Origin of the sequence: Moraxella sp. E33BD (assembly GCF_041807865.1) — a bacterium.
GTDB classification, from domain to species: domain Bacteria; phylum Pseudomonadota; class Gammaproteobacteria; order Pseudomonadales; family Moraxellaceae; genus Moraxella; species Moraxella haemolytica.
In genome coordinates this window covers 57,672-255,716 of sequence record NZ_JBGTZD010000001.1, presented here as the reverse complement: position 1 = coordinate 255,716, position 198,045 = coordinate 57,672, and the positions used below count along the sequence as shown (strand labels likewise).

At 42.5% G+C, this 198,045-nt stretch carries 176 protein-coding genes, 1 tRNA gene and 4 pseudogenes (1 of these 181 cut by a window edge); 107 read left to right on the top strand and 74 right to left on the bottom strand.

The annotated features are described in order from the left end of the window. From ACERC6_RS01175 to ACERC6_RS01150, 6 genes are all read right to left on the bottom strand, one after another. On the bottom strand, nucleotides 1-1,496 hold a 1,496-nt coding region (locus ACERC6_RS01175; protein WP_373627412.1), incomplete at its 3' end, for a phage tail protein. Then, on the bottom strand, nucleotides 1,493-2,035 hold the full coding sequence (locus tag ACERC6_RS01170; protein WP_373627411.1) for a phage tail protein I: 543 nt from the start codon (nucleotides 2,033-2,035) through the stop codon (nucleotides 1,493-1,495). The genes ACERC6_RS01170 and ACERC6_RS01175, both read right to left, overlap by 4 nt. Further along, nucleotides 2,032-2,805, bottom strand: coding sequence for a hypothetical protein (locus ACERC6_RS01165; RefSeq protein WP_373627410.1), 774 nt, complete (start codon nucleotides 2,803-2,805; stop codon nucleotides 2,032-2,034). Before ACERC6_RS01165 ends, ACERC6_RS01170 begins: the two co-directional genes overlap by 4 nt. A gap of 2 nt (nucleotides 2,806-2,807) precedes the next feature. Further along, complete coding sequence (locus ACERC6_RS01160; protein WP_373627409.1) at nucleotides 2,808-3,701, bottom strand: baseplate J/gp47 family protein; 894 nt, start codon at nucleotides 3,699-3,701, stop codon at nucleotides 2,808-2,810. Nucleotides 3,702-3,716: 15 nt separating this feature from the next. Beyond that, entirely contained in the window at nucleotides 3,717-4,055 is a 339-nt protein-coding gene (locus tag ACERC6_RS01155; protein WP_373627429.1) for a GPW/gp25 family protein, read from the bottom strand. After that, nucleotides 4,055-4,630 (bottom strand): phage baseplate assembly protein V, encoded by a 576-nt coding sequence (locus ACERC6_RS01150; RefSeq protein WP_373627408.1) that lies wholly within the window; start codon nucleotides 4,628-4,630, stop codon nucleotides 4,055-4,057. The genes ACERC6_RS01155 and ACERC6_RS01150 overlap by 1 nt, the downstream gene beginning before the upstream one ends. A gap of 166 nt (nucleotides 4,631-4,796) precedes the next feature. On the opposite strand from ACERC6_RS01150, the gene ACERC6_RS01145 reads away from it, so the two are divergent. The 4 genes from ACERC6_RS01145 to ACERC6_RS01130 are packed head-to-tail and all read left to right on the top strand — an operon-like array spanning nucleotide 4,797 to nucleotide 6,974. Further along, on the top strand, nucleotides 4,797-5,963 hold the full coding sequence (locus ACERC6_RS01145; RefSeq protein WP_373627407.1) for a phage tail sheath protein: 1,167 nt from the start codon (nucleotides 4,797-4,799) through the stop codon (nucleotides 5,961-5,963). 42 nt (nucleotides 5,964-6,005) lie between these two features. Then, nucleotides 6,006-6,521 carry a phage major tail tube protein gene (locus ACERC6_RS01140; protein WP_373627406.1) on the top strand — a complete coding sequence of 172 codons (516 nt, stop codon included), beginning with the start codon at nucleotides 6,006-6,008 and terminating at the stop codon, nucleotides 6,519-6,521. Between the two features lie 40 nt (nucleotides 6,522-6,561). Next, complete coding sequence (locus ACERC6_RS01135) at nucleotides 6,562-6,849, top strand: phage tail assembly protein (protein ID WP_373627405.1); 288 nt, start codon at nucleotides 6,562-6,564, stop codon at nucleotides 6,847-6,849. A gap of 5 nt (nucleotides 6,850-6,854) precedes the next feature. Then, entirely contained in the window at nucleotides 6,855-6,974 is a 120-nt protein-coding gene (locus tag ACERC6_RS01130) for a GpE family phage tail protein (RefSeq protein ID WP_373627403.1), read from the top strand. Between the two features lie 45 nt (nucleotides 6,975-7,019). Here the strand turns inward: ACERC6_RS01130 and ACERC6_RS01125 are convergent, their stop codons facing one another. Then, complete coding sequence (locus ACERC6_RS01125) at nucleotides 7,020-7,160, bottom strand: hypothetical protein (RefSeq protein ID WP_373627402.1); 141 nt, start codon at nucleotides 7,158-7,160, stop codon at nucleotides 7,020-7,022. 31 nt (nucleotides 7,161-7,191) lie between these two features. Here ACERC6_RS01125 and ACERC6_RS01120 point away from each other — a divergent pair, with 31 nt between their 5' ends. Genes ACERC6_RS01120 through ACERC6_RS01100 form a run of 5 tightly spaced genes read left to right on the top strand, consistent with a single transcriptional unit; the run spans nucleotide 7,192 to nucleotide 11,730 of the window. Further along, entirely contained in the window at nucleotides 7,192-8,886 is a 1,695-nt protein-coding gene (locus tag ACERC6_RS01120; RefSeq protein WP_373627401.1) for a phage tail tape measure protein, read from the top strand. Next, nucleotides 8,853-10,442, top strand: coding sequence for a hypothetical protein (locus ACERC6_RS01115; RefSeq protein WP_373627400.1), 1,590 nt, complete (start codon nucleotides 8,853-8,855; stop codon nucleotides 10,440-10,442). The genes ACERC6_RS01120 and ACERC6_RS01115 overlap by 34 nt, the downstream gene beginning before the upstream one ends. Then, nucleotides 10,324-11,067: a hypothetical protein gene (locus ACERC6_RS01110; RefSeq protein WP_373627399.1), complete on the top strand. Its 744-nt coding sequence runs from the start codon at nucleotides 10,324-10,326 to the stop codon at nucleotides 11,065-11,067. The genes ACERC6_RS01115 and ACERC6_RS01110 overlap by 119 nt, the downstream gene beginning before the upstream one ends. A 14-nt stretch (nucleotides 11,068-11,081) precedes the next feature. Continuing rightward, a complete protein-coding gene (locus ACERC6_RS01105; RefSeq protein ID WP_373627398.1) occupies nucleotides 11,082-11,555 on the top strand; it encodes a phage tail protein in 474 nt (157 codons plus the stop codon). A gap of 13 nt (nucleotides 11,556-11,568) precedes the next feature. Continuing rightward, the gene (locus tag ACERC6_RS01100) at nucleotides 11,569-11,730 is read left to right on the top strand and encodes a hypothetical protein (protein WP_373627397.1); all 162 of its coding nucleotides are present in this window, start codon (nucleotides 11,569-11,571) and stop codon (nucleotides 11,728-11,730) included. Between the two features lie 126 nt (nucleotides 11,731-11,856). On the opposite strand, the gene rpmG is transcribed toward ACERC6_RS01100, so the two are convergent. The 6 genes and pseudogenes from rpmG to alaS all read right to left on the bottom strand — a co-directional run bounded on the left by rpmG (nucleotide 11,857) and on the right by alaS (nucleotide 17,609). Continuing rightward, nucleotides 11,857-12,012 carry a 50S ribosomal protein L33 gene (rpmG, locus tag ACERC6_RS01095; protein WP_003659281.1) on the bottom strand — a complete coding sequence of 52 codons (156 nt, stop codon included), beginning with the start codon at nucleotides 12,010-12,012 and terminating at the stop codon, nucleotides 11,857-11,859. A gap of 39 nt (nucleotides 12,013-12,051) precedes the next feature. Then, entirely contained in the window at nucleotides 12,052-12,288 is a 237-nt protein-coding gene (gene rpmB / locus ACERC6_RS01090) for a 50S ribosomal protein L28 (protein ID WP_029102716.1), read from the bottom strand. Nucleotides 12,289-12,554: 266 nt separating this feature from the next. Beyond that, entirely contained in the window at nucleotides 12,555-12,893 is a 339-nt protein-coding gene (locus ACERC6_RS01085) for a HopJ type III effector protein (protein ID WP_284674306.1), read from the bottom strand. 142 nt (nucleotides 12,894-13,035) lie between these two features. Then, nucleotides 13,036-13,203: pseudogene (gene csrA, locus ACERC6_RS01080) on the bottom strand (carbon storage regulator CsrA); the annotation flags it as partial. Nucleotides 13,204-13,396: 193 nt separating this feature from the next. After that, nucleotides 13,397-14,683 (bottom strand): aspartate kinase, encoded by a 1,287-nt coding sequence (locus ACERC6_RS01075; RefSeq protein ID WP_284674307.1) that lies wholly within the window; start codon nucleotides 14,681-14,683, stop codon nucleotides 13,397-13,399. Between the two features lie 262 nt (nucleotides 14,684-14,945). Further along, on the bottom strand, nucleotides 14,946-17,609 hold the full coding sequence (alaS, locus tag ACERC6_RS01070) for an alanine--tRNA ligase (RefSeq protein ID WP_373627395.1): 2,664 nt from the start codon (nucleotides 17,607-17,609) through the stop codon (nucleotides 14,946-14,948). Nucleotides 17,610-17,913: 304 nt separating this feature from the next. On the opposite strand from alaS, the gene ACERC6_RS01065 reads away from it, so the two are divergent. Then, nucleotides 17,914-18,126 (top strand): hypothetical protein, encoded by a 213-nt coding sequence (locus ACERC6_RS01065; protein WP_373627394.1) that lies wholly within the window; start codon nucleotides 17,914-17,916, stop codon nucleotides 18,124-18,126. 194 nt (nucleotides 18,127-18,320) lie between these two features. Here the strand turns inward: ACERC6_RS01065 and purB are convergent, their stop codons facing one another. Beyond that, nucleotides 18,321-19,709 (bottom strand): adenylosuccinate lyase, encoded by a 1,389-nt coding sequence (purB, locus tag ACERC6_RS01060; protein WP_373627392.1) that lies wholly within the window; start codon nucleotides 19,707-19,709, stop codon nucleotides 18,321-18,323. A 179-nt stretch (nucleotides 19,710-19,888) separates the two neighbouring features. On the opposite strand from purB, the gene ACERC6_RS01055 reads away from it, so the two are divergent. The 3 genes from ACERC6_RS01055 (at nucleotide 19,889) to ACERC6_RS01045 (ending at nucleotide 22,075) form a co-directional block, all read left to right on the top strand. Beyond that, nucleotides 19,889-20,047 carry a hypothetical protein gene (locus ACERC6_RS01055; protein ID WP_373630489.1) on the top strand — a complete coding sequence of 53 codons (159 nt, stop codon included), beginning with the start codon at nucleotides 19,889-19,891 and terminating at the stop codon, nucleotides 20,045-20,047. 163 nt (nucleotides 20,048-20,210) lie between these two features. After that, entirely contained in the window at nucleotides 20,211-20,963 is a 753-nt protein-coding gene (locus tag ACERC6_RS01050; RefSeq protein WP_373627427.1) for an adenine-specific methyltransferase EcoRI family protein, read from the top strand. Further along, nucleotides 20,963-22,075 (top strand): HNH endonuclease family protein, encoded by a 1,113-nt coding sequence (locus ACERC6_RS01045; protein WP_373627390.1) that lies wholly within the window; start codon nucleotides 20,963-20,965, stop codon nucleotides 22,073-22,075. The genes ACERC6_RS01050 and ACERC6_RS01045 overlap by 1 nt, the downstream gene beginning before the upstream one ends. Before the next feature lie 115 nt (nucleotides 22,076-22,190). On the opposite strand, the gene mnmA is transcribed toward ACERC6_RS01045, so the two are convergent. Further along, the gene (gene mnmA / locus ACERC6_RS01040) at nucleotides 22,191-23,306 is read right to left on the bottom strand and encodes a tRNA 2-thiouridine(34) synthase MnmA (RefSeq protein ID WP_373627389.1); all 1,116 of its coding nucleotides are present in this window, start codon (nucleotides 23,304-23,306) and stop codon (nucleotides 22,191-22,193) included. Nucleotides 23,307-23,368: 62 nt separating this feature from the next. Here mnmA and ispF point away from each other — a divergent pair, with 62 nt between their 5' ends. From ispF to ACERC6_RS01020, 4 genes are all read left to right on the top strand, one after another. Beyond that, nucleotides 23,369-23,848 carry a 2-C-methyl-D-erythritol 2,4-cyclodiphosphate synthase gene (gene ispF, locus ACERC6_RS01035; protein WP_284674312.1) on the top strand — a complete coding sequence of 160 codons (480 nt, stop codon included), beginning with the start codon at nucleotides 23,369-23,371 and terminating at the stop codon, nucleotides 23,846-23,848. A 152-nt stretch (nucleotides 23,849-24,000) separates the two neighbouring features. Next, complete coding sequence (locus ACERC6_RS01030) at nucleotides 24,001-24,576, top strand: cysteine hydrolase family protein (RefSeq protein ID WP_284674313.1); 576 nt, start codon at nucleotides 24,001-24,003, stop codon at nucleotides 24,574-24,576. A 66-nt stretch (nucleotides 24,577-24,642) separates the two neighbouring features. Next, nucleotides 24,643-24,978, top strand: a complete 336-nt coding sequence (gene grxD, locus ACERC6_RS01025; RefSeq protein WP_284674314.1) for a Grx4 family monothiol glutaredoxin — start codon at nucleotides 24,643-24,645, stop codon at nucleotides 24,976-24,978. Nucleotides 24,979-25,131: 153 nt separating this feature from the next. Then, nucleotides 25,132-25,455 (top strand): hypothetical protein, encoded by a 324-nt coding sequence (locus tag ACERC6_RS01020; RefSeq protein WP_284674315.1) that lies wholly within the window; start codon nucleotides 25,132-25,134, stop codon nucleotides 25,453-25,455. 71 nt (nucleotides 25,456-25,526) lie between these two features. Here the strand turns inward: ACERC6_RS01020 and ACERC6_RS01015 are convergent, their stop codons facing one another. The 10 genes from ACERC6_RS01015 to dnaB form a co-directional block, all read right to left on the bottom strand. Next, nucleotides 25,527-26,765 (bottom strand): ribonuclease D, encoded by a 1,239-nt coding sequence (locus tag ACERC6_RS01015; RefSeq protein WP_373627388.1) that lies wholly within the window; start codon nucleotides 26,763-26,765, stop codon nucleotides 25,527-25,529. A 5-nt stretch (nucleotides 26,766-26,770) separates the two neighbouring features. Beyond that, entirely contained in the window at nucleotides 26,771-27,364 is a 594-nt protein-coding gene (gene recR, locus ACERC6_RS01010; protein WP_373627387.1) for a recombination mediator RecR, read from the bottom strand. A 6-nt stretch (nucleotides 27,365-27,370) separates the two neighbouring features. Beyond that, nucleotides 27,371-27,703, bottom strand: coding sequence for a YbaB/EbfC family nucleoid-associated protein (locus tag ACERC6_RS01005; RefSeq protein ID WP_284674318.1), 333 nt, complete (start codon nucleotides 27,701-27,703; stop codon nucleotides 27,371-27,373). 151 nt (nucleotides 27,704-27,854) lie between these two features. Continuing rightward, a complete protein-coding gene (gene nrdA, locus ACERC6_RS01000) occupies nucleotides 27,855-30,131 on the bottom strand; it encodes a class 1a ribonucleoside-diphosphate reductase subunit alpha (RefSeq protein ID WP_284674319.1) in 2,277 nt (758 codons plus the stop codon). Nucleotides 30,132-30,545: 414 nt separating this feature from the next. Continuing rightward, complete coding sequence (gene putA, locus ACERC6_RS00995) at nucleotides 30,546-34,127, bottom strand: bifunctional proline dehydrogenase/L-glutamate gamma-semialdehyde dehydrogenase PutA (protein ID WP_373627385.1); 3,582 nt, start codon at nucleotides 34,125-34,127, stop codon at nucleotides 30,546-30,548. 262 nt (nucleotides 34,128-34,389) lie between these two features. Continuing rightward, nucleotides 34,390-35,472, bottom strand: a complete 1,083-nt coding sequence (locus tag ACERC6_RS00990; RefSeq protein ID WP_373627384.1) for a L,D-transpeptidase family protein — start codon at nucleotides 35,470-35,472, stop codon at nucleotides 34,390-34,392. A 135-nt stretch (nucleotides 35,473-35,607) separates the two neighbouring features. Beyond that, entirely contained in the window at nucleotides 35,608-36,336 is a 729-nt protein-coding gene (locus ACERC6_RS00985) for an SIMPL domain-containing protein (RefSeq protein WP_373627383.1), read from the bottom strand. Nucleotides 36,337-36,597: 261 nt separating this feature from the next. Beyond that, a complete protein-coding gene (gene argF / locus ACERC6_RS00980) occupies nucleotides 36,598-37,518 on the bottom strand; it encodes an ornithine carbamoyltransferase (protein WP_373627382.1) in 921 nt (306 codons plus the stop codon). 108 nt (nucleotides 37,519-37,626) lie between these two features. Further along, complete coding sequence (gene alr, locus ACERC6_RS00975) at nucleotides 37,627-38,754, bottom strand: alanine racemase (protein WP_373627381.1); 1,128 nt, start codon at nucleotides 38,752-38,754, stop codon at nucleotides 37,627-37,629. Nucleotides 38,755-38,811: 57 nt separating this feature from the next. Then, nucleotides 38,812-40,239: a replicative DNA helicase gene (gene dnaB, locus ACERC6_RS00970; RefSeq protein ID WP_284674325.1), complete on the bottom strand. Its 1,428-nt coding sequence runs from the start codon at nucleotides 40,237-40,239 to the stop codon at nucleotides 38,812-38,814. 133 nt (nucleotides 40,240-40,372) lie between these two features. Between dnaB and pdxA the strand changes: the two genes are divergently transcribed. Continuing rightward, nucleotides 40,373-41,473 carry a 4-hydroxythreonine-4-phosphate dehydrogenase PdxA gene (gene pdxA, locus ACERC6_RS00965; RefSeq protein ID WP_373627380.1) on the top strand — a complete coding sequence of 367 codons (1,101 nt, stop codon included), beginning with the start codon at nucleotides 40,373-40,375 and terminating at the stop codon, nucleotides 41,471-41,473. A gap of 134 nt (nucleotides 41,474-41,607) precedes the next feature. On the opposite strand, the gene ACERC6_RS00960 is transcribed toward pdxA, so the two are convergent. From ACERC6_RS00960 to rpoD, 6 genes are all read right to left on the bottom strand, one after another. Next, complete coding sequence (locus ACERC6_RS00960) at nucleotides 41,608-41,817, bottom strand: hypothetical protein (protein WP_284674327.1); 210 nt, start codon at nucleotides 41,815-41,817, stop codon at nucleotides 41,608-41,610. Nucleotides 41,818-42,551: 734 nt separating this feature from the next. Then, nucleotides 42,552-42,638 (bottom strand) — tRNA-Leu (locus ACERC6_RS00955). 94 nt (nucleotides 42,639-42,732) lie between these two features. Further along, the gene (locus ACERC6_RS00950; RefSeq protein ID WP_373627379.1) at nucleotides 42,733-46,512 is read right to left on the bottom strand and encodes an AAA family ATPase; all 3,780 of its coding nucleotides are present in this window, start codon (nucleotides 46,510-46,512) and stop codon (nucleotides 42,733-42,735) included. A 3-nt stretch (nucleotides 46,513-46,515) separates the two neighbouring features. Next, a complete protein-coding gene (locus ACERC6_RS00945) occupies nucleotides 46,516-47,796 on the bottom strand; it encodes an exonuclease SbcCD subunit D C-terminal domain-containing protein (protein ID WP_373627378.1) in 1,281 nt (426 codons plus the stop codon). Between the two features lie 64 nt (nucleotides 47,797-47,860). After that, the gene (locus tag ACERC6_RS00940; RefSeq protein ID WP_373627376.1) at nucleotides 47,861-48,187 is read right to left on the bottom strand and encodes a YbeD family protein; all 327 of its coding nucleotides are present in this window, start codon (nucleotides 48,185-48,187) and stop codon (nucleotides 47,861-47,863) included. A gap of 217 nt (nucleotides 48,188-48,404) precedes the next feature. Next, nucleotides 48,405-50,267 carry an RNA polymerase sigma factor RpoD gene (rpoD, locus tag ACERC6_RS00935; RefSeq protein WP_373627375.1) on the bottom strand — a complete coding sequence of 621 codons (1,863 nt, stop codon included), beginning with the start codon at nucleotides 50,265-50,267 and terminating at the stop codon, nucleotides 48,405-48,407. A 295-nt stretch (nucleotides 50,268-50,562) separates the two neighbouring features. Between rpoD and ACERC6_RS00930 the strand changes: the two genes are divergently transcribed. From ACERC6_RS00930 to ACERC6_RS00915, 4 genes are all read left to right on the top strand, one after another. Further along, nucleotides 50,563-51,081, top strand: coding sequence for a hypothetical protein (locus ACERC6_RS00930; RefSeq protein WP_373627373.1), 519 nt, complete (start codon nucleotides 50,563-50,565; stop codon nucleotides 51,079-51,081). 91 nt (nucleotides 51,082-51,172) lie between these two features. After that, nucleotides 51,173-51,478 (top strand): hypothetical protein, encoded by a 306-nt coding sequence (locus ACERC6_RS00925; protein WP_284674389.1) that lies wholly within the window; start codon nucleotides 51,173-51,175, stop codon nucleotides 51,476-51,478. Nucleotides 51,479-51,633: 155 nt separating this feature from the next. Further along, complete coding sequence (glnA, locus tag ACERC6_RS00920) at nucleotides 51,634-53,043, top strand: type I glutamate--ammonia ligase (protein ID WP_284674390.1); 1,410 nt, start codon at nucleotides 51,634-51,636, stop codon at nucleotides 53,041-53,043. 99 nt (nucleotides 53,044-53,142) lie between these two features. After that, nucleotides 53,143-54,390 (top strand): FAD-dependent monooxygenase, encoded by a 1,248-nt coding sequence (locus tag ACERC6_RS00915; RefSeq protein ID WP_373627371.1) that lies wholly within the window; start codon nucleotides 53,143-53,145, stop codon nucleotides 54,388-54,390. Between the two features lie 139 nt (nucleotides 54,391-54,529). Here the strand turns inward: ACERC6_RS00915 and ACERC6_RS00910 are convergent, their stop codons facing one another. Beyond that, nucleotides 54,530-55,438 (bottom strand): lysine exporter LysO family protein, encoded by a 909-nt coding sequence (locus tag ACERC6_RS00910; protein ID WP_373627370.1) that lies wholly within the window; start codon nucleotides 55,436-55,438, stop codon nucleotides 54,530-54,532. A gap of 207 nt (nucleotides 55,439-55,645) precedes the next feature. On the opposite strand from ACERC6_RS00910, the gene ACERC6_RS00905 reads away from it, so the two are divergent. The 3 genes from ACERC6_RS00905 to ttcA all read left to right on the top strand — a co-directional run bounded on the left by ACERC6_RS00905 (nucleotide 55,646) and on the right by ttcA (nucleotide 60,926). Beyond that, nucleotides 55,646-56,830: a mechanosensitive ion channel family protein gene (locus tag ACERC6_RS00905; RefSeq protein ID WP_284674393.1), complete on the top strand. Its 1,185-nt coding sequence runs from the start codon at nucleotides 55,646-55,648 to the stop codon at nucleotides 56,828-56,830. Between the two features lie 102 nt (nucleotides 56,831-56,932). Further along, nucleotides 56,933-59,755, top strand: coding sequence for a bifunctional 23S rRNA (guanine(2069)-N(7))-methyltransferase RlmK/23S rRNA (guanine(2445)-N(2))-methyltransferase RlmL (rlmKL, locus tag ACERC6_RS00900; protein WP_373627369.1), 2,823 nt, complete (start codon nucleotides 56,933-56,935; stop codon nucleotides 59,753-59,755). 193 nt (nucleotides 59,756-59,948) lie between these two features. Further along, nucleotides 59,949-60,926 (top strand): tRNA 2-thiocytidine(32) synthetase TtcA, encoded by a 978-nt coding sequence (ttcA, locus tag ACERC6_RS00895; protein ID WP_373627426.1) that lies wholly within the window; start codon nucleotides 59,949-59,951, stop codon nucleotides 60,924-60,926. Between the two features lie 72 nt (nucleotides 60,927-60,998). Here ttcA and aroQ read toward each other — a convergent pair whose 3' ends face one another. Next, on the bottom strand, nucleotides 60,999-61,478 hold the full coding sequence (gene aroQ, locus ACERC6_RS00890) for a type II 3-dehydroquinate dehydratase (protein ID WP_373627424.1): 480 nt from the start codon (nucleotides 61,476-61,478) through the stop codon (nucleotides 60,999-61,001). A 355-nt stretch (nucleotides 61,479-61,833) separates the two neighbouring features. Here aroQ and ACERC6_RS00885 point away from each other — a divergent pair, with 355 nt between their 5' ends. The 5 genes from ACERC6_RS00885 (at nucleotide 61,834) to ACERC6_RS00865 (ending at nucleotide 65,982) form a co-directional block, all read left to right on the top strand. After that, nucleotides 61,834-62,043, top strand: coding sequence for a cold-shock protein (locus ACERC6_RS00885; RefSeq protein WP_284674395.1), 210 nt, complete (start codon nucleotides 61,834-61,836; stop codon nucleotides 62,041-62,043). 151 nt (nucleotides 62,044-62,194) lie between these two features. After that, on the top strand, nucleotides 62,195-62,635 hold the full coding sequence (locus tag ACERC6_RS00880) for a hypothetical protein (protein ID WP_373630488.1): 441 nt from the start codon (nucleotides 62,195-62,197) through the stop codon (nucleotides 62,633-62,635). 37 nt (nucleotides 62,636-62,672) lie between these two features. Beyond that, on the top strand, nucleotides 62,673-63,899 hold the full coding sequence (locus tag ACERC6_RS00875) for a DEAD/DEAH box helicase (RefSeq protein WP_373627423.1): 1,227 nt from the start codon (nucleotides 62,673-62,675) through the stop codon (nucleotides 63,897-63,899). Nucleotides 63,900-63,902: 3 nt separating this feature from the next. Next, nucleotides 63,903-65,108 carry a radical SAM family heme chaperone HemW gene (gene hemW / locus ACERC6_RS00870; RefSeq protein WP_373627365.1) on the top strand — a complete coding sequence of 402 codons (1,206 nt, stop codon included), beginning with the start codon at nucleotides 63,903-63,905 and terminating at the stop codon, nucleotides 65,106-65,108. Nucleotides 65,109-65,448: 340 nt separating this feature from the next. Continuing rightward, nucleotides 65,449-65,982 carry a tRNA (cytidine(34)-2'-O)-methyltransferase gene (locus tag ACERC6_RS00865; protein WP_373627364.1) on the top strand — a complete coding sequence of 178 codons (534 nt, stop codon included), beginning with the start codon at nucleotides 65,449-65,451 and terminating at the stop codon, nucleotides 65,980-65,982. Between the two features lie 8 nt (nucleotides 65,983-65,990). On the opposite strand, the gene ACERC6_RS00860 is transcribed toward ACERC6_RS00865, so the two are convergent. The 3 genes from ACERC6_RS00860 to tusD all read right to left on the bottom strand — a co-directional run bounded on the left by ACERC6_RS00860 (nucleotide 65,991) and on the right by tusD (nucleotide 67,084). Then, a complete protein-coding gene (locus tag ACERC6_RS00860; protein ID WP_284674399.1) occupies nucleotides 65,991-66,314 on the bottom strand; it encodes a TusE/DsrC/DsvC family sulfur relay protein in 324 nt (107 codons plus the stop codon). Further along, the gene (locus ACERC6_RS00855) at nucleotides 66,315-66,623 is read right to left on the bottom strand and encodes a hypothetical protein (RefSeq protein WP_284674400.1); all 309 of its coding nucleotides are present in this window, start codon (nucleotides 66,621-66,623) and stop codon (nucleotides 66,315-66,317) included. It lies immediately after the preceding gene. An 80-nt stretch (nucleotides 66,624-66,703) separates the two neighbouring features. Then, nucleotides 66,704-67,084: a sulfurtransferase complex subunit TusD gene (gene tusD, locus ACERC6_RS00850; protein WP_284674401.1), complete on the bottom strand. Its 381-nt coding sequence runs from the start codon at nucleotides 67,082-67,084 to the stop codon at nucleotides 66,704-66,706. A gap of 116 nt (nucleotides 67,085-67,200) precedes the next feature. Here tusD and glnE point away from each other — a divergent pair, with 116 nt between their 5' ends. Beyond that, entirely contained in the window at nucleotides 67,201-69,993 is a 2,793-nt protein-coding gene (gene glnE, locus ACERC6_RS00845) for a bifunctional [glutamate--ammonia ligase]-adenylyl-L-tyrosine phosphorylase/[glutamate--ammonia-ligase] adenylyltransferase (protein WP_373627363.1), read from the top strand. 62 nt (nucleotides 69,994-70,055) lie between these two features. Here glnE and ACERC6_RS00840 read toward each other — a convergent pair whose 3' ends face one another. The 5 genes and pseudogenes from ACERC6_RS00840 to ACERC6_RS00820 all read right to left on the bottom strand — a co-directional run bounded on the left by ACERC6_RS00840 (nucleotide 70,056) and on the right by ACERC6_RS00820 (nucleotide 76,017). Next, nucleotides 70,056-70,889: a glycosyltransferase family 32 protein gene (locus tag ACERC6_RS00840; RefSeq protein WP_373627361.1), complete on the bottom strand. Its 834-nt coding sequence runs from the start codon at nucleotides 70,887-70,889 to the stop codon at nucleotides 70,056-70,058. Next, nucleotides 70,876-72,276: pseudogene (locus ACERC6_RS00835) on the bottom strand (mannose-1-phosphate guanylyltransferase/mannose-6-phosphate isomerase). Before ACERC6_RS00835 ends, ACERC6_RS00840 begins: the two are co-directional and overlap by 14 nt. 31 nt (nucleotides 72,277-72,307) lie before the next feature. Then, nucleotides 72,308-73,927 (bottom strand): glycosyltransferase family 2 protein, encoded by a 1,620-nt coding sequence (locus tag ACERC6_RS00830; RefSeq protein WP_373627359.1) that lies wholly within the window; start codon nucleotides 73,925-73,927, stop codon nucleotides 72,308-72,310. A gap of 13 nt (nucleotides 73,928-73,940) precedes the next feature. Further along, a complete protein-coding gene (locus tag ACERC6_RS00825) occupies nucleotides 73,941-75,293 on the bottom strand; it encodes a phosphoethanolamine transferase (RefSeq protein ID WP_373627358.1) in 1,353 nt (450 codons plus the stop codon). 256 nt (nucleotides 75,294-75,549) lie between these two features. Continuing rightward, entirely contained in the window at nucleotides 75,550-76,017 is a 468-nt protein-coding gene (locus ACERC6_RS00820) for an Lrp/AsnC family transcriptional regulator (protein WP_284674406.1), read from the bottom strand. A 180-nt stretch (nucleotides 76,018-76,197) separates the two neighbouring features. Between ACERC6_RS00820 and leuA the strand changes: the two genes are divergently transcribed. After that, complete coding sequence (leuA, locus tag ACERC6_RS00815; RefSeq protein WP_373627356.1) at nucleotides 76,198-77,940, top strand: 2-isopropylmalate synthase; 1,743 nt, start codon at nucleotides 76,198-76,200, stop codon at nucleotides 77,938-77,940. 152 nt (nucleotides 77,941-78,092) lie between these two features. Here the strand turns inward: leuA and ACERC6_RS00810 are convergent, their stop codons facing one another. Further along, nucleotides 78,093-78,758: a TerD family protein gene (locus ACERC6_RS00810; protein WP_373627355.1), complete on the bottom strand. Its 666-nt coding sequence runs from the start codon at nucleotides 78,756-78,758 to the stop codon at nucleotides 78,093-78,095. 227 nt (nucleotides 78,759-78,985) lie between these two features. Between ACERC6_RS00810 and ACERC6_RS00805 the strand changes: the two genes are divergently transcribed. Next, a complete protein-coding gene (locus ACERC6_RS00805) occupies nucleotides 78,986-79,780 on the top strand; it encodes an META domain-containing protein (protein ID WP_373627354.1) in 795 nt (264 codons plus the stop codon). Between the two features lie 116 nt (nucleotides 79,781-79,896). On the opposite strand, the gene ruvC is transcribed toward ACERC6_RS00805, so the two are convergent. Next, on the bottom strand, nucleotides 79,897-80,484 hold the full coding sequence (ruvC, locus tag ACERC6_RS00800; RefSeq protein WP_373627353.1) for a crossover junction endodeoxyribonuclease RuvC: 588 nt from the start codon (nucleotides 80,482-80,484) through the stop codon (nucleotides 79,897-79,899). Between the two features lie 168 nt (nucleotides 80,485-80,652). On the opposite strand from ruvC, the gene ACERC6_RS00795 reads away from it, so the two are divergent. Then, complete coding sequence (locus ACERC6_RS00795; protein WP_373627352.1) at nucleotides 80,653-81,231, top strand: FxsA family protein; 579 nt, start codon at nucleotides 80,653-80,655, stop codon at nucleotides 81,229-81,231. 105 nt (nucleotides 81,232-81,336) lie between these two features. Here ACERC6_RS00795 and ACERC6_RS00790 read toward each other — a convergent pair whose 3' ends face one another. Further along, on the bottom strand, nucleotides 81,337-82,278 hold the full coding sequence (locus tag ACERC6_RS00790) for a LysR substrate-binding domain-containing protein (RefSeq protein ID WP_373627351.1): 942 nt from the start codon (nucleotides 82,276-82,278) through the stop codon (nucleotides 81,337-81,339). Between the two features lie 250 nt (nucleotides 82,279-82,528). Here ACERC6_RS00790 and ACERC6_RS00785 point away from each other — a divergent pair, with 250 nt between their 5' ends. The 4 genes from ACERC6_RS00785 (at nucleotide 82,529) to ACERC6_RS00770 (ending at nucleotide 87,366) form a co-directional block, all read left to right on the top strand. Continuing rightward, nucleotides 82,529-84,358: an MFS transporter gene (locus ACERC6_RS00785; RefSeq protein WP_373627350.1), complete on the top strand. Its 1,830-nt coding sequence runs from the start codon at nucleotides 82,529-82,531 to the stop codon at nucleotides 84,356-84,358. A gap of 17 nt (nucleotides 84,359-84,375) precedes the next feature. Then, nucleotides 84,376-85,209, top strand: a complete 834-nt coding sequence (prmC, locus tag ACERC6_RS00780; protein ID WP_284674414.1) for a peptide chain release factor N(5)-glutamine methyltransferase — start codon at nucleotides 84,376-84,378, stop codon at nucleotides 85,207-85,209. Nucleotides 85,210-85,270: 61 nt separating this feature from the next. Then, complete coding sequence (locus ACERC6_RS00775; RefSeq protein WP_284674581.1) at nucleotides 85,271-86,050, top strand: HesA/MoeB/ThiF family protein; 780 nt, start codon at nucleotides 85,271-85,273, stop codon at nucleotides 86,048-86,050. Between the two features lie 29 nt (nucleotides 86,051-86,079). Beyond that, nucleotides 86,080-87,366, top strand: coding sequence for an ABC1 kinase family protein (locus tag ACERC6_RS00770; protein WP_373627348.1), 1,287 nt, complete (start codon nucleotides 86,080-86,082; stop codon nucleotides 87,364-87,366). Nucleotides 87,367-87,391: 25 nt separating this feature from the next. Here ACERC6_RS00770 and ACERC6_RS00765 read toward each other — a convergent pair whose 3' ends face one another. After that, on the bottom strand, nucleotides 87,392-88,768 hold the full coding sequence (locus tag ACERC6_RS00765; protein WP_373627346.1) for a DUF3482 domain-containing protein: 1,377 nt from the start codon (nucleotides 88,766-88,768) through the stop codon (nucleotides 87,392-87,394). Between the two features lie 199 nt (nucleotides 88,769-88,967). On the opposite strand from ACERC6_RS00765, the gene ACERC6_RS00760 reads away from it, so the two are divergent. The 7 genes from ACERC6_RS00760 to sodA all read left to right on the top strand — a co-directional run bounded on the left by ACERC6_RS00760 (nucleotide 88,968) and on the right by sodA (nucleotide 95,185). Then, complete coding sequence (locus ACERC6_RS00760) at nucleotides 88,968-90,146, top strand: carboxynorspermidine decarboxylase (RefSeq protein WP_373627345.1); 1,179 nt, start codon at nucleotides 88,968-88,970, stop codon at nucleotides 90,144-90,146. Between the two features lie 134 nt (nucleotides 90,147-90,280). Continuing rightward, complete coding sequence (locus ACERC6_RS00755; protein WP_373627344.1) at nucleotides 90,281-91,519, top strand: saccharopine dehydrogenase family protein; 1,239 nt, start codon at nucleotides 90,281-90,283, stop codon at nucleotides 91,517-91,519. A gap of 85 nt (nucleotides 91,520-91,604) precedes the next feature. Next, a complete protein-coding gene (locus ACERC6_RS00750; RefSeq protein ID WP_373627422.1) occupies nucleotides 91,605-92,201 on the top strand; it encodes a 6-pyruvoyl tetrahydropterin synthase family protein in 597 nt (198 codons plus the stop codon). Then, nucleotides 92,201-92,629 (top strand): tRNA (adenosine(37)-N6)-threonylcarbamoyltransferase complex ATPase subunit type 1 TsaE, encoded by a 429-nt coding sequence (gene tsaE, locus ACERC6_RS00745; RefSeq protein WP_284674420.1) that lies wholly within the window; start codon nucleotides 92,201-92,203, stop codon nucleotides 92,627-92,629. Before ACERC6_RS00750 ends, tsaE begins: the two co-directional genes overlap by 1 nt. Nucleotides 92,630-92,651: 22 nt before the next feature. Beyond that, nucleotides 92,652-93,722 (top strand): tRNA (adenosine(37)-N6)-dimethylallyltransferase MiaA, encoded by a 1,071-nt coding sequence (miaA, locus tag ACERC6_RS00740; RefSeq protein ID WP_284674421.1) that lies wholly within the window; start codon nucleotides 92,652-92,654, stop codon nucleotides 93,720-93,722. A 60-nt stretch (nucleotides 93,723-93,782) separates the two neighbouring features. Continuing rightward, nucleotides 93,783-94,409 (top strand): RNA chaperone Hfq, encoded by a 627-nt coding sequence (gene hfq / locus ACERC6_RS00735; RefSeq protein WP_373627342.1) that lies wholly within the window; start codon nucleotides 93,783-93,785, stop codon nucleotides 94,407-94,409. Between the two features lie 164 nt (nucleotides 94,410-94,573). Beyond that, complete coding sequence (sodA, locus tag ACERC6_RS00730; protein ID WP_373627341.1) at nucleotides 94,574-95,185, top strand: superoxide dismutase [Mn]; 612 nt, start codon at nucleotides 94,574-94,576, stop codon at nucleotides 95,183-95,185. Nucleotides 95,186-95,271: 86 nt separating this feature from the next. Here the strand turns inward: sodA and mnmC are convergent, their stop codons facing one another. The 4 genes from mnmC to lon form a co-directional block, all read right to left on the bottom strand. Continuing rightward, the gene (mnmC, locus tag ACERC6_RS00725; RefSeq protein WP_373627340.1) at nucleotides 95,272-97,182 is read right to left on the bottom strand and encodes an FAD-dependent 5-carboxymethylaminomethyl-2-thiouridine(34) oxidoreductase MnmC; all 1,911 of its coding nucleotides are present in this window, start codon (nucleotides 97,180-97,182) and stop codon (nucleotides 95,272-95,274) included. Nucleotides 97,183-97,217: 35 nt separating this feature from the next. Next, a complete protein-coding gene (locus ACERC6_RS00720) occupies nucleotides 97,218-97,496 on the bottom strand; it encodes a YciI family protein (protein WP_373627339.1) in 279 nt (92 codons plus the stop codon). A gap of 202 nt (nucleotides 97,497-97,698) precedes the next feature. Further along, on the bottom strand, nucleotides 97,699-98,325 hold the full coding sequence (locus ACERC6_RS00715; protein WP_373627337.1) for an inner membrane-spanning protein YciB: 627 nt from the start codon (nucleotides 98,323-98,325) through the stop codon (nucleotides 97,699-97,701). Nucleotides 98,326-98,414: 89 nt separating this feature from the next. Further along, entirely contained in the window at nucleotides 98,415-100,838 is a 2,424-nt protein-coding gene (gene lon, locus ACERC6_RS00710; RefSeq protein WP_373627336.1) for an endopeptidase La, read from the bottom strand. Between the two features lie 270 nt (nucleotides 100,839-101,108). Between lon and ACERC6_RS00705 the strand changes: the two genes are divergently transcribed. Further along, on the top strand, nucleotides 101,109-102,431 hold the full coding sequence (locus ACERC6_RS00705) for a Na+/H+ antiporter family protein (protein ID WP_284674428.1): 1,323 nt from the start codon (nucleotides 101,109-101,111) through the stop codon (nucleotides 102,429-102,431). 151 nt (nucleotides 102,432-102,582) lie between these two features. Here ACERC6_RS00705 and ACERC6_RS00700 read toward each other — a convergent pair whose 3' ends face one another. The 3 genes from ACERC6_RS00700 to ACERC6_RS00690 all read right to left on the bottom strand — a co-directional run bounded on the left by ACERC6_RS00700 (nucleotide 102,583) and on the right by ACERC6_RS00690 (nucleotide 105,689). Further along, a complete protein-coding gene (locus ACERC6_RS00700) occupies nucleotides 102,583-104,046 on the bottom strand; it encodes a M16 family metallopeptidase (RefSeq protein WP_373627334.1) in 1,464 nt (487 codons plus the stop codon). A 13-nt stretch (nucleotides 104,047-104,059) separates the two neighbouring features. Then, nucleotides 104,060-105,490, bottom strand: a complete 1,431-nt coding sequence (locus ACERC6_RS00695) for a M16 family metallopeptidase (protein WP_373627333.1) — start codon at nucleotides 105,488-105,490, stop codon at nucleotides 104,060-104,062. Between the two features lie 67 nt (nucleotides 105,491-105,557). Then, complete coding sequence (locus tag ACERC6_RS00690) at nucleotides 105,558-105,689, bottom strand: hypothetical protein (protein ID WP_373627332.1); 132 nt, start codon at nucleotides 105,687-105,689, stop codon at nucleotides 105,558-105,560. A 299-nt stretch (nucleotides 105,690-105,988) separates the two neighbouring features. Between ACERC6_RS00690 and ACERC6_RS00685 the strand changes: the two genes are divergently transcribed. The 14 genes and pseudogenes from ACERC6_RS00685 (at nucleotide 105,989) to ACERC6_RS00620 (ending at nucleotide 118,846) form a co-directional block, all read left to right on the top strand. Next, nucleotides 105,989-106,189, top strand: a complete 201-nt coding sequence (locus tag ACERC6_RS00685; RefSeq protein ID WP_284674432.1) for a hypothetical protein — start codon at nucleotides 105,989-105,991, stop codon at nucleotides 106,187-106,189. Between the two features lie 63 nt (nucleotides 106,190-106,252). Next, nucleotides 106,253-107,188 carry a signal recognition particle-docking protein FtsY gene (gene ftsY, locus ACERC6_RS00680; RefSeq protein WP_373627331.1) on the top strand — a complete coding sequence of 312 codons (936 nt, stop codon included), beginning with the start codon at nucleotides 106,253-106,255 and terminating at the stop codon, nucleotides 107,186-107,188. A gap of 156 nt (nucleotides 107,189-107,344) precedes the next feature. Then, the gene (locus ACERC6_RS00675) at nucleotides 107,345-107,899 is read left to right on the top strand and encodes a methylated-DNA--[protein]-cysteine S-methyltransferase (protein WP_373627420.1); all 555 of its coding nucleotides are present in this window, start codon (nucleotides 107,345-107,347) and stop codon (nucleotides 107,897-107,899) included. Between the two features lie 135 nt (nucleotides 107,900-108,034). Continuing rightward, complete coding sequence (locus ACERC6_RS00670) at nucleotides 108,035-109,063, top strand: quinone-dependent dihydroorotate dehydrogenase (RefSeq protein ID WP_373627330.1); 1,029 nt, start codon at nucleotides 108,035-108,037, stop codon at nucleotides 109,061-109,063. Next, entirely contained in the window at nucleotides 109,060-109,590 is a 531-nt protein-coding gene (locus ACERC6_RS00665; RefSeq protein WP_373627328.1) for a CvpA family protein, read from the top strand. The genes ACERC6_RS00670 and ACERC6_RS00665 overlap by 4 nt, the downstream gene beginning before the upstream one ends. 11 nt (nucleotides 109,591-109,601) lie before the next feature. Beyond that, nucleotides 109,602-111,125 carry an amidophosphoribosyltransferase gene (gene purF, locus ACERC6_RS00660; RefSeq protein WP_284674437.1) on the top strand — a complete coding sequence of 508 codons (1,524 nt, stop codon included), beginning with the start codon at nucleotides 109,602-109,604 and terminating at the stop codon, nucleotides 111,123-111,125. Nucleotides 111,126-111,309: 184 nt separating this feature from the next. Then, complete coding sequence (locus ACERC6_RS00655) at nucleotides 111,310-112,647, top strand: lytic murein transglycosylase (protein ID WP_373627327.1); 1,338 nt, start codon at nucleotides 111,310-111,312, stop codon at nucleotides 112,645-112,647. A 311-nt stretch (nucleotides 112,648-112,958) separates the two neighbouring features. Further along, nucleotides 112,959-114,065, top strand: a complete 1,107-nt coding sequence (pheA, locus tag ACERC6_RS00650; protein WP_284674439.1) for a prephenate dehydratase — start codon at nucleotides 112,959-112,961, stop codon at nucleotides 114,063-114,065. 74 nt (nucleotides 114,066-114,139) lie between these two features. Then, on the top strand, nucleotides 114,140-115,090 hold the full coding sequence (locus tag ACERC6_RS00645) for a prephenate dehydrogenase/arogenate dehydrogenase family protein (protein ID WP_373627326.1): 951 nt from the start codon (nucleotides 114,140-114,142) through the stop codon (nucleotides 115,088-115,090). Nucleotides 115,091-115,124: 34 nt separating this feature from the next. Then, entirely contained in the window at nucleotides 115,125-115,778 is a 654-nt protein-coding gene (locus tag ACERC6_RS00640; protein WP_373627325.1) for a hypothetical protein, read from the top strand. Nucleotides 115,779-115,835: 57 nt separating this feature from the next. After that, nucleotides 115,836-117,134: pseudogene (aroA, locus tag ACERC6_RS00635) on the top strand (3-phosphoshikimate 1-carboxyvinyltransferase); the annotation flags it as partial. Nucleotides 117,135-117,137: 3 nt separating this feature from the next. Then, nucleotides 117,138-118,029 (top strand): annotated as a pseudogene (gene rarD / locus ACERC6_RS00630) (EamA family transporter RarD). Nucleotides 118,030-118,049: 20 nt separating this feature from the next. Further along, complete coding sequence (folB, locus tag ACERC6_RS00625) at nucleotides 118,050-118,403, top strand: dihydroneopterin aldolase (RefSeq protein WP_284674443.1); 354 nt, start codon at nucleotides 118,050-118,052, stop codon at nucleotides 118,401-118,403. Then, nucleotides 118,400-118,846: a 2-amino-4-hydroxy-6-hydroxymethyldihydropteridine diphosphokinase gene (locus ACERC6_RS00620; protein WP_284674444.1), complete on the top strand. Its 447-nt coding sequence runs from the start codon at nucleotides 118,400-118,402 to the stop codon at nucleotides 118,844-118,846. Before folB ends, ACERC6_RS00620 begins: the two co-directional genes overlap by 4 nt. Before the next feature lie 29 nt (nucleotides 118,847-118,875). Here ACERC6_RS00620 and ACERC6_RS00615 read toward each other — a convergent pair whose 3' ends face one another. Then, nucleotides 118,876-119,958 (bottom strand): lipid A biosynthesis acyltransferase, encoded by a 1,083-nt coding sequence (locus ACERC6_RS00615; RefSeq protein WP_373627323.1) that lies wholly within the window; start codon nucleotides 119,956-119,958, stop codon nucleotides 118,876-118,878. Nucleotides 119,959-119,975: 17 nt separating this feature from the next. Continuing rightward, a complete protein-coding gene (locus ACERC6_RS00610; protein WP_373627418.1) occupies nucleotides 119,976-121,931 on the bottom strand; it encodes an ATP-binding cassette domain-containing protein in 1,956 nt (651 codons plus the stop codon). Nucleotides 121,932-122,006: 75 nt separating this feature from the next. Between ACERC6_RS00610 and ACERC6_RS00605 the strand changes: the two genes are divergently transcribed. From ACERC6_RS00605 to ACERC6_RS00580, 6 genes are all read left to right on the top strand, one after another. After that, nucleotides 122,007-122,228, top strand: coding sequence for a SlyX family protein (locus ACERC6_RS00605; protein ID WP_284674446.1), 222 nt, complete (start codon nucleotides 122,007-122,009; stop codon nucleotides 122,226-122,228). Nucleotides 122,229-122,454: 226 nt separating this feature from the next. Then, a complete protein-coding gene (locus ACERC6_RS00600; RefSeq protein ID WP_373627322.1) occupies nucleotides 122,455-124,008 on the top strand; it encodes a hypothetical protein in 1,554 nt (517 codons plus the stop codon). Nucleotides 124,009-124,164: 156 nt separating this feature from the next. Further along, nucleotides 124,165-124,848, top strand: a complete 684-nt coding sequence (gene rpe, locus ACERC6_RS00595; RefSeq protein ID WP_373627320.1) for a ribulose-phosphate 3-epimerase — start codon at nucleotides 124,165-124,167, stop codon at nucleotides 124,846-124,848. 1 nt (nucleotide 124,849) lies between these two features. Then, nucleotides 124,850-125,167 (top strand): hypothetical protein, encoded by a 318-nt coding sequence (locus tag ACERC6_RS00590; protein ID WP_284674449.1) that lies wholly within the window; start codon nucleotides 124,850-124,852, stop codon nucleotides 125,165-125,167. Then, a complete protein-coding gene (locus ACERC6_RS00585; protein ID WP_284674450.1) occupies nucleotides 125,167-125,478 on the top strand; it encodes a hypothetical protein in 312 nt (103 codons plus the stop codon). Before ACERC6_RS00590 ends, ACERC6_RS00585 begins: the two co-directional genes overlap by 1 nt. 62 nt (nucleotides 125,479-125,540) lie before the next feature. After that, nucleotides 125,541-126,113, top strand: coding sequence for a hypothetical protein (locus tag ACERC6_RS00580; RefSeq protein WP_284674451.1), 573 nt, complete (start codon nucleotides 125,541-125,543; stop codon nucleotides 126,111-126,113). A 108-nt stretch (nucleotides 126,114-126,221) separates the two neighbouring features. On the opposite strand, the gene ACERC6_RS00575 is transcribed toward ACERC6_RS00580, so the two are convergent. Then, nucleotides 126,222-126,863 carry a response regulator gene (locus ACERC6_RS00575; protein ID WP_284674452.1) on the bottom strand — a complete coding sequence of 214 codons (642 nt, stop codon included), beginning with the start codon at nucleotides 126,861-126,863 and terminating at the stop codon, nucleotides 126,222-126,224. A 373-nt stretch (nucleotides 126,864-127,236) separates the two neighbouring features. On the opposite strand from ACERC6_RS00575, the gene ACERC6_RS00570 reads away from it, so the two are divergent. From ACERC6_RS00570 to ACERC6_RS00555, 4 genes are all read left to right on the top strand, one after another. Continuing rightward, a complete protein-coding gene (locus tag ACERC6_RS00570; protein WP_373627318.1) occupies nucleotides 127,237-128,286 on the top strand; it encodes a D-alanyl-D-alanine carboxypeptidase family protein in 1,050 nt (349 codons plus the stop codon). Between the two features lie 111 nt (nucleotides 128,287-128,397). Further along, on the top strand, nucleotides 128,398-129,057 hold the full coding sequence (locus tag ACERC6_RS00565) for a thiamine phosphate synthase (protein ID WP_373627317.1): 660 nt from the start codon (nucleotides 128,398-128,400) through the stop codon (nucleotides 129,055-129,057). A 55-nt stretch (nucleotides 129,058-129,112) separates the two neighbouring features. Then, complete coding sequence (gene mfd / locus ACERC6_RS00560; protein ID WP_373627316.1) at nucleotides 129,113-132,658, top strand: transcription-repair coupling factor; 3,546 nt, start codon at nucleotides 129,113-129,115, stop codon at nucleotides 132,656-132,658. A 91-nt stretch (nucleotides 132,659-132,749) separates the two neighbouring features. Further along, nucleotides 132,750-133,187: an HIT domain-containing protein gene (locus ACERC6_RS00555; RefSeq protein ID WP_373627314.1), complete on the top strand. Its 438-nt coding sequence runs from the start codon at nucleotides 132,750-132,752 to the stop codon at nucleotides 133,185-133,187. Between the two features lie 144 nt (nucleotides 133,188-133,331). Here the strand turns inward: ACERC6_RS00555 and ACERC6_RS00550 are convergent, their stop codons facing one another. Further along, nucleotides 133,332-133,730 carry a septal ring lytic transglycosylase RlpA family protein gene (locus ACERC6_RS00550; RefSeq protein ID WP_373627313.1) on the bottom strand — a complete coding sequence of 133 codons (399 nt, stop codon included), beginning with the start codon at nucleotides 133,728-133,730 and terminating at the stop codon, nucleotides 133,332-133,334. A 316-nt stretch (nucleotides 133,731-134,046) separates the two neighbouring features. Here ACERC6_RS00550 and ACERC6_RS00545 point away from each other — a divergent pair, with 316 nt between their 5' ends. The 4 genes from ACERC6_RS00545 (at nucleotide 134,047) to ruvA (ending at nucleotide 137,645) form a co-directional block, all read left to right on the top strand. Further along, nucleotides 134,047-135,252 carry a phosphoglycerate kinase gene (locus ACERC6_RS00545; RefSeq protein WP_373627312.1) on the top strand — a complete coding sequence of 402 codons (1,206 nt, stop codon included), beginning with the start codon at nucleotides 134,047-134,049 and terminating at the stop codon, nucleotides 135,250-135,252. 210 nt (nucleotides 135,253-135,462) lie between these two features. Then, a complete protein-coding gene (locus ACERC6_RS00540) occupies nucleotides 135,463-135,759 on the top strand; it encodes an entericidin (RefSeq protein WP_373627311.1) in 297 nt (98 codons plus the stop codon). Between the two features lie 138 nt (nucleotides 135,760-135,897). Further along, nucleotides 135,898-136,932, top strand: a complete 1,035-nt coding sequence (gene fba, locus ACERC6_RS00535; protein WP_373627309.1) for a class II fructose-bisphosphate aldolase — start codon at nucleotides 135,898-135,900, stop codon at nucleotides 136,930-136,932. A gap of 89 nt (nucleotides 136,933-137,021) precedes the next feature. Then, on the top strand, nucleotides 137,022-137,645 hold the full coding sequence (ruvA, locus tag ACERC6_RS00530) for a Holliday junction branch migration protein RuvA (protein ID WP_373627308.1): 624 nt from the start codon (nucleotides 137,022-137,024) through the stop codon (nucleotides 137,643-137,645). Nucleotides 137,646-137,676: 31 nt separating this feature from the next. Here the strand turns inward: ruvA and ACERC6_RS00525 are convergent, their stop codons facing one another. Further along, nucleotides 137,677-138,561, bottom strand: a complete 885-nt coding sequence (locus ACERC6_RS00525; protein WP_373627307.1) for a LysR family transcriptional regulator — start codon at nucleotides 138,559-138,561, stop codon at nucleotides 137,677-137,679. 256 nt (nucleotides 138,562-138,817) lie between these two features. Between ACERC6_RS00525 and leuC the strand changes: the two genes are divergently transcribed. From leuC to ACERC6_RS00485, 8 genes are all read left to right on the top strand, one after another. Then, nucleotides 138,818-140,251 (top strand): 3-isopropylmalate dehydratase large subunit, encoded by a 1,434-nt coding sequence (gene leuC, locus ACERC6_RS00520; RefSeq protein ID WP_373627306.1) that lies wholly within the window; start codon nucleotides 138,818-138,820, stop codon nucleotides 140,249-140,251. 70 nt (nucleotides 140,252-140,321) lie between these two features. Beyond that, nucleotides 140,322-140,855 (top strand): YbhB/YbcL family Raf kinase inhibitor-like protein, encoded by a 534-nt coding sequence (locus ACERC6_RS00515; protein ID WP_373627305.1) that lies wholly within the window; start codon nucleotides 140,322-140,324, stop codon nucleotides 140,853-140,855. 102 nt (nucleotides 140,856-140,957) lie between these two features. Continuing rightward, the gene (gene leuD, locus ACERC6_RS00510; RefSeq protein WP_373627304.1) at nucleotides 140,958-141,608 is read left to right on the top strand and encodes a 3-isopropylmalate dehydratase small subunit; all 651 of its coding nucleotides are present in this window, start codon (nucleotides 140,958-140,960) and stop codon (nucleotides 141,606-141,608) included. Between the two features lie 13 nt (nucleotides 141,609-141,621). After that, complete coding sequence (locus tag ACERC6_RS00505) at nucleotides 141,622-142,380, top strand: hypothetical protein (protein WP_284674465.1); 759 nt, start codon at nucleotides 141,622-141,624, stop codon at nucleotides 142,378-142,380. Between the two features lie 19 nt (nucleotides 142,381-142,399). After that, on the top strand, nucleotides 142,400-143,470 hold the full coding sequence (gene leuB, locus ACERC6_RS00500; protein ID WP_373627302.1) for a 3-isopropylmalate dehydrogenase: 1,071 nt from the start codon (nucleotides 142,400-142,402) through the stop codon (nucleotides 143,468-143,470). A gap of 180 nt (nucleotides 143,471-143,650) precedes the next feature. Continuing rightward, nucleotides 143,651-144,613 (top strand): hypothetical protein, encoded by a 963-nt coding sequence (locus tag ACERC6_RS00495; protein ID WP_373627301.1) that lies wholly within the window; start codon nucleotides 143,651-143,653, stop codon nucleotides 144,611-144,613. 35 nt (nucleotides 144,614-144,648) lie between these two features. Further along, nucleotides 144,649-145,200 (top strand): MotA/TolQ/ExbB proton channel family protein, encoded by a 552-nt coding sequence (locus ACERC6_RS00490; protein WP_373627299.1) that lies wholly within the window; start codon nucleotides 144,649-144,651, stop codon nucleotides 145,198-145,200. 10 nt (nucleotides 145,201-145,210) lie between these two features. Next, entirely contained in the window at nucleotides 145,211-145,612 is a 402-nt protein-coding gene (locus ACERC6_RS00485) for an ExbD/TolR family protein (protein ID WP_373627298.1), read from the top strand. A 72-nt stretch (nucleotides 145,613-145,684) separates the two neighbouring features. Here the strand turns inward: ACERC6_RS00485 and ACERC6_RS00480 are convergent, their stop codons facing one another. The 4 genes from ACERC6_RS00480 to dnaQ all read right to left on the bottom strand — a co-directional run bounded on the left by ACERC6_RS00480 (nucleotide 145,685) and on the right by dnaQ (nucleotide 150,142). Beyond that, nucleotides 145,685-146,974 carry a DUF2868 domain-containing protein gene (locus tag ACERC6_RS00480; protein ID WP_373627296.1) on the bottom strand — a complete coding sequence of 430 codons (1,290 nt, stop codon included), beginning with the start codon at nucleotides 146,972-146,974 and terminating at the stop codon, nucleotides 145,685-145,687. Nucleotides 146,975-147,059: 85 nt separating this feature from the next. Next, entirely contained in the window at nucleotides 147,060-147,902 is an 843-nt protein-coding gene (locus ACERC6_RS00475) for an RnfABCDGE type electron transport complex subunit B (protein WP_373627294.1), read from the bottom strand. Between the two features lie 12 nt (nucleotides 147,903-147,914). Next, nucleotides 147,915-148,772 (bottom strand): NAD(+) diphosphatase, encoded by an 858-nt coding sequence (gene nudC / locus ACERC6_RS00470; RefSeq protein WP_373627292.1) that lies wholly within the window; start codon nucleotides 148,770-148,772, stop codon nucleotides 147,915-147,917. Further along, nucleotides 148,769-150,142 (bottom strand): DNA polymerase III subunit epsilon, encoded by a 1,374-nt coding sequence (gene dnaQ / locus ACERC6_RS00465; RefSeq protein ID WP_373627291.1) that lies wholly within the window; start codon nucleotides 150,140-150,142, stop codon nucleotides 148,769-148,771. The genes nudC and dnaQ overlap by 4 nt, the downstream gene beginning before the upstream one ends. Before the next feature lie 178 nt (nucleotides 150,143-150,320). On the opposite strand from dnaQ, the gene ACERC6_RS00460 reads away from it, so the two are divergent. The 7 genes from ACERC6_RS00460 (at nucleotide 150,321) to ACERC6_RS00430 (ending at nucleotide 156,778) form a co-directional block, all read left to right on the top strand. Further along, the gene (locus ACERC6_RS00460) at nucleotides 150,321-150,989 is read left to right on the top strand and encodes an SAM-dependent methyltransferase (protein ID WP_373627289.1); all 669 of its coding nucleotides are present in this window, start codon (nucleotides 150,321-150,323) and stop codon (nucleotides 150,987-150,989) included. Next, nucleotides 150,979-152,205 (top strand): TIGR03862 family flavoprotein, encoded by a 1,227-nt coding sequence (locus ACERC6_RS00455; RefSeq protein WP_284674475.1) that lies wholly within the window; start codon nucleotides 150,979-150,981, stop codon nucleotides 152,203-152,205. Before ACERC6_RS00460 ends, ACERC6_RS00455 begins: the two co-directional genes overlap by 11 nt. 197 nt (nucleotides 152,206-152,402) lie before the next feature. Next, complete coding sequence (gene serC, locus ACERC6_RS00450) at nucleotides 152,403-153,485, top strand: 3-phosphoserine/phosphohydroxythreonine transaminase (protein ID WP_373627286.1); 1,083 nt, start codon at nucleotides 152,403-152,405, stop codon at nucleotides 153,483-153,485. A gap of 55 nt (nucleotides 153,486-153,540) precedes the next feature. Continuing rightward, complete coding sequence (gene gloB, locus ACERC6_RS00445) at nucleotides 153,541-154,320, top strand: hydroxyacylglutathione hydrolase (protein WP_284674477.1); 780 nt, start codon at nucleotides 153,541-153,543, stop codon at nucleotides 154,318-154,320. 9 nt (nucleotides 154,321-154,329) lie between these two features. Continuing rightward, nucleotides 154,330-154,914, top strand: a complete 585-nt coding sequence (locus ACERC6_RS00440; protein ID WP_373627285.1) for a manganese efflux pump MntP family protein — start codon at nucleotides 154,330-154,332, stop codon at nucleotides 154,912-154,914. 149 nt (nucleotides 154,915-155,063) lie between these two features. After that, nucleotides 155,064-155,921, top strand: a complete 858-nt coding sequence (gene rsmA / locus ACERC6_RS00435) for a 16S rRNA (adenine(1518)-N(6)/adenine(1519)-N(6))-dimethyltransferase RsmA (RefSeq protein ID WP_373627284.1) — start codon at nucleotides 155,064-155,066, stop codon at nucleotides 155,919-155,921. A gap of 8 nt (nucleotides 155,922-155,929) precedes the next feature. Then, nucleotides 155,930-156,778, top strand: a complete 849-nt coding sequence (locus ACERC6_RS00430) for a symmetrical bis(5'-nucleosyl)-tetraphosphatase (RefSeq protein ID WP_373627283.1) — start codon at nucleotides 155,930-155,932, stop codon at nucleotides 156,776-156,778. A 96-nt stretch (nucleotides 156,779-156,874) separates the two neighbouring features. Here the strand turns inward: ACERC6_RS00430 and rpsT are convergent, their stop codons facing one another. Then, nucleotides 156,875-157,141, bottom strand: coding sequence for a 30S ribosomal protein S20 (rpsT, locus tag ACERC6_RS00425; protein WP_284674481.1), 267 nt, complete (start codon nucleotides 157,139-157,141; stop codon nucleotides 156,875-156,877). A 456-nt stretch (nucleotides 157,142-157,597) separates the two neighbouring features. On the opposite strand from rpsT, the gene ACERC6_RS00420 reads away from it, so the two are divergent. The 3 genes from ACERC6_RS00420 to ACERC6_RS00410 all read left to right on the top strand — a co-directional run bounded on the left by ACERC6_RS00420 (nucleotide 157,598) and on the right by ACERC6_RS00410 (nucleotide 161,887). Next, nucleotides 157,598-158,173, top strand: a complete 576-nt coding sequence (locus tag ACERC6_RS00420; RefSeq protein WP_373627282.1) for a hypothetical protein — start codon at nucleotides 157,598-157,600, stop codon at nucleotides 158,171-158,173. A gap of 138 nt (nucleotides 158,174-158,311) precedes the next feature. After that, on the top strand, nucleotides 158,312-161,008 hold the full coding sequence (gene gyrA / locus ACERC6_RS00415; RefSeq protein ID WP_373627281.1) for a DNA gyrase subunit A: 2,697 nt from the start codon (nucleotides 158,312-158,314) through the stop codon (nucleotides 161,006-161,008). A 210-nt stretch (nucleotides 161,009-161,218) separates the two neighbouring features. After that, on the top strand, nucleotides 161,219-161,887 hold the full coding sequence (locus ACERC6_RS00410; protein ID WP_284674484.1) for a glutathione S-transferase: 669 nt from the start codon (nucleotides 161,219-161,221) through the stop codon (nucleotides 161,885-161,887). A 73-nt stretch (nucleotides 161,888-161,960) separates the two neighbouring features. Here the strand turns inward: ACERC6_RS00410 and ACERC6_RS00405 are convergent, their stop codons facing one another. Together ACERC6_RS00405 and ACERC6_RS00400 are read right to left on the bottom strand one after the other, a co-directional pair. After that, nucleotides 161,961-164,060 carry a DNA primase gene (locus ACERC6_RS00405; RefSeq protein ID WP_373627280.1) on the bottom strand — a complete coding sequence of 700 codons (2,100 nt, stop codon included), beginning with the start codon at nucleotides 164,058-164,060 and terminating at the stop codon, nucleotides 161,961-161,963. A 118-nt stretch (nucleotides 164,061-164,178) separates the two neighbouring features. Next, complete coding sequence (locus ACERC6_RS00400; protein WP_373627279.1) at nucleotides 164,179-165,159, bottom strand: outer membrane protein assembly factor BamD; 981 nt, start codon at nucleotides 165,157-165,159, stop codon at nucleotides 164,179-164,181. Nucleotides 165,160-165,360: 201 nt separating this feature from the next. Here ACERC6_RS00400 and ACERC6_RS00395 point away from each other — a divergent pair, with 201 nt between their 5' ends. Next, on the top strand, nucleotides 165,361-166,371 hold the full coding sequence (locus ACERC6_RS00395; protein ID WP_373627278.1) for an RluA family pseudouridine synthase: 1,011 nt from the start codon (nucleotides 165,361-165,363) through the stop codon (nucleotides 166,369-166,371). 8 nt (nucleotides 166,372-166,379) lie between these two features. Further along, entirely contained in the window at nucleotides 166,380-167,231 is an 852-nt protein-coding gene (locus ACERC6_RS00390) for a polyphenol oxidase family protein (protein WP_373627277.1), read from the top strand. Nucleotides 167,232-167,298: 67 nt separating this feature from the next. On the opposite strand, the gene ACERC6_RS00385 is transcribed toward ACERC6_RS00390, so the two are convergent. Further along, complete coding sequence (locus ACERC6_RS00385) at nucleotides 167,299-167,568, bottom strand: lipoprotein (protein WP_284674488.1); 270 nt, start codon at nucleotides 167,566-167,568, stop codon at nucleotides 167,299-167,301. 190 nt (nucleotides 167,569-167,758) lie between these two features. Beyond that, nucleotides 167,759-168,505: a hypothetical protein gene (locus ACERC6_RS00380; RefSeq protein WP_373627276.1), complete on the bottom strand. Its 747-nt coding sequence runs from the start codon at nucleotides 168,503-168,505 to the stop codon at nucleotides 167,759-167,761. A 303-nt stretch (nucleotides 168,506-168,808) separates the two neighbouring features. On the opposite strand from ACERC6_RS00380, the gene hrpA reads away from it, so the two are divergent. The 4 genes from hrpA to prfA all read left to right on the top strand — a co-directional run bounded on the left by hrpA (nucleotide 168,809) and on the right by prfA (nucleotide 176,771). Then, on the top strand, nucleotides 168,809-172,978 hold the full coding sequence (gene hrpA, locus ACERC6_RS00375) for an ATP-dependent RNA helicase HrpA (protein WP_373627274.1): 4,170 nt from the start codon (nucleotides 168,809-168,811) through the stop codon (nucleotides 172,976-172,978). Between the two features lie 154 nt (nucleotides 172,979-173,132). Then, a complete protein-coding gene (locus tag ACERC6_RS00370; protein ID WP_284674492.1) occupies nucleotides 173,133-174,278 on the top strand; it encodes a beta-ketoacyl-ACP synthase III in 1,146 nt (381 codons plus the stop codon). A gap of 234 nt (nucleotides 174,279-174,512) precedes the next feature. Then, nucleotides 174,513-175,625, top strand: a complete 1,113-nt coding sequence (gene trmA / locus ACERC6_RS00365) for a tRNA (uridine(54)-C5)-methyltransferase TrmA (protein WP_373627273.1) — start codon at nucleotides 174,513-174,515, stop codon at nucleotides 175,623-175,625. Between the two features lie 69 nt (nucleotides 175,626-175,694). Next, on the top strand, nucleotides 175,695-176,771 hold the full coding sequence (gene prfA, locus ACERC6_RS00360; RefSeq protein WP_373627270.1) for a peptide chain release factor 1: 1,077 nt from the start codon (nucleotides 175,695-175,697) through the stop codon (nucleotides 176,769-176,771). Nucleotides 176,772-176,791: 20 nt separating this feature from the next. Here the strand turns inward: prfA and ACERC6_RS00355 are convergent, their stop codons facing one another. After that, a complete protein-coding gene (locus tag ACERC6_RS00355; RefSeq protein ID WP_373627269.1) occupies nucleotides 176,792-176,914 on the bottom strand; it encodes a hypothetical protein in 123 nt (40 codons plus the stop codon). 199 nt (nucleotides 176,915-177,113) lie between these two features. On the opposite strand from ACERC6_RS00355, the gene lysS reads away from it, so the two are divergent. From lysS to ACERC6_RS00325, 6 genes are all read left to right on the top strand, one after another. Continuing rightward, nucleotides 177,114-178,640, top strand: coding sequence for a lysine--tRNA ligase (lysS, locus tag ACERC6_RS00350; RefSeq protein WP_373627268.1), 1,527 nt, complete (start codon nucleotides 177,114-177,116; stop codon nucleotides 178,638-178,640). Nucleotides 178,641-178,781: 141 nt separating this feature from the next. After that, on the top strand, nucleotides 178,782-180,791 hold the full coding sequence (gene dnaX / locus ACERC6_RS00345) for a DNA polymerase III subunit gamma/tau (protein ID WP_373627265.1): 2,010 nt from the start codon (nucleotides 178,782-178,784) through the stop codon (nucleotides 180,789-180,791). Nucleotides 180,792-180,859: 68 nt separating this feature from the next. Beyond that, the gene (locus tag ACERC6_RS00340; RefSeq protein WP_373627264.1) at nucleotides 180,860-181,732 is read left to right on the top strand and encodes a LysR family transcriptional regulator; all 873 of its coding nucleotides are present in this window, start codon (nucleotides 180,860-180,862) and stop codon (nucleotides 181,730-181,732) included. A gap of 177 nt (nucleotides 181,733-181,909) precedes the next feature. Next, a complete protein-coding gene (locus ACERC6_RS00335; RefSeq protein WP_373627263.1) occupies nucleotides 181,910-184,276 on the top strand; it encodes a hypothetical protein in 2,367 nt (788 codons plus the stop codon). 41 nt (nucleotides 184,277-184,317) lie between these two features. Further along, complete coding sequence (locus ACERC6_RS00330; RefSeq protein WP_373627262.1) at nucleotides 184,318-185,994, top strand: hypothetical protein; 1,677 nt, start codon at nucleotides 184,318-184,320, stop codon at nucleotides 185,992-185,994. A gap of 1 nt (nucleotide 185,995) precedes the next feature. Then, a complete protein-coding gene (locus tag ACERC6_RS00325) occupies nucleotides 185,996-186,199 on the top strand; it encodes a hypothetical protein (protein ID WP_373627261.1) in 204 nt (67 codons plus the stop codon). A gap of 60 nt (nucleotides 186,200-186,259) precedes the next feature. On the opposite strand, the gene accC is transcribed toward ACERC6_RS00325, so the two are convergent. The 7 genes from accC to yajC form a co-directional block, all read right to left on the bottom strand. Beyond that, a complete protein-coding gene (gene accC, locus ACERC6_RS00320; protein ID WP_373627259.1) occupies nucleotides 186,260-187,612 on the bottom strand; it encodes an acetyl-CoA carboxylase biotin carboxylase subunit in 1,353 nt (450 codons plus the stop codon). Between the two features lie 7 nt (nucleotides 187,613-187,619). Further along, entirely contained in the window at nucleotides 187,620-188,042 is a 423-nt protein-coding gene (accB, locus tag ACERC6_RS00315) for an acetyl-CoA carboxylase biotin carboxyl carrier protein (protein WP_373627257.1), read from the bottom strand. Nucleotides 188,043-188,309: 267 nt separating this feature from the next. Then, complete coding sequence (locus tag ACERC6_RS00310; protein WP_373627255.1) at nucleotides 188,310-188,924, bottom strand: TIGR00730 family Rossman fold protein; 615 nt, start codon at nucleotides 188,922-188,924, stop codon at nucleotides 188,310-188,312. A gap of 34 nt (nucleotides 188,925-188,958) precedes the next feature. After that, nucleotides 188,959-189,858, bottom strand: coding sequence for a DMT family transporter (locus ACERC6_RS00305; RefSeq protein ID WP_284674504.1), 900 nt, complete (start codon nucleotides 189,856-189,858; stop codon nucleotides 188,959-188,961). An 85-nt stretch (nucleotides 189,859-189,943) separates the two neighbouring features. Then, nucleotides 189,944-191,080: a protein translocase subunit SecF gene (gene secF, locus ACERC6_RS00300; RefSeq protein WP_373627254.1), complete on the bottom strand. Its 1,137-nt coding sequence runs from the start codon at nucleotides 191,078-191,080 to the stop codon at nucleotides 189,944-189,946. Nucleotides 191,081-191,089: 9 nt separating this feature from the next. Beyond that, entirely contained in the window at nucleotides 191,090-192,967 is a 1,878-nt protein-coding gene (gene secD / locus ACERC6_RS00295) for a protein translocase subunit SecD (protein WP_284674505.1), read from the bottom strand. 118 nt (nucleotides 192,968-193,085) lie between these two features. After that, nucleotides 193,086-193,418, bottom strand: coding sequence for a preprotein translocase subunit YajC (gene yajC / locus ACERC6_RS00290; protein ID WP_284674506.1), 333 nt, complete (start codon nucleotides 193,416-193,418; stop codon nucleotides 193,086-193,088). A gap of 368 nt (nucleotides 193,419-193,786) precedes the next feature. Here yajC and ACERC6_RS00285 point away from each other — a divergent pair, with 368 nt between their 5' ends. The 3 genes from ACERC6_RS00285 to ACERC6_RS00275 all read left to right on the top strand — a co-directional run. Further along, nucleotides 193,787-194,980: a CNNM domain-containing protein gene (locus ACERC6_RS00285; RefSeq protein WP_373627253.1), complete on the top strand. Its 1,194-nt coding sequence runs from the start codon at nucleotides 193,787-193,789 to the stop codon at nucleotides 194,978-194,980. A gap of 124 nt (nucleotides 194,981-195,104) precedes the next feature. Then, a complete protein-coding gene (locus ACERC6_RS00280) occupies nucleotides 195,105-195,674 on the top strand; it encodes a hypothetical protein (protein WP_373627252.1) in 570 nt (189 codons plus the stop codon). Nucleotides 195,675-195,880: 206 nt separating this feature from the next. Beyond that, nucleotides 195,881-198,045: the 5' portion of a LysM peptidoglycan-binding domain-containing protein gene (locus ACERC6_RS00275; RefSeq protein WP_373627249.1), read on the top strand. Its footprint extends 649 nt past the window's final position; 2,165 of the gene's 2,814 nt are visible here — the first part of the coding sequence; the start codon lies at nucleotides 195,881-195,883; its stop codon lies off the right edge, out of view.

Below are 198,045 nucleotides of genomic sequence, written 5' to 3'. Positions count from 1 at the left end.
ACCGAGTTATAAGAGCCTGCGGTTACGCCAGAGTTTGCAAGGGTTAGGGCGATATTGGCATTGGCTGACCCATCAAAATTGGCTTGCCCTGTGCCATCGCCTGTAATGGCAAGGGTGCGGGTGGTTGGAGCGTTGTCTTCGGTGGTGGCTAGGCGTTTCCAAGGCGACCATCTCCTATAAAAAGCACGCATATAGACAATGGCTGTCTCATATTCACGAAAAATTTGTACAACGCCAGCTGCTCTTACAACTTCAAGGGCAAAGGCACGATTGCTCGGAGTATTTGCAATGTCTCGTGCATACGCATCGGCTTCGCAATAATAAAACCCGATTTCTTTGTAGTTATCCAAATCACCCCTGGTAATCTGAGTGGGATTTGTAATGACGGCTGGCTTACCATCAATCTCGTTCCAAGTGTGGCGGTGGCTTAATGGGGCTTTAGTATTGTCAGTAATTGTGATGTTTTGCGTGCCGTCAAACTCAATACCATTGATTCTTACAGCCCTGGCCAGCTTATAAGCAGAGGGAGCACTTCTGCCGACATCTAATTTCTTGTTTAGGGCATTAACAAGCCCTAATATTTCATCCATTCTGTGTTTATGACTGGTTGGAGCAAATTGAGAAGGTTTATTGGATAAATTATCCCATGTAACCACTCTGCTCTCTGCTTGAGCTTGTAGTGCATTAACTGCCTGACCTAATGCGTATTCTGATACCGCAAGTGTTTTGTCTGTACCATTGGTTTTATGGGATAGTTGAACAATACCTGCCACAGAACCAGATGCTTTGTCAATCTCATGACTGTGCGTGTTTGCTGATACAGTATTAGTGCTGGCAGCAGTAATCTTACTGGGTGTACCAAGAGCAATATTGGCATCACTAGATAAACTGCCACCACCTGTTAAGCCATTGCCTGCAATAATTTCCACGGATTTATCCGCTTTATCATCGCCGAGTTTTTTGCCCATATTAGCGGACAAAGGCTTATCGACATCAGTACTGGTGAGATTATCAACCACCTCAGCATAACCCACAAAGTTATCATCCACCCATTTTTTTGTAACATAGACAAGGGAGCTGTCCATGGCGACATTGACCACAGATGCATTCTCGACCGCTAGGATAATGCGAATTGACATCTCACGGGCACCGCCCTCATCTTGGGTGGGCTTGTAGGTTGCAGGAAATGACCCAACGGCGATAAGTGTGCTGCCAGCATATAGCCCAATTTCACGCATAGTATAGCCGCCAGAAGATGATGGGATGACAACACCAACCTCAATCCAGTTGTCATTAGTGCGATGGCGTTCGACGCTATTGACGGGCAGGCGGTGCTTTTCTGCAACCAGTCGACTTTGATTGGCACTCGGAGTTGGTGTAGAACCATTACCGTCGCCGACTGCCAGATGGGTGATGTTTAGTCTGGTGTTGCTCGCGATGGCGGCAGTGATTTGGGCTTTGCCGTGATTGGTGATGATCGTGGTATAGTTACTCATGCGTTATCCTTTTTTGGGTAGATGATGATTTCATCGCCTGTCTGTAAGGCAGCAGCGGTATGAATATCTGAGCGTGGGGTGAGTGTAATGGTCATGTTGGTCAGGTGGCGACTGACAGGCTTAGCATCATTAATGAGTCTGTTAAGCTCAAGATAGATGGCGTAACTTAGTTCATTGCCCGCGGTAGATAGCTCCAGTTTGAAAGACCCAGCAGACATCTCATCTTCGCTTTGCCACCACTCGATGAATTTGGCTTCATAGCCAAAATCAGTCAAAATCTGCCTAATGGCAGCAATCGTTCCCTTAATTTCATGTCGATAAAATGACCTTTTTATCAGCTCTCTTTTTAAAGATGGTTGCCAGTTGTTATCCCAGCTATCCACCGAATACTGCCACGCCAAAAAGCTCAAAAAATCATCAGGAGTATCATTGATGCGTGATAGACTGCTGATATTGACATCTAGCCGTGTGTTGTCTGCCGACACATCGGTGATGATGCGTTCAAATTGAGTGCTGTTTGGCGGTAATAGTTGGCTCACTCTATATCTCCTAGATTCTGAACAATCTCTCGCTCTCGGTCTGATAGTTGCCAAATCATCACATCTTTTTTAACTTGCAGCTCTTTAACTTGTAATTCTTTGGCTTTATCATCGCCAATCAACAATCCCCCGCCAAACAAGGTTTTTTTGTGTTCTTTTTGGCTTTCAAGCTGGCGAATAAATACACTCTCATTAGCCGACACGCTAAACCCAATCCCTGCCTGACATAATTTATTTAAATTATTTACCATCAGCACGTTGGGCGGATATTGATATTTTGGCAACTTTGGCTTTTCTTGCTCTAATGCGTTTAGTGCGTTGTATAATACTGGGGCGGTCATCACTCGCACATCGCCTAGCAAATTGGTAACAAAACAAGTATCTACCGCTGCCCCATTATCATAAGTGATTTTAGAGGGGGCAATAATGGCAGTATAATCACAGTTTTGCATTGGGCTAAACACCGTCAAAGCAGGGGCAAACAAAAAGAATTTGATATTATTTTTAATATAAAAATCTATGATTTTTGACAAAATACTAAAAGGTGGATTGTCAATGACTACCGTATTTTCGTCATAATTTTTGGCTGCTGCTTGATAATCGCCATTAGGATAAAATGGGCGTTCTACTATCAAGCCGTCCAAGTTTAAAATGTGTTCATTGACATAATCTAAGACCACATCATAGACCGCTGGCGGTGTGAAGGTGTCATCGCTTGTCGTGCGTTTTTCAAATCTTTGTAGCCAGTTGTAATATTCGTTGCTGTTCATAATCACTCCACGCCCCCAATGGTGATATTAATGTTCGTGCAGTAGCCTGCTTGTGATGCATCTAAGATGATGTCCGTGCGTGGCTCGATAAGCTCAACACGAGACACGCCGTCAATGTGTAGGCAAGCATAGAGTGCCGACAGACGCACCGAGCGACCCAGTCTATTATTGTCTTTGGTGTAGTCGCTGATGCGTTGGGTGGCATTGGCAAGCAGGGTGGCGGCTTCTGGGTCTTTGCCGATGTAAAGTTTGGCACGGATTTGGTAATTGGTGATGCGAGCAGACTGTACGGTAACACGGTCAGCAATAGGGCGGACGCTCTCAGCATTGACTGCTTTTGTTACGATGTCCAAAAGCTCTCTCGATGCTTCGCCTGTCTCACTATCGCCTTGTAAAATGGTGATATTCACTACCGCAGGGGATGGACTAACCACTGAGACATTAGCGACACGACCATCGGCAGATAAGCAATGATATTTGTACGCCGATTCAGGACCTGCCACACTCAGACGGTCAAAGGCTCGCTGCACACGCAGCCGAAACACATCATCGGATTCATAGACTGCTGGAGTGTCTTTGGTGGCAGGAGTGGCGATGAGTCGCTTGACATTGAAATTAGCAGCGATGTGGTCTAGGTCGGAGCCTGTGGCGTAGGCGAGTAGACACGCACGAGCAGCGGTGTTGATGCGACTTCGTAACACCAGTTCACGATAGGCGTTTTCTTCAACGAACTTGGTCAAAGGTTCTGACTCTCTGTCTAAGATGGCACGGATGCCGTCCTGCTCATCAATATTAAAGCGTGCGATGAGAGCTGCCTTTCTGTCTGCCAAAATCGCTTCATAGTTAAGACTTTCTATCATCTGAGGTTGTGCTAACCTACTAAAATCTATACTCATAATTACCTCTTTATGTCATCCAATCAAAGATACATTCACATCAAGCGTCGTATCAATGCTGATATCTGCCAAATGGCTGTCTAGCCGAATGTCAAGCACGCCATGCGTAATATACTCAATCTCGATACTCTCGATGATGATGCGATCTTCCCACCGCAATAAGGCACTATAAATCGCTGAATACGCTTGTAAAATCAGTACATCATCAATCGGTCTATCCGCCAAATCAGGCAGTAGCGAGCCATACTCACGACGCATGACGCGACTGCCAATAGGTGTGGTCAAGATGTCAGCGATGGATTGGCTGATACTTTGTATGTAGTCCAGCTGCGTGCCATCATCTCTACTGATCATCACATTGCTCCTGATGTCATCGCACCATCACCTTGCTCGCGGTGCTTGTGTTTTTGTAGGCTAATACTGCCTGCCACAACATCGCCTGTGGCTTCAATTGAGCCATTGACTTTGGTGTCGCCATTGATAGTTACTCCACCAGATGCGTTAATCGTCGCACCATCCTTAGCATTGATGGTGATGCCACCATCTGCGTTGATGGTTGCCGTGCCACCTGCGGGCAAAATCGCTGATAAAGCGTGTGCCTGTGTGTCATAGGTGATGGTACAGCCATCTTCGAAGTGCCTAGTTTTAACACTGGCTGATTGGCTGGGTGCTGGTCTGTCGTCATGATATACCCCCATCAGTACTACCGCCTGCATCATCTCGCCACTGGGGGCAAAGACAAGCACCTGCTCGCCGACAGTAGGAGCATCCCAGGTGGTGTCTGTGCCTGCTCTGGTGGTCAGCCACGGCAGTGGGGCAGTTATGATACCGACACAGTCCACCACACATCTGGCGGTAGTGTGGTCGACACTTGCTACTGTGCCGATACGGATGAGATTTTCTAGTCGTCTGATGATGTCGTAAGTCATGGCAAATTCATTAAAAATTTTGCTCTATCTTACCCATCTGATGGGTGGATGTGGGGTATGGCGTGTTGTAGATGGGGGATTTACAACATAAGTGGCAGGATTTTTGGGCGTGGGCGGTTATGCTAGGGGTGTTTTTGATTTTATGTCTTACTCAATAGGAGTTTATATGTCTGACTATCATCATGGTGTCAAGGTACTGGAGCTTAGCGGTGGCACTAGACCCATTCGTACTGTCTCAACCGCTGTCATTGGTCTTGTTGCTACCGCTCAAGATGCCGATGCGGTATTTTTCCCCGAAAACAAGCCTGTACTCATTACTAGTGTCCAAGCCGCCATTAGTAAGGCAGGCAAAGAAGGTACTCTGGCAAAAGCACTTCAAGCAATCGCCGAGCAAACCAATGCGGTAACGGTGGTGGTGCGTATTCCTACCAAATCAGATGAATCAGAACAGGCGACATCTATCATCGGTGCGACTGATGATGGCATATACACGGGCATGAAAGCTCTGCTGATCGCAGAAGCCAAATTGGGTGTTAAGCCACGCATTCTAGGGGCACCGGGGTTAGATACACCTGCGGTGGCGACTGCGTTGGTGGCACTGGCTCAGCAACTTAGAGCCTTTGCCTATGTGTCGGCACACGGAGCAAACACCAAAGAAGAAGCCAAAGCCTACCGAGACACGCTTGGTGGTCGTGAAGTGATGGTCATCTGGCCCAACTTCTTGGCATGGGACACCAAGACCAATGCCAATGTGTCCGCCCCTGCGGTAGCGTATGCTCTGGGGCTGCGAGCCAAGATTGACCAAGAGCAGGGCTGGTATAAGACCATCTCGAATGTGCCTGTCAATGGTGTAACAGGCATTGATAAAGATGTATTTTGGCAGCTGCAATCATCAGCTACAGACGCAGGTTATCTTAATGAAAACGAAGTTACTACACTCATCGGACGAGATGGCTTTCGTTTTTGGGGGTCTCGTACTTGTACTGCTGACCCACTGTTTGCTTTTGAGAACTACACTCGCACCGCACAAGTGCTGGCAGATACCATCGCAGAATCACACCTGTGGGCGGTGGATAAGCCACTACACCCAAGTCTGATTCGAGACATCATTGAGGGCATCAATGCCAAATTCCGTGACCTAAAAGCTCAGGGCTACATCATCGATGGTCAGTGCTGGTATGACCCAGAGCTTAACAGCAAAGAGACCTTAAAAGAAGGTCAGCTGCGACTTGACTATGACTACACACCCGTACCACCACTAGAAAACCTAACCTTGCGTCAGCGTATCACTGACAGCTATTTGGCGGATTTTGCAGGTCGTGTAAACGCTTAAAACGCAAATTGGTAAATTTGACGACATTATTTAGGAGCTAATATGGCACTACCAAAAAAATTAAAGATGATGAATCTGTTTAATGAAGGTAACAGCTACCTTGGTCAGACAGGCGAGGTTACTTTGCCAAAACTTGGACGCAAGTTTGAGGATTGGCGTGGCGGCGGCATGAATGGTGCTGTGAAGGTGGATTTGGGCTTATCAGACGACATCAGTGAACTGGAATGGAAACTCGGTGGTATTGATAAACTTGTCCTTGAGCAGTTTGGCACACAGACGGTCGCAGGGGTGGGCTTACGCTTTGCAGGCTCTTATCAGCAGGACGATACGGGCGAGACCACCGCCGTTGAGATTGTCGTGCGTGGTCGCCACGAGGAGATTGATTTAGGTTCAGCCCAGTCTGGCGAAGATACCGAAGTTACCATCAAGACCATCTGGAGCTATTACAAGCTGACCATTGACGGCAAAGTGGTTATTGAAATTGACATTCTAAATATGATTGAAAATGTCAATGGCAAAGATATGCTGGCAGAACATCGTAAAAATATCGGTGCTTAATTTTTTATCATACTTTTTATCACACAAGGAAACAAACCCTATGAGCAACACCAAACAAATCACCCTAACTCACGGCGTCAAGCTGGGCGATAATACCATCACCGACATCACGGTAAATAAACCCTTTGTCAGCCACCTAAAAGGCATCAGCCTAACCAAGCTGTTCAACATGGAAACCGAAGAGCTGCTTCGGCTCATTCCACGAGTAACCACACCAAGCATTCCGCAGCCAGCACTAGAACGCATGGAAATTGCTGATTTTACCTATCTGGTGGGCGAAGTGGTTGGTTTTTTGGCGGCGGACAGCACGGCTACCCAAGACGAGTAGAAGAAGTGGTCGCCAATCTGGCAGTGGTGTTCGGCTGGACGCTTGCCGATTGTGCTGATTTTACCATCGATGAGCTGATGGATTGGAATGCTTTGGCGATAGAACGCCATCAGCCAGCGATATAAAAAAAGCCCCGCCGATTGGTGGGGCTTTTTGGAATGTCTGATGATTTACATCTCAAAGAGTGCAAGCAGACCATACCAAAAGATTGGAAATAGGATAATGCCAACAACAAGCATCCCAATGAGAGCGATGGTAAAACGAAGAATACCAAGAAATATCTCAACTAAAATCATACTGTTGTCCTGCATATTTATTTATCTTAGCGAAGGTTAAGCTATTATGAGTGTTTTATTTTTAAATGTCAATATCAAAGGCAATGACCAGCTAAGCAATGCCTTGGACAAGATGAATAATGCCGCCAAAAAACTTAATGATGGCATCAAAGACACCCAAAAGCATTTGGCATCTTTGAGCAAAATGCAATTAAAAGTCAGTAGTTTTGAAAAGCTAAAACAAGAAACCAGCGACGCCCAAAAAAAGCTAGAAAGCTACAAAAAAACCGCCGAAGCCCTAAAACAGCAGCTGGCAGCAGGCGGAAAAAATCCAGAGCTTACCAATCAGCTTAAGACCATCGAAAAAGAAGCTAAAAAACTTCAAGGTACTGTTGATAAAAATACGCCAGCTCTAAAAAAAATGCGTCAAGAGCTTAATAATGCTGGTTTGAGTGGTATGAGCATGGCAGATGCTCAGCGTAAACTTAAAGAAGATATTGAGGCGACCACCACTGCCATCAGTAAACAGCAAACACAGCTAGAGAAATTTAATAAAGCCCAAGATCACTATGACAAGATGAAAGGCATCAGCAATAAGGCAGCTGGTGTGGCAGGATGGACATCAAAGGCACTTATTACTGGTGGTTCCGCCCTAGCAATACCTGTCAAAATCGCTATAGATGCCGAAAAATCTATGGCAGATGTTGCCAAAGTTGTTGATGGTTTAAAGGTTGATGGCAAAGTCACCCAAGAATATCATCAGTTTGAAGCACAGCTCACCCAGATGTCAAATCGGCTGGGTAAGAGTTTTGGGGATTTGGCAGCCATCATGGCAGGTGGTGCTCAAGGTGGTATTGCCAAAACAGAGCTTTTGGCATTCACCGAAGCAGCGACTAAAATTTCTATCGCTTGGGACATGACGGCATCTGATGTGGGGCAAGCACTCGCTGAACTTCGCTCTACTTTAAAGATGTCTCAAAGCGAAGTGCAGGGGCTGGCGGATCAAATCAACTATCTGGGCAACAACTCTACCAATAACGCCAAATATATCCTAGAAGTGGTGCAATATTCAGGTTCGGTGGGTGCGGCGGCAGGTGTCGCAGGCGAACAAATTGCAGCGATGGCAGCGAGTCTGTCAGGCATTGACGCATCAAGTGCCAGCACAGGCATCAAGAATATCATCAAATCGCTCACCAAGGGCAAATCCGCCACTAAAAGCCAACAAAAAGCATGGCAAGAGCTGGGGACGACTGCCGAGCAGATGGCGGTGGAGATGCTCAAAGATCCACAAAAAGCCATTGAAAATTATCTACAAATGCTCGGCAAATTGCCAGAAGAGCAGCGTTTGGCATTTGCTGCCATGATTAGTGGCGATGAAGCTCTGCCAGTGCTGTCGCAAATGATGAACGATCCCACCAAGTTTTCTCAATACGCCGCTGATATTAAGGATAAAAATAAGGTTGGCGGTTCGGTCGATGAGGAATACAATTCAGCCACATCAACAACCGCTCATCAGCTTGAGAGAGCCAAAGTTAAGCTACAAAATTTCGGCAAGGATTTTGGTAAGTATTTATTGCCTGTGGTGGGCAAGATTGCCGATGGCTTTTCTGCCATCTTAGATAGGGTGAGTGCGTGGATGATAGCAAACCCACAGCTTGCCAAATATCTGGCGATGGCAGCGGTGGGGGTGATGGCGATTTTGGCAGGTGTTACAGTGGTGGCTGGGGCGTGGCATTATTGGTTATGCCATTTGCTTGGCTAAATTTGATGATTGCCAAAGCGTCTTTTGGTGCGTTGAGTTTGGGCGGTATTTTTAAGGGTTTATTAAGCCCTGTGTCATCACTCAAAACCGCCTTTGGGGCAATCAAAACATTTGCTGTTGGCAGCTTTGGCAAGCTTGTGGCATTGCTTGCAAAATTTAGCTCGCTGTTTGGCACGCTAGCCAAATCCTTGCTACGCTTCGGCGGTCTACTCGGTAGGCTGGCGGTTTGGCTAAACCCTTTAAAGCTCCTACCGGCGATGATGTCAGGGGCGAAGACAGCGTTTATCATGCTAAAAGCGGTAGCGATGGTAGCGGTAGGTGGTATTAAGGCGTTTGGCGTGGCACTACTGACCAATCCCATCACATGGGCGGTGGCAGCGATTGCAGGATTGGCATTTGTCATCTATAAATACTGGAATCCGATTAAGGCGTTCCTTGTTGGTGTATGGGATGGCATCAAAACCAAAGCAGCACCGCTCATTTCGGCATTTAATGAGATTGGCAGTGCCATATCGCCTGTGATTGATTGGTTTAAAAATTTATTTCGCATCACGCAAGTGGGCGAAGGTCGTGCCAGAAGTCTGGGGCAGGCATTTGGCAGCGGCTTGGTAGCGGTATTTAATGCTGTAACCACACCCATCCAAACCACATGGCGACTGCTTAAATGGCTGTGGGATAGTATTTCTGGGCTATTTAGTGGTCAGATTAGCGTTGGCGATATTTTTGCCGATTTGTGGGCAAAATTTGACGGTGTGGTCGCCAAAATCAAAGAGTGGAAGGATAAAGCCGCTAAGCTGTGGGATGATTTTTGGGGTGTGTTTAAATCTAAGCAATCAGAAACAGGCACGGCAGAAAGTGGAGTTGGTAGCGGCTTTTGGTCGTCTTTGGCGAATGGTTTTGAGACCGCCAAAAACACCATCAGCGAAAAAGCAGGCGGCATGTGGGAGTCTGCCAAAGCCAAATTTGACACCGCCAAAACCACACTATCTACCAAAGCAGGCGAAATCTGGTCATCGGTCACCAATGTAATTAGCGGCAGCAGCGGTGCTGACATTGGCATAACCATCAACGCTAAGGTGCAAGCCATCTTGATAGCGATTGCCACAGCGGCTGCGACCATCTCTGCTACCTTTATTGGTCTGATTGGTGTGGTGAGTGCCAGCGCCATTGGCATCATTACGGTGATTGGGTCGGCATTTGCCAGCATTCCTGTGATTGTCGCTGCGGCGATGGCTGGGGTGCCTGCTGTCTTTGCCGCATCTTTAAGTACGCTACCTGCGATTACCGCCAGTGTGTTTTCAGCCCTTGCGGTGGCGGTCGGTGCTGGCATGGCGGTCATGGCGACCGTCGTGAGTGCCAGAATGATGGCGGTCGTGAATGTCATACGAGCTGGCTTTGCTCGCATTCGGCAAGTAGTGGCGACAGCTTGGCTCTGCGATGAGCGGCAATCCGATTTTGGCAAAAATTCAAGCCGCCATGAATGCGACTCTTGCCTACCTAAACGGCATCAAGGGGAGATTTTTTGCCATCGGTGCCGACATTGTGGACGGACTTGACGCTGGCATGAACTCACGGCTTGGCGTGCTTCGTAAGACGGCAGCTCAGATGGCAGCGGTGGTCGAAGACGCATCAAGAAAGCGACTAGACACGCACAGCCCCAGCCGTGTAATGATGGCGGTGGGTCGTGATGTGGTGGCAGGTCTTGATGTGGGCATGGGTAGACGCTTTGTGCCGATGTTGAAGAACTTTCGGGCGAATGTTGGGCGACTGGCAAGCCCTGAGAATGTCGCACGAATCACTAAGGCGATGGATGGCATCGGTAGGGCGACAGGTTCGGACGATGTGGCAGGCGACTTGGTTCGTATGGTTGCCCCTGCACTTGGCAAGAATCGCCTGCTTGGTCATCTGCTAGACATCAGTGTGTCAGGACTCAGTGCCTACGCCAAATATCAGACCACCCCTACTCCAAAGCCTGTCAGCATTAAGCCTGTGTCATCAGCCCCCGCAATGATGGCAAACGCAGTCAGCAGCCAGAGCATGAACACAACGAGTAACTTCACCATTCATATTCACGCAGATAAGGGCATGGACGAACGCAGCCTTGCCCAAAAGGTGCGAGCCGAGCTAGAACGCTATGAGCAGACCAAAGCCGCTCGCTACCGTGCCAGATTGACCGATTAATAGGAGATGATACCATGATGATGATTCTGGGCATATTTGTATTTCGCATCAGCACCGCCGCTTATCAGTCGCTTGTCCAAAAGACCGAGTGGCGACACGAGAGCAGTAGCCGTGTTGGGGCGATGCCAGCTTATCAGTTCGTGGGGCGTGGTGAGAACACCATCACGCTTGAAGGGGTGATTGTCCCTGAGTTTGGTAATCAAAAGTCCTTGGTAAAACTTGCCGAGATGGCAGACAAAGGCAAGGCATATCCGATGATATGTGGCAACGGTAGGGTATGGGGTCAGTATGTGATTAAGTCGGTTAATGAGACGCATACGGTCTTTTTTAAAAATGGCTTGGCAAGAAAGGTGGCATTTAGCATTGAACTTATCCAAATCACCACCCCGCAGGTACTCAAAAACAACGCCCTAAAAGCCGCAGGCAAAGCAGCTCTTGACACCGCTGCCGCCATGGCATCGACACCAGTCCCATCACGGGCATCATGAATGCAGGGGGTGCATGATGAATGAGCGTATCACCGCCCTAACCAGACAGGGTAAAACCGTCCTATATGCAGGGGCGACCACCCTAAACCTATTCATCGACGACATGGCACGCACCTTGGAGCGAGCTTACCCACAGCCCATAGGTGCTACAATTAGCCTATTAGTGATGGTTTGATTTTTGATGGCAAGTGGGGTGAGTAGGGGGTGTGTCATGGTTTGGAACTGTCATCATAAAGCCAATAAAAAAGATGAGAAAAAGACCACCATGTGGTGGTCTTTTGCGGTTCTTAAAAGCAAATCATTACTTGATTTTGGCTTCTTTGAACAGTACATGCTGGCGAATTTTTGGATCAAATTTTTTGATTTCCATTTTACCAGGCATGGTACGCTTATTTTTGGTGGTGGTATAGAAATAACCAGTACCAGCAGTAGAAACTAGTTTAATTTTATCTCTCATGTTCGTATCCTCTTATGAATCTAAATAAAAAATCTACAATTAGATTTTTTGACCTTGTGCGCGTAGGTCAGCAAGCACTTTATCAATGCCGTGCTTGTCAATGATACGCATACCTTTAGATGATACACGAAGGCGTACGAAACGATTTTCAGACTCTACCCAAAAACGATGATTGTGCAGATTTGGTAGAAAGCGACGACGGGTTTTGTTATTTGCGTGTGATACATTGTTACCCACTAGCGGGCGCTTTCCAGTCACTTGACATACTCGAGACATGGTGAACTCCTAATAATATGTGGCACGGATATTGAGCGGTATCGGGTGTGCCGTTTGGACAAGGTGCCTTATAAATGGTATGGACATAGCACAGGTTTGACCAAACTTATAAAGTTACACCATTCTTTTTTGTTGTTAAAGGCGACAACAATCAAGAAATGGCAGAAAATTAAAGCCAAAATTATACAGAAAATTTACTGGTATTTCAAGTAAATTTCTAAGAATTTTAAATGATTTTGTGTTGATGTTTGCCCATCAGTCCACGATTAGCGTGGACTTAGTGCATTTTTTTCCAACCCAAAACCCTGCCAGCCATAGTGCATGAAGTTGCGAATATTGGCGTGGTCGCTACCTTCTGGAGTGGCAAGTACAGATTCATAGTGCTCTGCAAATAGTTTTAGGGTGTCAAGCTGATTTAGACCATGTAGCTTGGCAAGACTAAATACTTTGGCAGAACCTTCATTGGTTCTAGCAGGATTCATAACTTCTCCATTACGAAAATCAACAGGGGTGTAATGGTAATGGGCGTCAATAAAATTTAGCACATCAGCGAATTTAAACTCGCCAGTTTCAATGCTGTTTAGTAAAGATGAGATATTGCTCATGATGTCTCTTTTTTATGAATTTTCACTCAAATCGTTCGTTGCTGACTGATTATAGCACTGATTAACGGTTGAAATAATCGTCATCGTCAAAAGATGGTGGGGCGAAGTTGCCTTGTTCTAGGTGGCTCATGTGTGCCTGCATAGAACGCTCATGTTGAATGCGTTGGTAGATTTCTTCACGATGAACCGCAATGTCTTTTGGGGCGTTGACACCCAAGCGAACTTGATTGCCTTTAACACCAAGCACAGTAACGCTGACTTCATCGCCAATCATTAGAGTTTCGCCGACACGACGAGTTAGAATTAACATAGTATCGCTCCTTGCACGAAAAAAAGTTTAAATAAGTCAAAACACACTAAAAAATAAAAATACAAATTATAAAATACCCAAGTCGCTATTATAAAACGCCTTGAGTATTTTGTCAGCTGATTTTGCGATAAGTTATGTAAATATTCTTATCAGAAACCAAAACTGCTGTTGTAAAATCGCTGATGATGCAAAATTATAAGCCAGCGACTTTACTTTCACCATCTTCACGGTCAAGACCAAAGGCGGTATGCAAAGATTTTACAGCTTTTTCTAGATGTTGTTCTTGGATTAGGACAGATACCTTAATTTCAGAAGTTGAGATCATCTGCAGGTTGATATTTTGTGATGCCAAGGTTTCAAACATTTTGCTTGCCACGCCTGCATGAGAACGCATACCCACACCAACGATAGAGACTTTCACAACTTTGTCATCGCCGACAATCTGAGTAGCACCGATGTCGTCTTTAACTTTTTCTTCTAGGATTTTGATGGCTTTGTCATAATCGCCACGAGGTACGGTAAAACTAAAGTCGGTTACGCCATTTTCTGCGATGTTTTGAATAATCATGTCCACTTCGATGTTTGCAGCACCGATAGGGCTTAAAATGGCAGAGGCAATACCTGGGCGGTCAGGCACGCCAAGTAGTGCAATTTTGGCTTCATCACGATTAAAGGCAATACCTGAAATTACAGCGCGTTCCATATCATCTCCTTCGTCAATGGTAATCAAAGTACCGACATTTTGTTTAAATTCTTCATCAAAAGCACCATCAGTGCCTTCATCAAAACTAGACAGTACACGAAGCGGTACTTTGTATTTACCTGCAAATTCTACCGAGCGAATTTGCAGCACTTTTGAGCCAAGCGATGCCATCTCTAGCATTTCTTCAAAGGTAATCTTATCTAGCTTTTTGGCTTTTGAGGTAACTCGTGGGTCGGTGGTATAAACACCATCAACATCGGTGTAGATTTGGCATTCATCGGCACCGATGGCAGCAGCGATGGCAACGCCTGTGGTGTCTGAACCACCACGACCAAGTGTGGTTAAGTCGTTATGTTTATTTACACCCTGAAAACCTGCAACGATAAGAACTTTGCCATCTGCCAATTCTTGTTTTAGGTTGTCAGCATCAATATGCTCAATGCGTGCTTTGGTATGGGTTTCATCTGTTTTAATGGCGACTTGACGACCTGTCATGGATTTGGCATCAACACCCAAGTCTTTTAGTGCCATAGCAAGTAGAGCGATAGAAACCTGCTCACCTGTGGCGACCATTTGGTCGTATTCTCGTGGGTCTGGGTCGTTGCTGATTTCTCGTGCCAGACCGATGAGACGGTTGGTCTCGCCACTCATGGCGGACACAACTACGACAACTTGATGACCGTGGTCATGCCAACGCTTGACACGAGCTGCGACATTCTTGATGCGACTGGTATTACCCATTGAAGTGCCGCCATATTTTTGTACGATTAACGCCATTGTGTTTACCTTTTGTTTAAAAAATGGTAGAAAACCCAAAGGTTGTAAATAAAAGTTCGCAGATTATAACTCAATTCATTGTTAAAATAAACTGATGAATTGATTATAAAAATCTATAAATACCCCAATAATTTGGAATATTTTGTAAATAATCCACCAGTGTGATTAAAAAGGCATGATTTTGCTTACTGTCTTATTGGCGTAAGCCATCATTTGTGGTTAGCTTGCCAATATCATGCCTTTTCATGGCGGTATTGACTGCTTAGGATAGCTGTTCTGCCAATGTCGCTGCCAAATTTGCTAATGCTTTATCCACACCATCGGCATTGTTTGCACCGCCTTGGGCGAAATCTGGCTTACCGCCACCTTTGCCATCAAGGGTTTCGCAAAGTGATTTGATGATGTCTCCTGCTTTAACTTTTGAGATTAAATCTTTAGAAACACTTGCGGTCAGTGCGACTTTACCGTTGGTAATGCTTGCTAGAATGGCGATACCATCGGATAGTTTTGATTTGATATCATCTGCCAAACCACGCAAAAACTTGGCATCTAGATTGTCTAGTTTAGCAATCAAAACAGGCGTGCCACCAATCATTTCAACCTTATCCATTAGGGATTTGGTTTCAAGATTTGCCAGTTTTTGTTCTAGGCGTTCAAGCTGTTTTTCAAGCTCACGGTTACGCTCACTAAGGCTACCAACTCGTACACCAATCTCATCACGCTTAGCCTTAAAATTGCTTGCTAAAGTAGCTAAAGTCTTTTCGCCTTGTTGCATATAATTGATTGCACCCATGCCAGTCAAGGCTTCAATGCGACGAACGCCTGCGGCAATACCGCCTTCTGAGACGATTTTAAACAGACCGATTTCTCCTGTATGTACAACATGAATACCGCCACACAGCTCAATAGAAAAGGGTGTTTTGTCGGCTTTTTCGCCCATAGTAAGCACACGCACGGTCTCGCCGTATTTTTCACCAAACAGTGCCATTGCTCCTTTTTGTAGAGCCTGCTCAATAAGCAAATGTTCAATCTGAACAGGGCTGTTTTTTTGAATTTGTTCATTAACCATGCGTTCGATGGTCAATAGGTCATCTTGACTGATTGGTTCATCATGTGAAAAGTCAAAACGCAGTACTTCTGATGACACCAAAGAACCTTTTTGGGCGACACCAGTACCTAATACGGTGCGTAGGGCGGCGTGTAGTAGGTGGGTTGCTGAGTGGTTTTTAGCAGATGCACGGCGAATGTCTTCGATGACTTGTGTATGGGCATTTTGGGTGTTTTTAATAGTCCCCATTTTTACTGTGCCATAGTGAATGATGGCAGCACCTGATTTTTTGGTGTTTTGCACTTCAAAGACGCCAGACTCGGTGCTGATTTCGCCAAGTTCGCCAACTTGACCGCCACCTTCGGCATAAAATGGTGTGGCAGAAAGCACAACAACACCTTCATCGCCTTCGTGTAGCTCAAAGATTTCTTTGCCTTCTTGATACAGTCCTATGATTTGACTGTTGTGTTCTGATGAAGTATAGCCAACAAAGTCGGTTGGGTTATCTACTTTGATGGCGGTGGTATAATCTAGGTCAAATTTGCCTGCATCACGAGCTCGAACACGCTGTTCTTGCATATGTGTTTCAAAACCTGCCTCATCAATATTGATGCCACGCTCACGGGTGATATCGGCGGTTAGGTCTGTTGGGAATCCATAAGTATCATATAGTTTAAAGACGGTCTCGCCAGCCAATGTATCGCCAGTATTTAGGTTTTCTAGTTCGCCTGACAGCAGACGCAACCCTTGAGCCAAAGTTTTAGCAAATTGCTCTTCTTCTTTTAAAATAACTGATTCAATTTCAGTTTGTTTTTCAATAAGCTGTGGGTAGGCTTGCCCCATTTCTTTGGCAAGGAAAGCCACAAGTTTATGGAAGAATGCGTCTGTTGCACCCAATTTGTTGCCATGACGCACGGCACGACGAATGATACGACGCAACACATAGCCACGACCTTCATTGCTTGGACGAACGCCATCGGCAATAAGAAATGATACCGCACGAATGTGGTCGGCGATGACTTTAAATGATGGTTCATGGGTGCTATCCACACCGATGATGGCAGCGGCTGCATCCATCAGATTGACGAATAAATCAACTTCATAGTTGCCATATTTGCCTTGTATGACCGAGCTGATTCTCTCAAGTCCCATGCCTGTATCAACCGATGGCTTTGGCAATGGCTCTAAAGTGCCATCTTTTTGGCGATTAAATTGCATGAATACGCAGTTCCATACCTCTACATAGCGATCGCCATCTTCTTCGGGTGTGCCAGGCAAACCACCTTCAATATGGTCCCCATAATCATAAAAAATCTCTGAACAAGGACCGCAAGGACCAGTATCGCCCATCGCCCAAAAATTATCTGATTCGTACTGTTTGCCTTTATCGCCAATACGAATGATGCGTTCAGGGGCAAGTCCCACTTCTTGATGCCAGATATCAAAGGCTTCATCATCAGTGTGATACACGGTTACATATAGGCGTTCTTTAGGCAGGGCAAGCCATTGCTCTGAGGTCAAAAATTCCCAAGCGAACTTGATGGCATCTTTTTTGAAATAATCACCAAAGCTAAAATTGCCCAGCATTTCAAAAAAAGTGTGATGGCGGGCGGTGTAACCGACATTATCAAGGTCATTGTGCTTACCACCTGCACGCACGCATTTTTGTGAGCTGACGGCACGATGATAGTCTCGTTTTTCAACCCCTAAAAAAGTATCTTTAAACTGATTCATACCTGCATTGGTGAATAGCAGGGTGGGGTCATTGTGCGGGATTAGGCTTGACGATGGGACTGGTGTGTGATTTTTGCTGGCAAAAAAATCAATGAATGCCTGACGAACTTCATGCAGCTGTAGAGTTTTAGTAAGATGACTCATAAAAATTCCTTAAAATCACATCACTGATGTGCTTTTTGCTAAAGATGCTAAATCATTTTTGTGAAAAGTTGATGATGCTTAAGTAAGACGAAACTTTAGGCAATCATAAATCGTTAATTTTATCATAAACTAACCCAAATAAAAGCAAATTTTCGTTAAATTGCCCGACTTTTTCGTTTAAGTATAAAAAATGGTAATATCACAAAAAAATTAGGGATTTTTTTAAAAACTACTTAACATTTATACAAAAAAGATGTATAAATAACACAGTAGTTTTATTCCATAATTTATTTAGGGGTATATCATGAACATTCCATTACTCACCGCCATGTTTTCTATCGCCTTTACTGTTGCGGTAGGTATTTTGTTGATTATTGCTTTTGTTACAGGTTTTGATAGCATGCCTTATATTTTGGGTGCAGTTGTTATTGGTGCACTCATCAGCTTGCCCATTGCAGTGATTGTTACCAAAAAGGTCAGTGCTTTGACTAGTGGTTCAAATCAGACTTCTGATTAAACTTTGCAGCCAAAAAAAATCTAAGCCAAAGACATTACTTGGCTTAGATATGAAATTTTGGTGTTTCTTATTGATTTTATTGGTACTGATACGCCATCGGCAGTTGGTTGGTGCTATAAATTAAAAGGCAGTGTGAGTACTGCCTTTTAATTTGATTGATTGACAATGACTTTAAATAATCAATTATTTTTCAATTACTTTAAATAGTCTTTTAATTTTTTCGCCTGTTCATCAGCATTGCCGATATAGGTTGCAGGTATTAGGTTAGCTAAGCGTTTGCGGTCAGTTTCTGGTACGGCTTTTAATTCATCGCCATTCACAAAATCCGTCATCATCTGTCTTGTCATCGCCTGTCCACGAGTGAGAGCTTTTAGCTTCTCATAAGGCTTTTCTACATTGTAGCGACGCATGACTGTTTGGATTGGCTCTGCCAAGACTTCTTGGGCGTTGTCTAGGTCTTCTGCTAGGCGTTGTTCGTTAAGTTCTAATTTACCAATACCTTTTAGGCAGGCTTCAAAGGCGATTAAACTTTGAGCAAAACCTGTGCCCATATTGCGCAGTACCGTGCTGTCAGTCAAGTCTCTTTGCCAGCGTGAGATGGGTAGTTTTTCGCCTAAGTGTGCAAGAATGGCATTAGCAAGACCCAAGTTGCCCTCGCTGTTTTCAAAGTCAATGGGATTGACTTTGTGGGGCATGGTTGAGCTACCTACTTCACCTTCTTTTAGTTTTTGTTTGAAATAGCCTAGTGAGATATAGCCCCACACATCACGGTTAAAGTCAATCAGAATGGTATTAAAACGGCGTAACCCATCAAATAATTCTGCCATATAATCATGCGGTTCAATCTGTGTGGTATATGGATTGAATGTCAAACCCAAACTTTCTACAAAATTTTGGCTGTGTTTTGCCCAGTCAATATTAGGATAGGCGGATAAATGAGCGTTATAGTTTCCTACCGCACCGTTAATCTTACCAAGCAGTTCTACCGCTTTAAACTGCTTGATTTGGCGGTGCAGACGATAGGCGACATTCGCCATTTCTTTGCCAAGCGTTGTCGGACTGGCTGTCTGTCCGTGCGTGCGAGACAGCATTGGCACATGGCTATATTTATCCGCCAAATCTGCAATGTCATCAATAATCTTTTGCATGGATGCTACTAAAATATCACGACCTGATTTTAGCATCAAGGCGTGCGATAGATTGTTAATATCTTCTGATGTGCAAGCAAAATGAATAAACTCGCCTGCATTTTTTAATTCATCAATATCAGCAATTTGTTCTTTTAAAAAATATTCCACCGCTTTAACATCGTGATTGGTGGTGCGTTCTATTTCTTTGATGCGTTCGGCATTTTCTAATGAAAAATTATCAATAATGGCATCTAATTTGGCATTGGTGTTAGCAGAAAAAGGCTGAATTTCACCGACTTCTGGGTGATTGGCTAGAGCTTGTAACCAGCGGACTTCAACCGTAACACGAGCGTGCATTAAGCCAAATTCAGACAGATAAGGACGCAAGGTATCGCATTTGGACGCATAGCGACCGTCTAGGGGGGATAGGGCGGTTAGTTGATTGAGAGACACTTTTAAAATCCTTAAAAAAATGATGAGAATGATTAGATTATAACAAATTTTGGCGTTTTTAACCAGTTGTGTTTTGATTGCAAGGCGTTGGGTGTATGTGGATAATTGGTTTACTTGTGTAGGTGGCTAAATTTTTGTATAATGCTATGTCATAAATTGAACTTGACAAAGGGTAAATGATGCATATAATCACAGCACACAGCACACAGCACACAGCACACAGCACACAGCACACAGCACACAGCACACAGCACACAGCACACAGCACACAGCACACAGCACACAGCACACAGCATAGCCTAAGTTTTACCTGCACGCCTATTGGGGGTGTGCAATGAGCAAACACATCTCTAAAGCCTTTTTGGAAGCCAAAACAGGCGTCAAACAAGACCCCACACCCACCAAGCCTAAGCACACCACACAAAGCAAGCCCACCAAAGCTAAAAAAGCGACCGCCACAGACGGCGGTAACAGCACTCTACACGCCGCAAAGCGTGCCAAATTAGCGATTTACCCAAAAAAGCCAAAGGCATCAAAATCACCAGTCTTAATGACAGCAAAGCCAAAGACGGCACAGTCTATTTGGGTGGGGATTTTAGAAGTAAAGAATGTATCAAATTGCTATGCCAAGCCGATATTGTGGTTACCAATCCGCCATTTAGTTTGTTTCGTGAATATATCGCTCAGCTTGTGGAATACGGTAAAAATTTTGTAATTATTGGCAATAAAAATGCCATTACTTATAAAGAAGTATTTTCATTGATTAAAAACAATAGAATTTGGGTGGGATATACCCCAATGAGTACCGATTTAACTTTTCATATATCAAAAGAATTTGCAAAAAAATTAGTATCTGAAAAAAAAGAAGGTAGTGGCTATAAAATAGTCAATGGGGAAGTAATGGCAAGAGCACAAGCAATATGGTTTACCAATTTAGAGCATTCCAAACGCCAAGACAAATTGATTTTACACAAAACTTATAATCCCACTGATTATCCCAAATACGATAATTACAACGCCATAGAAGTGTCTAAAACCGCCAATATCCCCATAGATTATGACGGTGCAATGGGCGTACCCATTACTTTTTTGGACAAATACAATCCAGGGCAGTTTGAGATTGTTGGAATGGGAGAAGACAACGGCACAGGTCAATCTGGCGGAGTTTGGCAAGGTGGTTCAAAATCTTGTTTGGTAAATGGTTTGGCTAAGTTTAAAAGAGTATTTATTAGAAAGGTAAAAGGAGCAAACTAATGCACATTGAACATAAAAATATCACGATTGGCGAATTAACCCAAGGCTATGCTGATAATAACGAACAAGGCGTGGTGGCATATGGTGGATTGTTAAATGTGCGACCGCCGTTTCAGCGTGAGTTTGTGTATAACCAAAAGCAAAGAAATGAAGTAATTTATACTGTCTTAAAGGGCTTTCCTTTAAATGTGATGTATTGGGCGACCACCGATGACGGACAATTTGAGCTAATGGACGGACAGCAACGCACCATTAGCATTTGTCAATTTGTGGCGGGCGATTTTTCTATTAAAATAGACGGTAATGCTTTATATTTTCATAATTTAAATGCAAATGACCAAAAGCAAATTTTGGATTATAAATTGCATATTTATATTTGTACAGGCAAGCCTAGCGATAAATTGGCGTGGTTTGAGATTATCAATATTGCAGGCGAAAAATTGACCGACCAAGAACTCAAAAACGCCATGTACACAGGTAAATGGCTCACCGATGCCAAACGCCATTTTAGCAAAACTGGGTGCGTGGCGTATCAAATCGGCAGTGATTATTTGACAGGCATGCCCATTCGCCAAGACTATTTAGAAAAAACTTTAAAATGGATAAGCCAAACCGACCCAAAATACAACAAAGACATTACCCAATATATGGCACAACACCAACACGACAGCGATGCCCTGCAATTATGGCAATATTTTCAAAATGTGATAAGTTGGACAAAAGCCAAATTCCCTCATTACCGCAAAATGATGAAAGGGCTAGAATGGGGCGAATTTTATAACGCCCACAAAGACGATATATTGGACGCAGAGTTATTAGAACGGCGTATTTGTGAATTGATAAATGACGATGAAGTGGAGAATAACAAAGGCATTTATGCCTATTTATTAAAAAATGACCCAAAATATCTAAATTTACGGACATTTAGCGACAAAGACCGCCAAAAAGCCTATCAAGCCCAAAAGGGTATTTGCAAAATTTGCAATGAGTATTTTACAATAGATGACATGGAAGCTGACCATATTATTCCATGGGCAAAGGGCGGTAAAACCACTTTTGATAATTGCCAAATGCTATGCCAAAAATGCAATCGTACTAAGTCGGGGAAGTAATTGTTATTAAAATACCATTAAAAAGATGCTAAAAATAGCCATTGTATTTTTGTAATGGCTATTGGTGTAGGCAGTCTTTTATTTTAGTTTTGTTTAAACCAAATACAAACTAAATCTAAACCAAACACGGTGCATCACACCAATCAATCACGCCCCCACCTAAGCAAACATCGCCATCATACAAAACCACCGACTGCCCAAGCGTAACGGCTCGTTGTGGCTCATCAAACACCACTTTGAGCGTATCGTCTTGAATAAACACGGTGCAGGCTTGGTCGGGCTGACGATAGCGAGTTTTGGCGGTAAGTTTTGAGCCGTCTTTGGGTGGACTGATGACCCAATCTAGTTTTGTGGCGGTCAAAGTGGTTGAGTGTAGTAGGGGGTGATTATGCCCTTGACCGACAATCAAGCGATTGTTCTTTAGGTCTTTTTGCAGTACAAACCAAGGCTCATCAGGACGACCAGAGACACCCCCAATGCCAATACCTCCTCGCTGACCAATGGTGTAATACATCAACCCATCGTGTGTGCCAAGTGTTATGCCATCGTCACTGATGATTTCTCCTTTTTGGGCAGGCAGATAGGTCTGTAAAAAATCCTTGAATTTTCGTTCGCCAATAAAGCAGATGCCTGTACTGTCTTTTTTCTTGGCGGTTGCTAGGTTGTATTTTTCGGCAATCGCCCGCACTTGTAGCTTTTCTAATTCACCGACTGGAAATAAGGTTTTGGCGATTTTGTCGCCACCGACCGCATACAAAAAATAGCTTTGATCTTTGTTGCCATCAAGTCCACGCAGTAGCTGTGCTTTATTGTCCATGATTTGTGAACGGCGAACATAATGCCCTGTAGCAATATAGTCTGCACCCAGTGTTAAAGCGTAGTCTAAGAACGCTTTGAATTTGACTTCTTTGTTGCACAAGATATCAGGATTGGGCGTGCGACCTGCTTGATACTCCTCCAAAAAATGCTCAAAAACATTATCCCAATATTCTGCCGAAAAATTGGCAGTATGCAATGGTATGCCTAGCTTATCTGCCACCGCTTGGGCATCTGCCAAATCAGTCAAGGCAGTGCAATATTCTGTACCATCGTCTTCTTCCCAGTTTTTCATAAAAAGCCCCTCTACTTGATAGCCTTGTTCAAGTAGTAGGGCGGCTGATACTGAGCTGTCCACACCGCCTGACATTCCGACGATGACTTTTTGGGTGGTGTTTGGCTTTGTTATCATCATGTATTAACCATAAAATTTTGCTATAATATTAGGGTATTTTAACAAATTATAGGAGAAAAACAATGATAAAAATCGGTCAAGGACTAGATGTTCATGCTTTTACAGATGGTGAGTTTGTTACGCTTGGTGGTATCAAAATTCCCCATACGCACGGTATTAAAGCCCATTCGGACGGTGATGTCCTGCTTCACGCTCTCATGGATGCGATGCTTGGGGCGTTGGCTTTAGGGGATATCGGTATGCATTTTCCTGATACAGATGACCGCTTTTGTGGGGTGGATAGCAAGGTGTTATTAAAAGAGGTTCATAAAAAAGTAACCGAAAAAGGCTACAGTCTGATCAATGCTGATATGACAGTGATTTGTGAACTGCCCAAACTTTCCCCACATAACAAAGCGATGCGTCAGTGCATTGCTGATATTTTAAAAGTAGAAGAGGACTGCATTAGCATTAAAGCCACCACCAATGAAAAGATGGGCTATCTGGGGCGAGGCGAGGGGATTTTTGCAAGTTGTGTGGTGCTATTGCAAAAGATGGGGTAGTTGTTTTAATCATGGGATTTGATGGCACGGAGGCGTTTGGGTAGTAACTTTTAAAGGTGTGGTTTTTATCGTTGGTTTTGGTGTTAAAATGACTAGGGTGCTTTTTAAGGTTACTTGCTAATTTTTTATTATTAATTTCTGACAGGAGATTTATGTTGGATAAAAATACCGCTCTTTTATTGATTGATTTGCAATTAGGATTTGATGACCATGTCTATTGGGGTGGCAATAGAAACAACCCAAACTGTGAGCAAGTTTGTTTTGATTTATTGGCAAAGTGGCGTGCGTATCAGATGCCCATTTTTCATATTCAGCACAATTCTACTGAACCAAACTCACCTTTAAGACCCAACCAGATTGGCAACGACTTTAAGCCCCTAACCGCCCCAATGGGTGATGAAGTGGTTATTGGCAAAACGGTTAATTCTGCCTTTATTGGCACAAATTTAGAACAGCAACTAAAAAGTCGTGCGATAACCAACCTTGTCATTATTGGCTTAACCACCAATCATTGTATTTCTACCACCACACGAATGGCAGGAAATCTGGGCTTTCATGTGATTGTGGTGGCAGATGCTACAGCGACTTTTGACCGTCTGGGCTTTGATGGTAAGCACTATGATAGTGAGCTTGTGCATCAAATTAGCCTTGCAAACCTACATAATGAATTTGCAACTGTGTTAATGAGCGATGTGCTTTTGGCGGATAAATTTTGGCAGAGTACTTGAAATCTGCCAAACCGCCACCAATGTATGATACAATGCAGGTAAATTCAGTTTCATTTTGGAGTAATCATGACCGACATCAACCCTCAAATCAAAGAGCTGATTGAAAACCAAATCAAAGACCATAGTGTGCTTTTGTATATGAAAGGCACACCACAATTTCCACAATGTGGATTTTCTGCCCGTGCGGTGGAGGTATTAAGCCAAATCGGTCGCCCTTTTGCCTTTGTTAATATCCTAGAAAACCCTGAAATTCGCACTACTTTGCCCATCATCGCTAATTGGCCTACTTTTCCACAGCTATGGGTTAATGGCGAGCTAATTGGTGGTAGCGATATCATTTTACAAATGTATCAAGCAGGCGAGTTAAAGCCACTGATTGAAGAGCATAGCCCTGAAGTGTGATTAAAAGATATCAAAGGTTTTTGTCGCTAGCAAAAGCCTTTTTTATTGATTGACTGTATCAATTAACTGTATTAAGCTGTTGATAACCTTGGGATAATTGTCAAAAAATCATTGCTAAAGTAGTGAATTGTTGGTCTTGATGAGTAAAAAATAATGCAAAAAATCAAACAGATTTCTGAAGAAATTTTAACTTTGTGTGAAAATGCGAACACTGCTTTAAAAGCGATTCATTTGATTGTTCAGCATGGTAGTGCAAGTGAATTGGCTTGGCAGACGGTGTATAATCGTGTGATGGCGGATAATGATGTTGATGGGGCGTATTATTTGGCAAATTTTACTCAAAAGATTGATGATTTGCCATTTGATGGGTTGCCACTGATTGAGATGGTGATGAATGGTGATGACAAGAACATGAAATTATCACTGATTGATAAAATGCCCAAACAAATACAGCAGGAGTATTTGAGCAGGGTTTAGTTATCCTTTTTATTATTCATTCTTTGTCATTTTTCCATGCAGGTTATATCCATCTCAACATGATGGTCAATCTAAGGTTGAGATTTTATACCAAGTCCTGCGGTGATTTGGGCTTTATAAGTCTTTAATAAAGGCAAAACGGTATCAATTATCCAATCTTTGCGATAGCCTTGTAAGCCTAATGGTAGATGTTCGGCATTTAAGTCATGTGCCACCATCAGTAATAACTCGCTAATCCACCGTCCACGCAAAAGCAGATTTTCTGGAATGTGATGTGTGTGGCTGTAATCAGTGATGGCTTGATCAAGAGATTTCTTAAAGATTTTTTCCTTACTACGATAAACAGGTGGTGGTAGAGGTGGTAGTGTTTTTTGTGGTTGAGATTTTACGGTACGAATGATGTGGATAATCTCATCGCCATACTTACGCAATGCATGGCGATTGATGGTGGTTTGTGCCAGTTGCTTGATACTTTCTGGTAGCGTTTCAATGATTTCACGCATTGCTTGTTTGCTAATAATGAAAGTTCTTGGCTCGTTAATGTTGCGAGCCAGCGATTCACGCCATGCCACTAAAGATTGTAGCACACCTATTTGAGTGCGGTTGTATTCAGGAGAGCTAAATTCTAGATACAGCATCTCATCGCTGATATGGGCGGTATCATGTAGTTCTTTGGCATAAACATTGCTGTCTTCAATGACATGACCAAGTAATTGATTTTCATCAAGTTTTTGTTTGACGCTTTGATAAAGTGTCAACAGATAACGCACATCATTGGCGGCATAGCTTTCTTGTTCTTGACTTAGTGGTCGTACCAGCCAATTAGATTGGCTCTCGCCTTTGTCAATCTCAATGCCAAGAATTTCAGCGACAGACTGGCTGTAGCCTGCTTGTAATTTGCCTGTCAAATAAGCAACGCCAATCTGCACATCAAAGATATTGGTTAGAGGGGCGTTTTTTGCCAATAGATAAAAAATACCCAAATCTTCACCGCAAGCATACCAAACCATCGTCGGCACTTCTATCAAGGCTTGCCAAAATTCAGTTAAATCCAATCTAGGTGCGTCAACCAAATAGATGCCACGCCCAGTATTGACCTGTACGAGTGCTAAAATGGGGTAATAGGTGGTGCGTTTGATGAATTCGGTGTCTAAGGCGACCACATCCACCTCATCGATTTCATCAATCAATGCGTAAAGCTCATCTTCGTTGTGTACCCATGAGACGGGCAGGTCATGATTTTGATCTTCTATATGATCAGCACGAAAAAAGCCAAAGCGTGTGTCGCTATTTGAGGGTGTTGTAGTCATGTTTTTTAGATAAAAGCACGGTTTTGTAGAGCTTGATGCAAGGTTAAGCTATCCACATATTCTAGTTCACCACCCATTGGAATGCCTTGTGCCAGTCGGGTGATTGTTTCAACATGGGGGCGAGTGGCATCGGTGATAAAAAAGGCGGTGGTTTGTCCTTCTACTGTGGCTCCGGTCGCCAAAATTAACTCTTTGACGGGTTCTTGTTTTAGGCGGAAAATAAGCTGGTCAATGTTTAGATCATCAGCGTTAATACCGTCAATTGGCGATAAATGACCACCCAATACAAAATATTTGCCACGATAAGCACCGCTTTGTTCAATTGCCACCACATCAGCAGCACTTTCTACGACGCACAACAGACCATCATCACGGCGTACATCGCTACAGATGGGGCATATCTCTTCATCGCTGTAAGAGTGGCATTGGCGACACTCGATAATCTCATTCATGGCGACACCTAAGGCTTGTGATAAACTAATGCCTTGCAAGCGTTTTTTGGATAGCAGATGTAGAGCCATGCGTTGAGCGGTCTTTTGTCCAACACCGGGCAAATGTTGTAGCTCTTTGACAAGATGGTCAAATTTTGGGGTTAGCATGATCAATTAGCCAAACAGACCTTGCATGCCCTTAGGTAAACCCATGCCAGTAGTTGCACTTGCCATGACCTCTTCAGACAGCTCATCGGCTTGGCGAACGGCATCATTAATGGCAGCTGCTACCAAATCTTCAATCATGTCAGGATCATCGTCCATAAGACTTGGGTCAAGACTGATGCGTTTGACCACATGGCGACCTGTCATGGTAACTTTTACCAAGCCATTACCCGATTCGCTATGTACTTCTTTGGTAGCAAGGCTAGCTTTGGCAGCTTCAACATTCTTTTCTACCTGCTTTTGCATGGCTTGGGCTTGTTGCATGAGTGCTTGAATGTTCATGATATTTTCCTAATTAAAATTTTATGATAAGTGATGTCAGTAAATTTTAAAAAATTTATCCATCAATCGTGTTTTTATTGATGAAATTATAGCATATCTTTAGGGCAAAAATCCAAATGGTATATAAAGCTAGCTTGGATTGGTAACCATGTTAGATTTTGCAAGTACCAGAGGTACAGCCATCATCAATGTCGCCTTGACTGTCGTCAGCACCATCACGAGTATTATGATAATACAGTGTCTTAACGCCAAATTTATAAGCGGTTAGCAAATCTTGAATCAACACCTTCATGGGGACTTTATTGCCTTCAAATTTTGATGGGTCATAATTGGTGTTGGCGGAGATGGACTGATCGATGAATTTTTGCATGATACCTACAAGGCGTAGATAGCCATTGTTATCAGGCATCTGCCAAAGCAACTCGTACTGTTTGGCAAGTTTTTCAATATCAGGCACAACCTGTTTTAAAATACCGTCTTTAGACTGTTTAACAGATACCAATCCACGAGGAGGCTCAATACCATTAGTGGCATTAGCGATTTGGGAGCTGGTTTCAGATGGCATAAGGGCACTGAGTGTTGAATTACGCAGTCCGTATGTTTTGATGTCGGCACGCAAAGATTCCCAGTCAAATTGCAACGGTTCTGGACAGATGCTGTTCAAGTCGGCTTTATAGGTATCTATCGGCAAGATGCCCTTACTATAAGTCGTCTGATCAAACCAAGGGCAGGCACCTTGTTCTTTAGCGAGCTTGTTAGATGCCTTTAATAGATAATATTGCAATGCTTCAAAGGTGCGGTGAGTCAAGGATAATGCTGCAACATCTGAATAGCGAGTGCCATTTTTGGTGAGATAATAGGCGTAGTTAATTACGCCAACACCAAGTGTACGGCGGTTTAGACTGCCTTTTTTGGCGGCGGCAACAGGATAGTCTTGATAGTCAAGCAAAGCATCAAGAGCACGCACAATCAGCTCGGCCGGCTCTTCAATATCTGAGATTTCATTAATTTTGCCTAGATTAATGGCTGATAAAGTGCATAGGGCAATCTCGCCATTTTCATCATTGATATTATCAAGAGGCTTGGTCGGTAGGGCAATCTCCATGCACAGGTTAGACTGGCGAATCGGTGCAATGCTTGGGTCAAACGGGCTGTGTGTATTGCAGTGGTCAACATTTTGAATATAGATACGACCTGTACTGGCACGCTCTTGTAGCATAAGGCTAAATAGCTCTCGTGCGGAGATGGTGCGTTTTCTGACATTGTCATCTGCCTCATATTGCGTGTACAAGCGTTCAAATTCTGCTTGATTGGCAAAGAAAGCTTCATATAGACCAGGTACATCTGATGGCGAAAACAGCGTGATGTTTTTATTTTGGATTAGGCGAGCGTACAGCGTTTTGTTTATTTGTACACCATAGTCCATATGGCGGACACGGTTATCCTCAACGCCACGGTTGTTTTTTAGGACGAGTAGGTTTTCTATCTCTAGGTGCCACATTGGGTAAAATAAAGTTGCTGCACCGCCACGAACGCCACCTTGTGAGCAGGATTTGACCGCAGCTTGGAACATCTTGAAAAATGGAATACAGCCAGTATGTTGGGCTTCACCGCCACGAATGGGTGAGCCTAAGGCACGGATTGCTCCTGCATTAATTCCGATGCCTGCACGCTGTGAGACATAACGGACGATGGCAGAAGTGGTGGCGTTGATGCTGTCTAGGTTGTCTGCACATTCAATCAGCACGCATGAGCTAAATTGGCGTGTTGGTGTGCGAACGCCTGCCATGATAGGGGTTGGCAATGAAATATAAAAATTAGAAGTGGCATCATAAAAACGCTTGACATAGTCAAGTCGCTCGCTCTTATCATAACCTGCAAACAAGCACATACCTACGAGCATATATAGGAATTGTGGGCTTTCATAGACTTGCTTGGTAACTCGGTCTTGTACCAGATATTTACCCATCATTTGCTCAACTGCCGCATAAGCAAGGTTCATGTCTCGGTCATGGTCAATGTAGCTACCAAGTTTGTCAAATTCATCTTTGGAGTAGTCTGCCAAAATGTGCTTATCGTATTTACCGCTATTGGTTAGTTTGACAACATGGTCGTATAGGTGTGGTGGCTGGTACTGACCATAGGCAATCTTACGCAGATGAAAAGTGGCTAAGCGTGCTGCTAGATACTGATAATTAGGCGTTTCTGCTGAGATTAGGTCGGCCGCTGCTTTGATGATGGTTTCGTGAATATCTTTGGTACGAATGCCATCATAGAACTGGATATGAGATTTTAGTTCAACTTGTGAAACCGAAACATTGCTTAGACCTTCGGCTGCCCAAGTGATGACTTTGTGGATTTTTTCTAAATCAATGGGCTCTAATCGTCCATCTCGTTTCGTAACTTTAATTTTATCGATGTGTACCATGGGCATGTTCCATATTTTATTAAAAGTTGCGGAAAAAAACTGCAATCAAAGATTTAATGCCATCATGACCATGCTGTTAAAAAGTATTGCTTTTCAAGCAGTTAAAGGCATAAAAATGGCGGTTTTGTTGATGAGGGGGTTAAGCTGTCATCACTACATCTAGGCGTATATCTTTTAATGTGGCACAATATATCCTAAAAAAAATAAAAATGCTAGCTTGTTTTTTTTTTGATTTTATGAATGACTTGGAGGAAAAATTTATGATGGTTCTGTATGCTAAATCTGATAAGGGGTGCAGATTTGTCAATAGGTTAAAAATTTTTTTTATTTTAAATTTTAAAATATTATATTAATTTTGATTGGTTTTATAAAATAATACGCACCACTGGGATGCGTATTATTTAGGCTGTTAGGTTAGGCACTTGCCATTAAGCTGGCGTTACCGCCTGCTGCGGTGGTGTTGTAGCTTTGGCTGATTTCATGATACAGGCGTGCTACATCAAGACCGTCTTTGGCATCAATCACACGGCGAATTGCACCATCTAGCGTTGCCAATCTTACCCGTTCATCGCTTGGCATTTCTGTGAGAGCGATGATGATATCATTGGTATCAGCACCAGCGGATTCTATGATGCTAAGCAGGCTGCCAAAATGTTCTGCATGAGTAGAGAGTTCATGTTCTGGCGTAATGTGGGTGTGTATATTGTTGGTTGCTAAAACCATCAAAGTTTTAACCGCATCAATGGCATTGCCACCGTAGAGCGTAACAGCATGTGGTGCACGCCACGATAGGGTGTTGCATTCACCTGTTGGTCCTGGTAGGTTAATGTATGCACCGTTTAGTGCCGAAGTGCGTGCAATATTTGCCGCTGTTTCTAGCTGTGTGGCATCGGTGATTAAGCCTGATGTTTTGGCGGCTGTTATTATTTGATTGATGGCGATTTCATTGACCGTTGCAGGAAAATCAACCGCTGGGACAGACCAAGTACTAAGACAGCTTAGACGCTGTAGGTAGAATGGACCACCTGCTTTTGGCCCTGTGCCACTCATCCCATGACCACCGAAGGGTTGTACGCCCACAACTGCACCAACGATGTTGCGGTTGATATATACATTGCCTGCTTCGATACGGTCGGCGATACTCTCAATGGTGCTATCAATACGGCTATGGATACCATGTGTTAAGGCAAAGCCTTTTTTGTTGATGCTGTCAATCAAGTCGTCTAACTCATGAGCAGCAAAGCGAACCACATGTAGTACAGGTCCAAAAACTTCCTTTTTAAGTTGTGATAAATTTTGTAGTTCAAACATGATAGGGGTAACAAAAGTACCCACATCTGTTGAGCGGATTTTCACTTCATGAAATGGAGCGATTTGTTTTAAGGTATTGATGTGGTTGAGTAGGTTTTCTTGTGCTTCAGCATCAATCACAGGGCCTACATCGGTAGATAGATAGGCAGGATTGTTCACTATCAGTTCATCCATTGCCCCCTTAATCATCTCAATCATATGGTCGGCTACATCTTCTTGGATGCACAAGATGCGAAGTGCTGAACAACGCTGACCCGCTGAGTCAAATGCAGATGCCAATACATCGGTGCATACTTGCTCAGGTAGGGCGGTACTATCAACAATCATGGCATTCATGCCACCTGTCTCAGCGATGAGAGTGGGGTTGTCATCTCGCTGTGCTAAGGTGTGGTTAATGCGTTTGGCAACATCGGTGGAGCCTGTGAAAATCACGCCATCAATGCGACTGTCTGTGGTCAATGCTGCCCCTATGTCGCCTGCACCCAAGACCAATTGCAAGGCATCTTGTGGTACGCCTGCTTCGTGTAACCAAGTTACTGCCAGATGGGCGATAAGGGAGGTCTGTTCGGCAGGCTTAGCAACAACCGTATTGCCTGCCGCTAGGGCTGACACCACCTCACCAACAAAGATGGCAAGCGGAAAATTCCAAGGGCTGATTGCCACCATTGTGCCAACAGGACTATTTAGGTTTAGGCGTTCGGCTTCATCGGCATAATAACGACAAAAATCAACCGCTTCACGCACCTCAGCAATGGCATTTAGCAAGGTTTTGCCTGCTTCACGCACGGCAACCATCATCAGCAGTGCCATGTATTTTGGCGACTCTAACATATCAGCAAAGCGACGCAAGATATTTGCACGCACTGTTGGTGGGGTTGATTGCCAGCTATTTTGGGCATCAATAGCAGCAGAGATGACCTCTGGCACAGAAGCGGATTCTAAAAACGATACATGTCCAACAATGTCAGCATGATTGGCAGGGTTGATTACCTGATGCGGAGCTTGGTGTTCTACATTAACGCTAACGATGGATTGAATGTTAAAATCAATACCTAGTGCCTCATTCATATCGGCTTCTAATTGGGCAAGCATATGCTCATTGCTTAGGTCGATGCCGTACGAATTTAGGCGGTTGCCATAGATGTGGCGTGGTTTTGGTGTTAATGGGTTACTGGTGATATGATTGACATCAATCTCATCTAAAGGCGAGATGGTTAGTTCATCAATGCTAACTTTTTCATCAACAATGCGGTTGACAAATGACGAGTTTGCACCATTTTCAAGCAAGCGACGCACCAGATAAGCAAGCAGGGTTTTATGTGTGCCAACAGGAGCATAGATGCGTACACGGCGACCTAAATTTTGTTCACCGACAACTTGGTCATAGAGAGTCTCGCCCATGCCATGTAGGCATTGGAATTCAAAATCTTTTCCTTCGCCCATCTTATAGATGGTGGCAAGGCTTTGGGCGTTGTGCGTAGCAAATTGTGGGAAAATGGCATCTTGTGCATTCAGTAGTTTTTGGGCACAAGCTAGATATGAGATATCGGTATGAACTTTGCGTGTATAGACAGGGTAACCGTCCAGACCATCAACTTGAGCCCATTTGATTTCGCTATCCCAATACGCACCTTTTACTAGACGAATCATGAGACGCTGGTTGTTGCGACGAGCAAGATCAATCAGATAATCAATCACATAAGGACAGCGTTTTTGATAAGCCTGTACCACAAAACCAATGCCGTTAAAGCCTGCCAAATCAGGGTCTGATACCAACTTTTCCATCAAATCAAGTGATAGTTCCAAACGATTGGCTTCTTCTGCATCAATGTTTAGACCGATGTTGTATTCTTTAGCAAGCATGAATAGTGCTTTTAAGCGTGGCAACAGCTCAGTCATCACTCGTTCATGTTGGGCACGAAAATAGCGGGGGTGAATGGCAGAGAGCTTCACAGAGATGCCATTGCCATCATAGATACCACGACCTTTGGCGTCTTTACCAATGGCATGAATGGCGGTAACATAGTCATTATAATAACGGTCTGCATCAGCAGCAGTCATCGCAGCTTCTCCTAGCATATCAAAGCTGAAGCGATAGCCTAGTTTTTCACGCTCTTTGCCGTTTCTTAGGGCTTCATCAATGGTTTGACCTGTAACAAACTGTTTGCCAAGCATTTTCATGGCGTAGTTGACGCCGCCACGAATGAATGGTTCGCCACCTTTTTGGATAACACGAGTTAGGGCAGAGCCTAGTGATTTTTCGTTAACATCGGTGGTTAATTTGCCTGTTAATACCAAGCCCCAAGCAGCAGCATTAACAAACATAGAAGGGCTATTACCAACATGGCTCTTCCAGTCGCCATCAGCCAACTTATCACGAATGAGCTTATCACGAGTGGCGTTGTCGGGGATGCGAAGTAGGGCTTCGGCAAGGCACATTAAAGCAATACCTTCTTCGCTTGACAAAGAAAATTCGTGCATGAGTGCATCCACACCTGACGATTTACTGCGGTCAGCACGCACTTGAGTGATGAGGCGATGAGATAGTTCGCTGATTTCGGTTTTTTGACTTTGGGATAACTGCAATGTTGAAGCTAGATTTTGTACAGCTACTTGTTCATCAAGTCGATAGGCATTGGTAATGGCATCACGCAAATGACTTTGAGAGTGGGTGAATTGGAACATGCTTTGTCCTTATAAAATGGTATGAAAGGGTAGATTTTATTATACAATGATTTGAGATGGTGATTGATATCACTTATATGTGCATTATTATATCATTATCATAAGAATGTCATCAATAAAAGTCATGAGTAATGTTTAAATAATGTGCATAAATGTAAAAGGGCGTTGTTTGACATTGGAAAAACCAATAAATTAGCCAAAAGTAGTGGACTTTTGGCTAATTAAATTATGGGTCTGATTTTCTTGATGGGTGGCTACCAGATTAGCGAATCTCAACCGATGCACCGTTTTGAATATTGGCATATAGTTCAAGTACATCCCAGTTGGTCAGACGCACACAGCCTAAAGATGATTGGCGACTGATACCCTCAGGCACCGGTGAGCCATGAATGCCGTAGCTTGGTTTGTTCAGACCAAGCCATACCACACCAACAGGACTGTTTGGTCCTGGCGGTAAAATGAAAGTTTTTTTGTTGGTCTCGCTTTCACGATTGACAGTGGCTTTGTAGTGTGGCATTTTAACTTTATTGACTACTTTGTATTTACCCCCTGGCGTGGAAGTAGCGACACCACCAACGGTAGTTGGGTAGGTTGCCACCAGTTTATCGCCATCATAGGCATATAGGATTTTGTCTGTCCGATCGGCTATTACACGAGTGATGCGACCAGAGAAAGGTTTTCCTGTGTTGATAACGGTGATGGTCTCGCCTTCAACGAAGTTTTTATTTGGGTTGAGTTTTTCAAGATAATTAACAGACATATGGAAGCGTTCGCCCAACATCTCTTGAATATTTTCGTAGTTCAAGGCCTTTAATTTGGAGCGTGATTCGGCACTGCCTGGTAGTGCTTTATATGAGCCTTTGACATCATCGGTGGTGATGGTGTATGAGACAAGTACAGGTTGATTTGGGTCAATATCTTCAATCAATGCCGCCCAAGTTGCCTCGTCCATCTTTCCTGTTGGTTTTAGGTCTTTGATTTTTTGGAAATTAATCAAGGCTTTTTTGCTGTTCATGCCCCAACCGCCATCAATCGGACCAGGCGATGCGTGATTCCAGTCAAGTAGCACTTGTAGCTTTACCGTCATGGCGGTATTGACTTTCATGTTAGGCGACCAAGTGGACTGATTGACCGTCTTGGCGTAGTCTGATAAATTGACTGTTGTTATTCGTTTGCCATCTTGCTCAATGCTTTTGATGGCACTGGTGTCAGTATCAGCAAATTCTACCGCTTCACCTGTAACAATATCATCTTCTGCACTGGTTTCATTGGCATAAGCAGTGCTTGCAAGACCTAGATAAAGAGACAATAAAGTGCTAATAAATAATGGTTTTTTGTTAGCCATTGGTATGTCCGATTTAAAATTTTAAATTAAAATATTTATTTCAAAAGTAAAACACACTCATCATAACATAAAATAATGAGTCTTAAAAGTCAAATTACGAGTGGTTACGCACCGTTGACTGTTGTATTTGGCAGCTTACTTGGCTAATGATTGATTTACCAGTTCAATCGTACCGCTTGCTTGATAGATAAGCGTGGTGGTGCCACTTTCAAAATTAGCTTTGATGCCATCGTTGGTGTTTTTTGCCATTGACATTGCAGCCATCGGGTATACATGACGATGATTTGCCCCATCTAACTGCACTGAAACGATTTTGTAATCAGTTGCTCCAAAGGCAAGGCTGATGGCTTGTGCTTGCTCCAAAAAGTTCTTGGTGGCATTTAGGGTGAGACGTTTTTTGATGTTATTTTGTGTATTCTTTGAGACACTAAAAGATACATCATTAACCATCATGATGGACTGCAAATCACTGATGAGCTGACCGACTTCCTCAAAGTTTTGGCTTTTTAATTGTATTGATACATTGCCAGTAAAGCCTGTGATGGTGTTGTTTTTATCATAATTTGGATAGGTGCTTTGACTTTCTGTTTTTATGCTGACATTGGGGTATTTTTTGGCGATGGCTAGGGCATCGTTCATGGTTTTGTTTAAGATTTTGGCGATTTCTTTGGTGGTTTTGGCTTGGGCGGTTTTGGCTAGCCTTGCTTGAATTTCGTCATTAGCAACCTCTTCTTGTGCTTCCACCTGAAAGCTGATGCGGTTATAGGCTTGGTTATCATGGGCATGGCTAAATGTTGCAAGACTACCCATTATCCCCAAACTTAATGCGATGCTAAGACGAGTGATTGTGGACAAAGTGGTCATGAGTTGCTCCTTTGGAGTTCATTTTTGATAAGTCTGAATGAATGACGATGAATTGATGAATAATAGATTGGCAGATAGTAGATTGGTAAATAATGAAAAGCTAGCTTAAATATAATAAAAATCATCGTGTTGGGTTGTTTGCTTTTGGTGAATATTGGCTAATGTTATAAAAATTGTATGGGTATTGTTTTGTAGATTGGTAAGGCTGTTAATGCCGTCATCCAAAAAACGCATCATGGTGGTGATGCGTCTTTTTTGGGGTTAATCAAGCTTAATTTTGTCTTTTAATAAAAATTCCATGAGTGCTTTTTGGGCGTGTAGGCGGTTTTTAGCTTCGTCCCATACCACCGAACGAGCATCATCTAATAGGTCATGACTGATCTCTTCGCCACGATGAGCGGGTAGGCAGTGCATGAATAATACCTCCTTATCAGCAGTATCTAGCAACTTAGGGGTGATTTGAAATCCTGCAAAGTCTTGTTCACGCTTTTTTTGTTCAGCCTCTTGTCCCATACTTGCCCACACATCTGTAACCACAAGGTGTGAGCCTTTGACAGCATCAGCAACGCTGTTGGTTAAGGTTAAGCGATGGCTGTATTTGGTGGTAAGTTCGCTATTTGGTTCATAGCCCTTTGGCGTGGCAATATTTAGATAAAAGTCAAACTGCTCGGCGGCTAGAATGTATGAATTGCACATATTGTTGCCATCGCCGACCCATGTTACGGTTTTGCCTTTGATATCGCCTTTATGTTCAAAAAAAGTCTGCATATCAGCAAGCAGTTGGCAGGGGTGGTAATCATCGGTCAAGGCGTTGATGACAGGCACAGATGAATGCTTGGCAAAGGTCTGTACACGCTCATGGGCAAAGGTGCGAATCATGACAATGTCGGTCATGGAGCTAATCACACGAGCAGAATCTTCAATGGGTTCACCACGCCCCAGCTGAGTATCATTAGGTGATAAAAATAGAGCCTGACCACCAAATTGCCCCATGCCTGTCTCAAAAGATACACGAGTGCGAGTGCTAGATTTCTCAAAAATCATGGCAAGTGTACGCCCAACAAAAGGGTGATAAACCTCGCCTGCATGTTGCATTTTGCGAAGTTCGCTGGCACGATTGATGACTGTGCGAAGCTCTTGTTTGGATAGGTCAAGTAGAGTAAGAAAATGACGAACACTCATGAATATTCCTTTGCTTTATTAGGAAAAAATTTGAGTATATCAAAGCTTATTTTAAATGGCTAGTGGTTTTTACAACTTGAACCAAGTGATTGGTATCCCATATGGGGATTAAATGACAACTTTGCGTATCGGTCTTGTGGTGGTGCGACACATTATCTCATAGCCAATTGTCCCTGCATTGGCAGCGACCTCGTCAATACTTGGGGCGTCATCACCTCCCCACAAAATGACAGGCGTGCCGACATCGCAGGCTATTTCGGTGATATCTATCATCATGATATCCATCGTTATACGCCCAACTATCGGTGCAAGTGTGATTTTACCATCGATACTAACACCAACAGATGCATTCTTGATGACTCTGGGGTAGCCATCGCCGTAGCCACAGCTGACGATACCAATACGGCTTGGTTTGTTTGCTTGCCATAAAGCCCCATAGCTTACCGATTCACCTGTATCTACAGACTGCACCGCCATGATGTGCGAACTAAATATCATCGCAGGTTTAAGTCCAAGCGTGCGGTGTGTAATATGGCTAAAGGGGCTAGCACCATATAAGGCAATGCCTGTACGCACCCAGTCATGATGCTCGTTAGGATGATTTAAAATTCCGGCTGAATTACATAATGATGCTTGAATATCGCTACCAACACTGCTTCGCAGTTGCTCAAGTAGCACATTAAAACGAGCAATTTGTTTGGCGGTGATGGGGCTATCTGTTTCGTCAGCACAGGCAAAATGACTGGTCAATATGAGCTTATAGCCCATATTGTATAGGGTGTTGGCAGCTTTTATTGTCTCATCTTTATCAAAGCCTAAGCGGTTCATGCCGGTATTGTATTTTAACCAAATGGTGCGAGTAAAGCTGTTGTTGCAGGCGGGATATTTGATGGCAAAATCAAGCTGTGCTTGACTATGAATAACACAGCCAAAGCCTTGCTCTAAAGCGATTAGCCATTCGTTTTCGTCAAATACGCCTTCAATGAGAATAATTGGTCGTCTGATACCTAAAATATCATAGACTTTTTTAACCTCTAGGGCTTCACTCATGCACGCCACGCCAAAGGCATCGGCATCTTTTAATCCTGCCAGAGCGTAAGCAATGCCATGCCCATAGGCATTTGCCTTGACCATTGCCATAACTTTGGCGGGGTGGTTGGCATTTAGGCTGTTTTTGATGGTGGATAGATTGTGTGCTAAAGCATTTTGGTTGATGGTCAAGGTGGTGTTTCGCATTGCTGAGTGTCGCCTATGGGTATGTTGATTGAATGTTATTGGGTGGTTGATGATAAATCACATCTCTTCTTCATAATCTTCAGGCATACCATAGCCTTCGATAAAGTTGGTAAAGCGAGTGAATTGCCCTTCAAAGCGTAATGGCACAGTGCCAATCGGTCCATTACGCTGTTTACCAATAATAATCTCTGCAAAACCTTTATTATCCGCCTTGTCTTTATTATACACCTCATCACGGTAGATGAACATGATCAGGTCGGCATCTTGCTCAATGGCACCAGATTCACGCAAATCGGACATGACAGGGCGTTTGTTGGGTCGCTGTTCAAGACTTCGGTTCAGCTGTGATAAAGCAACGACAGGGCAGTTCATTTCACGAGCCAGTGCTTTGATGCTACGACTGATTTCACCAATTTCACCAACACGGTTATTCTCCATGCCAGGGATTTTCATAAGTTGCAAGTAGTCAATGATGACCATGCCCAGACCGCTTTCGTGGTTTTTGGCGATACGGCGGCAGGTGGAGCGAATCTCAGTTGGCGGTAGATTGTTGCGAGCATCTACATATAGGTGCTTATCTTGAATCATGGTAATGGCGGTGGATAATGCCGCCCATTCGTGTTCACTCATGTTACCAGAACGCAGATTGGTTTGGTTGATTTGCCCCAGTGATGACAACATACGAGTAACGATGGATTCAGCAGGCATCTCCATAGAAAATACCACCACAGGCAATCCCTGCATGAGTACTGATTCTGCCAAATTCATCGCAAAAGTCGTCTTACCCATTGATGGGCGAGCTGCCACAACAATCATATCGCCTTTTTGTAGCCCTTGTGTTTTGTTGTTTAGCTCTTCAAATGGCGTGGCAAGACCAATCATTGAGCCATCTCTTGCCTTTAGTTCAGCCAGCTGATTGGTAACATTCATTAGAATGTCGGTAATGTTTTGTACTCCCTGCTTGCCCACACCGCTGGTGTAGTTTTCGTTGATGCGAAAAATATCCGCTTCGACCGTATCTAGGATATCGCTTACTGTTTGTTTTTTTGGGTGGTAGGCGAGATTTAGCATATTGTTGGCGGATTTAATGAGCTGACGATACACCGAAAACTCACGCACTCGTTCGGCATACGGCACCAGATTAAATAGCGTTCCTCTACTTTGGTTAATCTGCATGAGATAGTCTTCACCGCCTGCAGCATTTAAAAGATTTTGGGCGTTGAGATAGTCATAAACCATCAGGCTATCATAAGGCTGATTTACCCTTGATAGATGTGTGATTGCCCGAAAAATATGCTTATGCCGTTCGCCATAAAAATCATCATCGGTAATGATGCTATCAATCTTTTCAAAGGATTCATCAATACTCATGAGTGAAGCAAGCAAAGCTCGCTCAATCTCAATACTATGAGGCGGTTGAAGGCTTAATAAGTCATCGCTACTATCATGAGTTTCTTTATTGGTTTTTTTGGTGCTGGTTGTCATGAATAAGTGTTCTTTTTTTAATATGATTGCTAAAATTTAGACACAAATTTTAGCACAAAAGCGATATAATAAATACTAAATTAAGTACGAAATTTATTCACCAAAACCTAAGATTGGATAAGAGAAAATCATCATGAATGACGCCATGCCTACAGCAAGCAAACCCCTACTTATTACCACAGGCGAGCCTGCAGGTATTGGCATGGATATTGTCATCGATGTCTTGTGCCACCATCGTGATGAGCTATCTATGCCGATTGTTATCACGGCAGACGTGACCGCTTTTTTTCAAAGAATGTCTGAACTAAAAGTGGTTGGTTTGATTGATGAAATGCCGATATTTAGGGTGATTGATGAGCAGGAAGTTTTTGATACCAACCAATTCCTAGCTGATTGTGTATATGTTATTCATACGCCTTGCAATGATGCTGTCATCTCTGGAAAGTTAAATGTGCAAAACGCCTACATGGTTGAAAGACAGCTTAGATTGGCACATAATTTGGCATCTGCCGGCGTGGTTGGGGCGATTGTTACTGCACCTATTCAAAAGTCGGTTATGATAGATGCCGGTATTCATCTAGATGATGGGCAGATGTTTTGTGGGCATACTGAGTATTTTATGCAAAAAGCAGGTTGTGATAAGGTAGTGATGATGCTAGCTAATGCCAAAATGCGTGTGGCACTTGTTACCACCCACATTCCTTTGAGAATGGTTGCTGATGCCATCACGACCATCGAGGTGCAACAGACGGTCGCCATTACCGAGTGGGCAATGCGTGAACAATTTGGTATAAAGCACCCAAAAATTCTAGTGTGTGGTCTTAATCCCCATGCAGGCGAGGGCGGTCATCTTGGTGATGAAGAGATTTGTATCATCAATCCAGTTTTGCAAGCATTTCGTGATAAGGGTGTGGACATCAGTCTTGCCATGCCTGCTGATACGCTATTTACTGACAAATATCTGTCTCAGGCAGATGCCATCATCGCCATGTATCATGATCAAGGGTTGGCTCCTTTAAAATCACATGGTTTTGGAGATACGGTTAATATCACGCTAGGATTGCCTTATGTACGCACTTCGGTAGATCATGGTACTGCTTTGGACTTGGCGGGAACTGGCAGAGCAAGTAGCAGTAGTTTGGTTCAAGCAATTAAGATGGCACATCAAATGATGAGCGGTAAACAAGAAAATCAACCAACCACAACCCAAAATATCATAAGTCTTAAAGAATAAGTCGTAATAGGTGGGAGTGGCAGATATGCCATCAAAGCCGACAGAAAATTTCTTAATAAAACCTTGTCCACACGGCAGACTAAGCACTTGTGAGATTTATGGCGACAGCTGACAAAGACAGATGGCTTTGGTGGTTAGGCATCTACGATGTTTTGATTGGCATACATCTGCAATGCTTCAGTTACGATTTGGGCTTGTGATTTGCCTGTTTGTTTAGACAAATCCTTGACCAGAGCCACCGTATCTTCATGCAGTTTAAAGGCTTTATTGACAATGCCACGGTGTGCCATGCTGTCTTCGTTGATTTGGTGGCGTGTCTTTGGGTTTGATATAGTTTTTGGCATTTGACAACCCTTTAAATTATTGCTAAGATAATCACAAGTTTTAGGAGAAACCGGGTGCTTGCACCACCCAGCTCAAGCCTTTTGGCTGGACTTAGTATTACCAATCAGATGTGCTGAATAATACTAAGATTAAAACGATTGCGATTTTGAACATTTTCATCGTTCATCTCCTAGGATAGCCACCACTTGACTTAGGTCGGTGGCGGTAACCTATCAAGACTCGGTGTTGCAACACCTTGTCTTGATAAAACATATTATAGGATATCCTACAAAAAAGCCAAGATAAATCTTGGCTTTTTTGTTTCAACTCAACTGCTTATCGTCTGATGAGCGGTTTTTTATTGGGTAAAAATCATGAAAACCATCCAGTTACCCGGTATTTTAGCCAAAAAGTTTGGCAGATTTTTCAGCTTAATGTTAAATCCATCTAGGCGAACATTTGATAGTTCATTCTGATAAAAACCCCATCACAATATGACCTGCACCCCAAAAGTTAGATGCTCGGTTTTTAACCCTTGGGGTGTTTTTTTATGACAAAACGCACCATTGTAGAACCAATTAAAATAAACCAAGTATATTCTTTGTGATAAATAGGATTGGTAATATGTGAGATGGAGTGGCGTTAAGGTAATATAAGTGATTTTTACGCAGTGAAATGATACAAAAAAACAACCCTTGAAAGCTCATGTTTTCAAGGGTTGTTTTATTTTAGCGAGCTTTTATGAACGCTGAATTGGTACCAGTGGTCGGACTCGAACCGACACGCTTTTAAGGGCAACGGATTTTGAATCCGTCGTGTCTACCAATTTCACCACACTGGCATAAGTGGCTGTTATGAAACATGTTGCGTATTATATAGGAATTTTAAGATTCGTCAAGTGTTTTTTGTAAATTTTACTAATTTTTTTATCAAATTTAGGATGCTAATTGATGAACGCCCAAACCTAATAGGCGACTTGTGCCATTGGCGGTTTTTTGTACTACGATCTGTGTGCTGATTCGCTCTTTTAGTGTCGTAACATGTGAAATGATACCGATCATCTTGCCTTCATCTTGTAGTGCGGACAGTGTTGATAGAGCGACATCGAGTAGCTCTTCATCCAGTGTGCCAAATCCTTCGTCTAAGAATAACGAATTGATGCTGATATTTTCACTACTCATGGTGGACAATCCAAGTGCTAATGCAAGGCTAATGATAAAACTCTCACCGCCAGATAAGTTTTTGGTGCTGCGTTCTTCGCTACCTTGATGGGTGTCGATGATATTGATTTCAAGTAAGTTTTTCTTATCATGCGTATTGTGCTGAAGAATATATCGTTCACTCATGCGTTGTAGTATCGCATTGGCATGATGTAGCATGAGTTGCAAGGTAAGACTTTGCACAAAATTACGGTATTTTTTGCCATCGGCTGAACCGATAAGCTCATTTAATTTACGCCAAATGGTAATATCTTGTTTCTTTTGATGGATTTCTTGGGTTAACTGGCTGTGTTTTTCACGATCAAGTGTCGCATCAAGTAAAATCTGCTGATTTTTTCCTAAGTTTTGTAGCAGGACTCGCTCTTGCTGTACAATTTTTTGTTTTTGGGCTTGTAACTCGGATAAAGAGACTTGCTGACAGGTGGTGTCTGTCAGATGTTTTAATAGCTGTTGTTCTTGCTCAAGGGTCTCACAAGTTTTTTTGATGGCGTAATCAATGGCATCTGACTGGTTCTGTAAAGACAATCTATCTGCTTCTTCAAGATAAGATGCTAAAAAATGTGCCACATCATTAAAGCCATGTGTAATCAATGCCTGATGAAATTCATTGGTAATGCCGTCAAACTTGCAATTAAGATGATTCAATCGCTCATTGACTTCCTGCTGTCTTTGCTTGACGGCTGCTAGTGTATGCTGATGCTGATGTTGTGCTAGTGTTGCTTGGTTGAGTTGTTCGCTCGCCTGCTCGATACGCTCCATCAGCTGGCGTGTCTCATTCTCAACATCCTTATCATCAAAAAGTGCCCATCGCCTTTGCTGTAAGCTACTAAGCTGCTCGGTGATGGTTTGTAGTTGCTTGGATATTGCACATTCATCATCGCTTAGAGTCTGTATTTGTTGTTCTTGATTGCTAAGGTGTATGTCAAGCCCATCAAGTTTTCGTTCTAACTCTTGATATTTGGTTTTGGCGTGTTGATGATGTTCAAAATCTTGTTTGATTAGATGAATGGTTTGCAAGATATTGTGGTGAATTGCCGTCCAATTTTTAGGGTTAGTGTGTGTGATGATGGGGGTGTTTTTCCCTAGCTTATGGCAAAGATGATTAATTTGCCCCAAAGTTTGGCTGATGTCATCGGTCAGCTCATCAAGCTCCTGCTGGCTGTTGGCGAAACTTTGCTTGGCCAAAGTGATTTGGTTGCTAATTAGCTCGCCGTCTTGTTTGATTGCTTGACAGGTCTCATTTGCCTGATTGAGAAGGGTGGTGATTTGGGTGATTTGTGGTTCTAGTGCTTGATATTGTTGCTGTTTTTGGTGCAATTGGTCAAGAGATTTTTTGATTTGTATTTGATGATTGGATAGTTCATCTGGTGTGATGGTTGGTGTTGGTAGTTTGTTTTCTTGGGTAAGTGTGTTGATTTTTGTGATAAGATCGTTGATTTTTTTGTCGTGAGCATGACTCTGGGCAGATAGCGTTGCTAACTGATTTGCGGTGTTGTTAATGTTGTTTTGTAGGATAAGGTTGTCCTGAGTGTGCTTTTGCAAAGCACTGTTTGTTGTTTTTAGGTGCTCACGAGTGTGTGTGATAGTCTCATCAATGTTAGTGTCCACTTGGGTTTTGGTATGACCGCTATTATCCTTGTAAGGATGCTCACATGAGCCACATAACGGACAGGGCTCGCCTGTGGCTAATTTGGCAAGGCGTTCTTGTAAAATTTGAACTTCTTGTTGAAGGGATTTATTATTTTCTAAAGCAATAAGTGTATTTTCTGCTTCTGCTAATTGCTGCTGTAGTGTATTTATCGTTTGTGTTAGCTGTGATGATCGCTCGTTGTCCGCTTTGATGGTGTTTTGGTGTTCATTGATGAGCAGATGGCGTGCTGATTGTTCTTGATATAGTGTGTGTAATTCGGTGCATATATGATACAGCAAGGTGTGCATGTGAATGCTTTGTTGCAATGACAAGCCGTAAGAATGTAGGTTGTCGGTCGCATCAGTACTGATGTTATTAAGATCTTGCTGTAGTTGGCTGTAAGTTTGTTGATGGTTTTTTAGTTGAGAGTTGGCATATCGATATGCATTTCGTTTTTGCTTAATGTCTGCTTCAAGTGCATCAAGTTTGGTTTTGTTTTTTTGGGTGTGTTGTGATAGCTGTTGCCATCTGACCTGTTGACGGTCAAACTCTTGTGTTAGGGCAGTCAATACACCTAAGTCTTGACTATCATCGTCACTCATGTTTTGAATACTCTCCTGCAAGCTAAAAAAATCAGCTTTAAGGGCGGTCTGTTCATTGGTGAGTTCGCTTAGTCGCTGTTTGGCTTGGTTAAGTTCATGCTGTTTTTGGCTGTGCTGTGTACCAAGCTCGATTTGTTGCTGACTTAGCTGAGTAATCTGTGTATCAAGCCCCTGTACTTCTTGGAGTAAGGGGGTGGTGGTTTTTTGAGCTTCTTTGGCATCCTTTAGTGCTTGATTGGCAAGTTTTTGTTTGGTGTTTGCCTGCTCAAGTAGGGTCTGCATGCCTATTTGTTTTTGGCGAAGCTCGTGCTGTTCATTGGTCAGCTCGGTTTTTTGTTCGTTTAGATTTTGGTAATGTGTGTATGTACCGTACAGTTTTAGTGCTTTATTGGCAAGGTGCAATTTATCAAGTTGTGGAGCAAAGTTGTTTTTTTCGTGTTCGTACTTTGCCAAAGATGTGGTCAGATTGGCGATTTTTTGTTCGCAGGCAAGTTTATTTTCTTGGGTTTTGATGTGTTTGTCAATGTTGATAAGCTGGTCTTGATGGGTTTTTAGTGCTTGTTCATCGGCATGAATGCTTGCCTTTAGGGCAAAAAAATCATCATCACTCATGACTTGATCATCGTCAAGTCTGTCTTGTAATACAGTCAGTTCCTGAAGTTTTTGTTTTTCGGTCAAGTGGGCTTGCATGCTGATTTTGGCATAGATTTCTGTACCGGTGATTTGCTCTAAAATCTCACCTTTTTCGCCAGCATCCGCCTTTAAAAAAGCAGCAAAATTGCCCTGTGCAAGCATCACCGACCGAGTGAATTGCTCAAAAGTCATGTGCATGATTTCTACAGCTTTTTTATCACAAAGGCTTGACTTGGTTTCAATGAGTTCGCCTTGGTTGTCTTGGGCGTGCTTAATACGGCTGATTTCTCGGCGAATGGCTTGAAGTTTGCCATCTGCTTTGTTGCCTGCTCGCCGTTGCTGCCACGCAAAGCGATACAATTTTCCCGCCATGTCAATATCTACTTGTGCTGCACATTCGCCTGTTCCTAGGCTCATCAGCTCATTTTGACTGGCACTGATTTGTTTGATGCGTGGCGTTTGCCCATAGATGGCAAGACAGATGGCATCTAAAATGGTGGTTTTGCCTGCACCTGTCTGACCGATGATGGCAAATAAGCCGTTACGCATGAAAGCATCACTACTAAAATCAATGTGCCAGCTGCCTTTAAGGGAATTTAGGTTGGTAAATTTTAGACTTAAAATTTTCATGAATCATTCTGCGTGTTGGTCGCTGTCGTGTACAGCACTCAAAAGAATTTGATAAGCGGTTTTAAGTTGTGTTTGTTCGCCTTCATCAATGCCTTTTTTGTCGAGCAATTGTGTAAAAATATCCATCTCACTGAGTGATTTTATATTCAGAGCTGTCGGCTGTACGGCAAGGGTCTTTTTATACAAAGCCTGATTTTGTATGCTTAATGCTAAAATATTGGTATCTTTTAATAGTTCTCGTATGTCTTGGGTAAGGGTGGGGCGTAGTGCAGATCCTGTATAGATAACTTCCACCCAGATGCTGTTAGGTTCGTCATAAAGCTGGGTAAGTTCATTGATGATATCATCCCAATCACCCGTGATGCGAGCCAGTCTTTGGAATACAGGAATGGGCAGGGTGTGAATTTTTGGTGGTTGTTCATCAGTAAAATCAATAATGAGTACTTGTTTGGATTTTCCTACTTCTCCAAAACCCATGGCAATCGGTGAACCGCAGTAGCGAATGTGTTCACAGCCTGCAACTTTTTGTGGTGCGTGGATATGACCTAAGGCAACATAATCAATCGCTTCATCAAAAATACTGGCAGAGACTTGCCCAAGCGTGCCGACATACAGCTCTCGCATGCCGTCATCATGAGATGATGTGTGCGACCCTGCAATGAATAGATGACCCGTGGCAATGATGGGGACTTTTTTGTGATGCTCGGTTAGAATGCGTGCTTGTTGCTCTTTGGCATGGGTGGCGAGTTTCTTGTAGTGGTTGGCGATTCCGCTTATGGTATCATATTCTTTATTTTTTATATCATCAAATATCCCACTATCACGAACATCTTTATCACGCAAATAAGGTACGGCCAGTATGATGGCTTCTGGTATGTCATCGTTATTTAATATGAGTAGCTCATCATCCACTTGACTGCTTGCCATGCCGATGACATGGATATTTAGGAAAGTTAAGATGGATTTTGGGGCGTCCAAGAAGGTTGGGCTGTCATGATTGCCTGCGGTGATGATGATATGGCGACAACTGCTTTTAGCAACCATGCCCAAAAAGCGATAATACAGTTCTTGGGCTTTGTTGCTGGGTGTCATGGTGTCAAAAACATCACCTGCAACAATCAAAACATCAACTGCTTGAGTGTTGATGAAGTCCACCAACCAATCCAAAAACTCGGCAAACTCTTCATAGCGTTGCTGTTGATGAAGTCGTTTGCCAAGATGCCAATCTGAAGTATGTAACACACGCAAAGTAGTGGTACTTGGTTTTGGTGGTGGAGTGGTCATGACATAAAAGCTGTGTGATATTGATAAATATGGGTGATAGCACGCTTAACGGTAAAGATGGGTTTTATACAACTGTCTTTACGGTTTTTGCTTTATCAAGGGCGGTATATAATCGATTGACTTCATCGGCAGAAGTTAAGTACAGTCTGGTTCTTAAAGCGTGAAATCTGCCTGTTTTAGATGGTTTGATTTGAATGCTGGCAGCATCAAATTTAGGAAAAATCTCTGCCAAAATTAAAGTAACTTCATGCAACAAAGCATCGTGTTCACCTTCATGACCAATGATACTGATGGGATAATCCATTGGAAAATTCCAAAGCTCTGGGTTTTGGATTTCTGTGCGTTTGGCATTGGTTGCGGTGGGTTTGCGGTTTAGGTTGGTAAGTTTCATAGCGGCTACCTGATTATTTATTATGTTATTTGGTGTGGTAAATAGATGGAGTCTTGCGGTGGTTTTTCAAGTTGTCTGGCGGATTGTCCTAAGGACTGTTTTTTAAGTAATCCATCAGAAACGAAAAATAAAATAACCACGCAGGGTGGCTATTTTATTGTCAAAAGCTGATTGGTTAAGCCAATCCTTGACTGACTTGAGCGGTCCGACTTGCCCTTTAATCATTTTCAAGAAATGAACGCAGATGCTCAGAGCGAGAAGGGTGGCGAAGTTTACGCAGGGCTTTGGCTTCTATTTGGCGAATGCGTTCACGGGTAACATCAAATTGTTTGCCAACCTCTTCTAGGGTGTGATCAGATGCCATGTCAATGCCGAAACGCATTTTGAGTACCTTTGCCTCTCGTTCGGTTAGGTTGTCTAGCACCTCACGAGTTGCTTCACGCAACCCCTCAGCAGTGGCACTATCTACAGGACTTGAGATGGTGTTGTCTTCGATGAAATCACCCAAATGGCTATCCTCATCATCACCAATCGGAGTCTCCATAGAGATAGGCTCTTTGGCGATTTTTAGGACTTTGCGAACTTTCGCCTCGTCCATATCTAAGCGTTCGCCCAACTCTTCTGGTGTGGGTTCACGCCCCATTTCTTGCAACAGCTGACGACTAACACGGTTAATTTTATTAATCGTCTCAATCATATGTACTGGAATACGAATTGTGCGTGCTTGGTCAGCAATAGAGCGAGTGATGGCTTGGCGAATCCACCATGTGGCATAGGTGGAAAACTTATACCCACGGCGATATTCAAACTTATCCACAGCTTTCATAAGACCGATATTACCCTCTTGGATAAGATCAAGGAACTGCAAGCCACGGTTGGTGTATTTTTTGGCAATGGAGATGACCAAACGCAGGTTGGCTTCAACCATGTCTTTTTTAGCACGGCGGGCTTTTGCCTCACCGATTGCCATTTGGCGAGCCACCGCCTTCATGTTTTTGACATCCATCTGTAGTTCATTTTCGTGAGCTAGGATGTTTTCTTGTAGGGCGATGACTTCAGGTAATACCTTTTCTAATGTCTCAGCAAAGGCAGGTTTGCCATCAATGCGAAGGCGTAGCCAGTCAAGATTGGTTTCGTTGCTTGGAAAGGTTTTTTTAAACTCGTCAATCGGCATCTTGCCACGACGCACCACCAAACGCATGATTTTGCGTTCATTATTACGAACATCTTCATACACTTCACGCATGAGCGTCATGACTTGGTCAGATAGACGGTTATTTAGTTTAATGAGCATAAAACGAGATGCTAATGCATCATAAGCTGCCTTAGCTTCCTTACTGCCACGACCGTGCTTTTCTAGGGCTTTTTGTGATTTGGCAAATAGAGTTTGAATCTCTTCAAAGCGGGTACGCACTTCTTCAGGGTCAAGGTTGCTGTCATCATCGCCGCCAGCAGCATCCATACTTCCGTTTTCTTCGTCATCGTCTTCTAGGGCATTAACTTTGTTTTCTTCTTTGATGTCTGTTAGGTCGATTTCGTTGTCGTCTTTGAGTTCAAATTCATCATCACCAAGATTTAAAAATCCTGAGACGATATCGGAGATTTTCTTTTCGCCTGTCTCGATTTGGGCGTATTCATCAAGCACGAATTTTACTGTACCTGGCCAGTAAGCCATAATGTACTGCACTTCTCGAGTACCTTCTTCGATGCGTTTGGCGATGCCAATCTCACCTTCACGAGTCAGCAAATCTACAGTACCCATCTCACGCATATACATACGCACAGGGTCGGTTGTGCGACCTGGCTCGGTCTCAACGCTCGCTAAGACGGCAACGGCTTCATCGGTAGCCATGTCGTCATCATTACTTGAGCTGGTCAAGATGATGTCATCTTCATCTGGGGCAACTTCGTATATAGGAATGCCTACATCGGTTAGCATCTGAATGATGTCTTCAATCTGGTCGCTTTCTGTAACTGATTCAGGCAGTTGGTCGTTGACTTCGGCATAAGTCAGATAACCTTGTTCCTTGCCTAGCTGAATCAAAGTCGCTAGCTGAGAATTAGAATGTTGTTCGCTCATGAATACTCGCTTTGTTATTATTTGCTTGACCTAAAAAAATACTGAATATTATAGCACAGATGCTAACAATATGGGGGTATTTGTGATTTTTTAAACCCTTGCTAAGAAATTTATGTCTTGATATCAAAGTCTATCCTAACATTCACAAAAACTTCAGACAAAAGATAAAACTTAAGCTAGCAAAATCACATAAATATCGGTAAAATAGCCAAGCTGATTTGACGTGATGGGTTTTTTACAAGTGAGTGCTTTACCCATGATATTACTCATTGAGATATTACCAACTGGTTGATTTATGATTGTACGATTTACCCCAAAATCTATTGGTTTTGGCACGCTATGTTTGCTGATTTTTTTGGTTGCCTGCCAAAAGTCGGACGAGCAAGATATAAGTACAATCACGGCACCGAGCGACACGCAGGTAAGCGTGCAGATGGATGCTGTGGTGGGGTGTTATACCGTTAGTCATGATGAGCCTGCTCAAATAAAAATCAGTCAAGATGATGGCGTTTTGGTCATGCAGATGAAAGAACCAAAAGGTAGCTCATCTGTTTGGGATAAACCCGAACCACTTGAAGTGCTGAATATACCGACAGGTTGGCGGTATTTTAAAGCAAATGGATTTGATATAAGTCAAGATGATATTGAACAGATTGTTGCACGAAAAGATGGTGCGATGGTTTTGGCACAGGTCAAAGAATCCATCAAAAATATCAATCCATTGTTAGATAGTCGCCATATTATGTATATTGTTCATGGCTCAAACACGGTTTATCAAGTGTCTTGCGATGATGATTTGATTGATTTACTTTGATTATGTTTGTGGTTGGTTGGTGTGTCAATCTTAGATTGATATCAAAGAATTTATAAGATAAATAGCGTTGATAAAATAAAAAAGGTGTCTGATGGGTATTGTTGGTTCTATCATTTTTGGGGCGATTGTTTATGTGATTGGTTTTGTCATTCATCGCAAGCACCTTTTACGCCACCAAGTCAATCACGAACGATTCTCTCTAACACACCCACTGATTATTAAATATCTACTGGCTTGTTTTGTCATTATGCTGGCGGTTAGTGCATTGGTTGGTCGCTTTTTATTAAACCACGAAACATTTGACTGGGCGTTTATCATCATCAACAGTCTGATTGCAACAGTGGTATTTTATTTTGGACTCAATCCTGACACCACCCAGATGAACTTACCTAATTAAAAAACCGAATTATTAATATCTTTGATTAATAATTCGGTTTTTTGATAAGTTTTAATGAAACCGCTCAAATTGTCAAAAATGATTGACAGATGATAAGAAGGGCTTTAATATCTTACCGTTTAGTGTACTTATGTTTATGATTTTGGAGTGAAATTATGTCTAATAAGCTGTTTGATTTGATTGAATCATCGGGTGCAAAGTGGGTGGATTTTCGTTTTACGGACACGCATGGTAAAGAAAAACACTTAACTTTCCCTGTCTCAAGCATTGATGAAGATGTTCTAGAAGACGGCAAAATGTTTGATGCGTCAAGTGTGGCGGGCTGGAAAGGTGTTGAGGCATCGGACATGATTTTGTTGCCAGATGCTAGCACAGCCTATTTAGATCCTTTTTTTAGTACGCCAACCATCGTTGTTGCTTGTGATGTTATTGAGCCTGATACCTTACAAGGCTACGCTAAAGACCCACGCTCTATTGCACGCCGTGCAGAAATTTATCTAAAATCAACAGGGATTGGCGATACTGCGTTCATCGGACCTGAGCCAGAGTTTTTTGTGTTTGATGAAGTCAAATGGGATATTGATATGTCAGGTGCTAGAAGCCAAGTTATTGCAGAGGCGGCGGCATGGAGTGCTGATAACGACTATCAATGGGGTAACTTAGGTCAACGACCTGCGGTCAAGGGTGCTTATGCAGTTACTGCTCCTGTAGATCACTATCATGAAATGCGTTCTGTGATGTGTGACCGCATTGAAGAAGTGATGGGGGAGGGTCGTATCGAGGTGCACCATCACGAGGTGGCAAGTTGCCAGCTTGAAATTGGTATCTCGTTTAATACCTTGCTTAAAAAAGCAGATGAAGTACAGCAGTTTAAGTATATTGTACAAAATGTTGCCAATCAATTTGGCAAAACTGCAACCTTTATGCCAAAACCGCTAGTTGGTGATAATGGCTCTGGCATGCATGTCAACATGTCCATCTCAAAAGATGGTGTCAATATGTTCTCTGGTGATGAGTATGCAGGACTATCTAAGATGGCACTATATTTTATCGGTGGTATCATCAAGCATGCTCGAGCATTAAATGCCATCACCAACCCAAGCACAAACAGTTATAAGCGTCTTGTGCCACACTATGAAGCACCGATTAAACTGGCATATTCGGCATCAAACCGCTCGGCTTCTATCCGTATTCCACATGTCAACAGTCCAAAAGCGGTGCGTATTGAAGCTCGCTTCCCTGACCCATCAGCCAACCCATACCTGTGCTTTGCTGCACTCTTGATGGCAGGTCTTGATGGCATTGAAAACAAGATGGATCCAGGCGAGGCAGCCGATAAGAACCTATACGACCTACCACCAGAAGAAGAAACTCTAATTCCAACGGTGGCAGAAAACCTAGAGGTGGCACTCAACGCTTTGCGTGATGACCATGAGTTCTTATTAAAAGGCGGTGTGTTTAGCAAAGAGATGATTGACAGCTACATCGACCTAAAAATGAAAGAAGTACACCGAATCAATGAAGTGGTTCATCCACTTGAATTTGATATGTACTATCGTGTATAACCGATGAAATATAAAAAAGTGCAAGTTCGCCTTGCACTTTTTTGTTGTCAATGATTAAATAAAAACCAATGTGCTTTTTGGTATTTTAGTTGGTATTTTTTGAGCGTTAAAATAATGGTTGATAAAATCTGCACTGATGTTTTTATTGTGGGCGGGGGTGTGGTAGGCATGACGCTTGCTATTGGGCTTGCTAGCCTTAAAAAACAAGTCGTCTTGATTGATGCTAAGCCTGCCATGAGTGATGAACAGCGACAAGCAGCTTTGGCTTATCGTGATGCTCGGGTGTATGCACTGAATTTGGCAAGTTTGGCGTTATTTGAATCCATCGGTGTGATGGACTTTGTGCGTCGTGCTGATTATACGGACATGAAGGTGTGGCAAAGTGATGGGCGTGGTGAGTTAAATTTTGCCAAAGAATCTATCAATCCGCCGATTTTAGGTAGTATGATTGAACCCATCGTCATCGATGAAGCACTATACAAACGAGCACGCCAAGCAGATTTGGCACAATATTTGACCGTGCTACATGACAGGCGGGTCGATGAAATCTTTGGCTTTGATATTCGCCATGACGGCATCAGCCTTCGCCTTATTTGTGATGCTGGTAACACCACCCTAGTGGACACCAAGCTGTTGGTGGGTGCTGACGGTAGGAGTTCTGTTGTTAGGCGATTATCTGGCATTTGGGTGGATAAACTTGACTATCAGCAGACCGCCATCTGCTGTGCCATCAAGACCGATAAGCCACATGAGCATACTGCACGCCAAGCCATGCTACCATCAGGCACACTGGCATTACTGCCTTTGGCAGATGTATCAGCAGAGGATGATGGGCGTTGGCATTCGGTGGTGTGGACACTACCCACTCAAATGGCAAAGGAATATTTGGCACTACCCCATGATGAGTTGATGCATAAATTAGCTCTTGCTAGTGGTTATGAGCGTGGGCGGATTCATCGCATTGAGTCTGTTGCCAGTTTTGCTTTATCTGTTCAGGTTGCCAAAAGCTATACCGCACCGCATACTTTACTGATTGGTAATGCTGCTCATGGCGTGCATCCTTTGGCAGGACAGGGGTTGAATTTAGGATTGGCGGATGTGGCGACATTGCTACAGCTTATCAGGCAGTCCGACCAAGACAGCAAGCATTTATTGCGTCGTTATGAGCGAGAACGGTGTTCATATAATAAAGTGATGATGCATGGGTTTTCGTTGATTAACTATGCTTTTGCAGGGAGTTTGCCACAAAAAGAGCCACTGAGATTTATTCGTGCTGAGATGGTAAATTTGGTGGGTAAATCTCGCTTGTTGATGAATTTTTTTAATAAAAAGGCAGGGGGTGGTTAGGTTTAATTCATAAAGATTGATTATTTTGGCTTGGCATTTATATGGGCAATCTTATCTCACCACTTAAAATCATGTTTCTGTGAGTAATGGCGTATATCCGAAAAACAATAAAGCCATGATGATCAGTCATGGCTTATCATTAACCTAATGCGCTAAAAAACACCATAAAAATCGGTGAGATGATATTGGTAATAAAACCAAAACTGATGATGGTGGGAATGATTTGTGTACCGCCTGATGCGGTTAAAGTTGGCAAGGTGAAGTCAAGACTGGTAACGCCACCAAGCCCAATCGCCGCTGATGATGAACGACGCATCATCCAAGGGATAAAGATGAATGCAATGATCTCTCTTAAAAGATCATTTAGTAGGGCGACACTACCCCACACTGCCCCATAAGCATCGGTCATCACTGTACCAGAGAGTGAATACCAACCAAAGCCTGAGGCGAGTGCTAGACCTTTTGTGATGCTTACCTCGTCAAATAATAGAGCAAAAGCTACACCACCAAAAAGTGTCGCCGCCGTAAAAATGACACTAATTTGTAAGCCTCGCTTGTTTAGCATCGCCTGTGTTAATGTAACACCAGACCCCTTTAAGCTGACGCCCACAAGGAATAAAAGTAGCATGAGCAGTGCGGTGGTTGTACCATTTGGTGGTAATAAGATTGGGGGTAGAAACCTTGCCATGATAAAACCCAGTGCCAAACAGCTGATCTGCATCAAGCTACCATGTAGGCTGATTTTGGTCTTTTGGGCAGGGGATTTGCTGTGATGCTTAATGGGAATAAGTTTGTCAAAAAGATACAGTGCAACTGAGCCAAAACCAACAGTGAGTGCGGTCAAAGTGCCTAAATATAAAGTAATTTCGTCAATTTTTTGGCTTAAATTATCTACCAAGCCAAGCTCAATACCAATGACGATGAGAATTAAAAATACCAAATAATTAAGCAAGCGTTCGGCAGTGATTACCCAGCTTGGGCGACTAGGTAAGCCAAATCCGACAAACATTGGCGTTAATATTAAAATCAGCGTCAGCAATCCATTCATTATTATTACTTCACTTGCTAAGATAGGGGGTGGTCGGTTTGGGCTTGCGATCCATAAAAAAGTAAAAAACACAGTAAATAAAGCATATTTTTAGCGATAATTTTGCTACAATAACGCAAAAATTCATTGTAAGCAAGATGCAGCACACTTTTTGGCTTACAAATGGATATTGTAACATTAATATGCCACAAACGCCACAGTTAGCCTATGAATAGTCAAGCCATCATGGATTTTTTTGAAAAAATCATCAAAGATCTTTATCAAAGTGTTTATCTGTTTTTGGGTGGTTCGCTTGATGATAATATGAACTGGACCGAGCGGGGTCTGGCGTTGTCAGCGACAGCAATTAAGATTATCATTTTGTTGTCCTTGATTGGCTTTATTTATTGGCTGTTGGTTTATTGCATCAAGCACGCTCGGGCATTTTTGCATCTATCCCAGCGACGAATGCGTATCATGCGTGCCATCCTTCGCTATGTGTGGTTTGTAACAAGTTTGATTGCAGTGATGATGCAGATTGGCTTTCATGCCGATACAGTTAAGGCGACAGCAAAGGCATCAGGCTGGATCGGTTTTTATTATGTGCTATGGACGACATCAGGAAGAATGCTAAGCGGTGTACTAAAACATTATGAGTTAAACGCATCGATAGAACAGCTGTTTAAAAACATGATTTTGGTTTTGGTGCTTGTTTTGGCATTGGCTAGTGTGCTTGCACAGTTTGGCTTTGATATTGTGTCATTGGTGGCAGGTCTGGGTATTGTGGGTTTGGCGGTGGGTTTTGCAGCCCAAAGTACGCTTGCCAACTTCATTGCAGGGATTACCATTTTGGTGGAGCAATCATTTCAGGTGGGTGATTGGATTCGTTTGGGGGATAAAGAGGGGAGAGTGGTGAAGATTTCATTGCGTGCCACCCAAGTTCTTGACCGTGATAATATCATCATTATTATTCCAAACTCTACCGTCGCCTCATCAGAAGTGGTTAATCTAACCTCTAAAAAGATGATTCGTTTTGATGTCAAAGCTCGCATTGCCTTAGATGCTGATATCAATCAGGCAAGAAGCATCATTGTTAAGACTTTATCGGCAGATGAGGTGGTGTTAAAACATCCAGCACCTATGGTAACTGTCAGTGAGGTGGGTGAATATGGTGTGTTTTTTATCGTGCGTTTTTGGGTTGCACCGCTGTCAGTAGCTCGTATTCCTGTCATCAAAGAGAATATCACCGAAAAAATCAAACAGGATTTGGATGATGCGGGCATTCATGCACCTTATCCGCATATGCGTTTAATGATGAATGGCGAGTCGTGGATGCAGCTTGCACCACATAAACCATCTGCTGACAACTTGAATGAAACCCTAGATGGTGCAGAACCTAAAAATCAGCTTTAATGGAACGGCTTAGGGTTATCATTAAAGGCAGTTTCGATGGTGAAGATGGCTAATGTATGCTATAATAGATGGTTTTGATTGCATTGTCTTATTGAGAAGTCTATGAGTAGCACCACCCCTGTTCTGATCAACCCCTTTTGTCAGTTTGATACTCGTGCTTTTGAGCTTGTTTTAACCTGTGCTGATGGGCTTGAAAATGCACTATTGATTGAGCTTAAGTCCTTTGGGATTGATGCTCACATCACTCGTGTGGGGCGTGTTCGTGCAACAGTCGGTCTTTCTCAGTTCTATCATTTGTGCCTATATAGCCGTGTGGCGAGCCGTATTTTACTGCCGATTGGCGAATATCATTTTAAGCAAAAACAGACCATCACCAATCAAATCTCAAAAGATGACAAAGGGCGTGCCATCAGTCGCACCATACAGACGCAGGTGATTGATGAAGATGTGCCAGAAGCATTGTATCAGTTTACTGCTCGTTACGACTGGACGCAGATTGTTGACCTAGATCATAGCTTTGCTATTCGTCTATCAACCGATAAGCGAATGACTATTAATCAGCAGTTCGCCACCTTGCGTATTAAAGATGCGATTGTGGATACCTTTAATCGTAAACTTGGGGCTCGTCCTGATGTCTCAAAGACGCCTGATATTCATATTTTTGCAGTGGCGAATAATCAGTTTGCTGAGTTGTTTTTGGATTTATCGGGCACCAGTTTGCACCGCCGTGGCTATCGTGTTGTTAATACCGCTGCTCCTTTAAAAGAAAACTTAGCATCTGCCTTATTGTACGAATGCGGTTGGCATACAGGGCAACACGATGCACTCATTGACCCAATGTGTGGTTCGGGGACTTTCATTACAGAAGCCATGCTGATGCGTGCTGATTACCCTGTAGGGCTAGATAAGACGACTAACGAGTTTGGTTTTTATCACTGGGCATACCATGACGATGCACTATGGCAACAGCAGGTCATGACGGCAAATGACAGATTTCATGCCAATTTGGATAAACTGAGTCAGAATATGCCTACTGTCATCGCCCTTGATGCCGATGCAACAGCGGTACACGCCTGCCATCAAAATCTCATGGCGTCAGGACTGTCGCCCATCATCAATCACATCACACTAAGACAGCAGCCACTTAGTGCCTTAAAAGATACGCTTGCCAAACTACAAGCGAGCAACCCTTTATTGATTACCAATCCGCCTTATGGGGAGCGATTGGGTGAGGCTGATTTTATTAAGCCTTTATATCAAGGTTTGGGCTTGTGTGCATCTGATGGTTTTGAGTGTGCTGGCATTCATCAAGCGACTTTAGCTGTGTTGGGTAGTCATGTAGAGCATGTTGATACATTGCCTATTATCAATCCTGCGACTTTGCGTTGTCATAACGGTGCATTGACGGTGTATTTTCGTCATGGTTCGCTAGATATACAAAGACAGCCAAGTTTGATTGAGCGATTTGAAAGACAGTATATCGTCAGCGAAGAGGCTCAAGAATTCATCAATCGCCTACAAAAGAACCTAGCTCACCTAAAAAAAGCTGCCAAAGTGGATGAGGTGAGTAATTTGCGTGTTTATGATGCAGATCTGCCCAACTACAATGTCGCCATTGATTTATATGGCACAAAGGTGCATGTACAAGAATACGCACCACCCAAACAAATCCCTGCTGATGTTGCCAAGCAGCGTTTTAATTCGGTGTTACATCACACAAGAGAAATACTTGGGGTGTTTCGTGAAGATGTTTTTATTAAAACTCGTGCCAGACAGTCAGGTAATGACCAATATACCAAAAATTCAGATGCTCAAACCAAACGCAAAAAAATGTATGTTGTGCGTGAATATGGGGCTTACTTTTATGTCAATTTTACCGACTATCTAGATACAGGGCTGTTTATTGACCATCGCAATATGCGTCAGATGGTTGCTGCTGCCAGCCGTGGCAAGCGAGTATTAAATCTATTTTCTTATACCTGTACAGCAAGTGTCCATGCGGCGATGGCAGGAGCAAAGTCTGTTACGAGTGTGGACTTGTCCGCCAATTATCTAGATTGGGGGCGTCAAAACTTTGCTCTAAATGGTCTGGATTTATCCGCCTATGTTGATGGCAAATTGAAATATCAATTCATCGCATCAGATGTTTTTGAGTGGATTAAAGAGCATACTGAGCAATATGAGGTAATTTTTATTGACCCACCAACTTTCTCAAACTCTAAGAAGTTTAAGGGGACTTTTGATGTACAGCGAGACCATGCTGCACTCATTAATCGTGCGATGAACCGACTCTCGGCTGATGGCGTACTGTATTTTAGTAACAACTACACTCGCTTTGAGCTTGATGAAAGTTTATTGGCTCGCTATGAAGTGGTGTGCTTAACAGATAAGACAACTGGCTTTGATTTTAATCCAAAAAAACCCATCCATCAAAGTTACCAAATCCGTCATAAAAATGGCATAAAAGCCATAGAAAGGTCTGTACAGACGCACCAAAAGCAAGTGGATGGTGAAGTCGTTAAAGATACGAATGAAAAACGCAGTGGTCGGAGTAGCTTTGATAAGCATGGTGACCGTACTCATCATGCCAGTAAGCACCGCTCTCATCAAGATGGCACAAAAGAAAGCGGGCGTAGCCGTTCCCAACAGGATAAATCTGCTCGGCATGGTCTAGCAGGTGGTTTTCATCAGCGTGGTATAAAAGATGAAACAAGGGCGGGGCGTTTTGATAGACAGTCCAAGCACTCTCATCGCTTTGATAAGACTTATGCCAATAAAGATGGTGATAATAACGCCCAAGCAGTCAAAAAATCCACCCCAAAGGTACGCTATGAAAAAATCGATGGTAAATTGGTCGCTGTTGCCATTGAAAACACCAAAAATACCAGTGAGACAAAAAAATATACCATCAAATCAAAATCCTAAACAACCCATGGCCATGGCAAGCTGTGAGCGATGGTCAAATGGGATAAATAAAGGTTAAAAACATCAATCATAGAATATTGAGCAAGATAACATGAACGACATGATAAACGACTTGAAGAATGATGCAGCACCGCTAGACAGTGATGACCTAGAGGTCATTCATGCCTTGTCGCATGATAACAAGCGAGATGACATGACCGATGATAATGATGAAACTCATGATTTTGACGATGGCATTAAATCAACTCGCTTTAAGAAATTACAAAAGAAACTTCGCAAGGAAGTCTCGTGGGCGATTCGTGATTTTAATATGATTGAAGATGGCGATGTGGTCATGGTGTGTATCTCAGGCGGTAAAGACAGCTTTACTTTACTAGATATTCTACTTTTTTTAAAGCGTATTGCACCGATTAATTTTGAAGTTGTGGCGGTCAATCTTGATCAAAAACAACCCAGTTTTCCTGAACACATACTGCCAGAATACTTATCTGAGCAAGGCATTCCTTACTACATTCTAGAAAAAGATACTTACAGTATCGTTAAGCAGGTCGTACCAGAGGGTAAAACTTATTGCTCGGCTTGCTCTCGCTTGCGTCGTAGCTCGTTATATGGCTTTGCTAAGCAAATTGGTGCAACCAAAGTGGCACTTGGGCATCATCGTGATGATATTTTGGCAACTTTCTTTTTAAACTTGTTCCATGGCGGTTCATTAAAGGCGATGCCGCCTAAACTGCTATCAGATGATAAGCAAAATATCTTGATTCGTCCGCTTGCTTATGTCGCCGAAAAAGACATCATTAAATACGCCAATTATAAAGGCTTCCCCATCATCCCTTGCAATCTGTGTGGCTCACAAGAAAACCTACAGCGAGCGATGATTAATGATATGTTGCGTGAATGGGACAATGCCCACCCAAAACGCCTAGCAAGTATGTTTAAGGCCTTGCAAAATGTTGCCCCAAGTCAGCTTGCTGACCGTGAACTGTTTGATTTTGAAAGCCTAAAAACCGAGCGGACGGATGATGAACGCCTGTTTGAAGGTGATAATATTCAAGTGGGTGTGGCAGATAAGCTGGCTGATATTGGACTGCCAACCAATCCTGAGGTGCAGACCTTTAATCCAAAATTTGACAAAGATAAAAAAATCCCTGTTATCAATCCTGTGTTATGACTTGTATCAAGATGGGTGGTTGGGCGTATTTTACCGCCTGCATTACCCATCTTAGCTATCAAAAAAGGATTGTCAATCACTGTCTGTTTTATTCAAATACTCAACCAACCAATCTAGTGCCATGTCGTAGCCCATATCGCCAAGCCCGCAGATGACACCCACTGCCTTATCGGAAAAATAAGAATGCGTACGAAATGGCTCTCGTGCATGCACATTGGATAGGTGGACTTCAATGAATGGCTTGTTTGCGGCGGTGAGTGCATCACGAATCGCTACTGAAGTATGGGTAAAGGCGGCAGGATTGATGATGACAGCGTCAAAGCCCGTACCATCAGCCAACAATCCCAATTCACCAATCTTATCAACGATGTCGCCTTCGTGGTTTGACTGAAAGGCAGTCAGCATGATGCCATGCTTGGTGGCTTTACTGATTAAGCGATGTTCGATGTCAGCTAGCGTGGTTGTACCGTAGATGTGCGGTTCTCGTTTGCCTAGCAGATGTAGGTTTGGACCATTTAGTAATAAGATGTGGCGAGACTGTTTCATAATGATGGGCGGTCTAAAAGTAAGAATGGCGTTATTTTAGCAGATTTTTTTGTGAAAAGTTTTGTCTGATTGGTGGTTAATCGTGGATAAATAGACACTTGTGTGTGAAAATTGATAAAAATACTTGTATTCTGAATTTATCATGGTATGATAATTGCGGTAGTTATGTAAAGATGTGATTTTTTGTAAATATTGTTAGTAATATTATTGCTGGCGATATTGATGAAATTGCCTACTGATTACTGTAAAAAGAGTGTGGTTGAGATTTTCAACCCGCTTGAGTTAATTTAGCTTGATGAGCTTTGATGGCGTGTTTAGTAACCATGCCCATCATATTCAAGCGTTTTTATAGGAAGAAAATATGTCAGTTCGTGAACAAGGTACTGTAAAATGGTTCAATGATTCCAAAGGTTTTGGCTTCATTCAGCGTGCGACAGGTGAAGATGTGTTTGTGCATTTTCGTGCGATTTTGGGCGAAGGTTATCGCTTGCTAAAAGAAGGTCAAGCAGTGGAATTTGTTGTAAGAGAAGGCGATAAAGGATTACAAGCTGAAGAAGTAACCAAGCTATAAACACTTTTCTTGACACACTAAAAGTCCGCTTTTTTGTGGGCTTTTTTTATGCGTTCATCACTCATGATGTGGATAATTTTGCAAATCATTTGCATAAATTGTTATAATGCGTTATTGTGTATATTTTTTACTATCCTATTGGAGCATGACAATGAAAATTATGAATAAACTATTGGCTGGTGTACTTGCTGTAGGCATCTGCATGGGTGCATCTGCTGCAGACACTCAAGATGCACAAGAACTAAGCGATGAACAAAAAACAGCTTATGGCATCTGTAATATTGTCGGTGAAGGCGTGTTTAGCGTGGCGGTCATGCGTCAATCTGATGTTAAACAAAGCGATGCCGTAAAAGAAGTTGAGGTGGTATCAGCTGAGCTTGTCAAGCAGTTCGGTGATAATGAAATCACCGAATACATCAAAGAATTTTGGCAGGTGGCATTGACTGAGTTGTATAAGCAGAATGTTGAAGCAAGCGATGATAAAAAGCGTGAATTTGTACAAGGTGCAACCGCTGAAGCAGGCTATGCGTGCCTTGATATGATTTTAGAAGAATCAACTGAACCAACAAAAACATCCGCCAAAAATAAATAAGGATAATCATTTGAGTTTATACACACTTCCAAGCGATGTGGCGACTTTTGGTCGTTTTGAAGATTTGCCATTGTCTGAGACGACTTTAAAGGCGGTGCGTGCACTTGGGTTTGAGAAGCTAACCCCAATTCAAGCACAAATCTTACCACATACGCTCGCCAATCAAGATGCCATTGGTCAGGCTCAAACAGGTACTGGCAAGACAGCGACTTTTTTGATTACCATCATTGAATCGCTAATGAAACACCCCTTTGCGTCTGATGAGGCAAGGTTTTTGGGTGAGCCCCGTGCTCTAATCTTAGCACCGACTCGTGAGTTAGCACAGCAGATTTTTGCCGATTGCCGTGAATTAACCTGTTTTAGTAACCTGTATAATTTATGTATCACAGGTGGTGCGGATTTTGATAAACAAGCAAGTCAGCTTGAACGCCGTCCTTTGGATATTTTGATTGGTACACCAGGTCGCATTATTGACTGGGTGAACAAGGGAGTGTTGTTCTTAGATAGAGTGGAGGTGTTTGTTTTGGATGAAGCGGACCGCATGCTTGACATGGGCTTTATCCCTGATATTAAACGCATCGTTCGGCACATGCCTGTCAATACACACCGCCAAAGCCTATTGTTCTCGGCAACATTTAATACTGATGTGATGAACCTAGCCTATCGCTGGCTACATAACCCTGCTTTTGTGGAAATCGCTCCAGAGAGTAAGACCAATCAGGCGATTGACCAACGCTTTTATTTATTGACTGAGCGTGAAAAGATGGCGGCGTTGCGTGAGATTTTGTCTGACAAAGATGTGAAAAAAGCCATTATTTTTGCCAATCGCAAAGACCAAGTGAAGCGACTATATGATAACTTGCGTCGCCAGTTTGAGGTAACCATGCTCTCAGGTGATGTCGCCCAACAAAAACGAGAGCGTTATCTTAAACGCTTTAAGGATGGCGAGGTAAATATCTTGGTGGCGACTGATGTGGCAGGGCGAGGTATCCATGTTGATGATGTGACTCATGTCATTAATTATACGCTACCTGAGATGCCTGATGACTATGTGCATCGCATTGGGCGTACTGGACGAGCAGGGCACTCAGGTATTTCCATTAGTTTTGTCAGTGAAAATGATGCCTTTAATCTACCTGCACTTGAAAAGCATGTGGATATGAAGTTTAAATTAAACCAATTTGAATTCATAGAGGCAGATAATCATGCTGGTTCATCACAAAATAAAACCGATCGGTCGGATTGTTATAGTGAAGCAGGGTAGCTAATGAACCCATTGTTAGAGCTACAACCCAAGCGTATTCCGCTGTCGCTATATATCCATATTCCTTGGTGCATCAAAAAATGCCCATACTGTGACTTTAATTCACACGCCTTGCCTAGCCCTGACCAAAGCGCGCTGTTATCAGCACCTTTTGCTGATTATGTAGATGCTTTGATTGCAGATGCCCAGTCTCAGCTATCTTTTGTGCAAGATAGGCAGATTGAATCTGTGTTTATCGGTGGGGGTACGCCATCGCTACTGCCTGCTGAGCAGTTTAAACGGCTGTTTGATGCATTGCGAGAGCTTTATGATTTTCGTCCAGATTGTGAGATTACGCTTGAGGTCAATCCTGGTACGATTGAACATTCACCATTTGAGGCATATCGCCACATTGGAATCAATCGTGCGTCTATTGGGGTGCAGACTTTTGATGACAAGGTATTGCAAACGCTAGGGCGTGTCCATAATCCCATGCAGGCGATGAATGCCATTAAACAAGCAAGACAAGCGGGTTTTGAGCGGGTGAATGTGGATTTGATGCATGGACTACCCAATCAAGATGCGAATATGGCCATTCACGATTTAAAAACCGCTGTGCAGATGGGGGCGACTCACATTTCGTGGTATCAGCTAACCATTGAACCAAACACCGCTTTTTATCGTTCACCACCTGCCTTGCCTGATGATGAAGTGCTTGAATCCATTGAAGAGGCAGGGCGTTGTTATCTGCTTGAGCAAGGCTTTAATAATTATGAAGTCTCAGCATGGGTAGGGGCAAATGACAGACCTTGTCATCACAATATGAATTATTGGCAATTTGGTGATTATCTGGCAATCGGTGCAGGTGCACATGGTAAAATAACACTATATAATCATGCTGAACATGCAGATGGTATTTATCGGTTTAGTAAGTCTCGTTTGCCTAAAGATTATCTGAATTTTATGCCATCCTATGCCCCAAAAATGGTGAGCTTTGAGAAAGTTAGCGAAGATAGTCTGCCCTTTGAGTTCATGATGAATGCCCTTAGGCTAAGGCATGGTGCGACAACACAGATGTTTGAGGAGCGAACAGGACTGCTTGTTAGTAGCATTGATAATGAGCTACTGCCCTTACAGCATGAGGGTTTTATGGTGCATGATGCGACCTTGCTTAGCCCAACTAACATGGGGTTTCGCTATGTAAATCATTTGGTGCGTTCATTTTTATGATTGGTGCTATCACATGAACAACGGATACCGAAAAATAATTTTTTGGTATTTTGTGAGATGAGCTTGTTAAATCTTTTGTCAAACTTTTTTGCACCATTGATAACGGCATCGCTAGCTTCCAAAAAAATGTCCTTAACGCAACTTTTCATGGTGTTCAACCAGTTAGAACAAAAAATTATAGCAACAGTAGCGGTGATTGATTTTTGTATGATAATTTTCTTTTATAATTAGGCTTGAGTTTCAAGAAGTTCCGACAAACTTGCACTGATTATCATGAATATTGATGATATTTTGTGTGAATTTAAATCATTAATATTTTGATTAACCCTGTATAATAACCATGTCAACCATTCATATTATCCTATTTACCCCAAAAATCCCCAACAACACTGGCAATATCATTCGCCTGTGTGCCAATACAGGAGCCAAACTGCATTTAATTAAACCGCTTGGTTTTGAGCTTAACGATACCAAGCTAAAACGAGCAGGGCTTGATTATCATGAATATGCTGATTTGAAAGTGCATGAAGACTGGTGGGCGTGCCGTCAGATGCTAAATGAGATGGGTGTTGACCAAGTGGTAGCATTGACCACCAAGTTTAGCCATAGCTTTTATGAGCATGATTTTAGTCTTGCTCAAGAAGAAAGTGTTGCGATGGTGTTTGGTTCGGAGACTGATGGTCTGCCAGCGAAGATTAGAGATGATATCGGTGTAGATAATTGGCTTCGCTTGCCCATGTTGCCGCAGTCTCGCAGTCTAAACCTTGCCAATTCGGTATCTATTTGCTTATATGAACTTTGGCGACAGATGGGTTTTGTTGGTGATGTTGGTGAGAGTGTTGGCTATCACCGTTTATCCAGTCGTCTTGATTAAGCGTAGCTCTATAGACAATTAGGCGGTTTTGGCAATCCTGCGATGCGATTGATGTGGCGTGCCACAAGCCCTGTATTAAAGAGTTGTTGCAATTTGGTATTGCTAATATCATCAGTAGGCAATGCTTGAGTTAAGTGCTTGATGAGTGGGCGAGTGGTTGGGCTGTGATGGTATTTTTCAAAAAATGCCCGCACTTCGCCTAAGATGCGATAATGAATATCGCCTAACTGTATATCTAGCGTATCTGCCAAAGCCTGTGCTACCGCTGGCGTCCATGTGTTGTGATCGGTAAGATGACCATCACCGTCTAGTTGTAGAGTTGTGCTTGTCATTTAAAATTCCAAAACGCTGTCAAAATCTGTCGTCATTGGTGGTGCATCTAGGCGTAGCAATAGACCATCAATCATCTCATCAAAGATGGTATCATGACTAAAATCTGTCCATGCTTTAGCAATGTCATATAATTCAAGTGACTGCACCATGCCATAGATACGACTCTGTTTATCGTTTAGTGCTAGATGGCTATTACCAGTAAAATAAAACTGCACTTCATGGTCAAAGCTTGCTAAAGTGAATCCCAAAGCGACTGCTTCATAGCTAATTAGCTCGCTATCAGTACTGATGGTGATTAAAAATTTCATCTTTTTATCCGTTATAAATATCTGATTTTGGTGCTATTTTGCTAGCCAAAAGTATTAGACTTGTCTGCTAAATAACACCATTAAAACTGCAATACTTCATCACAAACATCAATCTGCATGGCAAGTTCGGATAGTCCCACTAGATAAAAGGGTGTGCGTAGGTTGTCGCCATTTAGTTCATGCCGTGTGGCATTTTGAGTGTCGGTAATACCTCGTGCCAGTGCGGTACTAACACAAACAGGTAATTGCAATCGGTGCGTCTGTGCAAGCCTTACCCACTCATCAGCAACACTCACTACATCGGCGGTCTGCCATAATAGGCGGTTTGCGGTATAAGCACCATCGCCATAAAAAAATACCTGTACGGATTTGCCTGCATCAAGTAGTTTTTTGGCGGTATCTAGGGCGAGTTTTGCTTTATGACTGTGCGGGGCATTGGTAATAAGTAACAATGTGGTCATGGTATGGCTAATGGCTGTTGATAGGATGTTTTTTGCTGTATGATTTAAAAATTAAGCTTATTATAGCGTAATTTTTGGTGTAAAATGGGAAAAATTAATTTGCGTAAAAAATAGCCATGACGACAGCCGTATTCATACCAACCGAAGCTCAGTTGCAGACTCTATCCCTAGCCAGTCCTTTTGCTAAAGATTTATACGATAAGCACACCAAAAGTGCTCCGTCGTTCTTGGGTCAATATGGATTATTTGATGAGCTTGGTGATGATGAGTTAAGAAAACAGGTTGACCAATTCATCACAATGACCAAAGGTGATGATAATGTGATGATGGGGCTAAGACGATGCCGACAGATGCTCATGCTAAAGTGGATTTGGCAAGATGCACTTGGGCTAATCACTCTTGATGACCTTATGCGTGAATTGTCTGTTTTTGCTAATGCCTGCATCAATATCGCCAAAGACCATATCTATCATCAGCTCACCCATCGCTACGGTGTGCCGATGACCATCGTTGATGGAAAAAGACAGGTAGATGAATTTGCCATCATTGCCATGGGAAAACTTGGAGCGATGGAGCTAAATTTATCTAGCGATATTGATTTAATCTTTATTCATAAAGGGCTAGGTGAGACTGATATCAGTCAGATGGGCAAAAAAAGCATTGATAATCAAAAATTCATGACTCATTTGGGGCGAGGCGTGATTCGCCTGCTTGATGAAATAACGGCAGATGGTTTTGTGTTTCGGGTGGATATGCGACTGCGACCATGGGGTGATGGTTCGGCATTGGTCATGACAGCCAGTGCCTTAGAAAAGTATTTTAATCAACATGGACGCACTTGGGAGAGATTTGCTTGGTTAAAGGCAAGAGTGGTTAATCAAGTCTCTGCATCATTTTTTGATCAACTGGTTAACTTGCGTAAAAACTTCGTCTATCGCTATTATATTGACTATAGTGCTTTTGGGGCATTGCGAGAGATGAAATCGTTGATTGTGGCTCAGCAGACCCAAAGGCAGGATTTGGATAATGTTAAGTTGGGTGTGGGTGGCATTCGTGATATTGAGTTTATCGTACAGGCGTTTGCACTGATCTATGGCGGTCATCAGGCGGTGCTTGGGGATAATTTATCCTGTCTAAAAGGGATTGAGGTGTTGTCATCGCTTGGGCATTTAGAGCATACCGAAGCCGAAAAACTGTCTGCTGCCTATCGCTTCTTGAGGCGATTGGAACACGCCATTCAAGCCAGAAATGACGAGCAAACCCAACGATTGCCCCAAGATGAGCTCTCCTTACTCGCCATCGCTAAGGTGATGGGTTTTGATGAGATTGGTGCTTTTCGTCAAAAGCTAGATGAACATAGGGATAATGTGTCTGTGCCGTTTGAACGCATGGTAACAGACCGTCAAAGCCCCACCCAAGAGCTAGGTAGTGTTGATGATATTTGGCAATCCTTACAGTCAGTGCTAAGTGATGAAAGCGTGAAGCTGTTGAGTGAATTCAATCAGTCTAAACTTGTAGCCAGCCTAGATGATGAGCCAAAATCACGGCTTAATGCTGCCTATCCTATTATTTTACACGCTTTATTGGAGCATGCAAAAAGTGATGGGGCTAAGCGTGCTGATGTCGCTGTGCCAAGATTGATTGTTCTGCTAGAATCCATTTGTCGCCGTTCAATTTATTTGGTGATGATTGCAGAAAATCCGAATGCTACTGTGGCACTTATCCCCATGCTTTCGGCAAGTCATTGGATTGCCAAAGAGCTTGCCTTATATCCGATGCTACTGGATAATTTTTTACAAAAACGCTATCTGCATTTGCCCAATAAGGCAGAGCTGACTGATATTTTGCGTCAAGGCTTGCTTAGGGTGGAGCGATTTGATGATGAAAGTTATTTGGCGAATGTCCGATTATTCAAAAAAACACAGGTCTTGGCAGTTGCAACCGCTGATGTTTTGGGACTAAGACATATTATGAAAGTCTCTGATAGCCTGACTTTTATTGCTGAAGTGGTACTAGAATCAGCGGTAAGGCGTGCTTTTGATGAGCTGACGCATAAGCATGGCTATCCACTATTGCAAACAGGTGAGCGAGCTAATAGCGAACATTCGGGCTTTGCGGTGATTGGCTATGGAAAGCTTGGCGGTATCGAGATGTCTTATACTTCGGATTTGGATGTGGTATTTTTGCACAATATTGATGAAAAGGCGGATACCGATGGGGTGAAGGTGGTGAGTGGCATGAAGTTTGCTTCTCGTTTGGTACAAAAAGTGCTTAGCTATCTAACCACCCAAACCCGTGATGGCCGTGCTTATGAATTAGATGTTCGCCTTCGACCATCGGGCAATGCAGGCGTGATGGTGGTGTCGGTACACGCCTTTGAGCTGTATCAACAGCATAAGGCGTGGGCGTGGGAACATCAAGCGCTGGTAAGAGCAAGGGGGGTTGCTGGTGATGAAATGGTGTTGGCTGCGTTTGATGAGATTCGCCAAGCCATTCTCACCAGACCCAGAGAGCTTGCCCAAGTACGCCAAGAAGTACTAAATATGCGACAAAAAATGCAAAGTCATCTAGGTACACAAGACACCAAAAACCACCAGTTTCATATTAAGCAAGATTTTGGTGGTTTGGTTGATATTGAGTTCTTGGCACAGTTTATGGTATTGTCTTATGCTTATGTGTATCCAAATCTTGCCATATGGTCGGATAATGTGCGTATCTTTGAAGAAGTGGCAAAGACGGAGCTGATGAGCGAAAAATGGTGCGATAAACTCACCCAAACTTATCTACTACTGCGTAAGACTACGCATGAACTTGCCCTGTCTGACAAACAAATCATCGTTGATGATGAAGCATGGCAGGAGAGTAGGGCGTTCGTACGAGAAATTTGGGAGCGTGTTTTGATGGCGTAGTAGCTTGCTAGGTTGTTGACAGCAAACCGATTATTGACCAACAATACCCATCAATCTGCTTTCTATTCTTTAAATACACCTAGAGACTTTAATGTGTTTTTGCACAGTCTGGTGCTGGCAATATAAATGGTGGATAAAAAATTTATCCAGTAGCCTTGATTGACAATATATCCCTTATGTCTGGCATAATGGCCTTTTAGAATCTTGGTGTGTGCAGTGCTAGACTCCAAAGCACTGTACACAAAGCCAATTTCTTTGTCAAAACGCACAAAACGAATGGGGTGTAAGTTTTGAACTTCATGAACGGCTTTGGTGTAGGCAACAGGACCTGTTACAAAAAGAACACCACGCTTACCATAGCTATGGAAACCATAGTGCCAAGCACGGTAGTTTAAGATGTTATCCACGACCGAATCAAGTACATGTTTCATGATTGGAGAGTGTTTCTCACAAATAATGAACCATTGTTGATATTCGCCATTTTTAATGCCAAGATTTTCTGTTATATACAAGAATTTACCAATACCTTCTTCGGCTTGTCCGATTTCATTTTGCCATTGGGTAACGATAAAAGTGTCATTTGGTTTGATGACCTCATTTAGGGGGTGAACGCAAGTGCTTTTGATATCCAGATAAACACCGCCCTCATGATATAGTACCAAATAACGAAATAGATCGGCTTTGGCGGCACCATACACAGGGTTAATGCGTTGATATGCTTGCAGAATTCGACCGTTGTCGTGTTTTTTAATGTATGCCAAAACAGCCTCATCATCATCATAAAACCGATAATCCCAATCGGGGTTCTTCTGTTTTAACTCAGCAACGATGGGTTGTATTGTTTGTGGTAATTTTTCGGTTTTATAGGTTTGATGAATGATTTTAGGAATTGCCATTATTTTCTCTACCATAAATGTCACTGAAACGAACAATATCATCTTCCCCAAGATAACTGCCTGATTGTACTTCAATCAACTCTAAGGGCAGGATACCGGGGTTTTCTAGGGCGTGGATTTCTCCAAGCGGAATGTACACTGACTGATTTTCGGTTAATAAAAAACTTTCGTCCCCCTTGTGGATTTTGGCTGTGCCTTTTACTACAATCCAGTGTTCTGAGCGGTGGTGGTGCATTTGTAATGATAATTTTTGATTTGGGTTTACAGTGATGCGTTTGACCTGATAGCGATCTGAAGCATCGATGCTGTCATATTTTCCCCATGGTCGGTAGATTTCACGATGAATGTCGTGTTCTTGGCGACCCTTATCTTTGATATGCTCAACGATACCTTTAATGTCTTGAGTGTTGTCTTTATTGGCAACCAAGACGGCATCTTTGGTCTCAACCACAATCAAATTATCAACGCCAACTAGGGTAATCAAGCGATTTTCGCCATGAATATAGTTATTGTGGCTGCGATGAGCGATGACATCGCCAATAATAACATTGCCATCATCATTTTTTTGTTGAATATCCTACAGTGCTGACCATGAACCCACATCGCTCCATCCTGCATCCAAAGTTACCGTAGTGGCGTTTTGAGTATGTTCCATGATGGCATAATCAATGGATTCAGAACGACACGTTTCAAAAATAGATTGATCAATACGAATAAAATCAAAGTCTGCCTTGGTGGTGCTTATCGCTTGCGAACAACAGTCAAATATGTCTGGTGCGTATGTTGCTAATTCTTGTAAATACTTGTCCGCCTTAAACATAAACATACCGCTATTCCAAAGAAAATCCCCACTTTGTAGATAGCTTTGTGCGGTGGCATAAGTAGGTTTCTCCACGAATTTATCAACACAAAAGCCATTTAGGAAAGGTTTGCCTTGTTTAATATAGCCATAGCCTATTTCGGGGTGGGTAGGTGTGATGCCAAAAGTGACCATGCTGCCTTGTTGGGCAAGCTGAGTGGCGTGCAAGATGCTTTGATGCAGTATGTTTACATCTTTGATGACATGATCTGCTGCCAAAACCAGCATGGTTGTATCAATTTTTTGTCGTTGTAAATATAATGCCGCCAAAGCAACAGCTGGAGCGGTGTTCTTACCAGTTGGCTCAAGAATGATGGTTGCAGAAATACCGATTTCACGCATCTGCTCAGCTGCCAAAAAACGGTGTTCTTCATTGCAGATTAAAATTAACTCGGTGCAATTAAGCTCTTTTAGGCGTAGTACGGTTTGTTGCAATAGGGTATGCTGATCTAGTCCTAATGTTAAAAACTGTTTTGGATATTTGGTTCTTGATAGAGGCCATAGTCTAGTACCACTACCACCTGCCATGATTACTGGGGTGATATTTGCAGAATTCACCTTAATGCTCCTTGATGTGCTGATTGTTATTGTCCTTGTTCATTTGCCAAAGCATGAGGTATTTGTCCAATGTGTAACCAAAAGAGGCAATCGCAAGAATCAGTCCGTATGTACCTGATAAAAAACCACCCCGTATTAAATAGATTTTGATGAAAGAAAACCATGCTCGCCAAAAGATGGAGAGAATATTAACCCTCTTGCCTTTCTTATATGCTTCAATCGCCCAATCATGGCTATAGCGGACATTTTTAAATAAAAAATGGTGCAGATTATCATTGGTGATATGTGGCAAATATCCTGCCAACAATTTGCTTGGTGCACCTTGTTGATCTAGGGATTCATGCACTTCCAAGCTGGAATATTGAAATTTTTCACGAGCGTAAATGCGAGCCAATCGGTTGGTTTTCCAAAATCTTGGCTGCGTTTCTACACCGCAGAATAAATTAACTCGTGATACCGAAAAGACTTTTTCATGCTCAATGGGGTAATTCAAGACTTTTTCAACAATTTCTTGACGCAAGCACCCATCAACTCTTTCGTCAGCATCTAATACCAGTACATAATCACTGCTTGCGTAGCTTTGTGCCAGTTGGCGTTGTTTACCAAAGCCTTGCCAGTCGGTATTAACATACCATTTTGCTCTATATTGCTCAGCGATTTGTCTGGTGTGGTCGGTGCTACCACTATCTAAAATGATGATTTCATCAACAATATCATGTATTGTATCTAGGCATGATTGTAAATGCTTGCTTTCATTTTTGGTAATCATGACCAAAGAGAGTGTACTTTTCTTTTGTGATAAGTCCACAGGTTGCTGTTGTTTGGTGAGTTCATTATAATCTAAAAACGCCCGTTCTGCTTGATTGTGCTTTAAATCGTATAAAATTGCATATTTATTAAAGGTGTATTGCATGAATAATAAGGCATATAAATATCCATACTTCCCCTTTAAGAATCGACCATCAAGTAAATATTGCTTAAAAAACGCCCCCATCGTATGTGTTAAAATAGAAGAAAAAGAAGCATCTTTACCATGTTGGAATTTTTCTTCTGCCCAAGTTAAAGCATAGCTTAACCGCTTATTTAACCAAAATAGCGGGCTTTCGGCAGTGTGATGGCGTGCGTAGCCAGATAATGTTTGTGTTTCTATCTTATCCGATAAAACCAAAGATTCGTGGACTGCGTTATCATTAAATTGAATGTGCTTGGGGTACAATCGCCAATGAGATTTGATACGCCAATTTGGCACATCAATTTCATTTTTTCCAAATATACAGTCAATATTTCTTATGCCATAAACAATCTGGTCTGGCTTATTTTGAATGACTTGTAAAATACTTTGTTTTAATTCAGCTGTGATTTCTTCATCGGCATCAATTGCCAAAATCCAATCTCCTGTGGCGTAGCTTTGGGCGACTTGGCGTTGTTTGCCAAAGCCTTGCCAGTCGGTATTAACATACCATTTTGCTCCGTACTTTTCGGCAATTTCACGGCTGTTATCAGTACTACCACTATCCAAAATGATGATTTCATCTGCCAAGTCATCTAGGGCGGGCAGGCTGATTGCTAAATTTCTGGCTTCATTTTTGACAATCATGACTACAGATAATTTGTATTTCATATATATGCCTTATTTAATATTCATTTTCACTTGGTTGTAATAAATCGCCATTGAATGGCTCTACGGATAAGTATGGTTTAATAGAATCATCAAAAATCTTTATCTCTTCTAAGCTGTGCATGCGATAATCGTTAAGAAATTCATTTTGCTTTTGATTTTGTGTATCAACCCCTAGCCATTCGGTTAAAAACCAAACAAAGCTAAAACCAGAGATGATGTCGTCATTGACCGTCTTGTGGGTATCGTTACTGGATATTTTAAATAGCGGAACTTGCAAGCTAAATTGCGATATGCCGTGCTTTAAAGATGTTGGCAGTAGCCCATGGTCTGACACATAAATCATACTAAAAGGTTTTTGATTTTGAATCAAGGATTGATGTATGTCTTTTAATAGCATATCAGTTTGTAATATACTGGATAAATAAGCAGATAAATGATTATTTTTGAAGTTAAAATGTGCTTTGTTATTATCCACTCGTCTAGAAAAACGAGCGTGCGAACCCATTAAATGCACCACGATGAATCTAGGCTGATTTGATGGGGTTGCTAATATTGCTTGGATTTTTGGCAATAATTGATAATCATAGCGAGTACTGTTAGGGGCTTCTTCGCTCAAATAGTAGCTTGTTTGGGCATGAGAAGCAATGTATGAGATTTCATTATTGAACTTGCCCATTTTATCTTGATTGGAGAGCCAGTAAGTCTGCATACCTAATTTATTTGCCAGACTTAAAATGTTATTTTGATATTCAACATTTTGTTCGCTAGGAACTGTCAATAAGCGTGGAATGGCATGAATGGTATAGCTTGCAGGACTGATTAAGCCATTGTATTGTGTACCATGAACTTGTTTTAAAAAGGGTGATGTATCCACAGGGTAGTCATAGGCGGATAAATAATGCTTTGACGCACTTTCGCCCAATATCAGTATATAGTCTTGATAGGCAGGCTTAAAATCAACAACTTCCCAATCATCATTAATCTTGCTAAGTTGCTTCATTTTTTCTTTATGGACAGCATAAAATTTATATTGTGTGATGGTGTGAGGGAAGATGCTGAGTAGCTCAGAATAGCCCCAGTGAATGCGTTTGTGTTTAATAGATAACATATTTGCCAAAAATAATGCCAGTAGAATGAGTGCAAAATAGTTAAAAAATTTTCTTTGTTTGCTGGTGGCGGTGATATTTTTGGTTAAATGATAGGTTAATAATGTTGATAATATTGCAACAATAAAATAAAGAACGGCGGTTGCGTCAAAGAACTCTAATGCTTCGTTGCTTGTTGTTTCAAACAAAGAAGCAATCATGCCAGAGTTGGGGTAGCCATATTGAGCACCTAAGGGAGCGTACAAAATCCATGTTAGCATTAAGGGGCTTGCTATTTTAAAAATAATGGGCTTTAGCCACAATGTATTCCAAATCACCCAGAATAATAAAATATCATGAAAGCGTGGGCTACCGCCTGTTGTTGCCCAACAAATCAATACAGAAAACAAAAAAGTAAGTATAAAAATACCGTAATTTTTGAGTTTTTGATATTTCTTTGGTGCTGTTAAATGAAACAGGGTCACTTTGGTGACGCTCCCTTATATACAAAGAGTTGGGATAATAATTACTTAAATATTATAGCACATCTCTACGAAACACTTCACGCAGTTCAAAACTGGTATGTAACTGGCTGACACCTTCAATTTTGCTTAGGCGATGTAGTAAAAATTCTTCATAATGTGCCATGTCTTTGACCATGACTTTGAGTAGGTAGTCCTCTGTGCGTCCTGTTACTAAACTGCATGACACCACCTCATCAAAGGCTTGGATATGATTTTCAAACTCGTCAAATCGTTCGGCAGTATGTTTATCCATACTCACCGCCACAAATACTGACAGCGTGTAGCCAAGTTTGGTAGGGCTGGTGTGGGCGTGATAGCCTGTGATGATGCCCAGCTCTTCTAAGCGTTTGATTCGGCGAACCACAGGCGTGGCTGATAGGCTAATGCTCTCGCTAATCTCTGCCACAGGTAGGCGTGCGTTATCGGTTAAGAGTTTTAAAATCTTGCGGTCGGTGGTATCTAAGATAATGGTATTAGTCATGATGATGTTGATGTGGTGATTTTTAGTGAATTTTACTATAAAAAATAGTATTTTTGGTTAATTTTGATAAAAATTATAAAAAATTTTTGTAAAATTGGTAAAAATTGGTGTGAAAATTTGCTAATATAATTAGTCTAGTGATTTCTTTTTTTAATATGATTATATGCAGGAAAATCAGCCATGAGTCAATCTGCCAATACCCCTAGCATCATCCCAAAAAATCCAGCCTTTGATTTTACAAAGTATCGTCCTTTTGAATTTGCACCGCACATTCTTGACCGTACTTGGTGCGATAAACGCATAGAAAAAGCACCCATTTGGGCAAGTGTGGATTTGCGAGATGGCAACCAAGCCTTGATTGACCCCATGACCATCGAGCAAAAATTAAGGTTTTTTAAACTGCTTGTGGCGGTCGGTTTTAAAGAAATTGAAATTGGTTTTCCTTCTGCTGCTCAAGTGGAGTTTGATTTTACCCGCTTGCTAATTGAAGGCGGTCATGTGCCTGAGGATGTTACCTTGCAGGTCTTGGTGCAGGCTCGTGAGCATTTGATTGAACGCACCTTTGAGAGCTTAAAAGGTGCCAAAAAAGCCATTGTCCATGTTTATAATTCCACCTCAAAAGTACAAAGAGATAAGGTCTATCAACTTGATAAAGAAGGCATTAAAGCGATTGCGGTTAATGGGGCGACTTTGCTAAAAAATATTGCTAAACGCTATCCTGATACTGAATGGACTTTTCAGTATAGTCCAGAAAGCTTTAGTCAGACCGAGACCGATTTTGCCATAGAGGTATGTCAGGCGGTATGTGATGTGTGGCAGCCTAATAATGGTCAAAAAGTGATTTTGAACTTACCTGCCACCGTTGAGGCAAGCACGCCAAACTTATATGCCGACCAGATTGAGTATTTCTGCCGTCATTTGCCTAGTCGTAAAGATGTCATCATTAGCTTGCATACGCATAATGACAGAGGTTGTGGTGTTGCAGCGAGTGAACTGGGTCTGATGGCGGGGGCGGACCGTGTGGAAGGGACGCTTTTGGGGAATGGTGAGCGTACAGGCAACATGGATATCTTGACGATGGCGATGAATTTGTACACGCAAGGAGTAGATCCAGAGCTTGATTTGTCGCAAGTGAGTGAAATCGCTCAAGTGGTAACAGATTGCACCAATTTGCCAATTCACCCACGCCACGCCTATGTGGGAGAGCTTGTATTTACGGCGTTTAGTGGGTCGCATCAAGACGCCATCAAAAAGAGCTTGGATTATAACGAGGCTCACCCAGAGACTGAGCAACATTGGGATGTGGCATATCTGCCCATTGACCCTGTGCATATTGGACGCAGTTATCAAGATGTGGTGCGTATCAATAGCCAATCTGGTAAAGGCGGGGTAGCTTATATCCTACAACGCCATTATGGCTTTGATTTGCCTCGCTGGACGCAGATTGACTTTGCAAAAGTGGTGCAAAGTGAAACAGAAGCGTTGGCTCGTGAATTAAAAACCGATGAGCTTCTTGATATTTTTACTCGTACTTTCTTGACCCAAGATGTTTTTGAATTGAGTGATTACCAAATCAATAACAAAGGTGGGGAGGTTTCCTTTAATGGTCAAGTCGCCACACCAGAGGAAGTGTTGGAAATCATGGGGCAAGGCAATGGGGCGTTATCAGCGTTTATTGATGGGTTAATCAAGGCAACAGGTAAGCAAATTCATGTAACCAATTATAGCGAGCACGCCATCAACACCAAAGCCACACCAAGTGTGCTAGATGATGAGCTTGGCGACAACCAAACACATTCGGCAGCAGCATCATATGTACAGCTTAATGTATCTGGCAAGGTCTATTCAGGCATTGGTATGTGTCATAGTACCGTCTCGTCCATGCTAAAAGCGGTCTTGTCGGCATTATCGCAGGCGTGGTAACGATCCATCGCATAAAACACCCATAAAGTACAAATAAAATCAGCATGATTATGACAAAATCGTGCTGATTTTATTTGATGGGTTTATCAAATCATATGTCTAAATAAGCCATAAAAGAGCAGACCAAAAGTCTGCTCTTGATTGTAAGACAATCAATTCATACCAGATGGACCGGTCAGATTTAGCACATCTTTGATACTGTGTAGGATTTTTGCCAAATCATCATGCTTAATGGGTGTTAACGGAGAATGCACCACCCAATCATCATTGTCTTTTTTTAGGTGCCAAGCGATGATTGCCTGTGTGTCTTTATCCAAAGATGGTAGTTCAATCTCATGTAGCAGAATGTCGTCATTGTCTCTAAGCTCAGCGACGCCTTTATTGCTAAGATGTAATGAATGCTTATGGTAACTTGAAATAACAATAGCAATATGATGAATGTCATCGGCTAGTTTATCTAGATATATGCTGATTTGTTCTTGATTAATAAATTTATCTTCAAACTCTATTGCTCCAACCAGTGCATCGCCACCATGACGGACGCTGGCATCTTCGGTTCGTATCTGCCCATAATGTACACAGTCCACCACTTCTCCTGCCTGATTAAGTAGCACACAGCCCATGTCAATATCCATGGAGATGGGCTGTTTGCTGATGGCGGGTAGGTAAGCGAGATATTTTTTTAATCCTTGTTTGGGGATTTTGGTTTCTTCATAGCGTATGGACGGAATTAAGATATGTCCTGTACTATCAAGTTCTCTTAAGGTTTTGGGTTCAAAAAAGGTCTTTAAAGGCTTGTCAAAGTTGGACTGGGTCATGAAACTATCCATTGAAAATTTAAGCTATTGTAGCAAATTTTCCCAATCAATCTCAACAAGTTTAGTTGTGTGCTTAAATTTAATGTGGGCTTGTTTAAAAAGATAAAAATTTGATGATATAAACATTATAAAAATACAACGATATTAACTAAAAACTAACATAGCCAATCATTTGGTCATGCTACACTATAAAAACCCCATATCTTTAGGCAAAATTAGCATCCATCATGAAAACCAGTTTTATCAAATACAGCTTAGCCCCATTGATGCTATCTGCTCTACTTGCAGGCTGTCAGGCACATGATACCATTCATACAACCAGCATTGCCACTGCCAAAGATTCGGTGGATGATACTACAGTTGTGCCGACCAATCAAATGCTTGCTCAATATGACTGGCAGTTGATACGAACTGAAGATAAGGAAGTGGTGCCATTTTTGGCGAACACAATCCTTGATTTTAAGGGTAATCAACTTGCCTTTAGTGTGGGCTGTAATAGACATTTGGGTGAATTTACACTCAGTGATGGTCTTTTGTCATTAGACAAAACAAGTCTTATCACCACACGAAAGTCCTGTGAAAGCTCGCTACATCAAGCAGAAAATGCACTCATTACATCGCTTGAATCAGCAAAACTGAATTTTATATCCACAGATAAAAAGGCCACGCAGGCGACACTCGCCATCAGTAGTCGTGGCAAATCTTCACTTTGGCAAGGAAAGCGAAAGCCTGACCTGCTATACGGCGAATCTGTCATACTGTATTGGGAGATTGATGCCAAGCCTGTCGTCTGTGCCAATAATACCCAAGAATGCTTAAAAGTCCGTAATATACGCTATGATAACTATGGGGTAAAAATTGGAGCGGGTGCTTGGCGATATTTTGATGGTAAGATTGAAGGCTACAAACATGACCTAAGCCTTAGTCAGATTATCCGCTTAAAAGCCTATGGCAACACTGCCACGCATGATACCCCTGTGTATATTTATGACGGTGTGGTGGAGTCGTCTCTTGTTGAGTAATCCATGATTAGCAGGTAGTACTTTTATATTAAAAACAAAAAAGCACCTCATAATTTTAGGTGTTTTTTTGTTTTTAAGGATGATTTGTTGGTTGCTATGATTTTTCAGAGAGTGGGTTAGGTTTTTAGGTGTAATGCATCTTCTTCGGATAATCGCCAACGACCTTTTTTCTTAGAAGCACTGCGTCCAAGTAGAGCGGTATTGCCTAAAAGTTTATGCATGGAATGGCTAGAATGAGCGTGGCAGATGGCACACGCCAAGCCGTCAGCGGCATCGGCTTGCGGAACAATTTCTAATGATAAAATACGACAAACCATCGCTGAGATTTGTTCTTTTTCGGCGGCCCCATAGCCACACACTGCCTGTTTTATTTGGCGGGCGGTATATTCTGAGACGCTCAAATTCAGTGCAGTTAAGGCGGCAATAGCAGCCCCGCGAGCTTGTCCAAGTTTTAAGGCAGAATCAGGGTTACTTGCCATGAATACTTGTTCAATGGCGGCGTGCATGGGTTGATTGCTGTGTTTTTGATGGTGTTGGACGATGCGTGAAATACCGCCAAAAATCTGTGCAATGCGATTGGGCATATCGCTACTGTCTGTGCGAATCGTACCTGCATCTAAATAGGTCAGTTTGTCGGCGGTAGCGTCAATGATGCCGTAGCCTGTCATGCGTGAGCCGGGATCTATGCCGATGATGATGGTCATAATGGGTGTGTAATATGTTAGTGAGTGAAGCAGGTGGCAGTTATGCCTTGCTATACAAAAATTAAAAAAACTTTGGGTGTGTGGCTTGAAAAATTTGCCAGTTGCCCAAATTGTCTATAGTATAGCCTATTTTTGGCATTTTTTTAAAATTTTGTGTAAGGAATGAGTATGGGTGCAGTCGTTGGCATTGCTTTGGTTTGGTTTATTATTGAGATGTTGCTTTGGTATCTTGCGGCACAGTTCATCAGTGGTTGGTGGGTGTTCTTTTGGTTTATTGTAGCGATTTTCATCGGTCTGATGCTTATAAAAAAAGCTGCCAGCACTCTTAATCCAATGGCACAGCAAGTAAAGCAGATGCAAAACGGCGTTATTCCCAATCCTGCCAATCAGCCTGCTGAATCTAAGATTGCCAGTTCGGTTGCTAAGGGTGTTGCAGGTATCTTATTCTTATTGCCAGGTTTATTGAGCGATGTTGGTGCGGTAATTTTATTGATGCCTGCAGTACAAAGAAAGCTGACGGGTGCCGCTAAGAACTATGCTTTAAAAAACCAAGATAAAATCATGCAAATGATGTCCAAGCAAATGGGTGGTCAAAATCCATTTGGTATGGGCGGTGTTAATCCGAACAATCCTTTTGGTCAAGGTGGTGGCTTTAAGAAGGGTGGGTTTGGTGGTACGACCGTTGATGGCGAGGCCAAAAGTGTGCAAAAAAACATAAAAAAAATTGGCTCTGCTAATGATGAATGACACTTACTGATGAATCACAACCATGATAAATCCGTCCTTTTGGGCGGATTTATTTATGCTAAATTGTTTATTACACATTGTTTATGTTAATCAAGTTTGTGCCAATCAGTTTGAAAATTGAGCTTGGCAAAGTTTAATGAATTCATGCCCAAACTTACGAATCTCGCTATCATCACGCACTGCAATCCAACTGGTAAATCGCCCAAAATGCGTGATGGGAATGGCAATCAAATCAGGATAATGTTTGGGTTCATATGCCATCTCTGCAATGATACCAATGCCTAAACCTGATGAAACATAGGTGCTGATGACATCAGAGTCTAGAGCTGCTAGTACAATCTCAGGTACTAGACCTTCTTGGGCAAAAACCTTGTCAATAGAATTACGCCCTGTAAAGCCACCATGATAGGTAACAATCGGATAGCTTGCCAAAGTTGGTAAGTCCACGCCATTTTCTATACCTGATAGGGTAGCAAGCTCGTGGTCTTTTGGCACGATGACGACATGCGACCAGTCATAATAGCGATGGCAACGCAGTATGTCATTATTCAGTAGTGATTCGGTGGCGATGCCAATATCTGCTTGACCACGAATCACCATTTGGGCAATGGTTTCTGGGTCGGCTTGCTGTAATACCAGATTGACTTTGGGGAATTTATCTCGAAATGCCTTGACGATTTTTGGCAACACATAGCGAGCTTGGGTGTGCGTAGTGGCGACCGTCAAAGTACCTGCTGCTGCATTATTAAAATCAAGGCTTATATTCTCAATGGTGCGTATTTCAGCAAAAATTGCTTCAATGTGTGGCAAAAGTGCCTTACCGATGGGGGTGAGTCCTGTCAAGCGTTTACCTTGTCTGGTGAATACATCGGCTTTTAGCTGATTTTCTAGGGCGGCGATTTGTTTGGACAGGCTTGATTGACTGGTGTGTAATAGTTCGGCTGCTTGGCTTAGATTGTAGCCATTGACGATGGTGTGCCAAACGGTTTCAAGTTGCTTAAGCTGAATTTGTAAATGACGCTGATTGATGACGATGTCAATTGCCATAAGAATAATCCAAGTATGCTCACAAAGCTGTGGCGTGGCTTTAAAATTTTTATTATAAAAATTTGGTATGGAAAATAAACCGCTAAGAAAGTAAAAGTATATTCCAAAATTGCATAAAATTCAAAAAATCGTCTGATTTTATGCCTAAATTGGTGGATTTGGTGTGAATACACTTTGCAAAAATCATGATTTTGTTCTAATATGCACACATTTACAAACTCTTATTTGATTGAATCTCCTTGGATTGCTTATGGCTGATACAATGCAACACTCTTCGCCTTGGTTGGTGTTTAAACAGACTTATCTGACAAAAAATGCCTTAATTATGCTGATGCTTGGGTTTTCGGCAGGGTTGCCTTATTTTTTGGTGTTTTCAACGCTGAGTATATGGCTTGTAGAAGCACAGATTGATAGAAGTAAAGTAACGATGTTCGCTTGGGCAGGTTTGGCGTACTCATTCAAATTCTTGTGGGCACCTTTAGTGGATAGCTTATCCATTCCGTTTTTGCACCGCTATTTGGGCAAGCGTCGCAGTTGGCTTTTAGTTGCACAGCTTATGATTATTCTGGCGGTTTGTCTAATGGCATTAACCAGTCCAAATGCTGATAGCATCACTTCACTTGAAATGATGGCACTATTTGCGGTACTACTTGCCTTTTCATCAGCTTCGCAGGACATCGTTATTGATGCGTATCGTATTGAGGTGGTGCCTAAGTCCATGCAAACAGCATTTTCGGCGTTGTATGTCTTTGGCTATCGTTTGGGACTTATCATCTCTGGGGCAGGGGCTTTGTATTTGGCGACTTATTTTGGCTCAACAGAAGAGATGTATCAGTACATTGCATGGAAGCAGACCTATTTTGTTATGGCATTGGTGATGGGTGTAGGTGTTCTAACAACTTTGAGTGCCAATGAGCCGCACACCCAAATATTAACGCCCATTAAACAAAAACTCAATGATAAAATTATGGGCTGGTATGCACTTGTGGCTCTTGTTCCGATGGGGTTATACGGTCTTTGGTATCTATTAAACCAAATTTGTGAGCGTATCTTGCAAGTGGAGAATCATCCTTTTGTCATCTCTGAGGCGGTGGCAAATTTTGCCAGTATGTACGGGATTGCCATGCTCATTCCTGCACCGATTGCTTTGATTTTCTTGTTATTTAATCAGCCAAAAATGAAGTCGGTACTGACAAATCAGGCGGTGGTCAATAAACAAGATGCTAAAAACAACCTGCGTCTGGTGATGCTATTTGTCGTGTGTATGGTCGGTTTTATTTTTGCGTTTCGTATCTTTGGTGATGTCATCATTGGTGATGTCAAGCATTCTAATTTGGTGGGTTTTTTGCTTGAGAGTGTGCGTTTTATCATCAGTGTCTTGGTGGCTGCCATCGTTGCCCATGTATTGATTAAGATTAAATTGGTTCCTAAAGAAGTTGCTGCTAAAAATTGGATTGAGCCTATTTTGGAGTTTTTTGATACTTATGGAAAAAAAGCAGTACTGATTTTGGCATTGATTGGTTTGTATCGCATCTCGGACATTGTTGCGGGCAATATTGCCAATATCTTTTATCAAGATATGGGCTATACCAAAGTGCAGATTGCAGATGCCAGTAAACTTGTGGGCTTAACCATGAGTATTTTGGGTGGTTTTTTGGGTGGATTTATTGCTCAAAGAATGAAAATCATCGCCGCCATGATGGTTGGGGCTATCTTGGCTGCCGTTACCAATCTGCTGTTCATCGCTTTGTTTTATGAGCCGACAGCGGGTATGTTGTATGTTGCAGTTATCGCTGATAATCTGGCAGGTGGTCTGGCGAGTGCGGTATTTGTGGCGTTCTTATCGGTACTCACTTCCATTCGCTTTACGGCAGTGCAGTACGCTTTATTTTCGTCTTTGATGACCCTATCACCAAAAATTTTGGGTGGTTATTCAGGGAGTATTGTGGAAGCAACAAGTTATCCAACTTTCTTTTTGATTACCTGCTTGTTGGGTGTGCCTGTGCTATTTTTGGTATATCTGGTGGGTAAATACATTAAACTTGGTGATGAAAAATTTACCTTAAAAGATGAATCATAGACGGTATAAACTCAGTCATGACAACACTTAGTATTCATAAAATCAAGCAAATGTATAGACATGGCAGTCTGCCACGCCATTGGTGGCAGGGTTGGCTATGTTTTGTGCTTAACTGCCCTAGTAGTTGGTTGATTAGCCATGAAGAATACATACTAAAACCTAATGAACAAGCCAAGTTTGTAGCAGGCATGGCAAAGATGGCACAGGGCGTGCCACTTGCATATTTGACAGGCGATCAGGAATTTTTTGGTCGTTCATTTTGGGTTGATGAATCCACCTTAATACCTAGGGCTGATACAGAAAGGCTTGTTGAAGTGGTGCTTGAATGGATAGGTAACCAAACCTTTTGCAAGGCGGGTAATCTGTTGGATCTTGGTACAGGTACAGGCTGTATTGCCATTACACTTGCTAAAGCATTGCCCACTTGGCAGGTGTTGGCGTGTGATGTGTCAATGGCAGCTTTAAAGGTTGCACAAAATAACGCTCACCGCTTGGAGGCGAATAATTGTCGCTTTGTACATTCAGATTGGTTTGATGATGTATCGGGTAGTTTTAATGTGATTGTTTCTAATCCGCCTTATATCGCCAAAGATGATGAGCATTTAGCGCGACTCACCCATGAACCCATGACTGCATTGGTTTCGGATAACGCAGGCATGGCGGATATCGCTCATATCGTTACAAAGGCAAGGGAATTTTTGACTTGTGGGGGCTTATTGGCGATAGAGCATGGCTATGACCAAGCATTGGCTACTCGCCAGTTATTCTTGGATTCTGGTTATCATGATGTTGCTGTTGTTTGTGATTATGGCGGTAACGACAGATTGACCGTTGGAGTATGGCGTGGTTGATGTTCAGATGAATCAAAATGAGATAGATGAGCAAGATGGCAATACAAGCCAATCATCAGACATGATCGATGTTTTAAGCGATGCTGAACTCATGAGATATTCTCGGCAAATTCTTTTAGATGATTGGGATTTGTCAGCTCAGCTTGAACTAAAAAAAAGCCATGTGTTAATTGTGGGCATGGGTGGTTTGGGGTGTCCCATCTCTCAGATTCTGGTGCGAGCAGGGGTGGGGTGCTTGCATTTGGTTGATTTTGATGTGATTGATGAGAGTAACTTGCAAAGGCAGACGCTCTTTACCACTGATGATGTTGGGCGGTCAAAAGTTGCTGTTGCCCACCAAAAACTTGCCAAACACAATGAATTGGTACGCATCGTCTCAACTGACATTCGCCTAACCAATGACAATATTGGTAGGGTATTTGATGAGTGTGCTGGCAGATTGCCCAACCTTGTGATTGACTGCACCGATAATTTTGCCATTCGTGATTTGCTTAACCAAGCTTGCCAAACTTATGGCGTGCCACTGCTGTCCAGCTCGGCAATCGGTGAGGTGGGTCAGTTGGCACTGTTTACCAACAAAACAGGCTGTTATCAGTGTCTGTTTGGTACAGATAAGGGTGATGAGATGACTTGTGCGACTTCTGGCGTGCTTGGCAGTACGGTATCTGTCATTGCGTCCATGGCATCGCAAGTGGCACTGGATTTTTTGGGTAGGCATCATAACCCCATTGAGCATCAACTTGTGCTGTGGCATGGTCGAGAATTTAGCCTAAAAAAAATACGCTTCACTCAAGATGAACATTGCACCATCTGTAATAAACAACTTGAAAAATCATCATAATTTTTTTAACCAACACAATCAACGCCATTATGCCTATAAAAACATCTCCGCTTGCCATCATCAAACAGTCTGCTAGCACAGGGCTAAATGTGCTTGGGCGTATTCAAAAAACAGCCAGTGTGGCAGGGCTGTCAGCACTGAGAGTTGCCAAAGGTGAAAAGATGGATGCAAATCTGCTAAAAGATGCCTTTGAGCAGATGGGCGTAACCTACATCAAACTTGGTCAATTTATCGCCAGTACGCCATCAATTTTTCCTAGAGAATATGTACTGGCTTTTCAAGATTGTCTTGATCAGACCACGCCTGTTCCATTTACTGAGATTTTGGCGATTTTGCGTGAAGAGCTTGGGACAACTTGTGATTTGGATGAAATATTTGAGTATATAGACCCCAATCCATTGGCATCGGCAAGCATTGCACAAGTGCATCGTGCAGTGCTTACTGATGGCAGGCAGGTGGCATTAAAGGTGCAAAAACCTAAAGTAGGTACGATTATTCATACCGATTTGACTGTGCTTCATGGTGGTTTTTGGGTTATTGAAAAGATGATGCCAGTCATGCGTACTGCCAATATCGCCCCAATTTTAGACGAGATACGCAAAAGAATGCTTATGGAGATAGATTTTATCGCTGAGAGTCGCCACATTGAGCGGTTTTTGGCGTTTTTATCTCGTACTGGCAATGCCAAAGTAACTGCTCCTACTGTACATCATCATCTAAGCACTAGGCGAGTTTTGACAATGGATTTACTGGTGGGTAGATCGCTTGTTGATGAGACGCTTGGACTTGCCAAAGATACCACAAAAGCCCAAAAGGTGATGAGCGATGTATTGGATACTTGGTTTTTATCCTTGATGACGACAGGGGAGTTTCATGCGGATTTACACGCAGGAAACTTAATGATGCTTGATGATGGTAGGATTGCCTTTTTGGATTTTGGCTTAGTTGGGCAAATTGAACCAAAGAGTTTGGAGGCTTGCTTTACTTTGGTACAAAACTTGCAAGCCAGTGATTATCATGGCATGGCACAGGCGATGGCACAGATTGGCATGACGCATCAAAAAGTTGATGTTACTAAACTGGGTGAAGATTTGCACGGGATGCTTGGCAAAGTCGGTCAGGATAATCAGCCAGAAGCACTCAATACCATGATGCTTGAGATGGCTGATGTTGGCAAAAAACATGGCATTCATTTTCCGCAAGATTTTGCCTTGCTACTAAAGCAGCTGTTGTATTTTGACCGCTTTATGGTAACGCTTGCACCTGAAATGGAGCTGTTTGAAGGTGAACGGTTAAAAGTCATCAGTGCCAACTGACCAACTGTTATTGACTGTAATGCCATCAATCAAGCGTTGATAAATGCTCTAGTAGGGTGATGCTTAGTTTATCGCTAAGCTCTTGGCGCAATCCAATATTATCTTCATAATACCCATCTAAGCTAGAGTAGTGCGGATAAGCACGAGCTTTTTTTAGTGAAGTTGGTAGCCCATGACTTTGCCATGGCAAGCTACCACTTGGATTGTCTGTTACCACCGCATGCAGACTGGCATGACCACGATGACGCAAGGCGTGATGTAGATTTTGGGCTCGTGTGGCAAGTAGAGTTAAGGTTGCATCATCAATGGTTAAGGTCTGTATGCCCAATGCCTTATCACGAATGGCATTGGTATTGGGCAAAAGTCCACCAATAATACCACCTAATGCTGTACCAAGCCCTAGACTTGCCCCTAAAGTTGCCACATCGATACCCGCACCTACCACCATACCTGTAATGCTACCACCTGCGGTGCGAATACCATGGCGAGCTAATAGTTCGCCATCAAATATGTCCTGCTCACGACCTTGAATCTCAATATCGTGTTCATCAATAGCGGTGTTATAAAACTGATATAGGTGCAAAAGTTTTTCTTGCATGATATCTTCAGACTGACGCACAGCGTTTTGCATGGCATTTAGGGTGGGGGTGGTGTCTTGGCTTTCGTCAATTTTCTTACTAAAACTTGCGACATTTACCAAAAAATCAGCAATGATAAGAGAGCCTTCTTCTGCCATGTCTTGCCAAGATTCTTGGCGTTCTTGTTGTAGGGTGTTTAGACTGTCCTTTTCAACACTTAAAGTCGCTAAATTCTGCCAAAGTGCCATCTCGCCATCAAAATCAAATGCCACTGTATCAAAGGTATTGACCACATATAGGGCACGCCGAGACAGCATGAGTCGCCATAGCTGCATATTGTCTTCATTACCTTTAATAAAGTTAAACACAGGCAGTACAGGTGTGCCACTGATTGCCAAAATGGCAAGTTCGTCTTTATATTTTGGTAGTACAGGCTCACGCGCATCAATCACATAGATGGCAATGTCAGCTTGAATCAGACTGCGAATGACTTTGGCTTCTTGGCTAAAATCATCGCCTAGGCGAGCATCACTCTCATCGGTTGCCGATAAAAATGCCAAGAGTCGTTCAATGCCATCATCTCGCCCATTGGTATAAGCCTGCACAAAGTCCATAACCCCTGAGGCATCTTCTAAACCAGGAGTGTCGTGTAGGGTTAGTAGTAGCTTGTTATGCTTACCAAAAATATGCACAGCTTCGACATGCTTGGTGGTGGCAGACTCATTCTTGACTTCGCCAAACTGAGCATCTCTAAGTAGTGTACGCATGAGCGAGGTTTTGCCGACATTGGTGTGTCCGATGACCGATAAGATGGGTGTTTTCATACTATGATGGGTGGCATTATCAATGAATTTGAATTTTATTGTAGCATTATTTGGATTGCTGATGGGTGGGGAATTTGTGAGTTTTTAAAAATTGGTGTGTTCATTGCGATATTTTGGGCAATCTTGATGAGCTGTTTGAAAAAATTGTGCTTTTGGGAAATTATGCTAAAATGTGGTGGTTTATTTTGCCTTATTTGTCATGAATACAAAGAGATTAGCCATGAACCAAGCGATTGATTTAAACGATTTGCCTACGCCATACTATCTGATTGATGAACACGCAATTACCGACAATCTTGCCATCATTCAAAAACTATGCCAACTGTCAGGAGCAAAGGCATTGCTTGCGTTAAAGTGCTTTGCTACTTGGGGGGTGTTTGATGTCATGCGTCCTTATTTGCATGGCACAACATCATCATCGCTATTTGAAGTTCGTTTGGGGCATGAAGAGTTTGGTGGAGAGACGCATGCTTATAGTGTGGCGTATGCCCACGATGAGATAGATGAGGTGCTCAATCATGCTGACAAGATTATCTTTAATTCTATCAATCAGCTTAACGCCTTTAAAGAAAAAGCCTACAAAAAGGGCATTCCTGTAGGACTTAGATTAAATCCTAATACCAGTAATTCTGCGTTTTTGTTGGCAGACCCTGCTCGTCCGTTTAGCCGATTGGGGGAGCATGATGTAAGCAAGGTGCTTGCGGTGTGTGATGACATCAGTGGTGTCATGTTGCATTATAATTGTGAGAATGCTGACTTTGCAGCGTTTAGTCAGAGCTTAGATGATATCGAGATTAAGTTTGGGGCGATGTTATCTTGCCTTGATTGGGTAAGTTTGGGCGGCGGCATTCATTTTATTGCTAAAGATTATCCGCTTGAGGCGTTGGCACAGCGATTAAAAGACTTTGCGACAAAATATGGCGTGCAGGTTTATCTTGAGCCAGGCGAGGCGTGTGTTCATAATGGTGCACAACTGGTAACTCGAGTGCTTGATGTGATGGAAAATGGCAAAAAGCTGGCAGTAGTGGATGCTGCTACCGAAAGCCATATGCTTGATTTACTAATTTATGGTCAGCCAACCACTCTAACAAGCATCAATGGTCAATCGCTAAATCTATCTGCATCCGAGCATCAAAATAACACCATTATCTATGGTAAGACTTGCTTAGCAGGAGATATTTTTGGTGAATATGCCATTGATACGCCACTACAAGTGGGCGATAAAGTCGCATTTGGGAATGCAGCTGCCTATACGATGGTTAAGAAGAATTGGTTTAATGGCGTGGGTATGCCTGCCATCATCATTAGACGATTAGATGGCAGTATCATTCAGCAGCGACGCTTTGATTATAAGGATTATAAAAATAGTCTATCATGATATGAGTGATTTGTTGTGATGGCGTGGGGCAAACTTTATAAACGGATGCTTGGTGATTTGTCAATTTTGTGTATTTAACTTGTATGTTTGGCTCAAGGTTTTTTTGTGATTGATGGGAATTTAGGAGAAAATATATGAATAAACCCAATATTTTAATCATCGGTGCAGGTGGCGTAGCTCAGGTGGTTGCTCATAAAGTAGCTCAGTATCGTGAGTATTTTGGCACTCTTCATATTGCCAGTCGCACTGTGAATAAGTGCCAAGCCATCAGCGATAGTGTGCAACAAAAACAGCATATTTCCCTACAAATTCATACCATCAATGCTCTCAATGTTGATGAGTTAACTGATTTTATCCGTAGTATTGAGGCAGGTATTGTCATCAATGTTGGTTCGTCCTTTATTAATCAAAGTGTACTCAAAGCCTGTATCACCACAGGGGCAAGCTATCTAGATACCGCCATTCATGAAGAGCCAAATAAGGTTTGTGAAACACCGCCTTGGTATGAAAATTATGAATGGCGACATAAGGCGGCGTGTGAGCAAGCGGGCATAACTGCTATTTTGGGTGTGGGTTTTGACCCTGGTGTGGTTAATGCTTATGCTCGCATTGGTGTGGATTATTTTGATGAAGGGCAGATCACCGACATTGACATCATTGATATTAATGCAGGCAGTCATGGTAGATATTTTGCTACCAATTTTGACCCTGAAATCAACTTTCGAGAGTTTACAGGCGTGGTTTATACTTGGCAAAACCGTAAATGGCAGACCAATCAGATGTTTGAGGTGAAACGCACGGACGATTTGCCAGTTGTGGGTGAGCGTAGTAGCTATCTGTGTGGTCATGATGAGATTCATTCGCTACACAAGAATCTAGATGTACCTAATATTCGTTTTTGGATGGGGTTTGGCGATCATTATATCAATGTATTTACTGTTCTAAAAAATCTTGGGCTACTGTCAGAACAGCCAGTCATGACCGCAGAAGGGGTGGAGATTGTACCACTAAAAGTTGTCAAGGCGTTGTTACCAGACCCAAGTTCGCTTGCCAAAGACTATACAGGGCATACTTGCATTGGCAATAAAATGCGTGGCAAAAAAGACGGCGTCAAGCAAGAAATATTTATTTATAATATCGCCGATCATGCTAAATGTTATCAAGAAGTTGGTAGTCAGGCAATCTCATACACCGCAGGCGTGCCAGCAGTCGCAGCGGCGGTGCTGATTGCCAAAGGGGACTGGAGAGTAAATAAAATGGTTAATGTTGAAGAGCTTGATCCACGCCCATTCATCAACCTACTAAATGATATGGGATTGCCGACCCATATCCAAGATGAGAGCGGTCATCGCTTGTTGTCATTTGATACTTGAAGGTTGGTGAATGAACATAAAAAACCACTTCATCAGTCCAACTTTATGATAAAATGAAGCGACAGACTTGATTTATCTTAATATTATGCGTATTCGTAAACTCTTTAAATTTGAAAATGCTCATGTGGTGCGTAATTGCACCTCTGAGCGTTGCAGTCGTTCTATTCATGGGCATAGCTATCAAGTTGAGCTTATTCTTGAGGCACAGGCTTTTGATGATGGGCAAATGGTCTATGACTTTGGTCTATTAAAATCTCACATCAAAGAACTTATTGATAGCTTTGACCATGCCATCACTTTTTGGAATAAAGATGATCCAAGCTATATTCGTGCCTGCAAAGAACTATCGGCTCGTTGGGTATCTCTACCTGTTTCGCCCTCAGCAGAGCAGTTTAGTCGTGTGATTTTTTATTGGGCGGATAAAGTGTTAAAAAATACTGTCATGCAAAACAATGAACAAGATGTCAGTATTTATTCTGTCATTGTGCATGAAACCGCCACAGGCTATGCTCAGTGCTTTCGTGAAGACATTGACAATCTACGCATGGGTGCATTATCGCTTGATGGCTTTGAGTTTAGTGAGCAAGTTCAGGCGGAGTGGAGCGATCCTAAGATGTTTGAAAAACTAAAACAAGAAGAGCGTTTTTTCAATCCACCACCCTTAAGACAGGTTAAAGTTTAATGAAAATTATTTTGGAAAATGAGAAAGATACCGAGCGTCTGGCAGTTGCCTTAGCCAAAATGAACCCTGTGGGTAGTCTGTGGTTGTCAGGTGATTTAGGGGCGGGCAAGACGACCTTTACTCGCTATCTTTTGCGTGCTTTAGGTCATACTGGTGCGGTAAAAAGCCCAACTTATACTTTAGTCGAATCCTATCGCATCAATCAAAAACCTGTCTATCATGCCGATCTTTATCGTCTAAATGACCCAGAAGAGCTTGATTTTATTGGGTTTTTTGAGTATTTTGAAGAGAAAGATTCGCTTGTCATCATCGAGTGGGCAAGTCGTGCCGAAAGTCTTTTACCAAAGCCTGACATACAGCTAAAAATCACAAGACAAGCCCATGATGCTCGATTGGTTGAGATTGTTGGTGTGGACTTATCTATTTAATGCCTTACTTAACTGATTTGCCATGACTTTAAATTATAAAAATTTGCCTGATAACACTGTGTTATCGCTCATCGCACCCACTGCCAGTGGCAAGACGAACTTGGCTTGTCGGCTGTATGAGACAGGGAGATTTGAGCTTATCTCGGTTGATAGTGCTTTGATTTATCAGGACATGAACATAGGTACGGCAAAGCCATCTGATGGGGAGTTAGCCTGCTTTCCACATCATTTGGTCAACATCATTAAACCCACCAAGACTTACAATGTGGCAAGTTTTGTGGCGGATGTAGAGATGCTGATTACTCAAATTCACCAACAGGGCAGAATACCGCTACTCGTTGGTGGTACGATGATGTATTACATGGCACTTTTGGACGGATTGTCTGCCGTTCCTGATACTGATATTGCCACACGAAAAATGGTGATGGCATGGCTTGATGATAAAGGTGTTGGTGAGCTATACGAGTATTTACAAACACACGACCCAAAAATCTGCCAACGGCTTAAAGTTACCGATACTCAGCGTATTACCAGAGCGGTAGAGGTGTATTTACAAACAGGTGTGCCGATGAGTGTGTGGCAGCAGACCCCAAAAGTCGCTCTTTGCCACAATCCTAAGCAGCATTGGATTACCTGTTCAGTGGAGCCTGACAGAATGTGGCTACACGACCGTATTGCCAAGCGATTGGATATCATGTGGGAGATGGGGCTTGTTGATGAAGTTGTCTCGCTACTTAAAAAATACCCCGACTTGACTGCTGATATGCCGTCCATGCGATGTGTCGGCTATCGGCAGGTGATTGACTTTTTGGCGATATCAGGGCATGAGGTCATGCAGACCAATGAGTACTGGATGGGATTTTCATCACTCATGCAGGCACAATGGCATGATTTTGTTAAAAAAACACAAAAACAGCCTGTAAATCCCCTACAAATGGCTTGTCAAGACATGAAAAATAAGGCATTATATGCAACAAGACAGTTAGCGAAACGCCAATCTACTTGGCAGCGTAGCCTTGCTCGTCTTGAGGGTACTTCATCTTTGATTGTACCGTTTTTTAGCATACAAGAAGTACAAAATCAGTTATTATAATATTAAGCCTGTTTGGGCGGATATTTTTTGCATGAGTTTCTGTTATTTTGGAGAATTTCTATGTCAAAAGGGCAAAGTTTGCAAGACCCATTTTTGAATGCACTTCGTAAAGACCGCATTCCTGTCTCTATTTTTTTGGTTAATGGTATTAAATTACAAGGACAAATCGAATCATTTGACCAATATGTCGTTCTCTTAAAAAACACGGTCAGTCAAATGGTTTATAAGCACGCCATCTCAACCATTGTTCCAACCCGTAACCCTCGTACAGATAGCGTTGTGCCATCAGGTCCTCAGTCAGGCTATCCAAACGCCTCTATCGGTGTGATGTCATCAAGTAGCTATCAAACTAGCGTGGCATCAGGCAATGCGAGTACAGGCTTTGAACGCCAAACAGGTTTTGGTACTCGTCCTGTGGGAGGATTTACACGCACGCCGCCATCGGATAACTTCGGCTCTCGTGGATTTGAGCGTGGTGGCTACCCACAGGGTAATGGCATGAATGCAGGCTTTGACCGTGCTGCCTTTGATGAGCGTGGCTTTGATGGCAAAAACTTTGAAAAAAAGCAAAGTCGTAGCATTGAGCGTGGCGGTTTTGATGACAAGGGTTTTAGTGATAAAGGCTTTGATGAAAGAGGCTTTGATGCTAAATTTGGCCACAATAATGACGAAGGTTTTGATAACTGATCATTGATGGTAATTTTGTCGTTGGCATTTGTTCTATGGCTTAATTTTACTTAAATGAATGAAAGATCATCAAGATTTACTTGATTTTATACTCTCAAACCCTTATTTAAAAAGAGCGGTAAAACGCCGTTCTCTCACTTTTATCTAACAAAGGAAAATATATTATGGCATTTACATTACCAGAACTTGGCTATGCGTATGAAGCCCTAGAGCCACATTTTGACAAAGAGACCATGGAGATTCACCACAGCAAGCACCATCAAGCCTATGTAAACAATGCAAACGCAGCACTTGAAGGCACTGAGTGGGCAGACAAGTCAGCTGAAGAAGTGATTGCTAATCTAGATAAAATCCCTACCGAGAAGCAAACAGCTGTTCGCAATAATGCTGGCGGTCATGCCAATCACAGCTTATTTTGGACCATCTTAAAAACTGGCACAGAGCTAAAAGGTTCACTTAAAGAAGCCATCGAGCGTGATTTTGGTTCTGTTGATGCTTTTAAAGAGCAATTTGAAAAAGCTGCACAAACTCGCTTTGGTTCTGGTTGGGCATGGCTGGTAAAGCAGGGCGATAAATTGGCAGTGGTCTCTACCGCTAATCAAGACAGCCCATTGATGGGTAAGGCAGTGGCAGGTTGTGAAGGTACTCCGATCATTGGTCTTGATGTTTGGGAACATGCCTACTACCTAAAATACCAAAACAAACGCCCAGACTACATTAAGGCGTTTTGGGATGTGGTAAACTGGGACGAAGCTCAAAAACGCTTTGATGCCTAATCACCACGCCTTTGATGGTCGTAATGACAACAAAAAAAACAGCTATTTATGGCTGTTTTTTTGTTGATACATGACTGTAAATAAAGTCAAGCTGAGTTGTCGGTAAGTGGCGTTAGTAGGCGAGTGCGTTGTGGACTGATTTTTTTGATGAGATGGTCGCAAGCGGGTAAAATCTCATCGCACACCATGCCGGCAATAATCTCGCCACATAGTGGTGAAAAGGTAAAGCCCTTTGATCCCATGCTGTACATGGCATAGATGCGATCAGAAACTTTGCCAATAATGGGGTGGTAATCAGGTGTTTGGGCTCTAATACTGGCACGACCTTGTAGTTGCTGTGTGATGGCATTATTTCCTATGCCTAGTGTGCTTGCAATATTAGGCAGGCTTTGAGTGAGTTTATCAATGTTAAATTTATGCTCATCTGGCATGATAGCAGTATGCGTTTCATTGCGAACAAAACTGGCTCCCATCAAAAAACAGTTGTCGCCATCATCGGTGAATTTGGCACAATAGCCATCGTATTTGATGGGGTTTTTGGGTAGTTTGGCGAATGTATCCGTATTTACAGACAGCCATGATATCTGACCACGGATTTTTCGGGGGTTGAATAACTGCTCATGCAGCAAATGGCTTTCAAAACCTGCTGAAATGACTACTTCGTCCGCTACAAATGTCTGATCATTACCGTGTAGCACCACCTGTTTTTCATCGCAACTGATGTGCTTAATATCTGCTTGTTGCCAAGAAATAAGTGGCTCTGATAGCACCGCTTGGGCAAGTTTGGCAGGATTGATAAGACCTGCTTTTGGTATGAATGTATGAATTTTTTGATTAGGATAGATGGCGTCTATTTGATGAATCAAGTCATGCGGATAGGGGTTGATGAGTGCTTGTAGTTTGTCAACGCTTTTTTGGGTGGGTAGTAAAAAATCCACCACGCCCAATGGTTCATAAATGCCGTCTTTGGTATTTAAGCTTTGATAAAAACGCACCGCATACAAAAAAGAAATGGTGGATAGATGATGACTGGCTTGCTCAATTAAAGACAGCTTGGGGGCGAATAACGCTCTAGGATTACCAGACGCACCTGATATGGGGGAGATTTTATCATACAAGCTGACTTTAATGTCTCGTTTGCTCAAAGCCCATGCAGAACACAGTCCTGCAATGCCTGCACCGATAATAGCAATGTGCTTAGGGAATGTTGTCATTACTTTATCATTGCAATGCAATTTTCCTGTAATCATCTCTCGTTTTCGCCCAAATCCTTGCTTTTTTTGTACATCAAAACCTACTGCACTCAGACCACGGCGGACAAATCCTGCTGCTGTAAAGGTAGCGATGGTGGCATTGGGAGAAGAGAGCTTGCGGATAAGCCCAAACAGCTCATCAGACCATAAATCACTGTTTTTACTAGGAGCAAAGCCATCTAAGAACCAAGCATCAACTTTTGATGTATTGAGGTGTAATGTCTTTTGACAGCGGTATATGGCATGGAAGCTGTCCAATGCTTCGCCCAACCATAAATCCAACATGATGTCATTGGCGATATTCATGCGATGACACCCTGCAAGTGGCACAGGATAGCAATCAAGCAAACGGCTAACAAATACTGCAATGATGTCATCATGCAACCAACTACTAAGTGCCTTTTGTAAGTCGGCGTGGCTTAGGGGAAATTTTTCGGTGCTGATGAAATGTAGGCGTGCTTTTTTTGCCAGCCTGCCTTGGTGCTTGAGAGTTCGCCACAGTTTGCACAGGGCTAAAAAATTCAGCCCTGTGCCAAAACCTGTCTCAGCAACAACAAAGATATGGTTGTCATTAAGCTGTGTCAATCGATGGGGCAAGTCGTTGCCTTCAATAAACACATAATGACTCTCATCGAGACCGCCTGCGTGCGAAAAATAGACATCATCAAACTTTTGTGATGTCGGTACAGTATTACCAAGATGATCAAGTCGCCATTTAATCACGGCATTATTTATTTGGTTCATGATGACCGTGAATTAGATTAGATTTTTGGTAAGGCCTAGATAAATGGCTTAATATCCACATGGCTATATACACCGCCATGCAAATATGGTTCATCATCTGCCCATGCTCGTGCTTGTTCAATATCATCAAAATGGGCGATGATGATACTGCCACTCATGGCAGGCTCTCCATGATTGATGGGTGTTGGCCCTGCGATGACAAGGCGATTTTGAGCATTTAGGGTGTTTAGGCGTTCAAGATGGGCGGGGCGAATTTCGCTACGCTTGGCGGCACTGTCCGCTACATCATGACCGATAATGACAAATAAAGGCATAAAAATTCCCAGTATGAATTAAAAAGTAGACCAATAAAAAGACTGCCAATTTGATTGTTAGGTATCCAAAAATACCCACCAAACCCAAAGCAACTGGCAATAAATCTCATAACAATGTATCACTTTAAGGTGTGGTGATTAATGTTGGGCGGAAGTTATTGAGTATGAGTTGTTTTTAATGAGTTTTTGGTTATTAAAAACATTAATTTTTTGGTTGATTCTCGTCCAATATAAAATGCTTTCGTAATATCACAAACATACCCGCCATAAAACTCATCATCACGATGATGTCGCCAAAGGCAGTAAACTCACCCCAATACTCACCGTCCATAAATACAAAGGCAAAAAAGGCATGTAGTGTCGCCATCAAAGTAAATAATCCTGCCCATGCCAAGTTTAATTTTATCCATCCTTGTGCTGTTAGATCCAAAATTGGAGCAAAAAGTTTTTTGATAATGGGTTGTCTATTTTTATTAAATAACGGTGAAATGGCAAGACCAATGGCAAAAGCTAGGTTAATCAGCACTGCTTTTAATCGAATGTAGTAGTCATCACTCAAAGCAAGTGTTAGTCCACCAAAAACCACTGTCATGACCAGTACGAACCATTGCTGTTTTTCTAGGCGAAATTTTTGATTGATGAATAAATAGCCATATATCAATGCCGTTGCCAGCACCAAGCCTAATGTCCCAACCAGAATGTGATTATTATCCACGCCACCACTTATCCCAAAGATGGCAAGTAGGGGGTGGTTGGCATCTGCTTTATCGGTATTTTTGTAAAGCACATAAAAAATAATCAGCGGTAAAAAATCAAGCAAAGATTTCATGAGTACATTCAATAAAAAAAGATATAGTTTAAATGAAAAACCATAAAAATAAAACCCAAATTTTACTTTGGGCTTTATTTTTGATGGCTTTAGCTGCGTAAAGCCTGTTCTTCTGCTTTAACGGTTAGTGCTGGTTTTAAGGGCATGAGTGGGGCGACCAAAGCGACTTTTAGCACTTCGTCAATCGTCTCAACCGCTTGAATGGTTAAGCCTTCTTTGACATTATCAGGAATGTCGGTAAGGTCTGGCTCATTAGACTTAGGGATTAGTACATGTTTGATGCCACCACGATGAGCAGCAAGTAGTTTTTCCTTTAGTCCGCCAATTTTTAGCACTTTGCCACGCAATGTAACCTCACCTGTCATGGCGATATCCGCACGAATGGCAATGCCTGTAAAGGCGGATACTAAGGCAGTGGTGAGAGCGATACCTGCAGAAGGTCCGTCTTTAGGCGTCGCTCCTTCTGGCATATGCACATGAATATCAGTGTCTTTGAATTTTTCATAACTGATGCCAAAGCGTTCGCCACCTGCACGCACAACACTCATGGCAGCTCGGATGGATTCCTTCATGACATCGCCAAGCGACCCTGTAAAGACAAGCTCACCTTTGCCCTGCATGGTGGCGGTTTCAATCGTCAGTAGTTCACCGCCCACTGATGTCCACGCAAGCCCTGTAATTCGTCCAACTTCTGGCTCTTTTTCTGCCAAGCCAAAGTCAAAAGGCTTAACGCCCAAATAGTCAGCAATGTTATCGTCCGTTACAGACAATGACTCAATTTTTGTGCCTTTTTTGGGTTTGATGCCATAAGTTTCCACCTGTGAACGCACCGCTTTACGGCTAATTTTATTGATTTCACGCTCCAAATTACGCACGCCTGCTTCACGAGTATAGTAACGGATAATGCTAAGAACGGCATCATCAGTAATATCAAGCTCATCTTTGCCAAGCCCATTTTGTTCTAGAGCTTTTGGTGTTAGATAATTTTGGGCGATGTTCATTTTTTCGTCTTCGGTGTAGCCTGGCAGACGAATCACTTCCATGCGGTCAAGTAAGGCTGGAGGTATATTCATGCTGTTGGCAGTGCAGATGAACATCACTTCTGACAAATCCAAATCTAGGTCAAGATAATGATCGTTAAAGCTGTTATTTTGTGATGGGTCAAGCACTTCTAGTAGGGCGGACGCAGGGTCGCCACGATAATCTTGAGCCATTTTGTCAATCTCATCAAGCAAAAATAGCGGATTTTTAACTTCTACTTTTGCTAAAGATTGCACGATTTTTCCTGGCATCGCTCCAATATAGGTGCGTCTATGCCCACGAATTTCAGCTTCATCACGCACGCCACCTAATGCCATACGCACAAACTTGCGACCTGTAGAGCGAGCAATGCTCTCGCCCAAAGATGTCTTACCCACACCAGGAGGACCCACAAGGCATAGGATAGGACCACGCAATTTTTTGACACGAGACTGCACCGCTAGGTATTCTAAAATGCGATCTTTAACATCATCTAGCCCATAGTGGTCTTTATCTAGAATTTCTTTGGCTTTATTTAGATTAATAGAGACCTTGCTTGCCTTGTTCCATGGGGTATCTAGTATCCATTCAACATAGCCGCGCACAACGCTTGCCTCAGATGAGCTTGAAGGCATTTGTTTTAGTTTTTTAAATTCGGTTTCGGCTTTTTTGCGAACATCATCGGGCAAATCAGCTTCTTTTAGGCGTTTTTCAAGCTCTCCATCTTCGTCATCAGCACCGTCATTTAAATCGGACAGTTCTGACTTAATTGCTTTCATTTTTTCATTTAAAAAATACTCACGCTGGTTGTTTTCCATTTGCTTACGCACTGTGTCTTGCAGTTCGTTTTCTAGTGTGCGTTCGGCTTTATTGTTGGTAAAAAATTCAGTCAAGGCCACATAGTACGACATCATGTCGTCGTCTTCTAGAATGCTTTGTTTGGCTTCTAGCTTCATGGATACTCGAGTGGCGATGAAATAAATCAGCTCAAGCAGATTGTCAATGCGACTGGCTACTCGGATAATCTCACGAGCGTTGCGTAACGATGCCTCAGCATAATCACTAAAAAGCTCAAGCAAGACTGCATGATGTGCCTCGTGTTCATCATCGGACAGAGGATTGTCAATCAAGGCTTCATGAAAAGTAGCCATCAATGCCTCATCAATTTCATCAATCTGGGCACGATACAAACCTTCAATAAGTACCTTTAGGCAGCCGTCATCATTATCATGTGGCATGGTGCTGATGATGCGACAGACAGTGCCGTGCTTGTGCAGGTTATTAGTATCGATGTCTTCACTTAAGGAATCTTTTTGGGAGACAACCAAAATGTTGTCGCCAAAATCCTCTTGGGCGGTCTTGATGGCATGAATGGACTGTTCACGCCCCACAAAAAGGGCAATCTGCATATGTGGATAGACCACGACATCACGAACAGCAAGCAGGGGCAGGCTACTTGATTCAACTGAAAAATCTAGGGCTTCATCAGTCATGAAGTTCTCCTTTTTTGTTTATATTATTGTGTGGGCTATTTATGGTGGCAATATGACAAAAATGCAAGCAGAACCCATTTTTTTCTAAAAAAACTTGTCAGACAACTTGCTAAAGGCGGTTTTATTGGGTTTAAGATTGTCTTATTTGGTTAAGTTTTGCTGTCTATTGACAAAAAAGTGGTTGTACATGATTGATTGTTCGTTTTGGTTAAAATTTTGTATAAAATGAGTTATAATTGTGCAATCTTTTTTTAACTTAAGAAAATAATCATGAATGCAGTATTAGTCGCTATTGTCGTGATGGTTGGGTTGTCTTTAGCTCGAGTTCATGTCGTATTGAGTTTAATTATTGGAGCAATGATTGGCGGTCTTTTGGCGGGCCTGCCGATTGCCGACACTTTAAATGCTTTTCAAGAGGGCTTGAAAAATGGAGCACAGATTGCCTTATCTTATGCCATTTTGGGGGCATTTGCAATGGCGATTGCTCACTCGGGTGCACCCAAGTTGCTAGCAGATGGTATGATTTCTCATTTAAATAATGCAGGTGCAAGCCAAGCTGTCAAGTGGATGCTATTTGCCATCATTTTTGTGATGGCGATATTTAGTCAAAATTTAATTCCTATTCACATTGCATTCATTCTGTTGATTGTACCACCTTTGCTATTGTTATTAAATCGCTTGCAGACAGACAGACGGCTTGTTGCTTGTATTATTACCTTTGGTTTGGTAAATACTTATATGTTCATTCCTTACGGTTTTGGCGATATTTTTTTAAATCAAATCATCTTAAAAAATGTCAGCGACGCAGGCATGGATACGACAGGTGCATCCATCATGCAGATTATGGCAATTCCTGCGTTGGGTATGCTACTGGGTCTTTTGACGGCGATTTTTGTCAGTTATCGCAAGCCAAGAGTGTATCAGGACATACAGCCACAGAGTGCAAACGATGCCCCAAAAACACATAATAAATCAAGTCGCTACCGTGCCGTCATTGCTTTGGTTGCCATCATCATTGCATTCATGACCCATTTATATACAGATTCTTTACTCATCGGTTCGATTGCAGGTTTTGCAGTCTTCATGGCATCTGGTGTGGTCAGATGGCATGAGGCAGATGGTGTGTTTAATGATGGCATCAAAATGATGGCAATGATTGGATTTATCATGATTAGTGCTCAAGGCTTTGCTGAGGTAATGAAAGCAACAGGGCAAATTGATGTACTGGTTACAGGGGCGATGGAAGTTTTTGGAGATCACAAAGGTTTTGCTGCTTTGGTCATGCTTCTTATTGGACTTGTGGTAACACTGGGTATTGGCTCTTCATTTTCTACTGTGCCTATTTTGGCAGCTATTTATGTACCACTATGCTTGGCATTGGGATTTAGTATGCCTGCAACTGTTGCACTCATTGCGACGGCAGGGGTACTGGGCGATGCTGGTTCACCTGCTTCTGATTCTACGCTTGGTCCAACCATGGGTCTTAATATTGATGGGCAACATGACCACATCAAAGATACGGTCATCCCAACTTTCATTCACTACAATATCCCACTTATTATCTTTGGTTGGATAGCGGCGATGGTTTTGTAGTTTATTTGCAGTTATATTGTCATGATAACAAAAGTATCATTTAATGATTTTGTTATCTGTGGCTATAAACATCAAACAATAAAAAGACAGGGATGGCCTGTCTTTTTATTGTTTGATTGATTTTTATCATCAAAGTGATGGCTAAGGGTGTCTATTGATTATTGAGATTTGTTTTTAAGACATCGGATAGGTCTGGCTTGTCTTGACCGACTGTTACGATGATAAAGTCATCAGGGCGAATGGTCTGCCTTAGGGCTTGATTGACATCATCTAGGCTTGCCTGCTTGATTCGGTCAATCTCGCCATTGGCATAAATATCAGGCAAACCATGTATGTTCATTGTGGTAGCTAGGGCGTGTATGCTAGCATTACTGGCAAAACTCATGGGGTGTTGGTAGGTATGCTGATTGGCAACCAAGTTAAGCTCGTCCGATAAAATACCATTCGTGATGGCATCATCAATCACCGCTCGAGTTGCTTTGATGGCATCTTTTGCCTGACTGGCGTTGGTTGAGAAGCTGATTTGATAATGACCAGCAACATTCATGGCGACATTTCGCCCATAGATGCCATAGGTATAGCCTCGCTTTTCTCGTATCTCATCCATGAGGCGTGCATTAAAGCTACCGCCTGCTAATGCAGTATTTGCCAATGAAAAATGTGTCTTTTGCAAGAAGTCTGCTTGTGTTCGAGCCACTTTTGGTGCCAAATGCCCCATGATGATGCTTGTCTGTGTGCTGTCATGTGGCACATGAATGTGTTTGGCAGTTGCTTTGGTGGGTGAGGGTAGCATTGGTGCTTTTTGACCACTTGGCAAAGATGCACCGATTTGATTGGCGATATTTTTTGCTTCCGCTTGGCTAAGATTGCCTGTGATGGTGATGACGGCATTTTGAGCAATCAAAAATTTATCTCTAAAATTTCTGATGTCATTAACTGACAATGTCTTTACTGTCTGGATATCGCCTGTGGTGAGTGTGGCATACGGATGGTCTTGGTATAGTGCCTGCTGATATGCACGAGCGGCAAGATAGCTTGGGTTTTGTTCGTGTTGTTTTAGACTGCTGATGAGCTCAGATTTTTCACGCTCAAGAGTGGAGGCATCAAATTTTGGCTGACTGAGCATTTTTTGTAATAAACTGAGTGCATCATATAAAGTCTTATTTTGATTTAAGCTACGCAAAGAGATTCCTAAGGTGTCTTTGGTAGCACCTGCATTTAGGTGAATACCAAGCCTGTCTTTTGCCAATAAAAATGCTTCTTCGTCAAGTTCTCCTGCCCCTTTGGTCAACAGATTGGCGGTCATGTTTGCTACGCCTAAAGCATCGGTACGCACCTGCCTATCAAATGCTGAACCTGCCTGAAAATCAACGCTGATATCAACCATTGGCAATCCATCAAGCTGTGTAAAAATAACAGGTATGCCACCATCAGTAGTAAATCGCTCAAACTTAGGCAGGGTGAATTGTTTTTCTTGTACTTGTTTTAGGCTATCAAGTACGGGTAGTGGCTTGCTAAAGTCAATGCGTTCGGCATTTTGGTGTTCGTTGGCATGAGCTGTACCCATGATGCTAATGAGTAGCGATAGCCAAAGGGAGGATAGTCGTTGAGTCATGATGTATTCCTAGTTATTTATTGTCTGCTGATGGCGTATTGTCGGTTTTGGGTAGTATGTACATGCTAGTCAAATTATCTTTAGTGAGATAGTGCCTTGCTGTTTTTTGAATATCTTGAGGGCTGATGGCTTTTATTTCATCAGGTAGTTTGTCATAACTGTCAACAGGTAGCCCCATATTCACCAAACCGCCTATCATCTGTGCCTGAGTGCTAATGCTATCTTGTGTAAAGGTTAGAGCAGAGATGAGAGAGGTGCTAATACGCTGCATTTCATCATCGGTAATTGGCGTATTTTTGGCATTCTCTATGACTTGCAAAATGGCGTTTTCGGCATCTTGTAGCGATACACTATGAGCGGGTACGCCTTCAATAAAAAATAGTCCATCGCCCATCTCATAGGAATCATAAGATACAGAAATGCGACTAAACAGCTGTTTTTCACGCACAAGCACACGCTCAAAATAACTAGACATATCGCCATCTAGTATGTATTGAAACAAGGATAGGGCATAAGTGGTGGTCTTATCGCTGGTGGTGAGTGTTGGCACATTAAATGCCATCATCAGGCTTGGTACTTTGACCGATTGATGTGTGATGGCATGGCGATAGCCTTGATGACTGGCTTGCCTTGGTAGTTTTCTTTGGGGTATGTTGGCAGGTTTTTTGTTGCCAAAATATCGCTTGGCAGCTGTTACCACCTCATCATGACTAACATCTCCTACGACAACAAGCGTAGCATTATTTGGGGCGTAATAAGTGTCATACCAATTTTGTAAATCTTGGGTTGTTAGATTGTCAATATCCTGCATACTGCCGATAACAGGGCGTGATTTTGGGCTGTCTGGCTGACTAAGTTTGGAGAATTCTTCATAAGCTTTTGATAGGGGGTTGTCATCAACACGCAAGCGTCGCTCTTCTTTGATGACCTCTTTTTCGGTGGCAACCTCTTCATCTTTTAGGTGCAGATCTCTCATGCGAAAAGCTTCCATTTGCATGGCAAGGGGATAGTAGCTAGCAGGAAATAACTCATAATATGCTGTGTGCGTATTGCTAGTAAAGGCGTTGTTTTGACCGCCAAACTCAGCAATCAAGCGGTTATAATCCGTGCGTTTTAGGTGGGCATTGTCCTTGAACATCATATGCTCCAAAAAATGCGACATACCACCTTTGCCAATCGGCTCATCATCCGAGCCGACCTTGTACCATACTTGTGTCATGGCGATGGGAGAGCGGCGATCGGTCTTGGTAACGATGGTTAGTCCGTTGGTTAGCACACTTTGTTCATATGGATGGGTTTGGCGAACATTGTCGGTGGTAACTTTGATTTGACTTGATTGCTCAGTTAGCTGGGGTAGGCTTTGACAGGCGGTCAGCAGAGCACTGATTGCCATGACAATAGGGAGCTTGTTAATGATGGGTGTTTTTGAGATTATTGGTGTCATTGGTCTTATGCCTTTTTTTGTTTAAATGGTTTGGTTTTGTTGGCTACAGTTGAAAGGGTCAGGTCAATTAAAGACCTGTTCCAACCATGACGCTTGCGGTGGGTTTGATGGCAATGCCGTTGGGCGACTGACAAGCACTAAGTAGGCTGATGACAGTTGTTAGCATGATGATAGAAATGGTGTGATTGCGATATTTCATCATAGTTTCCTTGCATTTGAATAAAAGAATAAATAAGTAAATAACGGTCAAATTTACAGTCATGCCAAATGAATCATTTCGCACATGAGATATGGCCGTGCTTGAAATACAGTTCATTTGTCCTTATGTAGTGGCTTTAGCATTATAAATAAAAGCAAATACTCTTGCTAGTAAAACTTACATATCACAAACAGTTTGTCATGATAAAACAAGGTAATGATAAGTTGCACATGGCTTACGGTTATCCTAAGTTGTGATGTGACTAAGTTGTGCTATAATAATGAACAATAGGTAATAACATGAAAGACATCAAAAATACCATTCATCAATCCGATGCCAATCTTAAAGAGTCATCTGATGAGTTAAAAGAGCTTGATGAATTCGTACCACTGACCACACAGCCATCATTGGCTGAGAATGAAGATGATGCACGCCATGAGGTCATTGGTAACGACAATCAGCAAAAAGAGGTGGTTGTACCCATCATGCCATTGGTATAATATAGTATTCTTTTTATTTCCTGAATGCTTGAATAATAAACAAAAATAAACAGTGAGTAACTCATGAGCGAAAAACAAGGCTGGTTTAGCCGCATGAAGCAAGGACTGTCCAAGTCTAGCAAAAACCTAACAGAGGGGCTGATGACTGCTTTGGTTGGTGGTAAAGAGATTGATGATGAACTCTTAGAAGAGGTGGAAGATCAATTACTTGTTGCTGATATTGGCGTTGATGCAACCAATCGCATCATCAAGAGCTTGACCGAACAAACCGCTCGTGGCGATTTGATTTATTCGCATTCGCTATATAAAGCCCTAAAAAAAGAGTTGGTGGAGATTCTTACTCCTAAGGTTGAGCCACTGGTTATAGATACCACCAAAAAACCTTTTGTTATCTTAATGGTAGGTGTTAATGGCGTGGGTAAGACCACCACCATCGGCAAACTTGCCAAACGACTACAAGCAGAGGGTAAATCTGTCATGCTTGCTGCAGGCGATACTTTTCGTGCAGCCGCCACCGAACAACTACAAATTTGGGGTGAAAGAAATGACATTCCTGTGGTAGCACAAGGTCATGGAGCGGATAGTGCATCGGTTGTTTTTGATGCCATGCAGTCGGCTCGTGCAAAGGGTATTGATGTGTTGATTGCCGATACAGCAGGGCGATTGCAGAATAAAACACATCTGATGAACGAGCTTGAAAAGGTTGTTCGTGTCATGAAAAAAGCCGATGAAACAGCCCCGCATGAAACGATGATTGTTCTAGATGCTGGCACGGGTCAAAACGCCATCAATCAAGTGCAGATTTTCTCTGAAGTTGTACCGCTATCAGGCATCAGTATTACTAAGCTAGATGGTACAGCAAAAGGTGGGGTAGTCTTTAATGTCGCCCAAAACACCAATGTGCCTATTCGCTATATTGGCGTGGGCGAAGGAATTGATGATTTGCAATCATTTGATCCAAATGAGTTTGTTGAAGCATTATTTGATGAAGAAAAATAAATTAAAATACCGTAGAATAATGATTTTACGGTATTTTTTTATGATTTGAATGCTTGATAAGGTGTTTGGTTTTTATTTATCAGATGGTTGTTGGCTGTTTAAGGCAGTGGTTAATTGTTTATGTATGTTACAATCGGTTAGGATAAATATATGGCTATCATTAGCACGCATTACACACCACCACATCAGTTGCCCACCATCAGCTTAACCATCAAAGATGGTAGGCTTGTTTTACTAGATTGGTATGATGGCAAGACGCAATGCCTGCTTGCTAAGGTGGGTGAGAGTAGCCTTTGGGTTGGGCATAACTTTCTAGATGCTTTTGATTTAGACCAAGCAGTCGCTTTGATGACAATCAATCAACTGGATGAGTATTTTGCAGGACGCCGTACAGTCTTTGATATACCACTGGATTTGTCTTATGGCACGGCATTTGAACAGTCAGTTTGGCAGGCTTTGCAAGCTGTAGAATATGGCACAACCATCAGTTATGCCACGCTTGCTCAAAACATCAACAAGCCTACTGCCTATCGTGCTTGTGCTAATGCTAATGGCAAAAACCCCATCAGTATTGTCGTGCCATGCCACAGAGTCATCGCATCAGATGGTGGTATTGGTGGTTATACAGGTGGGGTTCACATCAAAAGAACATTACTGGATTTGGAATGTCGCACAATGGCACAGCACAAGGGTGCAATGAGCGGTTACTAATTTGAATTGGAGTGAATTGACAACTCTTTATCTTTTATTCACAAAGTTCATGAAAAGCTATATCGCAGACGGTGTAGCTGTGTTATAATTAAACGATTTTTCTTTTTACTTATCTGATTTAGGGAGTTTGTCTTTATGTCGTATGCACTACTTCGCCCGCTCTTATTTAATATGGAGCCAGAGCATGCACATGAACTTACCCTAAGTATGCTGGATAAGGCCTATCATGCAGGTCTGCTTGGTTTTGGCTATTCCAAGCAGGCACTACCTACCACTTGCATGGGGGTAAAGCTACTTAATCCTGTGGGATTGGCGGCAGGACTAGATAAGAATGGCTCGCACATTGATGCTTTAAGTGAGTTGGGTTTTGGCTTTTTAGAGATTGGTACGGTAACGCCACGACCACAGTCGGGCAATGACAAACCAAGATTATTTCGCATTCAGCGAGCAGGGGCGATTATCAATCGCATGGGCTTTAATAACGATGGCGTCGATAAGATGATTCAAAACATAGAGCGATCCAAATATCAAGGCGTACTTGGTATCAACATCGGCAAAAATGCCATCACTCCTGTTGAAAACGCCTTAGATGATTATGTTTACTGCCTTGAGAGAGTCTATCCTTATGCCAGTTACATCACCATCAATATCTCAAGTCCTAACACCAAAAACCTGCGAAGTCTGCAAGGTGGCGACGCTTTATCTGCTCTGTTAGATGGCATCAAAACTTGCCATACACGCTTGGCGAATAATTACGGTTTTTATGTACCACTTGCTCTAAAAATAGCCCCTGATTTAGACGAATATCAAGTTGATGAGATTGCTCATACGGTACTATCATTTGACATAGATGGTCTGATTGCTACCAACACAACGCTGTCTCGTGTGGGTGTGGAAGACTATAAATATGCTGATGAGTCAGGTGGGTTGTCGGGTCGTCCTGTGAGTCATATCAGCACAAAAATCCTATCCATGTTTCATGACCGTCTGTCGGATAAGGTGGATTTGATTGGTGTGGGTGGCATTGACGAAGGAGAGCTTGCCGCCAAAAAAATCAGAGCAGGAGCAAAAGCTGTGCAGATTTTCTCTGGAATAATTTATAGAGGCCCTGCATTGGTGGGCGACTGCGTACAAGCGATTGCAAACCATCAGGACCGCACATGAATGGACTGATAGAGTCAATGACTTTCATTGACATTGTCATCTTATTTGTGGTGCTTTTAGATATGTGGCGTGGCTTTGGGGCTGGATTTGTTAAGTCGGTAGTCTCTTTGGTGTCTTGGTTTTTGGCATTAGTGATTGCATCACGCACCGCCAAAGACATTGCCCCCATGCTAAATATCTTGACAGACAATACCGTCTTACAAATTGCAGCTGCATTCTTACTGGTGGTATTGGTGGTCATTGCCATGACGCACGCAGTTGCACTCATGCTAAACAGCATCACCAAAAGCCTGCATTTAGGCTCTGTTAACCGTATCTTAGGTGGCGTGCTTGGCATTATAACAGGCGTTCTAAAAGTATTGGTCATTCTTAGTGTTACATCGCCACTATTGTCTTACCTGCCAAATTGGCAAGATTCTATTTTGGCACAAAATCTACTGCCATTAGCTCCGATTGCCACAGAACTCTTAAAAGAAGTGCTGGGCGAAGCATGGCAACAAATTCAAAATCCTTATCAATCATCTTAATGGAGTGAACTATGTGTGGTGTAATTGGCATTGTGGCACATGAGCCTGTTAATCAGATGTTATACGATGGTCTAACCATGCTTCAGCACCGTGGGCAGGATGCAGCAGGTATTGTTACCTTAAAAGATGGTCGTTTATATCTACGCAAAGACAATGGCATGGTTCGAGATGTGTTTTTAAACAAACACATGGTGCGTTTGGTGGGTAATTTTGGCATCGGTCATGTGCGTTACCCAACTGCAGGTACATCAAGCACTGCTGAGGCTCAGCCACTGTATGTGAATTCGCCTTATGGCATCGCTTTGGCACATAATGGCAACTTAACCAATGCTGATACGCTTGCCAAAGAGCTATTTGAAAATGACCACCGCCATTTAAATACTGGTTCAGATTCTGAAGTTCTTTTAAATATTTTTGCTAATGAATTGCAAAAATCCACCAAGACCAATCTTGCTCCAAATGATATTTTTGAGGCATTACAAGCCGTCTATCAACGCTGTGAAGGTGCTTATGGTGTGGTAGCAATTATTGCAGGGCATGGGCTATTGGCGTTTCGAGACCCAAATGGCATTCGTCCGCTCGTTTATGGTCAAAGAATTGGCGAAAAAGGGGTGGAGTATGTTGTGGCATCTGAGTCGGTCGCCATTCAGGCACTGGGTTTTGAGATGGTGCGTGATGTTGCCCCTGGTGAGGCAATTTTTATTGATTTAGAGCATAATCTACACACCAAGCAGTGCATTAAAGATGTCAAACATACCCCTTGTATTTTTGAGTATGTGTATTTTGCTCGTCCTGATTCTATCATTGATAATATATCGGTGCATAAGGCTCGTATGCGTATGGGCGAAAAACTCGCCCAAAAAATCATTCGTGAGTGGGGTGAAGATCACGGCATTGATGTGGTAATCCCTATCCCTGACACCTCACGCAACTCAGCTCTTGAGCTTGCCACACACCTAAATGTCAAATATCGTGAAGGTTTTAATAAAAATCGCTATATTGGGCGGACCTTTATCATGCCTGGTCAAGGACAGCGTAAAAAAAGCGTCCGACAAAAGCTAAACGCCATTCCACTTGAATTTAAAAATAAAAATGTTCTATTGGTGGATGATTCTATTGTGCGTGGTACAACTTGCCATGAAATTGTTCAGATGGCACGAGATGCAGGTGCTAAAAATGTGTTCTTTGCCTCTGCTGCCCCTGAGGTTAAATTCCCCAATGTTTATGGCATTGATATGCCGTCTCGTAGTGAGTTAATTTCATCAGGTCGTAGCGTCCAAGAAGTCTGCAAGATTATTGGTGCTGATCGTTTGATTTTCCAAGACTTAGATGATTTGATTGAGGCGGTAAACAATACAAAATATAGCAGCGTCAATGAATTTGATTGCTCAGTCTTTGATGGTAACTATGTTGCAGGCGGTATTGATGAAGCTTATCTAAATGCCCTACAAAATAGACGCAATGATGCTGCCAAGAATACAAGCGTTGCCATTGTTGAGACGCCTGTTGATATCACTGGTATCGCTGATGACTAACTGATGTTGTAACCGTTTGTGTGATAAATTAGGTCGTTGTTTTGCGACTTATTCTATGAGCTGGTGTTCATGGTGTTTTATCATTTCAAACTTACTGGTCTTAGCCAAGAATAACCAAAAAATTATTCGACATTTTTTTGATTGTGCGTTAAAGTAGCCCCTTTTTAGTATTTGTGGTAATCTTATGAACTTTAATAAGCCATTATTTATCGTCTCAGCACTAAGCATGGCAGTGTTATCCGCTTGTACCAGTACCACTCCTGTTAAACCACCCATTCAGGTGGTGGGTGCCAATACCCCCACACCAAAGCCAGTGATTGTGCAGACGCCAGTCATACAACCACAAATCAAACCACCTGTGCAGATTCAACAAGTCAAACCACCTGTGCAGATTCAACAAGCACAACAGCACTATGCCAGCTTTGATGAATGGAAACAAGATTTTATCGCACGCACCATCAATCAAGGCTATCAGGCAGATCAAGTCTATGCTTTGATGAATGGTGCTAGCCTAAATCAACGAGTGATTGATCTGGACCGCTCACAGGCAGAATTTACAAAAATGCCTTGGGAGTATGTGAATGCTGCGACATCAACAGGTCGTATCAAACAAGGTCGTGCCAAGATTGCCCAGTACCCAATAACCTTTAATAATGCTGAGTCCAACTATGGCGTACCAAAAGAAATCGTCGCTGCCATTTGGGGTATGGAGTCATCTTTTGGTGCAGGCATGGGCAACATGGATTTGGTGAATGCCTTATCAACTTTGGCGTATGATGGTCGCCGCCGAGAGTTTGCTGAAAGTCAGCTGATTGCCATGCTTGTTATGGTGAATCGTGGCGATGCTAATATCCCACAACTTAAGGGTTCTTGGGCAGGTGGCATGGGGCATACCCAATTTATCCCAAGTACATGGATTAAAGAAGGTGTCGATGGTAATCAAGACGGTCAAATCAGCCCTTGGGGTATTGGGGATTCACTAAATTCAACCGCAAGCTATCTAAAAAATTCAGGCTGGATATCGGGTCTGATGCCTTATTATGAAGTATCTATACCTAGTGGGTTTAATCATCAGCTCCTAGATACAAAGCAAAGTTTGGATGCGTGGCGACAAGCAGGATTAATCTCAATGACAGATGAGTACTTAGGCGGTCAGGCAATGGCTGAACTATGGCTACCTGCGGGGATACATGGTCCTGCATTGCTATTGACCCAAAACTTCAATGTCATTCGAACATACAACAACTCATCAAGTTATGCTCTGGCAGTATCACTACTTGCCAGACGCATCGGTGGTGGTAGTGGCTTGGTAGCATCATGGCCAACCCATGAAGAGCCGTTGTCTCGTACGCAGATTCAAGCCTTACAAAGAACCTTAACTGCACAAGGTTTTGACACAGGGGGTGTTGATGGTGTTGCAGGGGCAAATACCCGCCGAGCATTTGCTCGCTGGCAGGCAGTCAACGGGCAAATCCCTGACGGCTTTATTAGCCAAGATAGTGCCTACAGTCTGATTTGGTAATCACTAATGGCTATCCTACGGCCATCAGTGATTACATATAAAAAACCAAGCCATCTATATCGCTTGGTTTTTTATATGGGTAATCTTTAGGTTATTAAAAAATCATTAAATCCATATGGGATTGTGCCTTGATAATATCAAGCCAAACAAACCGATGTCTTTATGCTATTGATGTGTTATTTTTAATCACCTTGTTTAATCATAAAATCGCCATCAATAAAAAAATTTTATGCTTTTTTGGTTAATAATTCTCAAAAATCATGGTATTATTACCAATATTTCATTGACTACTTTAATCTCAAGGAATCGTCATGACAGATAATAACACTTCTTTAGATGCCAGCAAAATCAAAGATTTGCGTCATAAGATTGATGGTATTGACGAGCAAATTCAATCACTAATCAATGAGCGTGCTACCATTGCTCAAGAGGTCGCCCGTGCCAAAAAAGACCACGAAAACCATCCAATCTTTTATCGTCCAGAACGAGAAGCTCAAGTCCTAAAAGCAGTCATGGCTCGTAACACAGGTCCATTGTCTGGCGAAAAAATGGCACGCTTATTTCGTGAGATTATGTCTGTCTGTCTAGAGCTTGAAGCCCCTCAAAAAGTCGCTTTCTTGGGTCCTATTGGCACATTTACGCACGCTGCCGCATTAAAACATTTTGGTAAAGCAGCCACTACCGTACCGCTTGCAACCATCACAGATGTGTTCCGTGAGGTTGAATCTGGTGCTGCCATGTATGGCGTTGTGCCTGTTGAGAACTCATCAGAAGGCGTGGTAAATCACACCTTAGATGCGTTTTTGGGTTCAAGCCTTAGAATCATTGGTGAAGTGGAGATGCCTATTCATCATAACTTCTTGGTGGCAGAACACACCAAAGTTGATAGTCTAAGTCGCATTTATGCTCATCAGCAAACCCTTGCACAATGTCGCCATTGGCTTGATGTCAATTTTCCAAATGTGGAGCGAGTGGCGGTATCATCAAATGGCGAAGCAGCCAAACGCTTACAGCACGAATGGCACTCTGCCGCCATTGCAGGTGATGTGGCAGTGGCAGAATATGGCTTACATAAGCTGTACGAAAATATTGAGGACAATCCTAATAACACCACCAGATTTCTCATCATTGGTCATGAAGCGGTATCGCCAAGCGGTCAAGATAAGACTTCCATCGTGGTATCAAGCCCAGACCGTGCAGGTGCTTTGATTGAGATTTTAGAACCACTCAAAAAGCATGGCGTATCCATGACCAGTATTGAGACTCGCCCAGAGCGTCCAAATAAGTGGGCTTATGTCTTCTTCATTGACATGAATGGTCATATCAATGAGGATAATGTACAGTCCGCCATTGATGAGATTGCCAAGATTACAAAAGATGTGCGAGTACTTGGTTCATACCCAAAAGCAGTACTGTAATTTTTGCAAATAATTTGTTGATTGGGCTTTTTATGTAAAAGCCCAATATTCACAGTTAGCTTAAGGCAAAAATCATGACCGCTCAACATCACCTTGACCATACACCAGTTTTCTTTCAAAAAACCGCCTTTATTGGGCTTGGTTTAATTGGAGCAAGCCTTGCTCAAAGTATGCTTGATAGGCATCTGACCAAAGAAATTGTGGCGTGCGATAACAATCTAGATACACTAAATATTGCCAAAGAAGTCGGTTTGATTGAACATGGTTCAAATAACTTGACCGATATTTTGCCTGATTGTGATTTGGTGATTATTTGTGTGCCTGTGCAGGCGGTGTTACCAATCTTTGAAACCTTAGCCAAAGCAAGGCTTGCAGGTATCCTATCCGCTGATTGTATCATCAGCGATGTGTGTAGTACTAAAGTGAATGTCGTGAATGCCTGTCAGATGGTGGAGCAAAAGTTTGGGGTCAATCTTAACTTTATTCCCGCCCATCCGATTGCAGGGGCGGAGCATTCAGGCGTGCTGTCTCGTCAGTCAGATTTATTTGTCAATCATGAGCTGATCATCTGCAAAAACCATGCTGATGATAAATATTTGCGTGCAATCAAAGCTCTATGGCAGGGCGTGGGAGCAAGAGTTAGCCTAATGACGGCAGATAAGCACGATACAATTTTAAGCTTAACCAGCCATTTGCCCCATTTATTATCTTATGCTTTGACTTATCAACTTGCTAAAGATGATGAAAATTTAAATATTTTTCGCTATGCAGCAGGTGGTTTTCGGGATTTTAGTCGCATTTCGGCAAGCTCGCCGATTATGTGGCACGACATATTTTTGGCAAATAAAGAAGCGGTATTAAAGGGATTGGATAATTATCAAGCGATTTTAGATGAATTAAAATCTGCCATTGAAAATGACAATTCTGATGAATTATTAAACACTTTTGAAACAGCAAAAAACGCCAGAGATTATTTTGGGCGGTTGTTGGTGGAAAAAGAGAAGTTGAACAATTCAAACAATTAACCATTTGATTTTTTGCTTATGAAAAAAAACAAAAATGAAAGCCGTTCGCTATAAAAAAGTTCGTGGTAAAAATAGAATTTTACGCCATATAGATGACTGGGCAACCTGCAATCGTCATTTGAATTTGGATTATTTACAAAAACACCAAAGAGACTATGTTAAATTTTGGGTCAAGCCATTTTCAAATTTACATATTGGCAATAGCATTTATCCAGAACCTTATGGGGAATTTAAAGAAAGACTGCTTCGTGGATTGTTTGACATTTATCAATCTTGGAGAAGGCAATTAGACAGCCTAAATAAGCCTTATTATTTAAAAATTTGGCTGTTTGAAAAACATATTTCACGCTCACAAGTGGTGTGTGCTATTGATGATTATTTGTATTTTTATGATAATGCTTTTGAGTTTATTGATAAGCCAAATCTTAATCAATTAAGAAAGTTGTGCGATGGATATTTTGATGATTTTGAACAATTAAATTGGCAAAAAGGCATTGATACACAATATATTGAAAATACTTATTTAGATTTATTGACTGATACGACAAGTCAAGAATTTAAAGAGACTGAAAAATGGTTTAATCAAATCAAAGAGCAGGCTTATTCTATTTATTATATCCAAAATCCAACGGATGAATTACAATTTTATTATTTGTTGGAAAATGATAAAGTTTGGATTGGTGGATAATTCTTTATAATCAAACTAGGAATCCCTATGAAATACAAACTCACCCCAAGCGATGCCTTTACAGGCACGCACAAAGTCGCCCCTGACAAATCCATCTCGCACCGCTCAATTATGTTTGGCTCACTGGCAAATGGCGTAACAAAAGTCAGCAACTTTTTGGAAGGTGAAGACGCCTTATCTACCTTGCAAGCCTTTGCCGATATGGGCGTCAAGATAGAGCGAGATGGCGATAAGGTAACGATTTATGGCGTGGGTATCAATGGGCTTAAAGCCCCCAAAAAGCCCCTAGATATGGGTAATTCTGGCACAAGTATGCGATTGCTCTCTGGGATTTTGTCCGCCCAAAATTTTGATAGCACCTTGATTGGCGATGAAAGCCTTAGCAAGCGACCGATGGAGCGAGTGGCAAAACCCCTGCGACAAATGGGAGCAAAGATAGCCACAACAGGCGAGCGTGGCACACCACCACTAACAATCACAGGCGGTCAAAAGCTGGGTGCCATACGCTATGAAATGCCAATGGCGTCCGCCCAAGTCAAATCATGCCTAATGTTGGCAGGGCTTTGGGCAGATGGCGAGACAGTGGTCATAGAGCCTGAAATTACCCGAGACCATAGTGAGCGTATGCTAAGAGCGTTTGGCTATGAAGTCAAAGTAACGCCCCTTGAACAAGGCAACGAAATCCGCCTAACAGGGGGTGGACAATTAACCGCCTGTGATATTGAAGTGCCTGCGGACATCTCGGCGTCGGCGTTTTTTATGGTGGCGGCGGCAATTGCCAAGACTGGTGATGTTATCTTGCCTAAAGTAGGCATCAATCCTACTCGTACTGGCGTTATTGATATTTTACGCTTAATGGGTGCGGACATACAGCTTGCCAATCAAACACTTGTCGGTGGCGAGCCTGTGGCGGATATCATCATTAAATCCAGCAAACTACAGGGTATTGAAATTCCTTTGCACCTTGTGCCACTTGCTATTGATGAATTTCCTGTGCTGTTTGTGGCGGCTGCTTGTGCTACTGGTAAGACCATTTTGCGTGGGGCGGCAGAACTGCGTGTCAAAGAGTCTGACCGCATACAAGTGATGGCGGACGGCTTGGCGACTTTGGGCGTGGATTGTACGGTGCTTGATGATGGCATTGAGATTGTTGGGCGTGGCGAGCGTGAATGTGTGTTTGGTGGTGGGCAGATTAAAAGCCATCACGACCATCGCATTGCGATGAGTTTTGCGGTGGCAAGCCTTAGGGCATCTGATGAGATTGTCATTGAAGGAACTCAGACGGTGGCAACCAGTTTTCCGAATTTTGCCAAACTGGTGCAAGAAGCAGGGCTTAATTTGCAAGTGATTAGTTAATCCATGAATAACGCCACAAAACCTACCATAGCTACAACTCCAAAAGGGCTGATGACGGCTATTTTGGCGTTTTTGATATGGGGGAATTTTCCTTTTTATTTTAAACTGCTTGATGGCTACCATGCTGTTGAAGTGATTGTTCATCGAGTGGTTTGGACTTTTGTTGTATTGAGTTTTGTTATTATCATTGGCAAAAGGGTGGCTTGGCTTACTCAAATTCGCCAAAACCCAAAATGGCTTGGTCTGACTTTCGTGTCGGCTCTTTTGATTGGTACGAACTGGCTTACCTATGTGTGGGCAGTGGCAAATGATAGGGTGTTGGAGGCAAGTCTTGGTTATTTCATCAATCCTTTAATGGGTGTTGGTTTATCGCTCATTTTCTTTAAAGAACGCCTAAGACCTTTACAAAAAATCGCTGTCGTCCTTGCTGTGCTTGCCGTTGGCATTCAAATGGTTTTATTTGGTGGTGTGCCATGGGTGAGTTTGATTTTGGCATTATCTTTTGCGTTTTATGGGGTATTGCAACGCCAAACGCCTTTTAATGCCATTGATGGTCTGTTTATTGAGACGGCTTTATTGTTGCCGTTATGTTTAATTTGGCTTGGTGGGGCGAATGTCGTTAGTGCAAAATTGGCGTTTTGGTTGTCTGGCGAGGTATGGCTACTTTCTTTGGCAGGTCCAATTACTTTAATGCCACTTTTGTTGTATAATCAATCTGCTAAATTGGTAAGTTTTAATACTTTATCATTTTTGGGTTATTTGACGCCAAGCATTGTGTTTATGATTGCTGTGTTTTATTATCATGAGCCGATGAATTTAGAGCACCTGGCTGTCTTTGATTTGGCTTGGGCTTTTGGTGTATAGCATGGATATGCTTAGTCATAGAAATTCTTAACCTATTTTATGGAAAATTCAATGAATGACATAGTTTTTATACAGGGCTTAAAAATTGATACGGTCGTTGGGGTGTATGATTGGGAGCAAGCCATCAAGCAGAGCTTGGTGATTGATGCGAAGATTAACTGCGACATTAGCCAAGCTACCGTTACAGATGATGTGATGTATGCCATCAATTATAAAACGGTGTGTGAAGATATTGAGCGTATCTGTCATGAGATGAAAGCCAAATTGCTCGAATCGCTCGCTGAGACTATCTGTCAACATATCTTAAAGAGCTATCCTTGTTCTAGCATTAGCCTAACCATACACAAACCTAACGCCATCAAACATGCCCATAGTGTCGGTGTTAGTATCACTCGTAGCAAATGAAGACTTTGGTTATTGGTGATTTATCTACATTCACCCAAATGGTGTCGGTCGTGGTCATTGCGATGGGAAGTAATCATAATCCCAAGTTCTCTTTTGACACCGCTTTTATCGCCTTAAATGAACTTGGTTCTGTGCAGTATTCATCTGTGGTGGTGGGGCAGGACTTTACAAGAAGAACGACCGATGAGTATCACAATGCTTGTGCTGTGCTAAACCTAAACTACTCTCAAGCGTTTGGCGATATTTACCACAGAATAAAACAAATTGAGTGCTTGTGTGGTCGCTGTGTGAATGGTCCGCTTGTGCCGATGGATTTGGATATTTTGGCGGTGTCTGATGGTGAAAAATGGCTGGTTAGCCAAAAAAGACTGCCTTTTAAGGCACATGAACGGGCGGGACTTGATGAAGTGGCGGCATTTCTTTTAAACATAAAAGATAAATAAAAAGCGGATTGGTATTATCCGCTTTTTATTTATCTTTTATTGATTGGGTGATTGGTTTGGTCGTAGTAATTGCTTCCATCTGTTTGTGTCTTGAATCTTCTGTGAAACCACATCCATTGCGTGATGTCCTTTTTGATACCACTTTCCATGATGTTGTTAATACGCTGTGCGTCCGCTAGCTCGTCATCGCTTGGGTAATGATCAATCACAGGCGATAGGCTGATGTGATAATGCGGTCGCTTGCCTGCAGGAAGGGTGTCGGGGGTTTGGCGTATCATGTCAAAGGCGATGAATACAGGGGGATTTTTTTTATTCATGCCAATAAATCGCCTTTGGGCAGTAATGGTGGCTGCCGGCACTCCAAAAAAAGTCGCCATCACGCCATGCCCCAGACCAAAATCTTGGTCTGGGCTATACCAAATCACCTTACCATCTTTAATTCTTGTAATCAGCTTTTTCATATCACGACTGCTGATTTGTTCATCAAAAATATGACGGCGACCGTTATAGATAAACCACTCCAATAGCGGATTATTTTGTTTGCGGTACAGACAATCTGCAGGGAAAAACTGGGTACAAAGCCTGCCACCCAAATCAAGTGTGGTAAAATGCCCACCCAATAATATAACCGCCTTATCTGACTTTTGGGCATTGACTAGATGTTGTAAGCCAGAAATGCTAAAAGTGCGTTTAAAAACATTGGGGCGAAACCATGCGTTTAGGGTTTCAAAAATGCCAATGCCCTGATTGACAAAAACCTGTTTGGCGATGAATATTTTTTCATCATCGGATTTATAGGGAAATGCTAAAGTTAAATTGGTTAGTGTGTCATTTACTCGCCTTGGGATTAGGCGATAGGCTAGCTTCCCAACACCCCGCCCAATGGCAAATTGCATTCGTAAGGGCAGATATAAAAGTGGTAAAAACATCGCTAAGGCAAGCCAGATTCCCCAATATTTGGGATGCAAAAACACCCACCGCCAAGAGGCTTTATCTGCCATACTGGTTTGTTTGTGCGTGGTGGTTAAATCAGGCATTTTTTTTATGTTGATTTGTTGGGTGTTATGATTGCCAGAATGACAATCATGCCCACAGCAGTTTTGCTTACTCATTTATTCTCCCCCAACTCTTATTTTCCCAGACTCTCCAGCTCGTCCCATCGTTCCAACTTCGCCATCAGCAGGTCGTCAATCTCCCCCAATCTTTCGCTGTATTGGGTGGCTAATGACAAATCGGAGATGAACAATGAACCATCAGCAAGCGTTTCGTTCAATTCGTTTTGTTCTTGTTCAAGCTGTGCGATTTCATTGGGTAGGCTTTCTAATTCTCGCTGTTCTTTGTAGGACAGTTTGCGTTTTTGGGTGTTTGCCGAATTGATGGCATTGCTTGTTGGTGGGTTTTTGGCTTTGGGTTTTTCTTGTTCCAACTTTTCGGTTTTTGGCTTCAAGGAGTGTTTATCAGCTCGTTGTTTTTGTAGTAGGTAATCTTGATAGCCACCCACATATTCTGTTATCACGCCGTTGCCATCTTTATCTGTATCAAATACCCATGTTTGGGTAACCACATTATCCATGAATGCACGGTCATGACTGATCAGCAAAATCGTCCCTTCAAAACCAGCCACATACTCTTCTAAAAGCTCTAAAGTTGCCATATCAAGGTCGTTGGTTGGTTTATCTAGCACCAATACATTGGCAGGCCTTAGTAGGTTTTTGGCAAGCAATGCTCGGGCTTTTTCGCCCCCTGATAGGGCTTTAACAGGTGTTCTGGCACGGTTGGGTGTAAATAAGAAGTCTTGCAAATAGCCCAAAATATGTGTTTTTCTCCCACCAACTTCTACATGGTCAGAGCCTTGTCCCACATTCTCAGCAACTGATTTTTCACCATCTAATTGGTCTTTTAGCTGATCAAAAAACGATATGGATAAATTTGTTCCTAATTTGACCGAACCATTGATTTTGGCACTCTCATCAAGCCCCAAAATGGTACGAATGAGAGTTGTTTTTCCTACGCCATTTTGTCCAATGATGCCCACTTTATCGCCACGCATCAGTAGGGTTGAAAAGTCTTTCACCAACACTTTGCCATCATATTCTAAGGTTAAGTTCTTGACTTCGCAGACAATTTTTCCTGATTTTTCGGCGGTATTTTGGGTAAGTGAAACATTGCCCACGACATCACGGCGGGCTTTTCGCTCTTCTCGTAACTGCTTTAAGGCCCGTACTCGCCCTTCGTTACGAGTTCTGCGAGCTTTAATGCCTTGTCTTATCCAAACTTCTTCTGCAGCCAGTTTTTTGTCAAATTCTTCAAAGGATTTGGCTTCGCTAGCAAGCTCTAGCTCCTTTAATTCTTGGTAACGGTCGTATCCGCCCACGCCCTGCAACACATCATAGCTAGATAATTTTCCCCTGTCTAGTTCAACAATGCGAGTGGCAAGATTATCAACAAATTTGCGGTCGTGCGTGATGAATAGTACGGTCAAATTTTGACTGAGTAAATAGCTCTCAAGCCAGTCAATACTCTCTACATCAAGATGGTTGGTTGGTTCATCAAGCAGTAACACATCAGGCTTAACTACCAATGCCCGAGCCAACAGCACTCGTCTTTTGCGACCACCTGACAACTCAGAAAGGCGGTCGGTGGGGTTTAGCCCCATGTTATCAAGTAAAGTGCGAGCATTTCGCTCCAAATCCCAGCCGTGTAGTGCGTCAATCTCGTGTTGCAAGTGTGCCATGTCTTCACAGGCTTTCATATCGCCCATGCCACAGCTTTCGGATAGGGCGTGATAGGAGTTGAGTAAATTCGCCACTTTCTCATCGCCGTTCATCACCACATCAAGCAAAGTACCATCATCATTTGGCACATCTTGGGCAAGCATGGAGATACGCACGCCATCAGCAATGATAATCTCGCCATCATCAGGGGTTTGAGTGCCATTGATGAGTTTTAATAGTGTGGACTTGCCCTCGCCATTTCGTCCAATCAGACATACCCGCTCGCCTGCATCAATGCTAAAATTGATACGGTCTAAAATAGGTGAGACACCAAAGGCAACACAGAGATTTTTAAGGTGGATGAGTATCATAATAGTCGGTTCGGTGTTAAAATAAGACAAATTATAGCAAACTTTTGATTTAATTTTGAATTTTGGAAAAAATAAATGACAGATGTATATGCTCAAATGATTGATCTGCAAATCAAACTTGCCTACCTAGAAAGTACGGTAGAGACATTAAATGAAGTTATTGTTACTCAAGATCGCAAGCTAAAGGACTTGCAAGATCAGCTAAAACTCATTTATCGGCATCTACAAAATCAATATGATGACGATGGGGGTATTGCTCCGTTTGATTTGCTTGCTGACAAACCCCCACACTATTGATATTAATTGAAATAATAAAAAATCATAAAATGTACACCAAGTGAGAAAATGACTTAAATTTATCTCTTGTGTTACTAATGATTTTGTTTTAATATACAACCACGCAAGTTGTTATGATGACAGTTAACAATGATGTCTTGTAAAAAATTATATCTTGCGGATTGGATGGTCTTTAGCTTTTGGTTGTAATGTCTAAGACCCTTTAAGGAAAAAATGGAGAATAAATATGCGTATTTTTAATCATAAGGCTTTGGCAATAGCCATCGCTTCTGTTGGTGCTATTGGTACGGCAAATGCCGCAGGTCTTGATCGCTCTGGACAGGATATTACTGCATTTTTGCAAGATGGTACTTATGCTGAGGCGGTCTATACTCATGTAGATGCTGACCTTACCGGTTTAGATGCTGCAGGTCGAGCCATCAGTGATATTGCCAAACCTTATGGCTTTTTCCGATATGGCGTAAAAACTGACATCAACGACAGCTTTAGTATCGGTGTTTTATATGATGAGCCTTTTGGGGCGGATGTTAACTACACAGGTGATAATAACTTTGTATCACAAGGTGCGGGTGCTACCTATGGAGAATTAACCAAAGGTACTGCAGCGGCGTCAACACCAGTTGAGAGTGTTTTGCGAATAGCAGAATGGATGCGAAGTGTTGATCAACAGCTACAAGAGCGTGCCAAAACCACACTAACTCCTAGAGCGGGTGTCGAATACTATGAGAAAAATAAGGAAGAGCTTGATAAAATTAACTCTCATTTGAATGCTGGGCAGATTTCACGGGAGATGCGTCTTTGGACATTACAAGGCGAAAAATTCAGAAATGACAGTGGCGTTAAAGGTCTAGATGGTCAGCCTCTTGATGGTAAAGTTGGCAAGAGAATCGGGGAAGAATATTTTAATCAAGTGGCAGCATTAGCCAACATAACTCAAACCGCTGAAGATCAGAAAGGTCAAAGCACTAATGTATCGATTAGTACCAATAATGTAACCATGCTGATGGGTGCAAAATTTGGTACTAACAAAAACTTCCAAATTTATGGTGGACCTTCCGTACAACGCCTAAATGGTGAGGTGCATTTGCGTGGTGCAGCTTATCAAAGAGCGCAGGGTTATGACGCTAAAATCAGACAAGACCAAGCGGTCGGATGGGTAGCAGGTGCTTCGTATTCTAAGCCTGAGATTGCTCTAAAAGCTGCTTTAACTTATCGCTCTGAGATTGAGCATACTTCTGTCATCAATGAAGTTTTCCCAGCATTGGGCGTTGCAGGCGTAACTTCTCGTGATTTTAGTGTGGCTCTGCCAGAGTCTTATAACCTAGATTTCCAAACTGGCGTAAACCCAACCACACTACTGACTGCCAAGGTTCGTTATGTGCCTTGGGGCAATTTTGACATTCGTCCACCAACTTATGGTGATGCAACCGCCAAAAGTGCTGGCGTAAGATTACCAATCGTTAGCTATGACAAAGATCAATGGCAGGCTGAAATTGGATTGGGTAAGAAGATTTCTGACAAACTGTCTGTTGCAGGTAATATCGGCTATGACAGTGGTTCAGGCAGTCCTGCTACTTCATTAGGTCCTATCAAAGGTTATTATAGCGTAGGTCTGGGTGCTAAATATAGTATTACGCCAGAATGGTCGCTATCTTTGGGTGGTAAATATCTGAAGTTTGGTGATACCCAAGCTCAACTACCAACCAAAGCAATCGTTGGTAAATTTGAGGATAATGATGGCTTCATCGCAGGTGTAAAACTTGCTTATCATGCCAAATAATTATCTAACAACTAGATAATCTCATATCTAAATAAAAAACAAGCTTTTAAATAAAGGCTTGTTTTTTATGATTTTTGAACACTGTGCTGATTAGGTTTTGGTTGTGAAAAGTACCAAAAAGCATTATAATAAAATTTTTTAATTAGACCTAAATTCATGAAACCATATCTCATTGCTCCGTCTATATTGTCTGCTGATTTTGCTCGCCTTGGAGAAGATATTCAGGCTGTCCTTGATGCTGGTGCCGATGTTGTTCATTTTGATGTCATGGACAATCATTATGTCCCCAATCTTAGCTTTGGGGCGGTTGTGTGCAAAGCATTAAAGAATTATGGCATCACTGCACCCATTGATGTGCATCTGATGGTATCGCCAGTAGACAGTATGATTGAGCAATTCATTGACGCAGGGGCGGATATCATCACTTTTCATCCAGAGGCGTCCGAGCATATTGACAGAAGCTTAAATCTTATCAAGGATGCCGGTATTCAATGTGGTCTGGTGTTTAATCCTGCCACGCCATTACATTATCTAGATTATACCATTGATAAACTTGACCAGATTTTAATCATGAGTGTCAACCCTGGTTTTGGCGGTCAAAAGTTTATTGATGGCACGCTTGATAAGGTGCGTTCGGTACGCCGTATGATAGATGAGCGCAGGCTAGATATTCGCCTAGAGATTGATGGCGGTGTCAACCCCAAAAACATTCGTGCCATTGCAGAGGCTGGTGCGGATATGTTTGTGGCAGGTTCTGCAATTTTTGGTAAAGATGACTATCAGGCGGTCATCAACACAATGCGTGATGAGCTTGCTTTGGTGGGTAGTCAAGAGAGTTAAAGTGGATAAAAACAATCATCATCAGCTCTCAAGTGTCATTCCTTGGGGTGTTACCGTTGCTTTATTTTGCTCATCGTTGATATTAAGTTTGGCAGGGTATGGGCTTCGTCTCTTGGCAGGTGATGACACGCAAGCGGTCATCAGTCATGCCATCAAAGTTGTACCATTCTTTGTTTTTGTCGTACCTGCATTGATTTGGCTAGGTAGTTTATTACTGAATAAAATGGGCAAGACCACCATTCATCCAAGAAACGCATGGACGCTAGGTTGGCTACTGGCCACTGTCGCCATGCTCTCTATTATGGGGGTGTATAGCTGATGTTAACTCGACTTATTCCTGATAAAATTGTACCATCAGGCATTCCTAAGGGGCTTATTTTAACTTTGATTGTGGCGGTCATGCTGATTGGATTGTCAGGTTTTCGCTTAGGTGGTGGCGATAGACTGCAAGGTTGGTTGCATGTGCTTGAAAACTGGTTGGTTGGGCTTATCATTATTCCTGCTTTGACAGCACTGATTGCCATGCCGATTAAATATCGAGACGAGAGCTTTGATGTGAAAATGGCTTATTATCTGGGTATGTTTGTTTCGTTTTTATTCATGATGGCAAAGTTGCGTTATTGGCGTTAGATATTGAAAAAAGCCAAGTAGTCCTTATATTAGAATAATAAAAAACACTTTGGAGTTGTGCGATGTCTGATAAAGCAGATGATGAGTTGATCAAGCGTCTGATTAAAGAAGCAGAAGCTCTCATAGAAGAAGAGTTACAAAAGAAACTGGCAACACAACAGCCACGCATTAGTCAAGAAGAGCTGTTAGCACCTGACCTACATGAATCAATACACAAAGAGTTAACACAAGATGTTGATACCAACAAGCCTAAACGCCGTGGCAGACCCAAAAAAGCCAAGCCTGCTGATGAAGTTGTGGACTTGGGCGAGAACAAAAAGCCAAAAGTTAAACGCAAAAAACCCATCGCTAAAAGTCTGGTTAAAGAACGCCAAAATGGTGAAATGATGGTCAAAGAAGCAGTGCTTGAATTTGTGGAGCGTGAAGACGGTGTCTTAACTTTACAAGAAGTGGGTAGAGAGCATGAGCCGATGGTTACCATTGCTTTTTCTGAGCAGGCAAAAGCCATCATTGGTGATGATGTGCAGATGGTGGGTCAGAGCATGATTCATGCCGCCATCGCAACCGTCATGCAGCGTCAGATGAGTTCGTGGCACGCCCATGTTTATGATGAAATGCCCAAACACTATAGCTAAACGGCTTGATGGGTAGTTGATTTGATGATTGATGACAGCTTGATAATAAAAAGCCACAAAGTATTTTTGTGGCTTTTTATTTTAAAATGATGCTAGATGCCCAAGTGTTTATTTGGTATCAATTAGTCCATGACGCATGGCAAGATGGGTAAGCTTAACATCACTATTTACACCCAATTTCTCAAAGATACGATAGCGGTAAGTATTGACCGTCTTAACACTCACAAATAACTGGTCAGCAATCTCTTGCACACTTTGGCAGTTCACCACCATCATGGCAACTTGTTTTTCTCGCTCGGATAGAAGTTCAAAGGGTGATTGTGTTTGCTCGCCTAGAACTGTATGGGCAAGCTGTTCGGCAACATCGTGGCTAAAATATTTGCCACCGCCATGCACTTTTTTGATGGCTCGAATCATCTCATCAAGTGGCGTTCCTTTGGTGATATAGCCATCAACACCTGCTTTTAGTAGCATGGAAGGATAGGGCTGTGCCGATAGGCTAGATACTGCTAAGACTTTGATGTTTATGTCAATTTGTTTAATACGGCGAGTTGCCTCCACGCCATCCATGTTGGGCATATTCACATCAAGCAGGACAATATTGGGGCGATGCCTACGAGCTAGCTGTACGGCGATATCGCCGTCATCCGCCTCTGCAATTACCTCAATATTGACATCATCATCAAGCATACGAGCGATGCCCATACGCACCAAATCATGGTCATCAACCACCAAAACTTTGATTGTCATGCAGCTCCTTAAGCACTTAATTAAGTCGTGTTATCCTATTTTTGAAAAGTTTAGCATAATTTTACATGATTACAACTGATATTTTTCATTCTTTGGGCGATAAACTGTCCTTTTTTGGTGATTGAAACATTGGATTTTGGGGTGGTTTTTTTTGGATTTTTTATGAAGAATCCATGCTTTTTTGCGTACATAATGTGCCTAAATATGGTAAAATAAAAATAAAGAAAATCCATCTTGTTGTTTGGGCTACTTAGTCGATATTCTAATAAATAGACTGTTGTTCTATTTTGGATTTGTTCAGCTCATCTTATGTTAAAGGTGGATAAATTCAGATTTAAGCTGAGTAAAAAGTCGCTGTTTTTGAGGATTCATCATGAGAAATGTTAAATTAACCAAGCGTCTCGGTATTCATTGTGCTGTGGTGGGCACGATGCTCTTAGGGGTTCAGACTCATGCGTTCACGGTGGACAGTAGCAATCAGCGTATCATCACTGCTTCAAAGGCGACCCCGCCTGCCAGTTCAACAGTACAAACCACGACCACCATCAGACCTGCCGATGTTCAAACGGTGGGTGGGTCATTTGGCTACACGCAAGTGCCAACCACAACCACGCCAACTTATGCTTTATCACATCAAAACGCCCCTTTGTTTGACCAGTTGGCGGTGAGTACCAATTCATCAGCGGTGGCGGTCCTTGACCTAGAATCTGGCAACTTGATTTATTCAAAAAATATCGATGACACTCGCTCTATTGCTTCTATTAGCAAAGTCATGACAGTCATGGTTATTTTAGATGCCGGTCTTGATATGCGAGAAGAAATCACACTCATTCCATCAGACCTAGTCGGTGCAAAAAAAGCCACCACCAACTTGCGTGCAGGCGACACGCTAAGTCGCTCTGAATTTGCATTGATGACTCTTATGAAATCTGAAAACCCAGCCGCCAAAGCATTGGCTCGCACTTATCCAGGTGGTTATGATGCGTTCATTGATGCGATGAATGCCAAAGCTAAAAGTCTAGGGATGTACAAGACTCGTTTTTCAGATTCATCAGGTCTTGATCCACGCAATGTCTCATCAGCCAATGACTTGGTGAAAATGATGAAGGCGGTCAGTCAGGATTCTCGTTATCAGTTGCTGCGTAATTTTTCAACAGCACCAAGCTATGATTTTTATATCGTCAATCACAACTTAGGCAATCGCACTTATAAAGCAAATAATACTAGTCGTTTGGTTCGTTCAGGTTCGCACCCCATTGGTGTTTCAAAGACAGGTTTTATTCGTGAGGCAGGTTATTGTGTCGTGATGGAAACCCATGTGAATAATAAACCTGCGGTCATCGTCCTATTGGGTGCTAACGCTTCACAGTCTCGTTGGAGCGATGCTGAAAATATCCTAACTCAGCTTGCTTATCGCCATTGATATAATTGATACTGATATGAGCCTAGATATGGAAATCTGGGCTTTTTCATTGTCTTGACGAGAGTTTTTAGGCTATAATGGCGTATTTTTATTATTTGTCATGTGTTCAATATGTCAACAACCAAGTCCAATCGCCCCAAACTGTATCTACTAACCAACGATGATGAAATCAGCACCTTGCTTGATAAGCTAGAAAGAGCTTTGGATACAGGGGTGATTTCATTGTTGCAGATTCGCCGAAAGACCACGCTACGCCAATACGATCTAGCCACTGTCTATCAAGAAACTGAACTTTTGGTAAGTCTTGCAGATAAATATGATGTACCTGTGGTCATGAATGATGACTTGCAGTTAGCATCGCACTTTTGTACAGGGCTACACTTAGGACAAAGAGATGGTAGCGTAGCGGTGGCACGAGAGATATTGGGCAAGGATGTTTTTATTGGTCGTACCTGCCATTCAGACATTGCTTTGTTTAAACAAGCCAAAAAAGAAGGGGCGACTTATGGAGCAATGGGTGCGGTGTTTGCATCGCTTACCAAGCCAAAAGTCAGACTGGTCCCCATGCCAACTTTACAAAAAACCGCCAATCTGGATTTGCCATTATGTGTGATTGGTGGCATCGCTTTGGATAATGTCTATCAACTGCGAGATGGGCTGTCGGGCACGCCATTGGAGTACATCGCTGTTACTGCCGATATCATGTCGCACAGCAGTGATACCATCGCTGCCAAGTGCCGTGCATGGCAACTAAAACTACAAAATTGGTAATCTGTTTTGATGTTGCTAGTTTTTGACCTATTTTTTATTGTTTAATTTGATTTTCATGACAAACATCACCATTCACACCCCAAAACTTCAGCCTAATTTTCTAACTCATTATCAGCAGGTTAATGATGCCAGTTTGGCATTTTGGCTTTCAGACCATACTAAGATACAAAATCGGCTACATTTAGTCATTTGCAAAAACCAAGAAGAATTACAAACTCTGGCTGGTGAGCTTGCATTTTTTGGGGTTAAGGTTCATGTTTTTGCTGATTATGAAACGCTGGTTTATGACAATCTGTCTGTTCATCAAGACATCATCTCGGAGCGTATTGAGCTTTTGACACACATGCCAACAGCTGGGGTATTGTTGGTGGCAATTCAGACACTCATGCAAAAAATCACCCCACCAAGTCATCTTTTGGGAAGATTTTTTGATTTAAAAGTTGGCGATGTCTTTGATTTGGCACATGAAAGAATCAGATTGGATAAAGCAGGCTATGAAGCGGTGGATAATGTCTATGTGGCAGGCGAGTTCGCTGTGCGTGGTAGTATTGTAGATATTTTTGTTGTCGGTCAGCCTTTGCCATTTCGCTTAGAGCTATTTGATAATGAGATAGAGTCCATCAAATTATTTAATCCAGACACTCAGCGTACCGTCAGTCAAGATGATTTAGCCAAGCTAAAACAAGATGGTATTTTTGATGATGCCATGTTGCCCAATACAGCTAAGGTTGAACATTTTCGTCTGTTGCCGGCACGAGAATTTGATTTAGACGACAAAGAGACCTTTCGTCAGAATTTTGCCAGTCTATTCCCCAATGCCTCCGCCAGAAAGTTTGAGCTGTATAATGATGTCATGAGCGGTATTTCGCCGGCAGGAATTGAGTATTATATGCCACTCTTTTTTGAGTTATCGCAGTGGCAAACCCAAGGAGCTTTATTTAGCTATCTGCCCGATGATGCGATTGTCATTTGTGATGATAGATTGTCTGCTTATCATCACGAGTTTTGGACGCAGGTCAATGAACGCCATCATTCTCGTGCTTTTGATAAAGATAGACCTATTTTGCCGCCAGATTTTTTGTATCTGCCAAGCAATGAGTTCTTCCAATCTCTAAAAAACTATCCTAGAGTGGTATTTGGTAATCAAGAAAATGTATCAGCCCCATTTAAAGATGTTATTACCAAAGCTGTTCCAAACCTGCCCATCAATCATCAGCAGGACGAACCGCTTGATGAATTTCTTCGGTTTGTTCGTGGGTGTGATGAGCCTGTACTGCTTGCTTGTGAAAGTGCAGGGCGGCGTGAGATTGTTTTGGAGTTATTAAAAGGTAAGTTAAACACGACTGTGGTGGGTAGCTTTGGTGAGTTTATTGATAAGTTACCAACTTTTACGGATACATTAGCAATCGTTGTTGCCTCCATTGAGCGTGTTTTGTGGTTGATGGGTGAGCATGGTTTTTGTGTCATTACTGAAGCACAGATTTTTGGCAGGCAGGTAAATCATGCCAGACAGCGACGCCAAAACGCCTTATCGCAGGCTTTTTTGATTAAATCAGTCAGCGAAATGACCGAAGGGTCGCTTGTCGTGCATTTATCCTATGGTATTGGTCGCTATGTGGGACTGGTTGTGCTAGATGTGGGAGAAGGTGAGCAAGAATTTATTCATATTAAATATGCTGACGATGCCAATGTTTATGTACCGATTACCAATCTTGCGTTAATCGGTCGGTATAGTGGTACAGACAGTGAGGCGGTGCAGTTGTCAAAAATCGGTTCTGGCAAGTGGGATAAGGCACGCCAAAAAACTCTAACCGATATTTATGATGTGGCAGCAGAGCTACTTAATACTCAGGCTCGCAGAAATGCACGCCAAGGCATTAGCTTTGATATAGATATGGTGCAGTATGAGCTGTTTGCCAGTGGATTTGACTATGAAGAGACGCTTGACCAAAAGCTCGCCATTGACGCCGTAATGTCGGATATGAAACAAGCAAAGCCAATGGATAGGCTAATTTGTGGTGATGTTGGTTTTGGCAAGACAGAGGTCGCCATGCGAGCAGCATTCATTGCTGTGCAAGCGGGCTATCAGGTGGCGGTGTTGGTACCAACCACACTACTGGCAGGACAACATGAAGACAGTTTTAAAAATCGCTTTGCTGATTGGGCAATTAAAATTGAAAGTTTATCAAGATTCGTTGGTAAAAAAACACAAGATAAGGCACTGACTGATTTAGCAGAAGGCAAGGTGGACATTATTATTGGTACGCACAGGCTACTACAAAATGATGTGAAATTTAAGAACTTGGGTCTAATGATTATTGATGAAGAGCATCGCTTTGGTGTGCGTCATAAAGAAAGAATTAAAGCCATTCAGTCTGATGTTGATACCTTAATGATGACCGCAACGCCCATTCCTCGCACGCTGAATATGGCACTATCAGGAATGCAAGACATCTCTATCATTGCAACACCACCAGCTAGACGACTGGCTATCAAAACCTTTGTCGCTGAAAAAAATGAACAGACAATCAAAGATGCCATCTTGCGTGAGATTCTGCGTGGCGGACAGGTATATTATTTACATAATGATGTTGCAAGCATCAATTCAGTTGCTGAAAATCTATCCAAACTTATCCCTGAAGTGCGTGTGGGGGTGGCACATGGACAGATGGCAGAAAAAGAACTATACAGCGTGATGAGTGAGTTTTATCACAAAAAAACCAATGTGCTGGTAGCAACCACGATTATTGAGACAGGCATTGATGTACCCAATGCCAACACCATCATCATCAACCGAGCTGATAAATTTGGACTGGCTCAGCTACACCAGTTGCGTGGGCGAGTGGGTCGTTCGCACCATCAGGCGTATTGTTATTTGTTTGTGCCATCAATCAAAGGCTTGGCAAGCGATGCCAAAAAACGCCTTGATGCCATCAGTCGTGCCAACACGCTTGGGGCCGGATTCATGCTGGCTAGTGAAGATTTGGAGATTCGTGGGGCGGGGGAGATTTTGGGCAAAGAGCAATCGGGTAATATGCAGACCATTGGTTTTGGGCTGTATATGGATATGCTAGACCGTGCCGCCAAAGCGATTAAATCGGGCAAGACCCCAAGCCTAGAAACACCACTTGATTTGGTCAGTGATATCAATATCCACGCATCTGCCTTGATACCTAGCGATTATCTAGCTGATGTTCATGAAAGACTGTTGTTCTATAAACGCATTGCCAACGCCCAAGAAACCGATGAGCTTAATGACTTAAAAAGTGAGATGATTGACCGCTTTGGTGGTATGCCCACCGCTCTTGCCAATCTGTTTTTGGTACATAAAATGCGAGTACAAAGTATGCCACTTGGCATCACAAAGATTGATGTAACAGGAAAATTACTAACCTTAGAGTTTAAGGCAGATACGCCGATTGATGGACTTGCCATCATTAGGTTGATTCAGTCTAATAATGGTTATCGCATGATGGGAGCGACAACGCTCAAACACACCTTTAAAGATGAAAAAGATGTGGCTACAAGGGTAAATGCTGTCTTTGAATTGCTTAAATATTTTGAAAATAATTTGGTTGAGATGAAGTTAGCATCGCCTTAAGATGTATAAATATTTAACAATGTTCAATAACAGGTAGATTTGTGCTACAATGTCCATATTTTAGCATAATTGATAATTAAAGAGAAAAGCAATGTTTCAATTACATCCAACACTTGCCAAGGATACTTTTTTGGTGGGGGATTTTCCCTTATCAACTGTCAGATTGATGAATGACTGTCAATTTCCTTGGCTTATTTTGGTGCCGAGAGTATCAGGTATCAAAGAAATCTACGAGCTGAATGCTGCCGACCAAGTGCAGTTCTTACGAGAGTCAAGCTGGGTTTCTAGCCAGATGGCAAAAATCTTTGGTGCAGACAAGATGAATGTCGCTGCTTTGGGCAATCAAGTGCCACAATTGCATTTTCATCATATCGTTCGCTATCAAAATGACAGCCGTTGGCCAGATCCTGTATGGGGTACGCCAGCCATTCCTTATACTGCTGAAGTTTTGCAACACATGCAACAGACACTAATGATGGCTCTGCGTGGGCATCATGAGATGCCTTTTGACTGGAAGATGAGTGTGTAAGTTTTTAAAAACTTAAAAAACACCCCAAAAGCAGTATGTTTTCGGGGTGTTTTTTAAAAATAAACGCTAAAAATTATAAAAGCCCATTAACAGAGCTTTTATTTGTATGTCATTGAAAAGGTATGAATTTAACCAAAAGCTAAATTAGTAAGACTCGTTATAAGCCAAGCTAATTCTTTCATCCGACTGAGTATCTAAAGTGTGCTTTTGGACTTTTTGTACGCTGACTTTTGCCAATCCTTGTGATAGTGGGGCAAGTTGAGCAAAAGCCTTTTTACTCAAATCAATACGGTTTGCCTTACCGATACGATCATTGACTCTACAGATGATTGACTCGCCTGTTTTCACATTGGTAACTTCAACATGAGTGCCTAAAGCATGATTATTGGAAGCACAAGTCATGTCTTGATTGCTGAATATTTCACCATTGGCAGTTTTGCGACCGTTGAATTTATCTGCATAATAAGAGGCTGTAGTTGTCTGTGCATGGGTTATTTGTGCAGCCAAAGTCATCGCTAAAAAAGCACTGATACAATTTCGCATTCAATACCTATTTGATTAAAATGAACGCTTATTATAATGTATTTGCATAAAATATGCCATAGCCTTGCATTGTATTTACAAAAAAATAAATGGTGAGCGTACTTAATGAACCTGACTTTTTCTAAGTCATAAGATGCAAGTTGAGCAAAAAATTGATGAGTAAATTTAAGATTTTTTGCAACGCTGTTTCATCGTCTTGTAACCATCAATCTGTCAGCTGGTTGCCTATTTTTGTCATTTCGTTTATAATCAATAGAGACTTTAAAGGTATTGTTTTACTAAACACTTAACCAAAATTCAACATTAAGGTGATGTTATGACAATCTTAGCAATGCAGGATTTGGATCTGGCAGGTAAGCGTGTACTAATTCGTGAAGATTTGAATGTCCCAGTCAAAGATGGCGTTGTTGCTAGTGATGTGCGTTTACAGGCCGCCTTGCCAACCATCAAAGACGCTCTTGCTAAAGGTGCAGCGGTGATTGTTTGCTCGCATTTAGGTCGCCCAACCGAAGGCGAGCCTGAAGAAAAATACTCTTTACAACCAGTCGCTGATTATCTACAAAAAGCGTTGGACTGTCCTGTACATTTTTCTAAAGACTATTTAGAGAATGGTGTTGATGCCAAAGTCAATGAAGTGGTCTTGCTTGAAAATGTTAGATTTAATGCCGGCGAAAAGAAAAATAGCCCAGAGTTATCAAAGCAGTATGCTAAGTTGTGCGATGTATTTGTGATGGATGCGTTTGGTACTGCTCATCGTGCCCAAGCATCAACCGAAGGCGTGATTCGTGCCGCTGCTGCTGACGGAAAGCAAGTCTGTGCAGGCAATTTATTAGCACAAGAGTTAGATGCTTTGTCTCGTGCCTTAGATAAACCGCAAGCACCTGTACTTGCCATCGTAGGTGGCTCAAAGGTATCGACCAAACTTGATGTTTTGCTTAGCTTGGCTGATATCTGTGATGATATTATTGTTGGTGGCGGTATTGCCAATACTTTCTTGGCTGCTACAGGGGTGAATGTCGGCGCTTCTTTATATGAGGCTGACCTTGTGGAAACTGCCAAGAGCATCATGACAAAGACTAATATTTTGTTGCCTAGTGAAGTTGTGGTTGCCAAAAAATCACAAAGCAATTTTGATAATTTCTTAGGCTCGCTAGAACAGGCTGATGCCATCTACAAGCCTGTAGGTGAGATTGATAGTGATGAGATGATTTTAGACATGGCACCAAGCAGTGCTACCAGGATTGCTACTGCCATCACCAATGCCAAAACCATTCTTTGGAATGGTCCTGTTGGTGTCTTTGAAGTGGATAAATTTGGCGAGGGAACAAAAATTTTATCGCTTGCAATTAAAGATAGCAAAGGCTTTAGTATTGCAGGTGGTGGCGATACTTTGGCTGCCATTGACAAATACGATGTGGCGTCTGAGGTTAGCTATCTTTCAACAGGTGGTGGTGCGTTCTTAGAATTTGTTGAAGGCAAGGTGCTACCAGCCATTAAGGCGTTGGAAGAAGCGAGGGCTTAGGCTGACCAAAAGATGATTGACGATTGATTTTGTTGGTTATCTTATATTGTTTATTTTTTGTTACATTGTTATATAACATCTTGTAAAATCTGACAATTAGAGCTAAACTAAAGCTGACTTAATGCAGTGCTTGATAGATGGTTTGCTGATTATCTACCATCTTTATCAATTACAATAGAACAGATGAAAATAACATACAAGGTATCTATCATGAAAAAATTATTACTTATTGCTACTTTGGCTGGCGTTGCTGTTTTGGCAGCTTGTAGCGATCAGACCAAAGAAAAAGCCGGAGAGACTGTTGAAGCTGCTAAGGCTGACATCGCTGATAAGACAGCTGAAGTCGCCAAAGAAGCAGAAGCCGCTGCACAAAATACCGCAGAAGCAGCCAAAGATGGCGTTCAAACAATTGCTGATAAGACTTCTGAAGTTGCTAAGAAAGTCGGTGCTGCTGCAGATGCTGCTACTAATGCAGAAGCTGAAGTTCCTGAAGAGCAAAAATACTGATTCATGCAATACTAATCAAAGCCCATTTTTATGGGCTTTTTTGATGATTGTCTTGGAATTGGTAGTTTTTTACTGATAAATATTTAGATTTTTGCTATAATACATTATTTTATCAATGTTAACCATCTGGAGAGAAATATGGCACTTGTATCTTTACGCCAGTTACTAGACCATGCAGGTGAATATGGCTATGGTCTGCCTGCCTTTAATGTCAATAATTTAGAGCAAATGCGTGCCATCATGATGGCGGCGGATAAAACCGACTCTCCTGTGATTGTGCAAGCATCGGCAGGGGCAAGAAAATATGCAGGTGCACCATTTCTACGCCATCTCATCCTTTCTGCTGTAGAGGAATGGCCACACATTCCTGTTGTCATGCATCAAGACCATGGCACTAGCCCAGCGGTATGCCAACGCTCAATTCAGCTTGGCTTTAGCTCGGTAATGATGGACGGCTCACTAAAAGAAGATGGTAAGACGCCTGCCGATTATGATTACAATGTTGGTGTTACTCGTGAAGTTGTTAAGATGGCCCATGCTTGCGGTGTGTCGGTTGAAGGTGAAATTGGTTGCCTAGGCAGTCTAGAGACAGGCATGGCTGGCGAGGAAGATGGTGTGGGTGCAGAAGGCGTACTGGACCACAGCCAACTATTGACTTCAGTAGAAGAAGCTCGTCAATTTGTTGCCGATACGAATGTGGATGCTCTTGCCATTGCGGTGGGTACTTCACACGGTGCCTACAAATTCACTCGTCCACCAACAGGCGATATTTTGGCTATTGACCGCATCAAAGAAATTCACGAAGCTCTACCAAACACCCATCTTGTGATGCACGGTTCAAGTTCTGTACCACAAGAATGGCTACAAATCATCAATGAAAATGGTGGTCAAATTGGCGAAACTTACGGTGTGCCAGTTGATCAGTTGGTTGATGCCATTAAACACGGCGTACGCAAAATTAACATTGACACCGATTTGCGTTTAGCCAGCACAGGTGCAATCCGCAAATTCTTAAATGACCACCCAAGCGAGTTTGACCCTCGTAAATATCTACAAGCTTCAATCATGGCAATGCAAGACATTTGTGTGGCTCGCTATGAGGCATTTGGTGCAACAGGGCATGCTAGCAAGATTCGCCCAATTTCTCTTGAAAAAATGGTTGAGTACTACTAATAATATTTGTATGATGAACCAAATTAAGGGCATAATTGAGTTATGCCCTTAATTTTATCATTCATTAAAGTTAATAAGGTTGGAAAACTATGATGGGACTGATTCAAGGGGTGGTGTGTTATTTGAATGCACCGTTGGCGTGTGTGATGACAGCAAGTGGTGTGGGTTATGAGATTGAGTTGCCCATACCGTCATTCTGTCAGCTATCTTTAAATGAACAAACGCAAATTTATACACATTTATATGTTCGAGAAGATGCACAACTATTATATGGCTTTATCCAAAAACAAGACCGAGATGTCTTTAGAAAGTTGATTAAAATCAATGGCGTCGGAGCAAAAATGGCACTAGCCATGCTATCAACTTTATCCGCCAGCGAACTAAAGCAGGCGGTAGAGCAAGAAGATGACTTGGCATTGGTTCGTGTTCCTGGCATTGGCAAAAAAACTGCCCAAAGGCTCATCATTGAGTTAAAAGGTAAGTTGGTAGAATTTGGTGGCGTGGCTGAATTTGGTGGTCGTGGGGAGTTTTTTGATGACAATGTGGTTGAATACAATCAAATGCACATCATTGCTGAGGTAGAAAGTGCCTTGATGGGGCTAGGCTACAAAGAAAAGGAGGCTCAGCACGCAATCAAGCAAGCTCAGCTTGGACTAGAAACCATAGACACCTCAAGCCTACTAAAAGCTACTTTAAAACAGCTTGCCAGTTAGCTAACCAAACTTGGGCTAGGTTGCTTTATTTTTATTTTGCTTGTATGTCAGCAATAGATAGCAAATCTAGTAACGCCTGAGTGTTTGCTGAACGAGTTAGATTTGGGTTGGTAACTACACCTAGATGACGCTGTAGTTCAATGTCATCTGCCATGTCAATTTTAACCAAATCTTGATTGATGAGCGTCTCTGGTAATACCGACCAACCCAATCCGATGGATACTAGCATACGGATAGATTCTAAGGGGTTGGTGGTCATGGTTGCATAAGGACGCAGATTACTGCGGTTGAACTCAGCTAGGGTAATCTGACTGGTAAAAGTATTTGCTGCAGGTAGTATGGCAGGGTGATGGGCAAGCTGAAGTAGCGTAACCCCGCTCTTTTGGGCAAGTGTACTTAAGGTGCCTGTTACAAAGTATAGTGGGTCTGACCATAAGGTGTGGTAATTCAATCTTAAATCATAGGTCGGCGGTAGTGTCAAAAATGCCAAGCTAACATCACCATCAAGCACGGCTTTATGTGCTTCTTCAGAATCCATGAACTGCACTTCTAGTTGTACTGTGGGGTGCATCTGAATGAAGCGTTTTAGTACAGGAGCGAGATGGTGCAAGCCGATGTGATGACTTGTGCCGATGACTAGCCGACCACTCACCGTTTCTTTGGAATGCTGAAGACTGGAACGACAGGATTCATAATCCTCTAGCCATTTTTTGGCATAAGGCAACAGCTCGTGTGCTGCAGGGGTGGCAATGATGCCACGACCAATGGTATCAAATAACGCCACCCCGAACTCGCTTTCAAGATTCTTGATGCGTTTACTTACCGCAGGCTGTGTAATAAATAGTTTCTCTGCCGCTCCAGATATACTTCCTGTTTGCATGACGGTAACAAAAGTTGTTAAATTGATGGTATTCATGATAAATTCCTGTAAATAACTATGCCTATTTTAATAAAAAAAAGTTTGTAAATAAATAAAAATTTTATATTTTTATCAATTGGTCTAGTATGCTGCACAAGAATGCGTATTTTGGCATAAAAAATGGTAAAATAAATAATGAATAATTCATTCCATAATTTTTTTAAAATATAAAAATGATAAATTAGATTTATCATTAACCTATGCTATAATAAAATCATTCATAACCCAGACCATGATTAATTCGGAGAGAACAATGGCAGGCACCAATTCACCAAAGACGCTTTATGATAAATTGTGGGACGACCATTTGGTCAAACAGCGTGATGATGGCTCATCGCTTATCTATATTGACCGCCAATTATTGCACGAGGTAACCAGTCCGCAGGCGTTTGAGGGCTTGGCTTTGGCAAATCGCACCCCTTGGAGATTGTCGGCGAATATTGCAACGCCTGACCATAATGTCCCTACCTCACCCAAAGAGCGTGCAGAGGGCATATCAGGCATTGAAGATGACACCTCTCGCATTCAAGTCAAAACGCTTGATGATAACTGTAGAGCTTTTAATGTCATGCAATTTGGCATTAATGATGAGCGTCAGGGTATTGTTCATGTGGTAGGACCAGAGCAGGGTCTGACCTTGCCTGGCATGACGGTGGTGTGTGGCGATAGCCATACTGCAACGCATGGAGCTTTGGGTTGTTTGGCACATGGTATTGGTACTAGTGAAGTTGAGCATGTGCTTGCCACCCAATGCTTGGTTGCCAAAAAAATGAAAAATATGCTTGTGCGTGTTGATGGTAAATTAGGCAAAAGTGTAACCCCTAAAGATGTGATTTTGGCAATTATTGGCAAGATTGGCACGGCAGGCGGAACAGGCTATGCGATTGAATTTGGCGGTCAGGTATTTCGTGATATGTCCATTGAGGGGCGTATGACTGTATGCAATATGGCGATTGAGGGCGGTGCTAGGGTTGGTCTTGTGGCAGTAGATGATAAGACGATAGACTATGTCAAAGGTCGTCCTTATGCCCCAACCGGCGAGAATTGGGAGCGTGCAGTGGCATATTGGCAGACCTTGCATTCTGATGATGACGCCCATTTTGATACAGTGGTGGTAATCAATGGCGATGAAATTGAACCACAAATCTCATGGGGGACTTCGCCTGAAATGGTCATTCCTGTATCTACTAATGTGCCAATGCTTGATGACGCACGAGACGATGTCCAAAAAAGCGACTGGGCAAGAGCTTATCAATACATGGGGCTAACAGGCGGTCAATCTTTGAGTGATATTGCTCTTGACCGTGTATTTATTGGCTCTTGTACCAATTCTCGGATTGAAGATTTGCAAGAAGCTGCTAAAATTGTCAAAGGCAAAAAAGTCGCTCCCACGATTAAGCAAGCGATGGTAGTGGCAGGCTCTGGACTTGTCAAAAAACAAGCTGAAGAACAAGGCTTGGATAAAATCTTTATAGAGGCGGGGTTTGAGTGGCGACAGCCGGGCTGTTCAATGTGTCTTGCGATGAATGCTGATAAGCTACAAGCAGGCGAGCATTGTGCCAGCACATCTAACCGTAACTTTGAAGGTCGTCAAGGTAATGGCGGTCGTACGCACCTTGTTAGCCCTGCTATGGCAGCGGCAGCGGCAATTCATGGGCATTTTGTGGATGTCAGAACAGTTGCTTAATGCAGTTAGGCAGTTCATTATCACATGGACTGCCTTACCAAATATCGTCAAATTTTAAAAGGAGCTGAATATGAACGATTTATCTTTAAACCCTTATTTGGAAGTCCGCCAACCCGCCCAACCACAAGGCGAAATGGTATTAAAATGTGCCGACATTAGCGAAGGTAGCACGCTATCAAGCGACTATGTTGCCAATATTTGGGGCTTTACAGGTAATAACATCAGCCCAGAGCTAGAATGGGAAAATGCTCCAAGCGAAACCAAGAGTTTTGTGCTGACCATGTATGACCCAGACGCACCAACAGGCTGTGGTTTTTGGCATTGGAATGTGTTTAACATTCCTGCTGATTGGACTGAATTACCAAAAGGTCAATCTAATGATTTTGGCAATGGCGTTTTGGAATTAAAAAATGACGCAGGATTGGACGGCTTTATTGGGGCATTTCCCCCAAAAGGCGATAAACCGCACCGTTATATTTTTACCTTGTACGCCTTAAATGAAATGCTAGATTTACCAACCACGATTAGCCCTGCGGTATTAGGCTTTAATCTAAATGGCAAAGTATTGGCGGTAGCAAGTTTGACGGCTTATTATAGCTGGTAAGTTTAAATTAAAAGATAAAATAAAAGTAATGTGCGTATCACGCACCACTGAAAGAAAAAACTCTTATGTGTGTAATACACACCTTACAAAAAGGCAAAAATTATGAAACAATACACCAAACAAATCGGCATTGTTGCCCCCCTAGACCGTGCCAATGTGGATACGGATTTGATTATCCCTAAGCAATTTTTAAAATCCATCAAACGCACAGGCTTTGGCGATAATTTGTTTGATGAACTGCGTTACTTAGATGAAGGCTATTTGGGGCAAGACATTTCAAAACGCCCAAAAAACCCTGATTTTGTGCTAAATCAAGACCGTTATCAGGGGGCGACCATTCTCCTTGCTCGTACCAATTTTGGTTGTGGTTCTAGCCGTGAACACGCCCCTTGGGCATTAAATGAGTATGGTTTTCGCACCGTGATTGCTCCAAGTTTTGCCGATATTTTTTATAACAACTGCTTTAAAAATGGTATGCTCCCTGTGATATTAACAGAAAGCGAAGTTGATGAATTATTTAAAAAATGTTTTGAAAATATTGGCTATCAATTAACCGTAGATTTGGAACATCAAAAAGTCATTAGCCCAAACGGTAAAGAATATGCCTTTGAAGTAGATGACTTTCGCAAACACTGCCTATTAAATGGCTTAGATGATATTGGCTTGACCTTGCAAAATGCTGATGAAATTAAAGCCTTTGAAGAAAAAGCCCGTGCGGATAGACCGTGGGTGTTTGCTGAATTAAACGCATAATAAGGGATAAAAAATGAGCCATTTTTCAGCAGTTGGATTTATTATTGAGTCAAATGATGACATTGGTGAAATTATTGAAAAAATTTTACCATATGCTGAACATCGTAGTACGCACGATAAGCTAAGTTATTTAAGTTATACCGACCCAAGTGGGGTGCAAATTTGGCTTTGTGGTAATAATGACAGCAGAGAAATCGTCAATGTATTTCCGTGCTTTTCACCAAAAACATCACAAATATTTGGTATGAATGCGGTTGCTCCGATTGAACAAGGACAATTTGGCGATGGCATGGCTTGTGGCTGGCTTAATGTGAGCGAATATGATAAAGATGATGGTTGGTGTGACGGTATCTACCCATTAACTGTTGAACTGCCCAATTATTTGGATTATCAAGCCGATGACAAAATTCGCACCGCTTTTTTGACATTATTTGCTGAAGATGTTGATATTTTTGCTGATGTAGATGCTTTTAATGATTGGCAAAAACGAGATGATAATGAACTTGGTTTTAGTTCGGAATTTTTTTCGCCAAGCGGTATGTTTTCCGATGATGAACAGGACGAACCAACTGCTATTGTCTTAGCAGGACTTACTGTCATTGAAGCTGAAAAACGAACCAATACCATTACAAATCGTGAGTTTTATTGGTGTCGTGCTAGCACCTATGGCGGTGAGTATGAAGCTGTTTTTGACCTTGATATGTTTGATGATGTGCCAAAGTCAGGAAATGTGATTTTCGGTAATTATTGGCTGACAGGGCAATTTGAATAATCTTAAAAAGGAAAAAACTATGACAAAACACATCGCAATTTTAAACGGTGACGGTATCGGCCCTGAAATCATCGCCCAAGCTGTTAAGGTGCTTGATAAACTCATCGCTGACGGTTTGGATGTAAGCTATGAATACGCCTATTTGGGCGGTTCGGCATATGACAAATACGGCTCGCCTTATCCTACCCAAACTCAAGAGATTGTGCGTAAAGCCGATGCGGTACTACTTGGAGCGGTAGGTAGTCCGCAATACGACAATTTGGACCGCCCACTTAGACCTGAAAGAGGGCTTTTGGCGATTCGTAAAGACTTAAATTTGTTTGCCAATTTGCGTCCTGCGATTCTTTACAAAGAATTAGCGAACGCTTCCACTTTAAAGTCTGAAATCGTATCAGGGCTAGATATTTTAATCGTGCGAGAGCTGACCGGAGATATTTATTTTGGTGAACCACGAGGTATTATTACCAACGATAAAGGTGAACGAGAGGGCTTTAATACGATGCGATATAGCGAGAGTGAGATTCGTCGCATTGCCAAAGTATCTTTTGAAGCTGCTCAAAAAAGAAATAAAAAACTGTGCAGTGTGGATAAGGCCAATGTACTAGAAACCACCGAACTGTGGAAACAAATTTTTACTGATATGGCAAAAGAATATCCAGAGGTTGAGTTGTCTCATATGTATGTGGATAATGCGGCAATGCAACTGGTCAAAAACCCTAAGCAGTTTGATGTTGTTGCTACAGGCAATATTTTTGGTGATATCTTATCCGACCAAGCAAGCATGCTGACAGGCTCCATTGGTATGCTACCGTCAGCAAGCCTTGATGAAAACGGCAAGGGGCTTTATGAACCAAGCCATGGCTCTGCTCCTGATATTGCAGGACAGGATAAGGCAAATCCGCTGGCGACCATTTTATCGCTTGCGATGCTTCTTCGCTATAGCTTGGGCGATGAAAGTCGTGCCAAGCAAGTGGAATGTGCGGTACAAAAAGTGTTGGCAGATGGCTATCGCACGGCAGATATCTATGAAGAGGGTACTAAATTGGTCAGCTGTAGCAAGATGGGGGAAGCGGTGCTAAATGCAATGTAAGTGCATTGCATGAAAGATAAGCAGAGATCAGGTGTCTCTGCTTTTTTATGATATTTTTTTATTTGCAAACTATTCTCATTATGTTATAATAAGTTTTCTTAGATGGAAAATATACCCATTAAATTTTCGGTATGCCGTCCGTTCCTGTCGGTATATTATATCATAAAGCAGTAGGCTAACATGAGTGATGTCAATTCTATCTCTAAAAATAACATCAAACTGATCGCCCTTGGGGTCGCACTTGCATTGCATGGTTTAGTGGCTGTGGGCTTGGCAAAAATGGAATTTCCTGAGCTAAAAACACTAAAAATCACGCCACCTATCAAGGTGGAAATTATTGAGCCTGTCAAAGAAGTTAAGATTGAACAAGTGCTAGATGAGGTTGTCCCCATGCTAAAACCCATCAAGCCCATCACCGCTCCAAAAGTTGAAAAAAATCCTGATCCACGACCACCAGCTCCCAAGCCGAAAGCTGAGCCAGTCAAAGAACAGCCCCAGTTAAAACCCCCACCAAGTGAGCCACGCAAACAACAAGAGCCACAATTAGATCCGCAAGAAGTCAATCGCCAAGCGGAAATTTTAGCAAAGCAACAGGCTGAAGCACAAGCAAGATGGGAGGCTCAACAAAGAGCCGAAGCGGAAAGACAAAGACTAGAAAAGGCTGCCGCCGAAGCAGCACGACAAAAAGCAGAGGCGGAAGCGAAAGCTAGAGCCGAAGCAGATGCTCGTGCAAAAGCTGAAGCAGACGCCAAAGCAAGGGCAGAGGCTGAAGCTGCCGCAAAAGCAAACAACGCATCCAATCATGCCAGTAATCAAATTGGTCGTGGCACAGGCACTCAAATTGGTGATATCACCATTTCTGCCGCCAAAGCGAATGCCAGTTGGCGACGCAAGCCAAATTTTTCCAATGTTGAAGTGAGTGAGAATGCTAAAGTTGGCACCATATCATTTACCGTTCATCTAAAAATTGATGAAAAGGGCAGAATCATCAGTGCCACAGGGGTAAATACTGGCCTGGGTAAGAATGTTGATAGGCAGATTATCAAAGCTATTAGAGCAGCATCTTTTAATCCCTTTAAAGATGAGCGGGGTAATCCAGCTCGAGGTACGGCAGTTTTACCGATGAGCTTTAATATTCGTTAGTTTAATAAAAATTTAGATTTTTATGAGGAAGTTTTATGGATTTTGCATTTTATTGGGGTCATACTGACGCCGTTAGTAAGGCTTTATTCTTCATCTTATTTGCCCTATCTATCATCTCGTGGGTAGCAGGCATTGTGCGTGTTGTACAGTCATCTCGACTGGGCAAACACATTGGCGATGATCTAAGACAGTCCGTCTTGTCAAGTGCGGATGTGGCTGGTTTGGAATTTAGCCAAAGAAAAATGATTGTTGAGCAAAAATTATTGCAAAAAATTGCCAACTATCGTTTTGAGATGGAAAAAGGTCTACCGATTTTAGGTACGACTGCTGCTATCGCACCATTCATTGGTTTGTTTGGTACGGTTTGGGGTATCTTTCATGCTCTACATAGCATCGCTAAAAGTGGACAAGCTGGTTTGGCACAGGTGGCAGGACCGGTGGGCGAAGCACTGATTATGACAGGTTTAGGCTTGGCGGTTGCTATCCCTGCGGTACTATTTTACAATATTGCCACTCGCATGAACCGCCGTGCCATTCATGTTGCTAATGATACCGCACATCAAATCTTGGCAGAAACCGCCAAATAAGGAGTAAGCGATGGCTTTTGAACTGGGAGACAGCGACAATCAAGGCATGAGTGAAATGAATCTTATTCCACTCATTGACATCATGCTTGTACTCATGATTATCTTTTTGGTAACGGCAACGGTTCTAAATCCGACTGTACCACTAGATCTGCCAAAGACCACTGCTACCGTCAATGAACAACCACCCCAAGTACTACAAATTAGTATTGATAGTTATGGTGATATCTACTGGGACAGTGAGAAAATTAGCCTTGCTGAGCTGGAACAACGCTTTGGGAATGAAGTCGCTAAGGGCGATGACCCACAAGTGCATCTGCGTGCTGACCGTGAAGGCAAATACGATATGGTTGCACAAGTATTGGCAACGGCAAGTAGTGCAGGACTATCTAAAATTGCTTTTGTGAGTGAGTGATTCTAAATAAAAAATAAGCCTTGATGACAGGCTTATTTTTTTACAAAGATTTTGCCGATGAAGAAAAGTTGTTCATTCAACCATCATCACACCAAGCTCTTTTAGTTTTTGTTGCCATGTATGATGATGGCTATTTTGAGCATCATCAATACCTGCTAAGCGAACCACTAAGCCTGTCTGTGCCAATGCCATAATCCGTCTTACCATGCCACGGTCGGGCAAAATATGCACATCAATGATAAGATAAATGAAAGCATTGGCTTGTTTGGCGGTGTTGATGGCAAGCATTAAGCTATTTTTATCGTTAATTACTCCAAATTCATGGCAGATATTCACAGGTTCTGTTGTGTTAATGGCATCATTCATGGGGTATTCTAACGTTGCTAAGATGAATGATTTATCATGCACATCAATGATGGGCTGGCTACTTAGTGTGTCTGGGCGATGATCATCTTGATCAATGATATGCTGACTAAATTGACGAATTAAATTGGCATAATAATAAGACTTGATATCAATCGTAAAATAAGTAGCAGATTTCACCACGCATACCACATAACCCATCAATCTAGGCAAGATACCATATAAAACGATACATAGCATGGTAAGCCAAGCAAACCGAGCGTTCTGTTCGCTTTTGGGCATATCCGCACTGGGTAAATCAAAACCAAAAACAGTAGGCAAGGCCCCAAACAAATTCATGAACTTGGCAAAATGTATGTCGGTCAATAAGGTAGATTCCCATATAAAGTCATAACGACGAAATAAGAATAAACACAGCAATGCCACTAATGTTCCAAACAAAGACGACAGCCAAGCTTGATGTATGATTTTGCCTATATACCATCTTTTGATGGGGCGATGAATGTCGGATTGCAGAGCGAATGCGTGTTCAAGAACAGTGGGGTTGTCAGGATTGATGAGTTGGTATAGCAATGGTTTTTTTAGAGTAGGTTGTTCATAAACCACCATAAAAAAAGACTCATCATCTCGTCTAAATAGGCTGTATAGCCACCAAAGCATTGATAAAGTATGCCAGCCTAGTACTGCCAGTACCACATAAAAGAAATTCACCACCTGTGAGCCAAGCAATCCAAAAACACCGACAAACCCAAGCAAAAAATATCCCATACTAAGCAGTTGCGATGAGCCTTTGATGAGTTTTTTGGACTGGGTTAGTGTGCTTGCAATTTTACCATTACTGTCAATCCTGTATGCTCTGGTTAGGATTTTGTCAAGGGGTGTACCAGTATCTGTTTTGATGGCGTCTGTGATGGTCTTTGGATTTTGAGCAAAAATAAAACGGTTTTCTTCAAGTCGGCGTACCAATTCGGTATGCTCGTGGTTTGGGGCGTGTGTCATAACATCACCTGATTAAAGTGGCGTTGGAGAGATGATCTAAGATGATTAAAAGCAACTGTCTGGTAAATAATGACTCAATCAAGCGTCATGAGTCATGTTCTAATGATTGTAATTGCTCGGTTAATTGTTCTAACTTTGTCCGTATTTCGTCATTATCATGTATAGATAACTGCTTATTGAGTTTTTTAATCTGAGTTCTAAGTTTGGCAGCAACGATGGTGTTTTTTGCTGTGATTTGGTCAATGTTTGGCGTGGTGGTGTGATTGTGGGTAGTGCTTAGGACATTTGCCATCGCTGACTCGACAGTACTGACCACAGGTTTTGCACCTTGCTTAATGGTGGCTTCAACACGGTTTAAATGCTGATGGTAGCGTTGTCGGAGATGATTTTGCTCTTGGGTGCGAGCCGTATCATCAAGTGTGCGTACATGTGCAACCAAATCAATGCAGTCCACAGGGCATGGAATCAGGCATAATTCGCAACCTGTACAAAGCTCGGTAATGATACTGTGCATGTGTTTGGCTGTGCCGATGATGGCATCAACAGGGCAGGCAGGAATACACTTAGTGCAGCCAATACAGTCTGCTTCTTGTATGACGGCACGCATCTCACTGGGTCGGTTTGTCTTGGGGTCGGTTTGCCATTTGCTTGGTGTGGCAGTCATGGGTAGAACACCCAAAATCTGTGTGATACCATCAGTAACCACCTGACCACCTGGTACGCATAAATTTGGTGGTTCTTGATTCATGATGACACCGTGAGCATAAGGCAGGCAACCATCGTGATGCCCACATTGCCCACATTGGGTTTGTGGCAAGATGGCATCTATCTGTGCGATGGCGATGCGTTTGTTCTTGTCAATCTCATCTAGGGTTAATGGTGAGAATAGTACAGGAAGGTTGTCTAATCGGTCGGTAGCGATGCTCATATTTTATCAAATTCAAATGGCGGATAAAGATTCGTCAATGCGAACGACTGCTTGAATAAGCTCGTAAGCTATCGTGCCTTTACTGGGTATTTTTGGCAAATGCTTGATATCAAAAAACTGTGCATCAGCCAGTTCATTCTCCTGTAGGTGAATGTTACCACTTTGATAATCAGCAATAAAGCCAAGCATTAGATTGCTTGGATAAGGCCATGGCTGACTACTTAGATATCTGGCATTCGTGATACATAGTCCAACTTCCTCTTGCACTTCACGAACTACCGCCGCCTCTAGCGACTCGCCTGCCTCTATAAAGCCTGCAATCAGACCATACATGCCTGTATCTTTGTGGTGGTGATGAGCAAGTAGTATCTGGCGACAATGGGTATCAGGACAAACACGAGTAATGGCGACGATGACACAGGGTTGTACTCGTGGATAGGCTCTATGATGACAATGGCGACAGACCATGGCGTGTTCGTACTGATGAACATGGGTGGGTTTGCCGCAGCGAGAACAAAAACGGTGGTCGCTTTGCCATAAGATCAGCTGTATGGCACGGCTAATGGTTTGTGCCATTGATGTATCTAGAATGCCTACGATATGACGATAGCTCAAAAACTGTAGGGACTTATGCTTGGCATGAACGCAGATATTGCCGTGCATACCGATGAGCTTGGCATTAAGAGCGTCATCTTTTGAGATGGCAAATGGATGGATATCTAGGCTACTACTGGTAGGCTTGTTACCATGAATCTCGCCAAATGCTAAGGATATCATCTGATCATGAAATGGTCCAACAAAAAGCACAGGACAGCTTTGCTCATCACACAGTACGCTGTCTTTGTCAATCACAAAGTAACGAACAGTCATGATAGCACCGATTCACGCCACGCTTGGTCGGCAGACTCATCGCTGACTGATGCTTTAAGCATGGTTGCAAATTCTGCCAAGCTAGAAAAGCCCGATGCAGCGGTTAGACCAGAGCCATCGTCATCTGTATATTCCATGTGCATGGCAATTTGTCCGCCTGTCATGGCAAGATAAACTTCTGCTAAAATCTCAGAGTCTAATAAAGCTCCGTGGAAAGTACGATCTTGTTTACCGACATCTAAACGACGCACGAGTGCATCAAGAGAGTTTTTTTGACCAGGGTAGAGTTCTTTGGCGATGGCAAGCGAGTCGGTTACTTTGACACGCTCGTGAAAATCGCTCAGTCCCACTTTGGCAAATTCCATGTTCAAAAACCGCATATCAAATGATGCGTTATGTGCTATGATTTCGCTATCCACCATGAATTCATAAATGGCATGAGCCACATCAGCAAACTTTGGTTTATCCACCAAAAATTCATTGGCGATACCATGCACTCGAATGACCTCTTCATCCATTACTTTGTCAGGGTTGATATAGACATGTAGTTTGTTGCCAGTAAAACGGCGACCAACCATCTCAACAATACCCACCTCAACAATGCGGTCGCCACCTCGGTCATCAAAACCTGTGGTTTCTGTATCCATAATCAGTTGTCGGTTGCTGACACCACGATTGACAGGTTTTGGTAATATTGCCCAAAAGTCCGGATTAACCCTGCGGGTATTGCCATCATAATTGGGATTTTGGTTGTCATCTGGGCTGATGGTAAAGCCAAGCGATGCAGATGATCTGTCGTCTGCATTGTCTGCTGATTGGTTATTATTGTCTGCTATATGAGTGTTTTTTTGACCGACAGTTGAGTCATTGTCGTTGTTATTATTTTGATTGTCATTACCATCGTGAGCAATGAATGACTCGCCTGCACCCAGAACGCCTTGATTGGCAAGTGTGTCTGCCATCTCATTGCCTGCATGACCTGCATGACCTTTAATCCATTGCCAATCAATGCTACGACCTTGTGTTAATTGATCAAGCTCCTGCCAAAGCTCAACATTTAGCACGGGCTTTTTATCAGCTTTTTTCCAGCCGTTATTTTTCCAGTTAAAAATCCATTTGGTAATACCGTCTTTGACATAGCCAGAATCTGTCCAAATCTGAATGGGCATCTTAAAGGGTGTACGCTTTAGGGCAACAATTGCCGCCATTAGCTCCATGCGGTTATTCGTTGTGTCGCTCTCTCCGCCCCATATATTTAGTATATCGCCATTAGGGTATAAAATGTGTGCCCCAAAGCCACCCGCTGATGCACCTTGCTTGCCATTACCCTTACAAGCCCCATCTGTATATGCAACAATAAAATCTTTCATAAACCACCACCAAAGATAAATGATGCGTCATTATAAATCATCATGCTTGTTTTGTCATTTCAAAGGCAGGGCTAAAGGTAAAAATTCGTAGATTTGTGCAGTTTTTTATGACAAATTTGCTATAATAAGGTCTTATCATTCGCCCAATTATAAAGTTTTAATCAACCAGTAATCTGCCATGACCGAATTATCTCACCGCTTTGAACGCCAGTTTCGCACTGATGCTATTTTTGCCCCAAAAGGCACTACGCCCATTTTTACTACTCGTCCCTTATTTCTTGAAATTGGTGCAGGCAAGGGAAAACACACCTTATCGTTTGCCAAACAAAATCCTGATAAACATATTATCGCCATCGAACGCACTCAAGAGAAGTTTTTGGCATTCAAAAAACAAGCGGATGGTGAAAATCTGGATAATCTGACTGCCGTACATGCCGATGCCATTGCTTATACCGCACATCATATCCTGCCCAATTCTTTAGATGGCGTATTCATCTTATACCCCAATCCAGAACCTGCCAACAAAAATCAGCGTTGGCTGAATATGCCATTTTTTGAGTTTTTGGTATCACGACTAAAAGCAGGGGCAGCCATTACAATCGCCAGTAACATTGGTGAATACATTGACGAAGCACAAAAACTACTTGATGAAGTGTGGCTACTGCCTTATGAACGATGTGTGATTAAGAGTGATTCTGTTCGTACACATTTTGAAATTAAGTACCTAGCACGGGGTGAAGTTTGTCAAGAATTGACCATCTTAAAGCCCAACTACTACCAAACTCGTTTTGATGATGCTGATGGTCAAAAAAGCAATCAAGCCATACAAGCAGACCATGACGCATAATCATACGCCCATTGTTGCCATCATTGGGGCAGGGGCATCAGGGCTTATGGCAGCAGAAATACTTTCGGCATCAGGCATTAGTGTGCAGGTCTATGAACAGATGCCAACAGCTGGTAGAAAGCTACTCATGGCGGGCAAAACAGGGCTAAACATCTCGCACAGTGAGCCACTTGATGAGTTCATCACTCGTTATAGCGATGTGCGTATCGGTAACTGGGTGCGTCAGTTTCATGCTAATGACATTCAAGCGTGGATGAGTGGACTTGGTATTGACAGTTATATTGGCTCAAGCGGACGAATTTTCCCTACGCAAATGAAAGCGTCAGCACTACTAAGAGCGTGGTTGCACCGTCTAGATGAACAGGGTGTGTGCATCTACTATCGACATCGTTGTACTGACATTCATGATGACATGGCAACTTTTAGCATACATGATAAAGATGGTCAGCCGATAGGGGTAATTAGTCGGTCTTTTGATATTATTATCTTGGCGTGCGGTGGTGGCTCATATGCTCGCTTGGGTAGTGATGGGGCGTGGCAAGCGTGGTTTGGTCAAGATGAGCTAACCCCTCTTTATGCTAGCAATGTTGGCATAGAGCGTACATGGTCGCCTTTTATGCACAGCCACTTTGGGCAGGCATTAAAGCGAGTAAGGGCAAGTGTTGGTAAGCATACAGATTATGGCGATATCATCATCAGTCATTATGGCATGGAAAGCGGTGTTATCTATAAACTTAATCGCTCCATGAAAGATGAACTAGACACGCAAGGAAAAATCTGCCTAACGCTTGATTTGTTGCCTGATAAGTCGCCCCAATTCATTACCAAAGTCTTTACGCAAACCAAAAAACAATCTTTAAATAACCTGTGTCGAAAAATAGGGCTTGACCCCATTAAAACCGCTTTATTAAGAGAATGCACCAACAAAAACGATTGGTCAGATTTTCAAAAAATGGCTAGTTTTATCAAGGCATTACCAATTTATTTTGACGGCTTTCGTCCTATAGATGAAGCGATTAGCACAGGTGGTGGGGTGAAATTATCAGCATTAAATCACACCCTGCAATCACGACACAATCCACACCTATTCGTAGTAGGAGAGATGGTGGATTGGGATGCACCTACAGGTGGTTATCTATTAACTGCTTGTCTTGCCATGGGTCGAGCGGTAGGGCATCATATAGCTACCTTATTGAATAAAAATACCAAAACATAGCCCAATAACAGCAATGATTGACTGGTGCTATGGTATGGGTGGCTTTGATGAAAAATAAATCTTACGCCATTGGCTTTCGCCCAAAAATTTAGTGCGAAAAACGCCAATTTTTGTGCACAATCTGCTACAATACCAACAGATTCATGATGAATGATGGCGATTTTAGCTGTCTACTTGATTATCTATAGGAATTTTTTATGAAGCGTCTTGCTAATTTTTGTGCAGGTCCTGCATCAATGCCGACCACTGTTCTCCAAAAAGCCCAAGCCGAACTGTTAGATTGGCGTGGCACAGGAACTTCTGTGATGGAGATTAGCCATAGAAGTGCTGATTATATTGAGATTGCCACCAAAGCTGAGCAAGACTTGCGTAAGCTGATGGGTATTGGCGATGATTATGCGGTGCTGTTTTTGCAGGGTGGGGCGGCATTGCAGTTTTCAGCCATACCACTAAATCTACTCAATGGCGGTACGGCAGACCATCTGATTACAGGTAGTTGGTCACAAAAGGCGTATACAGAAGCCAAACGCTACGAATCTCTTGGACTTGGTAAAATCAATCTGGTTGCCCAAGGCGATGGTACTGATGTGCCAAGCATGGATACTTGGCAGCTGTCCGATAAGGCGACATATTTTCACTATTGCCCAAATGAGACCATTCATGGCGTTCAGATATTTGAGACACCAAAAGTAGATGTTCCTATTGTGGCAGATTTTTCATCTTGTATTTTATCCACACCCATTGATGTTAATGACTTTGGCGTGATTTATGCAGGAGCTCAAAAGAATATCGGTCCTGCAGGGCTAACCTTAGTGATTATTCGCAAAGACCTGATGGAACAAGCATCTGCATGGTGTCCAAACATCATGAACTACAAAAATCAATTTGACAATGACAGTATGTTAAATACGCCATCAACTTATGCATGGTATCTGTCAGGTTTGGTATTTGAGTGGTTATTGGATAATGGTGGGGTAGATGCCATTGCCAAGATCAATCGTAAAAAAGCTGACTTGCTTTATCGCACCATTGATGAGAGCGATTTTTATGCCAACAAGGTCAATCTGCAGTATCGCTCCATCATGAATGTGCCGTTTCAGCTGGCGGATACAGCCTTAGATAAGCTGTTTTTGGAAGAAAGTAAAAAAGCAGGACTGCTAAACCTAAAAGGTCATCGTGTTGTTGGCGGTATGCGTGCTAGTATTTACAATGCCATCACCTTAGAGCAGGTGCAGGCACTGGTGGCATTTATGAAAGACTTTGAGCAAAAACACGCTTAATGCACATCATTACCAAAACCAAAGGTATGTGATCAAAGCCAAAACAGGAAGAAATATGCTTGCCATTACCGCCCTAAAAGCATTTAGCGATAACTATATCTGGGTAATCAGTCAGGACAATCAAGCCATCATCGTTGATCCAGGTGAAGCTACACCTGTCATCAAACACTTGGCTCAATATCAGCTCAACCCCATCGCCATACTCATCACGCACCACCATGATGACCACATCGGTGGTGTATCAGCCATTCAAGATGTCTATCCAGACATACAGATTATTGCTCATCGTGAGCATGGTCTTGATGGGATATTTGTGGATGAGAGCGACAGATTTGAGTTGCTTGGGGCAGAGTTTACTACATGGCGAACAGCAGGGCATACCGATACGCACCTTTCTTATCTGTGCCAAGCAGATGATAAGTTGCTTGTATTTTGTGGCGATACTTTGTTTAGTGGTGGCTGTGGTCGTGTGTTTACAGGAACGATTAAAGAACTTTATGATAGCATGACTCGCTTTAATCAACTACCGACAGATACACTGTTTTATCCTGCTCATGAATACACACTTGCTAATTTAAGATTTGGTCTGTCAGTATGTACTGATGAATATAAAGATGATATTGCTCACGCCATCAATCTTACCCAAGAAAAGCTGGCACAAGGACAGCCATCACTGCCAACCACGCTTGAGCAGGAAAGACGCATCAATGTCTTTTTGCACACCCATCATGACAATCTTTATGACAGCATTGGTAAAAATCACTCCCAAAAAGACCACTCGGCTTTGGCGGTCTTTACTGCCTTGCGTGAACTAAAAAACAATTTTAGTGGTTGATATTGATTCATGAGTATCGTCTCTCTTACCGCCTTATCTTTTGGCATGTCTATGGATGCGTTTGCCAGTGCAATCGCCAAAGGAGCGACCGAGCGTCAGACAACCTTGGTGCAGGCGTTTAAGGCAGGTCTTGTTTTTGGTGTGATTGAAGGTGTTGCCCCTATTATCGGCTGGTTGATTGGTGGCGTTGCCAGTCAATGGTTGTCTTACATTGACCACTGGATCGCTTTTGGTTTATTGCTTTTTCTGGGACTGCGTTTTATTCATGAGGCCGCCACCAAAACACATACACATCATCACACCACCAAGACAAATAAAGGTACTCAAGACAACTTTGGGCTGATGCTAATCACTGCCATTGCTACCAGTATTGACTCTTTGGTTGTGGGTGTGTCGTTGGCATTTTTAAAAGCGAATATATTGTTGGCAGCGACCCTTATTGGTATTGCCACGACCATCATGGCAACTCTTGGGGTGTATCTGGGCAACTGCTTGGGATTTCGCTTTGGTAGGGTGGCGATGTTTATTGGTGGACTGGTGTTGCTTGGTATTGGTAGCACGATTTTGTATAGCCATTTAACAACGCATATATGATATATCGCTAAGCTGTTTTATTATTCCTAACTGTTTTTATCCAACCCTAGCCATATGGAAAAATTAGCAAAATCATGCTATGATGGTGGGTTGATGTGGATTTCATATTCACTAAGCATTCTATTTTTATTACATATTGACAAAACCTAATGCGACATATTCCAAAAACCCCCCAAGAAGCCCGCCATGCCCCAAGAAAACGCTTTGGGCAGAACTTTTTGCATGATACCAGTGTCATTCAGCAAATCGTTGCTAGCATCCGCTTGTCTTGTCAGGACAATTTACTAGAAATTGGTCCAGGACTTGGAGCATTAACTGAGCCACTATTGGCGGAGGTGAATGGCATGACGGTCATTGAGCTTGACCGTGATTTGGCAGCTCAGCTCAAAATCAACATTGGTGCAAATAGCCATGCTGATTTTACCATCGTCAATGATAACGCCATGCACATTGACTATCGAGCATTGGCAAAACAGATTGGCAAAGGGGAATTTCGTGTTGTGGGCAATCTGCCTTATAACATTTCAACACCGATTTTGTTTAGACTGCTTGAATTTATTGATGTCATCACGGATATGCACTTTATGCTCCAAAAAGAAGTGGTGGACCGTATCACCGCCGAGCCTAATAGCAAAGAGTATGGGCGATTGTCCGTCATCATGCAATACTGCTGCACAGCAGATTATCTATTGACCGTGCCAAAAGGGGCGTTTAATCCACCACCAAAAGTAACTTCGGCGGTATTTCGTCTAACGCCATTTAAGCAAAAACCTTATACCGCTCAAGATGAGGCATTGTTTGCCATCATTGTTCGTGAAACTTTTAATCATCGTAGAAAAACTTTAAGAGCTATTTTTAAATCTGTATCTTTGTTGCCTACCTTAGAAGAAGCCGATTTTCAAGATATCAGCATCAGCCCACAAGCACGCCCAGAGTCGCTGTCGGTGGCTGATTTTGTGCGTCTGTCTGATTTGGCAGCTCAAAAGATGGCAACCTTAAAAGAGTAAGGTGGTTCATGACGCATCAAGCATACCAAACTTATCGTCATCAGTATGTCATCGGTGACCTTCAGGGGTGTTTTGGGGCATTTTTAAGCCTACTTAGACAGATAGACTTTGATGAAACCAAAGATAAAATCTGGCTAGCAGGCGATATTGTGGCTAGAGGCGAGGATTCGTTATCTACCCTAAGAGAGGCTAAGCGACTTTCTGACATTGGGGCATTGACTACCGTAATTGGTAATCACGATATCACACTTATTGCAGTGTGGCGTGGCATCATGCCACCCAAGCCAAAAGATAAAACAGCCCCCATCTTTGATGCACCTGATTGTGATGAGTTATTAAACTGGTTACGCACACAACCATTGCTTGTCTTTCCTAGTGATGAGACGGTGCTGACCCATGCAGGCATACCGCCTAACTGGTCCATTGATGAGGCTAATTCATACGCCAAAGAGCTTCAAACTGCTTTAAGTGGCGATTTGTCAAGCCTAGATAAGCTACTACCAAAACTATACAGCAAAAAAATTGAGCCTTGGCATGATGACATAAAAGGGGCAAAACGCCTAAGACTCATCGCTAATTATCTAACCAGAATGCGTCTTTGTGATAAAAATGGTGTACTTGAATTTGGCTTTAAAGAAGGTTTGTTGGACAAAATGCCGACCGGATATCGTCCTTGGTTTCTTTGGCATGCCCCAAGAAAAAGAAGGGTGTTATTTGGTCATTGGGCGGCACTGCAAGCAAAAGTTGCCAGTGATGATGTACGATCGCTTGATGGTGGCTGTGTATGGGGTGGTGATTTGGTGGCTTACCGTTTGTCAGATGGTGCTGTTATTCGGCTACAAGCGATGGATATTTAAGTATTACACCAGAAGCGTTCTAAAAAATATTCCAACCGTTCAGTATAAAAAATGACATAAAAAAGACCTTACAAGAAGGTCTTTTTTATTAAGCAATTAAGCTTGTAGTGCTTTGATTGCTTTGTTTAGACGGCTCTTATGACGAGCTGCTTTATTCTTGTGAATAACGCCTTTGTCAGCCATACGGTCAATCACAGGAACAGCTTTTTTATATGCTTCGGTAGCTAATTCGTATGATTTTGCTTCAATGGCTGCGTTCACACGCTTGATGAAAGTACGCACCATTGAACGCTGAGAAGCTAGTTGTTGGCGACGCTTAGTGTTTTGACGAGCGCGTTTACGAGCTTGGGCTGAGTTTGCCATGTTGTATCCTTGAGATAAAATGTTAAGGTGAAATTTAAATATGCTAAGCGTGATAACTCTGGCAGCCACCGAATTATCATTTTTCAAAAGCTCTTATAATAAAAGCCCCTAAAATAGACACGATGCCTAACATAATAAAGCATGATTTTATCAAAATCTATAAAAATACTCAATAAAAATCAATACTTATCTGAGGATTGGTATATTTTACGGCATTTTTGGGGTATTTGGCAAGACTTTTACATGGGGATAAATATAAATTAAGTCATTTTATGTTAAAATGGGTTGATTGGTGTGTTTTTTTGGTTTTATGAAAAGAAAAGCAATTTTAATTGGCAGTTCAAATCAGGTCGGTCAGGTACTCATGCGAGAGCTTGGGGCATTGTATGATACTTTGATTGTCATCACTTGAACACAGCCTTATAGCATCAGAGAAAATACACACACATTTATCATGTGCAAAACTTTGATTCTTTATCCAGCATTATTGCCAGTATACCGATTGGTGCTGATACTGATGCGTTTAGCTGTCTTGATATGGATAAAAAAGACGCTGTCAGCTTTGATGAATTTTATCAAGTGAATGTCTTGTTTAATCTGGATTTTGCCAAAAGCTGTTTGGATAAAGGCGTTGCCCGAATGTTTTATTTATCGCAAGCAGGTGTTCATACCCCCAACAAAGACCCAAAGCTCACCGCCAAAGCCGATGTTGAACAACGCTTACAATCACTGGGCTTTGATAAACTTGTGGTCTTTCGTCCACATAAACTTACCTTGCCAAAAAACAAACTCTCCTTAAAAAATGCAAAAAACTTCAGTTTAAGTGCAGGCTTAGCCCTTGGCTTAAATCTTGCTAAAAATACCGTTAAAAGACTAGAGAGTCTTGTCTTGTTGGATAAACAAACTCCCCTTAGTCCCAAACGAGTCGCCACTGCAATGTCTTTGATAGCATATCGCCTACATCAAGACAATAAGCACCATAAGCATTCATCTCATTTTTGGTATTTAGCCATGATGATATTCATGACTTGACTAAGATGGATAGACACTAGTTGCTGTTTTGATGATTTTGTGAGTAATCAACACTGTAATTCTGGGCTTTTTTGTGTTATTTTTTGTGCGTTTATGATAAAATAGACGCTTGATTTTAAAACGAAAAAAGGGTTTTTTATGACCGATAGCGTAACCCCCGTTGGGATTGTTGATGAGTTAAAGCAATCCTACCTTGACTATGCGATGAGCGTCATCGTCTCTCGTGCCTTACCCGATGTACGAGATGGCTTAAAGCCTGTACACCGCCGTGTCATGTACGCCATGCACGAGCTGTCTAATGACTATAATAAACCTTACAAAAAATCTGCTCGTGTCGTGGGCGATGTTATCGGTAAATATCACCCGCATGGCGATACTGCTGTGTATGATGCGATTGTGCGTCTTGCTCAGCCATTTTCTATGCGTTATATGATGGTAGATGGGCAAGGTAACTTTGGTTCGGTAGATGGTGATCCGCCTGCCGCCATGCGTTATACCGAAGTGCGTATGCAAAAGCTGACCCACCAAATGCTTGCTGATCTTGACAAGGATACAGTGGACTGGGAAGATAACTATGATGGCTCTGAAAGAATGCCGTCTGTATTGCCCGCTCGTGTGCCAAACTTGCTTGTCAATGGGGCAACAGGTATTGCAGTAGGTATGGCAACCAACATGGCACCGCACAACCTAACCGAAGTGGTGAATGCTTGCCTTGCTTATGCTGATAACCCCATGATTGAAAAAGATGAGTTGGCTAGCCATATTAGCGGTCCTGATTTTCCTACAGGCGGCATCATCTATGGGCGTAGTGGTATCCGTGATGCCTACATGACAGGCAAGGGACGACTGCACATTCGTGGTCGATATGTCATTGAAAATATGGAAGGGAACTCAAAAGACCGTGAACGCATTGTTTTTACCGAGATTCCTTATCAAGTCAATAAAGCCAAACTCATCGAGCAAATCGCTCAGCTGGTCAATGATAAAAAACTAGACGGCATCACAGGGGTGCGTGATGAATCTGACAAAGAAGGTATGCGGATTGCCATTGACCTAAGGCGTGGTGAAAATGCTGAAGTTGTGGTCAATAATCTGTTTTTACAAACACCCCTGGAATCTAGTTTTAGCATCAATATGGTCGCTCTTGACAATGGGCAGCCACGCTTGATGACCTTGCATAACTTGATAGCAAGCTTCATTCGTCATCGCCAAGAGGTTGTTACCCGCCGTACCATTTTTGAGTTAAATAAAGCCAAAGCTCGTGGGCATCTGCTTGAGGGCTTAACCATTGCCCTTGCCAATATTGATGATATTATTGAAACCATCAAAAAGTCTACCAATCGTAGCGAGGCTCGTGAGAACTTGCTTGGGCGGATTTGGCAATCAGGTGGTGTGGTCGCCATGCTACAAGCAGCAGGGGCAACATCGGTTCGTCCAGACATCATTGAAGGCGAGGACTTAAACGCACCATTTGGGCTAATCAATAACGATAAAGAATATCGCCTATCGCCTGACCAAGTCAATGCCATCTTGGATATGCAACTTCACCGTTTAACAGGCTTGGAGCAGGATAAGCTATCTAAAGAATACCAAGAGATTTTGGGTGAGATTGCTCGTTTGCAGATGATTTTGGCAGATTTTGACAAATTGATGGGCGTGATTAAGGCAGAGCTGATTCAAATCCGTGATGATTTTGGCGATGAACGAAAAACCGATATTGTGGACGCACGAGCTGATTTTAGCCGTGAGGATTTAATCCCAGAACAGACGGTTGTGATGACTGTATCACGCACAGGCTACGCCAAAACCCAGCCAATTGGCGACTACCAAGCCCAAAAGCGTGGCGGTAAGGGTAAATCAGCCACTGCCATGAAAGAAGATGATGTGATTGATCATTTGCTTGTTACTAGCACCCATGCTCATATTTTATGCTTTACTAATACAGGGCGTGTGTTTGGCTTGCGTGGCTTTGAGGTGCCGATTGCTTCTCGTGGCTCAAAGGGAAGACCGCTTGTTAATCTTATCAACATAGAGTCTGATGAGAGCGTAACTGCCATTTTGCCTGTGGAGAGCCTTGCTGATGATGGCAAGTTTGTGTTTTTTGCCACCGCAAGCGGTACAGTCAAGCGTGTGGCATTATCGCAATTTGCTAATTTGCGTGCCAATGGGCTACGAGCCATTGATCTGGTGGATGGCGATACCTTAATTGGGGTGGCAATCACAGACGGCGAACAAGAGATCATGCTGTTCTCTAACGAAGGTAAGGCAATTCGCTTTAAAGAGTCTGTCATTCGTGCCATGGGGCGTACCGCTAAGGGCGTTCGAGGCATTCGTGTCAATTTGCTTGCCAATCTTGGCGTAGCAGGTTTAGATGACGATGAACCTACAGATGATACCAATGATGATAGTGTGGTATCCATCAGTCATGTGGTGTCGTTGGTGGTTGCACCGCAAGCAGGCGAGATTTTGACAGCGTGTGAGAACGGCTATGGCAAACGCACGCCCATTGAAGATTATCCAACCAAAGGGCGTGGCGGTCAAGGTGTAATCGCCATCAAGACATCAGAGCGTAACGGTCAGCTTGTTAAGGCTGTGGCGGTAACTGGCGATGAAGACGTTATTTTGATTTCTGATAAAGGCACGCTCGTTCGCACACCGGTCGCCCAAATCGCTACCGCAGGGCGTAATGCACAAGGCGTTCGTCTCATTCGCATCGGCGAGAGTGAAACGCTTGTGGGGCTTGCGTGTGTGGAGCACGAAGAGCCAAGCGATGATGAGCTAAGCGAAAGTAGTGATGATGGCGAAGTGGTGGAGATTGATCAAGACGGTCAGTAACTAGCAAGGCAAAAAAGGCGGATTGATGTTCGTCTTTTTTGTTTGTAATTTTGTTTTCAACACCATTAACCATAGGGTGTATTAACAACCAACTGTTTGAGTGTTTGCTTTATTTTGAGTATCTTTGGTGGTCTATGTATTTTGAAAACAACCAATCAGTAACGAATCAACTACAACAACCTACACAATAACCTTAAATTAAGAGGTATTATGCTGACTTTGCATCATCTAAACCATTCTCGCTCTTTTCGTATTTTGTGGCTACTGTGTGAATTACAGGCGGTATATCATACGCCATTTAATATCATCGTTCATGAACGCAATAAAAATTTTCTTGCACCCAAACAGATGCGAAAAATTCACCCTATGGGTAAAGCACCCATATTGGTGGATGAGGCTCGTCATAAAACCTTGGTGGAATCAGGTTTCATCATTGAGTATCTTTTGAAATATTATGACAATGATTGTCATTTTTTGCCCAATGAGGAGGCATGGGAAGACTATGCCTTTTGGCTGCATTTTGGTGAAAGCTCAATGATGCCACCTTTGGTGATGGATTTGGTGATGACTAAAGTAGCCACCAAATCCCCTGTATTGATACGCCCTGTTGCCAAAGCGATTGCCAATAAAATCAAGCACTTGATGATTAAAGACAGTATCTATGATTGCTTTTCTTTGTTAAATCATCATCTGGCAGATAAAGATTGGGTGGCTCATCGTTTTACAGGGGCAGATATTCAGGTGTATTTTGCTGTTAAAGCCCTACAAAGTCGTGGCGGTTTGGTTCAATTTCAGCACTTACAAGACTACCTAAGACGCTGTGAAAGTCGCTGTGCTTATCAAAGGGCGGTGGAGCAGGGCGGGGAGCTATTCAGCTAATAAAAATGACAATAAAGAGTGGGTTATGTCTGGTTATTTGATGTGCCATACAACCTAATGTTTGATAAAATATTCAACAAGGTGAAACAGATTTTTTATCCAAAGCTGTAGCAAGTTTGTCTTTTTGTATTTTATCCCATTGGTTTAGTGCCAGTAGACGGCGTTTATAAATTTCAGATAAGATGATGTGCTTGCTTTGTTCATGTTGCTGTTTAAAAGTTTCCATGAGCATCTGACTTAATAGCTCGTTGGCAAGAGCGGTAATGCCGTCGTGCGACTGCTCGCCCATTTGTCTAAAGAACTCTGCCCAATGATTTGCTAACAGCTCTCTGGTATCTGCTGATAAACTCGCCATGATAAAGTGTGCCTGCTCATTGATGGCGTGCATATCAGCGGTAGGAATAAGGGGGCGAATAATGTCTCTTTGCGATAGTTTGACAAGATTCATAATAATATCGGTTAGTTCCGTCAATGTATCATCGCCCAGACTTCGCCAAGTGGGTAGGGGTGGCAGATGTAGCTGATGCTGTTCAAGTCTATCAATAAAATCCACATGCACATCAATCACGCCTGCTTGTGTCAAAATATGTGCTAATGGATCATCTGCTACAATGTGTGGTGCGTATAGTAGGCATAGGTATAGCAGTAGGTTATCATTGGTGGAATGCTGATAATTGGCCTTATCAATAGAGTGTCTTTCGCCTGTTTTTTTTGCCCCCAATCTTTGATAAATGTCGTTGTTTAGCCACCATTTAAAACTTGACCCCTTAGGGAATTTGGCAGTCAGCTCTTTTAAAGTTGCCATGGCGGCAGCTTTATTTTCAGGATACCTTACATCGTAGCGACTACTTAGCACACCAAACACATAATCAGAAGTGCTCATTGCCCCATCAATCTCATCTTTCATGGCATCAGCACCATGTGCTTTGATATAGGTATCTGGGTCGTGATTGTCAGGCAAGGTTAAAAATTTGAGCTGTTTGCCGTCAGCAAGTACAGGGGCTGCCACTTCTAAGGCACGCCAAGCGGCACGCTGTCCTGCACCATCGCCATCAAAGCACATGGTTAGTGTATCGTTGTATTTGAGTAGGCTTGCGATTTGACCTTCGTTGGCGGCTGTTCCCATCGGTGCAACCGCACCATAGATGCCTGCTTGATGCAAGGCGATGACATCCATGTAACCTTCAACCATGATATAATTGTTTGCTCGAGCCTGACGAGCTTCGTATAGACCGTACAACACAAACTGCTTTTGAAAAACAGGCGATTCTGATGAATTGATGTATTTTGGCATCTCATCACCAAGCGAACGCCCTGCAAAACCTACCACTCGTCCTTGCTTATCCTTAATGGGAAATATCACTCTGTCTCGTAATAGGTTAAAATCTCGCCCTTTTTGGGAGGTGCGAACCAAACCAAGCAGTCTTAATCCTTCAATATCATGCGGAAAATTTTCTTCTAGGTGTTGCCAGCCTGAGGGTGCGTAGCCCAGTTCAAATGTGGCAATGGTCTCATGACTTAGCCCTCGAGAGGCAAAATATGCCATTGCTGATGGTGTATTGTGCAGTTGGTGCTGATAATAACGACAGATATTGCCTAGCAGAATGTACAAGTCGCCTTGTTCATCTGTTTCTTGTGGTGTATTAAGGCTTTGATGGGCTTGGTATGGGTCATATTGCTCATACATTGCATGAAGTTCTTGCCCATCATGCCAAGCGAATTCATCATCACGATGAGATAAATCATATACACCTAATGCCTGCTCATGGGGTTGGCTAGGCAAGATTGCCATACTGCCACTGGGCATTGGCAAAGCAGAAGGGGTTTGGGCTGGTTTTTTGTTGGTTTTTTTATATTTGATGGATTGGTCAAAAGTCTCATCTTTGGGTAAATCAATGCCAGTCTGTTCAGACAAAGCATTGACTGCCTCCATGAAGCTCATGCGTTCAAAATCTTTTAAAAAAGTAACAGGGTTGCCCTTAGCACCGCAACCAAAGCAATAATACAGATTGGATTCAGGGTTTACATAAAATGATGGTGTTTTTTCGCCATGAAAAGGGCAACAGCCCTTGAACTCACGCCCTGCAGGTTTTAGGGTTGTATGACGGCGTATCATGCCCACAAGGTCGGCTTGACTGTTGATTTGCTCAATAATAGACTCTGGAATACGCATACACCACCTAAAATGACAATCAATCCCATAGTTGCTATGGGATTGATATGATTTATCTAGCCATATTTGACCATTTTTGCTTGCCTGTTTATTTGCAAGGTTTAAGCGTGAATGGGTGTTATTGTGCCAAGCTGTCGGCATCTGAGGGCAGTGCCAAATTTACCGCTTGACGAATCAGCTGTGTGCGTGTCTCGCCTGTGTAATCACTACTGGCTTGCTCAAATTTATCTTTGCTTTGCCCAAGTTTACCAAAGCTAATCATTGACAAGGTTCGCTTGCCCCATGATGTTGCTGCTTGATTTGGCAGACGCACGCCACCTTGATTGTCTAGATACTGTGGGTAATTGATTTGTAGTAGAGTTTTGTACTGATTGGCAGTATCAGTCATACCAAGCTTATGATAGCTGTACGCCATGATGGCGATTGCTTCAGGAGTCGCCTCTGATTGTGGGTAATATTGAAATACCCATTTGGCACGGTTGGCAGCGGCAAGATAAGCATCACGCTTAATGTACCAACGAGCTGCTGTCAGCTCATGTTCAGCGAAGTCATTATATAGGGCAATCATACGCTGAGCGGCGTCTGGGGTGTATGGGCTGTTTGGGTAGTTGCTGACTAAGGCTTGAAAATCACGAAATGCCAAACGCAACCAAGAAGTATCACGCTGAGACTGATCCATTTTAAATAGACGAGATGCCTTTGGCGAGCCACCCATGTGTGTTACACCTTGTGTGTACAGTGCATAGTCAATGTGGCGACTGATTGGATACGCTTTGATGAACTCCTCAGTACTTTGTGTTACCGCTTCAAAGTCATTGGCTTGATATTGAGCATACATTAAATCAAGTAACGCTGATTCTGCATAGCGACTGGTTGGATAAAAAGTGCGAATGTTATTTAATGCAGTGATGGCCTCACGATAGCGTTTGTTTGTCAAAGCGTCTTGGGCATCTTGATAGTACTCAACAGCAGACTTCTCTGCGGTAGCGACCACCTGCTCTTTTTTGCCAACAGCATTTTTTAATGTGGTACAGCCACTAACGGCAATACTGCCTGTGATAAGTGCTGCCAATAGTTTTAATTGTAGTGATGATTTCATAATGTCCTCGTGTCTGTATTGTATTAAGTGCAAATGACAATTTTTTCATAAATTTGGGCTAGTTTACCACAATTTTCAATAAAAAAAACCCATCATTACTTTTCGCCATCATTTTACTAACAAAATCTTAGAAAAATCACAAGAAAAAAAAGCATAAATATGCTAAAGTATTTAGTCATTTTTTAATTGCAAGCAACCACCATGACCACCACCGCCATGTCGCCTGATACCGATGGCGAATTTGAGTTTGATGATCATCAGCCACAAAAACGCATTGAGCTTAGCCATACCGTCTGTGAAAATGAACTAGGCATGAGATTAGATAAGCTAACAGCCATCGTGTTTGCCGACTTTTCACGCATGCAGCTACAGACATTCATTGAAAGCAAGCAACTGCTTGTCAATGACACCCTTCAAAAGCCAAAATATCGTGTCAAGTTGGGCGATGTGTTGCATCTTAGTGCCGTCATTGAGGATCATTCTAGCGATTTTCCAGAGAATATCGCCATTGAGGCGGTTTATGAAGATGATGAAGTGATTGTCATTAATAAGCCTGCCGGCATGGTTGTGCATCCAGGTGCAGGGAATCGAACAGGCACACTTGTCAATGCTTTATTGTATCATTATCCCGATAACGCCCATCTACCTAGGGCGGGGTTGGTGCACCGCATCGATAAAGATACAACAGGATTATTGGTTGTCGCTCGTACCAAGCCCACACAACTACACTTAATTGATCAGCTCAAGGATAAGAGTGTCTATCGCCACTACCAATGTATCTGCCAAGGCGTACCAAGCGATATTTTGCGTCATAGTACCATTGACCTTCCTATCGCTAGGCATCCGACACAGCGTACCAAGATGGCGGTACGAGATGGTGGCAAGCCTGCCATGACGCACATTATTAAGGCAACGGCATTAAACGACAGATATAGCCTGCTTGATGTTACCCTAAAAACAGGACGCACGCATCAAATCCGTGTGCATTTGTCGCATTTGGGCTTTGCTTTAGTGGGGGATAAGGTCTATGGTCAGCCCATCAAATCAGGTCTGTCTGATGAATGTCGCCAAGCCATAAAAAACTTCACTCGTCAGGCATTACATGCCTATAGGCTTGGTTTTATTCACCCAAAAACAAGAGAAGCAATGCAGTTTTATGCCCCATTGCCTAGCGACATGACCGACCTGATTGATACCTTAATGCAGCAGTAGCAAACACCATGACCACCTACGCCACAGGCACAGCATACAGCGACCCAGTACTTATCCTACACCATACACCACAAATTTTGGTGGTACAAAGCACGGCAGGAGCGTTTGAGAAATTCGCCAAAGATGACATTTATGGGCAGTTTAACCTCGCCTTGCATGTCAAAGATGACCCTAAACAGGTTTTGTCCCATCGTGCGACTTTTTTGAGAATATTAAAAGAGTATGGTGTGCATACCATTCATTGGCTTAATCAGACGCACAGCGATGTTGTGGTAAATGTTGATGAATGTTCGCCATCTATCCATGCTAGATGTGCTGATGCACTGATCGGTACACAGATAGGGCAAGCACTTGCCATCATGACGGCAGATTGTGTACCGATTGTGATTTTTGGCGATGATAAGCATAATGACAACCAGACACCTATCGCCTGTGTGCATGCAGGCTGGCAGGGGTTGACTAACGGCATCATTAAAAATACGCTCTCTTGTATGCGACAAAAACAACCGCATCTAACCTACCGTGCCATTATTGGTGCTCATATTCGCCAGTCATCTTATCAAATCACTCGCACGCTTGGTAATGGCATCATTACAAGCATACATCAAAAACAGCTCACTGCCTTTGATATTGATACTTTATATCACACCATCATCAAAGATAGTACCGATGATGACAAATGCCTAATTGATCTAAACAGGCTTGCTCAATTACAGCTAAGTCATTTGGGGGTTGAGGTCATAGGTGGCGATGTGCCATGTACTTATCAAGACCCACGCTTTTATTCATACCGTGCCCAGACCCACGCCAATAAGCCATCAACAGGACGAATGGCGATGGTGGTGGTTAAGCTGATTTGACAATAATCTAAAACAACCGATTATTGGACAGTTTAAATCAACAATCCACTTAAGCAAGGCACTTGCATCAAAACCAGCTTTCTAATAGATAAAACTTGGTCAAGCCGGTGTATTTTTTAGCATCAGACTTATTTTTGATGAGTGAATTTGTTGGACTTAACATCAATGGTTGGTCGCCTGCCATCACATGGGAGTTGTCAAGCATGGCTTGTTGAGTGGCATTGGGCTTTAGAGTAACAGGAAGGGGGCTTCTGGTTACTTGAATGTGCTGACATCCTGTTAATACCAAAACAGTCAAGATTGCCAATAATATCCGAACAATAGCCATGTGTTTCATCTTGTGCCTTTTGATTGGGATTGGCGATATGGGCTAAATGGGCTGAAAAGTACGCTAAGTTTGGCTGTGCCAAAAAGCATGGGTGCGATAAGTGGTTTGGTATTAGCCATAGATAAAATCCTAGCAGATGCGTTTTGTTTTGATGAAATCACTGTGGTTGATATATATTTCATGGTTATCGCTAAACAAGCTAAGGCATACCAACCGCCCCTAATATTACCGTCATTGTCTTGGTCAGCCCTGCAACTTCACTAAATGGGGCGGCATCATAAATGGCGGCAATCGCATTAGAAGCCAACGCTTGGTCGTCGCCCACCACCTTAACTTGGGTAACATTACCCACTTCATCAAGATGTATGGTCAGTTTGATTTGTTGATCGCCAATGTTAGCATATCGCTCCCATGCCTGTATCATGCGTGCGGTTGCTTGTATGGAGGCTTGTTTGGCATCTTGACCACTTGGGGGTTGATTGATGTGGGTTGTCTGATTATGCTGGGCGGTGTCATCTTGAGTGCCATCAAAAAGCTGTGCATCATCAAAAGTGGCAGTATTCATCTCTTTGTGTATATCATCATGCTCGGTGGCAATCTTATTATCTATCTTCTGCGGATTTTGCCAAGTATTTGCCATCTTGGGCGGTGATGACCTAAGTCTTGATTGCCTATCCTTATGATGATGAGTGGTTTTTTGTTGATGGGAGGTCGCATGGCGTTGGTTGATTTGTACGGCTTGGTTATTGGACAGGATTTGAGCTTTTAGCACACTAATGGTTGGCTTAGTATCCATTATTGACCGAATAACATTCTTATTGGATAAAACAACAACAATCACAAACATATGCACAACCACCACCATCAAGACGATGACAAGCACCCATAATGGTCTGATGGGTTGAGCTTGACTGGTTGAAGATTGGGAGATGTTCATATCAATCATAAAAAAATACCGCTTACATATCTTAGCATAATTTTTTACTACATTTTTTATTACATTTAAAAAACAGTCTTAAAAATGCTATTTTTTTATTAGTCATTTTACGTCATCTTGTACCCAATCCTGCCAATCTTACCAGACAAGTTTGCACACAAGATAAAAGTGCATTACAATAATCATTTTAAGTAGCCAAACTGCCACTTTATATTCATCATTATTTAATATAGCAACCATAAAACATAGCCATCATTGAGCATCACTGTATTTGATGCCACTATTTCATTCACAGTTCATCAATCACACCTTATGAATCCATCATCCATATTAAGCAAAGACCGTCATTATCTATATCGTTTAGCCCAAGAAATCAAAAACACACATGGCGATGATCAGTCTGCCAAACAAGCCAGATATGACGAAATATTAAACCGTTCCCATGTTGCTTTTTTAAAAAGACAATCCGCCATTCCCAAAAATTTGGACGAACTTTTAAATCATGATCTGCCTGTTACCAAAGAAGCAGATATGCTCATTAACGCCATCAAGGACAATCAGGTCATCATCGTAGCAGGGGAGACAGGCTCAGGCAAGACCACGCAGTTGCCAAAACTTGCCATGCTTGCCGGTCGTGGTATCGCAGGGCAAATCGGACACACACAACCACGCCGTCTAGCCGCTCGCTCGGTGGCAAGTCGCATTGCAGAGGAGTTGGGCGAGCCTTTAGGGCAGACCGTGAGTTTTAAAGTGCGGTTTACCGAAGAGGGTGGTCAACACAGCATTGTCAAGCTAATGACAGATGGCATCTTGCTAGCTGAACTTGGCTCGGACAGATTTTTGACTCGATACGATACCATCATCATTGACGAAGCACATGAACGCAGTCTTAATATTGATTTTATTTTGGGTTATTTAAAGAGTCTGCTCCCCAAACGACCAGATTTGAAAGTCATCATCACTTCTGCCACGCTAGATACTGAGCGGTTTGCCAATTACTTTGCCAAAGAGGGCAAGCCTGCACCTGTATTTAGTGTAGAAGGCAGAAGCTACCCTGTGGAGATACGCTATCGTCCTTTGACAGACCAGATTGTTCTAAGTCATGATGACGATGCCTTTGATGAGATAGAAGATGCCCTACCTCGAGCTTTGACAGCAGCGGTTGCTGAGTGTTTTGACGATGCTACCAAAAAAGGACATTCTCACCAAGCCGATATACTAATCTTTGCCAGTACTGAAGCACAGATTCGTGAGCTTGGTGAAATTTTGACCACTCATGCACCGCCACATACCGAGATTTTACCGCTATTTGCTCGCCAAAGTTTTGCTGAACAGCAAAGAATCTTTCACCACACAGGCAAAGGGCGACGCATCATCATCGCCACCAATGTCGCTGAGACCGCTCTTACTGTCCCTAATATTCGTTATGTGATTGATTTGGGTTTTGCACGCATCAGCCGCTATAATTATCGTTCTCGTATTCAAAGACTGCCCATTGAGGCCGTCAGTCAGGCTGCCGCCAACCAAAGAGCAGGTCGATGCGGTCGTATTGGTCATGGCGTGTGTATTCGTCTGTATTCTGAAGAGGATTTTTATGCTCGTTTAGAATTTACTGAGCCTGAGATTTTGCGTACTAATTTAGCCAGTGTGATTTTGCAGATGACTCGGTTAAATCTAGGTGATGTGGCAGAGTTTGATTTTATTACACCGCCTGATTTTCGCCTTGTCAATGACGGCAAAAAACTACTCCTTGAGCTTGGGGCAATTACTGATACTTCCACAAAAACCGCCATCAAAAAACGCAAGTCCACACCGACCAAGCTGACCAAGATAGGTCAAATTATGGCAAAAATGCCCATCGATCCAAGACTTGCTAGAATGCTCATTGCTGGCAATCATTTTGATTGTTTGGCGGATATGCTCATCATTGTCTCTGCACTTGCGGTACAAGATGTGCGTGAAAGACCGATTAACAAACAATCGCAAGCCGACCAAAAGCACGCCTTGTTCCGCCGTGAACATTCAGATTTTTTGTTTTATTTAGAGCTTTATCAGGCATTGTTTGGACTGCATGAGACCAGTGACCATCAGTTACTAAGTACCAATGCACGCCGTAATTTTGCCAAAAAACATTATCTTAGCTTTACTCGTATCCGTGAATGGCAAAAGACGCATGAACAGTTGTCATCTATGATGGCAGAATTGGGCTTTGAAATTAAGCCGGCGCAAGCCGAGCTGAAGGCTAGTGGTAACGACAGCATAACCAAGATTGACACCAAAAAAGGCGTTAGACTATCTTTGGATAAAAATAAAAAGCACAAAAAATCCAAACAAGCCGTTAGTCTATCCGCCCTAAAAGGCATCAGTAAGCAAGGCATACTTGACCAAACCGCCCTAGATTACTCCAATATTCATCGAGCTTTATTAACCGCCTTATTGTCTTTTGTGGCACACAAAACTGATGTCATGGGAGAGTATCTCATGGCTCGTAGCCAAAAAGCACGCATATTTCCAGCTTCCACTTTGCACAAAAAAGGTGTGGACTGGCTTATGGCGTTTGAGGTGGTGGAAACTTCTCAGGTCTATATGCGATGCAATGCCAAGATTGAACCTGAATGGATCGTGGCGGCGGCAGACGGTTTGTTAAAATATCATTATTTTGAGCCACATTGGTCAAAAAAAGTAGGGCGAGTGCGTGCTTATATGCAAATCAGTCTTTTCGGGCTTGTTATTGTTGCCAAAGAGCTGACCAATTATGAGCCTGTAGATATCGAGCATGCACGAGAGATTTTCATTCGTGATGCACTTGTGGGGGATAATTACGGTTTTAATGCCAAATTTCTTAGCCACAATACCGCTAAAATCAAAGATGTTGAACGCATTGAGGATAAGTTGCGTCGCCGAGATTTATTGGTTGATGAAGAAAGGCTTTATCAATTTTATGATGAAAAAATCCCAAAACACATCGCCAGTCGCAAGGCTTTTGAAGAATTTTATCATGAAAAAGCCAATGACGACCCAAACTATCTATTCTTTGGTGATGACGATGTTCTCACTCAAAGCATTGATACCAATCAGGATTTTCCAGAAACATGGCAAATGGGCACAATCAAGCTACCATTGTCTTATGTATTTGACCCAAGCTCCGATGATGATGGCGTAACGGTGCGAGTACCCATTAAGGCACTATCCCAGATTGATTCAGTTGCACTGCTTTGGGGGATTGCAGGGTGGCGATATGAGTTGGTACTACAGCTGTTAAAGACCTTACCCAAAGAGCTACGCCGTCAAATCGTTCCCATTCCTGATACTACGGATAAGATTTTTGACCAGTTAAACGCTGATGGCAGAACAGGACTTCTTGACCAGATTTGTCAAAACCTGATAAGACTGGGCGTGCGTGTTGTGCCTGCCGACTTTGATCCTAGTAAAGTGGATAATTACCTACGACCGCTCATCTGTGTGGTTGATGACAAAAACCATGTCATTGAAAAAAGCCGAGATTTGGCACGATTAAAAGCACGCCATACCACAACCATTCGCCAAGAAGTGATGGTGGAAGAAGGGTTGCATCATGATTTTCCTGAGCATTTTAATTTTGTGAGAAATAAGCACAGTGCTGGCGTGGTCATGCAAGAATTTTCAGCACTAAAAGCCGATAAAACAGGCGTGGCGGTATCCATCGCCCAGTTTACTGAGTTAAAGTCAGCACTCAATACGCATCAAGCAGGCGTGCTATCGCTTATTAAAGCCAAACTAGGTGCCAAACAAAAACAACTCACAGGACAGATTGATAAAGCATTTAAGCTGTCATTTGCACCGCTTGGCGACCTTGAGAAGCTAAAAACTTTGGTCGTTGATGCAACCTTGCAAGCATGCCTTCATGACCATGCTCCTGCCTTTATGGATGATAGCCAAAGTGTCCGTGAGCATATTGACGCACTCATTGATGATGAGACTGCATGGCTGTCAGAACATTTGCCTTTTAACAAGACAGAATTTGATTTAACTAAAGACAAATTACTAACAGAGTTTTTATTAACAGGGCAGTCCACTTTAAAGACCTTAAAAGACATCTACATCAGTTGGCAGAGTGCTCGAGGCAAGCTACTCATGCTTGATCGTGAGATTTTTGGTGAGAGTATTGAAGATATCGAGGATCAGCTAGATGATTTGAGTTTGTCTGATTTTATCTATCGTACCGATGTGGGTCATTGGCGAGAATACCCCCGCTACTTACAAGCACTTAATATTCGCCTAGATAGATTGGCACACAACCTAGATGCCGACCTTGATGGGGTATATCTGCTTGATGTACACATGGAACGCCTTGCCAATCGAGTACACGACCCCAAGGTAAGCGACTATCGTTGGGCGGTAGAAGAGTATCGCATCAATCTATTTGCCCAACCCATGAAAACTAAGTTTGCCATTTCAGAAAAACGCCTAGAAAAACTATGGGTCAGTCTAAATACAAAGTAGCAGGGCAAAAAATACATCATGGGTGAAAAAATGTTCACTAATTTTTGAAAAGTTGTGATAAAATTTTACAACTGGTTACATTTTTTATGGTAAACTAAATCATCATAAGTCATAAGTACGACTGATTAACAAATCGTGTAAATAAGGATAATCTATGGCAATTTATCTAACCGCCACAGGACTACATAAACCAAAAGATAAAATCACCAATGAAGAGTTGGTGTCAGCATTTAACGCCTATGTAGATAACTACAACCGTGATAATGCCACCGCCATTGAAGCAGGCGACAAGACCGCTTTACAGCATTCATCTGCCGAGTTCATTGAAAAGGCTTCTGGCATCAAATCCCGCTATGTCATTGACAAAAAAGGCATCTTAGACCCAAACATCATGGCGCCAATTTTCCCTGCTAGAAAGTTGGGTGAGGAGCTGTCTATCATGGCAGAGATGGGGGTGGATGCGTTAAAGCAGGCTTTAGATAATGCAGGGCTTAAAGCAGAGGATTTGGACGGTATTATCTGTGCTTGTTCAAATTTTCAGCGTGTCTATCCTGCCATCGCCATTGAAATCCAAAATGCTGTTGGCATGACTGGTGGTTTTGCTTTTGATACCAATGTGGCGTGCAGTGCAGCGACCTTTGGCATTGCCCAAGCTACTGGCATGATTAAAGCAGGCTTGGCTAAGCGTGTGGCAGTGGTCAATGTTGAGATTACTTCCGCTCACCTTAACTGGCGTAATCGTGATAGCCACTTTATTTTTGGCGATATCGCAGCAGCGACCATCATTGAACAAAGTGATACACCAAAAGGCTATGAGATCCTAGATTGCAAGCTGTTCACGCAGTTCTCTACCAACATCAAGAATGAATATGGCTTTATGGATAGAAGTGAGTACTTGGCATCTGGGGAAGAGATGCATCACGATATTAAAGAGCCCGTAACGGACAAGTTGTTTTTGCAAGAAGGACGCAAAGTGTTCCGTGAAGTCTGCCCAAAGGTCTCTGAAATCATCAGTACACATTTGGCGGAAAACCAGATTGCAAGTGAGCAGGTCAAACGCCTATGGCTACATCAAGCCAATATTAACATGATTGATTTGATTTTACGCACTGTGATGGGTAAAGATGCTGACAAAAACATTGCACCAATTGCCATCACCGAATATGGCAACACCAGTTCAGCAAGCCCAATGATTGCCTTTCATGAACATCAAGATGGTGTAAGTTCTGGTGATTTGGGTGTCATTTGCTCGTTTGGGGCAGGCTATTCCATCGGTTCGGTCATTGTTAAAAAAATCTAACCCACCACTTTTAAGATAGCTTGTCTAAAACAGCTCACTACGAATAACACACCCCAATCGCTATACAGCTGTTGGGGTGTGTTATTCGTCAGTGTCTTCACACCCCATCATACTGCCCATTTTTAGGGGTGTAATCAGTATACAAAGGATACCCACGACTTAAACCGGAATGTTTTGGCATATCAGCTATCATCTGTTATAATGCTTAGTTATTCAAAAACAAGCCATATAGCAATGACAAAACACCAACAAGACGACTATCAAGCCCAGCTATCTGCCAAAATTCAGCGTATTGAACAGCAGTTTAGCACTTTTAATCCACCTGTTTTGCAGGTTTATCCATCGCCTATCAGTCATTTTCGCTTTCGGGCAGAATTTCGTATTTGGCATGATGAAGATGACCTGTTTTATGCCATGTTTGATAGACAAGAAAATGGCACAAAAACTGTCGTGCGTATCAATGATTTTGCCATTGTAAGTGCTGATATTAACGCACTCATGCCTGTGTTATTAGAAAAATTAAAGCAAAACCAATCTCTTAGCCAACGCTTGTTTGAGGCTCATTTCTTAAATACCTTAAGCGGTGAAATGCTTGTTACTTTAATTTATCATAAAAAATTAGATGAAAATTGGCAGGTATTGGCAAATACGCTGGCAGATGAATTAAACATTAAACTCATCGGTAGAAGTCGTGGACAAAAGATTGTATTGTCTGATGAATTTGTTACCGAAAAAATGACGGTTAAAATCAAGGAAAATGATACTGACTTTTTTTATCGTCAAATAGAAGGGGGGTTTAGTCAGCCTAACGCTTATGTCTGTCGTGATATGCTAAACTTTGCTTGTGATGTGGCAGAGTGTATTGACGGCAACAAGGACTTATTGGAATTATATTGTGGCAATGGTAATTTTACTTTGCCTTTATCCAAATACTTTAATAGAGTGCTTGCCACTGAATTGGCAAAATCTTCGGTCAATGCCGCCAAATGGGCAATCAAACATAACAATATTGATAATATTGCTATCGCCAGATTGTCAGCAGAAGAGTTTAGTGAGGCATGCACAGGTCAAAGAGAATTTCGTCGGTTGAGTGAAAGTGGCATTGATATTAAAGATTATGATTTTAATACAGTATTTGTAGATCCGCCAAGAGCAGGGATTGATGATGATACCTTAAAGATTTTGGCGGAGTTTGACAACATTATTTATATCTCGTGCAATCCTGATACTTTATTTGATAATTTGCAATTTTTAACCCAAACCCATCAAATCAAACGCCTTGCTTTATTTGATCAATTCCCCTATACACATCATATAGAAAGTGGCGTTTGGTTGGTTAGACGCTAAAATCATTGGCAATAATCCCTAAATTATGGCAGAATAAACAGTTTTTAGACATTAATCATTGATAAAAATATGAAAGAATCCCTACGCCAACGCCTAGATCAAATGTCGGATAGATTTGAAGAGGTTACGGCACTTTTATCCGACCCTGATACCATTTCTGATAACAAGAAGTTTCGTGCTTTATCGGTGGAGCATAGCGACCTGTCCGAGCTTGTGGCACTTTGGCAATCTTTTATCCAGTGTGAAAGCGATCTCCAGATCGCTCAAGAAATGCTTGCTGACCCTGATATGAAAGAGCTTGCCCAAGAGGAAATTACCACCGCCAGAGCTAAAATTGATGAGCTTACCGAAACTTTAAATGTATCAATGTTGCCCAAAGACCCCAATGACAAGGCAACGGCATTTTTGGAGATTCGTGCAGGCACAGGTGGGGACGAGGCGGCCATATTTTCGGGCGATTTATTTCGTATGTATCAAAAATACGCTCAATCACAAGGCTGGCAAGTGGAAGTGTTATCCGCCAATGAAGGTGAACACGGTGGTTATAAAGAAATCATCAGTCGTGTGTCGGGTGCAGGCGTGTATGGACGGCTTAAGTTTGAGTCTGGGGCACATCGTGTTCAGCGAGTTCCAGAGACCGAATCTCAAGGGCGAGTACATACTTCAGCGTGTACCGTAGCGGTAATGCCTGAGGTAGAGATTGATGATATGGTTGAGATCAATCCTGCCGATTTACGCATTGATACTTATCGTTCAAGTGGTGCAGGTGGTCAGCATGTCAATACCACAGACTCTGCGGTGCGTATTACTCACATTCCTACAGGTGTGGTGGCAGAATGCCAACAAGAACGCTCACAGCATGCCAATAAAGACAAAGCGATGAAAATGCTCATTGCGAAAATCCAACAAGCCAAAGTTCAGGCTCAAATTGACCAAACCAGCGACATGAGACGAAACCTAGTCGGCTCTGGCGATAGAAGTGAACGCATTCGTACTTATAACTTCCCACAAGGGCGAATCACGGATCATCGCATTAATCTCACCCTCTACAAGCTAGATGCCATCATGGAAGGGGATTTGGGTGAACTGCTTGATAGCTTGCTAAGAGAGCATCAAGCAGATTTGATGGCGAGTGTATCAGGGTAGTTTATTTAGGGTGATGATTCTTAGTCATTGATACAAAAACTATCCCAAACATGACTGTCAGAAAAATCCCAAAACCAATCAAAGTAGGTAACAGATACCGTATCCAAACCATGATAAATGGTAAGCGGTACTCTAAGTTGCATAATGTACTTGCTAAGGTGTTTGCTTTTATAGTAATAGATAATAGCAAAACAACCAATGTTTAAAAAACTGTGATAAACTTTTGCGTGCTGTAAAAACACAAATTTTTAATCTTATTTTATTTAACCACTGATGAAAAATCTTAATATATCCTTATGATTTTATCATCAAATAATAGGTACTTTTATAAAGGTTTTAATTATGTCAAACCAATCTCAAACCCCTGAACAACCAATCAGCGAAAATGATTTAATTGCAGGGCGACTCGCCAAATTACAAGTACTAGAAAATAAAGCTAAGGAAGTTGGTAAAACCGCTTATCCAAATACCTTTAAGCGTAAAGACTATGCTCAGGATTTACAGACTCAATTTGAAGGCGTAGATAAACAAGCCATTGAAGATGGCGAAAAGGTCTATGCCAAAGTCGCAGGGCGAGTCATGCTGAATCGTGGGTCGTTCATTGTCATTCAAGACATGACAGGACGCATTCAGCTGTATGTGGATAGAAAAGGATTAGGTGGCGAAACACTAGATTTAATCAAATCACTTGATTTGGGCGATATTGTTGCAGGGAGTGGCTATATTGGTCGTTCTGGTAAAGGTGATTTGTACATTCATTTGGAGCAGTTTGAGCTACTGACCAAATCTTTACGCCCCTTGCCTGATAAATTTCACGGACTTAATGACACCGAAGTCAAATATCGCCAAAGATATTTGGATCTCATGGTCAATGAAGAGACACGCAAAACTTTTGAAATTCGTTCAAAAGTCGTGGCGGGCATTCGTGATTATCTAACCAAAGAAAGCTATATGGAAGTAGAAACGCCAATGATGCACATTATTCCTGGTGGTGCATCTGCCAAGCCGTTTATTACCCATCATAATGCTTTGGATATGGATTTATATCTACGCATCGCTCCAGAGCTGTATTTAAAACGCTTGGTTGTTGGTGGATTTGAGCGAGTATTTGAGATTAATCGTAATTTTAGAAATGAAGGCGTATCCACTCGCCACAACCCTGAATTTACGATGATTGAATTTTATGAAGCCTATGCTGATTATAAAGATTTGATGGCATTGACTGAAAATATGCTAGAAAAATTGGCAACTGATATTCTAGGTACGACCGATGTTCCTTATGGCGATGAAGTATTTAGCTTTAAAGCCCCATTTGCCAAAATCCCAATGAGTGAGGCGATTTTAAAATACAACCCAAACTTATCATTGGAAAATATCAACGACCGTGAGTTCTTGGCAGATTTTGTAAAAAATACGCTAAAAGAAGAGGTTAAGCCCTCTTTTGGACTGGGTAAACTTCAAACAATCGTCTTTGAAGAAACGGTAGAAACACAGCTAAGACAGCCGACTTTCATTACCGAATACCCAGCAGAAACTTCGCCATTGGCTCGCCGTAATGATGATGATCCACACATTACTGACCGTTTTGAGTTTTTTATTGGCGGACGAGAATTGGCAAATGGTTTTTCAGAGTTAAACGACCCTATTGATCAAGCCGAACGCTTTCGTGCCCAAGTCGCCGAAAAAGATGCAGGCGATGATGAAGCAATGCACTATGACGCCGATTTCATTGAAGCCTTAGAATATGGCTTACCGCCAACAGCCGGTGAAGGCATTGGTATTGACCGCCTTGTGATGATTTTTGCCAACGCTCCAAGTATTCGTGATGTCATTTTGTTTCCGCACATGAGACATAAACAAGAGAGCTGATCGATTGACTTACTTTGGAATCGGTTTACATTTTATCTAAATAAGGCATATGCCACAAGACAGCCTAAATATTAGCTGTTATACTAGCTATGCATCACTTGGCGTCTTTTAGTTGTGGTGTCATCTGCACACGAGAATCGTATGAGCGAGCAATATCAAGTCTTAGCAAGAAAATACCGTCCAAAAAACTTTGCTCAAATGATAGGGCAGACGCACATCACGCATGCCCTAACCAATGCCATTGATACAGGTCGGTTGCATCATGCTTATCTGTTTACAGGCACTCGTGGGGTAGGTAAGACAACCATCGCTAGGATTTTGGCAAAATGTCTCAATTGCGAAACAGGTATCACAAGTCAGCCTTGCGGGGTGTGTGATACTTGTGTGAGTGTGGATAATGGACGATTTATTGACCTAATAGAAATTGATGCCGCTAGCCGAACCAAAGTTGAAGACACCAGAGACCTGCTTGAAAATGTGCCTTACGCACCCACTCAAGGACGCTATAAGGTCTATCTGATTGATGAAGTGCATATGCTCTCAACGCACTCTTTTAATGCACTATTAAAGACATTAGAAGAGCCACCTGAACATGTTAAGTTTATCCTAGCAACGACCGACCCCCAAAAACTACCCATCACCATCGTATCCCGCTGCCTACAATTTGTGTTGCGTCCGATGTCTCAAGCATTGCTACATGAGCATCTAAGTGGCATCTTAAATACTGAACGCATTGACTTTGATGAGAATGCCGTTTGGCAACTGGCTAGCTCCGCTAAAGGCTCGGTGCGTGATGCATTATCCTTAACTGACCAAGCCATTGCCTTTGGTGGCGGTCGTCTCAATGCTGATACAGTCGCACAAATGCTAGGGCTTGTTGATGGGCTTGATGTGATATCGCTGATTGACGATATTTATACCGACAGACGCCAACAGGTTGCACAGCATATCACTCGTTTGCGTGAGCAGATGGTTGATGCAGTGGCAGTACTTGATGCCATCATTGATGGACTGCATGAGCTTGCCTTGATACAATTTTTGCCATTACAGATGGATAAAAATCAAGAGCAAAGACGAGCATTTTTAAACCTATCCCAAAAAATCTCTGCCGATACTCTGCAACTGTATTATGAGATTGCCATCAAAACTCGTGAATCAGTCCGCCTTGCTAGCACGCCAATGCAGGCACTTGAAATGGGGATTTTAAGACTTCTGGCGTTTCGTCCGCTACACACCCACCAAACCTTTTCCAATCAAACCACCACCAACGAAATCAATGTGGCTGATACAACCGCTGATGTAGCCGAACAAGCCGATAACCATACAGATGGCAATACGAATGATAATATCAACAATCATGCCATAGACAACCATGCCACCGAAGAGATGTCTGATGGTGTTGATGTAACGCATACACAAAAGGTAAGCATAGAGCCACAGATGAGTCATTACCCATCAAATGATAATGATGAGATGGCTTGCCAAGAACTAGATTTGCAACCTAAAGAGATTCAAGGGGTTCAAAGCCTAACAGATGATATTTTAACCAATGATGACTCAATCTTGGATACAGACTTGCAAAGTACTGCGGATACCAAGCACGCCCATCAAGATAGCTTACCATCTGATGTACTAGCCAATCATACAAATGAGCCAATAGAGCTGACCAATAAAGCCAGCTTGATTCAAAAATTACACGCACCAAAAGCTGAGCTGACGGGTGAATGGGATGCACAAAAGTGGGACTATTGGTTATTTTTAGCACGCCAAGAGGGCATTTTTGATAATGATGAGTTGGCGTTATTACATCATAGCCGAATGATGGGGAGTATTGACAATGTCAGTACATTATATGTACAAAGTAATAACGCACAAGTTGATACCAGCTTTGCTTCTGCTAAAGAGAAAATCGCTCGTCATTTTCCAGATATGCAACTTAGCGATGAACTGCCTTCGTTGACGGATAATGACAAACACAGCACGCCATATGTTTTACAACAAGAGCGTGTAGCAGATGTACTCATTGATGCTCAAAACCAAATTATCCAAAGTCCTGTTGTGCAGCAACTGTGGCAACTTGGTTTCATCCAAAATGACAAAAACCCCATCATCGTAAGCACCAAGCTCACTTTGGATCATTCTACTAAATAACAGATGTAGAGATTTAGCAACAAAAAGGGCGTCTTGTTTCAACCAATATCAATAACAAAAAGGTGTTTATGTTAGATAATTTGCGTAGTATGGCGATTTTTGCTAGCGTGGCTCGCCATGGGTCATTTAGCAGTGCTGCCAAGGAATTGGGCATTACCACCAGTGCGGTCAGTCAGCAGATTCGTACGCTTGAGACGGACTTGGGCGTAACGCTCATGCATCGCTCTACTCGCAAGCTGAGTCTAAGCGAGGCAGGTGAAAGCCTGTATCATGCCGCCTTGCAGATGATGAAAGCTGCCGAGCAGGGCAAAGAAAATGTCCTACAATTAAAAGATGAAATCTCAGGCAATTTGCGTATTGCTACCTCGCCTGTCATCGCCAGCAATTACCTCATTCCCGCACTAAACTCATGGCTAAAAACACATGAAAATCTAGCACTCAATATCATTTGTCGTGGCAATAATCTTGATATGATAGAAGACCGCATTGATTTTGCGTTATTGCTAGAAGAAAGTCCTCAAGGTGTTAGCTTGACCAAACTAAAACAGCTACTACTTGCTTCGCCAAGTTATCTAGACAAGCATTCAGCCATCAGTGTACCAAAAGACCTATCCACACACGCTTTTATTACCAATGATGAAAGACTCTATGATAACCTAGAGTTTCAAAAAGCTCATGATAAATTTAGCATCAAAGTATCATCACGCCTCATCAGCAACGACCAAACCGTTGCTCTAGAACTTGCCGCATCAGGCTATGGCATTGTCAAGGCAAGCGAGCTTGATGCCAAGCCATTTATTCTATCTGGTAGACTTGTTCCTGTGTTGACTGAATACTCACTACCATCACTAACTTTAAGTGCAGTATCCATCTCCAAAGAACAGTTGCCCGCCAAAGCCAAAAAGTGCCTTGAGGTTTTGTTGGATTATTTTGGTAAATAATTTAGTAAAATCATTGGATTGATGTGGTTATCCTATTTTTAAGGCAAATAGGCGATTAGTTTTGTGGTGATTTTGTGATGATGGGGCTATTTTTCACAAAGATATAAAATATCTCTGATGCCAAGAGAGCTTTTTAGTATAATAAAATTCATTAGTTTATAAAATAAGGAAATAATCATGAAAAAATCAACCAAGCCCACCTTGAAGCTAGGTGTTGTCTTGATTGGTGCATTGATGTTAAGTGCTTGCCAAAGCACGCCTAGCACTCAGCCTAGTAGCTTAGCTAAGACCAATTGGGCATACAGTCAGATGCATGGAAATGCTTTAGAGTTATTCAGCGATGAGCAATCGCCTGCCACCATCAGTAAAAATAAGCTAACCAATGCCCTAAAAAACCACCTACAATCAGATCGTTTCGCCTTATCTACCATTCATTCTAGAGCCATGCCTATGGTTGGTAAAGACAGTGTCAATCATGGTGCTGATACACTAACAGCTAGCATTCTAAAGACCTACACATACCAAAATCAAAATAAATACCAGCCTGCATATCGCTCGTATGATGACTACTTGACGGAGGAAGTATTGGGTGGTTTGCGTTATGATGATGAGGTATTGGGGAGAATTCCTGAAGGCATTACCACCCAAAGTCATGACGCTGATGATGTTAGTCGTGCACTTATTGAGCAAGGTGCTTTTGTGCAGAGCTTGGCTTATCAGCTACAAGAAGATGTTGCTGATATCTCCTTGTCGCTTGATGACTTGATTGAAAAAGACCCTACGATTACCACCAATAACGCCGAAGTAAAACAACTGCTCGAACAGTTGGATGTCGCCATCAAAGATTTTGACACCCAAAGTCAGCCGTTGTATGGCAAAGGTGGCTATATTGCTGAAGACTTGGCATATGCCAAAAGCTGTGCAATGATGTACAACACCACCATTAGACAGGCTTTATCACCAAACCGTCAAATCCAATCCTATGCTGATGAGCAATATGATTATTATGATTTGGTCTATAAAAATTATCATGATTGTAGTGAAGTGATTACATTAAATGCCAATCTATCGCCCAGCTTTTATATCATGCAATCAATAACAAAAGACGATTTGGATTTTTTGGTGCAAGAAAAACAGTGCCATCTGAATAAATACCGCACCATACAGTCGTTACTGAATTCAGGAAAGGGTCATCATAATGACGCAGAAGCATTCGCACAGGCATACATTGACAACATTAACTGTCTAGATGTTGCCTTGCATGACAGATATGATGAGTATCAGCCATCACAGATGACAACACTGCATGACGCCATTAGACATAGTGCCGAGCAATACCATCATCCAGAATCCAACACAGAACGCAGTCCACTCACTCAAATCAAGACGGCGTTTGATGATTACAAACGCATGAAACAAGAAGGCTTGGCAGACCAACCTGTCCTGTCATCCAAAAATTATGCGTTAGGTAACCTTCCGCCCATGCTTGTGGGGTTTTTGAGTATGTTTTTGGATAATAATAAACAGACTGACGGGCAAATATCAGCAAAAAACCTTTATGTTTATGACCGAAATGTCGTTACCGTACTTAGTCATCATCAACCACAAGCACGCCAAATCACAACGGTAGGCTCAATGGATTTTTATTCGCCAACGATGGAATACTCCATTCAGTTGCCCATACAGCTTGATTTTAATCAATCTAAACTAAAGGCTGATGTGTCTGCCATACTGCCAATCATTGCTACTAGGGCATCAAAGCATATGCCATCGCTTAGCGAGTTGCCAGAGCGGGAGATGACTTTTGCACTGCCTAATGATTTACATAAGCAGTTACCCATGCCTGTCATTTTTGATGCCATCAATCAAGGCATACTTGATACCATCAAAGAGTTAGATGATGAAAACTTCACGGCTGTTGATATCTCAAATGACAAATTTGCCAAAAAAATAGGGGCAACTTCTGCCATTAAGGTGCATTTTGATCTGCATGATTTGGGCAATGCTACAGGTGTTGTCATTAAGCATATCAGTAAAGCCCTAAAAGCCCATGTAGATGCCAATACTGCCGACTACACTGATGGTAAATCAGCTAAAATTAAGCAGGCGATTGATGATTTGGCACTCATCAATGATGGCTATCATAGCCAAGATTTGGGCAACTTAATGCAGCTCATCGAGAGCGTCTTGTCAATGAATTTGACTCAAACGAATTATTTTTATCTAGACCATCAAGGTAAGATTGTTGGTACGCAGGTCATTGAGTCGCTTAATGAGTCTTTGGAAAATGTACGCACAAAATCCATTCATCAGACACGATTTTCTAGCAAGCCATTTACACATCCGCTAAATGATAAACTTGCCAATAGTTTTAATACCAACAAAGAGTTTGATGGCACAAAGTGGCTTATTGATACGATTGAAGACGCTAAATTACAAAAAAAGGCCAAACAAGCACGCCAATCATATGAATACACTCAAGATGGTGATTATGGCGTTGTAGAAGAGATGTCTCAAGAAGCGATGGATCAATTTGACAAATAAAAAATAGCATGGTTAATATTATAAAACATCAAGGATAAGTCATGAAAAACAACCACTCATTTCAATCAGCAAAACTAGGCTCGTTGGTTCTGATGCTTAGCATGGCATTGACAGGCTGTGCTACGACGACCCAACAAAAGACGCATAGCACCCAAAGCGTGAATAATCCCAAACAAATCCTATCTGATGCGGTGCAATCACAGCTACGATCATCGTTTGGCTACCAAACCACAATTAGCGTATCACTACCGCATGATGATATGGGAAAGGCAGATGCCATTGAAATTTGTCAGCGGCAACATGATACCGCCTATATTGCGTTACTAAAATCTGCCAAAGATGATGAGTTACGCATCGCAAATGATGGTAATGTCATCAAAGAAGCCTATTTGTCTTGTCTTAATGACAACATGAGCGTCAATCACTATCAGCGTTTTGATTTTGAAAATTTTTATAAACAAAATCAATCACTTGAAACATCAGAACTTGAACAAAAATTCATCGCAGAAGTACAAGAACACGCCATGGGTCAGCAAGAAATGCTGACTGGGGTGGTTATTGCTAGCGAACCAGACCCTTTAGCCATTAAAAAATCCCAACTGCTTAATGAGTACCTAATCAAGCCTACCAAGATTACCATTACAGGCAACTATCAGCCCTTATCTGGGGTCATCACCGCCATTCCAGAAGCTCGTTATGACGCCAAAAATCTTACCCTTGCCGTTAGTCAGCCAATTTATATTGACATAAAGAACGGTGTGGTTTATCTATGGGCGGATAATATCGCCTTAATTCAAAGCCTAGCATTAGATAAACAGCTTGGTGATCAGTGGAAAGATAAGTGGCTTGCCATTCCGTTAAATGATGGTAGTCTCCCCAAGACCTTTACTCAAGATTTTATTAAATCTTATTTAAAGGCAACCAAAGAAAGTTATTTGGCACTTGATGCGACGCAGATGAGACAAGTGAACGCCCAAACTGTGCTTGATTTACCGAATTTTACTAAAAATTTAGATGTTCATACCAAAAATCTCATCAAAAACAGCAAAACCATCATTCAAAATGCTCCTGATAACAAAGGGTTGGCGTACAGTCGCTATGTTTTTGCTGATACTTTATATAATGAGCTGATAGCCAAATACCCACAGCTTGACAATCATGCAGGTTATCATGAATATGAAATCATTGATGGTGAGAGCCATGTTAATATCAGTACGCAAACTCAGCAGGCACAAGAGTCATCGCAAGAGATTCAAACAAAAAAAATTAATAGCCAAAAATTTGTCACATTGATTGTCAATATCTTAAAATCTCAAATCAATCATTACTATCATGTCAAGCTACCCAATCAAGATGACTACACCAAAGAGCCACCGGTGTGGCACTATGGTATTGACAATGGCAAAATCAGTTGGATACACAACCGCAAACAGTTTGGACTGGTTAATCAAATTCAACAGCTCACTAAAGCTCCGATGAGTGATAAGCCCATCTTTATTGACACATTGACGCTCATAGAGTCAGGGGTTAAATACAACTTTGACCGCCTGCCAAATCATGCACGCACCCCAAACACTGCCAATAGCATTGATGTGCTTGCCTATGCCAATGAATTTGTTGAAAACTTTGCAAGCAACAACCCTTATCTACCCATCATGCATAATGGCTGGATTGAGACTCCAACACAAACAGATGATACAGAAAATGCAACGCCGTAATATGACAAAACGACTTAGAGTCAGATGCAAGGTGCGTCCTGCTAAATTGCAAACCCATCGCTTGCGTCATGCCACAAGTCAAAAACAGCTTGCTATCAAACGCCGTTGCCGTCGTCTGTGGCGATTTGCTTGTACTAAGGTAATGTTGTCATTAAGGGTGCAAGCTATAGAGAATAAATCCAAAACAACAAACAAAGAACCATAAAAAAGGGTGGATATTCACCCTTTTTTATGGTTCTTTGTTTAATATTCTAGAAACTTTGAATCACTTGGTTTGTTTTGGAGCAAGTAGATGATTTTCTAGATAATGGATATTTTGTGCTTCATTGACGAATGCTTCATCTTGCAAAATCACATCACGATGTAAAGGTACATTTGTCTTGATGCCTTCAATGATTAGCTCATCTAATGCGTGCAATGTCTTAGCGATGGCTTGACTTCGTGTCTGAGCATGGCAGATGAGCTTACCAATCAAAGAATCATAATAACTTGGAATATTATATCCTTGATATAAATGCGAATCAAAACGCACGCCTGAACCACTTGGGGTAAAGAGATTTTCTATCTTACCAGGGCAGGGCATGAAAGTTGATGGGTCTTCTGCATTGATACGGCATTCAATGGCGTGCCCACGAATGGTAATTTCATCTTGATGATAAGACAAACCATAACCTGCAGCGATTTTTAACTGCTCAACCACAATGTCAATACCTGTAATCATCTCAGTAACAGGATGCTCTACTTGCACACGAGTGTTCATCTCAATAAAGAAAAACTGGTCATCTTCATATAAGAATTCAAAAGTGCCTGCACCACGATACTTAATTTGTTCGCAAGCACGTACACACGCATCTAAAATGGGTTGCCTAATGTCGTTAGGAATGCCTGGGGCAGGGGCTTCTTCTAGAACTTTTTGATGACGGCGTTGCAATGAGCAATCACGATCAAACAGATGTAAGGCATTGCCATTGCCGTCCCCCAAAACCTGCACCTCAACATGGCGTGGGTTTTTTAAGAATCTCTCCATGTACACCGTGTCATCACCAAAAGCACTTTCCGCTTCGGCTTTGGCAGCTTGCACTTGGTTGATGAGTTCCTCAAACCTTTCTACCACACGCATACCACGACCGCCACCGCCAGCTGCTGCTTTGACAATGAGTGGAAAACCGATGTTTTTGGCTTGTTCTTCGGCATTGTGTAGAGTAATCGCCCCAACAGAGCCTGGTACTGTTGGTACACCTGCTTTTTTCATGGCATTGATGGCAGAAACTTTATTGCCCATTAGGCGGATGTGGTCAGCATGAGGACCTACAAAGGTTAAGCCTGCTTCTTCAACTTTTTCAGCAAATTCAGCGTTCTCGGATAAAAACCCATAGCCAGGATGAATGGCGTCAGCACCTGTAACCTCAGCTGCAGAGAGCAGGGCGTTCATGTCTAGGTAGCTTTGTGATGATGGAGCATTACCAATACAGACCGCCTCATCAACGAAACGCAAGTGCATCAAATCTTTATCAGCGGTAGAATATACGCCGACAGTTGAGATGCCAAGCTGCTTACACGCACGCACGATACGCAGGGCAATCTCGCCACGGTTTGCAATCAATAATTTTTTAATCATCGCTCACCTACGCTTTATAGCGAATAACAGGCTGACCAAATTGCACCACATCAGCATTATTGACCAAGATTTCTTCGATGATACCGCTTTGGGTGGCTTCTAGCGGATTCATGATTTTCATTGCTTCAATGATGCCAAGCTGATCGCCTGCTTGTACTTTTTGACCAACTTTAACGAACGGTGGGTCATTTGGGCTTGGTGCAGAGTAGAATACACCCACCATTGGCGAGGTCTCAACTTTGCCGCTTGGGGCTTTTGGAGTGGCAGATACTGCTGTGGTGGCAGGAGCGACCACAGGGCTAGCGGCGATGGTCTGAACAGCTACATTACGCGTTAAATTGACATAATTGTCATCATGACCATACTCAAGATTGACCAAATCTTTTTCTTCCATTAAATCAATAAGTTCACGAATCTTTTTGATGTCCATAGCCATCACCTTTTTAATTACAGTTAAAATAAAATAAATAATATCTGTTTATTGTAACAAATTTTTTCAAAAACACCTAGTCAAAAACTCAAGGTGAAATCATTTAATTTTGAATAAATTGCCAATAATCAGACAAAACACACGCATAAAGCAGATGGATATAGTGTACATTCGTTTTATTTTATTGCAAGTGTTTTTTGTATATTTTTTGCCAATTCATCTAAAAACCTGATGACTTTTATCCAAAATCGTGTTTTTGACAGCCCACTACCAAGTTGGTATGGCCTTTTTATCTAGCCAGCTTGGTTGCACCCATTTTGGTGAATCATAAAATTTAAACTTTGCCATCTTATTGAGTAGTTCAATTGGGTCATCAGAGACACAAAGCAGTGCCATGCTCTGTTGTGGCATGAACCCTTCATCAGCACATTTTTGCAAAGTATTTAACAGTGGGTCAAAAAATCCATTTGTATTTAGTATGCCAACTGGCTTGGCGTGCTGTTTTAATTGTAGCAAAGACAGTACTTCATACAGCTCTTCTAGCGTACCAATGCCACCAGCCATCGCAATAAATCCATCAGCAAGCTCAATCATCTTGCATTTGCGAGTCGCCATATCTGCTGTCTCAATCAGTGTGGTCAGACCCAGATGAGCGACTTCTTTTTGTTTTAAAAAGGTAGGGATAACACCTGTCGCCATACCACCACTTTCTAGCACGCTATCAGCAATCGTACCCATCAACCCAACATTGCCACCACCATAAACCAACTGAATGTCGTTATCGGCAAGTGTTTTACCCATCAGTTTGGCGGCTTCATAATACTTAGGCGTATTACCAAAGTTAGAACCACAATATACCGCAATGCTCTTTAAGCTATTCATAATCTCTCCTAATCAGTCAAAAATAAACAATCAATCAACGCTTTAGCCACTGCCACGGCTGTACTGTACCAAGCCCCATACCAATGAGTCCAAGCACCATCACAGGGTTTAGTGCCTCATTGAGCAGTGGTACAGCAAGTAGGGCGGAAATGAACGGAGCAAGCGATGACAGACCGCCTGCCGAGAATGCTCCAAGCCTTGCTACCGCCATCGCATAGGTTAAGGTAGCAACAATCATCACCAATACGCTATGAAAGACCCCTTGGATTACCAAATGAGTTAGGCTAGCATTAGGAGATGAAAAACCAATAAACAACCCATAAATTGGCAGATATACCACTGCCGACCAAAACACCGTACTACACATGGTTTGCCATGGTGTGAATTGCCATTCTTTTAATAAAATACCAAAACCCGACCAACAAAAAGCACAAGTAATAAAAATCACATCGCCCACATTAAAATGATATGCCCCTGATAGTATCATCGCACTCATCATAAATAATGTGGCAATGATGATGGCGAGAGCGATTTTGGTATTTACATCAGGCTTCACCCCAAAAAATATTGCCAACAGCAAAGTGGTAGCAACAGGTATCATGCCATTTAAAAAAACCGCTCCGTGTACGACAGGTGCTAGAGTAAATGCCGTATAAACCAAACTACTATAACCCACACCCCCTAGCATGGCAAGCACAAAGGCACGCCAAGTAAACAAAAAATCCCATCGCTTCATGCCCCATACCACTGGCAATAAAATCACGCCAGCAAAGGCAAACCGCATGGCAATCACATCCCATACTGATACCTGCCAATGGACATTCACTCGGGCAAACAGACTAAATCCTCCCCAAATACACATTGTAAAAAACACCAGTAAATACCCTTGTGTTTTTAAGGATAATTTGCCAAAAAAATCTTGAATGAATGTCATGTTAGCCAATCTTATGTTTGGTGGTTGGGTTTTATTATATCAAAAACAACAATCCCCAAAACAGTTTGGGGATTGTTGTTGTCCATCAGTCTTTAGCGTTTTGAATGTCGGGGTCAGCAAATACAACCACCTCTTCTTCAAATTCAGGCTTAACCTGAACAACAAAGTCTTCACGAGATAAACCCATGCGAAGCGGAATTGAACTTGCAACATATACCGATGAGTAAGTACCTGCAATCGTCCCAATAAATTGAGCCAAGGCGAACCAAAATAAGCTTTCGCCACCCAAGAATAATAGGGAGAGTACTACCACAAAGATTGTGCCTGAAGTCATGATGGTACGCCTTAGCGTCTCTGTCAATGACAAATCAACCACTTGATATGGTGTCAGTCCACGCACACGACGGAAATTCTCACGCATACGGTCATAAACAACAATCGTATCGTTCACCGAATAACCAATCAAGGCAAGTACAGAAGCTAATACTGTTAAGTCAAACGGCCAGCCAAAAAGGGCGAACAAACCACACACTACAATCACATCATGAAATAGGGCAAGCACCGCACCCAAAGCTAGCTTAAACTGGAATCGCACGGATACATAAATCATCATCAAGACAAGTGCCAGCCCAAGTGCTAAGATAGAGTCTAGATAAATCTCATTGCCCACTTGGCTACCGATGATGCTGATATTGTCTACGGTAGCGGCATTTGATGGCAAGTCTAAGGCTTGATTTAGTGCTTGGCTTAACCCTTCTGGATCCTTAGTATCTTGGGGTGGCAGACGCACGAGCAGTTCGTTGCGAGTTCCAAGATATTGCACTACGGCATCATTAAACCCTTTTTCTGAAAGTGCAGAGATGACTTGTGCTTGCTCAACAGATTGTTCATACTTAACATCCGCCGACACACCGCCTGTAAAATCAAGCCCCAAATTTAACCCTTTGACTGTGATGGCAACAATACTAACAATCACCAACAAAGCCGAGATGACAATCATCGGTATCTCGATTTTCATAAAGGGAATGATGCGACGATTACCAATCAGCTTAACACCACCTGCTTTTTCGGCAGCCTCATCAACAGTAATGATGTCTTGCCCAGCCAGTGCTTGTTCATTAGCTCTTGCATTACTACCTTTACCATCACGGCGTGGACCACGACGGCGACGCACAGGTTCGGCAACTGATGACTGCTCGATTGGATTATTTTCATTACTCATCATAGACTCCTAACCGATGCTAATTTTTGTTAAGTTTTTGCGATTGCCGTACCACAGTTGCATGATTGCACGAGTTACGGTAATGGCGGTAAATAATGAAGTAATAATACCGATAGCAAGCGTGATTGCAAAACCTTTGATTGGACCTGTACCAACCGCAAACAAGATGAACGCCACTAACAAAGTGGTGATTTGCCCATCAAAAATTGAATTAAATGCACGATCAAAGCCTGCTACAATCGCTGATTTTGGTTTTGCACCTGCAGCCAGTTCTTCTCGAATACGCTCAAAAATTAGCACATTAGCATCGACTGCCATACCCATCGTCAAGACCACGCCTGCGATGCCTGGCAAGGTTAATGATGAACCCAGAATTGACATCAAAGCAATCAACATCATGATGTTTAACGCCAATGCAATATTAGCAATCACACCACACGCACGATAGAAGATAATCATCCATAAGAACACCAGCAGATAACCAATCATCGACGCTGTCAGACCTTTATCAATATTATCTTGACCTAAAGAAGGGCCGATGGTACGCTCTTCAACAAAGTACATCGGTGCTGCCAATGCACCTGAACGAAGCAGTAGGGCAAGCTCGCCAGCTTCAGCATGAGAATCAATACCTGTAATGACGAATGAAGAGCTAAGCACATCATTGATGGTTGCACGGTTGATGACGCGCATCTCGGCATATGGCGTACGAACTTCTTTGGTTTCGCCTGTTTGTGGGTCGGTCTCATAGCCAATGCGTTGTTTGTTCTCAATGAACAATACAGCCATTTGTTTGCCAACACTTGTACGAGTGGCGTTCTGCATCATTTTACCGCCCGCTGTATCTAGTCTGATAGACACCTGCGGACGACCATGGTCATCTAGACCTGGCTGAGCATCTTGTACTTTTTCACCCGTAACAATCGCTTGGCGATTAAGGAGTACTGGTGGACCATTCAAATCACCAAACGGATAAGCCTCTGTACCTGCAGGTGCGATTCCACCTGCATAGTTATCTGATTCATCACTAACCAGACGGAACTCAAGATTGGCTGTACGACCAAGCACACGCTTCGCCTCGGCGGTATCTTGAACACCTGGCAATTCAACAACGATGCGGTTTTCTCCTTGAGACTGTACCAATGCTTCTGCCACACCCAGCTCATTGATGCGGTTACGCAAGGTGGTCAAGTTTTGCCCAACAGCATAGTCGTTAATCTCTTGAAGGCGTGCCTCAGTATAAGACATCTGCAATGCTGCACCTTCAGCATCTGCCAATGGACGCAAGGAGAATTCATCTGCCATGCTAGCTTGTAAAATGCTTTGAGCACGGTCACGAGTTTCACTCCCATTAAAAATCAACACTAAACCATCGTCAGTAGTTCTTAGGCTTTTAATGGCAACTTTGTCGGCTCGCAAGGCACGACGCACATCTTGACTGGCAGTAGCTAGGCGTTGCTCTAGGGCTTTATCCATATCCACTTCAAGCACAAAACGCACACCACCACGCAAGTCTAATCCAAGTTTCATTGGCTTAGAACCGATATTGCGTAACCACTCTGGAGTGGTTTGGGCAAGGTTTAGTGCCACGACATAGTTTTCACCAAGCTCACGGCGTAGCACTTCTTGTGCTTTTAGTTGGTCTTCGGCTGTTTTTAAGCGAAGTAGGGCACTGTTATTAGCAAAACTACCACCATGATGGCTAAGATTGGCTTGGTCTAGCAGTCCTTGTGATTGTGTCAGTACATCTTCGGTCAGCTCCACACCGGCAGAAGCACCTGTAACCTGTACCGCAGGTTCGTCTGGGTAAAGATTGGGCAGGGCGTACAAACCAGAAACAGCTAATACCACAGCGATGAGTATGTATTTCCAAACAGGGTAATGCATAAGTATTTCTTATGGTTAAGGCATGATGATTTGATGGTGCTTTAAGCAACTTATCGCTTAACATCATGCAAATAAAACAAAAAACAAAACCTGCCAACGCAAGTTTTGTCATTTTTAATTAAATGTTGTCAATCGTACCCGCAGGCAATACACTGATTACGCTGGCACGCTGAATTTTGATTGAGTTGGTTGGATTTAGGGCAACAACAGCATAATCGCCTTCAATCTTGGTAACTTTACCCATCAGACCGCCAGCAAATACCACTTCATTGCCGACTGCCAAAGCATCAACCATCGCACGATGCTGTTTTCTTTGCTTTGATTGTGGGCGAAGAACCAAAAAATAAAAAATCGCAAAAATTGCAATCATGGGTAAAATTTGCAAAAAAGCGTTTGGTTGGGCAGGGGCTGCTGCAGTAGCGTGAGCACTAGCGATGAAAAAATCTAACATATAAACTCCTTACTATGAATGAAAATTGGTCAGACAAAGACAAAAAATAACGCATATCATACCATAAAATCACTACATAACGCTATGCAATTCATCTAAAACACTCTATTTTGCCATGTTTTGTTCACCTTAGTGGTTACCATTGGCGACAAGAGCACAAAAAAGCTAAAAAAGTAGGTAGTGGCGACAAAGTAGGGCGAGACAAACGATACACAAGTGCGTTGTGTATCGTTATTCTTAAATGGGCAAGCACGCATCGCATCAATTTAGATGATAATCATCCATGAAAAATAGAAATTTGGCTTAAGACTTGCAGTTATGATGGATTTGCCTTAATATATTGGTTTATTTTTTTAGAACAAATTTTTATGCCCCGACACCGATTAAGCTTGACTTCTTTTTTTGTATTGCCTTTATTGCTTAGCACTTTATTCTTTACTAGCCAAGCAATCGCCAGTCAAGCCACGCCAGTAACATCTGCCAATATTGCGTTACTCATCTTTTTTATTTCCTTGTCTTTGGTTGCTTCTTTTTTGTGTTCTATTTCAGAAGCCACGCTACTGACGATGACGCCGTCCTATATTGATACACTACAAGAGACCAATCCCAAGATTGCCAATCTCTTGGCGGATGTCAAAGTTAACAATATTGAAAAATCCATTTCATCTATTTTAACTTTAAACACTGTTGCTCACACATTAGGCTCGCTTGGTGCAGGTGCTCAGGCAACCATCGTTTTTGGCGATATGTGGTTTGGCGTATTTAGTGCAGTCATGACGATTGCTATTTTGCTTGGTACGGAGATTATCCCAAAAACACTAGGCACAACTTACTGGCGACGCTTTGCTGTGCCTGTGGCATATTATGTGCGTTTTATCAATATTATTTTAATGCCAATTGTCTGGGTGGCAGAAAAAATCTCTCGTTTACTCACTCGTGGCAATACTGAAAATACTTTTAGCCGTCATGAATTCATCGCTCTTGCCAATCAAGGTGAAAGTTTGGGTGAGATAAGTGAGCTTGAGACACGCATCATCAAAAACTCATTGGCACTGAGCATGATAAATGTTGAAGATATTGTAACACCACGCTCGGTAACGATGGCGTTTGATGAGAGCATGACTGTCGGCGATGTTTTTGCCAACCACCCAAGGTTACCATTCTCACGCTTTCCAATTTTTGATGAAGATTTGGATAGTGCCACAGGCTTTGTCCTAAAATCAGACCTACTGATTGCTAAGGCTAATCAAGAGATACATACACCCATCAAAAAATTTCGCCGAGACATCAACTTTGTTTTTGCTAAGATGAAGCTGTTTGACCTGCTTGATTTGATGCTCAAAGAACGAGTACACATTGCTTTGGCGGTAGGTGAGTTTGGTGAAGTTAAAGGATTGGTCAGTTTAGAAGATGTACTTGAGACCTTATTAGGGCTTGAGATTGTTGATGAATTTGACCGTGTTGATGACATGCAGATTTTAGCCAGACAGCTTATGGAAAGACGCATGAGCCATATCGGAGCAAAGCTTGAAAACACAGATGTGCCAGAAGATACCAAATAAATATTTGATAGAATTTACGGTACATGAATACCCAATAATTGCAACAATTCGTTACAATCAGCCATCATCAGTTAAAGCACATCTGCTATTGTAGCTACAATACACCTAAAAATAAGGGCTTGTTATGAATACAACACAACACAAAGACCGCACAAAAACGCTACTCAAAAAAGGAGTGTATATTGGTGCTTTGGCTACCATCATTGGTACGCTGGGTAAAATGTCAGGCAAGCGATTGTTGCCATCAATGAGTATTGGTCTCATCACGGCTTTAGGGGCGACAACACTTATTTCATCGCCTGCCCACGCCATCAGTGAATCGTCCGTGCAGGCATATGCCAGTGCCATGAGTAACGCTGCCAATAGCAAAAACATCGGACAAGTTGCTCGCTTGGTGTCCAATGAAGCAATTATTTCTTTAACCAGAAACGGTAAAACCGCCAATTTGGATAAAAATAACTACTTGCAATTACTACAAACAAGCTGGGCAAAATCTACTAATTATCATTATGATATTGCCATTAGTGATATCATAGTTTCAGGCAACCAAGCTCGTGCCCAAGTCATCACCACCGAAACTTGGCTAGAAGATGGTAAGCCTGTCAAGTTGATAACCACTTCTCGTGTAACTTTGTCATCGGTGGGTGGTAGTGCGGTATTGCTACGCTCAGTATCACAAGTTGCCATCAATTAAGATGGGCAAAAGCGTTAAGCAACCAACACTTGCGGTTATTTGCTATCTATTTGCCGTCAGTTGTGCTTTATATAAGAAAAATTGGCGGTTTTTTGATATTTTTTTAGGATGGCGATTGATAATACTGAAAAAATAAGGCATTATTACCCCTTTCATTAAGCATCTTTTTTGTAATTTTTTCATATTCATATTTAAAGGTCTTTAACATGACGCAGCTGCCTTTGTCAAAAAAAACATCAAACCTATCACAAAAAACCCCAAAGCAATCACAACTACCAAAACCACTCACCTTAGCGGTATCTGCCTGTTTGTTGGCAGCGTGTAGCACCACCAACACCACGCCTACCCCTAGTACCGCATCCGTTAGCAAACCCATCGTTACCAAGCAGTCCAAACCAATCTCTCAACCATCTAGACCGGTTGCCCAACCATCGAGTTATGCTGGCGTGCTTGATGAGGGCACGCTTGATGAGCTAGAAGAGTTGCTTCAAGCCACTGATATGAGTATGGTAGAAAGCGATGCTTTGACTGTTCAACGTTATGGCAACTTATGGGATAGGCTACGCCGTGGCTATCGCATGGGCGAGACGAATAATGCTCGCATTGAAGCACAAAAATCATGGTTCTATAGCCGTCAAAGTTATCTTAATCGTCTGACTGCCCGTGCTTCACGCTATCTATATCATACTGTAACCGAAGCTGAACGCCGAGGCATCCCCACCGAACTTGCTTTGCTACCCATCATTGAAAGTTCGTATGACCCATCAGCCACTTCAAATGCAGCAGCAGCAGGTCTGTGGCAGTTTATCCCTAGTACAGGGCGTATCTATGGTCTAAACCAGACATCAGGCTATGATGGTCGCCGTGATGTTATTGAATCCACTCGTGCTGCCTATGATTTTTTGACCAGTCTTTATAATCAATTTGGCTCATGGGAGCTAGCATTAGCCGCCTATAATGCAGGTCCAGGCAGGGTATCTCGTGCAATCAGAGCCAACGAAGCGGCAGGGCTACCGACAGACTACTGGTCACTCAACTTGCCCAAAGAAACCATGAATTATGTACCACGATTCATCGCTGTATCACAGATTGTGGCATCGCCATCTAGCTACGGAGTGAGTTTGCCTGCCATTGCCAACCATTCGCATTTTAGAACTGTGCCTGTCAACTATGGGGTAAGTCTGCAGGAAGTTGCTAGCGTAACAGGTGTTAGCTTTGATGAACTGCGTCTATTAAACCCTGCATTGATCAGCTTGATGGTGGATAGTGCAGGCCCAAATCGCATTGTTGTTCCTGACAGTCTAAGCAACAGCATCAATGCCAAGCTATCCGCCCTAACAGGCTATAGTTATCATGATGGTGGCGACTATGTTGCTACCGCACCTGCCCAAAGCACACAATATGTTCTACCAAAATCAGGGGCGGTTGCCAACACCAATTCACAAAAAGAGCTAATGCAGTCAAACACACTACCGACCACCATTGCTCAGGTAACCGCTAATAATACCATCGTCCAAGAGCCAGCGTTAACCCAAGAAGAGCGTGATTTTATCGCCACACAGATTCAGTCTGCCACACCAGAAATGGTGCAGGCGGTCAATCCTAATGATGGCAATATCAAGTTAGATGCAATACAAACCGCCCAGTCGGTATTGGAAGCTCGTGGACAAACCAAGACGCTTAGTTATTCTGCACCTGCAACTACCAAGAGTACACCGCCAGCCCCCACACCAGTACCACCACCTGTCGTTCATCATGCACCAACACCTGCTGTTAACACGCCTGTGATTGTACAACCAACGCCGCCAAAGAGTACGCCTAAACCAGTTGTTGCCAATCCTAAGCCGAAAACACCGCAAACACCGCCCAAGCCGAAAGTCGCTCCTGAAAGCTATACGGTAAAATCAGGCGACACACTGACAGGTATCGCTGCCGCACACAACCTAAGTGTCAGCCAATTGGCAAGCTATAATAACATTACAACCAACACTTATGTTCAGCGTGGTCAAAAACTTTGGCTCGTCCCTGGCAAAGTCAAAGAACAGCCTATCCAAGCAAGTACTCAAAAGCCGACTGGTGAAACCACGAAGTCCACTAACACCAAAACAACCAACTATCGTGTAAAAGCAGGCGATAGCCTAACCGTTATTGCACGCAGACATAACATCAGCTTGCATGAACTAGCAACGATGAATGATCTTGAGCCAACTTATGGCGTGCTTATTGGTCAAGTGTTAAAAGTACCTGCGGATACAACCGCCGAACCTACACGCTCATCTCAAGTAGCAACAACCAAAACCAATGCCAAGACCAACAATACCGCCACCACGAATTATACGGTTAAGGCAGGAGATACACTAACAGGCTTAGC

Excerpts from the sequence above, each read along its gene's own strand:
- secD (WP_284674505.1), bottom strand. The coding sequence starts at position 192,967 with ATGCATTACCCTGTTTGGAAATACATACTCATCGCTGTGGTATTAGCT.
- ACERC6_RS00405 (WP_373627280.1), bottom strand. The coding sequence starts at position 164,060 with ATGCGTATTCCAGAGTCTATTATTGAGCAAATCAACAGTCAAGCCGAC.
- ACERC6_RS00325 (WP_373627261.1), top strand. The coding sequence starts at position 185,996 with ATGACAAAACGACTTAGAGTCAGATGCAAGGTGCGTCCTGCTAAATTG.
- ACERC6_RS01110 (WP_373627399.1), top strand. The coding sequence starts at position 10,324 with ATGAGCGGCAATCCGATTTTGGCAAAAATTCAAGCCGCCATGAATGCG.
- ACERC6_RS01160 (WP_373627409.1), bottom strand. The coding sequence starts at position 3,701 with ATGAGTATAGATTTTAGTAGGTTAGCACAACCTCAGATGATAGAAAGT.
- ACERC6_RS00825 (WP_373627358.1), bottom strand. The coding sequence starts at position 75,293 with ATGCTAACATGGATTTTGTACGCTCCCTTAGGTGCTCAATATGGCTAC.
- ACERC6_RS00565 (WP_373627317.1), top strand. The coding sequence starts at position 128,398 with ATGTCAACAACCAAGTCCAATCGCCCCAAACTGTATCTACTAACCAAC.
- ACERC6_RS00395 (WP_373627278.1), top strand. The coding sequence starts at position 165,361 with ATGACCACCACCGCCATGTCGCCTGATACCGATGGCGAATTTGAGTTT.
- ACERC6_RS00670 (WP_373627330.1), top strand. The coding sequence starts at position 108,035 with ATGTCGTATGCACTACTTCGCCCGCTCTTATTTAATATGGAGCCAGAG.
- ACERC6_RS00910 (WP_373627370.1), bottom strand. The coding sequence starts at position 55,438 with ATGAATGGATTGCTGACGCTGATTTTAATATTAACGCCAATGTTTGTC.
- ACERC6_RS00810 (WP_373627355.1), bottom strand. The coding sequence starts at position 78,758 with ATGACCCAGTCCAACTTTGACAAGCCTTTAAAGACCTTTTTTGAACCC.
- leuD (WP_373627304.1), top strand. The coding sequence starts at position 140,958 with ATGAAACAATACACCAAACAAATCGGCATTGTTGCCCCCCTAGACCGT.
- pheA (WP_284674439.1), top strand. The coding sequence starts at position 112,959 with ATGACAGATAATAACACTTCTTTAGATGCCAGCAAAATCAAAGATTTG.
- ACERC6_RS00380 (WP_373627276.1), bottom strand. The coding sequence starts at position 168,505 with ATGATTGATATGAACATCTCCCAATCTTCAACCAGTCAAGCTCAACCC.
- ACERC6_RS01100 (WP_373627397.1), top strand. The coding sequence starts at position 11,569 with ATGATGAATGAGCGTATCACCGCCCTAACCAGACAGGGTAAAACCGTC.
- ACERC6_RS00490 (WP_373627299.1), top strand. The coding sequence starts at position 144,649 with ATGGATTTTGCATTTTATTGGGGTCATACTGACGCCGTTAGTAAGGCT.
- trmA (WP_373627273.1), top strand. The coding sequence starts at position 174,513 with ATGACAAAACACCAACAAGACGACTATCAAGCCCAGCTATCTGCCAAA.
- rpsT (WP_284674481.1), bottom strand. The coding sequence starts at position 157,141 with ATGGCAAACTCAGCCCAAGCTCGTAAACGCGCTCGTCAAAACACTAAG.
- ACERC6_RS00655 (WP_373627327.1), top strand. The coding sequence starts at position 111,310 with ATGAACTTTAATAAGCCATTATTTATCGTCTCAGCACTAAGCATGGCA.
- ispF (WP_284674312.1), top strand. The coding sequence starts at position 23,369 with ATGATAAAAATCGGTCAAGGACTAGATGTTCATGCTTTTACAGATGGT.
- accC (WP_373627259.1), bottom strand. The coding sequence starts at position 187,612 with ATGATTAAAAAATTATTGATTGCAAACCGTGGCGAGATTGCCCTGCGT.
- ACERC6_RS00575 (WP_284674452.1), bottom strand. The coding sequence starts at position 126,863 with ATGACAATCAAAGTTTTGGTGGTTGATGACCATGATTTGGTGCGTATG.
- ACERC6_RS00750 (WP_373627422.1), top strand. The coding sequence starts at position 91,605 with ATGCGTATTCGTAAACTCTTTAAATTTGAAAATGCTCATGTGGTGCGT.
- ACERC6_RS00280 (WP_373627252.1), top strand. The coding sequence starts at position 195,105 with ATGAATACAACACAACACAAAGACCGCACAAAAACGCTACTCAAAAAA.
- secF (WP_373627254.1), bottom strand. The coding sequence starts at position 191,080 with ATGAGTAATGAAAATAATCCAATCGAGCAGTCATCAGTTGCCGAACCT.
- rpmG (WP_003659281.1), bottom strand. The coding sequence starts at position 12,012 with ATGAGAGATAAAATTAAACTAGTTTCTACTGCTGGTACTGGTTATTTC.
- ACERC6_RS00820 (WP_284674406.1), bottom strand. The coding sequence starts at position 76,017 with ATGACTAATACCATTATCTTAGATACCACCGACCGCAAGATTTTAAAA.
- ACERC6_RS00715 (WP_373627337.1), bottom strand. The coding sequence starts at position 98,325 with ATGAAATCTTTGCTTGATTTTTTACCGCTGATTATTTTTTATGTGCTT.
- glnA (WP_284674390.1), top strand. The coding sequence starts at position 51,634 with ATGTCTAATAAGCTGTTTGATTTGATTGAATCATCGGGTGCAAAGTGG.
- ACERC6_RS00580 (WP_284674451.1), top strand. The coding sequence starts at position 125,541 with ATGTCTGATAAAGCAGATGATGAGTTGATCAAGCGTCTGATTAAAGAA.
- rpoD (WP_373627375.1), bottom strand. The coding sequence starts at position 50,267 with ATGAGCGAACAACATTCTAATTCTCAGCTAGCGACTTTGATTCAGCTA.
- purF (WP_284674437.1), top strand. The coding sequence starts at position 109,602 with ATGTGTGGTGTAATTGGCATTGTGGCACATGAGCCTGTTAATCAGATG.
- ACERC6_RS00355 (WP_373627269.1), bottom strand. The coding sequence starts at position 176,914 with ATGCAACTTAGAGTACCGCTTACCATTTATCATGGTTTGGATACGGTA.
- argF (WP_373627382.1), bottom strand. The coding sequence starts at position 37,518 with ATGAGTGTTCGTCATTTTCTTACTCTACTTGACCTATCCAAACAAGAG.
- ACERC6_RS01075 (WP_284674307.1), bottom strand. The coding sequence starts at position 14,683 with ATGGCGTTAATCGTACAAAAATATGGCGGCACTTCAATGGGTAATACC.
- ACERC6_RS00860 (WP_284674399.1), bottom strand. The coding sequence starts at position 66,314 with ATGACAAGCACAACTCTACAACTAGACGGTGATGGTCATCTTACCGAT.
- tsaE (WP_284674420.1), top strand. The coding sequence starts at position 92,201 with ATGAAAATTATTTTGGAAAATGAGAAAGATACCGAGCGTCTGGCAGTT.
- ACERC6_RS00305 (WP_284674504.1), bottom strand. The coding sequence starts at position 189,858 with ATGACATTCATTCAAGATTTTTTTGGCAAATTATCCTTAAAAACACAA.
- ACERC6_RS00620 (WP_284674444.1), top strand. The coding sequence starts at position 118,400 with ATGAAGACTTTGGTTATTGGTGATTTATCTACATTCACCCAAATGGTG.
- nrdA (WP_284674319.1), bottom strand. The coding sequence starts at position 30,131 with ATGGTACACATCGATAAAATTAAAGTTACGAAACGAGATGGACGATTA.
- ACERC6_RS00865 (WP_373627364.1), top strand. The coding sequence starts at position 65,449 with ATGTCAACCATTCATATTATCCTATTTACCCCAAAAATCCCCAACAAC.
- dnaX (WP_373627265.1), top strand. The coding sequence starts at position 178,782 with ATGAGCGAGCAATATCAAGTCTTAGCAAGAAAATACCGTCCAAAAAAC.
- ACERC6_RS00430 (WP_373627283.1), top strand. The coding sequence starts at position 155,930 with ATGACGCATCAAGCATACCAAACTTATCGTCATCAGTATGTCATCGGT.
- dnaQ (WP_373627291.1), bottom strand. The coding sequence starts at position 150,142 with ATGAAAGATTTTATTGTTGCATATACAGATGGGGCTTGTAAGGGTAAT.
- ACERC6_RS00480 (WP_373627296.1), bottom strand. The coding sequence starts at position 146,974 with ATGACACACGCCCCAAACCACGAGCATACCGAATTGGTACGCCGACTT.
- ACERC6_RS00785 (WP_373627350.1), top strand. The coding sequence starts at position 82,529 with ATGGCTGATACAATGCAACACTCTTCGCCTTGGTTGGTGTTTAAACAG.
- ACERC6_RS01055 (WP_373630489.1), top strand. The coding sequence starts at position 19,889 with ATGCATATAATCACAGCACACAGCACACAGCACACAGCACACAGCACA.
- ACERC6_RS00340 (WP_373627264.1), top strand. The coding sequence starts at position 180,860 with ATGTTAGATAATTTGCGTAGTATGGCGATTTTTGCTAGCGTGGCTCGC.
- ACERC6_RS00945 (WP_373627378.1), bottom strand. The coding sequence starts at position 47,796 with ATGACCACTCCACCACCAAAACCAAGTACCACTACTTTGCGTGTGTTA.
- ACERC6_RS00460 (WP_373627289.1), top strand. The coding sequence starts at position 150,321 with ATGACCGAATTATCTCACCGCTTTGAACGCCAGTTTCGCACTGATGCT.
- ACERC6_RS01150 (WP_373627408.1), bottom strand. The coding sequence starts at position 4,630 with ATGACTTACGACATCATCAGACGACTAGAAAATCTCATCCGTATCGGC.
- alaS (WP_373627395.1), bottom strand. The coding sequence starts at position 17,609 with ATGAGTCATCTTACTAAAACTCTACAGCTGCATGAAGTTCGTCAGGCA.
- leuA (WP_373627356.1), top strand. The coding sequence starts at position 76,198 with ATGAGTCAATCTGCCAATACCCCTAGCATCATCCCAAAAAATCCAGCC.
- rsmA (WP_373627284.1), top strand. The coding sequence starts at position 155,064 with ATGCGACATATTCCAAAAACCCCCCAAGAAGCCCGCCATGCCCCAAGA.
- ACERC6_RS00755 (WP_373627344.1), top strand. The coding sequence starts at position 90,281 with ATGAATAAACCCAATATTTTAATCATCGGTGCAGGTGGCGTAGCTCAG.
- ACERC6_RS00410 (WP_284674484.1), top strand. The coding sequence starts at position 161,219 with ATGCTGACTTTGCATCATCTAAACCATTCTCGCTCTTTTCGTATTTTG.
- rlmKL (WP_373627369.1), top strand. The coding sequence starts at position 56,933 with ATGAGTAGCACCACCCCTGTTCTGATCAACCCCTTTTGTCAGTTTGAT.
- hemW (WP_373627365.1), top strand. The coding sequence starts at position 63,903 with ATGAACCCATTGTTAGAGCTACAACCCAAGCGTATTCCGCTGTCGCTA.
- ACERC6_RS00830 (WP_373627359.1), bottom strand. The coding sequence starts at position 73,927 with ATGAAATACAAATTATCTGTAGTCATGATTGTCAAAAATGAAGCCAGA.
- ACERC6_RS00770 (WP_373627348.1), top strand. The coding sequence starts at position 86,080 with ATGCCTATAAAAACATCTCCGCTTGCCATCATCAAACAGTCTGCTAGC.
- ACERC6_RS00455 (WP_284674475.1), top strand. The coding sequence starts at position 150,979 with ATGACGCATAATCATACGCCCATTGTTGCCATCATTGGGGCAGGGGCA.
- ACERC6_RS01145 (WP_373627407.1), top strand. The coding sequence starts at position 4,797 with ATGTCTGACTATCATCATGGTGTCAAGGTACTGGAGCTTAGCGGTGGC.
- ACERC6_RS00905 (WP_284674393.1), top strand. The coding sequence starts at position 55,646 with ATGAATAGTCAAGCCATCATGGATTTTTTTGAAAAAATCATCAAAGAT.
- ACERC6_RS00940 (WP_373627376.1), bottom strand. The coding sequence starts at position 48,187 with ATGAAACTTACCAACCTAAACCGCAAACCCACCGCAACCAATGCCAAA.
- ACERC6_RS01135 (WP_373627405.1), top strand. The coding sequence starts at position 6,562 with ATGAGCAACACCAAACAAATCACCCTAACTCACGGCGTCAAGCTGGGC.
- ACERC6_RS00610 (WP_373627418.1), bottom strand. The coding sequence starts at position 121,931 with ATGATACTCATCCACCTTAAAAATCTCTGTGTTGCCTTTGGTGTCTCA.
- ACERC6_RS00760 (WP_373627345.1), top strand. The coding sequence starts at position 88,968 with ATGAATACAAAGAGATTAGCCATGAACCAAGCGATTGATTTAAACGAT.
- alr (WP_373627381.1), bottom strand. The coding sequence starts at position 38,754 with ATGCGAAACACCACCTTGACCATCAACCAAAATGCTTTAGCACACAAT.
- ACERC6_RS01155 (WP_373627429.1), bottom strand. The coding sequence starts at position 4,055 with ATGATCAGTAGAGATGATGGCACGCAGCTGGACTACATACAAAGTATC.
- hfq (WP_373627342.1), top strand. The coding sequence starts at position 93,783 with ATGTCAAAAGGGCAAAGTTTGCAAGACCCATTTTTGAATGCACTTCGT.
- glnE (WP_373627363.1), top strand. The coding sequence starts at position 67,201 with ATGACGACAGCCGTATTCATACCAACCGAAGCTCAGTTGCAGACTCTA.
- ACERC6_RS00515 (WP_373627305.1), top strand. The coding sequence starts at position 140,322 with ATGAACGATTTATCTTTAAACCCTTATTTGGAAGTCCGCCAACCCGCC.
- ACERC6_RS00790 (WP_373627351.1), bottom strand. The coding sequence starts at position 82,278 with ATGGCAATTGACATCGTCATCAATCAGCGTCATTTACAAATTCAGCTT.
- ACERC6_RS00840 (WP_373627361.1), bottom strand. The coding sequence starts at position 70,889 with ATGGCAATTCCTAAAATCATTCATCAAACCTATAAAACCGAAAAATTA.
- putA (WP_373627385.1), bottom strand. The coding sequence starts at position 34,127 with ATGTTCCAATTCACCCACTCTCAAAGTCATTTGCGTGATGCCATTACC.
- grxD (WP_284674314.1), top strand. The coding sequence starts at position 24,643 with ATGACCGACATCAACCCTCAAATCAAAGAGCTGATTGAAAACCAAATC.
- ACERC6_RS00805 (WP_373627354.1), top strand. The coding sequence starts at position 78,986 with ATGAAAACCAGTTTTATCAAATACAGCTTAGCCCCATTGATGCTATCT.
- ACERC6_RS01015 (WP_373627388.1), bottom strand. The coding sequence starts at position 26,765 with ATGACTACAACACCCTCAAATAGCGACACACGCTTTGGCTTTTTTCGT.
- mfd (WP_373627316.1), top strand. The coding sequence starts at position 129,113 with ATGACAAACATCACCATTCACACCCCAAAACTTCAGCCTAATTTTCTA.
- prmC (WP_284674414.1), top strand. The coding sequence starts at position 84,376 with ATGACAACACTTAGTATTCATAAAATCAAGCAAATGTATAGACATGGC.
- ACERC6_RS01085 (WP_284674306.1), bottom strand. The coding sequence starts at position 12,893 with ATGAGCAATATCTCATCTTTACTAAACAGCATTGAAACTGGCGAGTTT.
- nudC (WP_373627292.1), bottom strand. The coding sequence starts at position 148,772 with ATGACTGTTCGTTACTTTGTGATTGACAAAGACAGCGTACTGTGTGAT.
- folB (WP_284674443.1), top strand. The coding sequence starts at position 118,050 with ATGAATGACATAGTTTTTATACAGGGCTTAAAAATTGATACGGTCGTT.
- ACERC6_RS01140 (WP_373627406.1), top strand. The coding sequence starts at position 6,006 with ATGGCACTACCAAAAAAATTAAAGATGATGAATCTGTTTAATGAAGGT.
- tusD (WP_284674401.1), bottom strand. The coding sequence starts at position 67,084 with ATGACCACATTGTTACTTATTACCAATGCCCCGCACAGTCATAAAGCA.
- rpmB (WP_029102716.1), bottom strand. The coding sequence starts at position 12,288 with ATGTCTCGAGTATGTCAAGTGACTGGAAAGCGCCCGCTAGTGGGTAAC.
- ACERC6_RS00690 (WP_373627332.1), bottom strand. The coding sequence starts at position 105,689 with ATGAAATATCGCAATCACACCATTTCTATCATCATGCTAACAACTGTC.
- ftsY (WP_373627331.1), top strand. The coding sequence starts at position 106,253 with ATGAGCGAAAAACAAGGCTGGTTTAGCCGCATGAAGCAAGGACTGTCC.
- ruvC (WP_373627353.1), bottom strand. The coding sequence starts at position 80,484 with ATGACCATCATCATCGGCATAGATCCCGGCTCACGCATGACAGGCTAC.
- mnmA (WP_373627389.1), bottom strand. The coding sequence starts at position 23,306 with ATGATGATAACAAAGCCAAACACCACCCAAAAAGTCATCGTCGGAATG.
- ACERC6_RS00335 (WP_373627263.1), top strand. The coding sequence starts at position 181,910 with ATGAAAAAATCAACCAAGCCCACCTTGAAGCTAGGTGTTGTCTTGATT.
- ACERC6_RS01120 (WP_373627401.1), top strand. The coding sequence starts at position 7,192 with ATGAGTGTTTTATTTTTAAATGTCAATATCAAAGGCAATGACCAGCTA.
- ruvA (WP_373627308.1), top strand. The coding sequence starts at position 137,022 with ATGATGGGACTGATTCAAGGGGTGGTGTGTTATTTGAATGCACCGTTG.
- ACERC6_RS00440 (WP_373627285.1), top strand. The coding sequence starts at position 154,330 with ATGAGTATCGTCTCTCTTACCGCCTTATCTTTTGGCATGTCTATGGAT.
- ACERC6_RS00615 (WP_373627323.1), bottom strand. The coding sequence starts at position 119,958 with ATGAGTAAGCAAAACTGCTGTGGGCATGATTGTCATTCTGGCAATCAT.
- ACERC6_RS00855 (WP_284674400.1), bottom strand. The coding sequence starts at position 66,623 with ATGAAATTTTTAATCACCATCAGTACTGATAGCGAGCTAATTAGCTAT.
- ACERC6_RS00950 (WP_373627379.1), bottom strand. The coding sequence starts at position 46,512 with ATGAAAATTTTAAGTCTAAAATTTACCAACCTAAATTCCCTTAAAGGC.
- ACERC6_RS00570 (WP_373627318.1), top strand. The coding sequence starts at position 127,237 with ATGAGAAATGTTAAATTAACCAAGCGTCTCGGTATTCATTGTGCTGTG.
- ACERC6_RS00285 (WP_373627253.1), top strand. The coding sequence starts at position 193,787 with ATGCCCCGACACCGATTAAGCTTGACTTCTTTTTTTGTATTGCCTTTA.
- ACERC6_RS00495 (WP_373627301.1), top strand. The coding sequence starts at position 143,651 with ATGAGTGATGTCAATTCTATCTCTAAAAATAACATCAAACTGATCGCC.
- dnaB (WP_284674325.1), bottom strand. The coding sequence starts at position 40,239 with ATGACAACCAGCACCAAAAAAACCAATAAAGAAACTCATGATAGTAGC.
- ACERC6_RS00960 (WP_284674327.1), bottom strand. The coding sequence starts at position 41,817 with ATGCCAAAAACTATATCAAACCCAAAGACACGCCACCAAATCAACGAA.
- accB (WP_373627257.1), bottom strand. The coding sequence starts at position 188,042 with ATGGACATCAAAAAGATTCGTGAACTTATTGATTTAATGGAAGAAAAA.
- ACERC6_RS00545 (WP_373627312.1), top strand. The coding sequence starts at position 134,047 with ATGACAATCTTAGCAATGCAGGATTTGGATCTGGCAGGTAAGCGTGTA.
- gyrA (WP_373627281.1), top strand. The coding sequence starts at position 158,312 with ATGACCGATAGCGTAACCCCCGTTGGGATTGTTGATGAGTTAAAGCAA.
- ACERC6_RS00925 (WP_284674389.1), top strand. The coding sequence starts at position 51,173 with ATGGGTATTGTTGGTTCTATCATTTTTGGGGCGATTGTTTATGTGATT.
- yajC (WP_284674506.1), bottom strand. The coding sequence starts at position 193,418 with ATGTTAGATTTTTTCATCGCTAGTGCTCACGCTACTGCAGCAGCCCCT.
- hrpA (WP_373627274.1), top strand. The coding sequence starts at position 168,809 with ATGAATCCATCATCCATATTAAGCAAAGACCGTCATTATCTATATCGT.
- ACERC6_RS00600 (WP_373627322.1), top strand. The coding sequence starts at position 122,455 with ATGCGTATTTTTAATCATAAGGCTTTGGCAATAGCCATCGCTTCTGTT.
- ACERC6_RS00555 (WP_373627314.1), top strand. The coding sequence starts at position 132,750 with ATGTTTCAATTACATCCAACACTTGCCAAGGATACTTTTTTGGTGGGG.
- ACERC6_RS00685 (WP_284674432.1), top strand. The coding sequence starts at position 105,989 with ATGAAAGACATCAAAAATACCATTCATCAATCCGATGCCAATCTTAAA.
- ACERC6_RS00700 (WP_373627334.1), bottom strand. The coding sequence starts at position 104,046 with ATGACTCAACGACTATCCTCCCTTTGGCTATCGCTACTCATTAGCATC.
- mnmC (WP_373627340.1), bottom strand. The coding sequence starts at position 97,182 with ATGAACCAAATAAATAATGCCGTGATTAAATGGCGACTTGATCATCTT.
- pdxA (WP_373627380.1), top strand. The coding sequence starts at position 40,373 with ATGAATGACGCCATGCCTACAGCAAGCAAACCCCTACTTATTACCACA.
- lon (WP_373627336.1), bottom strand. The coding sequence starts at position 100,838 with ATGACTGATGAAGCCCTAGATTTTTCAGTTGAATCAAGTAGCCTGCCC.
- ACERC6_RS00525 (WP_373627307.1), bottom strand. The coding sequence starts at position 138,561 with ATGAATACCATCAATTTAACAACTTTTGTTACCGTCATGCAAACAGGA.
- ACERC6_RS00400 (WP_373627279.1), bottom strand. The coding sequence starts at position 165,159 with ATGAAATCATCACTACAATTAAAACTATTGGCAGCACTTATCACAGGC.
- ACERC6_RS00665 (WP_373627328.1), top strand. The coding sequence starts at position 109,060 with ATGAATGGACTGATAGAGTCAATGACTTTCATTGACATTGTCATCTTA.
- ACERC6_RS00930 (WP_373627373.1), top strand. The coding sequence starts at position 50,563 with ATGATTGTACGATTTACCCCAAAATCTATTGGTTTTGGCACGCTATGT.
- rpe (WP_373627320.1), top strand. The coding sequence starts at position 124,165 with ATGAAACCATATCTCATTGCTCCGTCTATATTGTCTGCTGATTTTGCT.
- gloB (WP_284674477.1), top strand. The coding sequence starts at position 153,541 with ATGCTTGCCATTACCGCCCTAAAAGCATTTAGCGATAACTATATCTGG.
- ACERC6_RS00765 (WP_373627346.1), bottom strand. The coding sequence starts at position 88,768 with ATGAAAACACCCATCTTATCGGTCATCGGACACACCAATGTCGGCAAA.
- ACERC6_RS00370 (WP_284674492.1), top strand. The coding sequence starts at position 173,133 with ATGGCAATTTATCTAACCGCCACAGGACTACATAAACCAAAAGATAAA.
- ACERC6_RS01030 (WP_284674313.1), top strand. The coding sequence starts at position 24,001 with ATGTTGGATAAAAATACCGCTCTTTTATTGATTGATTTGCAATTAGGA.
- ACERC6_RS01065 (WP_373627394.1), top strand. The coding sequence starts at position 17,914 with ATGAACATTCCATTACTCACCGCCATGTTTTCTATCGCCTTTACTGTT.
- ACERC6_RS00640 (WP_373627325.1), top strand. The coding sequence starts at position 115,125 with ATGAAAGCCGTTCGCTATAAAAAAGTTCGTGGTAAAAATAGAATTTTA.
- leuC (WP_373627306.1), top strand. The coding sequence starts at position 138,818 with ATGGCAGGCACCAATTCACCAAAGACGCTTTATGATAAATTGTGGGAC.
- ACERC6_RS00605 (WP_284674446.1), top strand. The coding sequence starts at position 122,007 with ATGACAGATGTATATGCTCAAATGATTGATCTGCAAATCAAACTTGCC.
- ACERC6_RS00505 (WP_284674465.1), top strand. The coding sequence starts at position 141,622 with ATGAGCCATTTTTCAGCAGTTGGATTTATTATTGAGTCAAATGATGAC.
- ACERC6_RS00720 (WP_373627339.1), bottom strand. The coding sequence starts at position 97,496 with ATGCCTTTATTTGTCATTATCGGTCATGATGTAGCGGACAGTGCCGCC.
- ACERC6_RS00695 (WP_373627333.1), bottom strand. The coding sequence starts at position 105,490 with ATGACACCAATAATCTCAAAAACACCCATCATTAACAAGCTCCCTATT.
- ACERC6_RS01020 (WP_284674315.1), top strand. The coding sequence starts at position 25,132 with ATGCAAAAAATCAAACAGATTTCTGAAGAAATTTTAACTTTGTGTGAA.
- recR (WP_373627387.1), bottom strand. The coding sequence starts at position 27,364 with ATGCTAACCCCAAAATTTGACCATCTTGTCAAAGAGCTACAACATTTG.
- ACERC6_RS00775 (WP_284674581.1), top strand. The coding sequence starts at position 85,271 with ATGATCGATGTTTTAAGCGATGCTGAACTCATGAGATATTCTCGGCAA.
- ACERC6_RS00645 (WP_373627326.1), top strand. The coding sequence starts at position 114,140 with ATGACCGCTCAACATCACCTTGACCATACACCAGTTTTCTTTCAAAAA.
- fba (WP_373627309.1), top strand. The coding sequence starts at position 135,898 with ATGGCACTTGTATCTTTACGCCAGTTACTAGACCATGCAGGTGAATAT.
- ACERC6_RS00550 (WP_373627313.1), bottom strand. The coding sequence starts at position 133,730 with ATGCGAAATTGTATCAGTGCTTTTTTAGCGATGACTTTGGCTGCACAA.
- serC (WP_373627286.1), top strand. The coding sequence starts at position 152,403 with ATGAAGCGTCTTGCTAATTTTTGTGCAGGTCCTGCATCAATGCCGACC.
- ACERC6_RS00385 (WP_284674488.1), bottom strand. The coding sequence starts at position 167,568 with ATGAAACACATGGCTATTGTTCGGATATTATTGGCAATCTTGACTGTT.
- ACERC6_RS01045 (WP_373627390.1), top strand. The coding sequence starts at position 20,963 with ATGCACATTGAACATAAAAATATCACGATTGGCGAATTAACCCAAGGC.
- ACERC6_RS00475 (WP_373627294.1), bottom strand. The coding sequence starts at position 147,902 with ATGAGCATCGCTACCGACCGATTAGACAACCTTCCTGTACTATTCTCA.
- ACERC6_RS00540 (WP_373627311.1), top strand. The coding sequence starts at position 135,463 with ATGAAAAAATTATTACTTATTGCTACTTTGGCTGGCGTTGCTGTTTTG.
- ACERC6_RS01105 (WP_373627398.1), top strand. The coding sequence starts at position 11,082 with ATGATGATGATTCTGGGCATATTTGTATTTCGCATCAGCACCGCCGCT.
- ACERC6_RS00485 (WP_373627298.1), top strand. The coding sequence starts at position 145,211 with ATGGCTTTTGAACTGGGAGACAGCGACAATCAAGGCATGAGTGAAATG.
- sodA (WP_373627341.1), top strand. The coding sequence starts at position 94,574 with ATGGCATTTACATTACCAGAACTTGGCTATGCGTATGAAGCCCTAGAG.
- ACERC6_RS00885 (WP_284674395.1), top strand. The coding sequence starts at position 61,834 with ATGTCAGTTCGTGAACAAGGTACTGTAAAATGGTTCAATGATTCCAAA.
- lysS (WP_373627268.1), top strand. The coding sequence starts at position 177,114 with ATGTCAAACCAATCTCAAACCCCTGAACAACCAATCAGCGAAAATGAT.
- ACERC6_RS01125 (WP_373627402.1), bottom strand. The coding sequence starts at position 7,160 with ATGCAGGACAACAGTATGATTTTAGTTGAGATATTTCTTGGTATTCTT.
- ACERC6_RS00310 (WP_373627255.1), bottom strand. The coding sequence starts at position 188,924 with ATGAATAGCTTAAAGAGCATTGCGGTATATTGTGGTTCTAACTTTGGT.
- ACERC6_RS00795 (WP_373627352.1), top strand. The coding sequence starts at position 80,653 with ATGGGTGCAGTCGTTGGCATTGCTTTGGTTTGGTTTATTATTGAGATG.
- ttcA (WP_373627426.1), top strand. The coding sequence starts at position 59,949 with ATGACCGATGATAATGATGAAACTCATGATTTTGACGATGGCATTAAA.
- ACERC6_RS00880 (WP_373630488.1), top strand. The coding sequence starts at position 62,195 with ATGAAAATTATGAATAAACTATTGGCTGGTGTACTTGCTGTAGGCATC.
- miaA (WP_284674421.1), top strand. The coding sequence starts at position 92,652 with ATGACTTTAAATTATAAAAATTTGCCTGATAACACTGTGTTATCGCTC.
- ACERC6_RS00390 (WP_373627277.1), top strand. The coding sequence starts at position 166,380 with ATGACCACCTACGCCACAGGCACAGCATACAGCGACCCAGTACTTATC.
- ACERC6_RS00990 (WP_373627384.1), bottom strand. The coding sequence starts at position 35,472 with ATGGCTAACAAAAAACCATTATTTATTAGCACTTTATTGTCTCTTTAT.
- prfA (WP_373627270.1), top strand. The coding sequence starts at position 175,695 with ATGAAAGAATCCCTACGCCAACGCCTAGATCAAATGTCGGATAGATTT.
- ACERC6_RS00705 (WP_284674428.1), top strand. The coding sequence starts at position 101,109 with ATGAATGCAGTATTAGTCGCTATTGTCGTGATGGTTGGGTTGTCTTTA.
- ACERC6_RS01005 (WP_284674318.1), bottom strand. The coding sequence starts at position 27,703 with ATGAACATTCAAGCACTCATGCAACAAGCCCAAGCCATGCAAAAGCAG.
- ACERC6_RS01165 (WP_373627410.1), bottom strand. The coding sequence starts at position 2,805 with ATGAACAGCAACGAATATTACAACTGGCTACAAAGATTTGAAAAACGC.
- leuB (WP_373627302.1), top strand. The coding sequence starts at position 142,400 with ATGACAAAACACATCGCAATTTTAAACGGTGACGGTATCGGCCCTGAA.
- ACERC6_RS00985 (WP_373627383.1), bottom strand. The coding sequence starts at position 36,336 with ATGACCACTTTGTCCACAATCACTCGTCTTAGCATCGCATTAAGTTTG.
- ACERC6_RS00585 (WP_284674450.1), top strand. The coding sequence starts at position 125,167 with ATGTTAACTCGACTTATTCCTGATAAAATTGTACCATCAGGCATTCCT.
- ACERC6_RS00330 (WP_373627262.1), top strand. The coding sequence starts at position 184,318 with ATGAAAAACAACCACTCATTTCAATCAGCAAAACTAGGCTCGTTGGTT.